196 protein-coding genes, 3 tRNA genes and 5 pseudogenes (1 of these 204 only partly in view) are annotated in these 215,940 nt (G+C 70.4%); 90 read left to right on the forward strand and 114 right to left on the reverse strand.

Annotated features, from left to right (window positions below):
• Window positions 1-146, reverse strand: the 5' portion of a protein-coding gene (locus tag IE226_RS26845) for a hypothetical protein (RefSeq protein WP_190084156.1). The gene continues 100 nt to the left of window position 1, outside the view; only the first 146 of its 246 coding nucleotides appear in the window; the start codon lies at window positions 144-146; its stop codon lies off the left edge, out of view.
• Window positions 147-411: 265 nt separating this feature from the next.
• On the opposite strand from IE226_RS26845, the gene IE226_RS26850 reads away from it, so the two are divergent.
• Window positions 412-1,524, forward strand: a complete 1,113-nt coding sequence (locus IE226_RS26850) for a DUF5937 family protein (protein WP_190084141.1) — start codon at window positions 412-414, stop codon at window positions 1,522-1,524.
• Window positions 1,525-1,545: 21 nt separating this feature from the next.
• On the opposite strand, the gene IE226_RS26855 is transcribed toward IE226_RS26850, so the two are convergent.
• Both IE226_RS26855 and IE226_RS26860 read right to left on the reverse strand, forming a co-directional pair.
• On the reverse strand, window positions 1,546-2,220 hold the full coding sequence (locus tag IE226_RS26855; protein WP_190083967.1) for a response regulator transcription factor: 675 nt from the start codon (window positions 2,218-2,220) through the stop codon (window positions 1,546-1,548).
• 99 nt (window positions 2,221-2,319) lie between these two features.
• Entirely contained in the window at window positions 2,320-3,522 is a 1,203-nt protein-coding gene (locus tag IE226_RS26860) for a sensor histidine kinase (protein ID WP_190083968.1), read from the reverse strand.
• A gap of 162 nt (window positions 3,523-3,684) precedes the next feature.
• Here IE226_RS26860 and IE226_RS26865 point away from each other — a divergent pair, with 162 nt between their 5' ends.
• Window positions 3,685-4,632 (forward strand): SAM-dependent methyltransferase, encoded by a 948-nt coding sequence (locus tag IE226_RS26865; RefSeq protein ID WP_190084142.1) that lies wholly within the window; start codon window positions 3,685-3,687, stop codon window positions 4,630-4,632.
• Between the two features lie 26 nt (window positions 4,633-4,658).
• Here IE226_RS26865 and IE226_RS26870 read toward each other — a convergent pair whose 3' ends face one another.
• Window positions 4,659-5,810 carry an NADH-quinone oxidoreductase subunit D gene (locus IE226_RS26870; protein ID WP_190083969.1) on the reverse strand — a complete coding sequence of 384 codons (1,152 nt, stop codon included), beginning with the start codon at window positions 5,808-5,810 and terminating at the stop codon, window positions 4,659-4,661.
• A gap of 63 nt (window positions 5,811-5,873) precedes the next feature.
• On the opposite strand from IE226_RS26870, the gene IE226_RS26875 reads away from it, so the two are divergent.
• Both IE226_RS26875 and IE226_RS26880 read left to right on the forward strand, forming a co-directional pair.
• Entirely contained in the window at window positions 5,874-6,383 is a 510-nt protein-coding gene (locus IE226_RS26875; protein ID WP_190083970.1) for a PH domain-containing protein, read from the forward strand.
• Window positions 6,380-7,723, forward strand: a complete 1,344-nt coding sequence (locus IE226_RS26880; RefSeq protein WP_190083971.1) for a PH domain-containing protein — start codon at window positions 6,380-6,382, stop codon at window positions 7,721-7,723. The genes IE226_RS26875 and IE226_RS26880 overlap by 4 nt, the downstream gene beginning before the upstream one ends.
• A 150-nt stretch (window positions 7,724-7,873) precedes the next feature.
• Here the strand turns inward: IE226_RS26880 and IE226_RS26885 are convergent, their stop codons facing one another.
• The 4 genes from IE226_RS26885 to IE226_RS26900 form a co-directional block, all read right to left on the reverse strand.
• Window positions 7,874-8,929 (reverse strand): hypothetical protein, encoded by a 1,056-nt coding sequence (locus IE226_RS26885; RefSeq protein ID WP_190083972.1) that lies wholly within the window; start codon window positions 8,927-8,929, stop codon window positions 7,874-7,876.
• 152 nt (window positions 8,930-9,081) lie between these two features.
• Window positions 9,082-10,059: an ABC transporter substrate-binding protein gene (locus IE226_RS26890; protein ID WP_190083973.1), complete on the reverse strand. Its 978-nt coding sequence runs from the start codon at window positions 10,057-10,059 to the stop codon at window positions 9,082-9,084.
• A 138-nt stretch (window positions 10,060-10,197) separates the two neighbouring features.
• Complete coding sequence (locus tag IE226_RS26895; protein WP_190083974.1) at window positions 10,198-10,878, reverse strand: ABC transporter permease; 681 nt, start codon at window positions 10,876-10,878, stop codon at window positions 10,198-10,200.
• Entirely contained in the window at window positions 10,875-11,603 is a 729-nt protein-coding gene (locus tag IE226_RS26900) for an ABC transporter permease (RefSeq protein ID WP_190083975.1), read from the reverse strand. Before IE226_RS26900 ends, IE226_RS26895 begins: the two co-directional genes overlap by 4 nt.
• Before the next feature lie 131 nt (window positions 11,604-11,734).
• Between IE226_RS26900 and IE226_RS26905 the strand changes: the two genes are divergently transcribed.
• A complete protein-coding gene (locus IE226_RS26905; RefSeq protein ID WP_190083976.1) occupies window positions 11,735-12,892 on the forward strand; it encodes an ABC transporter ATP-binding protein in 1,158 nt (385 codons plus the stop codon).
• A gap of 43 nt (window positions 12,893-12,935) precedes the next feature.
• Here IE226_RS26905 and IE226_RS26910 read toward each other — a convergent pair whose 3' ends face one another.
• Window positions 12,936-14,060, reverse strand: coding sequence for an alpha/beta hydrolase (locus IE226_RS26910; protein WP_190083977.1), 1,125 nt, complete (start codon window positions 14,058-14,060; stop codon window positions 12,936-12,938).
• A 187-nt stretch (window positions 14,061-14,247) separates the two neighbouring features.
• On the opposite strand from IE226_RS26910, the gene IE226_RS26915 reads away from it, so the two are divergent.
• The 6 genes from IE226_RS26915 to IE226_RS26940 all read left to right on the forward strand — a co-directional run bounded on the left by IE226_RS26915 (window position 14,248) and on the right by IE226_RS26940 (window position 19,253).
• On the forward strand, window positions 14,248-16,137 hold the full coding sequence (locus IE226_RS26915) for a phosphatidylglycerol lysyltransferase domain-containing protein (protein WP_229871561.1): 1,890 nt from the start codon (window positions 14,248-14,250) through the stop codon (window positions 16,135-16,137).
• Between the two features lie 30 nt (window positions 16,138-16,167).
• A complete protein-coding gene (gene folP, locus IE226_RS26920; protein ID WP_190083978.1) occupies window positions 16,168-17,040 on the forward strand; it encodes a dihydropteroate synthase in 873 nt (290 codons plus the stop codon).
• Window positions 17,037-17,567: a nuclear transport factor 2 family protein gene (locus IE226_RS26925; RefSeq protein WP_190083979.1), complete on the forward strand. Its 531-nt coding sequence runs from the start codon at window positions 17,037-17,039 to the stop codon at window positions 17,565-17,567. The genes folP and IE226_RS26925 overlap by 4 nt, the downstream gene beginning before the upstream one ends.
• 133 nt (window positions 17,568-17,700) lie before the next feature.
• Entirely contained in the window at window positions 17,701-18,060 is a 360-nt protein-coding gene (folB, locus tag IE226_RS26930) for a dihydroneopterin aldolase (protein ID WP_190083980.1), read from the forward strand.
• Window positions 18,057-18,668, forward strand: a complete 612-nt coding sequence (gene folK / locus IE226_RS26935; RefSeq protein ID WP_190083981.1) for a 2-amino-4-hydroxy-6-hydroxymethyldihydropteridine diphosphokinase — start codon at window positions 18,057-18,059, stop codon at window positions 18,666-18,668. Before folB ends, folK begins: the two co-directional genes overlap by 4 nt.
• Before the next feature lie 99 nt (window positions 18,669-18,767).
• Window positions 18,768-19,253 carry a DUF3180 domain-containing protein gene (locus IE226_RS26940; protein WP_190083982.1) on the forward strand — a complete coding sequence of 162 codons (486 nt, stop codon included), beginning with the start codon at window positions 18,768-18,770 and terminating at the stop codon, window positions 19,251-19,253.
• Window positions 19,254-19,356: 103 nt separating this feature from the next.
• Here the strand turns inward: IE226_RS26940 and folE are convergent, their stop codons facing one another.
• From folE to dacB, 6 genes are all read right to left on the reverse strand, one after another.
• Window positions 19,357-19,962, reverse strand: coding sequence for a GTP cyclohydrolase I FolE (folE, locus tag IE226_RS26945; RefSeq protein ID WP_190083983.1), 606 nt, complete (start codon window positions 19,960-19,962; stop codon window positions 19,357-19,359).
• Between the two features lie 118 nt (window positions 19,963-20,080).
• On the reverse strand, window positions 20,081-22,105 hold the full coding sequence (gene ftsH / locus IE226_RS26950) for an ATP-dependent zinc metalloprotease FtsH (protein WP_190083984.1): 2,025 nt from the start codon (window positions 22,103-22,105) through the stop codon (window positions 20,081-20,083).
• A 192-nt stretch (window positions 22,106-22,297) separates the two neighbouring features.
• Entirely contained in the window at window positions 22,298-22,858 is a 561-nt protein-coding gene (hpt, locus tag IE226_RS26955; protein WP_135330538.1) for a hypoxanthine phosphoribosyltransferase, read from the reverse strand.
• A gap of 51 nt (window positions 22,859-22,909) precedes the next feature.
• Entirely contained in the window at window positions 22,910-24,034 is a 1,125-nt protein-coding gene (gene tilS, locus IE226_RS26960; protein ID WP_190083985.1) for a tRNA lysidine(34) synthetase TilS, read from the reverse strand.
• Window positions 24,035-24,270: 236 nt separating this feature from the next.
• On the reverse strand, window positions 24,271-25,389 hold the full coding sequence (locus tag IE226_RS26965; RefSeq protein ID WP_190083986.1) for an Rv3626c family coenzyme F420 biosynthesis-associated protein: 1,119 nt from the start codon (window positions 25,387-25,389) through the stop codon (window positions 24,271-24,273).
• A 77-nt stretch (window positions 25,390-25,466) separates the two neighbouring features.
• Entirely contained in the window at window positions 25,467-27,086 is a 1,620-nt protein-coding gene (dacB, locus tag IE226_RS26970; protein ID WP_190083987.1) for a D-alanyl-D-alanine carboxypeptidase/D-alanyl-D-alanine endopeptidase, read from the reverse strand.
• A gap of 85 nt (window positions 27,087-27,171) precedes the next feature.
• Here dacB and IE226_RS26975 point away from each other — a divergent pair, with 85 nt between their 5' ends.
• Both IE226_RS26975 and IE226_RS26980 read left to right on the forward strand, forming a co-directional pair.
• The gene (locus tag IE226_RS26975) at window positions 27,172-27,660 is read left to right on the forward strand and encodes an inorganic diphosphatase (protein ID WP_135330561.1); all 489 of its coding nucleotides are present in this window, start codon (window positions 27,172-27,174) and stop codon (window positions 27,658-27,660) included.
• Window positions 27,661-27,788: 128 nt separating this feature from the next.
• Entirely contained in the window at window positions 27,789-29,477 is a 1,689-nt protein-coding gene (locus IE226_RS26980; protein WP_190083988.1) for a threonine/serine exporter family protein, read from the forward strand.
• A 75-nt stretch (window positions 29,478-29,552) separates the two neighbouring features.
• Here IE226_RS26980 and IE226_RS26985 read toward each other — a convergent pair whose 3' ends face one another.
• Both IE226_RS26985 and IE226_RS26990 read right to left on the reverse strand, forming a co-directional pair.
• Window positions 29,553-30,242 (reverse strand): DedA family protein, encoded by a 690-nt coding sequence (locus IE226_RS26985; RefSeq protein ID WP_190083989.1) that lies wholly within the window; start codon window positions 30,240-30,242, stop codon window positions 29,553-29,555.
• A 252-nt stretch (window positions 30,243-30,494) separates the two neighbouring features.
• On the reverse strand, window positions 30,495-31,253 hold the full coding sequence (locus tag IE226_RS26990) for a MerR family transcriptional regulator (RefSeq protein WP_190083990.1): 759 nt from the start codon (window positions 31,251-31,253) through the stop codon (window positions 30,495-30,497).
• A gap of 160 nt (window positions 31,254-31,413) precedes the next feature.
• On the opposite strand from IE226_RS26990, the gene gad reads away from it, so the two are divergent.
• Window positions 31,414-32,841: a glutamate decarboxylase gene (gene gad, locus IE226_RS26995; RefSeq protein ID WP_190083991.1), complete on the forward strand. Its 1,428-nt coding sequence runs from the start codon at window positions 31,414-31,416 to the stop codon at window positions 32,839-32,841.
• Between the two features lie 45 nt (window positions 32,842-32,886).
• Here the strand turns inward: gad and IE226_RS27000 are convergent, their stop codons facing one another.
• The 3 genes from IE226_RS27000 to IE226_RS27010 form a co-directional block, all read right to left on the reverse strand.
• Window positions 32,887-33,723 carry an ABC transporter permease gene (locus tag IE226_RS27000; protein WP_373307037.1) on the reverse strand — a complete coding sequence of 279 codons (837 nt, stop codon included), beginning with the start codon at window positions 33,721-33,723 and terminating at the stop codon, window positions 32,887-32,889.
• Window positions 33,720-34,673, reverse strand: a complete 954-nt coding sequence (locus IE226_RS27005; protein WP_190083992.1) for an ATP-binding cassette domain-containing protein — start codon at window positions 34,671-34,673, stop codon at window positions 33,720-33,722. Before IE226_RS27005 ends, IE226_RS27000 begins: the two co-directional genes overlap by 4 nt.
• A 119-nt stretch (window positions 34,674-34,792) precedes the next feature.
• Complete coding sequence (locus tag IE226_RS27010) at window positions 34,793-35,434, reverse strand: PadR family transcriptional regulator (protein WP_190083993.1); 642 nt, start codon at window positions 35,432-35,434, stop codon at window positions 34,793-34,795.
• Window positions 35,435-35,476: 42 nt separating this feature from the next.
• Here IE226_RS27010 and IE226_RS27015 point away from each other — a divergent pair, with 42 nt between their 5' ends.
• Window positions 35,477-36,070, forward strand: a complete 594-nt coding sequence (locus IE226_RS27015; protein ID WP_190083994.1) for a bleomycin resistance protein — start codon at window positions 35,477-35,479, stop codon at window positions 36,068-36,070.
• A gap of 23 nt (window positions 36,071-36,093) precedes the next feature.
• Here IE226_RS27015 and IE226_RS27020 read toward each other — a convergent pair whose 3' ends face one another.
• From IE226_RS27020 to IE226_RS27030, 3 genes are all read right to left on the reverse strand, one after another.
• The gene (locus IE226_RS27020) at window positions 36,094-36,639 is read right to left on the reverse strand and encodes a DinB family protein (RefSeq protein WP_190083995.1); all 546 of its coding nucleotides are present in this window, start codon (window positions 36,637-36,639) and stop codon (window positions 36,094-36,096) included.
• Between the two features lie 134 nt (window positions 36,640-36,773).
• Window positions 36,774-38,231 (reverse strand): aldehyde dehydrogenase family protein, encoded by a 1,458-nt coding sequence (locus tag IE226_RS27025; protein ID WP_190083996.1) that lies wholly within the window; start codon window positions 38,229-38,231, stop codon window positions 36,774-36,776.
• Window positions 38,232-38,300: 69 nt separating this feature from the next.
• Window positions 38,301-39,164 (reverse strand): Sco1979 family transcriptional regulator, encoded by an 864-nt coding sequence (locus tag IE226_RS27030; RefSeq protein ID WP_190083997.1) that lies wholly within the window; start codon window positions 39,162-39,164, stop codon window positions 38,301-38,303.
• A 288-nt stretch (window positions 39,165-39,452) separates the two neighbouring features.
• Between IE226_RS27030 and IE226_RS27035 the strand changes: the two genes are divergently transcribed.
• A complete protein-coding gene (locus IE226_RS27035; protein ID WP_190083998.1) occupies window positions 39,453-39,938 on the forward strand; it encodes an ATP-binding protein in 486 nt (161 codons plus the stop codon).
• Window positions 39,939-40,029: 91 nt separating this feature from the next.
• On the opposite strand, the gene IE226_RS27040 is transcribed toward IE226_RS27035, so the two are convergent.
• From IE226_RS27040 to rpmG, 5 genes are all read right to left on the reverse strand, one after another.
• Window positions 40,030-40,269 carry a DUF397 domain-containing protein gene (locus IE226_RS27040; RefSeq protein WP_190083999.1) on the reverse strand — a complete coding sequence of 80 codons (240 nt, stop codon included), beginning with the start codon at window positions 40,267-40,269 and terminating at the stop codon, window positions 40,030-40,032.
• 317 nt (window positions 40,270-40,586) lie between these two features.
• Entirely contained in the window at window positions 40,587-40,826 is a 240-nt protein-coding gene (rpsR, locus tag IE226_RS27045; RefSeq protein ID WP_190084000.1) for a 30S ribosomal protein S18, read from the reverse strand.
• The gene (locus tag IE226_RS27050; RefSeq protein WP_190084001.1) at window positions 40,827-41,960 is read right to left on the reverse strand and encodes a CobW family GTP-binding protein; all 1,134 of its coding nucleotides are present in this window, start codon (window positions 41,958-41,960) and stop codon (window positions 40,827-40,829) included.
• Between the two features lie 17 nt (window positions 41,961-41,977).
• Window positions 41,978-42,223 carry a type B 50S ribosomal protein L31 gene (locus IE226_RS27055; protein ID WP_190084002.1) on the reverse strand — a complete coding sequence of 82 codons (246 nt, stop codon included), beginning with the start codon at window positions 42,221-42,223 and terminating at the stop codon, window positions 41,978-41,980.
• Between the two features lie 5 nt (window positions 42,224-42,228).
• A complete protein-coding gene (rpmG, locus tag IE226_RS27060) occupies window positions 42,229-42,393 on the reverse strand; it encodes a 50S ribosomal protein L33 (RefSeq protein WP_003999141.1) in 165 nt (54 codons plus the stop codon).
• An 82-nt stretch (window positions 42,394-42,475) separates the two neighbouring features.
• On the opposite strand from rpmG, the gene rpmB reads away from it, so the two are divergent.
• The 3 genes from rpmB (at window position 42,476) to IE226_RS27075 (ending at window position 43,616) form a co-directional block, all read left to right on the forward strand.
• Window positions 42,476-42,712, forward strand: coding sequence for a 50S ribosomal protein L28 (rpmB, locus tag IE226_RS27065; RefSeq protein WP_190084003.1), 237 nt, complete (start codon window positions 42,476-42,478; stop codon window positions 42,710-42,712).
• Window positions 42,712-43,017, forward strand: a complete 306-nt coding sequence (gene rpsN / locus IE226_RS27070) for a 30S ribosomal protein S14 (RefSeq protein WP_190084004.1) — start codon at window positions 42,712-42,714, stop codon at window positions 43,015-43,017. The genes rpmB and rpsN overlap by 1 nt, the downstream gene beginning before the upstream one ends.
• Window positions 43,018-43,094: 77 nt before the next feature.
• A complete protein-coding gene (locus IE226_RS27075; protein ID WP_190084005.1) occupies window positions 43,095-43,616 on the forward strand; it encodes a hypothetical protein in 522 nt (173 codons plus the stop codon).
• Window positions 43,617-43,680: 64 nt separating this feature from the next.
• Here the strand turns inward: IE226_RS27075 and IE226_RS27080 are convergent, their stop codons facing one another.
• Window positions 43,681-45,930 carry an FUSC family protein gene (locus IE226_RS27080; RefSeq protein ID WP_190084006.1) on the reverse strand — a complete coding sequence of 750 codons (2,250 nt, stop codon included), beginning with the start codon at window positions 45,928-45,930 and terminating at the stop codon, window positions 43,681-43,683.
• A 122-nt stretch (window positions 45,931-46,052) separates the two neighbouring features.
• The gene (locus IE226_RS27085) at window positions 46,053-47,213 is read right to left on the reverse strand and encodes a DUF2786 domain-containing protein (RefSeq protein ID WP_373307046.1); all 1,161 of its coding nucleotides are present in this window, start codon (window positions 47,211-47,213) and stop codon (window positions 46,053-46,055) included.
• A 93-nt stretch (window positions 47,214-47,306) separates the two neighbouring features.
• On the opposite strand from IE226_RS27085, the gene IE226_RS27090 reads away from it, so the two are divergent.
• The gene (locus IE226_RS27090) at window positions 47,307-48,149 is read left to right on the forward strand and encodes an ABC transporter ATP-binding protein (protein WP_190084008.1); all 843 of its coding nucleotides are present in this window, start codon (window positions 47,307-47,309) and stop codon (window positions 48,147-48,149) included.
• A complete protein-coding gene (locus IE226_RS27095; RefSeq protein ID WP_229871562.1) occupies window positions 48,149-50,395 on the forward strand; it encodes an ABC transporter permease in 2,247 nt (748 codons plus the stop codon). Before IE226_RS27090 ends, IE226_RS27095 begins: the two co-directional genes overlap by 1 nt.
• A gap of 104 nt (window positions 50,396-50,499) precedes the next feature.
• Here IE226_RS27095 and IE226_RS27100 read toward each other — a convergent pair whose 3' ends face one another.
• The gene (locus tag IE226_RS27100; protein ID WP_190084009.1) at window positions 50,500-51,339 is read right to left on the reverse strand and encodes a nitrilase-related carbon-nitrogen hydrolase; all 840 of its coding nucleotides are present in this window, start codon (window positions 51,337-51,339) and stop codon (window positions 50,500-50,502) included.
• A gap of 224 nt (window positions 51,340-51,563) precedes the next feature.
• Between IE226_RS27100 and IE226_RS27105 the strand changes: the two genes are divergently transcribed.
• Window positions 51,564-53,279 carry a bifunctional 3'-5' exonuclease/DNA polymerase gene (locus tag IE226_RS27105; protein ID WP_190084010.1) on the forward strand — a complete coding sequence of 572 codons (1,716 nt, stop codon included), beginning with the start codon at window positions 51,564-51,566 and terminating at the stop codon, window positions 53,277-53,279.
• Between the two features lie 94 nt (window positions 53,280-53,373).
• Here the strand turns inward: IE226_RS27105 and IE226_RS27110 are convergent, their stop codons facing one another.
• From IE226_RS27110 to IE226_RS27125, 4 genes are all read right to left on the reverse strand, one after another.
• Complete coding sequence (locus IE226_RS27110) at window positions 53,374-56,592, reverse strand: AfsR/SARP family transcriptional regulator (protein ID WP_229871578.1); 3,219 nt, start codon at window positions 56,590-56,592, stop codon at window positions 53,374-53,376.
• A gap of 567 nt (window positions 56,593-57,159) precedes the next feature.
• Window positions 57,160-59,334, reverse strand: a complete 2,175-nt coding sequence (locus IE226_RS27115; RefSeq protein WP_229871563.1) for a HAMP domain-containing sensor histidine kinase — start codon at window positions 59,332-59,334, stop codon at window positions 57,160-57,162.
• The gene (locus IE226_RS27120; protein ID WP_190084011.1) at window positions 59,324-60,130 is read right to left on the reverse strand and encodes a response regulator transcription factor; all 807 of its coding nucleotides are present in this window, start codon (window positions 60,128-60,130) and stop codon (window positions 59,324-59,326) included. Before IE226_RS27120 ends, IE226_RS27115 begins: the two co-directional genes overlap by 11 nt.
• A 130-nt stretch (window positions 60,131-60,260) precedes the next feature.
• Window positions 60,261-60,659, reverse strand: a complete 399-nt coding sequence (locus IE226_RS27125; RefSeq protein WP_190084012.1) for a hypothetical protein — start codon at window positions 60,657-60,659, stop codon at window positions 60,261-60,263.
• A 138-nt stretch (window positions 60,660-60,797) separates the two neighbouring features.
• Here IE226_RS27125 and IE226_RS27130 point away from each other — a divergent pair, with 138 nt between their 5' ends.
• Complete coding sequence (locus IE226_RS27130) at window positions 60,798-61,274, forward strand: hypothetical protein (protein WP_190084013.1); 477 nt, start codon at window positions 60,798-60,800, stop codon at window positions 61,272-61,274.
• Between the two features lie 43 nt (window positions 61,275-61,317).
• On the opposite strand, the gene IE226_RS27135 is transcribed toward IE226_RS27130, so the two are convergent.
• A complete protein-coding gene (locus IE226_RS27135; RefSeq protein WP_190084014.1) occupies window positions 61,318-61,911 on the reverse strand; it encodes a TetR/AcrR family transcriptional regulator in 594 nt (197 codons plus the stop codon).
• Between the two features lie 45 nt (window positions 61,912-61,956).
• Window positions 61,957-62,448: a thioredoxin domain-containing protein gene (locus tag IE226_RS27140; RefSeq protein ID WP_190084015.1), complete on the reverse strand. Its 492-nt coding sequence runs from the start codon at window positions 62,446-62,448 to the stop codon at window positions 61,957-61,959.
• Window positions 62,449-62,609: 161 nt separating this feature from the next.
• Here IE226_RS27140 and IE226_RS27145 point away from each other — a divergent pair, with 161 nt between their 5' ends.
• The 3 genes from IE226_RS27145 to IE226_RS27155 all read left to right on the forward strand — a co-directional run bounded on the left by IE226_RS27145 (window position 62,610) and on the right by IE226_RS27155 (window position 63,945).
• On the forward strand, window positions 62,610-62,786 hold the full coding sequence (locus tag IE226_RS27145) for a hypothetical protein (protein ID WP_190084016.1): 177 nt from the start codon (window positions 62,610-62,612) through the stop codon (window positions 62,784-62,786).
• Between the two features lie 83 nt (window positions 62,787-62,869).
• On the forward strand, window positions 62,870-63,505 hold the full coding sequence (locus IE226_RS27150) for a DUF433 domain-containing protein (protein ID WP_229871564.1): 636 nt from the start codon (window positions 62,870-62,872) through the stop codon (window positions 63,503-63,505).
• Entirely contained in the window at window positions 63,505-63,945 is a 441-nt protein-coding gene (locus IE226_RS27155) for a DUF5615 family PIN-like protein (RefSeq protein ID WP_190084017.1), read from the forward strand. Before IE226_RS27150 ends, IE226_RS27155 begins: the two co-directional genes overlap by 1 nt.
• Window positions 63,946-64,135: 190 nt before the next feature.
• On the opposite strand, the gene IE226_RS27160 is transcribed toward IE226_RS27155, so the two are convergent.
• From IE226_RS27160 to IE226_RS27170, 3 genes are read right to left on the reverse strand one after another with little or no spacing between them, the layout of a single operon-like run.
• On the reverse strand, window positions 64,136-64,714 hold the full coding sequence (locus IE226_RS27160; protein WP_190084018.1) for a hypothetical protein: 579 nt from the start codon (window positions 64,712-64,714) through the stop codon (window positions 64,136-64,138).
• Window positions 64,711-65,112 (reverse strand): ATP-binding protein, encoded by a 402-nt coding sequence (locus IE226_RS27165; protein ID WP_190084019.1) that lies wholly within the window; start codon window positions 65,110-65,112, stop codon window positions 64,711-64,713. Before IE226_RS27165 ends, IE226_RS27160 begins: the two co-directional genes overlap by 4 nt.
• An 11-nt stretch (window positions 65,113-65,123) precedes the next feature.
• A complete protein-coding gene (locus IE226_RS27170) occupies window positions 65,124-65,549 on the reverse strand; it encodes a hypothetical protein (RefSeq protein ID WP_190084020.1) in 426 nt (141 codons plus the stop codon).
• 153 nt (window positions 65,550-65,702) lie between these two features.
• Between IE226_RS27170 and IE226_RS27175 the strand changes: the two genes are divergently transcribed.
• The 5 genes and pseudogenes from IE226_RS27175 to IE226_RS27190 all read left to right on the forward strand — a co-directional run.
• The gene (locus IE226_RS27175; RefSeq protein ID WP_190084021.1) at window positions 65,703-66,803 is read left to right on the forward strand and encodes a helix-turn-helix domain-containing protein; all 1,101 of its coding nucleotides are present in this window, start codon (window positions 65,703-65,705) and stop codon (window positions 66,801-66,803) included.
• A gap of 14 nt (window positions 66,804-66,817) precedes the next feature.
• The gene (locus tag IE226_RS27180; protein ID WP_190084022.1) at window positions 66,818-67,486 is read left to right on the forward strand and encodes a YdcF family protein; all 669 of its coding nucleotides are present in this window, start codon (window positions 66,818-66,820) and stop codon (window positions 67,484-67,486) included.
• Window positions 67,428-67,583: pseudogene (locus IE226_RS45110) on the forward strand (WbqC family protein); the annotation flags it as partial. The gene IE226_RS27180 and the pseudogene IE226_RS45110, both read left to right, overlap by 59 nt.
• A pseudogene (locus tag IE226_RS45115) lies at window positions 67,508-67,864 on the forward strand (hypothetical protein); the annotation flags it as partial. The pseudogenes IE226_RS45110 and IE226_RS45115, both read left to right, overlap by 76 nt.
• A 55-nt stretch (window positions 67,865-67,919) precedes the next feature.
• Window positions 67,920-68,357 (forward strand): annotated as a pseudogene (locus IE226_RS27190) (tyrosine-type recombinase/integrase); the annotation flags it as partial.
• Between the two features lie 128 nt (window positions 68,358-68,485).
• On the opposite strand, the gene IE226_RS27195 reads toward IE226_RS27190, so the two are convergent.
• The 11 genes from IE226_RS27195 to bldG form a co-directional block, all read right to left on the reverse strand.
• Window positions 68,486-68,559, reverse strand: a tRNA-Thr gene (locus IE226_RS27195).
• A gap of 147 nt (window positions 68,560-68,706) precedes the next feature.
• Complete coding sequence (locus IE226_RS27200; RefSeq protein WP_190084024.1) at window positions 68,707-70,266, reverse strand: alpha/beta hydrolase; 1,560 nt, start codon at window positions 70,264-70,266, stop codon at window positions 68,707-68,709.
• A 143-nt stretch (window positions 70,267-70,409) separates the two neighbouring features.
• A complete protein-coding gene (locus tag IE226_RS27205; protein WP_190084025.1) occupies window positions 70,410-71,615 on the reverse strand; it encodes a DNA polymerase III subunit delta' in 1,206 nt (401 codons plus the stop codon).
• 134 nt (window positions 71,616-71,749) lie between these two features.
• Entirely contained in the window at window positions 71,750-74,956 is a 3,207-nt protein-coding gene (gene tmk, locus IE226_RS27210; protein ID WP_190084026.1) for a dTMP kinase, read from the reverse strand.
• 111 nt (window positions 74,957-75,067) lie between these two features.
• On the reverse strand, window positions 75,068-77,902 hold the full coding sequence (topA, locus tag IE226_RS27215) for a type I DNA topoisomerase (RefSeq protein WP_190084027.1): 2,835 nt from the start codon (window positions 77,900-77,902) through the stop codon (window positions 75,068-75,070).
• A 287-nt stretch (window positions 77,903-78,189) separates the two neighbouring features.
• Window positions 78,190-78,387 carry a hypothetical protein gene (locus IE226_RS27220; RefSeq protein WP_190084028.1) on the reverse strand — a complete coding sequence of 66 codons (198 nt, stop codon included), beginning with the start codon at window positions 78,385-78,387 and terminating at the stop codon, window positions 78,190-78,192.
• A 388-nt stretch (window positions 78,388-78,775) separates the two neighbouring features.
• Window positions 78,776-80,308, reverse strand: a complete 1,533-nt coding sequence (locus tag IE226_RS27225) for a DUF7059 domain-containing protein (RefSeq protein ID WP_190084029.1) — start codon at window positions 80,306-80,308, stop codon at window positions 78,776-78,778.
• 133 nt (window positions 80,309-80,441) lie between these two features.
• Entirely contained in the window at window positions 80,442-81,023 is a 582-nt protein-coding gene (locus tag IE226_RS27230) for a small secreted protein (protein WP_190084030.1), read from the reverse strand.
• 202 nt (window positions 81,024-81,225) lie between these two features.
• Window positions 81,226-83,634: a sodium-translocating pyrophosphatase gene (locus IE226_RS27235; protein ID WP_190084031.1), complete on the reverse strand. Its 2,409-nt coding sequence runs from the start codon at window positions 83,632-83,634 to the stop codon at window positions 81,226-81,228.
• A 317-nt stretch (window positions 83,635-83,951) separates the two neighbouring features.
• Window positions 83,952-84,389 (reverse strand): ATP-binding protein, encoded by a 438-nt coding sequence (locus IE226_RS27240; RefSeq protein WP_190084032.1) that lies wholly within the window; start codon window positions 84,387-84,389, stop codon window positions 83,952-83,954.
• A 113-nt stretch (window positions 84,390-84,502) separates the two neighbouring features.
• Window positions 84,503-84,844, reverse strand: coding sequence for an anti-sigma factor antagonist BldG (gene bldG, locus IE226_RS27245; protein ID WP_003975386.1), 342 nt, complete (start codon window positions 84,842-84,844; stop codon window positions 84,503-84,505).
• Between the two features lie 80 nt (window positions 84,845-84,924).
• Here bldG and sftH point away from each other — a divergent pair, with 80 nt between their 5' ends.
• Window positions 84,925-87,378 carry a DEAD/DEAH box helicase gene (gene sftH / locus IE226_RS27250; RefSeq protein ID WP_190084033.1) on the forward strand — a complete coding sequence of 818 codons (2,454 nt, stop codon included), beginning with the start codon at window positions 84,925-84,927 and terminating at the stop codon, window positions 87,376-87,378.
• A 444-nt stretch (window positions 87,379-87,822) separates the two neighbouring features.
• Here sftH and IE226_RS27255 read toward each other — a convergent pair.
• From IE226_RS27255 to ssd, 7 genes and pseudogenes are all read right to left on the reverse strand, one after another.
• Window positions 87,823-88,155, reverse strand: a pseudogene (locus IE226_RS27255) (Rv3654c family TadE-like protein); the annotation flags it as partial.
• The gene (locus IE226_RS27260) at window positions 88,152-88,544 is read right to left on the reverse strand and encodes a TadE family type IV pilus minor pilin (RefSeq protein ID WP_190084034.1); all 393 of its coding nucleotides are present in this window, start codon (window positions 88,542-88,544) and stop codon (window positions 88,152-88,154) included. The pseudogene IE226_RS27255 and the gene IE226_RS27260, both read right to left, overlap by 4 nt.
• On the reverse strand, window positions 88,531-88,734 hold the full coding sequence (locus IE226_RS27265; RefSeq protein ID WP_190084035.1) for a DUF4244 domain-containing protein: 204 nt from the start codon (window positions 88,732-88,734) through the stop codon (window positions 88,531-88,533). Before IE226_RS27265 ends, IE226_RS27260 begins: the two co-directional genes overlap by 14 nt.
• 120 nt (window positions 88,735-88,854) lie before the next feature.
• Window positions 88,855-89,649, reverse strand: a complete 795-nt coding sequence (locus IE226_RS27270; RefSeq protein WP_190084036.1) for a type II secretion system F family protein — start codon at window positions 89,647-89,649, stop codon at window positions 88,855-88,857.
• Window positions 89,646-90,533 (reverse strand): type II secretion system F family protein, encoded by an 888-nt coding sequence (locus tag IE226_RS27275; protein ID WP_190084037.1) that lies wholly within the window; start codon window positions 90,531-90,533, stop codon window positions 89,646-89,648. The genes IE226_RS27270 and IE226_RS27275 overlap by 4 nt, the downstream gene beginning before the upstream one ends.
• Window positions 90,530-91,705 (reverse strand): TadA family conjugal transfer-associated ATPase, encoded by a 1,176-nt coding sequence (locus IE226_RS27280; RefSeq protein ID WP_190084038.1) that lies wholly within the window; start codon window positions 91,703-91,705, stop codon window positions 90,530-90,532. Before IE226_RS27280 ends, IE226_RS27275 begins: the two co-directional genes overlap by 4 nt.
• Window positions 91,702-92,823: a septum site-determining protein Ssd gene (ssd, locus tag IE226_RS27285; protein WP_190084039.1), complete on the reverse strand. Its 1,122-nt coding sequence runs from the start codon at window positions 92,821-92,823 to the stop codon at window positions 91,702-91,704. The genes IE226_RS27280 and ssd overlap by 4 nt, the downstream gene beginning before the upstream one ends.
• 521 nt (window positions 92,824-93,344) lie before the next feature.
• On the opposite strand from ssd, the gene IE226_RS27290 reads away from it, so the two are divergent.
• The gene (locus tag IE226_RS27290; protein ID WP_190084040.1) at window positions 93,345-94,184 is read left to right on the forward strand and encodes an HAD family hydrolase; all 840 of its coding nucleotides are present in this window, start codon (window positions 93,345-93,347) and stop codon (window positions 94,182-94,184) included.
• Window positions 94,185-94,522: 338 nt separating this feature from the next.
• On the opposite strand, the gene IE226_RS27295 is transcribed toward IE226_RS27290, so the two are convergent.
• Window positions 94,523-95,338 (reverse strand): Fic family protein, encoded by an 816-nt coding sequence (locus IE226_RS27295; protein WP_190084041.1) that lies wholly within the window; start codon window positions 95,336-95,338, stop codon window positions 94,523-94,525.
• A 101-nt stretch (window positions 95,339-95,439) separates the two neighbouring features.
• Here IE226_RS27295 and IE226_RS27300 point away from each other — a divergent pair, with 101 nt between their 5' ends.
• Window positions 95,440-96,420, forward strand: coding sequence for an ATP-binding protein (locus IE226_RS27300; protein ID WP_190084042.1), 981 nt, complete (start codon window positions 95,440-95,442; stop codon window positions 96,418-96,420).
• 25 nt (window positions 96,421-96,445) lie between these two features.
• Here IE226_RS27300 and IE226_RS27305 read toward each other — a convergent pair whose 3' ends face one another.
• Window positions 96,446-97,726: a polysaccharide deacetylase family protein gene (locus IE226_RS27305; RefSeq protein ID WP_190084043.1), complete on the reverse strand. Its 1,281-nt coding sequence runs from the start codon at window positions 97,724-97,726 to the stop codon at window positions 96,446-96,448.
• A 352-nt stretch (window positions 97,727-98,078) separates the two neighbouring features.
• Here IE226_RS27305 and IE226_RS27310 point away from each other — a divergent pair, with 352 nt between their 5' ends.
• From IE226_RS27310 to IE226_RS44235, 6 genes are all read left to right on the forward strand, one after another.
• Entirely contained in the window at window positions 98,079-100,481 is a 2,403-nt protein-coding gene (locus tag IE226_RS27310) for a bifunctional SulP family inorganic anion transporter/carbonic anhydrase (protein ID WP_190084044.1), read from the forward strand.
• Window positions 100,482-100,530: 49 nt separating this feature from the next.
• Window positions 100,531-102,534, forward strand: coding sequence for an acetate--CoA ligase (gene acs, locus IE226_RS27315; protein WP_190084045.1), 2,004 nt, complete (start codon window positions 100,531-100,533; stop codon window positions 102,532-102,534).
• Window positions 102,535-102,733: 199 nt separating this feature from the next.
• Window positions 102,734-104,149, forward strand: a complete 1,416-nt coding sequence (nhaA, locus tag IE226_RS27320; RefSeq protein WP_190084046.1) for a Na+/H+ antiporter NhaA — start codon at window positions 102,734-102,736, stop codon at window positions 104,147-104,149.
• A 120-nt stretch (window positions 104,150-104,269) separates the two neighbouring features.
• Complete coding sequence (locus IE226_RS27325; RefSeq protein WP_190084047.1) at window positions 104,270-104,791, forward strand: phage holin family protein; 522 nt, start codon at window positions 104,270-104,272, stop codon at window positions 104,789-104,791.
• A complete protein-coding gene (locus tag IE226_RS27330) occupies window positions 104,788-105,735 on the forward strand; it encodes an alpha/beta fold hydrolase (protein WP_190084048.1) in 948 nt (315 codons plus the stop codon). Before IE226_RS27325 ends, IE226_RS27330 begins: the two co-directional genes overlap by 4 nt.
• Window positions 105,736-105,866: 131 nt before the next feature.
• Complete coding sequence (locus IE226_RS44235) at window positions 105,867-106,055, forward strand: hypothetical protein (RefSeq protein WP_229871565.1); 189 nt, start codon at window positions 105,867-105,869, stop codon at window positions 106,053-106,055.
• Window positions 106,056-106,106: 51 nt separating this feature from the next.
• Here IE226_RS44235 and IE226_RS27335 read toward each other — a convergent pair whose 3' ends face one another.
• From IE226_RS27335 to nth, 3 genes are all read right to left on the reverse strand, one after another.
• A complete protein-coding gene (locus IE226_RS27335; RefSeq protein WP_190084049.1) occupies window positions 106,107-107,309 on the reverse strand; it encodes a MarP family serine protease in 1,203 nt (400 codons plus the stop codon).
• 49 nt (window positions 107,310-107,358) lie between these two features.
• Window positions 107,359-108,063, reverse strand: a complete 705-nt coding sequence (locus IE226_RS27340) for an NUDIX hydrolase (protein WP_229871566.1) — start codon at window positions 108,061-108,063, stop codon at window positions 107,359-107,361.
• Between the two features lie 106 nt (window positions 108,064-108,169).
• Entirely contained in the window at window positions 108,170-109,141 is a 972-nt protein-coding gene (gene nth / locus IE226_RS27345) for an endonuclease III (protein WP_190084051.1), read from the reverse strand.
• Between the two features lie 224 nt (window positions 109,142-109,365).
• On the opposite strand from nth, the gene IE226_RS27350 reads away from it, so the two are divergent.
• Window positions 109,366-110,040 (forward strand): Crp/Fnr family transcriptional regulator, encoded by a 675-nt coding sequence (locus IE226_RS27350; protein ID WP_016642758.1) that lies wholly within the window; start codon window positions 109,366-109,368, stop codon window positions 110,038-110,040.
• A gap of 129 nt (window positions 110,041-110,169) precedes the next feature.
• Here the strand turns inward: IE226_RS27350 and IE226_RS27355 are convergent, their stop codons facing one another.
• The 4 genes from IE226_RS27355 to sp36 form a co-directional block, all read right to left on the reverse strand.
• Window positions 110,170-111,000: an MBL fold metallo-hydrolase gene (locus IE226_RS27355; protein WP_190084052.1), complete on the reverse strand. Its 831-nt coding sequence runs from the start codon at window positions 110,998-111,000 to the stop codon at window positions 110,170-110,172.
• A 118-nt stretch (window positions 111,001-111,118) separates the two neighbouring features.
• Window positions 111,119-111,985, reverse strand: a complete 867-nt coding sequence (locus IE226_RS27360) for an NUDIX hydrolase (RefSeq protein ID WP_190084053.1) — start codon at window positions 111,983-111,985, stop codon at window positions 111,119-111,121.
• 108 nt (window positions 111,986-112,093) lie between these two features.
• The gene (locus IE226_RS27365) at window positions 112,094-112,564 is read right to left on the reverse strand and encodes a RidA family protein (protein ID WP_190084054.1); all 471 of its coding nucleotides are present in this window, start codon (window positions 112,562-112,564) and stop codon (window positions 112,094-112,096) included.
• Window positions 112,561-112,722 (reverse strand): Sp36 family protein, encoded by a 162-nt coding sequence (sp36, locus tag IE226_RS27370; RefSeq protein WP_190084055.1) that lies wholly within the window; start codon window positions 112,720-112,722, stop codon window positions 112,561-112,563. The genes IE226_RS27365 and sp36 overlap by 4 nt, the downstream gene beginning before the upstream one ends.
• A gap of 82 nt (window positions 112,723-112,804) precedes the next feature.
• Between sp36 and bagA the strand changes: the two genes are divergently transcribed.
• Together bagA and bagB are read left to right on the forward strand one after the other, a co-directional pair.
• Entirely contained in the window at window positions 112,805-113,785 is a 981-nt protein-coding gene (gene bagA / locus IE226_RS27375; RefSeq protein WP_190084056.1) for an ATPase BagA, read from the forward strand.
• Entirely contained in the window at window positions 113,782-115,230 is a 1,449-nt protein-coding gene (gene bagB, locus IE226_RS27380) for an ATPase BagB (protein ID WP_190084057.1), read from the forward strand. Before bagA ends, bagB begins: the two co-directional genes overlap by 4 nt.
• Window positions 115,231-115,420: 190 nt before the next feature.
• On the opposite strand, the gene IE226_RS27385 is transcribed toward bagB, so the two are convergent.
• Window positions 115,421-115,765, reverse strand: a complete 345-nt coding sequence (locus IE226_RS27385; RefSeq protein WP_167828965.1) for a WhiB family transcriptional regulator — start codon at window positions 115,763-115,765, stop codon at window positions 115,421-115,423.
• Between the two features lie 418 nt (window positions 115,766-116,183).
• Between IE226_RS27385 and IE226_RS27390 the strand changes: the two genes are divergently transcribed.
• Complete coding sequence (locus IE226_RS27390) at window positions 116,184-118,472, forward strand: transglycosylase domain-containing protein (RefSeq protein ID WP_190084058.1); 2,289 nt, start codon at window positions 116,184-116,186, stop codon at window positions 118,470-118,472.
• A 97-nt stretch (window positions 118,473-118,569) separates the two neighbouring features.
• Here IE226_RS27390 and IE226_RS27395 read toward each other — a convergent pair whose 3' ends face one another.
• A complete protein-coding gene (locus IE226_RS27395) occupies window positions 118,570-119,034 on the reverse strand; it encodes a GatB/YqeY domain-containing protein (RefSeq protein ID WP_190084059.1) in 465 nt (154 codons plus the stop codon).
• A gap of 75 nt (window positions 119,035-119,109) precedes the next feature.
• Here IE226_RS27395 and IE226_RS27400 point away from each other — a divergent pair, with 75 nt between their 5' ends.
• The 9 genes from IE226_RS27400 (at window position 119,110) to IE226_RS27440 (ending at window position 130,573) form a co-directional block, all read left to right on the forward strand.
• The gene (locus IE226_RS27400) at window positions 119,110-120,036 is read left to right on the forward strand and encodes a metallophosphoesterase (protein ID WP_190084060.1); all 927 of its coding nucleotides are present in this window, start codon (window positions 119,110-119,112) and stop codon (window positions 120,034-120,036) included.
• Between the two features lie 110 nt (window positions 120,037-120,146).
• Window positions 120,147-120,220, forward strand: a tRNA-Pro gene (locus tag IE226_RS27405).
• A gap of 169 nt (window positions 120,221-120,389) precedes the next feature.
• Window positions 120,390-121,829, forward strand: a complete 1,440-nt coding sequence (locus tag IE226_RS27410) for an FG-GAP-like repeat-containing protein (protein ID WP_229871568.1) — start codon at window positions 120,390-120,392, stop codon at window positions 121,827-121,829.
• 407 nt (window positions 121,830-122,236) lie between these two features.
• The gene (locus tag IE226_RS27415; RefSeq protein ID WP_190084061.1) at window positions 122,237-126,325 is read left to right on the forward strand and encodes an nSTAND1 domain-containing NTPase; all 4,089 of its coding nucleotides are present in this window, start codon (window positions 122,237-122,239) and stop codon (window positions 126,323-126,325) included.
• A gap of 433 nt (window positions 126,326-126,758) precedes the next feature.
• Window positions 126,759-127,547 carry a GntR family transcriptional regulator gene (locus tag IE226_RS27420; RefSeq protein WP_190084062.1) on the forward strand — a complete coding sequence of 263 codons (789 nt, stop codon included), beginning with the start codon at window positions 126,759-126,761 and terminating at the stop codon, window positions 127,545-127,547.
• Between the two features lie 3 nt (window positions 127,548-127,550).
• On the forward strand, window positions 127,551-128,306 hold the full coding sequence (locus IE226_RS27425; protein ID WP_190084063.1) for a glycosyltransferase family 2 protein: 756 nt from the start codon (window positions 127,551-127,553) through the stop codon (window positions 128,304-128,306).
• Between the two features lie 310 nt (window positions 128,307-128,616).
• Window positions 128,617-129,054, forward strand: a complete 438-nt coding sequence (locus IE226_RS27430; RefSeq protein ID WP_190084064.1) for a hypothetical protein — start codon at window positions 128,617-128,619, stop codon at window positions 129,052-129,054.
• A 137-nt stretch (window positions 129,055-129,191) separates the two neighbouring features.
• Window positions 129,192-129,542, forward strand: coding sequence for a hypothetical protein (locus tag IE226_RS27435; RefSeq protein WP_190084065.1), 351 nt, complete (start codon window positions 129,192-129,194; stop codon window positions 129,540-129,542).
• Between the two features lie 98 nt (window positions 129,543-129,640).
• The gene (locus IE226_RS27440) at window positions 129,641-130,573 is read left to right on the forward strand and encodes an FkbM family methyltransferase (RefSeq protein WP_190084066.1); all 933 of its coding nucleotides are present in this window, start codon (window positions 129,641-129,643) and stop codon (window positions 130,571-130,573) included.
• A 39-nt stretch (window positions 130,574-130,612) separates the two neighbouring features.
• Here IE226_RS27440 and IE226_RS27445 read toward each other — a convergent pair whose 3' ends face one another.
• On the reverse strand, window positions 130,613-131,845 hold the full coding sequence (locus IE226_RS27445; RefSeq protein WP_190084067.1) for an amidohydrolase family protein: 1,233 nt from the start codon (window positions 131,843-131,845) through the stop codon (window positions 130,613-130,615).
• A 196-nt stretch (window positions 131,846-132,041) separates the two neighbouring features.
• On the opposite strand from IE226_RS27445, the gene IE226_RS27450 reads away from it, so the two are divergent.
• Together IE226_RS27450 and IE226_RS27455 are read left to right on the forward strand one after the other, a co-directional pair.
• Window positions 132,042-132,491, forward strand: a complete 450-nt coding sequence (locus IE226_RS27450; RefSeq protein ID WP_190084068.1) for a DoxX family protein — start codon at window positions 132,042-132,044, stop codon at window positions 132,489-132,491.
• 172 nt (window positions 132,492-132,663) lie between these two features.
• Window positions 132,664-133,224 (forward strand): hypothetical protein, encoded by a 561-nt coding sequence (locus IE226_RS27455; protein WP_190084069.1) that lies wholly within the window; start codon window positions 132,664-132,666, stop codon window positions 133,222-133,224.
• Window positions 133,225-133,278: 54 nt separating this feature from the next.
• Here IE226_RS27455 and IE226_RS27460 read toward each other — a convergent pair whose 3' ends face one another.
• Together IE226_RS27460 and IE226_RS45120 are read right to left on the reverse strand one after the other, a co-directional pair.
• Entirely contained in the window at window positions 133,279-134,223 is a 945-nt protein-coding gene (locus tag IE226_RS27460; RefSeq protein ID WP_308429548.1) for a serine hydrolase domain-containing protein, read from the reverse strand.
• A 19-nt stretch (window positions 134,224-134,242) separates the two neighbouring features.
• A pseudogene (locus tag IE226_RS45120) lies at window positions 134,243-134,653 on the reverse strand (serine hydrolase domain-containing protein); the annotation flags it as partial.
• Window positions 134,654-134,866: 213 nt separating this feature from the next.
• Between IE226_RS45120 and IE226_RS27465 the strand changes: the two are divergent.
• A complete protein-coding gene (locus IE226_RS27465) occupies window positions 134,867-135,460 on the forward strand; it encodes a hypothetical protein (RefSeq protein WP_190084070.1) in 594 nt (197 codons plus the stop codon).
• Window positions 135,461-135,488: 28 nt separating this feature from the next.
• Here IE226_RS27465 and IE226_RS27470 read toward each other — a convergent pair whose 3' ends face one another.
• Complete coding sequence (locus IE226_RS27470; RefSeq protein WP_190084071.1) at window positions 135,489-136,373, reverse strand: class I SAM-dependent methyltransferase; 885 nt, start codon at window positions 136,371-136,373, stop codon at window positions 135,489-135,491.
• 147 nt (window positions 136,374-136,520) lie between these two features.
• Between IE226_RS27470 and IE226_RS27475 the strand changes: the two genes are divergently transcribed.
• Both IE226_RS27475 and IE226_RS27480 read left to right on the forward strand, forming a co-directional pair.
• Window positions 136,521-138,296 (forward strand): S9 family peptidase, encoded by a 1,776-nt coding sequence (locus IE226_RS27475; protein ID WP_229871579.1) that lies wholly within the window; start codon window positions 136,521-136,523, stop codon window positions 138,294-138,296.
• A gap of 96 nt (window positions 138,297-138,392) precedes the next feature.
• Window positions 138,393-139,247 (forward strand): SURF1 family protein, encoded by an 855-nt coding sequence (locus tag IE226_RS27480; protein ID WP_190084073.1) that lies wholly within the window; start codon window positions 138,393-138,395, stop codon window positions 139,245-139,247.
• Window positions 139,248-139,307: 60 nt separating this feature from the next.
• Here IE226_RS27480 and IE226_RS27485 read toward each other — a convergent pair whose 3' ends face one another.
• From IE226_RS27485 to IE226_RS27515, 7 genes are all read right to left on the reverse strand, one after another.
• The gene (locus tag IE226_RS27485; RefSeq protein WP_229871569.1) at window positions 139,308-140,618 is read right to left on the reverse strand and encodes a hypothetical protein; all 1,311 of its coding nucleotides are present in this window, start codon (window positions 140,616-140,618) and stop codon (window positions 139,308-139,310) included.
• Window positions 140,615-141,274 carry a SigE family RNA polymerase sigma factor gene (locus IE226_RS27490; RefSeq protein ID WP_190084074.1) on the reverse strand — a complete coding sequence of 220 codons (660 nt, stop codon included), beginning with the start codon at window positions 141,272-141,274 and terminating at the stop codon, window positions 140,615-140,617. Before IE226_RS27490 ends, IE226_RS27485 begins: the two co-directional genes overlap by 4 nt.
• Before the next feature lie 361 nt (window positions 141,275-141,635).
• Complete coding sequence (locus IE226_RS27495; protein ID WP_190084075.1) at window positions 141,636-142,691, reverse strand: aspartate-semialdehyde dehydrogenase; 1,056 nt, start codon at window positions 142,689-142,691, stop codon at window positions 141,636-141,638.
• Window positions 142,688-143,959: an aspartate kinase gene (locus tag IE226_RS27500; protein WP_190084076.1), complete on the reverse strand. Its 1,272-nt coding sequence runs from the start codon at window positions 143,957-143,959 to the stop codon at window positions 142,688-142,690. The genes IE226_RS27495 and IE226_RS27500 overlap by 4 nt, the downstream gene beginning before the upstream one ends.
• A gap of 291 nt (window positions 143,960-144,250) precedes the next feature.
• Complete coding sequence (locus IE226_RS27505; RefSeq protein ID WP_229871570.1) at window positions 144,251-145,360, reverse strand: hypothetical protein; 1,110 nt, start codon at window positions 145,358-145,360, stop codon at window positions 144,251-144,253.
• Between the two features lie 269 nt (window positions 145,361-145,629).
• A complete protein-coding gene (locus IE226_RS27510; RefSeq protein ID WP_190084077.1) occupies window positions 145,630-145,881 on the reverse strand; it encodes a DUF397 domain-containing protein in 252 nt (83 codons plus the stop codon).
• Window positions 145,878-146,672 carry a helix-turn-helix domain-containing protein gene (locus IE226_RS27515; RefSeq protein WP_229871571.1) on the reverse strand — a complete coding sequence of 265 codons (795 nt, stop codon included), beginning with the start codon at window positions 146,670-146,672 and terminating at the stop codon, window positions 145,878-145,880. Before IE226_RS27515 ends, IE226_RS27510 begins: the two co-directional genes overlap by 4 nt.
• 84 nt (window positions 146,673-146,756) lie before the next feature.
• Between IE226_RS27515 and IE226_RS27520 the strand changes: the two genes are divergently transcribed.
• From IE226_RS27520 to IE226_RS27530, 3 genes are read left to right on the forward strand one after another with little or no spacing between them, the layout of a single operon-like run.
• The gene (locus tag IE226_RS27520; RefSeq protein WP_229871572.1) at window positions 146,757-147,155 is read left to right on the forward strand and encodes a hypothetical protein; all 399 of its coding nucleotides are present in this window, start codon (window positions 146,757-146,759) and stop codon (window positions 147,153-147,155) included.
• Window positions 147,156-147,201: 46 nt separating this feature from the next.
• Window positions 147,202-147,621 carry a PadR family transcriptional regulator gene (locus IE226_RS27525; RefSeq protein ID WP_190084080.1) on the forward strand — a complete coding sequence of 140 codons (420 nt, stop codon included), beginning with the start codon at window positions 147,202-147,204 and terminating at the stop codon, window positions 147,619-147,621.
• The gene (locus IE226_RS27530; protein WP_190084081.1) at window positions 147,551-148,720 is read left to right on the forward strand and encodes a hypothetical protein; all 1,170 of its coding nucleotides are present in this window, start codon (window positions 147,551-147,553) and stop codon (window positions 148,718-148,720) included. The genes IE226_RS27525 and IE226_RS27530 overlap by 71 nt, the downstream gene beginning before the upstream one ends.
• 34 nt (window positions 148,721-148,754) lie before the next feature.
• Here the strand turns inward: IE226_RS27530 and IE226_RS27535 are convergent, their stop codons facing one another.
• From IE226_RS27535 to IE226_RS27545, 3 genes are all read right to left on the reverse strand, one after another.
• Window positions 148,755-149,507: a DUF5063 domain-containing protein gene (locus IE226_RS27535; RefSeq protein ID WP_229871573.1), complete on the reverse strand. Its 753-nt coding sequence runs from the start codon at window positions 149,505-149,507 to the stop codon at window positions 148,755-148,757.
• Window positions 149,500-150,099: a recombination mediator RecR gene (gene recR / locus IE226_RS27540; RefSeq protein ID WP_030781910.1), complete on the reverse strand. Its 600-nt coding sequence runs from the start codon at window positions 150,097-150,099 to the stop codon at window positions 149,500-149,502. The genes IE226_RS27535 and recR overlap by 8 nt, the downstream gene beginning before the upstream one ends.
• Window positions 150,100-150,196: 97 nt before the next feature.
• Window positions 150,197-150,538, reverse strand: a complete 342-nt coding sequence (locus IE226_RS27545; protein WP_190084082.1) for a YbaB/EbfC family nucleoid-associated protein — start codon at window positions 150,536-150,538, stop codon at window positions 150,197-150,199.
• 273 nt (window positions 150,539-150,811) lie between these two features.
• Here IE226_RS27545 and IE226_RS27550 point away from each other — a divergent pair, with 273 nt between their 5' ends.
• The gene (locus IE226_RS27550) at window positions 150,812-151,567 is read left to right on the forward strand and encodes an SLATT domain-containing protein (RefSeq protein ID WP_190084083.1); all 756 of its coding nucleotides are present in this window, start codon (window positions 150,812-150,814) and stop codon (window positions 151,565-151,567) included.
• 89 nt (window positions 151,568-151,656) lie between these two features.
• Here IE226_RS27550 and IE226_RS27555 read toward each other — a convergent pair whose 3' ends face one another.
• The 5 genes from IE226_RS27555 to IE226_RS27575 all read right to left on the reverse strand — a co-directional run bounded on the left by IE226_RS27555 (window position 151,657) and on the right by IE226_RS27575 (window position 157,645).
• Complete coding sequence (locus tag IE226_RS27555) at window positions 151,657-152,307, reverse strand: putative DNA-mimic protein (RefSeq protein ID WP_190084084.1); 651 nt, start codon at window positions 152,305-152,307, stop codon at window positions 151,657-151,659.
• 119 nt (window positions 152,308-152,426) lie between these two features.
• Window positions 152,427-154,853 (reverse strand): dolichyl-phosphate beta-glucosyltransferase, encoded by a 2,427-nt coding sequence (locus tag IE226_RS27560; RefSeq protein WP_190084085.1) that lies wholly within the window; start codon window positions 154,851-154,853, stop codon window positions 152,427-152,429.
• A complete protein-coding gene (locus IE226_RS27565) occupies window positions 154,850-155,566 on the reverse strand; it encodes a GntR family transcriptional regulator (RefSeq protein WP_190084153.1) in 717 nt (238 codons plus the stop codon). The genes IE226_RS27560 and IE226_RS27565 overlap by 4 nt, the downstream gene beginning before the upstream one ends.
• Window positions 155,567-155,697: 131 nt before the next feature.
• Window positions 155,698-157,074 carry an aspartate aminotransferase family protein gene (locus IE226_RS27570; protein WP_190084086.1) on the reverse strand — a complete coding sequence of 459 codons (1,377 nt, stop codon included), beginning with the start codon at window positions 157,072-157,074 and terminating at the stop codon, window positions 155,698-155,700.
• Between the two features lie 91 nt (window positions 157,075-157,165).
• Entirely contained in the window at window positions 157,166-157,645 is a 480-nt protein-coding gene (locus tag IE226_RS27575) for a hypothetical protein (protein ID WP_190084087.1), read from the reverse strand.
• Between the two features lie 72 nt (window positions 157,646-157,717).
• On the opposite strand from IE226_RS27575, the gene IE226_RS27580 reads away from it, so the two are divergent.
• Together IE226_RS27580 and IE226_RS27585 are read left to right on the forward strand one after the other, a co-directional pair.
• A complete protein-coding gene (locus IE226_RS27580; RefSeq protein ID WP_190084088.1) occupies window positions 157,718-158,440 on the forward strand; it encodes a response regulator transcription factor in 723 nt (240 codons plus the stop codon).
• Window positions 158,440-159,798: a sensor histidine kinase gene (locus IE226_RS27585; protein WP_190084089.1), complete on the forward strand. Its 1,359-nt coding sequence runs from the start codon at window positions 158,440-158,442 to the stop codon at window positions 159,796-159,798. Before IE226_RS27580 ends, IE226_RS27585 begins: the two co-directional genes overlap by 1 nt.
• Here the strand turns inward: IE226_RS27585 and IE226_RS27590 are convergent.
• The gene (locus IE226_RS27590) at window positions 159,731-160,543 is read right to left on the reverse strand and encodes a VTC domain-containing protein (RefSeq protein ID WP_190084090.1); all 813 of its coding nucleotides are present in this window, start codon (window positions 160,541-160,543) and stop codon (window positions 159,731-159,733) included. The two genes, IE226_RS27585 and IE226_RS27590, sit on opposite strands and share 68 nt — an antisense overlap.
• A complete protein-coding gene (locus IE226_RS27595; protein WP_190084091.1) occupies window positions 160,540-161,205 on the reverse strand; it encodes a DUF4956 domain-containing protein in 666 nt (221 codons plus the stop codon). The genes IE226_RS27590 and IE226_RS27595 overlap by 4 nt, the downstream gene beginning before the upstream one ends.
• Before the next feature lie 179 nt (window positions 161,206-161,384).
• Between IE226_RS27595 and IE226_RS27600 the strand changes: the two genes are divergently transcribed.
• The 3 genes from IE226_RS27600 (at window position 161,385) to IE226_RS27610 (ending at window position 164,554) form a co-directional block, all read left to right on the forward strand.
• Entirely contained in the window at window positions 161,385-161,981 is a 597-nt protein-coding gene (locus tag IE226_RS27600) for a DJ-1/PfpI family protein (RefSeq protein WP_190084092.1), read from the forward strand.
• A complete protein-coding gene (locus IE226_RS27605; protein WP_229871574.1) occupies window positions 161,978-162,487 on the forward strand; it encodes a MarR family winged helix-turn-helix transcriptional regulator in 510 nt (169 codons plus the stop codon). Before IE226_RS27600 ends, IE226_RS27605 begins: the two co-directional genes overlap by 4 nt.
• A gap of 78 nt (window positions 162,488-162,565) precedes the next feature.
• Window positions 162,566-164,554, forward strand: a complete 1,989-nt coding sequence (locus IE226_RS27610; RefSeq protein ID WP_190084093.1) for a serine/threonine-protein kinase — start codon at window positions 162,566-162,568, stop codon at window positions 164,552-164,554.
• Window positions 164,555-164,635: 81 nt separating this feature from the next.
• Here the strand turns inward: IE226_RS27610 and IE226_RS27615 are convergent, their stop codons facing one another.
• Window positions 164,636-165,919 carry an adenylosuccinate synthase gene (locus tag IE226_RS27615; protein ID WP_190084094.1) on the reverse strand — a complete coding sequence of 428 codons (1,284 nt, stop codon included), beginning with the start codon at window positions 165,917-165,919 and terminating at the stop codon, window positions 164,636-164,638.
• A gap of 163 nt (window positions 165,920-166,082) precedes the next feature.
• On the opposite strand from IE226_RS27615, the gene IE226_RS27620 reads away from it, so the two are divergent.
• Entirely contained in the window at window positions 166,083-166,913 is an 831-nt protein-coding gene (locus IE226_RS27620) for a diacylglycerol kinase family protein (RefSeq protein ID WP_229871575.1), read from the forward strand.
• 199 nt (window positions 166,914-167,112) lie between these two features.
• Here IE226_RS27620 and IE226_RS27625 read toward each other — a convergent pair whose 3' ends face one another.
• Window positions 167,113-167,613 (reverse strand): GbsR/MarR family transcriptional regulator, encoded by a 501-nt coding sequence (locus IE226_RS27625; protein ID WP_190084096.1) that lies wholly within the window; start codon window positions 167,611-167,613, stop codon window positions 167,113-167,115.
• A gap of 92 nt (window positions 167,614-167,705) precedes the next feature.
• On the opposite strand from IE226_RS27625, the gene IE226_RS27630 reads away from it, so the two are divergent.
• From IE226_RS27630 to IE226_RS27650, 5 genes are all read left to right on the forward strand, one after another.
• Window positions 167,706-168,629 (forward strand): ABC transporter ATP-binding protein, encoded by a 924-nt coding sequence (locus IE226_RS27630; protein WP_190084097.1) that lies wholly within the window; start codon window positions 167,706-167,708, stop codon window positions 168,627-168,629.
• Entirely contained in the window at window positions 168,626-170,239 is a 1,614-nt protein-coding gene (locus IE226_RS27635; RefSeq protein ID WP_190084098.1) for an ABC transporter permease, read from the forward strand. Before IE226_RS27630 ends, IE226_RS27635 begins: the two co-directional genes overlap by 4 nt.
• Before the next feature lie 169 nt (window positions 170,240-170,408).
• Complete coding sequence (locus tag IE226_RS27640; protein ID WP_373307043.1) at window positions 170,409-171,734, forward strand: sensor histidine kinase; 1,326 nt, start codon at window positions 170,409-170,411, stop codon at window positions 171,732-171,734.
• Window positions 171,731-172,399: a response regulator gene (locus IE226_RS27645; protein ID WP_190084099.1), complete on the forward strand. Its 669-nt coding sequence runs from the start codon at window positions 171,731-171,733 to the stop codon at window positions 172,397-172,399. The genes IE226_RS27640 and IE226_RS27645 overlap by 4 nt, the downstream gene beginning before the upstream one ends.
• Before the next feature lie 19 nt (window positions 172,400-172,418).
• On the forward strand, window positions 172,419-173,636 hold the full coding sequence (locus IE226_RS27650) for a cytochrome P450 (protein WP_190084100.1): 1,218 nt from the start codon (window positions 172,419-172,421) through the stop codon (window positions 173,634-173,636).
• Between the two features lie 16 nt (window positions 173,637-173,652).
• Here the strand turns inward: IE226_RS27650 and IE226_RS27655 are convergent, their stop codons facing one another.
• The 10 genes from IE226_RS27655 to IE226_RS27700 all read right to left on the reverse strand — a co-directional run bounded on the left by IE226_RS27655 (window position 173,653) and on the right by IE226_RS27700 (window position 183,216).
• Entirely contained in the window at window positions 173,653-174,531 is an 879-nt protein-coding gene (locus tag IE226_RS27655; RefSeq protein ID WP_190084101.1) for an alpha/beta hydrolase family protein, read from the reverse strand.
• Window positions 174,532-174,664: 133 nt separating this feature from the next.
• Entirely contained in the window at window positions 174,665-175,888 is a 1,224-nt protein-coding gene (kynU, locus tag IE226_RS27660) for a kynureninase (RefSeq protein WP_190084102.1), read from the reverse strand.
• Window positions 175,881-176,702, reverse strand: coding sequence for a tryptophan 2,3-dioxygenase family protein (locus tag IE226_RS27665; RefSeq protein WP_190084103.1), 822 nt, complete (start codon window positions 176,700-176,702; stop codon window positions 175,881-175,883). Before IE226_RS27665 ends, kynU begins: the two co-directional genes overlap by 8 nt.
• Before the next feature lie 158 nt (window positions 176,703-176,860).
• Complete coding sequence (locus IE226_RS27670) at window positions 176,861-177,274, reverse strand: DUF3151 domain-containing protein (protein WP_190084104.1); 414 nt, start codon at window positions 177,272-177,274, stop codon at window positions 176,861-176,863.
• Between the two features lie 77 nt (window positions 177,275-177,351).
• The gene (gene fbaA, locus IE226_RS27675) at window positions 177,352-178,383 is read right to left on the reverse strand and encodes a class II fructose-bisphosphate aldolase (protein WP_190084105.1); all 1,032 of its coding nucleotides are present in this window, start codon (window positions 178,381-178,383) and stop codon (window positions 177,352-177,354) included.
• Window positions 178,384-178,525: 142 nt separating this feature from the next.
• Complete coding sequence (gene pyrE, locus IE226_RS27680; protein ID WP_125514075.1) at window positions 178,526-179,077, reverse strand: orotate phosphoribosyltransferase; 552 nt, start codon at window positions 179,075-179,077, stop codon at window positions 178,526-178,528.
• A gap of 30 nt (window positions 179,078-179,107) precedes the next feature.
• Complete coding sequence (locus tag IE226_RS27685) at window positions 179,108-179,896, reverse strand: aldose epimerase family protein (protein ID WP_190084106.1); 789 nt, start codon at window positions 179,894-179,896, stop codon at window positions 179,108-179,110.
• Window positions 179,897-180,254: 358 nt separating this feature from the next.
• The gene (locus IE226_RS27690; protein ID WP_190084107.1) at window positions 180,255-181,076 is read right to left on the reverse strand and encodes an SRPBCC family protein; all 822 of its coding nucleotides are present in this window, start codon (window positions 181,074-181,076) and stop codon (window positions 180,255-180,257) included.
• 46 nt (window positions 181,077-181,122) lie between these two features.
• Window positions 181,123-182,652, reverse strand: a complete 1,530-nt coding sequence (locus IE226_RS27695) for a polyamine aminopropyltransferase (RefSeq protein WP_190084108.1) — start codon at window positions 182,650-182,652, stop codon at window positions 181,123-181,125.
• A 36-nt stretch (window positions 182,653-182,688) separates the two neighbouring features.
• Complete coding sequence (locus IE226_RS27700; RefSeq protein ID WP_190084109.1) at window positions 182,689-183,216, reverse strand: DUF2617 family protein; 528 nt, start codon at window positions 183,214-183,216, stop codon at window positions 182,689-182,691.
• Between the two features lie 705 nt (window positions 183,217-183,921).
• On the opposite strand from IE226_RS27700, the gene IE226_RS27705 reads away from it, so the two are divergent.
• A complete protein-coding gene (locus IE226_RS27705; RefSeq protein ID WP_373307044.1) occupies window positions 183,922-185,130 on the forward strand; it encodes a pyridoxal phosphate-dependent aminotransferase in 1,209 nt (402 codons plus the stop codon).
• Window positions 185,131-185,199: 69 nt separating this feature from the next.
• Here the strand turns inward: IE226_RS27705 and IE226_RS27710 are convergent, their stop codons facing one another.
• Window positions 185,200-185,739 (reverse strand): YbjN domain-containing protein, encoded by a 540-nt coding sequence (locus IE226_RS27710; protein WP_190084111.1) that lies wholly within the window; start codon window positions 185,737-185,739, stop codon window positions 185,200-185,202.
• A gap of 103 nt (window positions 185,740-185,842) precedes the next feature.
• Complete coding sequence (gene clpB / locus IE226_RS27715; RefSeq protein ID WP_190084112.1) at window positions 185,843-188,464, reverse strand: ATP-dependent chaperone ClpB; 2,622 nt, start codon at window positions 188,462-188,464, stop codon at window positions 185,843-185,845.
• Window positions 188,465-188,642: 178 nt separating this feature from the next.
• Between clpB and IE226_RS27720 the strand changes: the two genes are divergently transcribed.
• Window positions 188,643-189,074, forward strand: a complete 432-nt coding sequence (locus IE226_RS27720; protein WP_190084113.1) for a pyridoxamine 5'-phosphate oxidase family protein — start codon at window positions 188,643-188,645, stop codon at window positions 189,072-189,074.
• Between the two features lie 171 nt (window positions 189,075-189,245).
• Here the strand turns inward: IE226_RS27720 and IE226_RS27725 are convergent, their stop codons facing one another.
• Entirely contained in the window at window positions 189,246-189,620 is a 375-nt protein-coding gene (locus tag IE226_RS27725) for a Rieske (2Fe-2S) protein (RefSeq protein WP_190084114.1), read from the reverse strand.
• Between the two features lie 304 nt (window positions 189,621-189,924).
• On the opposite strand from IE226_RS27725, the gene IE226_RS27730 reads away from it, so the two are divergent.
• Genes IE226_RS27730 through IE226_RS27740 form a run of 3 tightly spaced genes read left to right on the forward strand, consistent with a single transcriptional unit; the run spans window position 189,925 to window position 192,927 of the window.
• On the forward strand, window positions 189,925-190,908 hold the full coding sequence (locus IE226_RS27730; RefSeq protein ID WP_190084115.1) for a helix-turn-helix transcriptional regulator: 984 nt from the start codon (window positions 189,925-189,927) through the stop codon (window positions 190,906-190,908).
• A 26-nt stretch (window positions 190,909-190,934) separates the two neighbouring features.
• Complete coding sequence (locus IE226_RS27735) at window positions 190,935-191,909, forward strand: helix-turn-helix transcriptional regulator (protein WP_190084116.1); 975 nt, start codon at window positions 190,935-190,937, stop codon at window positions 191,907-191,909.
• A 19-nt stretch (window positions 191,910-191,928) separates the two neighbouring features.
• Window positions 191,929-192,927, forward strand: coding sequence for a helix-turn-helix transcriptional regulator (locus IE226_RS27740; RefSeq protein WP_190084117.1), 999 nt, complete (start codon window positions 191,929-191,931; stop codon window positions 192,925-192,927).
• Window positions 192,928-193,027: 100 nt separating this feature from the next.
• Here IE226_RS27740 and IE226_RS27745 read toward each other — a convergent pair whose 3' ends face one another.
• Together IE226_RS27745 and IE226_RS27750 are read right to left on the reverse strand one after the other, a co-directional pair.
• Window positions 193,028-193,654 carry a Uma2 family endonuclease gene (locus IE226_RS27745; RefSeq protein ID WP_229871577.1) on the reverse strand — a complete coding sequence of 209 codons (627 nt, stop codon included), beginning with the start codon at window positions 193,652-193,654 and terminating at the stop codon, window positions 193,028-193,030.
• Between the two features lie 137 nt (window positions 193,655-193,791).
• The gene (locus tag IE226_RS27750) at window positions 193,792-194,262 is read right to left on the reverse strand and encodes an ATP-binding protein (protein WP_190084119.1); all 471 of its coding nucleotides are present in this window, start codon (window positions 194,260-194,262) and stop codon (window positions 193,792-193,794) included.
• 258 nt (window positions 194,263-194,520) lie between these two features.
• Here IE226_RS27750 and IE226_RS27755 point away from each other — a divergent pair, with 258 nt between their 5' ends.
• Genes IE226_RS27755 through IE226_RS27765 form a run of 3 tightly spaced genes read left to right on the forward strand, consistent with a single transcriptional unit; the run spans window position 194,521 to window position 195,834 of the window.
• On the forward strand, window positions 194,521-195,402 hold the full coding sequence (locus IE226_RS27755; protein WP_190084120.1) for a helix-turn-helix domain-containing protein: 882 nt from the start codon (window positions 194,521-194,523) through the stop codon (window positions 195,400-195,402).
• Window positions 195,403-195,411: 9 nt separating this feature from the next.
• Window positions 195,412-195,612: a DUF397 domain-containing protein gene (locus tag IE226_RS27760; RefSeq protein ID WP_190084121.1), complete on the forward strand. Its 201-nt coding sequence runs from the start codon at window positions 195,412-195,414 to the stop codon at window positions 195,610-195,612.
• A gap of 21 nt (window positions 195,613-195,633) precedes the next feature.
• Window positions 195,634-195,834: a DUF397 domain-containing protein gene (locus IE226_RS27765; protein WP_190084122.1), complete on the forward strand. Its 201-nt coding sequence runs from the start codon at window positions 195,634-195,636 to the stop codon at window positions 195,832-195,834.
• 5 nt (window positions 195,835-195,839) lie between these two features.
• Here IE226_RS27765 and IE226_RS27770 read toward each other — a convergent pair whose 3' ends face one another.
• The 5 genes from IE226_RS27770 to dnaK all read right to left on the reverse strand — a co-directional run bounded on the left by IE226_RS27770 (window position 195,840) and on the right by dnaK (window position 200,791).
• Window positions 195,840-196,352, reverse strand: a complete 513-nt coding sequence (locus IE226_RS27770; RefSeq protein WP_190084123.1) for a hypothetical protein — start codon at window positions 196,350-196,352, stop codon at window positions 195,840-195,842.
• A 117-nt stretch (window positions 196,353-196,469) separates the two neighbouring features.
• Complete coding sequence (locus IE226_RS27775) at window positions 196,470-196,934, reverse strand: heat shock protein transcriptional repressor HspR (RefSeq protein ID WP_190084124.1); 465 nt, start codon at window positions 196,932-196,934, stop codon at window positions 196,470-196,472.
• Window position 196,935: 1 nt separating this feature from the next.
• The gene (gene dnaJ / locus IE226_RS27780) at window positions 196,936-198,138 is read right to left on the reverse strand and encodes a molecular chaperone DnaJ (RefSeq protein ID WP_190084125.1); all 1,203 of its coding nucleotides are present in this window, start codon (window positions 198,136-198,138) and stop codon (window positions 196,936-196,938) included.
• 41 nt (window positions 198,139-198,179) lie between these two features.
• The gene (gene grpE / locus IE226_RS27785) at window positions 198,180-198,920 is read right to left on the reverse strand and encodes a nucleotide exchange factor GrpE (protein ID WP_190084126.1); all 741 of its coding nucleotides are present in this window, start codon (window positions 198,918-198,920) and stop codon (window positions 198,180-198,182) included.
• Complete coding sequence (dnaK, locus tag IE226_RS27790; protein WP_190084127.1) at window positions 198,917-200,791, reverse strand: molecular chaperone DnaK; 1,875 nt, start codon at window positions 200,789-200,791, stop codon at window positions 198,917-198,919. The genes grpE and dnaK overlap by 4 nt, the downstream gene beginning before the upstream one ends.
• Window positions 200,792-201,144: 353 nt before the next feature.
• On the opposite strand from dnaK, the gene IE226_RS27795 reads away from it, so the two are divergent.
• The 8 genes from IE226_RS27795 to IE226_RS27830 all read left to right on the forward strand — a co-directional run bounded on the left by IE226_RS27795 (window position 201,145) and on the right by IE226_RS27830 (window position 214,141).
• The gene (locus tag IE226_RS27795) at window positions 201,145-203,430 is read left to right on the forward strand and encodes a (Fe-S)-binding protein (RefSeq protein ID WP_190084128.1); all 2,286 of its coding nucleotides are present in this window, start codon (window positions 201,145-201,147) and stop codon (window positions 203,428-203,430) included.
• A 228-nt stretch (window positions 203,431-203,658) separates the two neighbouring features.
• Complete coding sequence (locus tag IE226_RS27800) at window positions 203,659-204,990, forward strand: FG-GAP repeat domain-containing protein (RefSeq protein WP_190084129.1); 1,332 nt, start codon at window positions 203,659-203,661, stop codon at window positions 204,988-204,990.
• A 179-nt stretch (window positions 204,991-205,169) separates the two neighbouring features.
• Window positions 205,170-206,543 carry an FG-GAP-like repeat-containing protein gene (locus IE226_RS27805; RefSeq protein WP_190084130.1) on the forward strand — a complete coding sequence of 458 codons (1,374 nt, stop codon included), beginning with the start codon at window positions 205,170-205,172 and terminating at the stop codon, window positions 206,541-206,543.
• Window positions 206,544-206,808: 265 nt separating this feature from the next.
• Window positions 206,809-208,293, forward strand: a complete 1,485-nt coding sequence (locus tag IE226_RS27810) for an FG-GAP repeat protein (RefSeq protein WP_190084131.1) — start codon at window positions 206,809-206,811, stop codon at window positions 208,291-208,293.
• A gap of 86 nt (window positions 208,294-208,379) precedes the next feature.
• The gene (locus tag IE226_RS27815) at window positions 208,380-209,831 is read left to right on the forward strand and encodes an FG-GAP and VCBS repeat-containing protein (RefSeq protein ID WP_190084132.1); all 1,452 of its coding nucleotides are present in this window, start codon (window positions 208,380-208,382) and stop codon (window positions 209,829-209,831) included.
• Between the two features lie 17 nt (window positions 209,832-209,848).
• On the forward strand, window positions 209,849-211,300 hold the full coding sequence (locus IE226_RS27820) for an FG-GAP-like repeat-containing protein (protein ID WP_190084133.1): 1,452 nt from the start codon (window positions 209,849-209,851) through the stop codon (window positions 211,298-211,300).
• Window positions 211,301-211,461: 161 nt separating this feature from the next.
• Window positions 211,462-212,931: an FG-GAP and VCBS repeat-containing protein gene (locus IE226_RS27825; RefSeq protein WP_190084134.1), complete on the forward strand. Its 1,470-nt coding sequence runs from the start codon at window positions 211,462-211,464 to the stop codon at window positions 212,929-212,931.
• A gap of 187 nt (window positions 212,932-213,118) precedes the next feature.
• Complete coding sequence (locus IE226_RS27830) at window positions 213,119-214,141, forward strand: Yip1 family protein (protein WP_190084135.1); 1,023 nt, start codon at window positions 213,119-213,121, stop codon at window positions 214,139-214,141.
• Between the two features lie 81 nt (window positions 214,142-214,222).
• On the opposite strand, the gene IE226_RS27835 is transcribed toward IE226_RS27830, so the two are convergent.
• Together IE226_RS27835 and dcd are read right to left on the reverse strand one after the other, a co-directional pair.
• Complete coding sequence (locus IE226_RS27835) at window positions 214,223-214,720, reverse strand: phosphoribosyltransferase (RefSeq protein ID WP_190084136.1); 498 nt, start codon at window positions 214,718-214,720, stop codon at window positions 214,223-214,225.
• An 8-nt stretch (window positions 214,721-214,728) separates the two neighbouring features.
• Complete coding sequence (gene dcd, locus IE226_RS27840; protein WP_190084137.1) at window positions 214,729-215,304, reverse strand: dCTP deaminase; 576 nt, start codon at window positions 215,302-215,304, stop codon at window positions 214,729-214,731.
• 548 nt (window positions 215,305-215,852) lie between these two features.
• On the opposite strand from dcd, the gene IE226_RS27845 reads away from it, so the two are divergent.
• A tRNA-Gly gene (locus IE226_RS27845) sits at window positions 215,853-215,926 on the forward strand.
• Window positions 215,927-215,940: the final 14 nt, after the last annotated feature.

Genomic DNA, 215,940 nt, shown 5'->3' on the forward strand with positions numbered 1-215,940 from the left:
CGTTCCCCGACGACGGCACGGAAGCGGCCGTAGTCGCGCACCTCGCGGATGACCTGCCAGTCCTGCGTGCCGGGGGCGGGAGGCGTCCGCTCGTCGTGCCGGGCGGCGCGGTAGGTGTCGAGGAGGTACTGCTGCGTGATGCTCATGATGGTTCGCCTCTCATTACAAATGGTACTTATCGGGCATCGATGTGCCGACGGGAAACAGGGTCGGCGCAGGGTGGGCCGGAGCACGGCCGGACCGGGGGCGAGGGTGGGCCCCGGGCAGGCTCGGACCGGGGGAAGCCGGATCGGATTCCGGCTCCGTCACCACAGACTGCGCCCGCCGCCGCACTCCCGTCGCGCCGATTGACACCCCGCGTCAATCGGCGGCCGGGATGTCAGTGGCGCGGTGCACGATGGGGCCATGAGCGTGCACATCGAGATCGCGGGCCTGCCTCAGGAGCGGATCTTCTTCGACCCTTCGCCCCTGGCGGAGCTGGGCGTCGCCCTGCACGCGCTGGCCGAGCCAGGACACCACCCCGGGATGCACGGCTGGGCCACCGCCACCACCGCGTCGCTCAAGCCGGACCTCGCCGACCGGCTGTGCGAGGCCGACTTCCTGTGGCGGAACACGTTCTCGGACGTCTTCATGCCGTTCGCGGGGCTGCCGGACGGCGACGGCAGGCCGGGGGCGACGCTCACCGAGGAGCTCGACCTCCTCGACCGCCTGGACGACGACCGATTCGTCAAGGCGGCCCTGGAGTTCACCTGCAGCACGACGTACGACGCAGGCGGCCCCTCGCCGCTCACCGACCCCGCTCGCCGCGCCCGCGCCCTGGAGCTCGCCGCCACCCGCGGCGCCCGGCAACTGGACTTCACCGAGCGCCTCCTGGCCGACCCGCACACCGTCCGCGCCTGGCTGCGCCGCCTCCTGGAGGACTGCGACGAGGCGTTCTTCGCCGACACCTGGCGGCGGGTGCGCGTCCAACTGGCCGCCGACGCCCGGCACAAGACCGAGATACTGCGCCACAAAGGTCTCGCCGAGGTGCTGACCTCGGTGTCGGCGGCACTCTCGGTGGACGCCGACGGCCGCCGCATCACCGCGGACAAGCTGGTGCCGGGCTCCACGACGGCCCTGGACCACACCCTGGGCGCGGGGCTCACGTTCGTGCCGTCACACTTCGCCTGGCCGCACCTGATGGTCCTGCACGCCCCGGGCTGGCGCCCGGTCGTGCACTACCCCGTCTCGTCCCCGGACCCGGCGAGACCCACCTCGGTGGAGACCCTGGAGCGGCGCCTCACGGCCCTCGCGCACCCCGTGCGCCTGCGGCTGTGCCGCGACATGGCCCGGGCGCCCTTCAGCACCGGCGAGCTGGCCCACGCGACCGGGCTCACGGCGCCGGAGGTCTCCCGGCACCTCAAGCTCCTGAAGAAGGCGGGCCTGGTCACCACCACGCGCCGCGGCCGGTACGTGATGCACCAGCTGGACGTCTCCGTGGTGGCCCGCCTCGGCAGCGACTTCCTGGAGGGCATCCTGCGCTGACCCTCCACGGGCGATCGGCCGTCAGGCCGCCCCGCCACCGGCCCGCACGAGGCCCGTCTCGTACGCGAGGACGACCACCTGCACCCGGTCCCGCAGGCCGAGCTTCGTCAGGATGCGGCCCACGTGGGTCTTCACCGTGGCCTCCGACAGGACGAGCCGCGCCGCGATCTCCCCGTTCGAGAGCCCCTGGGCGACCAGGATCATGACCTCGCGCTCGCGGTCGGTGAGCCGCTCGAGCTCCTTGTGCTGCGGCTGCCCGCCCGCGTTCGGCAGCATCGGCGCGAACCGGTCGAGGAGGCGCCGCGTCGTGGACGGCGCGACCACCGCGTCACCGCTGTGCACGGAGCGGATCGCGGCGAGCAGCTCCGCCGGGGGCACGTCCTTGAGCATGAAGCCGGACGCGCCCGCCTTCAGCCCCGAGAAGGCGTACTCGTCGAGGTCGAAGGTCGTCAGGATAAGGACCTTCGGCGGATTCTCGTCCTGGCAGATGCGCCGGGTCGTCTCCACGCCGTCCAGTTTCGGCATGCGCACGTCCATGAGCACGACGTCGACCTCGGTCGTCCGCAGGGCCTGGAGCGCCTCGACACCGTCGCCCGCCTCGGCGACGACCTCCATGTCGGGCTGTGCGGCGAGCACCATCCGGAACCCGGTGCGCAGCAGCGCCTGGTCGTCGACGAGCATGACGCGGATCGACATCAATGGCCCTTTCGTGGGTGTGTTCCTGAGCGTACGGGGGTGGTCACGAGCGAACGGACGCGGTCACGAGCGTAGGCCTGGACATTTCAGTGACAGGTGTCAATTTGCGGGCTTGAGCGGGAGCAGCGCACTGATGCGGAAGCCTCCGCCGGGCCGCGGCCCCGCGTCGAGGGTGCCGCCGACCATGCCGACACGCTCCCGCATGCCGATCAGTCCGTGCCCGCTGCCGTCGGCGCCGCCGTCCTCGTACAACTCGTGCGGTGCGCCCTTGCCGTCGTCCTCCACGAGCAGCCCCAGGCCGTCGTCGAAGTAGACAAGGCGCACGCTCGCGCCGGTGTTCTCGCCGCCGTGCTTGCGGGTATTGGTGAGCGCCTCCTGCACGATGCGGTACGCCGTGAGCTCGACGCCGCTGGGCAGCGGGCGCGGGGTGCCCTCGACCTTGAAGTCGACCGGCAGCCCTGCCGTGCGCACCTGCTCGATGAGCTCGTCGAGCTGCTCGACGTCGGGCTGCGGTACGTACTCACCGCCCTCCTGGTGCTCGCCCGTGCGCAGCACGCCGAGCAGCCTGCGCATCTCGGCGAGCGCCTGTCGTCCGGTGCCCGAGATGGTCTCCAGGGCCTGCTTGGCCTGCTCGGGGGCCTGGTCGAGGACGTACGCGGCGCCGTCGGCCTGGACGACCATCACCGAGACGTTGTGCGCGACGACGTCGTGCAGCTCGCGCGCGATCCTGGCCCGCTCGGCCGCCACCGCGACCTTGGACTGGGCGGCCCGCTCCTTCTCCAGGCGGTCGGCGCGCTCCTCCAGCTGGGCGAAGTAGGCGCGCCGGGTGCGGATGGAGTCGCCGAGCACCCACGCGAGGGCGAAGGGCACCATCTGGAAGATCGCGAAGAAGATGCTGCCGAAGGTGCTTATGCTCTCCTCGGGCCAGCGCAGCGACGAAAGCGGAGCCGCGCACAGACCGCCGGTGAGGGCGAATCGCGAGGCCCACTTCGCACCGTCGGCCGAAGCCGTATAGATGATCACCAGCATCGCGAAGTCCGCCGGCATCGTCTGTACGTCGAAGGTCAGCTGGGCGACGCCGAGTACGGCGGCGAGGATCAGCATCTTCTCGGTGTACTTGCGGCGCAGCGCCACCACGACGGACATGCCGAGGATGACGAGGACGGCCGGGATCGCCGGGTCATGGCCTTCCGCGTCGGCCATGGAGACAAGACCGATGCCGGAGATCCCGAGCAGGGCGATGGCCCAGAAGCCATCGACCCCGGTCGGGTGTCTGCGGAGGAAGTCATAGACGCGTTGCACGTAACCCAGCGTAGGCAGCGCTATGGCCCTGCGGGGTCAACCGGAGGGCCGATCCGCATCGCTCGCGTGTACTCCCCAAGGTGGAGGCCCGCTTAGCCTTCTCGCGTGAGAGACGAGGTCCGGAGTCAGGGGCAGGACGTGCGGCGCGGCTGGCGGGAAGCCATGGAAGCGGCTTTGTACGGGCCCCGGGGCTTCTATCGGCGCCCCGAAGGACCCGCCGGGCACTTCCGGACGTCGGTACACGCGTCGCCGCTCTTCGCCGACGCGGTGGCCCGGCTCCTGTGCCGCGTCGACGAGGCGCTCGACCACCCGGACGAGATCGCCTTCGTGGATCTCGGCGCGGGCCGCGGCGAGTTGACCGCGGGCGTCCTCGCGGCGCTGCCCGTGAATGTGGCTGCACGCGCGCGTGCCTGCGCGGTGGAGCGGGCCGGACGCCCCGAAGGCCTCGATCCGCGCGTCGAGTGGCTCGACCGGGCACCGGCCGGGGTCACGGGCCTGCTCTTCGCCAACGAGTGGCTGGACAACGTCCCCCTGGACGTCGCCGAGGTCGCGCCGGACGGCGTCGTCCGCCATGTCCTCGTAGGCGACGACGGCACCGAATCCCTCGGCGCCCCCGTCGCAGGACGGGACGCCGAATGGCTCGCGCGCTGGTGGCCCCTCGCCCCGGAGCCGGGCCTGCGCGCGGAGATCGGCCGCTCCAGGGACGAGGCGTGGGAGGGCGCCGCGGCGACGCTGACGCGCGGTCTCGCGGTCGCCGTCGACTACGCGCACGACCGCGCCGGGCGCCCGCCCTTCGGCACGCTGACCGGCTTCCGCGCGGGCCGCGAGACGGCACCCGTGCCGGACGGCACCTGCGACATCACGGCCCATGTGGCGCTCGACGCGTGCGCGCCGCCCGGAGCGACCCTGCTGACCCAGCGGGCGGCCCTGCGCGCCCTGGGAGTGAGCGGTGGCCGCCCGCCGCTCTCGCTGGCCTCCGGTGACCCCGCGGCGTACGTACAGGCCCTCACGCGCGCGGGGGAAGCGGCCGAGCTGACCGCCGCGGGCGGACTCGGCGACTTCGGGTGGCTGCTCCAGCCGAAGGGAATCCCCGACCCGCTGGGAACGTGATCAGCTGCCTGCCTGCCGGTGCCCCACTACTTGTCGATGTCTCCGACCACGAAGAAGAGCGAACCCAGGATCGCCACCATGTCGGCGACCAGCTGGCCGGGCAGCAGCTCGGCGAGTGCCTGGATGTTGTTGTACGACGCCGAGCGCAGCTTCAGGCGGTACGGGGTCTTCTCGCCCTTGGAGACCAGGTAGTAGCCGTTGATGCCCAGGGGGTTCTCGGTCCACGCGTACGTGTGGCCCTCGGGGGCCTTGAGCACCTTCGGGAGGCGCTGGTTGACCGGCCCCTGCGGCAGTTCGGCGAGCCGGTCCAGGCAGGCGTCGGCGAGGTCGAGGGCGTTGTGGGTCTGCTCCAGGAGGCATTCGAAGCGGGCCAGGCAGTCGCCCTCCTGGCGCGTGACGACCTTCAGGGTGTCCTGGAGCTCCCCGTACGCGAGGTAGGGCTCGTCACGCCGCAGGTCGAAGTCGACCCCGGAGGCGCGGGCGATGGGGCCGCTCACTCCGTAGGCGTGCACCGCTTCCGGGGAAAGCACTCCGACGCCGCGCGTACGCCCGCGGAAGATCTCGTTGCCGAGCACCAGCTTGTCGTACACGTCCATGCGGGAGCGCACCGATGCGACGGCCGCACGCGCGCGTGCGGCCCATCCGGCGGGCAGGTCCTCCTTGAGGCCGCCCACCCTGTTGAACATGTAGTGCATACGGCCGCCGGAGATCTCCTCCATGACGTTCTGCAGCTCCTCGCGCTCCCTGAACGCGTGGAACACCGGGGTGATCCCGCCCAGTTCGAGCGGATACGAGCCGAGGAACATCAGGTGGTTGAGGACGCGGTTCAGCTCGGCGAGCAGCGTGCGCATCCAGACGGCGCGCTCGGGCACCTCCATGCCGAGCATCCGCTCCACGGCAAGGACGACGCCGAGTTCGTTCGAGAACGCGGAAAGCCAGTCGTGCCGGTTGGCGAGCACCACGATCTGCCGGTAGTCGCGCGCTTCGAAGAGCTTCTCCGCACCGCGGTGCATATAGCCGATGACCGGTTCCGCCTGCTGGATCCGCTCGCCGTCCAGGACGAGGCGCAGCCGCAGCACGCCGTGTGTGGACGGGTGCTGCGGGCCGATGTTGAGCACCATGTCGGTGCTCTCCGCGGCGCCGCCGATGCCGAGCGTGGTCTCCGTCGTGGGGCTCATGCGCGCATTCTCTCGTACGCGCGGCCATACGCGACTGTCACCTCCGCTACGTACGCTTGGGGCATGGAAACGGGGACCGCACAGCCGGCACGGCCGGAAGAGTCGGGGGCGGAGCCGGTGTGGACCGGGCTGCCGCGGGGGCTGCTGCGCATGCGGCGGCTGCTCCTCGTGGTGTGGCTCGTGCCGATCGCGGCGGCCGTCGGGGTGCTCCTGTGGATCTTCGCCGGGCCCGGCTGGTCGGCCTTCGCGGCCCTTCCGCTGGCGGTCGTGGCCTGGGGCTGGCCGATGCTCGGGCGCAACTGGCGCTCCTGGCGGTATGCGGAGCGGGCCGACGACCTGCTGATCAGCCGGGGCGTGCTCTGGCGCGAGGAGACGATCGTCCCGTACGGCCGGATGCAGCTCGTCGAGGTGACATCGGGTCCCGTGGAGCGGCACTTCGGCCTGGCCAGCGTGCAGCTGCACACGGCCGCCGCCGCCACGGACGCGCGGATCCCCGGCCTCATCCCCGAGGAGGCCGAACGGCTGCGCGACCGGCTCACCGAACTGGGCGAGGCCCGCTCGGCGGGGCTGTGAGCGGCGTACGGGAGGCGGCCGGGGAAGAACACGCCCCCGGCACCGAGACCGTACGAGAACGGCGTCTGCACCCCGTCACGCCCCTGCGCCGCGCCTGGGCACCGGTGGCGGTCGTCGTGGGCTTCGCGGTGCACGACCCGAACGGCACGCAGCGACGGCTCTCCGAGCTCGCGGTGACCCATCTGCTCGCCGGGGTCGCCGTCGTCCTCCTGGGCGGTGCCTTCTACGGCTTCATGAGCTGGTGGTTCACGCACTTCGCCGTCACCGGGACCGAACTGCGCATCCGCACCGGACTGATCTTCCGGCGGACCGCGCACATCCGGCTCGACCGGCTCCAGGCGGTGGACGTGACGCAGCCGCTCGCGGCCCGCATAGCGGGCGTCGCCAAGCTCAAGCTGGACGTCGTCGGGGCGGAGAAGAAGGACGAACTGGCCTATCTGGGCCAGGAGGAAGCATCCGCCCTGCGGGCCGAACTGCTCGCGCGGGCGGCCGGTTTCGCACCCGAGACGGCCCACGAGGTCGGTGAGGCGCCGGTCAGCAACCTCGTGCACGTACAACCGCGCATGCTCGCGATCTCCCTGGTCCTCACCGGCACGACCTGGGGAATGCTCGTCGCCACGCTCGTCGTGCCGCCCTTGCTGTGGTTCGCCACCCACAACCTGTGGACAGTGCTCGCGACCGGACTCCCCATGCTGGGCGGCGCGTTCGCCAGCAGCATCGGGCGGTTCATCGGGGAGTACGACTGGAAGGTGGGCGAGTCCCCCGACGGCCTGCGCATCGACCACGGCCTGCTCGACAAGGCGCACGAGACGGTGCCGCCGGGCCGCGTACAGACCGTGCGCGTCGTGGAACCGTGGCTGTGGCGGCGGCGCGGATGGGTGCGGGTGGAGCTGGACGTGGCCGGCTCGTCCAACGGCGTCCTGGTCCCGGTCGCGCCGCGTGAGGTCGCGGAGGCGGTGATCGCGCGCATCCTGCCGGGCGTCCGGGTCCCTGCTCCGGCCGAGCTGATCCGCCCTCCCGCGCGGGCGGCGTGGTGCCTTCCGGTGTGGTGGAAGGGGTACGGCCTCGCGGTGACGGACACGGTGTTCGCGGCACGGCACGGGCTGCTGCGCCGCCGCCTGTCCCTGGTGCCGCACGCGAAGGTGCAGAGCGTGCGCCTGACGCAGGGGCCCTGGGAGCGCTTCAAGGGGGTGGCGGACGTCGAGGTGGACACGGGGGCGAACAAGACGGTGACGGCGCGGTTCCGTCCTGCGGGGGAGGCGGCCGAGCTGCTGTCCGCCCAGGCGGAGAGATCCCGCACGAGCCGCAGGACGGCGCGGCCTGACCGCTGGATGGCGTGACGGGGCGCCGCCCCAGACCCCGACAAGATGCCCTCAATCGCCGGCCGGGCTGGATCTATCCAGCCCGGCCGGAAATTTTCAGCCCGTCCGGCGATTGAGGACGAACTCGGCGAAGCCGGTGAGGACGGCGCCCAAGGCCCAGGGGCCCGCTCACGCTCGCAGGGCCGTCCGCAGCTCCGCCACGTCGATCTGCTCGGTCTCGTCATGCGCCGTCAGGTCGATGACCTGGCCCACGCCCCGCTGCTCGGCATCCCCGCCCGGCGCCTTGAACTCCGCCTCGGCCTCCGCCTTGTGCACGGCGAGTGCCTCCTCGCCCACGACGTCGGCGAGATCCACGTTCTGGACGGACTCCAGTGCCCCCGCGGACGCCTCGCCCTTCGTACCGAAGAAGTCGAAACCTCCCTGTACGGCCGGACGCAGCCTCTGTGCGGGCGGCGCGACGGCGACCGCGCGCTCATGCCCGCCGTACCCCTCGGCCGCCCCGGACTTCCCCCGCGCTTCGTCCCCGTCCGCACTCTGGCCGGAAATCGCACCCCCGGAGGAGAGCCCGCCCTCACGCGGAAGCCCGCCCTTGCGGGCAAGTCCGTCCTCGCGGGTCGGCTTCGGCGTCAGCCGGTCGAGCGCCGAGTTCGCCCGCTCGTACAGCGACGGAGGCGCGATCGTCCCCGGACGCACGACGGGGGCCGGCGCCTCGACGCGGGCCGGCGCCTGCTCCCGGGCCGGTGCCGGCGGCAACGCCCGCGCCGGAGTGGCCGACTCGATGGCGAGCAGCCGCCGCCCCTCAAGCGCACTGGCCCGCTCGGTCTCCGCCGTCGCGTACCGCCGCAACAGCGCCGCGTGTTCGTTGCGCAGGGCGGCGAGCTCGGCCCGCTTGGAGCGCAGCTTCGTCTCCAGGCGGCCCCGGATCTCGCGGGACTCCTCGAGGTCGGACTCGCACTCGGCTATGCGTTCTTCGTAGCGCCACTCGTCGCTCTTGCGGGCCCGGCCCAGCTCGGCGACGCGTTTTCCGGCCGCCAGGTCCCACTGGCGCATGACGACCGAGCCCACGACGGCTGCCGCTGCCGCCGCGGCGACCAGGCCGCGGAGCACGACGGGTTCCGCGAACAGCCAGGCGCCGCCGGCGCAGACAAGAGAGAGGCCTGCGACCGTCGAGGGAGGAAGCAGCCTGTGCAAGGGTGGGGAATGGCGGTGACGTCCACGTGGCATGGCCAGAAACTTACCGCGCGTAGGCGAACTCTGGTGCCCCGCCCGCCAAAAAGACAACGCCACTGTGCCCACTCCCCACCCTTAACGATCCTCTTCGGCCACTCAACTCCGCTTTCGGACGAGCCACTTCGAGGATGCCGCAGCCGGTCGCGCTACTTCTTGATCATTCCCTTCGACTCCAGATACTCCCTGGCGACATCGGCTTCCTTCTGCCGCTCCACATCGACCTTCCGGTCGAGTTCCGCGAGATCTTCCGTCGTCAGCGCCTTCGTCAGCTTCCCGAGCGCGTCGGCTATCTCCTTGCCGCCCGCGTCCTTCGCATTCACAACCGGAAGGATGTTGTCCGCGTTCTGCAGCTTCTTGTCGTCCTCAAGGGCCACAAGTCCGAAGCTGTCGAGCGTCGCGTCGGTGGTCGTGGTCAGCACCACCTGGTCCGTGCCGTTCTTGACGGCCTGCTTCGACTGCGTGGTACCGACGCCCTTGGGGTCGATTCCCGCGACATCGATGCCGTACGTCTTCTTGAGTCCCGGAGCGCAGAACGGCCGCGACTCGCATTCGTCACTCGCGGCGATCTTGACCTTCTCGCCGGACTTTCCAAGATCGGAAAGCGTCTTGAGCTTGTGCTCCTTCGCGTATTCCTTGCTCACCGCGAACGCGTTCTGATCGACCGCCTCACCGACCTCGAGCACCTTCAGGCCCTGCGGTTCGGCGAGCTTCTTCAGCGCGGCCACCGTGTCGTCCACATCATTCGACGCGACCGGCTCGGCCTTCGGGCCGTTCTTGCCGAGGTTCAGGAACTCGGCGAGCGTCGCCGCGTATTCCGGAGTGACATCTATCGCGCCCTTCTTCAGCTCGGGTTCGTAGACCTCGCGGTTCTGGACGGTTTTGACCTCCGCGTCATACCCGGCGTCCTCCAGGACTCCCACATAGAGCTCGGCGAGCACCTTCTGCTCGGTGAAACGGGCCGAGCCGACGACGATCTTGCCCTTGTCGCCCGCCTTGCCCGCGCCGTCGCCCCCGCCGTCCTTCTCCAGGCTGTCGCCGCCGCACGCGGTGAGCCCCGCGGTCAGCGCCACGACGGCCGCGGCCGCCCCTGCCATCCGTCGCGCGCGACGCGTTGTGCTGTTCATCGGTGAACCACCATTTCGAAAGCCCTTGGGAACTCGAAAGCCCCTGGAAACACTGATACTGCCGCGATCTACCCGTCGCGGACTACCTGCCGCCAACCGCCTGCCGCCGACTACCTGCCGCCAACTGCCGCCCGGCGATCACTGCGCGACCCCCGTGCGACCCCGCATGGGGTCGAACACCTTCCCCACCACGACGAGCACCACCTCCACGAAGAGCGCGAGCAGCGCCACGAGCAGCGCGCCCGCCACCACCTGGGGCGTGTTCTGCAGGTTGAACCCGGCCGTGATGATGCGGCCGAGGCCCCCCTCGCCCGCCATGGCGGCCAGCGTCGCCGTGGCGACGACCTGCACGCCCGCGGAACGGACCCCCGTCATGATCAGCGGGTACGCGAGCGGCAGCTCGACCCGGGCGAACAGCTGGCGGCCACTCATGCCCATACCCCGTGCGGCCTCGATCACCGCCCTGTCGACCTCGCGCATCCCGATGTACGCGTTGGTCAGCAGGGGCGGCACCGCGAAAAGCACCAGCGCGATCAGCGTCGGCACGTCCCCGTGCTCGCCGAGCGGAGTGAGCGTGAGCAGTACAAGCACCGCGAGGGTCGGCACCGCGCGGCCGATGTTCGAGATGTTCACCGCGAGCGCGCCGCCCTTGCCGATGTGGCCGAGATACAGGGCGATCGGCAGCGCGATCAGGCACGCGACGGCGAGGCACACCCCGCTGAAGTAGAGATGCTCGGCGAGCCGGTGCCACACCCCCTTCTCGCCCTGCCAGTTGGCACTCGTGGTCAGCCAGTCGTACGCGCCTGTGATCGCGTTCATGCAGGTTCAGCCACCTTGGCCGGGCGCTCCGCGCGGGCGGGACGGTTCGTACGTATGCGACGGACCCGGGTCCAGGGCGTCAGCCACCGCTGGAGCGCGAGCAGGAGCAGATCGGCGACGACGGCGAGGACCACGCAGAGCGCGGACGCGGTGAGCACCTGCGCCTTGAAGGTCGTGTCGAGGCCGTCGAGGATCAGCGAACCGAGGCCTCCGTAGTCCACGATCGCGCCCACGGTCGTCAGGGCCACCGTCGAGACCGTGGTGATGCGGACGCCGGCGAGCAGCGCGGGCAGCGCGAGCGGCAGTTCGACCTCCCACAGCAGCCGCAGCGGGCCGTACCCCATCCCCCTTGCGGCGTCCCTGGCCTCCTCCGGCACGGCCTGGAGCCCCGCCAGGATGTTGCGCACCAGGATCGTCAGGGAGTACAGCACGAGACCCGTGACGACCAGTGCGGCCGAGAGCCCGAAGAAGGGCAGCAGGAGCGAGAACATCGCGAGCGAGGGCACGGTGTAGAGCACGGTCGTCACGCCGAGGATCGGGCCCGCGAGGAAGCGCCAGCGCCGGGCGAGCAGCGCGAGCGGCAGCGAGACGGCCACGCCGATGGCGACCGAGGCGGCGGTGATGCCCACGTGCTGCACGGTGGCGTCGATCAACTCCTGGCTGCGGGAGCTGACGTACTCCCCGCAGATCCAGTCGTTCGTCACCAGACAGTTCTGTCCGCTCATCCGCCCCGCTCCCCCCGCATCCCGATTCCCGAGGCCGTCTGGCGACCCTAACGCGGGGCACCGACAATCGCCGAGACTCGTCGTACAGGCGCAACATGGGCTTTACACAACGCCCGCAACAATGGGGAATCATGATCCGGTTCGAGCACGTCACCAAGCGGTACGAGGACGGCACCACCGCCGTCGACGACCTGTCCTTCGAGGTCGCCGAGGGTGAACTGGTCACGCTCGTCGGCCCGTCGGGCTGCGGCAAGACGACGACGATGAAGATGGTGAACCGTCTCATCGAGCCGTCGGAGGGCCGGATATTCGTCGAGGGCGAGGACATATCCACCACCGACCCGGTCCAACTCCGGCGCCGTATCGGCTATGTCATCCAGCAAGTCGGCCTCTTCCCGCACAAAACGGTCCTGGAGAACACGGCGACCGTGCCGCACCTCCTCGGCGTGAAGCGCGGCAAGGCACGCGAGCGCGCCGCCGAACTGCTCGACCTGGTCGGCCTGGACCCCGCCACCTTCGGCGACCGCTACCCCGAGCAGCTCTCCGGCGGCCAGCGCCAGCGCGTGGGCGTGGCCCGCGCGCTCGCGGCCGATCCGCCGGTGCTCCTGATGGACGAGCCGTTCGGTGCCGTCGACCCCGTGGTGCGCGAGCACCTGCAGAACGAGTTCCTCCGCCTCCAGCAGGCCGTCCGCAAGACGGTGCTGTTCGTCACGCACGACATCGAGGAGGCCGTCCGCCTCGGCGACCGCATGGCCGTCTACGGAGAAGGCCGCATCGAGCAGTTCGACACCCCCTCGACGATCCTGGGCGCCCCGTCCAACGACTACGTGGCGGACTTCGTCGGCGCCGACCGCGGCCTCAAGCGCCTCTCCGTGACGCCCATCGAGGAGGGCGACCTGGAGCAGCCGCCCGTCCTGCACCTGGACGACCCGCTGCCCGCGAAGCTCGACGCCCGCTGGGCCGTCGTCCTGGACGGCGAGAACAACCTGCACGGCTGGATCTCCGCCGAACACGCGCACAGCGGCCCGGGGACGGTACGGGACCACGCACGCCGCATGGAGGCCTGGCTGCCGGTCGGCGCGACCCTGAAGCAGGCGTTCTCGACGATGCTCCAGCACGACGCGGGCTGGATCGCGGTCATCGACAAGGACAGCGAGGGCCGCTTCCTCGGCATCCTCACCCCGGCCCGGCTGCACGAGGCGCTGCGCAGGTCCACGGCGGCGGACGGGCGTGACATCGCGCGCGGGGACGTCGAGTTGGAGACCATCACGGGCATCGGCAAGAGGTAGGGCCCCTGTCGTCGGGGGCCAGCAGCCCCCTCACGCGGCCGGGTCAGGTCTGCTTGCCGCTCAGGCGCCCGCTCATCCACTCCATGGCGGCGGGGATCTCACGGCGCCACGTGTTGAAGTTGTGCCCGCCGCTGTCGAGCGTGATCGACGAGACGCGCGTGGGCGGCTTCACCTTGCCGATGAACTTCTCGGTGTCCGCGTAGTTGTCCTCTCCTTGCTTGCTGGTGGTGACGAGGAGGGACGTCTTGGGCGGCGGCATGCGGTCGAGGTACCACATGAGGTCGGCGCGCCGCTCCGCCTCCTTGTCGCCGTGGAAGAGATCGCCGGTCGTGACGTCGATCGGCGCCTTGTAGTACGCGGAGAGGCCCGCCCCCGCGGCGTACGTGCCGGGGTGGTGCATGGCGAGCTTCAGTGCGCAGTAGCCGCCCGTGGAGTCCCCGATGACGCCCCAGCTCCCCGCGGTACGGCCCGCCCTGTAGTGCGCGGAAATGGCGCGGGGCAGGTCCTTCGCGAAGAACGTCTCGGCCTGGGGCCCGCCGGGGATGTCCACGCACTCCGTGTCCCGCGGCGGCGCCACGGTGGGCCGCATCATTACCAGGATCATCGGCTGCATCAGGCCGCGCTTGGCCTGCTGGTGGACGGTCTGCGGGTAGTGCAGGCCCTTGATCAGCGCCTCGGCGGTGCCGGGGTAGCCGGTGAGCACCACGGAGACGGGGAACGTGCGCTTCTTGTACCGCGGCTGGAAGTACTCGGGCGGCAGATAGACGTACGCGGGGCTTGCTATGTCCGACTCCTCTCCGCTGACGACGACCCTCTGGATCTGGCCGCCGATCGGGGGCCGGTCGCCGCCGGACACGTTCACCGGCCGGGTGCCGCGCAGGTCGACCGGGGAACCGCCCCCGGCGGGATCGTGGTCGACGACGACACCGGGGCTCGTCTCCCGGCCGAAGAGATCCGCCCACGTGGCGTAGAAGCCGAAGGCCTGGTTGGCGGCGAGACCGACCGAGGCGAAGACCGCCAGCTGGGTGGCGAGGAGCAGTCCGACGCGGCCGGTGACGGCCCGCCAGGAGCGCCCGGCAAGGCGCGGCCAGAGCCAGACGGTGCCGATGAACAGCACGACGGCGAGGAGAACCGCCGACGTGAGGACCGCTGTGCTCGTCAGACCCATGAGGTGTTCTGCCTGCGCTTTCTGACTGTTCCGTCGCTTCTGCCCGTCGTTACTTTTCCGGTCTTTTCCGGCGGTTTTCAGGTCGGGAGTGAACCCGATAACCGGAAGGACCGTCCTAGAGGGCGCAATGTCGCCGGATGCCGTTTTGGTGCCGGATTCAAGCTCTCTCGCAGAACCACGGGATGCGATGTCTGTCAGGATAGATGCCGAAATATCGGGTGGGGTTCCGGATGGTGAGGACAGCCGCCCCGAAGGCCGGCGCCGCACCGGCGGGCTCCGTACCGGCAGACTCCGTGACGGCAGACTCGGCCGGCTGCTCCGCGGCCCCCGCCCCGAGGCCGTACCGGTCATCGTCGCCCGCGCCTGCACCCTCGTGGGCCTCCTGAACATCGCGGCAGGCGTCTTCCCGCGCTTCCGCAAGAGCCGCATGCACGCCATCGCCGAGGTGCTGCCCGGCGCGCTCGGCCCCTTCGCCGCCGCGCTCGCCCTCAGTATCGGCGTACTCCTGCTGCTGCTCGCACACGGCCTGCGCCGCCACAAGCGCCGGGCCTGGCGGGCCGCGGTGGTGCTGCTCCCGGTGGGGGCCGTGGCCCAGTTCGCCTACCGGCACTCGGTCATCGGCGTACTGATCTCGCTCGTGCTCCTGACGCTGCTGCTTCGCCACCGGCGTGAGTTCGCCGCGCTGCCCGACCCGCGCAGCCGCTGGCGGGCGCTCGCCAACTTCGTGCTCCTCGGGGCCGGTTCCATCCTCCTCGGCCTGCTGATCGTCAGTGCCCACCCGCACAGGGTCATCGGGGACCCGAGCATCACGGACCGCCTCGCGCATGTCCTGTACGGCCTGTTCGGCTTCGAGGGGCCCGTCGACTACTACGGGCGGACCTCCTGGACGGTCGCCTGCTCCCTGGGCGCCCTCGGCCTGCTCACCGCGATCACCACCATCTACCTCGCCTTCCGGCCCGAGCACCCGGCCGCACGCCTCACCGAGGACGACGAGACGAAGCTGCGCGCCCTGCTCGACAAGCACGGCGCACGCGACTCGCTCGGCCACTTCGCCCTCCGCCGCGACAAGGGCGCGGTCTTCTCCCCCAGCGGCAAGGCGGCGGTCACCTACCGCGTCGTCTCCGGAGTGATGCTCGCCAGCGGCGACCCGATCGGCGACGTGGAGGCATGGCCCGGCGCGATCGAGCGCTTCATGGACGAGGCGAAGGCCCACTCCTGGACGCCCGCCGTCATGGGCTGCTCCGAGACGGGCGGCGAGGTCTGGACCCGCGAGACCGGGCTCGACGCCCTCGAACTGGGCGACGAGGCGGTGGTGGATGTCGCGGATTTCTCCCTGTCCGGGCGTGCGATGCGCAACGTACGCCAGATGGTCAAGCGGATCGAGCGGGGTGGGTACGAGACCCGCGTACGGCGCGTGCGTGACCTCGGGGAGCACGAACTGGAGCGCATCCAGCGCGCCGCCGACGACTGGCGGGGCACCGACACCGAGCGCGGCTTCTCCATGGCGCTCGGCCGCATCGGCGACCCGGACGACGGCGACTGCCTGATCGCGACCGCCCACAAGGCCGCCGACGAACCGGGCCCCTACGGAGACCTCAAAGCCGTCCTGCACTTCGTCCCCTGGGGCAAGGACGGCGTCTCCCTGGACCTCATGCGCCGCGACCGGACCGCCGACCCCGGCATGAACGAGCTGCTCATCGTGGCCGCCCTGCAAGCCGCCCCGAAGCTCGGCATCGCGCGCGTGTCCCTCAACTTCGCGATGTTCCGCGCGGCACTCGCACGCGGCGAGAAGATCGGCGCGGGCCCGGTGCTCCGCACCTGGCGCGGACTGCTCGTCTTCCTGTCGCGCTGGTTCCAGATCGAGTCCCTGTACAAGTTCAACGCGAAGTTCCGCCCCCGCTGGGAGCCCCGCTTCGTCGTCTACCGCTCCTCCAAGGAGCTCCCCCGCATCGGCTTCGCGGCCATGCAGGCCGAGGGCTTCGTGACCCTCGCGCCACCCCGCTTCCTGCGCCGGGGGAGCGCACAGCGCCGCCCCTGCCCCCACCGCGCGGCGGAGCGCGAGGTCCGGGCGGCATAGAGCCCGCCCGCACGGGCCTAGGCTGGAGGCATGAGTACGTTGCGCGGGCGGGGAACGGTCGAGGGACTGCCGGAGTGGGGCCGCTGCGCGGTCATGGGGGTCGTGAACGTGACCCCGGACTCCTTCTCCGACGGGGGCCGCTGGTTCGACACCACGGCCGCCGTCAAGCACGGCATCGACCTGGTCGCCCGGGGCGCCGACCTGGTCGACGTGGGCGGTGAGTCGACCCGTCCCGGTGCCTCGCGCGTGGACGAGGACGAGGAGCTGCGGCGCGTGGTCCCCGTGGTGCGCGGGCTCGCGGCCGAGGGCGTGACGGTCTCCGTGGACACGATGCGCGCCAGCGTCGCCGAGCAGGCGCTCGCCGCGGGCGCCGTCCTGGTGAACGACGTCAGCGGCGGCCTCGCCGACGCGCGCATGGTCCCCGCGGTGGCCGCCGCCGGGGCGCCCTTCGTGGTCATGCACTGGCGCGGCTTCCTCACCGACATCCACGCCAAGCCCGTCTACGGGGACGTGGTCTCCGAAGTCGTCGACGAGCTCCACGCGCGCGTGCAGGCCGCCATCGAGGGCGGCATCGCCCCCGGGCGCATCGTCATCGACCCGGGCCTCGGCTTCTCCAAGGACGTCGAGCACGATCTGGCGCTCCTCGGCCGCCTCGACCGCCTCCGTGAGCTCGGCCACCCGGTCCTGGTCGCCGCCTCCCGCAAGCGCTTCCTCGGCCGTGTCCTCGCGGGGCCCGAGGGCGCGCCGCCGCCCGCCCGCGAGCGCGACGCGGCCACCGCCGCCGTCTCCGCCATCGCCGCCCACCAGGGCGCCTGGGCGGTCCGCGTGCACGAGGTGCGGGCCACCGCCGACGCCGTCCGTGTCGCACACGCCGTGACGAGCACGGCGGGCGGTATCCGGTGACCGGGGCCAGGACCGACGCGCAACAGGTCGAGCTGGCCAACACGGCTTTCTACGAAGCACTGGAACGCGGCGACTTCGACGAGCTCTCCGACCTCTGGATGGACGGGGACGCGGCCCCGGAAGCGGATCCGGACACTGACGGCCGGGACGACGAGGACATCGCGGACGACGGCGACGAAGCCGCGATCTCCTGCGTCCACCCCGGCTGGCCGGTCCTCACGGGCCGCGGCGAGGTCCTCAGGTCGTACGCGCTGATCATGGCGAACACCGAGTACATCCAGTTCTTCCTGACCGACGTGCACGTCGGTGTCGCCGGCGACACCGCCCTGGTGACCTGCACGGAGAACATCCTCAGCGGCGGCCCGCCCCCCGAGGGCGGCGGCGAACTCGGCCCGCTGGTCGGCCAGCTCGTGGTCGCCACGAATGTCTTCCGGCGCACAGAGGACGGCTGGAAACTGTGGTCGCACCACGCCTCACCCGTACTCGCCGAAACCGACGACGAAGAGGGCGAGGAGTCACCCTCCTGAGTGGGTAGGCGCGATTGCAGGAGCCCCCGCGGGCAAGGACTGTCAGTGCGCGCAGGTAGATTCGATCGAGGCTGGTGTGCCGACCGCACTCGGTGCAGGCCTGCCGATACCGACGATTGCAGGAGTGATTCGCGTGGATCGTGTCGCGCTGCGCGGCCTCAAGGCCCGTGGGCACCACGGTGTCTTTCCGCGGGAACGCGAAGAGGGCCAGACCTTCATCGTGGACCTGGTAATTGGCCTGGACACCCGTGCGGCCGCCGCCGACGACGACCTGGCGAAGACCGTGCACTACGGCATCGTGGCCGAGGAGGTCGTGGCCGCCGTCGAGGGCGAGCCCGTCGACCTCATCGAGACGCTTGCCGAGCGCATCGCCCAGACGTGTCTGAAGCACGACGGAGTCCTGGAGGTCGAGGTGTGCGTCCACAAACCGGACGCCCCGATCACCGTCCCCTTCGACGATGTGACCGTCACCATCACCCGGAGCCGAGTATGACCGCGTTTTCCACGCAAGGGCAGAGCGACCCGACCGTCCAGCCGGTGCCCACCGCCGTGGTGGCACAGGTCGACGCAGCCGACACCACGCTCTCCAACCCCAAACGCGCCGTGATCTCCCTCGGCAGCAATCTCGGCAACCGCCTGGAGACGCTGCAGGGCGCGATCGACGCCCTGGAGGACACCCCCGGCCTGCGCGTCAAGGCCGTCTCTCCCGTGTACGAGACCGAGCCCTGGGGCGTCGACCCCGGCACCCAGCCGTCGTACTTCAACGCGGTGGTCGTGGTGAAGACAACTCTGCCGCCCTCCTCGCTCCTGGAGCGGGCGCACGCGATCGAGGAAGCCTTCCACCGCGTGCGCGACGAGCGCTGGGCGGCCCGCACGATCGACGTCGACATCGTGGCCTACGCCGACATCGTCTCGGACGACCCGGTCCTCACGCTCCCCCACCCGCGCGCGCACGAGCGCGCCTTCGTCCTCGCCCCCTGGCACGACGTGGAGCCCGAGGCGCAGCTCGCGGGACGCGGCGCGGTCGCCGACCTGCTCGCCAAGGTCACCCGTGACGGCGTGACACCCCGTGTCGACCTGGAACTCCGGCTGCCCGAGTAGTCGTTAGGGTCTAACGAACCCGCACGACGAGAAACGGGTCCGAGCGACGCCGCGGGCAACGAAGGCGACGCGAGCAACGAAGGCGACGAAGGGTCATCCGTGGAGCAGCTGCGCATCAGGACACTGGCCGGCCTCTTCCTGGTGGCCGGAGTGCTGTCCTGGGCGGGCGCCCGGCTGTGGGACTCCGTGGGCACACTGCCGCGGGTCCCGCTGGCCGCGCCCATCGTGCTCGCGGTGATCGCCGCGGTGCTGCTCGCCACGGCGCTCTCGCTGCGCGCCCGGCTGCGCGCGCAGCGTGAGCGGCGGCCCGGCGCCAAGGGCGTCGAGCCGATGATGGCCGCGCGTGCCGTGGTCTTCGGCCAGGCGAGCGCCCTGGTCGCCGCCCTCGTCTCCGGGATGTACGGCGGCGTGGGCGCCTTCCTCCTGGAGTACCTGGACGTGCCGCCCCGCCGGGACCAGGCGATCTATGCCGGCCTCTCCGTCCTGGCGGGCATCGCGGTGATAGCGGCGGCCTTCTTCCTGGAGCGGGTCTGCAGGCTCCCGGAGGACGAGGACGAGCACGGCGGAACGGCCGCAGCCGCCTGAGAGCGCCCTCCAGGGGCGCGGGGAACTGCGCGACCAGCCCACAACGCACCAGCGGCCGACCTCGCACGCCCTGCCCGCAGAGCTAGCGCCTAACGCCTAACGCCTAACGCGCGATGATCAGGCTCATCGCCTCATTGCGCGTCGCAGGGTCACGGAGCTGACCCCGCACCGCCGACGTGATCGTCTTGGCGCCCGGCTTCCGCACCCCGCGCATGGTCATGCACATGTGCTCGCACTCGACGACCACGATGACGCCGCGCGGCTCCAGGATCTCCATCAGGGAGTCCGCGATCTGCGTGGTCAGCCGCTCCTGGACCTGCGGACGGCGCGCGTACACGTCCACGAGGCGGGCGAGCTTGGACAGGCCGGTGATCTTGCCGTCCGACGACGGGATGTAGCCGACGTGCGCCACACCGTGGAACGGCACGAGGTGGTGCTCACAGGAGCTCTGCACCTCGATGTCCTTGACCAGGACCATTTCGTCGTGACCAAGATCGAACGTCGTCGTCAGGACATCCTCGGCCTTGAGCCACAGGCCGCCGAATATCTCCTTGTACGCGCGAGCCACACGTCCGGGGGTCTCCCGCAGACCCTCGCGGTCCGGGTCCTCGCCGACCGCGATAAGCAGCTCGCGCACGGCGTTCTCGGCCCGCTTCTCGTCGAACACGCCGATCGTGCCCTCGCCGTCCAGCGTCACGGGATCGGTCATGTGTGCCTCGTTCCTAGCGTTCCACGCATCAGTGCGTCTGTGCGTACGAAAAAACTGCGCCCCCCAGGCTAGAACCAGGGGGGCGCAGCTTCCATTCCGGGCCTGCTGAGACGCAGGATCAGCTCTCGGGGCGGTCTTCCTTGGTCACGTCGACGGGCGTTTCCGTCGGACCCGCGGTCACCGCGGGCGTGGCGCCGTTCGCACCGTTCGTCAGCGACAGCTCCCGGGGGGAGAGCACCGGCGGGCGGGTCGAGGGCGTACGCCGCGAGGAACCGGTCCACGCCGGACGGGCCGGACGCTTCACGATGCCTGCGAAGACCTCGGCGATCTGCTCCTTGTTGAGCGTCTCCTTCTCGAGGAGCTGGAGGACCAGGTTGTCGAGAACGTCGCGGTTCTCGACGAGGATCTCCCAGGCCTCGTTGTGCGCGGTCTCGATGAGCTTCTTGACCTCTTCGTCGACCAGCGCCGCGACCTCTTCGGAGTAGTCGCGCGGGTGACCCATCTCGCGGCCGAGGAACGGCTCGGTGTTGTCACCGCCGAACTTGATCGCGCCGAGCCGCTCGGTCATGCCGTACTGCGTGACCATGGCCCGTGCGGTCGCGGTGGCCTTCTCGATGTCGTTCGCCGCGCCCGTCGTCGGGTCGTGGAAGACGAGCTCCTCGGCCGCGCGCCCGCCCAGCATGTACGCCAGCTGGTCGAGCATTTCGTTGCGCGTGGTGGAGTACTTGTCCTCGTCCGGCAGGACCATCGTGTAACCGAGGGCCCGGCCGCGCGACAGGATCGTGATCTTGTGCACCGGGTCCGAGTTCGGAGACGCCGCCGCGACCAGGGCGTGACCGCCCTCGTGGTACGCGGTGATCTTCTTCTCCTTGTCGGACATGATCCGGGTCCGCTTCTGCGGACCGGCCACGACACGGTCGATCGCCTCGTCGAGCGAGTGGTTGTCGATCAGCTTCTTGTCGCCGCGCGCCGTGAGGAGCGCCGCTTCGTTCAGCACGTTCGACAGGTCGGCACCGGTGAAGCCCGGCGTACGCCGCGCCACCGCGCCCAGGTCGACGTCCGGGGCGACCGGCTTGCCCTTCTGGTGAACCTTGAGGATCTCCAGACGGCCCTGCATGTCCGGGCGGTCGACCGCGATCTGCCGGTCGAAACGGCCGGGGCGGAGCAGCGCCGGGTCGAGGATGTCGGGGCGGTTCGTGGCGGCGATCAGAATGACGCCGCCCTTCACGTCGAAGCCGTCCATCTCGACGAGCAGCTGGTTCAGCGTCTGCTCGCGCTCGTCGTGGCCGCCGCCCATGCCGGCGCCGCGGTGGCGGCCGACGGCGTCGATCTCGTCGACGAAGACGATCGCCGGGGCGTTCGCCTTGGCCTGCTCGAAGAGGTCACGCACACGGGAGGCACCGACACCGACGAACATCTCGACGAAGTCGGAACCGGAGATCGAGTAGAAGGGGACGCCGGCCTCGCCCGCGACGGCACGCGCGAGGAGCGTCTTACCCGTACCGGGCGGCCCGTACAGGAGCACGCCCTTGGGGATCTTGGCCCCGACGGCCTGGAACTTCGCCGGCTCCTGGAGGAACTCCTTGATCTCGTGGAGTTCCTCGACGGCCTCGTCCGATCCGGCCACGTCCGAGAACGTCGTCTTCGGGGTGTCCTTGGTGATCAGCTTGGCCTTGGACTTCCCGAACTGCATGACCCGGGAGCCGCCGCCCTGCATCTGATTCATCAGGAACAGGAAGACGACGACGATCAGTACGAAGGGGAGCAGGGAAAGCAGGATGCCGACGAACGGGTTCTGCTTCGACGGCGAGACGGTATAACCGTCCGGGATCTTCTTGTCCTGGTACTTGTCCTGCAAGGTCTTGGCGATGTCGACACCTTGGTTGCCGATGTAGCTCGCCTGGATCTTGCTGCTGTCCTTGACCTTCTGGCCGTCCTTGAGCTCGACCTTGATGGTCGACTCGTCACCGGTGGTGAGCTTGGCGGATTCGACCTTGTCGTCGTTGATCGCCTGCACTACCTGGCCGGTGTCCACCGTCTTGTAGCCACCGGACGAACCGACGACCTGCATCAACACGACCACGGCAAGGACGGCCAGCACGATCCACATGACTGGCCCACGGAAGTATCGCTTCACGTCCATCCATACGGAGCGATGACGCCCCGTCCCTCCTGCCATAGTGAGTTTGATAAAGGCTGTTCTTCGGACGGTACCCCAGCATTGTCACCCGAAGTCGCACGGGACGGCTGACAAACCCGTCTTCGCATGCTCCAACGCCGGGAAACGGGTGAGGGTTCCCGGCCGCCTCCGCGGAGTTGGCCGGGGGCCGGGGATTCAGCCGCCGTAGACGTGCGGAGCGAGGGTGCCGACGAACGGCAGATTGCGGTACTTCTCCGCGTAGTCCAGGCCGTACCCGATGACGAACTCGTTCGGGATGTCGAAGCCGACCCACTCCACGTCGATCGCGACCTTGGCCGCCTCGGGCTTGCGAAGGAGCGTGCACACCTTCAGCGACGCGGGCTCGCGCGAGCCGAGGTTGGAGAGCAGCCAGGACAGCGTCAGACCGGAGTCGATGATGTCCTCGACGATCAGGACGTGCTTGCCCTTGATGTCGGTGTCCAGGTCCTTGAGGATCCGCACGACCCCGGAGGACTGGGTGCCCGCGCCGTACGACGACACGGCCATCCAGTCCATGGTGAGCGGGGTGGACAGCGCACGCGCCAGGTCCGCCATGACCATCACCGCACCCTTGAGCACGCCGACGATCAGCAGGTCCTTGCCCGCGTACTCCGCGTCGATCTTCGCCGCCAGCTCCGCCAGCTTCGCGTCGATCTCTTCCTTGGTGATGAGCACCGACTGAAGGTCGGTGCCCATGTCTTTCGCGTCCACCCGCATCACTTTCGGTCGTCCGTCACACCGGCTGCGCAGAGCCCGGGGGCCCCTCGGTCAACAGCCTTGCCGGATCACCAGTCTGCCACCCTGGCGCTGGGCGACGACTTTGCCCGGGAGATTGATGGCCCCCTGGCCGCGCCAGCCCGTGATCAGCCGGTCCACCTCTTCGAGATGCCGGGCGAACAGCGCTCCGGCCGGGGCGCCCGCCTCGATGGCGGCGCGGCGCACGATGCGGCGGCGCACGGCGGGCGGCAGGGCGTAGAGCTTGGCGCACTCCAGAAGGCCCGCGGCGTCGCGCACGGAGGCTTCCGCCTGTGCGGCCCAGTGGTCCAGGGCGTCGGCGTCATCCCGGGACAACTGGGCCGTACGGGCGAGTGCTTCCACGACGCCTTTGCCGAGCGCCTTCTCCAGGGCGGGCAGGCCTTCGTGCCGCAGCCGCGAGCGCGTGTAGGCGGGGTCGGTGTTGTGCGGGTCGTCCCAGACGGGCAGCGACTGGACCATGCATGCCTTGCGGGCCGTCTGCCGGTCGATGTGCAGGAAGGGGCGGCGGTAGCGGCGGTCGGCGCCGGGTCCGCCGGACACGGCGGCCATCCCGGACAGGGAACGGATGCCGGAGCCTCGGGCGAGACCGAGCAGGACGGTCTCCGCCTGGTCGTCGCGGGTGTGGCCGAGCAGGATCGCGGCTGCGCCGTGGCGGTCGGCCACGGCGTCGAGCGCGCCGTACCGTGCGTCGCGGGCTGCGGCTTCGGGGCCGCCGTCCCTGCCGACGTCGACGGCGACGGACTCGATCGGGTCGAGGCCGAGGGCGGTGAGCCGCGAGACGACCTCGGCGGCGCGCAGATCTGACCCGTCCTGCAGTCCGTGGTCGACGGTGACGCCGCCGGCGCGGATACCGAGCTTGGGGGCCTCGAAGGCGAGGGCGGAGGCGAGCGCCATGGAGTCGGCGCCGCCGGAGCACGCGACGAGGACGAGTGGCGACGCGGCCGGCTCGCGTGGAGGGTGGGGGTGAGCGGGGCTCGGGGGGACGTGCTCGGGGATGCGCTGTGCTTCGGGACGCAGGGCGTCGGAGCGCCGCGGATCGGCGCTCGGGGCTTCGGTGCGCTGTACGTCGGTCAGTACGTCGTGGAGTACGCGGCGGACCGCCAGGCGTATCGCCGCGACCGCAGGATGGGGACCCATGTCCGGTTCCCTTCATGAAGTTCGGGGGTGAGCCTCGGACCTGTCACTCAGGACCACTCTCGGGAGATCGGGCCTCGGACAGATCCCAAGAGGTTAGTCACTCAGAGTGTGTCGATGGTGACAGAGCCGAGCCGTTCCCCGAGCATTGCACGCCTACCCATGGCTCACGGTCCCTCGGACGGGTGATTGGGGAGGCGTTCTCCTGCCATCGGCCGCAACTCGCTCCTTTACTGCGCTCACTCCGCCTTGCGGTGCACCCGCGCGACCCAATCAGCGGGTTTGGCGATCTCCGACTTGGTGGGCAGCGTGTTCGGCGAAGTCCACACCCGGTTGAAACCGTCCATGCCGACCTCGCCGACGACGGCGCGCACAAAACGCTCGCCGTCGCGGTATTGGCGCAATTTCGCGTCCAGGCCGAGCAGCTTGCGCAGGGCCTGGTCGAGGCGGCTGGCCCCGCGCGCCCTGCGCTGCTGGAACTTCTCCCGGATCTCCGCGACGGAGGGCACCACGTCGGGGCCCACTCCGTCCATCACGAAGTCCGCGTGGCCTTCGAGGAGCGACATGACGGCCGTGAGGCGGGCGAGGATCTCGCGCTGGGCGGGGGTCTGCACCAGCTCCACCAGGGAGCGGCCCCCGTCGTCCTCCTCGGCCTCGGGACGGCCGCCGGCCAGCGACTGGGCCGTCTCCCTGATGCGCTCAAGGACCGTCATCGGATCGACCTCGGTCTCCGAGAGGAAGGCCTGGATCTCCCCTTCGAGGTGGTCGCGCAGCCAGGGCACGGCCGAGAACTGCGTGCGGTGCGTCTCCTCGTGCAGGCAGACCCAGAGCCTGAAGTCATGGGGGTCCACGTCGAGCTCGCGCTCCACGTGCACGATGTTCGGGGCCACGAGCAGGAGCCTGCCGCCGCCGCTCTCCCCTGCCGGGAGGTCGCGGGAGGCCGGGGCGAAGGTCTCGTACTGTCCGAGGACGCGGGAGGCGAGGAAGGAGAGCAGCATGCCCAGCTCGACGCCGGTCACCTTGCCGCCGACCGCGCCGAGCATCGCGCCGCCGGGCCCGCTGCGGCGGTCCTGCATCTTGTCCAGGAGGGGTTTGAGGATCTCCCGGAACCCGGCGACGTTCGCCTTGATCCAACCGGCCCGGTCGACGACAAGGACCGGGGTGTCGTGAGTGTCCTCCGTGCCCATCCGGGTGAAGGAACGGACGTGTTCCTCCGAGGACTTCGCATGCTTCCGGAGCTCGGCGACGATGGCCCGCGCCTCGTCCCGGCTCACTTCTGGACCCGGCCGGACGAGCCGGGTCGCGGTCGCCACCGCGAGATTCCAGTCGACCATCTCCGCACCACCGATGCTCGTCATGCGTCAACGGTACGTGGTCGATCCCGCCTGCGGAGGGGGTTGACCCCCGAGATTGCCCCGGCGCGGGCCCGTAGGGGTCAGCGGCAGCCGCACTTCGCTACCGCTGACGCCATTTTGTCGAGTGCCGTCTGCGCTGCCTTGGGGTCCGTGGTGCCTGTGGTCATGAAGGCGAAGACGAGGAGTCGGCCGTCCGTGTCGACGACCGTGCCCGCGAGGGTGTTCACGCCCGTCAGGGTGCCGGTCTTGGCGCGCACGACGCCGGTGCCCGGCGATTCCTTGGGGTAGCGGTCGACCAGGGTGCCGGTGAAGCCGGCCACGGGCAGGCCCGTCACCGCCGAGCGCAGTTCGGGGCGGTCGGGGTCGGCGGCCCGGGCGAGGAGTGCGGCGAGCAGCTCGGCGGAGCTGCGGTCGGCCCGGTCCAGGCCGCTCCCGTCGGCGAACTTCGTCCCGGCCAGCGGCAGCTGTGCCTTCTTGAGCTGGGCGGCGATCGCACGCCCCGCACCGTCGAAGCTCGCAGGCTCCTTCGAGGCGAGCGCCGTCTGGCGGGCCAGCGCCTCGGCGATGTCGTTGTCGCTGTGCGTCAGCATCCGCTCGACGAGGGCGGACAGCGGCGGCGACTCGACCTTTGCGAGGGATTCGGCGCGATCGCTCGCCTTGGACGGGACGGGGTCCTTCTTGTCGCTCTTGCTGCCCTTGTCGCCCTTGTCGCCCTTATCCTTCTCCCCCTTCGCCTCGATGTCGATCCCCTCGTCCTCCAGGAAGCCCGCGAACTTCTCCGCCGCGTCCGCCGCCGGATCACCGGAGCGCGGCGCGGGCCCGCCGGAGGAGTCGTCGAGGCGGCCCTCGTCGACCATCAGCGCGCTGACCAGCGTGAGGTTCTCGTTCGGGCCGATGGGGTGCTGCTGCTCCCCGGAGTAGAGCGAGGTGTCGTACGACAGGGACACCTTGTCCGCGCCGCGGTCCTTCAGGGCGCGCGCGGTGTCCTTGGCCAGGTCGTGCAGGCTCGCGGCGCTCTTCGCGTAGGGGCCGTCCTTGCGGGCGGTGAGCGTGGGGTCGCCGCCTCCCACCAGTACGACGTCGTTCGAGTCCGGCTCGATGACCGTCTTCGTGGCGATCCGGTGGTCGGCCCCCGCCGAGGAGAGCGCCGCGACCGCCGTGGCGATCTTGGTGGTGGACGCGGGCGTCAGGGCGTCGCCGCCGCCCTTGCCGTAGACCCGCCGCCCGCTGCCCGCGTCGATGACGACCGCCGAGCGCTCGGGGCCGAGGGCCCTGTCCTTCAGGAGCGGATCGAGGACGCCCGCGAGCACCTTGGTGTCCACAGCGGGCGCGGAGCCGCCGTGCGGGGCGCCCGCGGGCACGCCGAGCCCCTTGAGGACGGAAGGGGCGCTCGGGGCGGCCGCGGGCTGCCCGCCGGAGGCACCGTCGCCGTGATCTGTGCCACCCCCGGCCTCCCGGGAAGCCGCCAAGTGCCGCTCGGCCGTACGCTGACCGGAGGAGTCCCAGGGGCCGGCCGCGGCCACCGCACCGGCCGCGATCGCGATTCCGACGGTGGCGGCACCCGCCGTGAGCTGCCAGGTCTTGAGTTTCGCAGGATTCTTGAGACCGGCGAGGATCTTGGGAGCCGAAGGCTCGGGAAGCTGCCGCAGCAGCTTCCCGACGTGCTGCCGGGTCTGCTGCCAAGGCTTGAGCTCGGGCACGACGACCAGCCCCTTTCGCGATCACACATCTGCGTGAGGGACACTTAACCACCCGAAGTATGTGCTGATCATGGAGGAGCCACCCGTGGAGTTCGACGTCACCATCGAGATTCCGAAGGGTTCGCGGAACAAGTACGAGGTGGACCACGAGACCGGCCGGATCCGCTTGGACCGTCGCCTCTTCACGTCGACCAGCTACCCCGCGGACTACGGCTTCGTCGAGAACACCCTCGGCGAGGACGGTGACCCGCTGGACGCTCTCGTCATCCTGGACGAGCCGACCTTCCCGGGCTGCCTCATCAAGTGCCGCGCGATCGGCATGTTCCGGATGACCGACGAGGCGGGCGGCGACGACAAGCTGCTCTGCGTCCCGGCGTCGGACCCCCGCGTGGAGCACCTGCGCGACATCCACCACGTCTCCGAGTTCGACCGCCTGGAGATCCAGCACTTCTTCGAGGTCTACAAGGACCTGGAGCCCGGCAAGTCCGTCGAGGGCGCCGACTGGGTCGGCCGCGCGGACGCCGAGGCCGAGATCGAGAAGTCCTACAAGCGCGCGGAGGCGCAGGGGCACTGAGTGCCTTCCCCCGACTCCGACGGACCGCGTGATCTTCACGAAGACCACGCGGCCCGTTCGCGTATCTGTGCGCATACTGTTCGTACTGGAGGTGCACAAGGTACGTATGTGGGAGCGAGGCAGTAAGAGTGGCTGACCAGGAGGCCGAAGACCGCAAACCCCAGTCGGATGAGGCACGAAGTGCGTTCACTCAGCCCACCGGCGTGCTGCCGCAGCCACCGGCACCCGAGGACGAATCGCAGACCACGTCCGAGTTCGCGATCCCCACCGGTCTGCCGCACCTTCCCTCGCCGCCGGGCTCCTCGACCACGCAGGAGACCGAGAAGTCGGCGTTCACCACGCCGAACACATACAGCGCCCGCAACGCGCCGCCCGCCTTCACTCCCCCGCAGGGCATACCTCTGGTGAAGCTCACCAAGGAGACGCCCTGGCAGGACCAGATGCGCACGATGCTGCGCATGCCGGTGGCGGAGCGGCCCACTCCGGAGGCCACGCAGCGCCACGAGGACGACACCGGGCCCGCCGTGCCGCGCGTGCTCGACCTGACGCTGCGTATCGGCGAGCTGCTGCTCGCGGGCGGCGAGGGCGCCGAGGACGTGGAGGCGGCGATGTTCGCCGTCTGCCGCAGCTACGGCCTGGACCGCTGCGAGCCGACGGTGACCTTCACCCTGCTCTCGATCTCGCACCAGCCGTCCCTGGTGGAGGACCCGGTCACGGCCTCCAGGACGGTGCGCCGCCGGGGCACCGACTACACCCGTCTGGCGGCCGTCTTCCAGCTGGTGGACGACATCAGCGACACGGACGTCGAGGTCTCCCTGGAGGAGGCCTACCGCACGCTCGCGGGCATTCGCCGTAACCGCCACCCCTACCCCGGCTGGGCGCTCACGGCGGCCGGCGGGCTGCTCGCGGGCTCGGCGTCCGTGCTCGTCGGCGGTGGCGCCCTGGTCTTCCTGGTGGCGGCGTTCGGCGCCATGCTCGGCGACCGTCTCGCCTGGCTGTGCGCGGGCCGCGGGCTGCCCGAGTTCTACCAGTTCGTGGGCGCCGCGATGCCGCCCGCCGTCATGGGCGTCACGCTCAGCCTCGTGCACTCCCAGGAGGTCAACGCCTCCGCGGTGATCACAGGTGGCCTCTTCGCCCTGATCCCGGGAAGAGCCCTGGTGGCCGGCGTGCAGGACGGCCTGACCGGCTACTACATCACGGCCGCGGCCCGGCTCCTGGAGGTCTGCTACCTCGTCGTGGGCATCGTCTGCGGCGTACTGCTCGTCCTGTCGCTCGGCGTGATGCTGGACGCGACGAGCCTGCAGCCTGAGACGACGTTCGTGGCGGTCGAATCGCGCCCGGTGATCCAGATCCTGGCGTCGATGGCGCTGAGCCTCGCCTTCGCGATACTGCTCCAGCAGGAACGTCACACCGTGCTGATCGTGACCCTGAACGGCGGTATCGCCTGGGTCATGTACGGCTCCCTCGCGCAGACGTCCATCGAGCTCTCGCCGGTCGCGGCGACGGCCATCGCGGCCGGGCTCGTGGGCCTGTTCGGGCAGCTCTTCTCGCGCTACCGCTTCGCCTCTTCACTGCCGTACGTCACGGCGGCCATCGGCCCGCTGCTGCCCGGTAGCGCGACGTACTTCGGTCTGCTCGCCCTCGCCCAGAACGACATGACGACGGGCCTCAACTCGCTCACCAAGGCGGCGGCGACGGCCCTGGCCATCGCGATCGGCGTGAACCTGGGCAGCGAGGTCTCGCGTCTGATCCTCAAGGTGCCGGGCGCCACCACGGCGGCGAACCGCCGTGCGGCGAAGCGGACCCGCGGATTCTGATCAGAGACCGGTGGCCCGGGGGCGGCTTCGCCCCCGGGCCCCCGGTCCTCAAGCTCCGGACGGGCTGATCCGCCCCTACCGCTTGGCGTGCCGGCCGCGCGACGACGGGGCCGCCCCGGGGGCCTCGCCCTCGGCCGCCGCCTTCTTGGACTTGCTGCGCGCCCGCAGGAACTCGATCACGATCGGCACCACCGAGATCAGGACGATCAGGATGAGGATCGCCTCGATGTTCTTGTGCACGAAGTCGATCTTGCCGAGCCACGCGCCGAGCATCGTCACACCGGCGCCCCAGAGGATGCCGCCGATGATGTTGAACGTGATGAACGAGCGATACCGCATGCCGCTGACGCCGGCGATGATCGGCGTGAACGTCCGCACGATGGGCACGAAGCGGGCCAGGACCAGGGACTTCGGGCCGTACTTCTCGAAGAACTCGTGCGCCTTGACCACGTTCTCCTGCTTGAACAGCTTGGAGTCCGGGCGGTTGAAGAGCGCGGGGCCGACCTTCTTGCCGAAGAGATAGCCCGCCTGGTCGCCGAGGATCGCGGCGATGCAGATGAGGACGATGCAGAGCCAGAGCGGGAAGTCGAGCTGATTCGTCGTGATCAGCAGGCCCGTCGTGAACAGCAGCGAGTCACCCGGCAGGAAGAAGCCGATGAGCAGGCCCGACTCGGCGAAGACGATCGCGAGCAGGCCCCAGACCCCGAAGGTGTTCAGGAGGTAATCCGGATCCAGCCAGCTTGGTCCGAGCGCAAGCGTCGTCACGGTTCCGTGCTCCTGAGGGTGAGAGGGCGATGCGGCGGGGGTGGCCGTCCAAAGCTATCAACGCAAGGCGACGCGCCCGGGTTCCAGCATTCTTCCCGAGGTGCACTGTGCATGACCTGAGACATGGCTGTGTGCCGGGGACGTCTGCGCGGGCATCGAAAAACCGGGCGGCCGGGAGTTCGCGTACAACAGATTATCGGTGCGGTCCGGGACCCTGAGATCCCCGGGCCGCACCGACAGGCGGCACCCCGCTCAGCTGTTGCGCGCCGCGTTCGCGAGCATGGCATCCCGCATGTAGCCCGCGAGCCCCGGACGGATGGCCTCGTAGGTGGCCGTGAACCGCTGGTCCGCCACGTACATCTCGCCGAGGCAGGTGTGCGTCTCGTACGAGCAGTCATAGTGGAAGCGGGAGATGAAGCGGCGGTGCTCTTCCGCCGTGTCCATCGCCTCCGCCGAATCCGCGGGCAGCCCGCGTGCGAGCAGGTCGCCCATGCGCGCGTGCAGCGCGGTGAACTCGTCGTTGATCCGCTGCCAGTCCTCCTTGGTGTACGAGGCGGCCCTGCGCTGCGACTGACGGTAGGCGTCGGTGTCGCCCCAGCGCCGCTCGACCTCCTCGGCGTACTGGTCGGGATCGTGGTCACCGAAGACCTCGAACTTCTCCTCGGGCGTGAGGTTGATGCCCATCTTCTTCGCCTCCATGGCGGTCTCGACGGCGGCGGCCATCTCCTGGAGCTTCGTGATCCGGGCGGTCAGCAGCTCGTGCTGCCGGCGCAGATGCTCGCGCGGGTTCGTGTCCGGGTCGTCCAGGAGGGCCGCCACCTCGTCGAGCGGGAAACCGAGCTCCCGGTAGAACAGGATCTGCTGCAGCCGGTCCAGGTCGGCGTCGCCGTAGCGCCGGTGGCCCGCGTGGCTGCGCTCGCCGGGCACGAGCAGGCCGATCTCGTCGTAGTGGTGCAGGGTGCGCACCGTCACTCCGGCGAAACCGGCGACCTGTCCCACGGAATGGCTCATGGGTCCCGCCCTCCTTCCAGGTACGCGTTTCAGCCTGATTCCTCACGCCGCGTGAGGTGCAAGTGCGGAACCCGGCAGTCGGCCATATTCTCGCCAGCAGGCAGGCAAGCCGCGCCAGCAAGGACAGGGACAACACGCCTCAGCCCCGAGGAGACCGCCCATGCCGCGCCAGCACCCGGGCCCCGGCCCCGAGCAGCCCGCCAAACGCACCCTCTCGGTGAACCCCTTCTACGGAGAGGCCAACCCGGTCAGCGGCATGTCCGAGGCGCCGCCCAAGCACCGCCTGCCGGACAACCCGCTGCCGCCCACCACCGCGTACCAGCTGGTGCACGACGAACTGATGCTGGACGGCAACTCACGCCTCAACCTCGCGACCTTCGTCACGACGTGGATGGAACCGCAGGCCGGCGTCCTGATGGGCGAGTGCCGGGACAAGAACATGATCGACAAGGACGAGTACCCGCACACCGCCGAGCTCGAGCGGCGCTGCGTGGCCATGCTCGCCGATCTGTGGCACGCGCCGGACCCCTCGCTCGCCGTCGGCTGTTCGACGACCGGGTCGAGCGAGGCGTGCATGCTCGCCGGGATGGCGCTCAAACGCCGCTGGGCCACGGCCAAGCGGAACGTCGAGCGCTATCCGTCCCCCACCGCGCGCCCCAACCTCGTCATGGGCGTCAACGTCCAGGTCTGCTGGGAGAAGTTCTGCAACTTCTGGGAGGTCGACGCGCGCCAGGTCCCGATGGAGGGCGACCGGTTCCACCTCGACCCGGCGGCGGCGGCCGAGCTCTGCGACGAGAACACGATCGGCGTCGTGGCCGTGCTCGGCTCCACCTTCGACGGGTCGTACGAGCCGGTGGCCGAGCTCTGCGCCGCCCTCGACGACCTCCAGGAGCGCACCGGGCTCGACATCCCCGTGCACGTCGACGGCGCGTCAGGGGCGATGGTTGCGCCCTTCCTCGACGAGGACCTGGAGTGGGACTTCCGGCTGCCGAGGGTGGCCTCGATCAACACGTCGGGCCACAAGTACGGCCTGGTCTATCCGGGCGTCGGCTGGGCCCTGTGGCGTGACGCGGAGGCGCTGCCGGAGGAGCTGGTCTTCCGGGTGAACTACCTCGGCGGCGACATGCCGACGTTCGCGCTGAACTTCTCCCGGCCCGGCGCGCAGATCGTCGCGCAGTACTACACGTTCCTGCGCCTGGGCCGCGAGGGCTACCGCGCCGTCCAGCAGGCGGCGCGGACCGTCGCCACCGGCCTCGCGGAACGCATCGAGGCGCTCGGCGACTTCCGGCTGATCACCCGCGGGGACGAGCTGCCGGTGTTCGCCTTCACGACGGGGGACGACGTGAAGGCGTACGACGTCTTCGACGTGTCCCGGCGCCTTCGCGAGCGCGGCTGGCTGGTGCCCGCGTACACCTTCCCGGCCCACCGCGAGGATCTGGCGGTGCTCCGCGTGGTCTGCCGCAACGGCTTCACGGCCGACCTCGCGGAGCTCTTCCTCGCGGACCTGAGCAGCCTGGTGCCCGAACTGCGCCACCAGCCGCATCCGTTGACGCGGGACAAGGACGCGGCCACGGGGTTCCACCACTAGGCTCCCGGTCCACCCGACGTCATGACTTACTGAGCGCACGGAACATTACTTACTGAGCGCGCCGAACCTCCGCACCGCCAGCGGCATGAACACCCCGACGAGCACCACGGGCCACACCACGGCGAGCAGCCCCGCGTGCTCGGCGGCCCACGAAGTGCCCACCACTCCGGGGTCGTTGCCGAACAGATCGCGGACCGCGGTGGCCGTCGCCGACATCGGGTTCCACTCGACGGCGGCGCCGAGCCAGGCCGGCATGTTCTGCGGGACCGTGAAGGCGTTGGAGAGGAAGCCCACCGGCCAGACCAGGATCTGCACGGCCATGACCAGCTCCGGCTTGCCCGCCACCATCGCCAGGTGAATGCCGATCCACAGCATCGCGAACCGCAGCAGGAGCAGCAGGCCGACCGCGCCGAGCGCCGCGCCGGACGAGCCGTGCCAGCGCCAGCCGATCGCGAGACCGACGCCGATCATGACGAGCAGCGAGGCGAACGACTGCAGCATGTCCGCGACCGAACGCCCGACCAGGACCGCCCCGTTGGTCATCGGCATGGACCGGAAGCGGTCGATCACGCCCTTGTTGAGGTCCTGCGTGACCGCCACCATCGTGGCGTCCAGACCGAAGGCCATGGTCAGCGCGAACATGCCGGGCACCAGGAACTCGGCGTAGTCGCCCGCGATGCCCTTTCCGCCGCCGATGAGGTAGTTGAACATCAGCAGCAGCATCACTGGGAAGACCAGGCCGACGAGCACCTGTACGGGCTGCCGGGCCCAGTGGGCCAGTTCCCGCCGCGTCATGGTCCAGGAGTCGACGGCGGCCCACTTGGCGGGCGTGCCGCCCGAGACCGGCGCCCGGCCCCGCGGCGTGATCGTGGTGGTACTCACACGGCCTCCTTCACGCGTTCGCCGTCCTCTGCACGGCCCGTCAGACGCAGGAACACCTCGTCCAGGGTCGGCCTGCGCACCGCGATGTCCTCCGCGTCGACCCCGGCGTCCCGCAGGGCCTGTACGACGCCGGTGAGCGCCTCCATCCGGTCCGCCACCGGCGCGCTGGCCAGACGCCGGTCGACATCGAGGGTGGCCTCGCCCGGCAGCAGACGCGCGGCGAGATCCAGCTGGGCCGCGTCCCGCACGACCACGTCGATCCGGTCGCCGCCGGTCTTCGACTTGAGCTCGTCCGCCGTGCCGTCCGCGATGACCCGGCCCCGGTCGATCACCGAGATGCGGTGCGCGAGCTGGTCCGCCTCTTCGAGGTACTGCGTGGTGAGCAGCACCGTCGTACCGCCGTCGACCAGGGAGCGCACCGCCTCCCAGACCTCCGTGCGGCCCCGCGGGTCGAGGCCCGTGGTCGGCTCGTCCAGGAACAGCACGTCGGGCTCCGTGATGAGCGAGGCCGCGAGGTCCAGGCGGCGCCGCATGCCGCCGCTGTACTGCTTGACCGCCTTGCGCCCGGTGTCCCCGAGTCCGAAGCGCTCCAGGAGTTCACCGGCCCGCACGCGCGCGTGGCGGGCGCCCAGGTGGTAGAGCCGCCCGAACATGTCCAGGTTCTGCCGACCGCTCAGCTCCTCGTCCAGGGCGGCGTGCTGCCCCAGGAGGCCGATGCGCCTGCGCACCTCGTCCGGCTGCCGCCGCACGTCGTACCCGGCGACCTCCACCCGGCCCTCGTCCGCCCGCAGCAGGGTAGCGAGCACCCGTACCGCCGTGGTCTTGCCCGCGCCGTTCGGGCCGAGCATGCCGTGCACCGTGCCGCGCCCGACCGTCAGGTCGAGTCCGTCGAGCGCCCACTTCTCCCCGTACCGCTTCCGTGCGCCTTCGACGACGATCGCGTCCGTCATCCGTCTCCCTCCGAGCCCCTGCCCGCCCGTAGTCAAACTTGACTACAGATCCGACGCGAAGGAAGGTAACCCCGAACCGGGGATTAGTCAAACTTGATCAGCGGGCCCGCCCGTACCGGTCAGCGATCGTCCTCCGCATGCGCCTCCCCGGTCGCGTACGGGTTCTCCTCGCCCTCGGCGAGGACACCCACGAACGGCTCGCCCTCGCCCGCGAACGTGTACGCACCGCCCTCGATCCGCTTGATCAGACCGCGCGTCCACTCCACGCCCCCGTCAGCCGTGTGGACCCAGAGGTTCATGATCTCGCCGATGTGCCCGAGCTGCTCCGGGCCCTCCTCCGGCGTGTAGTACTCCGTCACCGACCTGCGCCACTCCTCGATGCCCGCCACCCGCTGCTTCAGAAGCTCGACCGCCTCGCCCCGGGGCAGGTCGACGATGAAGCCGAGGGCCGCCGAGAGCATGTCGGGGCGCTGGTCGTACGAGACCAGGTTGGACCGGAGCAGATTGAGGAACTCCTCGGTGCCGGCCTCGGTGATCTCGTACTCCGTGCGCGGCGGGCCGCCCGCCGTGGACGGGGCGATCTCGTGCGCGAGCAGCAGGCCCTGCTTGGCCATCTGCTTCAGCGCGTGGTAGATCGAGCCGGGCTTGGCGTTGGACCACTCATGGGCGCCCCAGTACTCCAGGTCGTTGCGCACCTGATAGCCGTGGGCCCGCCCGTGCTGACGGACGGCGCCGAGGACAAGGAGTCGGATCGCCGACATCAAAGCCACCTCTTTCTAATCAACTTTGATTAGAGTAGCGGTATGGCCGAGACAATGATCCCCCTGTTTCCCTGCCACGAGCTCGACGAGACCCTCGCCTTCTACGAAGCCATCGGCTTCGAGGTGACCTACCGCCAGAAGGCCCCCAATCCGTACGCCGTGATCCGGCGCGGCGACATGGAGCTGCAGTTCTTCCGGCTCAAGGGCTACGACCCGCAGTCCTCGTACAGCACCTGTTACGTCGTCTCCGACGACGTGGACGCCCTCCACGGGGCATTCCGGGCCGGGCTCAAGCGGACGCTCGGCCGGATACCGACCCGTGGCCTGCCCCGGATCGGCGCCGTGAAGGACATGCCCTACGGAGTGCGGCAGTTCCTGATGACGGACCCGGCGGGCAACTGCGTACGCGTCGGGCAGCCCATCGCCGATTCCTTCGAGCACGCGCCGGTACCGAAGGAGCGGTACGCGCGCGCCCTGCACCAGGCCACTCTCCTCGGCGAGTCCAAGCAGGACCACGCCGCCGCCGTCCGCATCATCGACCGCGCTCTTGCCGCCGACGGCACCCCCACCCCCGTACAACTGCGGGAGCTGCACGCCCTGCGGGCGGAGATGGCCGCGCACCTCGACGGCCGCTAGCCGCCTCCCTTGGCGGCCGGGCTCTAGCCCCAGCTCTCGCCGCGCTCCAGAGCCACCAGTTCGAAGGCCGTCCTGCCGTCGAGGGACTCGCGGATGATGTCGGCGTGGCCCGAGTGGCGGGACATCTCGGTGATCAGGCGCAGCAGCACCCAGCGCATCGAGACGTCCTCCTTCGGGAACCACGGCTCGTCCGGCAGCGCGAAGGTCGCGTCGAGGGTGGGCAGGGAGCGGATGAACTCCTCCGTACGAGCGGCCACTTGACCCCAGTAAGCGAGGACCGACTCGACCGTCTCGCCCTCGATCAGACGGAAGCACTCGTCCCAGTTCGCCTCGGTGCGCCGGATCGCGGGGTCGACGCCCTTGGCCCGCGAGATCCACCCCTCCTCGACCTCCGCGACATGCTTGAGCAGCCCGGAGAGCGACAGTTCGCTGGCGCTCGGCTTGGTGGCCGCCTGCTCGTCGGTCAGGCCGAGCAGGGCCCGCCGGATGCCGCCGCGCTCGGCGTCGAGGAAGGCGAGCAGGGCGCCGCGCTCGTCGCCGGGGGCCTCTGCGTTGACGTGAACGACCATGGTGTCCGCCTCTGGGAGCCTGTGGAACCTGCCGGGCTTTCCGACACCACTGACGTTACGGACCCTTGCGGTCAGGTTCTGTCCGCAAGGGTTCCGGGGTTCACATCTTGTTCGGCAGGGCCCTGACCTGAAGATCAGAAGGGGAACTGGCTGCGGCCGTGCTGCACCGAGATCCACTTCTGCCTGGTGAACGCGTCCACCGTCGAATCGCCGTTCAGACGCCCGATGCCCGAGTGCTTCTCGCCGCCGAAGGGCACGATCGGCTCGTCGTGCACGGTGCCGTCGTTCACGTGGAACATGCCGGTGTCGATCCGCCGGGCGAACCGCACGCCGCGCTCGACATCGGCGGTGTGGACGGCGCCGCTGAGCCCGTACGGGGTGTCGTTGGTGATGCGTACGGCCTCTTCCTCGCCGTCGAAGGGCACGAGGAGCGCCACGGGGCCGAAGATCTCCTGGCGCAGGGCCGGAGAGTCGGCGGGCAGGTCCGTCAGGACGGTGGGCGCCACGAGGTTGCCCTTGGTGCGGCCGTGCAGCAGGGCCTTCGCGCCCGCGGCCACCGCCTGGTCGACGATCTTCGTCACCGCGTCGGCCTGCGAGGAGTTGATCAGGGGGCCGATGTGGGTCGCCGGGTCCGCCGGGTCACCGACGTTCAGGGACGCGACCTTGGCGACGAACTTCTCGGTGAACTCCGCCTGCACCGACCGGTCCAGGAGGATGCGGTTGGCGGCCATGCAGACCTGCCCCTGGTGCACGAAGCGGCTGAAGACCGCGGCGTTCACGGCGTAGTCGACGTCCGCGTCGTCCAGGACGACCAGCGCGCTGTTGCCGCCGAGTTCCAGGATCGACCGCTTGAAGTGCGCGGAGCAGACCGTGGCGACATGGCGCCCCACACGGTCCGAACCGGTGAAGGAGATGACGCTCGGCACCGGGTGCTCGATGAACGCGTCGTTGATCTCGGCGATGTCGGTGATCACCACGTTCAGCACACCGGCCGGCAGGCCCGCGTCCTCGAAGACCTTCGCGAGGATGCCGCCGCCCGTCACCGGCGCGTTCTGATGGGGCTTGAGCACCACCGCGTTGCCGAGGGCGAGCGCGGGGGCGACCGTCTTGGTGGAGAGGAGCAGCGGGAAGTTGAAGGGGCTGATCACACCGACCACGCCCACCGGCTCGCGGTAGAGGCGGTTCTCCTTGTCGTCGCCCGGCGACGGCAGGATGCGGCCCTCCGGCAGCAGCGCGACGTTCACCGCCTCGCGCAGGAACTCCTTGGTGAGGTGGATCTCGAAGGCCGCCTTGAGCCGGGTGCCGCCCAGCTCGGCGACGATGGCCTCGGATATCTCTTCCTCACGGTCCTCGATGATGCGCAGGGCACGCTCGAAGACGGCACGCCGGGCGTAGGGGCTCGTCCGGCCCCACTCCTTCTGCGCGCGCTCGGCCGCGCGGTAGGCCTGGTCCACCTCGTCGGCCGTCGCCACGGTGATCGACGCCAGCTTCTCCCCGTTGTACGGATTGAAGTTGATGATGTCCCAGGAGCCGGAACCGGCCTTCCACTCACCGTCGATGTACTGGTGAGCCAGGTCAGTGAAGAAGGACATGAGACCCCTAGCCGCAGACTGTGGTGACAACGGTGCTGACACCTGATTTCGCGTCATCCTACTGACGGGTTAGATGAGTTGGAGGAGACCGCGGAGAAGGTCGCGACTATCGGCCGGATTCGGGCTGTCGCGCTGGAGCTCGCTGACCACGCGCTCGTACTGGCCGACTTCCTCCGCCTTGTCGAGGTACAGGGCTCCTGTCAGCTGCTCCACGTACACGACGTCCGAGAGGTCCGATTCCGGGAAGCGCAGCATGGTGAACGCTCCGCTTTCGCCCGAGTGCCCACCGAAACTGAACGGCATGACCTGGAGGGTGACATTCGGCCGTTCCGAGATGTCGATCAGGTGCTGGAGCTGCCCGCGCATGACTTCCCGGTCTCCGTACGGGCGTCGCAGGGCCGCCTCGTCCAGTACGCAGTGGAAGCGGGGCGCGCGCTCGGAGATGAGCAGCTTCTGGCGTTCGAGGCGCAACGCGACGCGGCGTTCGATCTCGGCTTTGCCCGCGCCCTGCATGCCACGGGCGACGACCGCGTGCGCGTAGGCCTCGGTCTGCAACAGGCCGTTGACGAACTGGACTTCGTAGACCCGGATGAGCGAGGCGGCGCCTTCGAGACCGACGTACGTCTGGAACCAGCCCGGCAGGACATCCGAGTAACTGTGCCACCAGCCCGCGAGGTTGGCTTCTTTGGCGAGCGAGAGCAGCGCGACGCGCTCGACCTCGTCGGTGACGCCGTACAGCGTCAACAGGTCCTCGACGTCCCTGGACTTGAAGCTCACCCGTCCCAACTCCATGCGGCTGATCTTCGATTCGGAGGCTCGGATCGAGTAGCCGGCCGCTTCACGGGTGATACCGCGCGATTCCCTCAGGCGCCTGAGTTGCGAGCCAAGGAGCATGCGCCGTACGACCGAGCCGCTCGACTCCCCTGCGGTCACTTCGCTCAACCCTCCCCATCACTTGGAAGCCAGCAGTCTGCCATTAAACGCTTCAGGCCGTACTCGTTCGGTTACAGAAACGGAAAGCCTTCGATAGTTCTCCACAAGAAGTCGTAGGAAGAAATGGGCAAGAAGTGGCACGGGAACGACCAAGTCCGGCGCGTGCACGTGCATCTGCCCTTGCATCTGCTGTACGCATTCGGAACCATGGTCCGCGCGACACTGCACTGACGCACCACAGCACCACCGCTCCATCGCTATGTACCGCGAAACCGGGGAGTGCCTCGCATGGGGACGAATGGATCGACCATGCTCGAGCCGTTACGGCAGGGGCTTCCCCCACTCGACCCCTCGGCCGTCTCCAGCGCCGCGTCCTGCTCTCTGCCCGCCCGCTACGAAGCGGTGGGCAGCGCACGGCAGTTCACCCGCACGACGCTGGACCAGTGGGATCTGGAAGAACGTTTCGACGACGTCGCCCTGGTCGTCTCCGAACTGGTCACCAACGCCCTGCGGCACGCGCTGCCGTCGGACACTCCGCGCGAACAGGGGCCGCCGGTGCGGCTGCACTTGATGCGCTGGACCTCGCGCCTGGTGTGCGCCGTGCGTGACCCCAGCGACGACAGTCCGGTCACGCGCGAGACCGACGACGACTTCTCCGCCGAGTCCGGCCGCGGCCTGTTCCTGGTGGACTCGTTCAGCGACAGCTGGGGATGGCACCCGCTCGCGGGCGCGCTGCGGGGCAAGGTCGTGTGGGCGCTGTTCCGGCTGGTCTAGTTCCGGTCGGGTTCGTTCCGGTCGGGTTCGTTCCGGATGGGTTCGTTCCGGATGGGTTCGTTCCGGCCGGCGTTGCCGCGTGGTCGCGGGGCTAGCCACCGATCAGGTGGTCGAACTCCCCGTCCTTCATCCCGAGCAGCATCGCCTCTATCTCGGCGCGCGTGTAGACCAGCGCCGGACCGTCGGGAAAACGCGAGTTGCGGACGGCGACATCGCCGCCCGGCAGCTTCGCGAACTCCACGCAGGCACCCTGCGAATTGCTGTGCCTGCTCTTCTGCCAGGCCACCCCATGAAGCTCCGTGGCAGCCATGCCGTTAAACACGTGGTGCACAGTCGCTCCCCGGTGATGCAGTGCCTGGTGTGGCTCTAGATGGCTCTAGATGCAGTAGTCAACTGTCCCGGATCATAGCTGTGTTCACATGCCGATGCATGGGCAGATGCACGTGCACGCGGGGTGTTGCCTTGATTACAGCTCTGTCAGCACCTGCCCAACTCCCCACATGCCATGCGAATGCCATCCAGGTCGAAGCGTGCCCGTACTCGTTCTCGTACTCGTGCCCGTACTTGTTCGTGTACTAGGTAGAGACGCACGGGGTGCCCTTCCTGTTCCAACGTTTACGCGATGGCCTGATGACGACGTGGTGGCGATCAGCGGGCGGTGCCGTACGGCAGCAGCGCCATCTCCCGCGCGTTCTTGATCGCCCGGGCGAGGAGCCGCTGCTGCTGGGCGCTGACCTTGGTGACCCGCCGGGAGCGGATCTTCCCCCGGTCCGAGATGAACTTGCGGAGCAGTTCCGTGTCCTTGTAATCGATGTACGTGACCTTCGCCTGGACCAGCGGGTTGGGGCGCGGTTTCTGGTCGCGCGCGTACGGCTTGCGGGGAGCCATTCAGACCTCCAGGAGGGTGTCGAAAGCGGGTGGCAGGTGTTTCCAGGCGTCGCGCCCGGCGGCGTACTCCTCGTCGGTGAGGAGGCAGGACTCCAGAACCTCTTCGAGCCCCTCGCGATCGAGGCCGGGCGAGGTGAAGACCAGGTGCTGGCAGCAGTCGCCGTGCTCCGGATGCCAGTCGAGCGCCGCCGCGGCGCGCCGCACCGGCGGCACCATCTCCCACGCGGCATCCGGCAGCGAGACCAGCCAGGGCCCCGCGCTCTCCACACAGAGCGCACCGCCCGCCGCGTCCCAGCCGAGCAGCGTGTCCGGATGGTCGGCCAGCCAGAACCGCCCCCGGCTGCGGGCCGCCGCGCAGGTCAGGTCCTCCAAAGCCTGATAGAGCCGCTCCGGGTGGAAGGGCCGGTCCCGGTGCCATACGAGGGTGGCGACCCCCGCCTCGTCGGCGTCGGTCGGCAGCAGCGCGCAGGACGGATGCTGGGCCGCGGCGGCCGCCTCGACGTCGAAGCCGCCGAGCGCCGCGCCCGCCAGGTCCCCGTGACCGCTGATCGGGACCTGGCGGGCAGTCGGGTGGAGCTGCGCGAGAAGCGCGCGGTCCTCGTCATCGGCCTCGGGAGAGTCCGCGAGGGCGAGCACCGGGGCGTATTCGAGCTGGCGGGCCCAGGTGTCGGCGACCGTGCGCTGATCGGTGGGCGCCGCGGCGAGACCGGCCTCCATGAGGTCGTCGCCGTTGCCGAGGTACGGCAGCAGGAGCGCCGGATCGACGGCCGTGATCACGCCGCTCAGCCGCAGCCCCTCGTGCACGTGCGCCGCGATCACCTCGGCCATCGCCTTGGGCTCGACGGAGTCCCACAGCTCGACGACCGCGAGCCGGGTGAGACCGGAGTCCGCGAGCCGTTCGAGCTCGGGCACCAGATCCTCGCGCAGGGCGCAGCAGGCACAGTCGTTGACCAGCGGCGCATCGCCGGTGGAGAGCACTCCGGTGGCGTCGCGCACCGTACGTACGACTGTGCCCTGCACGGCCGTCGCCAGGTCGTGGTGGAGTGCCACGCTGCCGGGGACGGTGGCGAGGAGCCGCTCGACGGCCTGCCTTCGGGCGTCGGAGTGCAGGCCGCCGACGATCGCGATGTCCATCGCTGTCTCTGCCGGGCTCATCGCGCGCCGTAGCGGCGCTCGAAGCGCTCCACGCGTCCCGCGGTGTCAAGGACCTTGGCCGTGCCCGTGTAGTAGGGGTGGCTCGCCGACGAGACCTCGACGTCGATGACGGGGTAGGTGCGCCCGTCCTCCCAGTCGATCGTCTTCTCGCTGGTCGCGGTGGGCCGGGTGAGGAAGGCGAAGCCCGCGGACTTGTCGCGGAAGACGACGGGGCCGTACGGCGGGTGGATGTCCTTGCGCATGGTGATCAGCGCTCCTCTCGGAAATCGACGTGGCGCCCGACGACCGGGTCGTACTTGCGCAGCGTCATGCGGTCGGGGTCGTTACGGCGGTTCTTGCGGGTGACGTACGTGTAGCCCGTTCCGGCCGTGGACCGGAGCTTGATGACGGGGCGGAGTTCGTTGCGAGCCATGGCGCTAGTGTATGAAAATGAATCCCGTTTTCAAAACGGTTCCGCGAGGGGCCTCGCCCCCACGTCAGAGAGGTGCGTCACCATGTCCGCCCACTGCCAGCTGACCGGCGCCACGCCGGGCTTCGGCAACCAGATCTCCCATTCGCACCGGCGCACGTCACGCCGGTTCGACGTCAACGTCCAGCGCAAGCGCTACTGGCTGCCGAGCGAGGGCCGCTATGTGCGGCTGCGGCTCAGCGCCAAGGGCATCAAGACCGTCGACTCCATCGGCGTCGAGGCCGCCGTGGCCAGGATCCGTGCGCGTGGAGTGAGGGTCTGATGGCCAAGAAGAGCAAGATCGCGAAGAACGAGAAGCGGCGCGAGATCGTCGCGCGGTACGCCGCGCGCCGGGCCGAGCTGAAGGAGATCATCCGCCGCCCCGGAACTTCGGATGCCGAACGCCACGCCGCTCAGGCGGAGTTGGCCGGGCAGCCGCGGGACGCGAGCGCGACGCGCGTACGCAATCGGGACAGCGTCGACGGGCGTCCGCGCGGATACGTGGGGAAGTTCGGCCTCTCCAGGGTCAAACTGCGTGACCAAGCGCACGCCGGTTTTCTCCCCGGGGTGCGCAAGTCGTCCTGGTAGCTTGGCGCGCGATTCACCGACCTGCTCCGAGGGTCGTGCAGGTGTCGGCCAGGGCGTCTAGGGGGACTTCAGTGCGGATGCACGTCCGGAACGTACGTATCGGTGCCGCGGCGGCGGGCCTTGTCGCCGCCCTTGCCCTGACCGGTTGCAGCAGTGACGGCGGCGACGGTGGGGACGAGGGCAAGGACAAGGGGTCGGCGGGGTCCTCCGCCGGGGCCGAGGGCTCGTCCGACGCGGATGCGCCGGACGAGGGCTCCGACCCGGGGTCCGACTCCGGCTCTGACTCCGGTGCGAAGGACGGCAGCTCCGAGGGCAGCTGGGTCGCCACCTCCGGCGGGAATCCGCTCGCGCTGGTCATCGCCGGGAAGCAGGCGACGCTGCTCGGCGAGAACGTCCTGTGCAGTGGTACCACCGCGGGCGACGCGCTCAAGCTCAAGTGCGCCAAGGGCGACTCGACTCGCACCGACGGCACGGTCGAGTCCGTCAACGGGACGTCCATGACGGTGTCCTGGCAGGGCGCGGGCAAGGATCAGTTCACGAAGACCGAGGGCGGGAAGCTGCCCGAGGGGCTGCCTACGGCGGGGCTTCCGCAGTCCTGAGCCTTGCTTCAGTCCTGAGCCTTGCTTCAGTCCTGAGTCTTGCCTTGTCCTGAAGTGTGCGCGGCTAGCGGGTCGTGGGGCCTTGTTCGGGGTCCTGCGGCCCGCTTTCCTTTCGGGCGCCCGACCCGGAATCGGCGCCTGTCTCCGAGCCGTCCACCAGCATGGGCGGGGGCGCTGTGTCCAGGGCGTCCGAGAGTTCCTCCAGGGTCGTGAGCAGGAGGCCCGCTCCTCTGCGTACGACCCGGTCGGGCACGCCCTCGCCGTCCCACTCGTCCAGCGCCTCGCGTACCGCTTCCCACTTCGGGACTCGGCGTTCGCGTACGGCCTTCGCGCCGTCCTCGGTCGACTTGCGCAGGGCCTCCGCGAGGCGGGCGGCGGCGGGGACGGGGGTCGCGTCGCGGTCCGGGAGATGGGCCTCCATCAGCATGGCGACGCGGCCGAATTGGGCGAGGGCGTCCTCGGCGTCCGCGGCCGACGCGCGGGAGAGCCCACGGTGGCGCACCGGTTCGTTCTTGGCCCGGGCGACCGCCTCCAGCCAGGCGATACGGGCGTCGCGGGCGGCGAGGAGCGCACCCCGGACGTCCGGGCATGAGCTGCCGTCGGGGTCGGCGTAGCGGCTGACGACCGCGGAGGCGTAGCGGCCGTCCGCCACCAGCCAGTCGGCCAGGCGGTTGCGCAGGCGCGGGGTCTCCCAGGCCGGGTACAGGGCGTACGCGATCATCGCGAGGATGCCGCCGATGAGCGTGAGGACGACGCGTTCCGGGACCGTCTGCGTCCACTGCTCGCCGCCCATGCCGAGCAGGAACACGACGTACGCGGCGACGCAGGCCTGGGCGGCGACCTGGCCCGTGCGCATCAGCAGGTACATCATCCCGGCGCAGAGCACGGCGAGTGCCGCGGAGAGTTCGGTGCCGGGGCTTGCGAGCCGCACCAGGCCCGTGGCCAGCGCGACGCCCACGAGGGTGCCGCCGAAGCGGGCCACCGCGCGGGAGTACGTCTGGGAGAAGTCCGGCCGCATGATCATGACGGAGGCCATGGGGGCCCAGTAGCCGTGGCCGAGAGGGAGCCAGGTGCCGAGGAGGTAGCCGGCGGCGGCCACCGCGGTGACGCGGATCGCGTGGCGGGTGACGGGCGATTCGTGGCGCCGGCGGAGTTCGGTCCGCACGGCGCGGAGGGCCATGGGGAACAGGGCGGGGAAGGTGGGGCGGAGGAGGGGGGTGGGGGTCGGGGTGCCCTTTTCCGTGGCGGTGGAAGTTTTGGTGGGGGTGGAAGTCGGGGTGGGGGTGGCTTCGGATTCTGTTGTGGCGGTGAGGGCGGCGGCCTTGTCGGGGGGTTTGCCGGCGGTTTCGACCACGTCGCGCAGGAGTGCCGACAGGCGTTTCGCCGCTCTTTGGGCCGGGCCCGTGAGGATCGCCCCGGTGTCCGGGGTCCGCAGGGTGGCCACGGCCGCGGGCGGGATCTTCAGCGGTTCGCCCTGTCGGATCGCCCTGGCCGCCGCGTCCAGGATGGCGCCCGCAGCGGCCAGGATCTCGCGTACGCGGTCGCGTTCCTCGCCCTCTTCCGGTACGCCGACCGCCGGGTCGGCCAGGGAGGCGAGTACCGGACGGATGCGTTCCGCCAGGCCGCGGGCGCCGTGGAGCTCGGCGGGGCGGGTGCGGGCCTGGCGCGGGGTGATGGTCGCCGCGTCGCGGGCCGCCATCAGGGGCTCCGGGTCGAAGTCGGCGTGGGGGTCGTGGCGCAGGCGGCGGGCGTAGTCGGCCTCGGCGGCGAGCGCGTCGGCGAGGGCGTCTCGGTGGGCGCCCCATCTGCGTACGGGGAGAAGGACGACGAGGGCGGCCTGGACGGCGCCGCCCACCACCATCATCGCGGCGTGGCCAGCCGCGGCGGCGAGGGAGCCGGGGAGGGTGACCGTGACAAGCATGATCGCGACGTTGGAGGAGGCGATGATGCCGACGGTCGGGCCCGCGGCCCAGCTCAGGCCCGAGAGGAAGGCCCAGAGGGCGAGGAGGGCGAGGAAGAGGAGGGTGTGGGAGCCGGTGAGGTAGCCGAGGAAGGTGGAGACGGCGAGGCTCGTGCCGGAGGCCAGCGCCAGTTCCGGGCGGGGGCGCCAGCTGCGTTGGAAGGTGGCGATGGCTGCCTGGAAGGCGCCGAATGCCGAGCTGGCGGCTACGGCGGGGCCGAAGAGGGTGAGGCTGACGCCGATGACGATGGCGAGGCCGGCGGCGCCGCGGAGGGCGATAAGCGGTTCAAGCCGCTTCCGCTCGACGGTCAACCCCGAGCGGCCAGTCTCCTTCAGCGCCCGAAGCCAGGTCACTCTGTGATGATACGGGGCATATCAGACTCAGGGTGGACGCGGGGCCATCGGGCGTGCGGGCGGGAGAGCCTGTTCGCCCAGAGGCAACCGCAGGGCAAGTCAGCGACCGGCGCACGGAAGAGCTACCTCGCCCGCCCCACCCGCACCGCATCCGCCGCCGCCGCCCCCTCGACCCAGCCCGCATAATCCGTCACACCCCGCACCCGAGTGGTCGACGTCTCCGGAAACAGCCGCTCCGCGTGAGAGGCGACGGCCACGTCCCTCGCCGCAAGCACCGGCAACAGCTCACCCGCGTCCGGAGCGGCCTCCGCGGTGGCACCCTCCGCCGCCGCTGCCAGACGAGCGCCGAGGCGGTCTGCGTACGCCAGCAGGAACGCCTGACGGAACGTCTTCGTCCGCTTCCGGCCCCCCGCCCGCTGCCCCGCCTCCGCCTTCGTCATCGCCGCCGTGCCCTGCACCAGGAGGGAGGTGTGCAGGAGTTCGACCGCCTCCAGGTCGGACTCGAAGCCGACGACGGTCGAGAAGCCGTACGCCTCGTTCCACACCGCGCGGCAGCGATTCGCGGTGGCCACCGCGTCCAGGAGGATCGCCTTCGCCGTCTCGTACGGGGCATCCACGCCGATACGGCAGGCACCGGGAGTGTCCTTGGCATGGCTGCGCGACGCGAGCAGCGCCTCGTCGATGGTGTGCCTGGCCATCAGCTCCTGCGCCTTGGCGGTGAGCGCCTCCGCCTCCTCGGGGAACCCCGTGGCCTCGGCCTTGGCCAGCAGGGCGCGGATACGGGTGAGGATGCGGGGCTCCTGGTGACCGGGCGGCGGTGGCGCGTGGAGCGGGGAGCCGGGTGCGGGCCCCACCGGCTCGATCGCGGGCAGCCGCAGGAGGAGGCGGTAGAGGGCGAGGACCGTGGAGGCCCGCGAGAAACGGTCCGGCTCCGGCTTCGGACCGGCCTGCGGGGCAAGCTCGGCCAGCTGTGCCCGCCAACGGGGCGGAAGCGTGTCGCCGTACCGCCGGGTCTCCGAGATGATCAGCTCGGCGGCAAGGCGCGCCTGCTGGTCCCGGTCGGTTCCGTGCGCGACGTCGTCCCTGGCGCGGCCGACCATACGTATGACGTCCGCGGGCTGCCAGCCCCGCTCCCAGGCGCGCCGCACCAGCTCCTCGCCCCGGCGCCACAGCTCCGCGTCCGCTTCGGGCGCCGCCGCGAGGAGGGACGCGCCGGTGTCGAGGCCCTCGTCGCCGTCCGCGTACAGCGCCGCCGCGAACGCCTTGTCGATCACCTCGGTCACCGGATCCATACGTCAAGGGTATGGCTGGCCATACCCCGGGGACGCCCCCCAGTGGTCGTGCCCGACGAGGCGCCGAACGGTTGGGTTGAGGCCATGACCTCAACTGCCGTACGGCTCACCGCCGTCCGCCGCCGCTACCGTGACGTGACCGCCCTCGACGGCGTCGACCTCGCGATACGTGCAGGCACCTTCACCGCGATCATGGGCCCTTCCGGCTCCGGCAAGTCGACGCTGCTGCAGTGCGCCGCCGGCCTGGACCGGCCGACCTCCGGGACGGTGGAGGTGGGCGGTACGGAGCTGACGGGGCTGAGCGAGCGGCGGCTGACCCTGCTGCGGCGGGACCGCATCGGCTTCGTCTTCCAGTCCTTCAACCTCCTCCCGTCGCTCACCGCCGCCCAGAACGTCGCCCTGCCCCTGCGTCTCGCGGGCCGCAGACCTTCGCGTACGCAGGTGAAAGACGCGCTGGGTCACGTGGGCCTAGCCGACCGGGCCCGACACCGCCCCGGAGAGCTTTCGGGCGGCCAGCAGCAGCGCGTGGCCCTGGCGCGGGCGCTGGTCACGCGCCCCGCGGTCCTCTTCGGCGACGAGCCGACCGGCGCGCTCGACACGACGACCAGCCGTGAAGTCCTTTCACTGCTGCGGCAGTTGGTGGACGAGGAGGGGCAGACCACGGTGATGGTCACACATGATCCGGTGGCGGCGTCGTACGCCGACCGGGTGGTGTTCCTGGTCGACGGCCGAATCTCCGATGAGGTGTTTGCGCCGAGTGCGGGCGAGGTGGCCCGGCGGATGGCGGGGCTGGAGTCGGGGACGGCTCCGGGCGCCCGCACTTCTGATGCCGCGGGCGACGCGCCGACGCCGAAGTCCATTTCGAAGCCCATGTCGAAGTCAATGTCGAAGTCAACGCCGAAGTCGATGATCGCGGGTGGTCGCTGATGTTGCTCGCCTCTCTTCGTACTCGTTGGGCCGGGCTGCTCGGCGCGTTCGTCGCCGTTGCGCTGGGCGTGGCGCTGGTCGCCGCGATGGGGCTGGGTCTTGCCTCGACCTTCGGCGCGCCGGAGCGGGAACCGGTGCGGTTCGCCGGGTCGCCCGTGGTTGTCATGGGCCAGAACACGCTGACCGTGCCGGTGAAACGCGGGCCGGACACCGGACACGTATCAAAGCCGCTCGCTCATCCACACCCTGTGGATATCGAACTGCTGCGCGAGCTGCGCCGCCTCGGGCCGGTCCAGCTGGACGGGGCGAAAAGGGACGCGGTGGGGGTGGATGCCCCGGTCGGAGAGGTGCGGAAGGTCGTCGAGGCGCAGGCCGGCGCCGGGGCGCGGGACGGCACAGGGGTCCGGGACGGCGTAGAGGCCCGGGACGGCGACGAGGCACGGGACGGCCTCGGGGCGCGGGCGCGGGTGCTGACCGGGGGCGACCGGCGGCTCGCCGATCCGGGTCCGGAGCGGGACGCCGAGGCGCTGGTGGCGGTGAACTCGTTCCTGGGGACGGCGGGCGGAGTGTCCGCGTTCGTCTCCGTCTTCGTCACCGCTTCCACCTTCGCCTTCGTGGTGGCCCTGCGGCGGCGCGAGTTCGGCCTGCTGCGGATGGCCGGAGCGACGCCGGGTCAGGTGCGCAGGATGCTGCTCGCGGAGGCGCTCGCCGTGGGCGTAGTGGCCTCCGGGGCGGGGTGTGCGCTGGGGGCCCAAGGTGCGCCGGTGCTGGCAAAGGTGCTGGTCGACGCCGAGATCGCGCCGGAGTGGTTCAGTATCGGCGGGGCTGTGTGGCCGTACCATCTCGCCTTCTGGGTGGGCGTGACGGTCGCCTTCTCGGGGGCGTGGCTCGCCTCGCGGCGGGCGGGGCGCGTGGGTCCCGTCGAGGCGCTGCGGGATGCGTCAGTCGACACCGGCGTCATGCCGTGGAGCCGCCGGATCATGGGAGGCGCGCTGCTGGCGGCGGGGCTCGGGATGCTCGCCTGGACCCTGTGGAGCGATCCGTCCGCGCTGATGAAGCGGAAGACGTACACCACCCAGCCGATGATCCTGATCACCGCGCTCGCCGCGCTGACCCCGCTTCTCGTACGTCCCGTCCTGCGCGCCGTCCGCCTGCCCGGCGCCGTCGGACTGCTCGTACGGGAGAACTCCGCCGCGTCGGTACGGCGCACGGCGGCCGTGGCCGCGCCGGTCCTGGTGACCGTGGCACTCGCGGGCTCGCTCCTTGGCTCTGCCGAGACGGCGGGAGAGGCGAGGGCGACGGAGGCCCGGGAGCGTACCGGGGCGGAACTGGTGGTGACGGGGAAGAACTTGAGTCCCGCCGGTGCCGGTGCCGGTGCCGGTCGGGAGGCCAGAGTGGCCGGGGTGGCCGTGGCCGCGCCGTCCGCGTCCACCGCCGTGTTCGTACGGGAAGAAGGCACCGCGCTGATCCGGTCGGACGCGCGTGCGGTGGGCGATCCGGCGGCGTTCGCGGCGGTGTCACGGCTGCCGGTGGTGGCGGGGGACGTACGCGACCTCGACGACAGGTCGATCGTCGTCAACGAGGAGTGGGAACAGCGGAGGGTGGGCGAGCGGGTCGACGTCTGGCTCGGCGACGGCAGACCCGCGCGGCTGCGGATCGCCGCGGTTCTCGCACGGGGTACGGGGGACAACGGGGCGTACGTGACGACGGCGAACGCCGCTGCCGCGCCGGTCGACCGTATCGACGTGACGCTGCGGGCCGGCGCCGACCGGGACGAGGTGGCGGGGGCGCTGCGGGCGGACATGCGTCGTGGCGGAGGTGATGTTCAGGTGCGGACGGCGGAGAACTGGCTGACGGAAACGCACCCGGCGACGAAGCCGCAGACACGGTTGGGGCTGCTGATGCTGCTGGGTATCGCCCTGGTCTACACGGCCATCTCCCTGGCGGGAACGCTCCTGATGGCGACATCGATACGAGGCTCCGAACTGCGCTCACTCCGGCTGGCCGGGGCTACGCGCACGCAGGTGCGGGCGGTGCTGGCCGGAGAGTCGCTGCTCGCGGTGGCATTGGGCACGACCCTGGGCCTGGCGGTCACGGCCCTGAACCTGGGCGCCCTGAGCACGGGCCTCGCCCAACTGTCGGCACCTGCGGGGATCGTCATGCCGTGGGAGATGGTGGGGGCGGCTGCGGGGGTCTGCGCGTTGGTGGGAGTGGGGGCGGGGGTGCTGGGGGCGCGACGGGGCTGAGGACCGGGAGAGCCAGTTCACCCAGAGGTGAGCGCGGGGCAAACGAGCGGGCGGGTGGGAGAAGGCCCGCGCAAAAAACGCGGCTCAAGCCCCCCGCAGGGCGTTCAACTGTCACCGCCCTCATCGATAAGGCGCCGTACCTCCCGATCCACAAGCCCCAACCGCGCCTCCGCCACCAGAGGAACGGCCCTCCGATGCCGACGGGACTCATGGACGTCGATGTCCACGGTGACAAGCCCCGCCTCCCACTTCGGCGCCTGCGCGACAACCGTCCCCCGCGGATCCACCACCCGCGACCCGCCCCAGAACGAGGCCCCGTTCTCGTTCCCGACCCGGTTCACGAAGACCACCCAGCACTGGAGCATGCGGGCGGTGTAGGAGAGCAGCGTGTCCCAGTAGAGGCCCGTGTCCATCGCCTCGGGATCCAGGCTCGCCGCGCTGTTGGTGGGGATGACGATGACTTCGGCACCGTCCTGCACCGCCAGCCACGGCAGCACCGGCTGCCACGCGTCGTTGCAGACGAGGGTCGCCGCACGCCCGTGCCCGCCCGGCAGGTCGTACGCACGCAGGTGCTGGCCGGGACTGACGTGCTTGCGCTCCTCCCAGGCCAGGTAGTTGGGCAGGTACAACTTCCGGTGGGAGTGGAGGAGCCGGCCGTCCGAGTAGTACGCGGCCGTGTTGTACGCGCGCAGGCTCGTGTGCTCGTGAAAACCCACGATTACGTCGGGGCCGGCGACGGAGAGCTCCCGCAGACGGTTGTCGGAGGCATCCAGGGACGTGTCCCGCCGCAGCCCGCCGAGGTGGTAGCCGTGCAGGCTCAGCTCGGGGAAGACGACGAGTTCGGCCCCCTGCGCCGCCGCCTGGCCGATCGCCTCGCGGGCCGCCGCGAGGTTCTCGTCCACCTCGCCGAGGACACAGTCGGTCTGCGCAAGGGCCACTCTCATGGCACCGAGCCTCGCAGCGCCGGACACCCCCCGCATGTCGGGCACGCCCGGACGAGGGCCCTCGCGCGCCGACGCGGGGCGAGCGGTAGCCCCGTACGCCAAGGCCACCCGCAACACCCCACCAAAGCCAAGCCGCACCGCACCAAAGCCACCCCACCCCAAGCCAAGCCAAGCCAAGCCAAGCCACCAGCAGGATTGTCAGTGCCCCCTGACAGACTCACCCCATGACCGAAAGGTGGGCCCTCGCCGCCACCGAGGCCGGCGGCGCCACCCTCGCCCCCCTCGGGGAGGACGGCCTGCCCGCAGGACCCACCCTGCACGAGCCGGACCTGGCCGCAGCCGTCCGCGCAAGACCCGACGTGGCCCGCTGGGTCTGGCGCTCCACCGCCGAGATCTACCCCACGCTGCTCGCGGCGGGCATCCGGGTGAGCCGGTGCTACGACATCGAGGACGCCGAGCTCCTCCTCCTCGGTCACGAAGGCCGCCTCGGCGAACCCCGCTCGGCCGCCGCCGCCTGGGCCCGCCTGCACAACGCCCCCGTACCGAACGACCCTCCCCCCAGAGCGGCAGCCCCCGGCGCCCAGGACTCCCTCTTCGAGCCCTCCCCCGTCACGTCTCTGCCCTTCGACGCCCTCCTGGAGGTGTATGCGGACCAGCAGCGAAGACACGCGGCCGCCGAGCACCCCGGCAGGATGCGGCTGCTCACGGCGGCCGAGTCGGCCGGAATGCTGGTGGCCGCCGAGATGAACGTGGCGGGCCTCCCCTGGCGCGCGGACGTCCACCACGCCCTCCTCACCGAACTCCTCGGCGAGCGGTACGCGGGTGGCGGCAGGAACGCGGGAGCGGCCGAGCCCCGCCGCCTCGCCGAGCTCGCCGACGAGATCTCCGCCGCCTTCGGCCGCCGCGTCCGCCCCGATCTGCCGAACGACGTCATCAAGGCTTTCGCGCAGGCCGGCATCCGCGTCAAGTCCACCCGGCGGTGGGAACTGGAAGAGATCGACCACCCGGCGGTGCGGCCCCTCATCGAGTACAAAAAGCTGTACCGGATCTGGACGGCGCACGGCTGGAGCTGGCTCCAGGACTGGGTGCGCGACGGCCGCTTCCGGCCGGAGTACACGCCGGGCGGCACCGTCAGCGGACGCTGGACGACGAACGGGGGCGGCGCGCTGCAGATCCCCAAGATCATTCGTCGTGCGGTCGTCGCCGATCCCGGCTGGCGGCTCGTCGTCGCCGACGCCGACCAGATGGAGCCGCGGGTCCTCGCCGCCATCTCCCGCGACCGGGGCCTGATGGAGGTCGCCGGAAGCCACGAGGACCTCTACACACGCCTCTCGGACCGCGCGTTCTCCGGCGACCGCGACCACGCCAAGATCGCCCTGCTCGGAGCGGTGTACGGGCAGACGTCGGGCGACGGCCTGAAGAACCTGGCGGCGTTGCGCCGAAGATTCCCGGCCGCCGTCGCGTACGTCGACGATGCCGCCAAAGCGGGCGAGGACGGCAGACTCGTACGGACCTGGCTGGGGCGGACCAGCCCGCCGGCGGCCGGAGCGGACGACTTCGACGAGGCGGGCATCCCGCAGGACGCACCGCCCGACCCCGCCTCCCCTGACGGCGAGTTCACGCCGGGCTATGCCTCCACCAACACCCGGGCCCGCGGCCGCTTCACCCGTAACTTCGTCGTCCAGGGCAGCGCGGCGGACTGGGCCCTGCTGATGCTGGCCGCCCTGCGCCAGTCCATGGCGGCGGCCGGCCTCCGCGCCGAGCTGGTCTTCTTCCAGCACGACGAGGTCATCGTGCACTGCCCGCAGGAGGAGGCCGACGCGGTCGCGGCGGCGATCCGCGCGGCCGGTGACCTGGCGGGGCGCATCACGTTCGGCGAGACGCCGGTGCGCTTCCCGTTCACCGTCGCCGTCGTGGAGTGCTACGCGGACGCGAAGTAGCTCTCCAGGGAAGCCGGGTCAGCCCTCCGTACGACGGCGCTCCGTACGACGGCGCTCCGTGCGACGGCCCTCCGTACGACGGCGAGGGGCCGATTCACGCCGCCAGCAAGCCCTTGAGCTCGCCGACCACCTGGCTGCTGTCCGTGCCGTCCAGCGCCGCGAGCGCCGACTCCCACTGCGCGTACGCCTCTTCGGCGCGCCCGTCCGCGTACAGCAGCAGCCCGTACTGATGGCGGGCCAGGCCCGCCATATGGGCGTCGGACCGTTGTTCCGCACGCTCCAGGAGGTCCGCGCACTCGCGCGCCGCGTCACCGGGGCGTGCCACCTCGCGCAGGGCGCGGACCATGCCGAGGCGCACCTTGGACTCGTTGTGCCAGTCCTCGGCCACACCGTGGATGCGCAGGCTCTCCTCGAAGTGCGTGAGCGCGACGTCCGGTTCGCCGAGAAGGAGGTAGACGCAGCCGATGTCGCAGTGGGCTTCCTGCCGGACACCCGCGTGTCCGAGGGTCTCGCCGATCGCAAGGCTCCGCTCGTGGTAGTCGAGCGCCGTGCGCGCGTCGCTGTGCTCGTAGATGCTGCCGAGGTGGCTGAGCGCGAACGCCTCGCTGAGCGGATCGTCCAGGGCTTTGGCCAACTCCAGGCTCTGCCGCAGGGCCTCGATGGATTCCTCGTACCGGCCGAGGGCTTCAAGGAGGAGGCTGCGGTTGAGTACGGCGCGGTGGACGAACGACTTGAGGTCGAGCTCCCGCCACAGATCGAGCGCTTCGTCGATCAGGGCGAGGGCGGCGCTGCTGCGTCCCGAGACGTAGTTGAGGCCCGCAAGGTCGGTGAGGGCCTGCGCTTCGGCCGCGCGGTCGTTCCAGCGGCGGGCCGCGGTCACCGCGAGGCGGTTGAGCAGGTCCGCCTCGGCGAGCCGGCCGCGGCGCTTGAGGTACGAGAAGAAACAGCGGACCAGGACGGGCAGCAGCACGGATTCGCGGCCGTGCCGGTCGGCGAGGGCGATGACGTTGGCGAGTTCCGTGTCGCCCCAGACGAAGGCGTCGTCGGAGTTCATCGGCGGCACGGCGGGGACCGGGGTGCCGTCGGCGGTGCGCCGGGGCGGCAGCCGTTCGTCGACGCCCATCATCCGGTCGTCGAGGTCAAGGCCCTCCGGCATGATCGCCACGACGGTCTGCCGGGCCGACTCCGCGTACCAGTGGAGCGCCGACTCCACTACCTCCGCCGCCCCCGCCTCGTCCTGGCGGGCGGCCTCGCGTGCGAAGTCGCGTACGAGATCGTGCGGGGCGTAGCGGCCGTAGGCGGTCTCGTCGAGCAGCGCGACGTCGACGAGCCGGTCCAGCGCGGCGCCCGCGCGCCACTCCTCCACCTCCAGGAGGCGGGCCACGAGCGGGACTCCGTACGCCGGCAGGTCGAGCGCGCCGATCGCGGCGAGAGCGGCGGCGGCGTCCCGGTCGGACTCGCGCTCCGATGTACGCAGCGCGTCCAGGGCCACGGCCAGCGAGCGTCGCACGCTGAGGTCGTCGTGCTCCAGATGACGCAACCGTCCGCCGCTTGCGGTGAGGAGCTCGGCCAGGGCGTCGGGGGTGAGCGCGCGGCGGGCGGCAAGACGGGCCGCGATGATCCGCAGGGCCAGCGGCAGGCGGCCCGCGAGCCCGACCAGGGGGTGCCCTTCGTCGAGCCCCGTCCGCCCGGACACGGCGCGCAGCAGGGCGATGCTGTCCCCCTCGGAGAGCGGCTCCAACGGGAAACGCCCCACGCCGTCGAGCGCGGTGAGCGGAGAGCGGCTGGTGACGATGACCGCGCAGCCGGGGCCCGCGGGCAGCAGCGGGCGCACTTGCGCGGCGGTCGCCGCGTCGTCCAGGACGAGCAGGGTGCGGGTGGGCGCGAGCAGCGAGCGGAGCAGGGCGGCTGCCGCGTCCGGGTGCTCGGGGCTGTGGTTCGCCTCGACCCCGAGATCCCGGAGCAGGGCGCCGAGGGCCTGGTCGGGGGTGAGGGGCGTCATGCCGGGCGTTGCCCCGCGCAGATTGACGTAGAGCTGCCCGTCGGGAAAGTGCTCCCGCAGCCGGTGCGCCACATGCAGGGCAAGCGCGCTTTTCCCTACGCCCGCCATGCCGGACAGCACGGCGACGGGCGTCGTTACGGCGGGCATCCCGGTCCCGTGGCCACCGCCGCCCTCGCCCTGCTCGACGCCGGTGAGCAGGCGGGCCAGGGAGCGGATGACGTCTTCGCGCCCGGTGAAGTGGAGCGGGGAGAGCGGGAGTTGGGCGGGGCGGGTGGTGGGGGATATGGGGGTGGGGGTGGGTGCGGACGCGGGTGGGGATGTGGCTTCGGGGTCGGCGGGGGCGCCGGATGTAGAGGCTTGGGCTGCCGGAGGGTCGGCGGTGGGGCTCGTCGTGGCGTGAGGCCCGGAGGTATTGGCGGGGCTGAGGGCATCGGTCACACCGGTCGCGCCGGTCGTACCAGTCACGCCGGTCACGCCAGTCACGCCGGTCACGCCGGTCGCGCTGCTTACGCGGGGCTCACCGGCCGTATCGGCCACACCGCCCCCGCCGGTCACCCCCGCAGGCTCCTGCAGTACCTCGCGGTGGGCCTCCCGTACCGAGGGGCCCGGTTCCACGCCCAGTTCCTCCACCAGCCTGCGGCGCAGCTCGCGGTGGACGGCGAGGGCCTCGGCCTGACGGCCCGTACGGTGCAGCACCAGCATCAGCTGGCGGTGGAACGCCTCCCGCAAGGGATACTCGGCGACCAGTTCCGCCAGCTCCGGCACGAGCCCGCCCCCATCGGCCCCGGTCGCCAGTTCCGCGTCGTACCGCAGCTCAAGCGCAAGAAGCCGCGCCTCCTCAAGGCGCGGTATGAGCGCGTGGCCCGCGGCGTCGGCGGGCAGTCCGCCCAGCGGAGTACCGCGCCACAGGCCGAGCGCGGCGGACGCGGCGTCCACGCAGAGCCGCCAGTCGCGTACCGCGTGCGCGGCCCTGGCCTGCGCGACCAACTGCTCGAAGACCCGCACGTCCAGCTCACCGTCGGCCACCCGCAGCCGATACCCCGGCGGCACTGCCCGCAGCCGCTCCGGATCGTCCAGGAGCCGGCGTAGACGCGTCACGTGGTTCTGCAGCGAGGCGTGCGCGGACGCGGGCGGAGCGCCGCCCCACAGTGCGTCCTTGAGGGCGTCGACGGAGACCACCCGGCCGGGTTCGAGCAGCAGCGCGGCAAGAAGGGCGCGCCCCTTGGCGCTCTGTACGGGCTGCGGCTCGCCCTCGGCGTCGTACACGGCAGGCGCTCCCAGGAGCCCGAACCGCAACCCGTCGCACCGCACGTCCACGCCATCTCCCGCCAACTGTTGGCCACATGTTAGCGATCGGTTGGCGACGCCTGATGGGATCAATACATCGGGCCCGGCCCCGCCGGTACTCGCGCCAAGCGCGTAACTCGGGGGAGTGTCACCGTTGCGGCCGGGCCCGCTCAGTTTCTGCGAGGCATCCTCAACTTCCTTACGGGGTGGGGAAGTTGGGGTGCTCGCGGAATCGGGACCACTGCCGACGCCGCATCGTACCTGCGCGCGGGCCACCGTACCCACGCGGGACGCACCGCCTCACGATGCCCGGCGACACGCACCCGCTCAGGGATTCCGGCACCAGGTGCTCACCGAAAACCCACCGTTTACGCACGCCGCTTACGTCACTCACGTAGCTCACGCCGCTCAGCTCACGTAGCTCAGCCCGCGTAGCTCACGCCGACGAAACCGGCCCGCACGGCCCCCAGCGGCACCCCGAAACGCGCCCCGCGACAGTATCCCGCGGTAACCCCCTCCCACGGAGGACCCCCACGGACGCCCCCACCTCCCGCACCCCAGGCACCCCCACACCCCGCACCCCCACCCCCCTCACTCCACCGGCACCCTCACCGTGAACACCGCCCCCTCCCCCGGCGTGCTCCGCGCCGTCACCGTCCCGCCGTGCCCCTCCACCAGTTGCCGGACGATCGCGAGGCCGAGTCCGCTGCCGCCCGTGGCCCGCGTACGCGACTTGTCCGCGCGCCAGAAGCGATCAAAGACATGCGGCAGGTCGGCCGGCGCGATGCCGCTACCCGTGTCGGCCACCTCCACCACCACCGCGTCGAGCGTGGCCCGGCAGCTGATCGTGACGCTGCCGCCCGCCGGGGTGTGCCGGACGGCGTTGGAGACCAGATTGCCGATGGCCTGCCGGAGCCGGAGCGGGTCGGCGGTGAAGCAGGGATCGCCGAGCGTCGTCGCGCTCAGCCGTACGCCCGCCGCCTCCGCCCCCGCCTGATGCGCCGCCGCGACCTGGTCCACGACGTCGGACGCGTGCACGGGCTCGCGGTGCAGCCGGAGCGTACCGGCGTCGGCGGCGGCAAGATCCTGCAGGTCGTTGACGATGTGCTGGAGCAGCAGCGCCTCTTCGAGGAGCGAGGTGACGAGCTCCGGATCGGTGGCGACCACCCCGTCCTCGGCCGCCTCCAGCCAGCCGCGGATATTGGAGAGCGGCGTACGCAACTCGTGCGCGACGTCGCTCACCATGGCCTGGCGCTGGTCCTCGAGGGCCTTGCGGTGGGCCGCCATGTCGTTGAAGGCGTCGGCGAGCTGGCGGATCTCCCCCGCCGATCCCGCCGAACGCGCCGTGACGGGCTCGGTCGCCTCGCCCGTCTTCATCCGCTGGGTCGCGGCGGTCAGCGCCCGCAGCGGCCGGGTCAGCCGGGTCGCGGCGAAGGCGGTCACGGCGACCGTCACCGCGAGGATGCCCGCCGAGAAGCCCGCGAGCCGGGTGGTGTTGGCCGCGGAGAGGCTGAACCCCCCATTCGCGTCCGCGCGGGCCGCCGCGGCGCGCGAACCGTCGGAACTGGTGACGAAGAGGAGCGCGGGCTCGGAGACGTACGACCCGAGCTGCTCGCGCCGTGCACTGCCCACGCAGGCCGCCGTCTTGGTGTCGTACTCGCTCCCGACACGCATGACGCCGCCCGACGGCTCGGCGAGGGCCGGGGATTCCGAAGGCGTACTGGCGGGAACGGGTTTCGGCCGCTTCGCGGCAGCGGCACCCGGCTGGTCGGGGACGGCGGCCTCTCCCCGGCCGCTCGCCTTCTCGGGCACGTCCGTGCCGGTTCGATCATCCACCTCGGTGGGAATCTCCGCCTCGGCGGGAACCTCCGTCTCGGTGGGGATGTAGCGCCCGGAACGGCGGTCGAAGATGCCCACCGACTGCCACCACGTCAGATCGAGCCCGACCTTGACGGGCGGCGCGTCCGCGCGTCGCAGGCAGGCGTTGGTGAGCTCGTTGAGCCGGTCCAGCGCCTTGCTCTCGGTACGGGTGGGCATGTCGAGCTCAGCGATGCGGCAGCTGGAGTCGAGGATGTCGGACGGATCATTGGGGGCCTCGATGCGCGGACGCCCGCTGGGACCCTGGACGGTACGGGCGGAGACCCCGAGGTCATGCATGCAGCTGACGACGCCCGCGGCCACCTCCGCCAGCTGTTTGCGCTCGGACTCCGGCAGCCGGAAGGGCCCGACCGCTCGCGGATCTATACGGTCCTGGCCACCGGCCTCCGCGTCCGTGCGGCCCCCGCCGGCGGTCAGCGCCCCGTCGACGGCGAGCGGATCGACGACGGCGGAGGCCTTGGCCGGCAATTCGACACTCCGGGACTCGACACTCCCGGAATCACCACCTCGGGACCCGCCACTCCGGGACCCACCGCTTCCGGAGCTACCGCTTCCGGACCCGCCACTTCCGGACCCGTCACTTCGGGAGTCGGCGATGACCACACGGTCCCGCGTGGTGAGGGCGATGCGCCGCCCGGTCTGCTTGGCCAGCTCCCGCACGGTCTTCCGGGCGTCCCGCCAGCCGGGCGCGGCCGCCGCGAGGCCCAGCAACTCGTCGTAGACCCGGGCGTCGTCGGCAAGGACCTGCCCCTGCTCCTGCCGGATCGCGCCGGACGTGGTCTGCGCGGCGAGCCAGGCGGTGGCGGCGATCGACACCACGGAGACAAGCACGGAGACGGCGAGCAGCCGCGTCAGCAGGCTCTTCCGGAACGGTATGTCACGCGCCACGCCCCGCCACCGCCCCGAGGCCCGCGCCTGGCGCCGCTCCGAAGGCAGCCGCACTCGTCAGCTTGTACCCGACCCCGAAGACCGTCACGAGATGGCGCGGCCTGCGCGGATCTTCCTCGATCTTCTTGCGCAGATTGAGTACGTGTACGTCGACGGTGCGCACCGATATGTACCCGGACGACCCATGAATACGATCAAGCAGCTGGGGCCGCGTGAACACCCGCTCAGGCTCCGCCGCGAGAGCCGCGAGCAGCTCGAACTCGCCCGGCGTGCACTCGACGAGCCGCCCGTCGACGGTCACCTCGTGCCGCACCGGATCAACGGCGAGCCCACCCGCCCGCAGCACCAGCGGCACGGCGTCGGCGCCCTCGACGACCGGATGGTGCGTGCCCCGGGCCCGCCGCAGCAACGTACGGACACGGGCCATGAGTTCACGCGGGCTGTACGGCTTCGTCAGATAGTCATCGGCGCCGAGATCGAGACCGAGCAGCAGATCATCCTCGGTCGTCCGGGCGGTAAGCATCAGAATCGGAATCCCGGCCGAAGAGGAAACCCCACTCCCGCTACCGCTGCCACCCCCACCCTCGCCCCGCAGGACACGCGTGACACCGAGCCCGTCGACCCGAGGCATCATCACGTCGAGCACGAGCAGGTCCGGCGGCCTGCGCCGCACTTCGTCGAGCGCCGCACGTCCGTCGTGGACGACGGCGACCGTGTGGCCTTCGTGCTCCAGGTAACGGCGGATCAGCTCGGCCTGTTTCTCGTCATCCTCCGCGACCAGGACAAAAGCGCACATGGCGTTGAGCATAAGCGGGCCGGTTCACCGCTGACGGAAACCGGACAGCGGCCTAACAGAATCCTCATAAGTCCCGCAGGCCCGCCTACGCCCCACCCCCTGACGCCCCACCCCCTTACGTGTCGCCCCCTTACGTGTCGTGGGGCACGACCACGACCTGATAGTCGTCCTCGTAGACGACCCGCCCGGGATCGGACGACCGCACGGTCCGGCACTCGATGCCGTGCGCGTCCAGAATCTCCAGGTACCCGGGGATGCGCTCGATGAGATGCGTGGCGGTGACCTTGAACCAGGCCACAGCGCCGGGCGTGATGTCGTGGTCGTAGACGGTGGGGTCGACCTTCGAGGGGGTCGGATACGCGGCGTCGTACCAGTCATTGTTGGCCCGCCGGAACCGTTCCTGCTCCGGCGTCAACTTGCCTTCTCTGGCAAGACCGTTGACGAGCCAGAACACCCCCGGATAGTGCCCGCGCTCATGGCGCACGGGCGACTCGTAACGAACGTAGGCGGCAGCAAGGTCATCACTCATCGCGGCATCCTCGCATTCCCGGGCCCCCGCATCCACGCCTAATCCCCGCCCACAATCAACACCCCCGCACTCCCACCACCCCACCCATACGGCTGCCCCACCGAGCGCAATCCGCCCTCCACCCCGAAGGTGGTCCGCATGACCCCAACCCACCCCCGCACCCGCACCACCACCCTCACCTTCCTCCTCGCTGTCCTCCTCACCCTCACCACCACCGCGTGCTCGGACAGCGACGTGGACAAGGCCAAGGACAGGGCCGCCTCCGCGACCGCAAAGGCGGGCGAGGCCGTCTCGTCCGCCACGGAGGCCGCCGCGTCCAAGATGGCCGAGGTGAAGGACGGAGTGAACGCGAAGTCCGACGTAAAGGTCGACGGCTCCGTCAAGACCGACGGCGACCGGGCAAAGGCCGAGATCAAGGCCACCAACAGCACGGACAAGAAGGCGGACTACACCATCTCCGTCAACTTCCGCGACAAAGACGGCAAGCTCGTGGACACGTCCGTCCTCAACATCAGCGGCGTAGACCCCAAGCAGTCGAAATCCGGCACGGTCCGCAGCAACCGGGACCTGTCCGGCACCCCGAAGGCAGAAATCAACAGGGCCCTACGCCACTGATCCCCGACCCCCACCGCCCCCGAGCCAAGCCAAGCCCCTCCCCTCAGGGCAGAAGCGACCGCCAGACCCTCTCGGGCAGAACCCGCGCAGCCTCATCGAGGTCGACGTCGTCAAAGCCGGAAAGCCAGCGCCGCGCGGTCGCGACAACCGGCCCGAGCACCAGCGCCTCGATCAAGGGCATCGGCAGCGCAGCCACCTCCCCCGAGTCGACGTGCCGCTGCATCCAGGCGGTCATGGGCGACAGCCTGGCCTCCTGCGCATCACGAAGCTGCCTGGCCTGAGCCATCCCGAGCCGGTCGGCGTACGAGGAATGCAGCAGTCGAGCGGCGTCCGGATGCTCCTGGACGAACGTCAGATAGGCCCGCACGAGAGCACGAATGCCGGTCCGAGCCGTACGGCACCGCTCCAGGGAGGCCCCGAGTTCGGCGAGCAACCGCCCGAGCCAGCGCCGCAACAGGGCATTCATCAGCCCGTCCACGCTGCCGAAATGATGATAAAGACTGCCAAGACTGACCCCGCTGGCCTTGGTGAGCGCACCGACGGTAACGCCCTGCTCTCCGGAGGCGGCGTACACCCGGAGCGCGGCATCCAGAAGTCGATCGACGGTCTCTTCACCGCGCTGTTGCTTGGGACTCATGGTGCGCCCAGCGTAGAGCGCGGCGACTGCGGAACCGGAACCGCTTCACGAGCGACGGTCGGCCGGCGGCTGCAAATCACTTCGCATCAACCGCTGAAGAACATCCAAATCAGCAAAAAACGCATAAATAACCCGCTGATATTCGGGCGCCTCAAAGGTCACCGCGTCCGATTCAAGCAGGTCACGGGCCGTGCGCAGCTGCTCATAGACACTTTCGGCGACTTGATGCACATGATCGGGAGCCGTGATGGCCACTTCCCGCAGAACGGCCTTGGGATCGGTGTTCTGCGGGTCGTTGAGAAAAGCGTCGTGCACCGCCCGCACGCGAGCGGAACCATCCAGCCCACTGGCGGCCGCCACCGTCATACGGCTGTGCGCCTGAGCCAGCGCGGCCAGAAACCTTGCGTAGGTGACGCGCTTCGCGTCCGCCCAGCGCTGCTCCCTCTCCCGCCGGGAACGAAGGGCATCGGTCACCACCGTCGCCCCGATCCCGAAAACGGCACCCACCGCCGCAACCGCCAGAGTCCCCCACTCCATGCCGGCAGGCTACGAGCGCCACCACAAGGCGTCCAGACACACTCAGCGCAAAGCGCACCCCCCCAAAGCAAAAGCCCCAGGTCACGGCGAGTGAGTCCTGGGGCTTAAGCGGAGCCGCCTTCGGGATTCGAACCCGAGACCTACGCATTACGAGGGCCTGCATGATCGTGACGGTGGATACCGAGCCGTGGCGCTGGATCCTGTTTTCGCTGGTCAGCGCCGCACAGTCGAAGGTTGCGTGCCCGTCCGGTCCGGCCTGTGCCAGCCTGTCCGCTCACGCACGGCTCACGCAGGTACGACGTTTCACCGCTTCGCTGCAGCGGATACGGAGCATCTGAGCCCTCGCCGTTCTGTAGCGTTCCTGCTCGGGCAACTGGGATGATGGGACCCCACAGCACACGACCAGGATGGGAGGCAGCAGATGGCGTACTCGACCCGCATGGCTGCCGCCCTCTCGGGAGCGACAGTCGGACAACTGCGCACGTGGAGGCAGGACCGTGGCAACGGGCCGATCCTCCAACCTGAGCTGGCAGCCAGGCCAGCCCTGTACTCCTTTCGCGACGTGCTCGCGCTGCGCGCGTTCGCCCATCTTCGCCAGGACGTGTCGCTCCAGAAGATCCGCATAGCCCTAGCCACCCTGAAGAAGATCGGGGAGGTCGAGCATCTGTCCAGCTACTCCCTGGTGGCCGAGGGCGACTCAATCGTCCTTGCTGGCCACGATGACCACGGCACCGATCTTGTTAAACGCCCTGGCCAACGAGTGATTGCCACCATGGCCGACATCCTCCAGGAGTTCGCTCCCAGGGCTGGCGTCGTCGTCCCCCACCTGCTCCAGCCGAAGCAGCACGTCACTGTCGACCCCGATACCCAAGGGGGACAGCCCGTGATCACGGGCACGAGGACCCCATTCGACACCGTTGCTGAGCTGATCGAGGACGGCATCCCCCCGGAGAAGATCGCCGACTACTACCCCGGCGTCACCGCGGACGCAGCACGTGATGCTGCTTCTTTCGCGCTCTATGTGGACAGCTACAGCACGGGAGCGCGCACTGCCTGATGCGGATCCTCATCGACGAGAATGTCCCCGTACAGGTGCTGGAGATGCTCAGGCGGCTCCTGCCCGGACATGAGGTCAAGCACGTCAGCGAGATTAAATGGGCAGGCAAGAAGGATCTCGCGCTTCTCCCCGATGCTGCGAGAAAGGGCTTCAACGTCTTCCTGACCAGGGACGCCCGACAGCTGGAGGATCCGTCGGAGACGGAGGCCATCAAAAAGTCGGGCATGCACCATATCCGCTTCAGCCAGGCGCAGAAGGGCATGGCCGGCCTCGGCCTGGCTATGGGCGCGGTCGTCGCTGCCATGCCCTTGATCGTCGGCGAGCTCGACGAAGTAGACACACAGCAACTGATTCACATCAAGGGCTTGAATCCGGCGGGCAAACACCGCTTCGAGCGTGTGGACCCGTCAGTTTCACCGCCGTCCTATTGGCCACGCTAGACGAAAGACGCCTTCCGTCACATGCCACACGCACGGCACGAAGCCACGACGCCCGCCCGCCCTAAGGCCGGATAAGTGCTCCTTCGTCCCTCCACCTCCTGAGGGGGTGGAGGGGGATCGCGCTCCGGGACGCAGCAGAAGGTGGCCATCGAGAAACGGGGCGGCGATGAACTGGTGCATGACGTGCCTTTCACGGTTCGAGTCGGCAGTGCAGGGAGCAGTCCGGGCATGCGCGACCCGAGATCGGGTCGGTGCCGCTGCCGCCGCAGGTCGAGCAGACATCAGCGCGCGGGGCTGGCGGCGGGAGCCGGACGCGCCCGAACAGCAGTCGGTCGGTTGCGAGGGCGGCGTCCAGGTAGGCGTCGAGGCAAACGGCGCCTGCGGACTGTGGCAGCGGGTCGAGACCGAGCATGAGGACCGCCTCACCGGTGCGGGTGACCAGTTCGGTCCAGGGACGACGGGTGGGTAGCCGCAGTCGGCGAGAAGCCCCGGGGATGTGCAGCAGCACGTGGTCGCCGACGAGTTGTAGGCAGGGCTTCAGTTCTGGGATGACCTCACGGGCTCCGGTCAGGCCGCCGAGGCACGCGGACAGTCCCCGCATTCGGTCCTCGGCCGTCACGGCGGTGCCGCCGTCAGTCAGGGCCTGGGTGTGCGTGATCAGAATGTGCGCGGTCTCGCGGCCGTCCGGTCCGGCACCCGGCCAGGTCCAAGCGGCGAGCGACACCAGTAGGCGCAGTTCAGGGCCGGATGGGGTGAGGGTGACGCTCATGATGGCGTCCCACCCGGGGCTTTGAAGCACGACCAGACGATCTTCCCGAACGGGGTGCGGTCCTCCACCCCCCAGCCGTCGGCGAGCGCGGTCACCAGGAGCAGCCCGCGCCCAGCGGTGTCCGTGTCGCAAGGCCGACGGGGGCGGGGTTGTAGGCGGCGGCTGTCGTGTACTTCCAGGCGTACGGCCTCGTCGTCGGCATCGAGTCTGACGAGAAAGCCGTGGCCGGGGGCGGTCCCGTGGAGCATGGCGTTGGTGGCGAGTTCGGAGACGCAGAGTCGGACGTCTTCGCCTCGGTCCAGCAAACCCCAGCTGGTCAGGGCCTCGGTGGTGAAAGTCCGCGCCTCGCCGACCGATTCGGGCCGGGACTCGAAGAACCTCTGGATCGTCTTGGTCATCGCGATGATCCTCATGACTCGGCATTCACGGCGCGAGTGGTGCCGGAGTGCGGACGGTGGACGAGACCGCATCGAGAGGCGGTCGAGTGGGCGGGACGCGGGCGCCGGATTAACAGCAGCCGGGCACCGGCCGATTCGATCTGTCGCCCGCGTTCGGCTGCTATGGCCTTCGGGCCCAGGTGCGACATGGCGGGGGCGACGACGCCGTAGACGTCCGGCAGCGCCAGCACGTCGAGGAGACCGGTGAACGCCGCTGACGCCGGTCCGGCAGAGTCGCGGTCGGTGAAGAGGCCCGACAACTGCAGCTCGTGGCTACGGCAGTACTCGACCAGCGAGGCGGCCAGCGCTTCCTGCCGTGCTCGGGTTACGTGTGCCAGCCGCAGGAAGCCGTAGACGACCGGGCCGCTGACCAGGCGATGTTCCGTAAGAGGTTCCATGCTTGGGACCCTCCAAAGGCTCGACACGTGGTGACGTTCCGAGCATGGCGTCGGACCAACTCGCCGGGAATCACCGCCTGTTCTACTTCCGTTCCACTTCCGTCCCGCCGTCTCGTCAGGTCTGCTTCGATGGCTGGTGGAAGGGAGCGACGCGTGGCGACCGTGCACCACTGGACCGGGCTTGAGGCCAAGGCATTGCGGCTCGCCCTGCGGCTGAGCGTGCGGGCCTACGCCGAGCGTCTGGGCCTGGCGGTCGCGACCGTGTCCAAGTGGGAGAGCAAGCTCGCCGCTACTGAGCCGAGACCCGATACCCAGGCCATCCTCGACACCGCCCTCGGACGAGCGGACGCCGCAGTCCACCTGCGCTTCGAGACGCTCCTGTCGGAGATGGCCGGCAGCGTCGCGACCATCGGCAGACGTGTTGCCTCGTCCGGCCCCAGAGCGTGGGAGTACGAGTCATGGGCCGATGACCTCGACCGTGTCGTGGTCGCCCTGTCCGGGCAGAACTTCGCCTTCGCCGACAGCCTTCTCACCCGGTGGCTGAGCCGGTTCAAGGCCCATGAGCTGGACGAGAAGGGCCTGTACCTGTTTGCCCGTTCCACCGCTCTGCTCGGCGACCTCAAACGCGACCAAGGCGTCGTCCTGGGCCCGCTCTCGGCCCAGCACTCCTACGCCGGTGCCCGTACGGTCTTCAGCCAGCTCGACATCCCCCGCCGCGTCGCCCAGCTCGATCTGTCGCTCGCAGTCGTCACCGAGATGTCCGGCAAGCTGGAAGTCGCCGCCCGCAACTACGAGACTCTCGCCGTCGACGACCGGCTCTCTCGCCGCGACCGGGCTCGCGCACGGCTGTGGGTGGGGACGGCGCTGAGCAAAGACGGCGAGCACGACTACGCGACCCGCGTCATGCAGGCGGCGACCCGCGAGTTCGAGGATCTCACCGAGCCGGACGACTGGTCGGTGGCCCACCAGAAGCTCGCTCTGGCCCGCCGTGGCGCCGGCGACCTCTCTCAAGCTCTGCACTTCATCGATATCGCCCGAAGCAGCGGGACGACCGACTCACCGATGCAACGCGTACGCCTGGACACCGCTCATGGCCACATCCTGCTCTCCGACGCGGCGACTCTGGATGATGGAATCCTCGTCCTCGACCAGACCGCCAAGGTGGCCGCGCAGTACGGGCTCGTGCACCAACTGCGCAGCATCGAGGGTGTCAGGGCCATGAGTGAGGGGCCGACCGGGCCCCGGCAACGGTGACCAGGGAGAACCGCGTGCGCAACGACCATCAGGGCATCACCGAGGACCAGTGGCACCAGGCCAAGCTGATCTGGGACTACCACCAGATGCAGCACAAGCTGCGGCCCGTCGACGTGGCGATCGGACTGGGAAGCCACGATCTCGGCGTCGCGACCCGCTCCGCCGAGCTGTACCGTGCCGGGCTGTTCCAGACGCTGGTGTTCACCGGCGGCAACAGCCCCACCACCGCCAAGGTCTTCCCTCGCGGGGAGGCGATCCACTTCCGTGAGCACGCCATCGGGCTCGGTGTCCCTGCCGACGCCATCCTGCTGGAGCCCCACGCAGCCAACACTGGAGAGAACATCGCGCTCTCCCGCGAGGTCCTCGCCGCCTCCGGCTTCCATCCGGCCACGGTGCTATTGGTCTCCAAGCCGTACATGGAACGGCGATCGTTCGCGACCGCCCGCAAGCTGTGGCCCGACATCGAGTTCCTCTGCGCGTCGGAGCCGCTGGAATTCGACGACTACCTGAAGAGCATCGGGGACGAGAAGCTCGTTCTGGACATGCTCGCCGGCGACCTCCAGCGGGTCATCGAGTATCCGAAGCTCGGATTCGCCATCGAGCAGGAAGTCCCCGAGGACGTACATGCAGCGTACGAATCTCTCATTCGCTCCGGCTTCACCAGCCGCCTCATCGCCTCGTGAACAGCCCGCTCCCGGCGGGCTGTGCGCGATCCACCAGCCCAACCTGTTCCCGCGGCTGACGACACTGGCCAAGCTGTTCGCGGCGGACTACTGGATCATCCTGGACGATGTGCAGTTCACCCGCCGCGACTACCAGCACCGAGCGCGCCTCGCCGCCATCGACGCACCAGGCGCCAACAGTGGCTCTCCATCCCCACCCATCTCCCGAGCGGGCGATCCACCCTCATCCGAGACGCGCTGGTCGACAACGCGGAACTCGCGCGCCGCAGGACCGCCGGAATGCTGCGGCAGAACTTCGGAGCCAGCCCGCACTGCCCCTCTCTCGCCCAAGCGCTGGACCCGGTGTTGGACGCCTTCGCCACCGGCCGGACCTCGGTGATAGCTGAGACCTCCACCCGCGTGCTGCTCGACCTGCTCGGCGGGCGGGGCCGGATCCTCAGAAGATGGATCCTGGCTCCATCCCGGCAAGGTGACCGACCTCTTCGAGCGCCTCGTCGCCGCCTCCGGCCTCCCGCCGATCCGGCTGCACGATCTGCGGCACGGCGCGGCCACGCTCATGCTCGCCGCCGACATCGACATAAAGATCGTGTCGGACACTCTCGGGCACAGCGACACCCGGATCACGCGGGACATCTACCAGAGCGTCTTGCCCCAGGTCGGCAGGAGCGCCGCCGAGGCGACCACGAAGCTCGTCCCCCTCCAGCTCAAGGCCGAGGCCGAGAAAGCGGCACGCAAGGCCGCGAAGAAGGAGAAGGCCAAGAAGGCTGCGGCCAAGAACGCCGGCAAGGCAAAGGGCGGCAAACCAAAGGACAAGCCGAAAGCCCAGGCCAAGGCGGGCAAGAAGGCCAGGCGCCGGAAGCCTAAGGAGTAGCTCCCCGAGCGGCTTCGCTCACGCATCGCTCACGCAAGCAATTCCACGGCACCCCCGTCGTGCGCCCCGTCATGCCCCGGGCATGAAAAAACCCCAGGTCACGGCGAGTGAGTCCTGGGGTTAATCCGAGCCGCCTTCGGGATTCGAACCCGAGACCTACGCATTACGAGTGCGTTGCTCTGGCCATCTGAGCTAAGGCGGCACGCGTCCCGCACCTATGGTGCGATCAGCAGCGACGCCAAGTCTACACAGTTTCCGGGGGTGCTCCGTACACCCCCGGCGTGCGGCCCTCCCGCCCCCGCCTCACCCCTGTGAGCAGCGCTTCCTCACCCGCGTGAGCAGCGATCCCTCACCCCTGTGAGCAGCGCTTCCCGTCGTCCGGGATCTTGCCCTCCAGCAAGTAGGCGTTGATCGTCGAGTCCACGCAGTCGCTGCCGCGTCCGTACGCCGTGTGGCCGTCCCCCTCGTAGGTGAGCAGCTTGCCGGAGGAGAGCTGGTCGGCCAGGGACTCGGCCCAGCGGTAGGGGGTGGCCGGGTCGCGCGTGGTGCCGACCACCACGATGGGGTCCGCGCCCTCCGCCTTGATGCGGTGCGGCTTCCCCGTCGCCTTCACCGGCCAGTACGTGCAGTTCAGCGAGGCCCAGGCCAGGCCCTCGCCGAAGAGCGGCGAGGCCTTCTCGAAGTCCGGGACCGACTTCTTCACCTCGGCCGCCGTGTCGAAGGCGGGGGGCAGGTCCAGGCAGTTCACGGCGGCGTTGGCGAACATGAGGTTCGCGTACGAGCCGTCGCCCTCACGCTCGTAGTAGCTGTCCGAGAGGGCGAGGAGGCCCGCGCCGTCCTTGTCCCTCATCGCGGTGGTGAGCGCCGTGCGCAGCTGGGGCCAGGCCGCCTCGTCGTACATCGCGGCGATCACGCCCGTCGTGGCCAGCGCCTCGCCGAGTTTGCGGCCGTCGGAGTCGCCGGCGGGAATCGGCGCACGGTCCAGGTCGCCGAAGAACGACTTCAGACGCTTGCCCGCGTCCTGCGCGCTCTCCGTTCCCAGCGGGCAGTCCGCCCTGCCCACACAGTCCTTCGCGAACGACTGGAACGCCGTTTCGAAGCCCGCCGTCTGGTCGCGGTTCATGCGGCGGGCCGGCAGTGCCGGGTCCATCGCGCCGTCCAGGACGAGGCGGCCCACCCGGTCGGGGTAGAGCCCGGCGTACGTCGCGCCGAGGAACGTGCCGTACGAAGCGCCCACGTAAGTCAGCTTCTTGTCGCCGAGCGCCGAGCGCAGGACGTCCATGTCACGGGCCGCCTCGACCGTCGAGACATGCGGCAGCACCTTCCCGGAGCGCTTCTCGCACCCCGCCGCGAACTTCTTGAAGGAGTCCGACAGGACCTTCGTCTCGCGCTGGTCGTCCGGTGTGATGTCCGTCTGCGTGTACGCGTCCATCTGCTTGCCGTCGAGGCAGGTGACGGGCTCGCTGCGGGCCACGCCGCGCGGGTCGACCGCCACCATGTCGTACTGGGCGCGGACCGCTTCGGGGTATCCGAGAGCCGCGTACGACTGGAGATAGCCGATCGCCGAGCCGCCGGGTCCGCCCGGATTGACCAGGAGCGAGCCCAGGCGCTTGCCGGGCCCGGTGGCCTTTTTGCGGGAGACCGCGAGCTTGATGGCCTGGCCGCCCGGTTTCTTGTAGTCCAGCGGCGCCCTCATCGTGGAGCACTCGAAGCCGGGGACGCCGCACTCGCGCCAGTTCAGCTGCTGGCCGTAGTACGGAGACAGCTCCTTCGGGGTGGCGCGTGGCAGCGCGGCCATGGACGCGTCCGCCCTCGATCCCCCGGCCGAGCAGCCTGAGACGAGCAGTCCGGCTGCCATGGACGCGGCCAGAAACGCGGTCGCGGGGGTGCGGAGTCCTTTGATGCGCATCAAACGAGACTAACGGTACGCATCGGGTGAGTGACGCAAAGTGCCCGTACGGGTGAATCCGTCAACCCATGAGCCAGCCCGGCACACCGGGCCGCGAACCCAGCCCCCCGGCCTACGAAGCCCGGCCCGTGACCTAAGGCCCCTTATCCCGCCCGCAGCGCCATCGTCATCGCCTCCACCGCGAGCAGCGGCGCCACGTTGCGGTCCAGTGCGGTGCGGCAGGCGCCGATCGCCTCGATGCGGCGCAGCGTGGACTCGGGCGATGTGCCGCGCGCCAGGCGCTCCAGCATGTCGATCACCTCTGTGTTGGCCAGCGCGACGCGGGAGCCCAGTTGCAAGGTGAGGACGTCTCGGTAGACACCGGTCAGTTCGATGAGCGCGAGGTCGAGGCTGTCGCGCTGGGTGCGGGTCCTGCGGCGCTTCTGCCGGTCCTCAAGCTCCTTCATGACGCCCGCCGTGCCGCGCGGCATCCGGCCGCCCTTCTCCGCGCCGAGCGCCGCCCTCAGGTCGTCCGTCTCCTTGACGTCGACCTCCTCGGCGACCTGCTTCGCGTCGTCGCCGGCCGTGTCGATCAGCTCCTGCGCGGCCCTGAGGCAACCGCCGACGTCCTCCACGCGCATGGGCAGCTTGAGCACGGCGGCACGGCGCTCGCGCGCCTTCGGATCGGTCGCGAGGCGACGGGCGCGGCCGATGTGCCCCTGGGTGGCGCGCGCGGCGGCCGCGGCGATGTCCGGTTCGATGCCGTCACGCCGGACGAGCACGTCGGCGACGGCGTCCACCGGGGGCGTACGCAGCGTCAGATGGCGGCAGCGGGAGCGGATCGTGGGCAGCACGTCCTCCAGTGAGGGCGCGCAGAGGAGCCATACGGTGCGGGGAGCGGGCTCTTCCACGGCCTTCAGGAGTACGTTGCCCGCACCCTCGGTGAGGCGGTCGGCGTCCTCCAGAACGATGACCTGCCAGCGGCCGCCCGCGGGCGACATCTGGGCCCGCCTGACCAGCTCGCGGGTCTCCTTCACGCCGATGGACAGCAGGTCCGTACGCACCACTTCGACGTCGGCGTGCGTGCCGACCAGGCTCGTGTGGCATCCGTCGCAGAAGCCGCAGCCGGGGGCGCCGCCGAGCGCGCGGTCCGGGCTGGTGCACTGGAGCGCGGCGCCGAAGGCGCGGGCGGCGGTGGACCGGCCGGAGCCTGGCGGTCCGGTGAACAGCCAAGCGTGCGTCATCTTCGACGCCTCGGGCTGCGGGGCGCCCGTGGCCACGGCGGTGACCAGCGCGTCCGCGTCCCGGGCGGCGGCCCCGAGCTGCTCACTCACCCGCTCCTGGCCCACCAGGTCGTCCCATACGGTCATCGGTCACCGCCTCCGCCCTGCGCACGCGTCTTGCTTGTCACGCTGTCGAATTCATTGTGGAGCACGCCACTGACAACGCAGGCCACTGGCAACGCACGCCCCTGACAACACAGGCCACGCACACGCTGGCCGGGTCAGCGCCCGTTCCGCCCCCGGCCGCCCTTGTCGTCGCCGTCGTCGCCGTCTTCGTCCCGCGAGCCCAGCAGTTCGTCCGCCAGCGTCGGCAGATCGTCCAGCGGGGTCTCCTCCGCCCAGTCCGAGCGGGGCCGCTGCCGGGGCTGCCCGTACTCGTCGACCTGGGGCAGCTCGCGCGTCCGGTCGTTCCCGCCACCGGACGAGGACGCGGGCCGCTGCCCGGGCGCGGACCGCTCATCGCGGAAGTAGCCCGGCGGCACCTTGTCCTCGTGCACGGCAGGCAGCACGGCCGTCTCGTCGGCAGCCCCCGGCACCGGCGGCTGCGGCAGCACCTCGGTCTCCTCCGAGCCCGACGTGTCCCGTACGGGAGGCAGCACCGCGGTCTCGTCGGCGGCACCCGTCACGGAGGAACCGGGCTTGACGATGGGCGTGGGCACGGTCGTCTCGTTGTCCGGCACGGCGTCCGAAGGCGTGCCCGCAGTCGCATCTGAGGGCGCATCCGAAGGCGCACCGGACGGAGTCGACACCGGCTTCGAACCCGACGCCGGCTTCGAAGTCGACTTCGGCGCAGGCTTAGACGCCGGAGCAGGAGCAGGCGACACAATCGAAGCCGCCGCAGCCGCCGCCGCAGAAGCCGCAGCAAGCCGCCGCGCCTCCTCCGCCCGCAGCAGCGCCTCCTCGGCCTTGCGCTGCTTCTCCATCCGCCGCGCCTCGGCCTCGGCCCGCAGCCGTGCCTCTTCCTCCGCCTCGCGGCGGCGCCGCTCCTCCTCGGCCGCCCGCACCTTCTCCTCGGCGAGCAGACGTGCCTGCTCCTCCTCGGCCCGGCGCTTGGCCTCCTCGGCGCGCTGCCTGGCTTCCTCGGCCTGGCGCTCGGCCTCGCGGCGCTGCGCCTCTTCCAGCTCGCGGCGCTTGCGCTCCTCCTCCTCGGCGCGGAGCTTGGCGAGCTGCTCTTGGCGCTCGCGCTCGATCCGCTCCTCCTCGGCCTTGCGGCGCGCCTCTTCCTCGGCCTTGCGCCGGGCTTCTTCCTCGGCCGCCTTGCGGGCCTCCTCCTGCGCCTTCACCTCGGCCTCGGAGAGCGGCAGCATCAGGTCGAGCCGGTGCCGTACGACGGTCGTGACCGCCTCCGGCTCCTGCGCGGCGTCGACCACCAGGTACCGGCCGGGGTCGGCCGCCGCGAGCGTCAGGAAACCGGACCGCACGCGCGCGTGGAACTCGGCGGGCTCCGACTCAAGACGGTCGGGCGCCTCGGTGAACCGCTCCCTGGCGGCTTCCGGGGACACGTCGAGCAGCACCGTCAAGTGCGGCACGAGTCCGTCCGTCGCCCACCGGGAGATGCGGGCGATCTCGGTCGAGGACAGATCGCGCCCCGCGCCCTGGTACGCCACGGACGAGTCGATGTACCGGTCGGAGATGACGACCGCGCCGCGTTCGAGGGCCGGACGTACGACGGTGTCGACGTGCTCCGCGCGGTCGGCGGCGTACAGAAGTGCCTCGGCGCGGTGCGAGAGGCCGGCCGACGACACGTCGAGCAGGATGGACCGCAGCCGCTTGCCGACCGGCGTGGCCCCCGGCTCGCGCGTCACGACGACCTCGTGGCCCTTGGCCCGGATCCACTCGGCGAGCGCCTCGGCCTGCGTCGACTTACCGGCGCCGTCGCCGCCCTCCAGAGCGATGAAGAATCCGTCGGCCGCGACCCCCTGCTTCGGGTCGTCGCCGCCGCGCAGCGCGTCCCGCAGGTCGTGCCGCAGCGGTACGCCCTGCCGGTCGTCGATCTTGGCGAGGACCAGCGCGGCCACCGGCAGGAGCAACGCGCCCACCAGCATCAGCGTGAAGGCGGCGCCTCCGTGGTCGAACACGAACTTGCCGTTGACGAAGCGGTGCGGGCCGATCGCCGCGGCGACCACGGGGGCCACGAGCGCGCCGACCGCGACGAAGAGGCGTACGACCGCCTGGAGGTGTTCCGTCGTGCGCGCCCGGCGGTAGTCCTCGACCTCCTGGTCGAGCAGCGTGTGCCCGGTGTGCGCGGCGATGCCCGCGGCCACTCCGGCGAGCACCAGGAGCAGCAGCACGGTCGTCACGTCGGGCACGAGGCCAGCGGCAAGCAGTGCGACGCCGGTGAGGGCGATCGCGAGCGCGAGCAGCCGGCGGCGCGGAAGCGTGGGCAGCAGGGAAGGCGCGGTGCGGATGCCGACGACGGTGCCGCCGGTCAGCGCGAGGACGATCAGGCCGTACGTGACGGGCCCGCCGTCCAGGTCCTTGGCGTGCAGCACGGCGACGGCCACGGCGGCGGCGACGGCTCCGGCGATCGCGGCGCAGGCGGCGACGAGAAGCGGGATCGCTCCGGTGCGGCCCTTGTCGGCGCCGCTGCCGGTGCGCGGCCTGCGCAGCCCTTCGAGCGGGCTACGCGCGCGTGGCGTCTGCGTGGCCGGAAGTTCGAGGAAGTAGACGATCGAGAGGGAGGCCGCGAAGAGGCCCGCGGCGACGAACGAGGCGAGCCCCGCCTGGTGCAGCTCGAACCATTCGATCCCGGCGCCGAAGACGTTGCCGATCAGCGTGACGGCGACGAGCGCGGCGGCCGCGATGGGCAGCGCCACGAAGCCCGTACGCAGCGACAGGCGCCGCAGTGCGTCCATGTGGTCCGGCAGCGGCCGTACCGTCGCGCCCTCCAGGGGCGGCGCGGGCAGCAGCGCGGGTGCCGCGCTCTCCCGGCAGACCGTCCAGAAGCGCTCGGCGACGCCGATCACGAAGGCGGTCACAAGCAGCATCGGGAGCGCGTTGTCCGGGGTCCAGTCGATCCACAGCGGCGCGACGATCAGCAGCGCGGCCCGCAGGCCGTCCGCGACGACCATCGTCCAGCGCCGGTCGAGCGGTCCGTCCGGTGACGTGAGCGAACTCAGCGGCCCCAGAAGCACCGCCCCGAAGAGCAGCGTCGCGAGGACGCGTGCTCCGAAGACGGCGGTGACGGCGAAGGCCACCCCGCGATAACCGCCCCCGAACGCCCCCTCGGCGATGGCCGCATGCAGCGCGAGCACCACCAGGACGAGGAGGGCGAGGGCATCGCCGACACCACCGACGAGCTGGGCGCCGTAGAGGCGTTTCAGCTGGGGCACGCGCAGCAAGGCGCGGACAGCACGCTCTCGGGAATCTGCGACCAGGGCGTCGTCGGGGGCCGGGTTTCCGACCGTTGGCTGCTCGGCACGCGTCATCCGTCCAGCCTATCCGGACGCGCGGACACTCCGAAGGGGCGCCCGAACAAATGGACGCCCCTTCGGTTCACACGTTCACAGCATCCACCACAGGACACCGCATACGACGGCCTACTCGGCGTCGGCCGCCTTCGCCGCCGAGGCCGCGGTCTTCTTGGCGGCCGCGGTCTTCGCAGTGGTCTTCTTCGCGGCCGTCGTCTTCTTCGCGGCCGTCGTTTTCTTGGCGGCCGTCTTCTTGGCCGCGGTCTTCTTGGCGGGGGCCTTCTTCGCCGCCTTCTTGGCGGTCTTCTTGGCCGGACCCTTCGCCCGCTTCTCGGCGAGCAGTTCGTAGCCCCGCTCGGCGGTGATGTCCTCGACGCTGTCGGCCGCGCGCAGCGTCGCGTTCGTCTCGCCGTCCGTGACGTACGCCCCGAAGCGGCCGTCCTTGACGACGACGGGCTTCCCGCTGACCGGGTCCTCGCCGAGTTCCTTCAGCGGCGGCTTGGCGGCGGCACGCCCGCGCTGCTTGGGCTTGGAGTAGATCTCCAGGGCCTCGTCCAGCGTGATGCTGAAGAGCTGCTCCTCGGTGTCGATGGACCGCGAGTCCGTGCCCTTCTTCAGATACGGGCCGTAGCGGCCGTTCTGCGCGGTGATCTCCACGCCTTCGGCGTCCGTCCCGACCACGCGCGGCAGGGACATCAGCTTCAGGGCGTCCTCGAGCGTCACCGTGTCGAGCGACATGGACTTGAAGAGCGAGGCCGTGCGCGGCTTGACCGCGTTCTTGCCGGTCTTCGGGGTGCCCTCGGGGAGCACCTCGGTGACGTAGGGGCCGTAGCGGCCGTCCTTGGCGATGATCTCGTGGCCCGACGTGGGGTCGGTGCCGAGCGCGAAGTCACCGCTCGGCTTGGCGAGCAGCTCCTCGGCGTACTCGACGGTCAGCTCGTCCGGCGGCAGGTCGTCGGGCACGTCGGCGCGCTGGTGGCCCTCCGCGTCCTTCTCTCCGCGCTCGATGTACGGGCCGTAGCGGCCGACGCGCAGCAGGATGCCGTCGCCGACGGGGAAGGAGGAGATCTCCCTGGCGTCGATCGCGCCGAGGTCGGTCACCAGTTCCTTGAGGCCGCCGAGGTGGTCGCCGTCGCCGTTGCCCGCGCTTGAGGCGACACCGGCGTCGTCGCCCTCGCCGAAGTAGAACCGCTTCAGCCACGGCACGGCCTGGGCCTCGCCCCGCGCGATGCGGTCGAGGTCGTCCTCCATGCGTGCCGTGAAGTCGTAGTCGACGAGGCGCCCGAAGTGCGTCTCCAGGAGGTTGACCACGGCGAACGACAAGAAGGAGGGCACAAGAGCCGTGCCCTTCTTGAAGACGTAACCGCGGTCGAGGATCGTGCCGAGGATCGACGCGTACGTCGACGGGCGGCCGATCTCGCGCTCTTCGAGCTCCTTGACGAGCGAGGCCTCGGTGTAGCGGGCCGGCGGCTTGGTCGCGTGGCCGTCCACCGTGATCTCGTCGGCGGACAGCGCGTCGCCCTCGCTGACCTGCGGAAGCCGGCGCTCACGGTCGTCGAGCTCGGCGTTCGGGTCGTCCGCGCCCTCTACGTAGGCCTTCATGAAGCCGTGGAAGGTGATGGTCTTGCCGGACGCGCTGAACTCGGCGTCGCGGCCGTCGGCAGCCGTGCCGCCGATCTTGACCGTGACGGAGTTCCCGATCGCGTCCTTCATCTGGGAGGCGACGGTCCGCTTCCAGATCAGCTCGTAGAGCCGGAACTGATCGCCGGTGAGACCGGTCTCGGCGGGCGTACGGAAACGATCGCCCGAGGGGCGGATCGCCTCGTGCGCCTCCTGCGCGTTCTTGACCTTCCCGGCGTACGTGCGGGGCTTGTCCGGCAGGTAGTCGCTGCCGTAGAGCTGCGTGACCTGGGCGCGAGCGGCGGTCACCGCGGTGTCGGAGAGCGTCGTGGAGTCCGTACGCATGTAGGTGATGAAGCCGTTCTCGTACAGCTTCTGGGCCACCTGCATGGTCGCCTTCGCGCCGAAGCCGAGCTTGCGCGAGGCCTCCTGCTGCATCGTCGTCGTACGGAACGGCGCGTACGGAGAGCGGCGGTAGGGCTTGGACTCGACGGACCGGACCGCGAACCTGGTGTTCTCCAGGGCCGCGGCGAGCGCCCGGGCGTTCGCCTCGTCCAGGTGCAGGGTGTCGGACTTGAGCTGTCCGACCGAGTTGAAGTCGCGGCCCTGCGCGATGCGCTTGCCGTCGACCGTGGTGAGGCGCGCGACCAGCTGCGAGGGGTCGGAGGCGTCACCGGTGCGGCCGGTGCCGAAGGTGCCCGTCAGGTCCCAGTACTCGGCGGAGCGGAAGGCGATGCGCTCGCGCTCGCGCTCGACGACGAGTCGGGTCGCCACGGACTGGACACGGCCGGCCGACAGGCGCGGCATGACCTTCTTCCACAGGACCGGCGATACCTCGTAGCCGTAGAGGCGGTCGAGGATGCGGCGGGTCTCCTGTGCGTCGACCATGCGCTTGTTGAGCTCGCGCGGGTTGGCGACGGCGCCCTGGATCGCGGCCTTGGTGATCTCGTGGAACACCATGCGCTTGACCGGGACCTTGGGCTTCAGGACCTCGAGGAGGTGCCACGCGATGGCTTCGCCCTCGCGGTCCTCATCGGTGGCGAGGAAGAGTTCGTCGGAGTCCTTGAGGAGGTCCTTGAGCTTCTTGACCTGCGCCTTCTTGTCGGCGTTGACGACATAGATGGGCTCGAAGTCGTTCTCGACGTCCACGCCGAGGCGGCGCACCTCGCCGGTGTACTTGTCGGGTACCTCCGCGGCGCCGTTGGGGAGGTCGCGGATGTGCCCGACGCTCGCCTCGACTACGTAGCCGGGGCCGAGGTAACCCTTGATCGTCTTCGCCTTGGCAGGCGACTCGACGATGACGAGTCGGCGGCCGCCCTTTGCGGTCTCGCTGGTCGGGGACAACTTCGCTCTTCTCTCCGGTCGGTACTCGGGGCCGTGCTGTGTGGCCTCGCTCGGTGCGCTTGAGTTGCGCTGACGCTGCGGAGTGTGACGGTACATCCCGCCCCCGTGTCAAACGAGAAAAGCCCGCAACGGCCACTCGAACGGTAACCCGACTACCGCCATTCCTGCCGCCCGGTGTGGCGACGTGCCCTCGCACCACCGTGTTCACCACCACGTTCACCACCGGCTTCACCACCGCGCCGGGCCTACGGCCCGTACGCGCCCCGCGGCCACCGACCGCTTTCCGGTCACATGCGAGTGAAACACCACACTCCGAGCACCAGTGCGCCCGACCCGGCGAGCGCGGCGAGTGTCGCGGATGCGACAGGGTTCACACCGTCGGCGACCGGGGCACGGTGTGCCACGCGTGCCCCGGTCCACAGCAGCAGTCCCGCTCCGAACAGCGCGAATACCGTGCCCGCGAAGATTGCTGGTCCGCTCTCCATGTCATTGCCTCCCCGTCCTGGGTTTCCCGGACTCGGAAACTGACACGTCCGGGAATCCGGAGCGCGAACCGCGGGTGAACGGAGGGCGCCCGGCCCGAATCACCGCCCGCCGCGGCGCTGGACCCGACCAAAACCGGCCGCTACGGGACCGGTCGCCACGGGAGCGCTAGACACGGAAACCGGTCGCCCGAAAAGGACACCCCGGAACCGGACGCCCCGAAACCGGTTCGCACAGTCCACCTTCTCGATGTACGTCCGGCGGGCGCCGACGCCCATCCATCCCACCCAGAACGGGGGACCGAGGTCCCCGAAACGTACGAGACACGCCGTACGCGTACCGCCAACGGCCCGGCGGCAGGTCTGTCGACGGCAGGTCCCCCGGCGGCGGCTACGAGCCGACCGGCACCAGGAAGCCCTGCTCGACGAGGAGCCTGATCTGCGCGGGCGTACGGTCCCGCAGCAATACGGGGTCCTCGCCCACCAGTTGCGCGATGGCGTCGAGGATGCGCCCGGCGCTCAGCGTCCCGTCGCACACCCCCGCGAAGCCGGCGCCCACGGTGTCCACCTTGGTGGCCCGCCTCATCCCGCGGTGCTGGCGCAGCACGACGTGCTCCGGGTCCTCGGCGCCGGGCAGCCCGACCTGCTCCTGCACGACCTCGTCCGCGAGCTTGAAGTGCCCGGCGAGCAGCGCTGCGTCGTCGTGCGCCCGCAGGTAGTCCTGGCGGGCGAAGAACTCCCGCACGGTCTCGCCCAGCGGCTGCTCGACGGGGTGCGGCCACTCCTCCACGGTGACGGTCGGCTCGGCGGAACCCACCCCCGCCGCGGGCTTGCGCAGCGTGATCCACCCGAACCCGACCGCGCGCGTCTTGCGGGTCTCGAACTCGTCGAGCCACGCGTCGTACCGCGCGGCGTACTCCTCCGGGTCCGTCCGGTGGTCACCGGCGTCGCGCAGCCACAACTCGGCGTACTGCGTGATGTCCTGCACCTCGCGCTGCACGATCCACGCGTCGCACCCGCGCGGCACCCAGGACCGGAGCCGCTCGGTCCACTCCTCCCCCTCCACGTGCTGCCAGTTGGCGAGGAAGTGCGCATAACCCCCTTCGTTCAACCGCTCCCCCGCCTGCTGAACGAGCGACCGGCACAGATCGTCCCCGCCCATCCCGCCGTCGCGGTAGGTGAGCCGCGCTCCGGGTGAGATCACGAAGGGCGGATTGGACACGATCAGGTCGTACGCCTGATCGCCCACGGGCTCGAAGAGGGAACCTTCCCGCAGGTCGGCCTCGGGAGCACCGGACAGCGCGAGGGTAAGCCGTGTGATGTGCAGCGCACGGGGGTTGAGGTCGGTCGCGGTCACCCGGGTGGCGTGCTGGGCGGCGTGCAGCGCCTGGATTCCGGAACCGGTGCCGAGGTCGAGAGCGCTGGCCACCGGCGTACGTACGGTGAGTCCTGCCAGCGTCGTGGACGCCCCGCCCACACCGAGCACGACCCCTTCGTCATGGCTGCCGATGCCGCCGGCCCCGCCGACCGCGCACCCCAGGTCCGAGACGATGAACCAGTCCTCGCCGCTCGGCCCGCCATAGGGCCGCACGTCCACGGTCGCCTTCAGCGCACCCTCGCCGTCCGCCGCCGACAGCCACCCGCTCTCCTGGAGAGGGCCGACCGGCAGAACGGCCGCCACGCGCGCGTGCGGCACGGAACGCTGCAGCAGGAAGAGGCGTACGAGGGTCTCCAGCGGCCCGTCGCCGCGAGTGGCCCGCAGCGCGGGCACCGTCTCGCTGCGGGCGAGCGCCGTGTAGGCAGGCGCCCCGAGGAGCTCGAGCAGCCCGTCAGCGGTGAAGTCGGCCGCCAGCAGGGCTTCCCGCAACTGGGCGGCGACGTCGGCACGATCGGACGAGGGCAGGGGGGCGCTAGCGATACTCACCCAGTCATTGTGACCCGTTCCCGCCCCTATCCACCGCTCCGGCCCACCAGCGCCGGGGCAACGGCCAGAGCAACGCTGCCCCGGCGCCAGGGGTCTCCCCCTGGCTCCGGGGCAACGTCAAACGAAGTGACCCTCAGGCGGCGGAGGGCGTAGCGCTGGCGGACTTGCAGCTCTCCTGCTTGCTCATCGCCTTGCCCACCTCGCCCTCCTGCAACTTCTCCAGCGCCTTGTTGCCGCTCTTGCTCAGCTTGTCCAGCTCTCCGGCCACGCTCTTGAGCCCGTCGGCGAAGTCCGCCTGGTCCTTGGTGTCCAGTCCGTCGACCTTCTTCTTCAGGTCGCCGTACGACTTGGAGATGGCGTTCAGTTCCTTGACCGCGTCATCGGTCTTCTTCTGCCCGCCGTCGACCGGCGGAGCGCCCGCCTTCTTTACCGAGGCGCCCATCGCCTTGTAGGCGTCGGACATGTCCTGGAACGCCTTGGAGTCGGTCTTCTGGACGTCCTCCGGCGAGCTGTTGTCCGAGGTCTCCTTCTGGATCGCGGCGTTGGCGTCAGCGATCTTCTTCGACTGCGGCTGAACGGAGTCACAGACGTCCTTGGCCCATGAGTCCAGTTCCTCGTTGCCGTCGTCGCTGCAACCCGACAGCGCCAGTACCAGTACCGCACCGCCGGACAGTGCGGCTGCAAGCTTCTTGTTCACCGGATTGGTCCCTTCCATGGCTCTCGGCCCCGGAACTTACACGCCAACCGGGTTACAACCGCATGCCGAGGGTCCCGTAGCACCCCTATTGCAGCCATTTGCACCAAACGGAGAGCGCGAGAGAAGGCTCACGAGACAAACACGAGACGGACACACGAAGGGCGGACGTCGCGTCAGAACGCGCCGTCCGCCCCTGTGTTGGGCAGTGCCTGACCCGGTGTTACGAAACCACGGCCGGGTCAGCCGAGCTTTTTACGCGCTCGGCATCACCTTCCTCCTCGTCGCCCACGGCGATGCCACGCCTCTTGGACACGTACACCGCGCCGACGATGACGACGATCGCGAGCACCGCGATCAGCGCCCGCAACGGGGCGCTCGCGTCGTCCCCGTAGCTGAACTGGACGACCGCCGGCGCGATGAGCAGCGCCACCAGGTTCATCACCTTCAGGAGCGGGTTGATCGCCGGGCCCGCGGTGTCCTTGAACGGGTCACCGACGGTGTCGCCGATCACCACCGCGGCGTGGGCCTCACTGCCCTTGCCGCCGTGGTGGCCGTCCTCGACGAGCTTCTTCGCGTTGTCCCAGGCGCCGCCCGAGTTGGCGAGGAAGACCGCCATCAGCGTGCCCGTGCCGATCGCACCGGCCAGGAACGAGCCGAGCGCGCCGACGCCGAGCGAGAAGCCGACCGCGATCGGCGTGAGCACGGCGAGCAGACCTGGCGTGGCCAGCTCGCGCAGCGCGTCCTTGGTGCAGATGTCGACGACCCGCCCGTACTCCGGCTCCTCGGAGTAATCCATGATTCCGGGGTGCTCGCGGAACTGCCGCCGCACCTCGTAGACCACGGCTCCGGCCGACCTCGACACCGCGTTGATCGCAAGCCCCGAGAAGAGGAAGACGACCGCGGCGCCCAGGATCAGGCCGACCAGGTTGTTGGGCTGTGAGATGTCCATGACCAGGTTCATCGGTGCGCCGTCGCCCATCTTCTCGCCGACGTCCTTGGCCGCGCTCGCGATGGCGTCGCGATACGAGCCGAAGAGCGCCGCGGCCGCGAGTACGGCCGTGGCGATGGCGATGCCCTTGGTGATGGCCTTGGTGGTGTTGCCGACGGCGTCCAGGTCGGTGAGCACCTGCGCGCCCGCGCCCTCGACGTCACCGGACATCTCGGCGATGCCCTGCGCGTTGTCGGAGACCGGACCGAAGGTGTCCATGGCCACGATCACGCCGACCGTGGTGAGCAGGCCGGTTCCGGCCAGCGCCACCGCGAACAGGGCGAGCATGATCGACGTACCGCCGAGCAGGAACGCCCCGTACACGCCGAGCCCGATCAGGAGCGCGGTGTAGACGGCGGATTCGAGCCCGATCGAGATGCCGGCAAGAACGACGGTGGCCGGGCCGGTGAGCGACGTCTTGCCGATGTCCTTCACGGGCCGCCGGGTGGTCTCCGTGAAGTACCCGGTGAGCTGCTGGATCAGCGCGGCCATGACGATGCCGATCGCGACGGCGACGACCGCGAGGACCCGCGGATCTCCGTCGTGACCCGCGATGGCGGTGTCCGTGACACCGTCGAGGTCGGCGTAGGTCGACGGCAGGTAGAAGAAGACCGCCACGGCCACGAGCACCAGCGAGATGATCGCGGAGATGAAGAATCCGCGGTTGATGGCGGTCATGCCGCTGCGGTCGGAGCGCCGTGGCGCCACCGCGAAGATCCCGATCATCGCCGTCACGACACCGATCGCCGGAACGATCAGCGGGAAGGCGAGTCCGGAGTCGCCGAAGGCCACCTTGCCGAGGATCAGCGCGGCGACCAGGGTCACGGCGTACGACTCGAAGAGGTCGGCGGCCATACCGGCGCAGTCGCCGACGTTGTCGCCCACGTTGTCGGCGATGGTCGCGGCATTCCTCGGGTCGTCCTCCGGAATGCCCTGCTCGACCTTGCCGACCAGGTCGGCGCCGACGTCGGCGGCCTTGGTGAAGATGCCGCCGCCGACACGCATGAACATCGCGATCAGCGCCGCCCCGAGGCCGAAGCCCTCGAGGACCTTCGGCGCGTCGGCCGCGTAGACGAGCACTACACAGGAGGCGCCCAGAAGACCGAGCCCCACCGTGAACATGCCGACAACGCCACCCGTGCGGAAAGCGATCTTCATGGCCTTGTGCGAAACGGCGGTGAGATCCTTTTCGGGTTCCCCTTCCGCTGGAGTGGCCTCTCGGGCGGCTGCCGCCACACGAACATTGCTGCGTACGGCGAGCCACATGCCGATATAACCGGTGGTCGCCGAGAACGCCGCACCGATCAAGAAGAAGATCGATCGGCCGGCACGCTGATTCCAGTCGTCTGCGGGCAGCAGCATGAGCAGGAAGAACACCACGACGGCGAAAACACCGAGAGTGCGCAACTGCCTGCCGAGATAGGCATTGGCGCCCTCCTGGATCGCCTTCGCGATCTTCTTCATGCTGTCGGTGCCCTCGTCGGCCGCGAGTACCTGGCGTACGAGCACCCAGGCGACCGCGAGCGCCGCGATCGCGATGGCCGCGATGACCATCACGATGAGGCGGTTGCCGTCGGTCAGTACTGCGGCTGCGAAGGTTGTGGGCTGGTCAAACTGATGAGGGGTAGAAAGCCCCGCCATTCGTCCTCCTTGACGCCTGTGCTGAGCTCAAGATGTGGACGGATTGTAGGGAGCGGAACCTGATCAAAACAGAGCGCCGCAAACTGAATTGGCTGGAGATTGCTTCCCAGCAAATGATCGCGCCCGCAGACTGACCCCGAAAGTGGTAATGCCTCAAAACCATTGACGGCATTCGACAGTCCCCGGGCAATTGACCGAGGCAATGATCAAATAATGATCAGAATAAGAAAAAGGCCCTGCTCCCTGGCCGGGAGCAAGACCTTGGTGAAGCGATGGAGAGAGGGAGAGAGGGAGGGCAGATGAGCCCGCCCGTCGGGTCAGAGAAGCGGCGCCGGGGTCGTGGGCCAGGTCATGCGGATCAGACCGCCGCCCTCGCCCGCGGTGACCTCCACGTCGTCCACGAGCCCGCTGATGACGGCGAGACCCATCTCGTCCTCGCCCTCGGCGTCCGGGTCGGCAGGCGCGTCGGGGTCGGAACCGGGCGGCCGGTCGCCGGCCGTCGCGTGCGGGGCCTCGTCGCCGACCTCGATGGAGAACTGCTTCTCGTCCTCGATCAGCGCGACACGCACCGGCGCGTCCACTCCGTTGCTCTGGTGGAGCCCGACGGCACGCGTGCAGGCCTCGCCGACAGCGAGCCTGACCTCGTCGAGAACGGCCTCGTCCACCCCGGCCCTGCGCGCGACCGCCGCCGCCACAAGGCGGGCGGTCCTGACGTGCTCGGGCAGCGCGCTGAAGCGGAGTTCAACGGTGGCCATGCATCCCCCTCGGACATACGCGCGTGCTGTCAGGGGGCCGGGCCGAGGGCCCGGTCCCCTGCTGTTCTGCCACCCCCGGGCCGCGCAAGCAGCCGACCCGGGGCATCCGGCTCTCAGTCGGTGGCCGCGACCGCTTCCTCGACCGAGGTGTGAATGGGGAACACCTTGGTCAGGCCGGTGATGCGGAAGATCTTCAAAATACGTTCCTGGTTGCAGACCAGGCGCAGCGAGCCCTCATGGGCACGCACCCGCTTCAGTCCGCCGACCAGAACGCCGAGCCCGGTGGAGTCGAGGAAGTCCACGCCCTCCATGTCGACGACCAGATGGAAACTGCCGTCGTTCACCAACTCGACCAACTGCTCGCGCAACTTGGGCGCGGTATAAACATCGATTTCGCCACCGACCTCGACGACCGTACGATCGCCGACGGTACGGGTCGACAGGGACAGGTCCACGGATCCTCCAGCACCTTGCTATCGAGCGGTCATCCCTCGGGACACCTCGGCAGAGCCCCCAGGACGGATCGCCAGCCGCGATGGCATTCAATCACTTACCGGCAGGCGCGCACGACGCCTTGGGACCATTGTCCATCTCGCCAGTGACACACTCGGTGCCGATGGCCAACTTTTCTCCGCCCGGAGAACCCACCACGGGCGCCCCGATACGCACGTCCCCACGGACGGTCCTGGACCGGCTCACCGCTGGGCCGAGCCGTGCTGCGCGCGTCACTCATACGGAGCACTTGCCCCCGCGCGCGGCACGATATGCAGTCTGGCCTGATCGCATTCGTTCCGAGGTCGTCGCGGCGGTGCAATCGGCCGGTATCGAACACCCCTGGGCCCACCAGGCACTCGCCGCCGAGCACGCCCTCGACGGCGAGTCGGTCATCGTCGCCACCGGCACCGCTTCGGGAAAGTCGCTCGCCTACCTCACCCCCGTCCTCTCGGCCCTCCTGGACGGCTCGGAGGCCCCGAACGGGCGTGGCACGACCGCGCTGTACCTGGCCCCGACGAAGGCCCTGGCCGCCGACCAGCGCCGCGCCGTGCGCGAGCTGGCGGCGCCCCTGGGCAACGCGGTCCGCCCTGCCGTATACGACGGCGACACCCCCGTCGAAGAACGCGAATGGGTACGTCAGTACGCCAACTACGTCCTGACCAACCCCGACATGCTGCACCGCGGGATACTCCCGTCCCACCCCCGCTGGGCCTCCTTCCTGCGCGCCCTGCGCTATGTCGTCATCGACGAGTGCCACACCTACCGCGGCGTCTTCGGCTCCCACGTCGCCCAGATCCTGCGCCGCCTGCGCCGCCTCTGTTCCCGCTACGGCTCCGACCCCGTCTTCCTCCTCGCCTCCGCCACCTCCGCCGAGCCGGCCATCGCCGCCGAGCGCCTCACGGGGCTGCCGGTGAAGGAGGTCGCCGATGACGCCTCACCCCGCGGCGACCTCGTCTTCGCTCTCTGGGAACCGCCGCTCACCGAACTCCACGGCGAGAAGGGCGCGCCTGTCCGCCGCACCGCCACCGCCGAGACGGCGGACCTGCTCACCGACCTGACCGTCCAGGGCGTCCGCTCGGTCGCTTTCGTACGCTCCCGGCGCGGCGCCGAGCTGATCTCGGTGATCGCCCGGGAACGCCTGGCCGAGGTCGACAGGTCCCTCACCCGTCGCGTCGCCGCCTACCGGGGCGGATATCTCCCCGAGGAGCGCCGCGCCCTGGAGCGGGCCCTGCACTCCGGCGAACTCCTCGGCCTCGCGGCCACCACCGCTCTCGAACTCGGCGTGGACGTCTCCGGCCTCGACGCCGTGATCATCTCCGGCTATCCGGGCACCCGCGCCTCGCTGTGGCAGCAGGCAGGCCGTGCCGGCCGCTCCGGGCAGGGCGCGCTCGCCGTGCTCGTCGCCCGCGACGACCCGCTGGACACCTATCTCGTCCACCACCCCGAGGCACTGTTCAGGCAGCCGGTGGAGTCGACGGTCCTCGACCCCGACAATCCGTACGTCCTCGCGCCCCACCTCTGCGCGGCCGCCGCGGAACTTCCGCTCACGGACGACGACCTGACCCTCTTCGGCCCGGCCGCCGGGGAACTGCTCCCGCAGCTGGAGGGCGCGAAGCTGCTGCGCCGCCGCACGAAGGCCTGGCACTGGACCCGCAGGGAACGGGCCGCCGACCTCACCGACATCCGCGGCGAGGGCGGCAAGCCGGTCCAGATCGTCGAGGAGGGCACGGGGCGGCTGCTCGGCACCGTCGACGCGGCCGCCGCGCACACCGCCGTCCACGAGGGCGCGGTCCACCTGCACCAGGGCCGTACGTATCTCGTACGCCGCCTCGACCTGGAGGACTCGGTCGCCCTGGTCGAGGAGGCCGGTCCGCCGTACTCCACGACAGCCCGCGACACCACGGCCATCTCCATCCTGGAGACGGACACCGAGATCCCCTGGGGCTCTGGCCGCCTCTGCTACGGCTCCGTGGAGGTCACCAACCAGGTCGTCTCCTTCCTGCGCCGCAGGCTGATCACCGGCGAGGTCCTCGGCGAGACCAAGCTGGACCTGCCGCCCCGCACGCTGCGCACCCGCGCGGTCTGGTGGACGGTCACCGAAGACCAACTGGACGCCGCACGCGTCAATCCGGAGATCCTCGGCGGCGCTCTGCACGCCGCCGAGCACGCCTCCATCGGCATGCTGCCGCTCTTCGCGACCTGCGACCGCTGGGACATCGGCGGCGTCTCGGTTCCGCTGCACCCGGACACGCTCCTTCCCACGGTCTTCGTGTACGACGGCCACCCCGGCGGGGCGGGCTTCGCCGAACGGGCCTTCCACACGGCCCGCGCATGGCTCACGGCCACCCGCGAGGCCATCGCCTCCTGCGAGTGCGACGCCGGCTGCCCGTCCTGCATCCAGTCCCCGAAGTGCGGCAACGGCAACGACCCCCTGCACAAACGAGGCGCAGTCCGCCTCCTCACGACCCTCCTCAAGGACGCTCCTACGCCCTGAAGGCCATCCGGCAACGGACACGGGGACTGCCGCCGACCCGCCCCGGCGTGGACCACGCCAACCCCGGCGGACACCCGGCGCGGCGCGTACGGGCGCATCGCCGACGGCACGAGCGAGCGCCACCCCCGGCCGTCGTAAAAGCACGGCCCCAACCACCGCCCCGCGCACAAGGACCGGCCCACCCACCGGCACCGCGAACAGCCCGGCCCCCGCCCCGGACGGCACCCGAAACGCCGGCCCCGCTCTCGGCACCAACGAGCTCGCCCCCGATCGGCGGGCGGGAGAGGGCGCCGCCCTCCCCTCAGGCTGCCGCCGGGCAAGCGCCCCAGCGGGGCCTGGCGGGCCTCCGGTGGCCCGCGTCGGGGGCATGGCCGCCCGCCGTCCCGTACGCGCCGCAGCCCCCTCTCCCGGCCTCGGGGCAATCGGCCCCGCCGGGCCCGCCCGGGATCTGACCTCCGTGACGAACGGGCCGAAGTCCGCTGCCGCGGTGACGTCGGAGCTCGTGCCTCTCACCGCGCACCGCACGACGCGCGCCCCCTGCGCCTCGGCCACCCGTCCGGCCGCCGCGCATGCCACGGGGCGCCCCTCCATCCAGTGGTCCGCCGCTGCCAGCGCCGCCAAGTCGGCCGCGCCGCCCGCCCGATGGCGGGCCAGGATCACCTGTCCCATCGCGAGGACCGCGCCGCAGATCACGCACAACACCGCCATCACGACGACGACCCACACCGTGGCCGCTCCCCGGTCCGACGCGGGCCGGGGAGCCCGAAAGCCCCTCATGTGCCCGCCCCCACCGTCTCCTCGGCCAGGGCCACCGCCTCCGACCGCACCCGCAGACCGAGCCCCAGTGCTCCCGGCCCCGGCGAGTCCGCCTCGACCCGCACCCGCACCAGGTCACCGTCCCGCCGCACGGCCACCGACGCACCGCGCGGTGCCGCCTGCCGGGCCGCCGCGACGGCCGCGGTCCCGGGGTCCTGCCGGGCCATCGCACGCGCCCCGGCCCGTGCCGCGTCCACGCACTGGATCTGGGCGGACGCGGTCAGCAGCGCCCAGACCAGCGCCATCGTGAAGAGCACCAGCGTGGGCAGCACCACGGCCGCCTCGGCCGTCACGAAACCCCGGTCCCCGCGGCGCCGCCGGCCGCCCCGCCCCCTCTCAGAACTGGACATCGAGCGCCTTCTCCACGACCGCCTGCAGCGCCGCCCTGACCTGCCCGCTCGTCACCACCTTGTAGAGCAGTCCGGCGAATCCCACCGCCGCGATCAGACCCATCGCGTACTCCGAGGTGACCATCCCCGCGTCCCCCCGCATCGCGCGCATCCCTCGTCGCGACGCCCGCGCACACAGCTGTCCCCACATCTCAACCCCCGTGAAAATTGCGTTTCGTTCGAGTCATGGCGGCCCCGCCTTGTCGGAGCCGCCGTCCAGCCACTGAGCCCCGCGCGGGAGCCATCAGCCGCCGAGCCGCCCTGATGCCGCTCAGATGCCGCTCAACAACCCACCCGCCAGGCCGATCACCACAGGCAGCACCCCCACCGCGATGAACGCGGGCAAGAAGCACAGCCCCACCGGCGCCGTCATCAGCACTCCGGCTCTGCGCGCGGCCGCCGTAGCCGCACGCCCCCGTTCCGCACGGCAGTCCGCGGCGAGGCGCGCCACCGGTTCGGCCGCCGGAGCCCCCGACTCCCCCGCCCGTTCCAGCAGCCGGGCCAGCGCCCCCGCGCCCGGTATCGCGCCGAGCCCCCGCCACGCGTCGCCCGGTTCACCGCCGAGCCGCAGCTCCGCGGCGCCCTGCGAGAGCCGCTCCCCCACCGGCCCCTTCAGCGCATCGCCCACCGCTTGTGCGGCCACGACGGGCCCCGCGCCCGCGGCGACGCAGGCCGCCAGTAGGTCTGCGGCCAAGGGCAGTTGCCGCGCCGCCTCCGCGCCGTCGAACTCCGCGGCACGAACGCCCCGCCCCCGCCGCCAACGCCACACCCCATAGCCGGCGCCCAACCCCACCAGGCACCCGGCAACACCACCCACCAGCACCCACCCGGCACTCACCGCCCCGGCCACCACCAGCCACCCCCGCACCCCGTCCCGCCACCGGAACCACCGCGGAAGCCACCGCCGCGCCAGACCTCCCGGCAGCCGCCCCGCGCCCCCCAGTACGGCCCCCGAGCGCCCCCGCGCCGCCCTCTCACGCCGCGCCGCAAGGACCGCCGACACCAGCCACAGCAAGGCCGCCGCACTCCACACGGCCACCCCCACCCTGTGGACAACGAAACTCATCGCTCCTCCGCCCCTCGTACGATCCGCAGCGCCCACCACACGCCGGCGCCCTCCAACACCCCGCCCACCGCCAGGCACCCCAGCCCCGCCCCGGTGTGCAGCAGCACCCGCAACGGCGACGCCCCCAGCGCGCTCCCCATGAGCAGCCCGAGGACCGGAAGCCCCGCGAGCATCACCGCCGTGGACCGCGCCCCGGCCAACTGGGCCCGCAGATCAGCGCGTTGATCCCGCTCCGCCCGCAGCGCGCCTTCAAGCCGTTCGAGTCCCGCCGCGAGTCCGGCGCCGCGGTCCACAGCCACCCGCCAGCACGCCGCGAGCCCCAACAGCCCCTGCGCCCCCGGCTCCCGCGCCGCCTCCTCGAGCGCCCCCGGCACATCCCCGCCGAACCGCGCCGCCGCCAGCACCCCGGCCCGCGCCTCCCCGAACCCGGCTATGGCACCGACGCCCGTTCCTGCGTCCTCCAGCCCGAGGCCACCGTCAGCCGCGGCCCGCAGCGCCTCCCCCGGCTGCCGCCCCGCCCGCACCTCGCCCGCGAGCGCCCCGCACAGCCCGATCACCGCGGCGGCCCGGCGCTCTTCCTGAAGCCTCGCGGCCCTGGCCCGCCGTACGCGTCGCATCAGCGGCACCCCGGCCGCCCCGAGGACCAGCGGCACCAGGGACTCCCCGAACAGGGCGACCGCCGCCCCGCCCGCCAGGGCCCACCATTCGTGCCGCACCCGGCCCCCGACGCACGTCACCGCCCGCCGCCACGCCGGATCTCTCGCCGGCTCCTCGCCCCCTGCCGCAAGGACCACCCGCGCCCGCCTCAGGTCCCGGTCCCTCCCGGCCAGCAGCCAGGCCGCGCCTCCCGCACACGCGACCGCCGCAACCCCCGTCATGCTCATCCCCCACCACTCCAACCACCGCCCGCCAGCAGCGAGTCCAGCCTTTCCCAGCCCCGCTCCCGGACGAATTCCTTCTCGCCCCACCTCAGCGCCGGCACCGTCACCACGAGGCCGGACGGATCTCGCTCCAGGACGTGCACCTCCGCGATCCGCCGCCGGCCCGCCCGGTCCCGTACGAGATGGAGCACTACGGACAGCGCGGCCGCCAACTGGCTGTGCAGCGCCGCCCTGTCGAGTCCGGCGGCCGTCCCCAGCGCCTCCAGTCGGGCGGGGACGTCCCGCGCGGCGTTGGCGTGGACCGTGCCGCAGCCGCCTTGATGACCCGTGTTCAGGGCGGCAAGCAGGTGAACCACCTCCGCGCCCCGGACCTCGCCCACGACCAGCCGGTCGGGACGCATCCGCAGTGCCTGGCGCACCAAATCGTCCAGGCCGACCTGGCCCGCTCCCTCCTGGTTCGCGGGTCTGGCCTCGAGGCGCACCACGTGAGGGTGGTCGGGGCGCAGCTCCGCCGAGTCCTCGGCGAGCACGATCCGCTCCTGCGGCCCGACGAGGCCGAGCAGCGCGCTCAGCAGCGTCGTCTTGCCCGAACCCGTCCCACCGCTGATCAGGTACGAGAGCCGGGCATCGAGCAGTGCCCGCAGCACCCGGTCTCCGCCCGGCGGCACCGTCCCCGCCGCGGCCAGTTCCGCGAGGGTGAAGGCCCGGGGGCGTACGACACGCAAGGAGAGGCAGGTCGACCCGACGGCGACCGGCGGAAGCACCGCGTGGAGGCGGGTTCCGTCCGGGAGCCGCGCGTCCACCCAGGGCCTTGCGTCGTCGAGCCGGCGCCCTGCCACGGCCGCCAGGCGCTGTGCGAGCCGCCGCACCGCCGCCGCGTCCCCGAAGGACACCCCGGTCAGCTCCAGGCCCTTGCCGCGGTCGACCCACACCCGGTCGGGCGCGGACACCAGCACATCGGTCACCGAGTCGTCCGCGAGCAGGGGCTCGAGAGGACCGGCGCCCACCAGCTCCGAGCGCAGCTGTACCGCCGTGCCCAGGATTTCCGCGTCCCCGAGCACCCTGCCCTGGGCCCGCAGCGCCTCGGCGACGCGGGCCGGTGTCGGCTCGGTCCCGTTCTCCGCGAGCCACTGGCGCACCCCGTCCAGCATCCTGGCCCCGACGACGGCGCTCATGAGCCGCCTCCGGTGGCGTCGACCGGCACGCGCTCCCAGAAGGCCGTGCAGAACCGGGCCAGCGGCCCCCGCACCACACCTCCGGGCGGCATTCCGCCGGCCTGTGCGGCCAGCAGTCCCGCCTCGCGCGGCAGTTCTCCGACGAGCGGCAGCCCGAGCAGCCGCGCGACCTCTTCCGCGTCGAAGCCACCGAGGCCGTCGGGTCCGCCGCCCCTGCCGACGACCACCCGCAGATCCCTCAGCACCATGCCCACCGCGGCCGCGACCCGCCGCGCCCCGGCCACCGCACGCAGCTCCGGCGGCACCACCATGAGCCCCAGATCGACCTGGGCCAGCGCCTCGGCCACTCCCTCGTCCACGCGCCGCGGCAGATCCACGATCACCGCTCCGCCCCGCCGTCGTGCGGCAGCGATCACCGCTCGCATGGCCTCGGGCGGAATGACCACCGTGTCGCCCCGGTCCCAGCTCAGGACCCGCAGCGAGTGCAGCTCGGGCAGGGACTCCTCGAGGGCGCCCCCGCCGACCCGGCCCCTGGACTGCGCGAAGGCGGGCCAGCGCAGTCCGTCGGCCGTCTCGCCGCCGAGCAGCACGTCGAGGCCCCCGCCGAGCGGGTCGCCGTCGACGAGCAGTGTGCGTCGCCCGGTGCGGGCCGCCGTGACGGCCAGCGCGCACGCCAGGGTCGAGGCGCCGGCTCCTCCGCTCCCGCCGATGACTCCCACCGTGAGCGCCGGGCGCCCGACGCCCTCGGCGACATCGGCGATGCGGTCCACCAGCCAGCGCTCGCCGTCCGGCAGGACGAGCACATGGTCGGCACCGATCTCCACCGCGCGCTGCCAGACCCCGGAGTCGTCCGGATCCCGCCCGACCAGGACGACTCCGCGCCTGCGCACGGCTCCCCGTACCCGGTCCACGGCGTCGTCCCCCACGAGGACCAGCGGCGCCGCGTCCCAGCCGCCCCTGTGCTCGGGCACGCCGTGCCGCACCTCGGGCCGCGCGCCCGCCGCGGCGCACAGCCGCAACAGGTCGTCCAGCAGGTCCACATCTTCCGTGACGATCAATGGCCCGCCCTGCCGTCCATCGGACGGCGGCGGCCCGTCACGTGTAATCACTCCAGCCACGATCCCCGGCCCCCTCTCACTACAAGCCCGTTGAATGCCCTCTTCCACATCGGCGATGAACCGGACAAGGCAATCCGGCCATGAACTTCGCGTGCAGAACGGGCGGAATCAGCGTGCAGCGATCGCGGATAACGTGTGGATCTTGCTCAATAACTGTGGACAAGACGGGGCCTGTGAATATCCCGTTCACCCATACCAGTGACAACCCAAAAGGCTTCCGCACAGCAGCCCCGCGACTACATACAGTGACGGATCATGGCCAAGAAAAAAGATCGCCATGACGGCCACCGAGAGGCGCCTGGCGATCGAATGAGGGTCGAACAAGGACCGGAAAACCCATCCGGACATGCGACGACCCCCGCCGGGGGGGAGAGCGGGGGTCGTCCCCACGGTCCGACTCGGGGGGGGAGGAGCCAGACCGGGTTAGCACGGTCGCGAACGATCCGTGACTTCCATGGTGTACCCGAGAGCCTTCTCAGGCAAACCCACGCGCCTCACCTTACGCCGAATGGTGGGCGCCTATGCTCGACCTCGTGGAAAACCACTCCTTGCCCCGCACAGCCGCCTTCTTTGACCTGGACAAGACGGTCATTGCGAAGTCGAGCACTCTCACCTTCAGCAAGTCGTTCTACCAAGGCGGCCTGATCAACCGCAGGGCGGTACTGCGAACTGCATATGCACAGTTCGTCTTCCTCGCCGGCGGCGCCGATCACGACCAGATGGAGCGGATGCGCGAGTATCTGTCCGCGCTGTGCCGCGGGTGGAACGTGCAGCAGGTCAAGGAGATCGTCGCCGAGACGCTGCACGACCTGATCGACCCGATCATCTACGACGAGGCCGCGTCCCTCATCGAGGAGCACCACACCGCGGGACGGGACGTCGTCATCGTCTCCACGTCGGGCGCCGAGGTCGTCGAGCCGATCGGCGAGCTTCTGGGCGCGGACCGGGTGGTGGCGACCCGGATGGTCGTCGGCGACGACGGCTGCTTCACCGGCGAGGTGGAGTACTACGCGTACGGCCCCACCAAGGCGACGGCGATCAAGGAGCTCGCGGAGTCCGAGGGGTACGACCTCGACCGCTGTCACGCCTACAGCGACTCGGCGACGGACCTCCCGATGCTCGAGTCCGTGGGTCATCCGCACGCGGTCAACCCCGATCGCGCTCTGCGCCGTGAGGCACTCGCGCGCGGGTGGCCGATTCTCGACTTCCACCGCCCGGTCCGGCTCAAGGAACGGCGCCAGGCACCCGCCCGGCCGGCGCTCGTCGCGGCGGCAGCGGTGGGCGCCGCGGCGGCCACCGCGGGGCTCGTGTGGTTCGTGAGCCGCCGCCGGACCACACGCGCCCGATTCGCCCTTGTTTGAACCTAAAAGTAAAGAAGCAGTGCCAGGACTTCCGCTTGCTCCAGGACAGGAGTACAAAGGAGTCAACGGCCCGCGAGACCAAGGACATCCGAGAGGATTACCTTTAAACGCAATCAAGGCCCCACGGACCGAAGCATGAACACCGGGCACCCACGCGACGTCGACCCGTCGATTACGGGCCAGCCGCACCAGGTGACGGGCTAAGTTCCCGACCTGATGGGCAACCTTCGAGGACGCTTGGTAACCGGGTGAACATGCCAGCGGCGGTACGAGAACTCGTACCGCCGCAACCCTGTGCGGGGTCTTTTTTACGCCGCACTGCGCCGCTCGACGCCGCTTTACGCCGCTCCGCGCTGCATGGCCTCGCAGACCGCCGTCGACTCCCTGGCCCCCAGTTCGACCGCCCGCCCGCAGTGGGCGATCCACGCGGCCATCCCCTCCGGCGTCCCGGACGCGTAGCCGTCCAGTGCCCCCACGTAGGCCGCACGCCCCTGTTCAGCGTGCCCCGCCTCGGCAGGACAGACGGACTTCGGGTCGAGCCCGCTGCCCACCAGGACGATGCGCTCGGCCGCCCGCGCGACCAAGCCGTTGTGGGAGCCGAAGGGGCGCAGGCTGAGCAGCTCTCCGTGCACCACGGCCGCCGTCACCAGGGCCGGTGCGGAGCCGCCCGCGATGATCAACCGGGAAAGCCCCTCCAGGCGGCCCGCCACTTCGTCGGAGTCCGGCACGTCGAGCTCGACCAGCGGCTCGTCGACCGGCTCGCCCGCGAGACGCGGCCGTCCCGCGGCCTCGTCGTTCTCCGCGGCGGCAACCAGGTGCAGGCGGGCGAGGACCCGCAGGGGCGACTGGCGCCAGATGGACAGGAGTTGTCCGGCCTCGGCGGTGAGCCGCAGGGCCGAGCCGATCGTGCGGGCCTCGCCGTCACCGCTGAAGTCACTGCGGCGGCGCACCTCTTCGAGCGCCCAGTCGGCACCGGAGAGCGCCGCCGAGCCGCGTGCGCCGCGCAGCGCCGCCTCGGAGGTGATCTCGTTGCTGCGGCGCCGCATGATCCGGTGCCCGTAGACCCGGTCCACGGCCTTGCGCACGGAGTCCACGGAGTCGGCCACGCCGGGCAGTGCGCCCAGGGCCGCGAGCGGATCGGCTGTCGTACTCATGAGTACGACCCTACGCACCCCCGGCGCTCCCCCCACGAAGGAGTGGTCTTCTTCACGCCGCATCGATACGGCAGGTAGTCGTGCGGCTACCCTTGGTGAACATGAAGATCGCTTTCGTAGGGAAGGGCGGCAGCGGCAAGACCACGCTGTCCTCGCTCTTCATCCGACACCTCGCCGCCACCGGAGCTCCCGTCCTCGCGGTGGACGCCGACATCAACCAGCACCTCGGGCCCGCGCTCGGCCTCGACGAGGCGGACGCCGCCCGGCTGCCCGCCATGGGTGCGCGCCTGCCGCTCATCAAGGACTACCTGCGGGGCTCCAACCCGCGGATCTCCTCCGCCGAGACGATGATCAAGACGACACCGCCCGGCGAGGGCTCGCGGATTCTGCGGGTGCGCGAGGACAACCCCGTGTACGACGCGTGCGCGCGGCCGGTGGAACTCGACGACGCGGCAGTGCGTTTGATGGTCACGGGGCCGTTCACCGAGGCCGACCTCGGTGTCGCTTGCTACCACTCCAAGACCGGCGCGGTGGAGCTGCTCCTGAACCACTTGGTCGACGGACGCGACGAGTACGCGGTCGTGGACATGACCGCGGGTTCGGACTCCTTCGCGTCCGGCATGTTCACCCGCTTCGACATGACGTTCCTGGTGGCCGAGCCGACCCGGAAGGGGGTCTCCGTCTATCGCCAGTACAAGGACTACGCACGCGACTTCGGCGTCGACCTCAAGGTCGTCGGCAACAAGGTGCAGGGCCAGGACGACGTCGACTTCCTGCGCGAGCAGGTGGGCGACGACCTCCTGGTGACGGTCGGGCACTCGGACTGGGTGCGCGCCATGGAGAAGGGCCGCCCGCCCCGGTTCGAGCACCTGGAGGACGTCAACCACCGCTCACTGCAAGCACTTAAGGACGCCGTCGACGCCTCGTACGAGCGCAGGGACTGGGACCGCTACATGCGTCAGATGGTCCACTTCCACCTGAAGAACGCGCAGAGCTGGGGCAACGAACGAACGGGGGCCGACCTGGCCGCGCAGGTCGACCCCGGCTTCGTTCTCGGTGAGCGGGCCGTCGCCACGGCCTGAGCGGATCCGATCCGGGCGAAGGGCGTTACGGCTTGTCCGCCGGGGCGCCCGGGACACCCTTCGGGGCCGGCGCGGGCCGGGCGGAGAGGAAGGAATCCCAGCCCTCCTTGGGCGCCTTGCCGACCCGGAGCTTGGTGAGGCGCACCAAGGTCTGCGGGTCCTGGGCGTCGAGCCAGTCGGCCAGCTGCCGGAAGGAGACGCACCGCACCTCGCGCTTCGTGCAGACCTCCTCGATGGTCTCCTCGATGGCGCGCATGTACGTGCCGCCGTTCCAGGACTCGAAGTGGTTGCCGATGATCAGCGGGGCGCGGTTGCCCTTGTAGGCGCGGTCGAAGCCCTGGAGCAGGCCGTCGCGCATCTGGTCGCCCCAGTACTCGTGCTTGCCCGGGTCACCCTGGGAGGTGGTGCCCGACTGGTTCACCATGAAGTTGTAGTCCATGGTGAGCGTCTCGAACTTGCGGCCGGGGACGGGGACCAGCTGCATCGAAAGGTCCCAGAGACCTTCCTTCTTCTTGGGCCAGACCTGGTCGTTGACGCCACTGGTGTCGTAGCGGAAGCCCAACTCGCGGGCCGCCCGCATGAAGTTCTTCTGGCCTTCGAGGCAGGGCGTGCGGGCGCCGATGAGTTCCTTGTCGTAGTCGAAGGGCAGGGGCTGCGCCTTCTTCATGCCCGTGTTCGTCTTCCAGGCCTTCACGAAGGACTTGGCCTGGTTGATCTCGCTCTTCCACTCGTCGACCGACCACTGGCCCACTCCGCCGCTGGTGCCGCAGAAGTGGCCGTTGAAGTGGGTGCCGACCTCATTGCCCTCGAGCCAGGCGCCGCGGAGCTGCTCCACGGTCTCCTTGATGCCCTTGCGGTCGTTGAACCCGATGTCCGAACTGCCGGACCGGTGCTGCGGCGGATCGTAGAGCTCCCGCTTCGACTCGGGGAGCATGTACACGCCGCTGAGGAAGTACGTCATCGTGGCGTCGTTCCGCTTGGCCACCTTGCGGAAGTGCGAGAAGAGCTTCTGGCTGTCCTCGCCCGCGCCGTCCCAGGAGAAAACCACGAACTGCGGCGGCTTCTGGCCCGGTCTCAGGCGCTCGGGCCTCGGCAGGTGCGGCTGCTTGCCCGTGAAGGCGGTGGAGCCGTCACCGATCATGCGGACCGCGCTCTTGGGTGCGGGGGCGGGTGATGCCTTGCCTGCGCCGTGCGCGCCCTTCTCGGCGTCGGAGCCGTCGCTCGCGCAACCGGCCAGTACCGCGGCGGATACCACGAGGGCGGTCGAGCCCGCGGCGATCCGCTGGATCCTCTGGGTGGCGGCCATCTTCCGCCCACCTTCTTCCTTCGAGTCGGCTTCACTTCGGGGGTCGTCACCGGCGGGCAATACGGCATAAATCACCGCAAGTACCCGATAGCGCCGCCAACGTCGCACGGAGCCTTTGCCCACGTGGTCCGACAAGCCGACAAAATGCTTTATTCACCCTTCAGAGTGATCTAATGCCCCATTTGAGCCATATGTCTATCCAAGACCTTTACTCTGCATTACGATTCGTTTACCGAGAGTTGATAGATCCCGCCGCTGCAACGCCGTGACCCCACGGCCGCGACCCGCCCTCCGCGTACCGCCGGAGGCCCCCTGTTCCGCGACCGCGCTGCCCCGGAGGAGACGGGAAACCATGACTGCCTGCGTCCCCACACACGCCACCGACTCGGTCCACTCATCACGCGACCACGAGCCGCACGCGCCACCGCCCGGCAAGTTCCGCAAGTTCCGTAAGTTCCGCGTCGCCGGCGTCGACGTATCCGCGTCGATCGCCGTCTTCCTGATCGCCCTGCCGCTGTCGCTGGGTATCGCACTGGCCACCGGAGCACCGCTTCAGGCGGGCCTTGTGGCCGCCGCCGTCGGCGGCGTCGTCGTCGGACGGCTCGGCGGGTCCCCGCTCCAGGTCAGCGGCCCCGCCGCAGGACTCACCGTCGTCACCGCCGACCTCATCCACCGGTACGGCTGGCAGACCACCTGCGCCATCACCGTCCTCGCCGGGCTCACCCAACTCGCCCTCGGGTGCCTGCACGTGGCCCGTTCGGCACTCGCCGTCAGCCCCGCCGTCGTGCACGGCATGCTGGCCGGTATCGGCGTCGCGATCGCCGTCGCCCAGCTGCGCATCGTGCTCGGCGGCACCCCGCAGAGCGTCGTACTCGACAACCTCCGCGCGTTGCCCGCCCAGTTGGCCGATCTCCATCCGGCAACGCTGTCGATCAGCGCACTGACCCTGGCGATCCTTCTGCTCTGGCCTCGGATCCCCGGACGGGCCGGGAAAGCCGCCCGGGTCGTGCCCGCCCCCCTCGTCTCCGTGGCCGCGGCAACGGCTGTCGCCGCGTTCGCCGGGCTGAGCGTGACCAAGGTCGAACTGCCGTCATGGCGCAGTCACGCGCTGGCGGGCCTGCCGGAAGGCCCCGTGCTCGGGATCGTCGCCGCCGTCCTCACGATCACGCTGGTCTGCAGCGTGCAGTCGCTGCTCGGCGCCGTCGCCGTGGACAAGCTCGTATCGGGGCGGAGCGAACCGCTGGTCGGCGGCAACCGCTCGGACCTGGATCGCGAACTGCTCGGTCAGGGCGCCGCGAACGCCGTGTCCGGAGCCCTCGGCGGACTTCCCGTCGCCGGAGTCGCGGTGCGCAGCGTGGCCAATGTGCGGGCCGGAGCCGTCAGCCGGAACTCCACGATGCTGCACGGCGTTTGGGTAGTAGTAGCCGCCCTGCTGATGGTCCCCGTCCTCGAGCTGATCCCGCTCGCCGCGCTCGCCGCGCTGGTGATGGCGGTCGGCATCCAGATGGTGAACCTGAACCACATCCGCACCATCACCCGCCACCGCGAGATCCTCGCGTACACCGCCACGACACTCGGCGTCATCTTCTTCGGCGTGCTCGAAGGAGTGGCCCTGGGCGTCGCCGTCGCCGTGGCCGTCGCGCTGCACCGCCTCGCCCGCACCCGGATCACGCACACCGAGGAGGACGGCGTCCACCACGTGCGCGTGCGCGGGCAGTTGACCTTCCTCGCCGTGCCGCGCCTCAGCAGGGCGCTCCACCTCGTGCCCCAGAAGGCATCCACCATCGTGGAGCTGGACGGATCGTTCATGGACCACGCCGCGTACGAAGCGCTCCAGTGCTGGCGGGACGCCCACACCGCGCACGGCGGCACCGTCGAGGTGACCGGGCGCGCGGGGACACGGATGGCCGAGGCCGCGAAGGGGAGCCCCCTGCTCGAGCGGAGCCGAGAGCTCGGCGGAGCATCGCACTCCTGCTGCCGGCCATGGACGGCCTGGCGCAATCACCACTGCGACCGGCCGCAGGAGACACCCCGGGGCGAGGAGCGGCCCAGCGGGTATCAACTGGCCAGCGGCATCAGCGCGTTCCAGCGCAACACCGCGCCGCATGTGCGCAGCGAGCTCGCCCGGCTCGCACGCGAAGGCCAAAAGCCCTCGCACCTCTTCCTGACCTGCGCCGACTCCCGGCTCGTCACCTCGATGATCACGTCGAGCGGCCCCGGCGACCTCTTCGTCGTCCGCAACGTCGGCAACCTCGTGCCGATGCCGGGCGCCGAGAGCACGGACGACTCGGTGGCCGCCGCGATCGAGTACGCGGTGGACGTACTGCAAGTGCGGTCCATCACCGTGTGCGGGCACTCCGGGTGCGGTGCGATGCAGGCGCTGCTCACCACTCCGCCCGGAGGCGCGCAGACACCCCTGAAGCGGTGGCTGCGGCACGGCGCGCCCAGCCTCGAACGCCTTGCGGCGCGCAAGGAGCGGGGGGCGGCGCGGCTCGCGGGAAGGGCGCCCGCCGACGCGGTCGAGCAGCTCTGCCTGACGAACGTCGTCCAGCAGTTGGAGCACCTGCGCGGCCACGAGTCCGTGGCACGGCGCCTGTCGGAGGGTGACCTGGAGCTGCACGGCATGTATTTCCATGTCGGCGAGGCGCAGGCGTATCTGCTCACCGAGAGCCCGGACGACGTGTTCGACCAGGTCACGCCGTCACCGTACGAAGGATCACCGCGTGAGGAACCACCCAGCAGAGTAAAGGTCTAAACCAATTTCCGGCAGGCTCTTGTCACCAGGGGTATACGTCTGATGAGCTGTGGCTTTGGACACAACGGACACCCTGGGAATGGGAGATGTCGTGAGCAACGAAAGCCTGGCCAACCTTCTTAAAGAAGAGCGAAGGTTCGCGCCGCCGGCCGACCTGGCGGCCAACGCCAATGTCACCGCGGAGGCGTACGAACAGGCCAAGGCTGACCGGCTCGGCTTCTGGGCCGAGCAGGCCCGCCGGCTGACCTGGGCCACCGAACCGACCGAGACGCTCGACTGGTCGAACCCGCCCTTCGCGAAGTGGTTCGCCGACGGCAAGCTCAACGTCGCGTACAACTGCGTGGACCGCCACGTGGAGGCCGGCAACGGCGACCGTGTGGCGATCCACTTCGAGGGTGAGCCCGGCGACAGCCGGGCCATCACCTACGCCGAGCTCAAGGACGAGGTCAGCCGCGCCGCCAACGCGCTGACCGAACTGGGCGTCCGCCAGGGCGACCGCGTCGCCGTCTATCTGCCGATGATCCCCGAGGCCGTCGTGTCGATGCTGGCCTGTGCCCGCATCGGCGCCGCGCACTCAGTGGTCTTCGGCGGCTTCTCCGCCGACGCCATCGCCAAGCGTGTGGCGGACGCCGACGCCAAGGTGATCATCACCTCCGACGGCGGCTACCGCCGTGGCAAGCCCGCCGCCCTGAAGCCCGCCGTCGACGACGCCGTGGCGCGCGAGGACAGCTCCGTCGAGCACGTCCTGGTCGTGCGCCGCACCGGCCAGGACGTCGCGTGGACCGAGGGCCGCGACGTGTGGTGGCACGAGCTCACCGAGCGCCAGTCGGCCGAGCACACCCCCGAGGCCTTCGACGCGGAGAACCCTCTCTTCATCCTCTACACGTCGGGTACGACGGGTAAGCCCAAGGGCATCCTGCACACCTCCGGCGGCTACCTCACCCAGGCCGCGTACACCCACCACGCCGTCTTCGACCTCAAGCCGGAGAGCGACGTCTACTGGTGCACGGCCGACATCGGCTGGGTCACCGGCCACTCGTACATCACGTACGGCCCGCTGGCCAACGGCGCGACCCAGGTCATGTACGAGGGCACGCCCGACACCCCGCACCAGGGGCGCTTCTGGGAGATCGTCCAGAAGTACGGAGTCACGATCCTCTACACGGCACCGACGGCCATTCGTACGTTCATGAAGTGGGGCGACGACATCCCCGCGAAGTTCGACCTGTCCAGCCTGCGCATCCTCGGTTCGGTCGGTGAGCCGATCAACCCCGAGGCGTGGATGTGGTACCGCAAGAACATCGGCGCCGACAAGTGCCCCATCGTGGACACCTGGTGGCAGACCGAGACCGGCGCCATGATGATCTCGCCGCTGCCGGGCGTGACGGAGACCAAGCCGGGCAGCGCCCAGCGCGCCCTGCCGGGCATCTCCGCGACCGTCGTCGACGACGAGGCGCGCGAAGTCCCGGACGGCGGTGGCGGCTACCTCGTCCTGACCGAGCCGTGGCCCTCCATGCTGCGCACCATCTGGGGCGACGACCAGCGCTTCATCGACACCTACTGGTCGCGCTTCGAGGGCAAGTACTTCGCCGGTGACGGCGCCAAGAAGGACGAGGACGGCGACGTCTGGCTCCTGGGCCGCGTGGACGACGTGATGCTCGTGTCCGGGCACAACATCTCCACCACGGAGGTCGAATCCGCCCTCGTCTCGCACCCCTCGGTCGCCGAGGCGGCGGTCGTGGGCGCCGCGGACGAGACGACCGGACAGGCCATCGTCGCCTTCGTCATCCTGCGCGGCACCGCCAACGCCGACGACGAGGGCCTCGTCGCCGACCTGCGCAACCACGTGGGCACCACGCTCGGCCCGATCGCCAAGCCGAAGCGCATCCTGCCGGTGGCCGAGCTGCCCAAGACCCGCTCCGGGAAGATCATGCGGCGCCTCCTCCGGGACGTCGCCGAGAACCGCGAGCTGGGCGACGTCACCACCCTCACGGACTCCTCCGTGATGGACCTCATCCAGACCAAGCTCCCCGCCGCACCCAGCGAGGACTAGCCGGACCGAGCCGACGAGGGGCGCCCGGCACCACGCCGGGCGCCCCTCTTGCGCATAAAGTGATGATCGCCGGATAGGTCCGGTCGCATGTTGGGTACGCTGAGGCTCGCGTCAACATCGCGACAAGAAGAACCTAGGTGCGCCGGGAAGTCTGGTCGGCAAGTGATTCGTCCTGCCCACCGACCGGAGGTCAACCCCCGTGGCCGCGCCCGCACCCCGCAACGACAGCAACCGCAGCAACAACCGCAAGGTCCTCGGCCGGCTCTCGCTGCCCGAACGGACCTTCGTCGCGAACGCGCTGCGCGCTGAGACCGTCGGCGGTGTCCTCCTCCTGGTCGCCGCCGTCACCGCACTGATCTGGGCGAACACCGCCGGCGGCTCGTACGAGTCGGTGAGCGGCTTCCACCTGGGGCCCAGCTCCCTCGGCCTCGACCTCTCGATCCAGCACTGGGCGGCCGACGGACTGCTCGCCGTCTTCTTCTTCGTCGCGGGGATCGAGCTCAAGCGCGAGCTCGTCGCGGGCGATCTGAGCGATCCGAAGGCCGCCGCGCTGCCCGTCGTCGCCGCGCTCTGCGGTATGGCCGTACCGGCTCTCGTGTACGTCCTGGTCAACACGGTCGGCGGTGGCTCGCTCGACGGCTGGGCGGTGCCGACCGCCACGGACATCGCCTTCGCGCTCGCCGTACTCGCCGTCATCGGCACCTCGCTGCCGTCCGCCCTGCGCGCCTTCCTGCTCACGCTGGCCGTCGTCGACGACCTCTGCGCGATCCTGATCATCGCCGTGTTCTTCACCAGCGAACTGAACTTCGCGGCGCTCGGCGGCGCGGTCATCGGCCTCGCCGTCTTCTGGCTGCTGCTCCACAAGGGCGTACGCGGCTGGTACGTATACGTTCCGCTGGCGCTGGTCATCTGGGGGCTGATGTACAACAGCGGCATCCACGCCACGATCGCCGGCGTCGCGATGGGCCTGATGCTGCGCTGCACCCGCCGAGAAGGCGAGGAGCACTCGCCGGGCGAGCACATCGAACACCTTGTGCGCCCCCTCTCCGCGGGCTTCGCGGTTCCGCTGTTCGCGCTGTTCAGCGCCGGTGTCGTGGTGACGGGCGGCGCGCTCGGGGACGTGTTCTCCAAACCGGAGACGCTCGGGGTGGTGCTCGGTCTCGTGGTCGGCAAGGCGGTCGGCATCTTCGGCGGCACCTGGCTCGCGGCGCGGTTCACCAAGGCCGAGCTCAACGACGAACTCGCCTGGCCGGACGTGTTCGCGGTCGCCTCGCTCGCCGGCATCGGATTCACCGTCTCGCTCCTGATCGGCGAACTCGCCTTCGCCGAGGACCCGCTGCTCACCGACGAGATCAAGGCAGCCGTCCTGATGGGCTCTCTCGTCGCGGCCGTCCTCTCCGGCATCCTGCTCAAGGTGCGCAACGCCCGCTACCGCGCGCTGTACGACGAAGAGGAGCGCGACGACGACCTCGACGGCATCCCGGACGTATACGAACAGGACAAGCCGGAGTACCACCTGCGGATGGCCGCGATATACGAGAAGAAGGCGGCCGAGCACCGCAGGCTTGCCGAAGTGTCGGCCGGGGCACGCGCCGAAGACGACCGTCCGGCATGATCTGAGCAGACCTGACTGCGCAGGCTGAGCCGAGCGGTCATAAACGAACAGTCATGACAGTCATGCAGGAACAGTCGATGTGAGCACGCTTACGCAGGCTTACGGAGAAGGGGTAAAGCGATGAGCACACCCGACGGGCCCGTCGGCACCGAACGCAGCCTCGGCCAGCTGGTCTCATCGGCGACCAGCGAGATGTCCGCGCTGGTGCACGACGAGATCGCGCTGGCCAAGGCCCAGCTGCGGCAGGACGTCAAGCGGGGTGCGGTCGGCGGCGGCGCGTTCGCCGCCGCCGGGGCGGTGCTGCTCTTCTCGCTGCCGATGCTGAGCTTCGCCCTGGCGTACGGCATCCGTACCTGGAGCGGCTGGAACATGGCGGTCTGCTTCCTGCTCTCCTTCGCGGCGAACGTCCTTGTCGCCGGAGTGCTCGCGCTGATCGGCGTCGTCTTCGCGAAGAAGGCCAAGAAGGGCAAGGGTCCGCAGAAGGCCGCCGCTTCGGCCAAGGAGACGGCTGCCGTACTCCAGAACGTCAAGCCGCACCCGCGTCCCGTGAGCCCTGCCGTGAGCCCTGTGGTGACCCGTACGGGTGCGACCGTCGACCGTGTCGGTGACAAGCCTGCGGCTGTGGCACGCTCATCTTCATGACGGACCCCGCCACACCCGCCCCCCATCCGGCCCAACCCACGTCACCCGTACGCATTGAAGGGCCGTGGACCCATCGCGACGTCGCCGCCAACGGCGCGCGCTTCCACATCGCCGAGCTGGGTGACGGGCCGCTCGTGCTGCTCCTGCACGGCTTTCCGCAGTTCTGGTGGACGTGGCGGCACCAGATGGTGGCGCTCGCCGACGCGGGTTTCCGCGCGGTCGCGATGGACCTGCGGGGTGTGGGCGGCAGCGACCGTACGCCGCGCGGTTACGACCCGGCGAACCTCGCGCTCGACATCACGGGCGTCGTGCGGTCGCTCGGCGAGCCGGACGCCGCGCTCGTCGGACACGACCTGGGCGGGTACCTCGCCTGGACGGCGGCCGTGATGCGGCCCAAGCTGGTGCGCCGCCTCGCCGTCTCCTCGATGCCGCATCCGCGGCGCTGGCGCTCGGCGATGCTGTCGGACCGCAAGCAGACCACCGCCGGTTCGTACGTGTGGGGCTTCCAGCGGCCGTGGCTGCCGGAGCGTCAGCTCGTCGCGGACGACGCGGCGCTGGTCGGGCGCCTGGTACGGGACTGGTCGGGGCCGCGCCTTCCGGACGACGAGGCCGTGGAGACGTACCGCCGTGCCATGACGATTCCGTCGACGGCGCACTGCTCGATCGAGCCGTACCGCTGGATGGTGCGGTCGATGGCCCGTCCCGACGGCATCCAGTTCAACCGCCGCATGAAGCGCCCGGTCCGGGTTCCCACGCTGCATCTGCACGGCTCCCTGGACCCGGTGATGCGTACGCGCAGCGCGGCGGGGTCGGGCGAGTACGTCGAAGCACCGTACCGCTGGCGACTGTTCGACGGCCTCGGGCACTTCCCGCAGGAGGAGGACCCGGTGGCCTTCTCGACCGAGCTGGTGAACTGGCTGAAGGACCCCGAACCGGACCGTTAGACGCTCGGAAGACGTCCGTACCGGAGGGTAAGCGAACGCCTGTCCTACGAACGGCTACTTGCCACCCGCATAGGCCAATTGGGGCGCGTGGGCGCGATTACCGACCTTGAGGCACGGGCACACGTCGGGGTATGGGCTGGACGCACGACTACAGTGAAGTAGCACGCAACCGCCGCTCAGCCATCGCGCTGAACAGCCGTGAGAGGGGCGGCCCGCAAGATCCGGGCCATGAAGGCCCTGCTCAAGGCATGGGCATTCCCCACATCCTGCGCCGCAGGGCCCGCTGGGTCTCGGCGCGGCTGAGGCATACGCGCGACTGATCCGCCTGCTCCCCCGAACGCGTACCGACCGCTTCCCGACTGCGGCTCCGGCTACAGCGCGCAGCCCTCGCTGTCGACCTCCTGGTTGGCGGTGCGGCCCGCCTCGATGTCCTCGCGGACCTCGTCGGCGGTGAGTGCGTAGCCGGTGTCCGGGTCGTCCAGTGACTTCGCGAAGACCACGCCGTAGACCTTGCCGTCGGGCGTGAGCAGCGGGCCGCCGGAGTTGCCCTGGCGGACAGTCGCGTAGAGGGAGTAGACGTCGCGGCGCACGGTGCCCCGGTGGTAGATGTCCGGGCCCTTGGCCGTTATGCGGCCGCGCACGCGCGCGGGGCGGACGTCGTACGGACCGTTCTCCGGGAAGCCGGCGACGATGGCGTTGTCACCGCTGCCCGCGTCCTTCGACGTGAACCGCAGCGCGGGCGCCTGGAGGGTCGGCACGTCCAGTACGGCGATGTCGCGCTCCCAGTCGTAGAGGACGACCTTCGCGTCGTACGTACGGCCGTCTCCGCCTATCTGGACCGTCGGCTCGTCGACGCCGCCGACCACGTGCGCGTTCGTCATGACGCGGCGCTCGGAGAAGACGAATCCTGTGCCTTCCAGGACCTTGCCGCAGCCACGGGCCTCGCCCTGCACCTTCACGATGGAGCGCTTGGCCTTCGTGGCGACCGCGCTCTTGGCGAGCTTGGGGTCGGGGGCCTTCACGTCGGTGATGGGCTCGTTCGAGAACGGGCTGAAGACCTGCGGGAAGCCGTTGCGCGCGAGGACCGAGGAGAAGTCCGCGAACCAGGTGTCGGCCTGGTTCGGCAGCGTGCGCGAGACGCCGAGCAGGATCTTGGAGTTGCGTACTTCCTTGCCGACCGTGGGCAGCGTCGTGCCCGCGAGGGCGGAGCCGATCAGCCAGGCGACCAGGAGCATCGCCACGACGTTGACCAGCGCGCCGCCCGTGGCGTCCAGGGCGCGGGCGGGCTGCCAAGTGATGTACCTGCGGAGCTTGTTGCCCAAGTGGGTGGTGAAGGCCTGGCCGATGGAGGCACAGACGATCACGATGACCACGGCGACGACGGCGGCCGTCGTGCTGACCGATCCCTCGTCGTCCGTCAGGGCGCCCCAGATGACGGGCAGGAGGTACACCGCGACGAGTCCGCCGCCCAGGAAACCGATCACCGACAGGATGCCGACGACGAATCCCTGGCGGTAACCGACGACCGCGAACCATACGGCGGCGACCACCAGAAGGATGTCCAGCACGTTCACCGATTCAATCCTCGCCTCGCATCGCGGTCGCCACGTCCCCGCAACCTTGTCATGCGCGCCAGTCGAGCGGCACCTGCTTGGTGCGGTCCCAGGGGCGCTCCCAGCCTGCGAAATGCAGGATCCTGTCGATCACTCCGGCCGTAAAACCCCAGACCAGAGCGGATTCGACGAGGAAGGCCGGGCCCTTGTGACCCATCGGATGAACCGTCGTCGCGCGGTTGTCGGGATCCGTGAGATCGGACACGGGGACCGTGAAGACGCGGGCCGTCTCGGCCGGGTCGACGACGCCGACCGGGGTCGGCGTGCGCCACCAGCCGAGCACCGGGGTCACCACGAAGTCGCTCACCGGGATGAAGAGCTTGGGCAGCACGCCGAAGAGCTGGACGCCCCGGGGATCGAGGCCGGTCTCCTCCTCGGCCTCGCGCAGGGCGGCGCGCAGCGGACCGTCCGTCAGCGGATCGCCGTCCTCGGGGTCGAGGGAGCCGCCGGGGAAGGAGGGCTGGCCCGCGTGCGAACGGAGGCTGCTGGAACGCTCCATGAGGAGCAGCTCGGGGCCGCGCGGGCCCTCTCCGAAGAGGATCAGCACGGCCGACTGGCGTCCGGCGCCGCTCTCCGGGGGCAGGAAGCGGCTGAGCTGGGTCGGCCTGACCGTCTCGGCGGCGCGGACGACGGGGTCCAGCCAGACGGGCAGGCCTTCGGTACTGACACGGACCTGTCCGCCGGGGCTGCCCGCGCTGCCGTTCCCGTTTCTCATGTGCGTATCGCTCGTGTCGGTTGTCTCGCTCGTGTCGCTCGCGTGCGTCATCGGCACCCCCGTCCAACTGTGGACAACGCCTGTGGCCCCCCGGTTGGTTCCTCGATCATGCGGCGCCCAGCGGGGGCGCGGCCTTTCCGGGATAGTCCGGCGGGGGCTTGAGGCGCTGGCCCGGCATGCCGCCCATCTCGTACTTCAGGAGCTTCTTGGCCTTCTCGGGGTCGGTCTCGCCTTCTCCGTACGACGGGCAGAGCTCGGCGATCGGGCAGGCGCCGCAGGCGGGCTTGCGGGAGTGGCAGATCCGGCGGCCGTGGAAGATCACGCGGTGCGAGAGCATCGTCCACTCGCTCTTCGGGAAGAGGTCGGCGACGGCTGCCTCGACCTTCTCCGGGTCGGTCTCCTCGGTCCACTTCCAGCGGCGGACGAGGCGCCCGAAGTGGGTGTCCACGGTGATTCCGGGGACTCCGAAGGCGTTCCCAAGGACGACGAACGCGGTCTTGCGGCCTACGCCGGGCAGCTTGACCAGGTCCTCTATGCGGCCGGGGACCACTCCGCCGTGGTTGTCCCGCAGGGCGGTGGCGAGCCCCATGATCGACTTCGTCTTCGCGCGGAAGAACCCGGTCGGCCGGATCAGCTCCTCGACCTCTTCGGGGTTGGCGGCGGCGAGGTCCTCCGGGGTGGGGTACGCGGCGAAGAGACGCGGGGTCGTCTGATTCACCCGCAGGTCGGTGGTCTGCGCGGAGAGGACCGTGGCGACGAGGAGCTCGAAGGGGTTCTCGAAGTCCAGCTCGGGGTGGGCGTACGAGTACACCTCGGCGAGCTCGCGGTTGATGCGGCGGGCGCGGCGGACGAGGGCGGTGCGGGACTCGGGCTTGGCCGCGGTTTTGGCGGAGGTGGCCTTCTTGGCGGGGGTGGTCTTCTTGGCCGCGGTTTTGGCAGGGGGTTTCGCCGCGCCGACGGTGGCCTGATTCTTGTCCGAAGGCTTGCTCACCGGTGGCACCCTTGTCCCTTTTGTCGCATTCTCTGACTCATCGGAAGCCTGTTCGCCCACAGCGGAATCCGAGTGGTCCTTTGCCATCCCAGCCCCTCTGGCCTGTGTTCTCACCGGCTTTTTGGACACCCGGCCAGCCTAGAGCCCGACACTGACATCCGCCCTTGACCCTATGGATCGGCCCCCAATTGGCCCCCTCCCGCACAGCATGCGACGCCAGTGCGGCAGACTTGTGACTGATCACACTGTTTGGACCGTCCGGCAAACTGGGGAGCACGGTCCCCTGATGCAGGTCGACAAGGAGAGAACTCGTGGACGACGTTCTGCGGCGCGCCCCGCTCTTCGCGGCGCTCGATGACGAGCAGGCCGCGGAGCTCCGCGCCTCCATGAGTGAGGTGACGCTCGCGCGGGGGGATGCGCTCTTCCATGAAGGTGACCCCGGAGACCGCCTGTATGTGGTCACCGAGGGCAAGGTGAAGCTTCACCGCACCTCACCCGACGGCCGCGAGAACATGCTCGCGGTGCTCGGTCCCGGCGAGCTCATCGGTGAGCTCTCGCTGTTCGACCCGGGCCCGCGTACGGCAACCGCCTCCGCGCTCACCGAGGTCAAGCTGCTCGGTCTCGGGCACGGCGACCTCCAGCCGTGGCTGAACGCGCGGCCCGAGGTGGCCGCGGCGCTGCTGCGTGCGGTCGCGCGGCGCCTGCGCAAGACGAACGACCAGATGTCCGACCTGGTCTTCTCCGACGTGCCCGGGCGTGTGGCCCGCGCCCTTCTGGACCTGTCGCGCCGCTTCGGCGTGCAGTCCGAAGAGGGCATCCACGTCGTGCACGACCTCACGCAGGAAGAGCTGGCCCAGCTGGTCGGCGCCTCCCGCGAGACGGTCAACAAGGCTCTGGCGGACTTCGCCGGGCGCGGGTGGCTCCGCCTGGAGGCTCGTGCGGTGATCCTGCTTGACGTGGAGCGGCTGGCCAAGCGGAGTCGCTGACGCTGTTTGTTGTACGTGGATGGGGTCCCGCCTCTCAGGAGGCGGGACCCCATCCGTGCTTCCGCACAAGCTCTCCCGCCTGCCCACTCCGGTTGCCCCACGTGGCTCGGTCCGGGCGGCGGGATACGGCTAGATCAAGCCGTGTTCGGTCAGGTAGTCCAGTTGCGCCCTGACCGACAGTTCCGCCGCCGGCCACAAGGAGCGGTCCACGTCCGCGTACACATGGGCGACCACCTCCGCGGGCGCCGCGTAGCCGTTCTCGACGGCCGTCTCGACCTGGGCCAGTCGGTTCGCGCGGTGGGCGAGGTAGAACTCGACGACCCCCTGGGCGTCCTCCAGCACCGGCCCGTGGCCCGGCAGGACCGTGTGTACGCCGTCGTCGACCGACAGGGACCGCAGGCGCCGCAGCGAGTCGAGATAGTCCCCCAGACGGCCGTCAGGGTGGGCCACGACCGTCGTACCGCGGCCCAGGACCGTATCGCCCGTCAGAACCGCCTGATCGGCCGGAAGGTGGAAGCAGAGGGAATCGGCGGTGTGCCCCGGCGTCGGGACCACGCGCAGTTCCAGGCCGCCCGTCGTGATCACGTCCCCCGCGTCCAGGCCCTCGTCGCCCAGGCGCAGCGCGGGGTCGAGGGCCCGCACCTTGGTACGGGTCAGCTCGGCGAAGCGCGCGGCGCCTTCCGCGTGGTCGGGGTGGCCGTGGGTGAGGAGGGTGAGCGCGACCCGCTGTCCGGCCTTCTCCGCCGTGGCGATGACGTTCTGGAGGTGGGTGTCGTCCAGTGGCCCCGGGTCGATGACGACAGCGAGCCCGGAATCCGGCTCGGACACGATCCAGGTGTTGGTCCCGTCCAGCGTCATCGCGGACGCGTTGGGGGCCAGTACGTTGACGGCGCGGGCGGTGGCGGGACCACTGAGGACTCCGCCCCTTGGCTGTCCGGGGAGGGCGGCGGCTTCAGTCATGCGGGGGTGGCTCCCGTCCGGGTCGTGGCAGGGGTGGCAAGGGCGGCAGGGGTGACAGGTGGGGTCGTGGTGACGGGCGTGACCGCGGTGGCAGGCACCCCGGCGCACCTCACCGGCATCACGCCTGGCCCCCCGTAGGGATGCGCTTGGTGAATTCGGTGTGGCCCGGCCAGGACAGGATCAACTCTCCGTCCTCCAAGCGGGCTTGTGCCAGGACCGGGGTCAGGTCGCGTTCCGGGGCCGCGGCCAGGGCGTCCGCGGCCGAGCCGTACGGGCTCAGCTGGCGCAGGGTCGCGATGGTCGGCGGCATCATCAGGAGGTCGCCCTTGTCGTATCCCGCGGTGGCCTCCCCCGGAGCGATCCACACCGTACGGTCGGCCTCCGTGGAGGCATTGCGGGTGCGCTGCCCCTCCGGGAGGGCCGCCACGAAGAAGAACGTGTCGTAGCGCTTCGGCTCGAACTCCGGAGTGATCCAGCGCGCCCAGGCGGCGAGCAGGTCGCTGCGCAGGACCAGGCCCCTGCGGTCCAGGAACTGGGCGAAGGAGAACTCCCGCGCCACCAGCGCCTCGCGGTCCGCCTCCCAGTCGTCCCCCGTGGTGTCGCCGACGACGCTCGACGGGGTCGGCCCCGCCAGCAGGACGCCCGCCTCCTCGTACGTCTCGCGCACGGCGGCGCAGACGATCGCCTGGGCGCCCGGCTCGTCCACGCCGAGGCGCGCGGCCCAGGACGCGAGGGACGGGCCCGCCCAGCGCACGAGGTGATCGTCGTCGCGCGGGTCCACACCGCCGCCCGGATACGCGTACGCGCCTCCGGCGAATGCCATGGAGGCGCGTCTGCGCAGCATGTGTACGGCGGGGCCCGCCACGGAGTCCCGCAGGAGCATGACCGTGGCCGCCCGGCGCGGAGTCGCGGGCGTCAGTTCGCCGCTGCTCAGCGCACGGATGCGGTCGGGCCACTCCGGGGGATACCACTGCCCATTAGCCATGGGCGGAGGCTATCCCCTGGCGGGCTGATGTTCGAGGGGCAACTATCGGGTGCCAGAAGGCGGCCGGAAACCGCCCGGCTGGGCAGCCGGGGCAGCCGGGACAAAGGGCTACGCCTCGGTCAGCTCCACCTGGATCTCGACCTCGACCGGCGCGTCCAGCGGCAGGACCGCGACGCCCACCGCGCTGCGGGCGTGCACGCCCTTGTCGCCGAGCACCTCGCCCAGCAGCTCGCTCGTGCCGTTGATCACCGCGGGCTGGCCCGTGAAGTCCGGGGCGGACGCCACGAAGCCGACGACCTTCACGACGCGCGCGACACGGTCCAGGTCACCGGCGACGGACTTCACCGCGGCGAGCGCGTTGAGTCCGCACGTACGGGCCAGTTCCTTGGCCTCCTCGGGGGTCACCTCTCCGCCGACCTTGCCGGTCACCGGAAGCTTGCCCTCCACCATCGGGAGCTGGCCCGAGGTGTACACGTACACACCGGACTGCACCGCCGGCTGATAGGCGGCGAGCGGCGGCACGACCTCGGGCAGTGTCAGGCCGAGCTCGGCCAGCTTCGCCTCGACGGCCCCGCTCATCCCTGCTTCTCCCGCTTCAGGTAGGCCACGAGCTGCTCGGAGTTGTTCGGCCCGGGCACGACCTGGACGAGCTCCCAGCCGTCCTCGCCCCAGGTGTCCAGAATCTGCTTCGTGGCATGGACGAGCAGCGGCACGGTTGCGTATTCCCACTTGGTCATGTGGCCGACTGTAGCCGTTGTGAGGCGCTGCTCACGGTGGCCTCCTGCTTAGCCCCCGCGGCGACTGGTTAGGCTCGGAAGTGTGAGCAGGCTCCAGGTCGTCAGCGGCAAGGGCGGTACCGGCAAGACCACGGTGGCCGCCGCACTCGCGCTCGCCCTCGCGACGGAGGGCAAGCGCACCCTCCTCGTGGAGGTCGAGGGCAGACAAGGCATCGCGCAGCTCTTCGAAACCGAAGCGCTGCCGTATGAGGAGCGGAAGATCGCCGTCGCTCCCGGGGGCGGGGAGGTGTATGCCCTTGCCATCGATCCCGAACTGGCGTTGCTCGACTACCTCCAGATGTTCTACAAGCTGGGGGGCGCCGGACGCGCGCTCAAGAAGCTCGGCGCCATCGACTTCGCCACCACGGTCGCGCCCGGCCTGCGGGACGTCCTGCTGACCGGCAAGGCCTGCGAGGCCGTACGCCGCAAGGACAAGAACGGGCGGTACGCGTACGACTGCGTGGTGATGGACGCGCCGCCCACCGGCCGCATCACGCGCTTCCTGAACGTGAACGACGAAGTCGCGGGGCTGGCCAAGATCGGGCCCATACACAATCAGGCGCAGGCCGTGATGCGCGTCCTGAAGTCACCCGAGACAGCGGTGCACCTGGTGACGCTCCTGGAGGAGATGCCCGTCCAGGAGACCGCCGACGGGATCGCCGAGCTGCGTGCCGCGAAGCTCCCCGTGGGACGCGTCATCGTGAACATGGTGCGGCCGGCGCTGCTCGACGAGGCATCCCTGGAGCTCGGGCTCGAGCAGACCCCGCGTACCGCCATCGCCAAGTCCCTGTCCGCCGCCGGGCTCGGCGGGGCCCGTCGCGGCGGTGTCGCCGAGCGTCTGGTGGACCCGCTCCTGGAGCAGGCCGCCGAGTACGCCGAGCGGCACGCCCTGGAGCGCTCCCAGCGGGACGTCCTGGGCGAGCTCGGCCTCCCCCTGCACGAACTCCCGCTGCTGGCCGGCGGAATGGACCTGGCGGGCCTCTACGAACTTGCCAAGGAACTGCGGAAGCAAGGGATCGCATGAGCTCGGACCCCGCACGTAACGCTTCGAATGCCTCGAACGCCTCGGATGCCTCGAAGCGCTCGGGCGCCTCGGACCCCGCGCGGCACGCGGACGCGACACGCCGCCTGGACCCGGCCCGCACGCTCGACGTGGACGCCCTGATCGACGACCCGAAGACCCGCATCGTGGTGTGCTGCGGCTCCGGCGGCGTCGGCAAGACGACCACGGCCGCCGCGCTGGGCCTGCGCGCCGCCGAGCGGGGCCGCAAGGTCGTCGTCCTGACCATCGACCCGGCGCGCCGGCTCGCGCAGTCCATGGGGATCGACTCGCTCGACAACGTCCCGCGCCGGGTCAAGTCCATCGACGGGTCCGGCACCGGCGAGCTGCACGCCATGATGCTCGACATGAAGCGCACCTTCGACGAGATCGTCGAGGCGCACGCGGACAAGGAGCGGGCGAGCGCGATCCTCAACAACCCCTTCTACCAGTCGCTTTCGGCGGGCTTCGCGGGCACGCAGGAGTACATGGCGATGGAGAAGCTGGGGCAGCTGCGCGCCCGCGACGAGTGGGACCTGATCGTCGTCGACACGCCGCCGTCGCGCTCGGCCCTGGACTTCCTCGACGCGCCGAAGCGCCTCGGCTCCTTCCTGGACGGGAAGCTGATCCGGGTGCTCATGGCCCCGGCGAAGGTCGGCGGCCGGGCCGGGATGAAGTTCCTGAACGTCGGGATGTCGATGATGACGGGAGCCCTCGGCAAGCTGCTCGGCGGGCAACTGCTGCGTGACGTCCAGACGTTCGTCGCCGCGATGGACACCATGTTCGGCGGCTTCCGCACCCGGGCGGACGCCACGTACCGGCTGCTCCAGGCGCCGGGAACGGCGTTCCTCGTGGTGGCCTCGCCGGAGCGGGACGCTCTGCGCGAGGCGGCGTATTTCGTGGAGCGCCTGGCCGCGGACGACATGCCGCTCGCGGGGCTCGTGCTCAACCGGGTGCACGGCAGCGGCGCCGCTCAGCTCTCGGCCGAGCGCGCTCTCGCCGCCGCGGAAAATCTTGATGAGAGCCGCATTGTGGATCAGGAGGACGGGAAGGTTGGAGTGCGTAGCTCCCACGAGGCTCCCGGCCACTCCCCCGAGTCACCCGAGTCCCCCGGCGGCTCCGAGACCGCCGACTCCGAGACAGTCGGTTCCGAGACAGTCGGTTCCGAAGCCCAAGCACCTTCCGAACTCCACGACGCGCATCCACCCGTGGCACAGCTGACCGCCGGTCTGCTGCGTCTGCACGCGGAGCGCATGCGGCTGCTCGCACGGGAACAGCGCACGCGCGATCGCTTCACCGCGCTTCACCCCGAGGTGGCCGTGGCCGAAGTGTCGGCGCTGCCGGGTGACGTGCACGACCTGGCAGGCCTTCGGGCCATCGGGGACCGGCTCGCGGCCGGTACCGACGGTGACCCGGCCGGAGCTGCCTGAGCAGGGACGGACCACGGTCAGCTGACCCGCTGCCAACGGACCCGCTACCACCCGACCCACCGTCACCCGGCCCGCTGTCACCCGGCCCGTGCGTGGGGGCTCTTCCGCTTCGCTTCCCGGCCCGTGGGAGGCCTCCCCGCCACCTGGCCGGTGGGGGGTCTGTGCCGCACCGCTACGCGGCGGACGGGCGCTAACCCACTGCCGCGTAGCTCTCGTACGTCTCGTCGTCCTCCAAATCCACGGGCAGCAGGCCCGCGCCACGCTCGTACTCGGACCGCGCCGTCTCCAGCAGACGGCGCCATGAGGTGACGGTGGGACGCCTGCGCAGCAACGCGCGGCGCTCCCGCTCGGTCATGCCACCCCACACGCCGAATTCGACGCGGTTGTCCAGCGCGTCGGCCAGGCACTCCGTGCGCACCGGACATCCGGTGCACACCGCCTTGGCCCTGTTCTGCGCTGCTCCTTGAACGAACAGTTCATCTGGATCGGTAGTGCGGCAGGCCGCCTGCGCACTCCAGTCGGTTACCCAGCCCATACCGGCGCCGTCCTCTCCCGAATCGAGGCTCCCCCACGGCGGCAGCGGCATATTCACCGCCGCCAGTTGAGGACGTTACGGAAGGTGGGCAGTGCGCAACACCCCCTTCGGGCCCAATCTTGAATGGCCCGAACGGACTATGCGTAAGCGGCAGATCACCCGACGGAGTGAGCTGGCGACATGCGTGATCAACCCGGCAAATGCGGGCACTTCAGCTGAGTCACAACGGGCATCGAATGCCGCATGAGGCGAATTCGGGCACTGCCCCGCGCCTGCTCGAACAAGCAGGGAGGTACCCCGACCGGAATCCGGGACCGAGGGAGGGACTGTTGCCGAACCGCACGGCTGTGACAGTTGAGAGCAGCTTAGGCCAAGGCATTGAGGCGTGTCCGGCGATTCAGAACGTAGGCTGCCCCTCATGGGAAAGAAGCGCTCGGGCGGTGGTCTGTCACCAACTCAGCAGGCCGCGAAGTTCCTAGGTGTCAGCGTGCTCGCGGGAGCCGTGCTGGCAGGCATCGCTCTGCCCGCGGCCGGCGCGCTCGGCCTCGCGGCGAAGGGCTCGGTGGAGGAGTTCGACGAGATCCCCTCCAACCTGGAGCAGCCGCCGCTGAGCCAGCGCACCACGATCCTGGACAACAAGGGCGGCTCCATCGCCACGGTCTACTCACGTGACCGCACCGTGGTGCCGCTCGAGGACATCTCGCCGTACATGCAGAAGGCGATCGTCGCGATCGAGGACTCGCGCTTCTACGAGCACGGCGCGGTCGACGCGAAGGGCATCCTGCGCGCCCTGAACCAGAACGCGCAGAGCGGCGGCGTCTCCCAGGGCGCCTCCACGCTCACGCAGCAGTACGTGAAGAACGTCTTCGTCGAAGAGGCGGGCAACGACCCGACGAAGGTCGCCGAGGCCACCCAGCAGACGCTCGGGCGCAAGATCCGCGAGCTGAAGTACGCGATCCAGGTCGAGGAGAAGCTGGGCAAGAAGCGCATCCTCAGCAACTACCTGAACATCACCTACTTCGGGCAGCAGGCGTACGGAGTCGAGGCCGCGTCCCAGCGCTACTTCTCCAAGCCCGCCAAGGATCTGCAGGTCCAGGAGGCCGCGCTGCTCGCCGGCATCGTGCAGTCCCCCAGCCGGTACGACCCGGTGAACGACTCCGAGGAAGCCACCAAGCGCCGCAACACCGTGCTCCAGCGGATGGCGGAGACGCACGACCTCACGCAGGCGGAGGCCGCGGAGGCGAAGGCGAAGCCGCTCGGCCTGAAGGTGAGCAAGCCCAAGAACGGCTGCATCACGGCGGTCAGCGGCGCCGGGTTCTTCTGTGACTACGTACGCGAGGTCTTCCTCTCCGACCCGGTCTTCGGCAAGACCCAGAAGGAACGGGCCAAGGTCTGGAACCAGGGCGGTCTGCGGATCAAGACGACGCTCGATCCGCAGTCGCAGCAGTCCGTGCAGGCATCGATAAAGGATCACGTCTACCAGTCCGACGACGTGGCGACGGCGGCCACCATCGTCGAGCCCGGCACCGGCAAGATCCTGGGGATGGGCCAGTCGCGGCCCTACGGCATCAACCTCAAGGACAACGAGACCTCGATGAACCTGTCCGTGGACCACGCCATGGGCGGCGGCGCGGGCTACCAGCCGGGGTCGACCTTCAAGCCGATCGTCGCGGCGGCCGCCCTGGAGGGCGGCATGTCCCCGACGAAGAGCTACGGCTCGCCGTACGAGATGCCGTATCCCGACAGCGTCGCGGCCTGCGACGGCAAGAAGTGGCTCAACTCGGGCGGCGCCAAGCTCACCAACGAGAACGAGACCGAGGTCGGCCCGTACGACATGCGGGAAGCGACCGCGAAGTCGGTCAACACCTACTACGTCGAGATGATCGGAGACATCGGGATCTGCCCGGTGACGCAGATGGCCGAGAAGATGGGCGTCGAGCGGGCCGACGGCAGGAAGATCGACCAGGCGCCGTCGATCGCGCTCGGCACCCAGGAGATGTCGCCGCTGACGATGGCGAGCGCGTACGCGACGTTCGCGGCACGCGGTAAGTACTGCTCGCCGATCGCGATCGAGTCGATCTCCGCTCCGGGCGGCAAGTCGCTGCCGGTGCCGAAGTCGACGTGCTCGCGTGCGATGTCGACAAAGACGGCCGACACGATGAACACCCTCCTGAAGGGCGTGGTCGAGGACGGAACCGGCAAGCAGGCCGGCCTCGGCTCCCGCGCGAGCGCGGGCAAGACGGGTACGACCGACTACCGCTACGCCGCCTGGTTCGTGGGCTACACCCCGAACATGTCGGGCGCGGTCTGGGTCGGCGACCCGCAGCACAAGCGGCAGATGGTCAACATCCCCATCGGCGGCCGTACGTACGGCAAGGTCTTCGGTGGTGAGGTGCCGGGTCCGATCTGGCGGGACGCGATGAGCGGAGCGCTCGCGGGCAAGCCCGCGCCGGGCTTCCACACCGTCCACATCCCGAACGGCGACAAGGACAAGGACGAGCACCACGACGACGGCAAGCCGGGCGACAGCGGCAACGGCAACGGCGGTGGCGGCAACGGCGGCGGCAGCAACGGTGGCGGCGGTGACGACGGCGGGGACGACAACCCCTGGCCGGACATCTCCCTGCCGCCGGACGTCATCGGCGGTGGTGGCAACGGCGGGAACGGCAATGGCAACGGCGGCGGGATCGGCGGCTGGAACCGGTAATCCCTGATCGCGGACTCGGTACGACTCGGTACGCAAATGAGGGCGCCCCCTGCTTCAGGGGGCGCCCTCATCCGCGTACTACGGGATCGGCGGGCTCTCAGCCCGCGAGCTGCTTCTTGACCGCGGCGGCGACACGGCCGCCCTCCGCCAGGCCCGCGACCTTCGGGTTCACGATCTTCATGACCTGGCCCATGGCGCGCGGCCCCTCGGCACCCGCGGCCCTGGCCTCCTCGACCGCCCCGGCGACGATCGCCTGGAGCTCGTCCTCGGAGAGCTGCTTGGGCAGGTACTCGGCGAGGATCTCGCCCTCCGCCTTCTCCTTCTGGGCCTGCTCCGCACGGCCGCCGTCGGCGAACGCCTCCGCGGCCTCGCGGCGCTTCTTCGCCTCGCGGGCGATCACCTTCTGCACCTCGTCGTCGGAGAGCTCACGGGCCGTCTTGCCCGCGACCTCCTCCTTCGTGATGGCGGTCAGGGTCAGCCGGAGCGTCGAGGAGCGCAGCTCGTCACGCCCCCTGATCGCGGCGGTGAGGTCTTCCTGGAGCTTCGACTTGAGCGTGGTCATACGCTGATTGTCGCAGGTGTGTACGGCCCGACGCCCGCTGATTTAGGGGGCCTTCGGGTCTGACACGATGGGTGGATGCGCGCGCGATACGCAGTACCCCTGGGAATCACGGCGACAGCCGCCGCCGGTCTGGCCTACTCGGTGGGCTTCGAAGCCCGCTCCTTCCGACTGCGACGGGTCACGGTGCCGGTCCTTCCGCCGGGGATGCGGCCACTGAGAGTCCTCCAGGTGTCGGACATCCACATGGTGTCCGGTCAGCGCAAGAAGCAGCGCTGGCTGCGCTCGCTCGCGGGCCTGCGCCCCGACTTCGTGATCAACACCGGGGACAACCTCTCCGACCCGGAGGGCGTGCCCGAGGTCCTCGACTCGCTCGGCCCGCTGATGCAGTTCCCCGGGGCGTACGTCTTCGGCTCGAACGACTACTACGGGCCCAAGCCGAAGAACCCCGCCCGCTACCTGCTGGAGAAGTCACGGGGCAAGCACGGCCTGAACGGCAACCCGCCCGCCGTCGGCGTGATCCACAACCCGTGGGAGGACCTGCGCGACGGCTTCGACTCGGCGGGCTGGGTGAACCTGACGAACACCCGCGGCGCCCTGAAGGCCGAGGGCTACGAGATCGGCCTCACGGGCCTGGACGACCCGCACATCAAGCGCGACCGGTACGCGCGCGTGGCGGGCGGTCCCGACGCGGGCGCCGACTTCTCGATGGGCATCGTGCACGCCCCGTACCTGCGCACCCTCGACTCCTTCACGGCCGACGGCTACCCCCTGATCCTCGCGGGCCACACCCACGGCGGCCAGCTGTGCATCCCCTTCTACGGGGCGCTCGTCACCAACTGCGACCTGGACACGGATCGCGTGAAGGGCCTGTCGACGCACGAGGCGGAGGGCCGGACGTCGTACATGCACGTCTCCGCGGGCTGCGGCGCCAACCGCTACACCCCGATGCGCTTCGCCTGCCCGCCCGAGGCGACGCTCCTGACCCTGGTCCCACAGGCCTGAGGCCCGCCGCGGCCGGGGCCCCGGAAACCGGATTTCGTCTCAGGGCGCCGGTCCGCTAAAGTAATCGATGTCGCCACGGCCTGCGCAGCGGGCCGATGGAACAACGACATCGGGGTGTAGCGCAGCTTGGCAGCGCGCTTCGTTCGGGACGAAGAGGTCGTGGGTTCAAATCCCGCCACCCCGACAGCTGAAACACCAGGTCAGGGGCCTGATCCGCGAGAGCGGGTCAGGCCCCTGAGTGGTTTCCGGGGGCAGGGCGGCGAGGGCGCGGCCCGTGCTGCTTTCTCGTACAACCTTTCGATCCCTTGGAGCGTCTACGGGCCGTCCGGTCCCGTTTCAAGGAGAAGCTCATCGTGTCTCTGCAGTTCCGTTCTCTGCAATGCCGCACCGCCCTCGCCACCGCGACCGTCACCGCGCTGACCGGCGGTCTGCTCGCCGTCGTGTCCGCTACGCCCGCGGGCGCCGCCGCCGCCAAGTACGCCGACGACTTCAACGGTGACGGGCACCGGGACGTCGCCATCGGGGCGCCGTACAAGGCCGTCGGCGGGGCTTCCGCCGCGGGCGGGGTGGTCGTGTCTCTCGGGTCCGCCTCCGGTCTTACCGAGAAGAACGTCTCTCTCACCCAGAGTTCCGCCGGGGTGGCAGGCGCGCCGGAGGAGGGCGATCACTTCGGGATGTCGCTCGCCAGCGGGGACCTGGACAGGGACGGATACGCGGACCTGGTCGTGGGCGCCGACGGCGAGGACGTGGGCAGCGTCGAGGGCCAGGGCAGCGTGACCATCCTGTGGGGCGGCACCAAGCCGTTCACCATCAGCACCACGACCGTCGTGGACAGCCCGGAGAAGTGGCAGGCGCACGGCTGGGACGTGGCGGTGGGGGACTTCACCGGGGACAGCGGCGCGGATCTCGCCGTTATCGAGCCGGGCGCGGTCGTCGTGTACGAGGGCGGCTTCTCGCGGGGGAGCCAGCCTGCCTCCGCGTACACCCTGACGGTTCCTGGCGCCCCGCTGCGCTACTCGGAGGCGTCCGTCGGGGACGTGAACGGTGACGGCAAGGACGACCTCGCCGTCACCGGCGACGCCGGCACCGGCCGCCCGGCCACCGACCTCTACACCGGCCAGGAGGGACGGCCGTACCGGGCCCAGCGCGTGGAGGACGGCAACACCGCTGTGGCCCTCGGCGACATCAACGGCGACGGCTTCGACGACATGGCCACCTCCCTCACTTGGCCCGAGTTCTTCTCCGTCGACGACCCGAGCGACGGCGCCGGCTACGTCACCGTCCGGTACGGCGGCTCGACGGGCTTCGGCGACGGTCTCGTGCTCCACCAGGACACGGCCGGTGTGCCGGGTGCCAACGAAGACGGCGACGGCTGGGGCTCTTCCCTCGCGATCGGCGACGTCACGGGTGACGGCCGCTCCGAACTCGTCGTCGGCGCCAACGGCGAGTGGCTCGGCGATCTGGAGAACGCCGGTGACGTGACCGTGTTCCGCGGCTCCGCGTCCGGCGTGGCCACCTCCGGGGTCGTACGCATCGACCAGGACACCGCGGGAGTGCCGGGCACCGCGGAGACCGACGACCTCTTCGGCGCGCGGGTCCGGATAGCCGACTATGACCGGGACGGCAAGGGCGACCTCGCGGTGACCGCCTCCTTCGAGAACGACCGGAGCGGAGGCCTGTGGACCCTGCCGGGCACCTCGTCCGGTCTCACCGGCTCCGGTTCCGCCTCCCTCAGCTCCGCCGACTTCGGCCTGGCGAGCGGATCCCGGCTCGGCGAGACGATGCAGGACTGACCATCTGCGCCATGCGCTGCGGGGCTCACGACCCGCGTCGTTTCGGCGCCGGTCCCTCCCCTGTGGGGACCGGTGCCGAACGACGGTGCCGACCCGCGCCGCGTCGGCGAACCGGAGCGGGCCGAAAGGACCGGATCCGCAATCGACATGAATGCGGGCCCGGGGCGGCCCGGTGAGGATGGGCCAAAATCAGCCGAGGCCGTGCGGCGTCACGAGCCGCCTGTGCGGGTAGCAGGACTTGGGTGACCTGCCCTGACGCTGCGCGGTTGAACGGCTACTGCTTCGCGATCCTGCCAGTTAGGCCACCGGAACGGGAGGTTCCGCCCCTGTCCGGACCCTGTAGTCGCAGGTCAGCCGTATAAGGTGAGTTTTCCGGTCCGGATGTCCAGGTGCGGGGGAATTAAGGAGTGAAGGCCTTGCGTTCCGATTCAGGGGCACGCACAGCCTTCGCGGAACGTCTTGCGCTGCTCTACAAGGAAGCCGGTAACCCTCCTCTCCAGCGCGTGGCCGAGGCGGTCGTCCGGCAGCAGCGCGTCGACGAGCGGGGGCGGCCCGTACGGGTCTCCGCCCAGCGGATCAGCGACTGGCGGCGGGCCAGGAACGTGCCCGCCCAGTTCGCCGCCCTCTCGGCGGTGCTGCACGTCCTGATACCCGAAGCTCGGCGCGAGCGACCCGCGCCGGTGTCCACCGGCCTGTACGACATGGCCCAGTGGCAGCTCCTGTGGGAGCGCGCGGTGGCCGACCCGGTCAGCGGCCGGGCCGCCCCGGCATCCGTGGAAGACGCGGAAGGATCCCGGGACGACGCCCCGGCCGCCGCCGTCCCCGGCGTGTGCCCCTACCGAGGGCTGGCCTCATACCGGCAGCAGGATTCCCGGTGGTTCTTCGGCCGCGAGCGGAGCACGGACGCCCTCGTGACCCAGCTCCGCGCCGTGGAGAAGTCGGGCGGTCTGGTGATGCTGGTGGGCGCATCGGGCGCGGGGAAGTCCTCCCTTCTGAACGCCGGTCTGGTGCCCGCGCTGCAGAGCGGCGCGCTGAGCGGGGACGACGGCGACGCAGGTCCCGTACTCCAGTTCGTACCAGGCGGTGAACCTCTCAAGGAGCTGGCCCGCCAGATACCCGAACTCGCTCACGTCATCGCGGCCGAAGCCGAGGCCGGGGCTGGGGCTGGGACCGGGACCGCGGCAGTGGCAAAGGACGAGGCCGGAGCCGCGGCCCCAGAAGGCGCCGCGGCATCAGGCCCCTGTACCCCGCGATTCGCGAACGCCGTGCGCGAGGCCGTCACGGCGTGGGCGCGGCGCGAGGCCCCCTTCGGGGCCCGGCCGGTCATCATCGTGGACCAGTTCGAGGAGACCTTCACGCTCACCTCCGACGAGGCGGCCAAGCGCGCTTTCGTCCAGACCCTCCAGGCCGCGTCCTCGCCCCCCGACGCCGGTGAGCCGGCCCCCGCGCTCGTGGTCCTCGGCATACGCGCCGACTTCTACGAGCAGTGCCTCGGGCACCCCGAACTCGCCGACGCGCTACAGCACCGGCACATGGTGCTCGGCCCGCTGACCACCCCGGAGCTGCGCGAGGCGGTGACCGGCCCGGCCAAGGCGGTGGGACTCGAACTCGAACCGGGCCTCGCCGAGCTGATCGTCCGCGAGGTGAGCACCGACGGGCCGCGCGGCGCGCACGACGCGGGCGTGCTGCCGCTCCTCTCCCACGCCCTGCTCGCCACCTGGCAGCGCCGGAAGACGGGAAAGCTGACGCTGGCCGGCTACCGCGCGGCGGGCGGCATCCAGGGAGCCGTCGCGGCGAGCGCCGAGCGCGCGTGGTCCGACCTCGACCCCGCCGCCCGTACCGCCGCCAGGCTCCTCCTCCTCAGGCTCGTCCGGCTCGGCGAGGACACCCGGGCCACCCGGCGGCGGGGAACGCGGCGCCAGCTGGCGCAGGAGTCGACGGATCCCGGCAAGACGGAGGAGTCGCTCGAAGCGCTGGTCCGCGCCCGCCTTGTGACCCTCGACGCGGGAACCGTGGAGATTACGCACGAGGCGCTGCTCCACGCCTGGCCCCGGCTGCGCGACTGGATCGACGAGGACAGGAACGACAACCTGCTCCGCCAACGCCTCGAGGAGGACGGCAGGGCCTGGGAGGACTCCGACCGCGATACGTCGCTGCTCTACCGGGGTTCCCGTCTGGAGCAGGCCCGCACCTGGGCGAAGACCGCCGGGGGCACCTTCCTGACCAAGGGCGCGGTGGAGTTCCTGGCCGCCTCGGCAAGGCTCCGCAAGCGCACGGTCCTGATCACCCGTGGTGCGGTGGCGGCGCTGGTCGTGCTGGCGATGGTGGCCGTCGTCTCGGCGGTGGTCGCCTGGCAGCAGCGCGACGACGCGGTGTTCCAGCAGGTGGTCGCCGAGGCCGACCGCGCCCAGCACACGGATCCTTCGCTGTCCGCTCAACTCGACCTGGTGGCGCACAATCTGCGTCCCGGGGACGCGGGCACGAAGAACCGGCTGCTCTCGATCGTGAATGCCCCGCTGGCCACCCCGGTCCTCGGCCACAAGGGCGCCGTCTACCTCACCTCGTTCAGCCCGGACGGCCGGGTTCTCGCCACCGCCAGCTACGACAGGACCGTACGGCTGTGGGACGTGTCGGACCCCTCGCGGCCCGAGCCTCTGGGCAAACCCCTCACCAGCCATACGAGTTGGGTGAGCAGCGCCGTGTTCAGTCCGGACGGCGACACCCTTGCCACCGCTTCGGACGACGGCACGGTCCGGCTGTGGGACGTCCGGGACCCCGGCCGGCCGCGGTCCCTCGGCCCGCCCGTGGCCGGACACGGGGGTGCCATCTATCTGGTCGCGTTCAGTCCGGACGGGCGCACGCTGGCCTCCGCGAACGACGACCACCACGTGCGGCTGTACGACGTGGCGGACCCGGGCCGGCCGAAGGCGCTCGGCGCTCTGGCCGGCCACACCGCAGCCGTGCGCTCCGTGGCCTTCAGCCCCGACGGCAAGTCCCTGGCGGCCGGTGGGGACAGCGGCGAGATCAGACTGTGGAACGTGGCCGATCCGCGGCGCCCGAAGCCGGTCCGCAAGGCGCTGACCGGCCACGGGAGCACGGTGCACTCCGTGGCCTTCAGCCCCGACGGCCGCACGCTGGCCAGCGGCAGCGACGACAACTCCATCCGGCTCTGGGACGTCACCGACCCCCGCGCGGCGAAATCGCTCGGCGAGCCGCTCAGGGGACATACCGGTGCCGTGTGGTCCGTGGCCTTCAACCCCGCGGGGACGACGCTCGCGGCCGCCAGCGCTGACAGCACCGCGAGCCTCTGGAACGTCCGTGATCCGGAGCATCCCTCGCAGGTCGGCGAGCCTCTCGCGGGCAGCAGCGGGGAGATGTACGCCCTCGGTTTCAGCCCGGACGGACGGACTCTCGCCACCGGGAGCGGCGACAACAAGGTCCGCCTGTGGTCGATACCGACGTCGGACATGATCGGCAGGATCGGGGCGTTCCGGCCTGACGGGAAGGTGCTCGCCACCGCGGCGCGCGACGACCAGATGCGGCTGTGGAACGTGGAGCGGCCCACTCGGCCCGTCGCACTGGGCAAACCGTTCAAGCCCCGGGGCGGGAACGTGCGTGCGCCGGTGTTCTCCCCCGACGGCCGTACGCTCGCGGTCCTCACCGGCAACCGTGCGGTGCAGCTGTGGGACGTCACCGACCCGGCCCGGCCTGTCCCCCACGGACCCCCCGTCGCCCTGCGGACACGGTTCGCCGCCGCGCTGGCGTTCAGCCCGGACGGGCGCACCCTTGCGACCGCCGACACCGACCACACCATCCAGTTGTGGAACGTCGGCGATCCGTCCCGGCTCCGCAAGCTCGGCGCGCCGCTCACGGGCCACAAGGGCTACATCAACTCCCTCGCCTTCAGTCCGGGCGGGCGGGCTCTGGCCAGTGCCAGCGCGGACGGCACCATCCGGCTGTGGAACGTGGCCGACCCGCGTCATGTCGCGCGCCTCGGCAAGCCCCTCAAGGGTCACCTCGGGCCGATCAACGAACTGGCCTACAGCCCGGACGGCCGCACGCTGGCCAGCGGCAGCGACGACGGCACGGTCCGCCTCTGGAACGTCACCGACCCGCGCCGGGCGGCCCGGTCGGGCTCCTCCCTCACGGGCCACACCGACTCGGTGATGTCGCTGACGTTCAGCAAGGACGGCGAGACGCTGGCGAGCGGCGGCAACGACAACACGGTCCGCCTCTGGGACGTCACGGACCCCGCCGAGGCCGCTCCCATCGGCCAGTCCATGAGCCCCAACGCCAAGACGGGCACTTTTCTGTCGTTCAGTCCCAGGGGCGGGATGCTCGGCGTTTCGAGCGGCATCGATACCGTCCGGTTGTGGAACTTGGACACCGACGAGGCGGTTCGCCGCATTTGCTCGACCACCCGGGGCGTTCTCACCCGGGACAAATGGCATGAGTATCTGCCCCGACTCTCGTACGAGCCGCCCTGCGACGAGTGATTTGCGGCCCCCGCCCGGCTATCGGGACGCGTGATACGCATCACAACTCGCCCTTTCGGCGGCCGAGTTGTCTCCCCCTGGGCACGCCGCCTTGTTACCGTTGGCCATAGCCCGATCGCTGGTGCATCCCCCGTCGCCAGCGATCGGGCGTTTTCGTGATCTCGGCACGGTGATTGCGGCTCGGTGATTGCGGCTCTGCGGGCCCGGTGGATCAAATTGAGGCACGCCCGGCCGGAAATCTACGTTGCAACTAGGTGGCGGGGCCATGCGTCGTCCCGCGCGCACCTTGCATAACGCAGATGAGACCCGGTCCGCTCAGTTAGCAAGTCGGGCCTCATTAATGGGCGGAAACCCCGGCGTGGCGCGTCCCGTGAAGACCTCTTGAGGAGTCGTAGTGTGAGCGCCGTCGAGCAAACAGGACGGTGAGCGCACCATGGCCAAGGCCTACGAGGAGATCGCGGACGAGCTACGGGCACGGATTCGCTCGGGCCGGCTCGAACCAGGCGACCGGCTGCCGTCCGAGGCGGACCTCATCCAGAGCACCGGGCGCAGCGGGCCGACCGTCCAACAGGCCCTGCGCGTGCTCCAGGCGGAGGGCCTGATCGAGAAGCAGCACGGCCGCGGGACCTTCGTACGCCGCCAACGCGTGAGGTTGCAGCGCTCGAACACCCGGCATCAATGGGAGAAGAACCGCGCTCGCGCGCCCGAGGGGCAGCGCCTGGCGACGGGCGCGACCGAACACGACACCGGCCTGGACGTCGACGACCTCGTCTTTCACGCGGCGTACCGCGAGATCGAGGCGCACAAGGACCTCGCGGAGGCTCTGGGCGTCGAGGAAGGGACGGCGCTCGTGGAACGGAACTACCGGACGCGCCACAACGCCGAGCCGAACCCGTTCACCCGCGTCACGTCGTATCTGATCCGCGACCTCGTCAAGGGAAACCCGGACCTCCTCGACGAGGCGAACGAGCCCTGGCCGGGCGGGACCGGCAACCAGCTGTACACGGTGGGCATCGAGATCGACCGCGTCGAGGAGCATGTCACGGCCCGGCCCCCGACCATGGACGAGGCCGAGGAGTTGGGCCTGCCGCCCGGCACCGCGGTCCTCGTCGTGCGCAAGACCCAGTACGACACGGACGACCGCGTCGTCGAGCTGTCGGACATCACGCTGCCCGGCGATCGCACGGAACTGGTCTTCACGACTCACCTGGAAAGGTGGTGAGCCGTGAACCGGCGCATCATCGTCGTCACGGCCGTCCACGCGCCATCGGCGCGTTTCCTGGCCGACGCCTACAAGTCCCTCGGCGAGCAGGAGTTGCCGGCCGGGTGGGAATGGCACTGGCTGATCCAGGAGGACGGGACGACGGACCAGGTCGCGCCGCACGTACCCGACGACGACCGGGTCACGTTCCGGCAGGGCCGTCCGGGAGGCCCCGGGGTGGCCCGGACCATGGCCCTGGCGCACGCGGACGGCGAGTACATCAAGGTCCTTGACGCCGACGACCAGCTCACGCCCGGTGCGCTGGCCCGCGACCTCAAGGCCCTCGAAGCTGACCGGACCATCGGCTGGGCGACGTCACGCGTGCTCGATCTGCTCCCCGACGGCTCCACCGCCGGCTTCCCCGGCGACCCCGCACCCGGGCCGGTCGAACTCCTCGAAGTACTCGACCACTGGGCGTCCCACGACTACCTCGCGCAGGTCCACCCGGCCACGCTCTTCGTGCGCCGCGAGCTGCTCGTGGCCCTGGGCGGCTGGATGGCCCTGCCGGCATCCGAGGACACGGGCCTCCTGCTCGCCCTGAACTCGACGTCCCGCGGCTGGTTCTCGTCGGAGGTCGGCCTGCTCTACCGCAAGTGGGAAGGCCAGATGACCGGCCAGGCGGCGCACGTCGACACGGCGGAGCGGGCCGACCGCATGGCCGTGATCGAGGCGAGGGCGCGGGCATTGACGCACTTCCGGTGGCGCTACGACGGGGAATAGCCGGAGCGACGCAAATCAGGCGACGCAAACCATTGGTAGAGGGGATTCAGGCCCGCAAGGTCACACCGAATTGCCGTGACGCTGCTCACGGCGACCGGGTTTGGGGAAGGTCATTCCGCCGGGATATGTTCGTGATCACTCGCCGAAAGAGCCCAGACCAGGCCAAATAGGCGAGTGAGTGCAATCAGTTCGCACGGGGGGATGGAGCCGGGTAACGGTGCGGGGCCTAAAGTGTCCAAGCCGTCGGCTCCGCGAACGCATGCCCTAATGCTCCATACCCCCCTTGTGCATGTACACAAGGGAAGACTACGTGAACCGCAAGACCATACGCATCGCGGGCGTCACCGCGATCGCCGCTCTCGCCATCGGCGTCGGCGGCGGTGTGGCCCAGGCCCACACCGAGGCCTCCGCTCCCCGCACCGCCGCGACGGCGCCGGTGAACCAGCAGCAGGCCATCAGGGACGCGGCCCGCGCCCTCCTGAACTCCGACATTCAGTACAGCGCCGCCGACCGCGCCGAGCTGAAGTCCATGGCGGACGGCCGGACCGGCGTCCAGCTCCGCGCGGGCGGCAAGTTCGGCCCGCTCATCAAGCTGCTCAGGAAGGTGCCCGGCTTCGCCAAGGCCGTCGCGGGCAAGTACGACGATTTCAAGAAGTGGTACAACGGCCTTTCCTGGTGGATCCGGGGTCCGCTGGCGGCCGCTGGTGTCGGCAGTGACCTGTGGGGAATTTGGCAGCTCTTTCACTGAGCGGAGCCGCTTGCCTGAGTGAGTGAACGGGAGCGTCGCACGCGCGATTACGACGTGTGCGACGCGCCCCCCATTTGTCGCTCGCTCACTTTGTCGCTCGCTCGCTTTCCCCCCACATTGATCCGAAAGGCCTGACCATGAGCAGCAGTGAGTCCGCGTCCGACCGCCCCGTATCCGAGAACTCCGTATCCGAGAACCCCGTATCCGAAAGCGCGGGCGCAAAAGAAGGAAAGGCGCCGGGATGGTTCCCCGCACTGTTTCTCTTCGGCGTGGTCTCCCTCGTCTTCCGTTTCGGCGGTATCTGGTCCTGGTGGGCCCTGCTCTGGGCGCCGGTGTTCCTCGTAGCCGTAGGGATATCGGCGTACGAGTGGCGGCTTGTGGCCCGTAACCGGTGGCGTATGCCTGCCGGGGAATGGATTCTCCTTGCCGTAGCCCACGCGGGATGCGCCGCTTCCCTCGCGGTCATGCTCGGCGTCCTGCATTACTAGACACTGCCGAACCAGACACTGCCGAACCAGAAGCCGCCGAACCAGAAGCCGCCGAAGCGCATTGCGGCAGCCCCGCACGCCTACGTACGGTCACAGCTATGCCTCGCACCCCCCTCCGCCCCGCGTCCGAGTTTCTGGCCACGCTCGGCCGCGGCTATGTCCGCAATGCGCCCGGCTCGCTGCTCAAGGCCCCGCTCTCGGGCCGGTTTCTGAATCCGTATCTGCGCGACCATCCGCGGCAGCGCGTGGTCGAGGCGAGGTTCGGCGCCCGGTTCGCCTGCGATTCCCGCGACCTCATCCAGCGCTACATCAGCCTGTACGGCGTGTGGGAACCGCACATGACGCGGTGGCTGCAGAGCCGTCTCGGCGCCGGGGACACATTCGTCGACGTGGGCGCGAACATCGGCTATTTCGCGATTCTGGGTTCGCGACTCGTCGGCCGCACCGGACAGGTGGTGGCCGTCGAAGCGTCGCCCGCCTTCCACGACCGCATGCGGCAGCACGTCAGGCTCAACGGCTGCGGCAACGTCCGCACGGTCAACGAGGCGGTCTCCGACAGCCACAAGAAGCTGACCTTCGTGCTCGCAAGCTCGAACAACATGGGCGCGAACTCGATCGTCCCGTACGACGGTCCGGCCGAGTCGAGCTTCGAGATGGCGGCCCGCCCCCTGCCGGAGATCCTGCACGAGGACGAACTCGCCGCGGCCCGCGTGATCAAGATCGACGTCGAGGGCGCGGAGGGCGCGGTGATCAGGGGCCTGGCACCCGTCCTCGGCCGGCTCCGCCCGGACGTGGAGATCGCCGTGGAGGTCACTCCCGACCGTATGGAGCAACTCGGCGACTCCATCGACGAGTTGCTGGCGACCATGGCGGAGCACGGCTTTCGCACCTACCGCCTGCCCACCGACTACAGGCCGGAGAACTACCCCCGCGCCCTGCGCGCCCCGCAACCGCCGGAGCGCTGGCGCGGCCCCGTCGTCGGCGAGAGCGAGCTTGTCTTCTCCCGCGTCGATGCGGAAACGCTGGGCTGACCTTGTCCTGATCGCCTCCGTCCGCGCCTCCGTCCGCGCCTACGTCCGCGCCTTGAGGTCCCGGTCGAACGGCAGATCCAGCATCCGGATCGCATTCCCGCGCAGCAGCTTGTACGCCACCTCCTGCGGCAGGTGGCCGACGTGATCCTCGGCCACCTGCTTCGTGTTCGGCCACGTCGAATCGACGTGCGGATAGTCGGTCTCGAAGGTGGCGTTGTCGACGCCCACCGTCTCGATGGAGTCGACACCGTGCTTGTCGCGGAAGAAGCAGCAGAAGATCTGCCGGTAGTAGTACGTGGACGGGGGCTCCGGGATCAGGTCCTTGACCCCGCCCCAGGCCCGGTGCTCCTCCCACACGTCGTCGGCCCGCTCCAGGGCGTACGGAATCCACCCCATCTGCCCCTCGCTGTACGCGAGTTTGAGGCGGGGGAATTTCACCAGGACCCCGGAGAAGAGGAAGTCCATCATCGAGGCCATCGCGTTGTTGAAGCTCAGGGACGCCTGCACGGCCGGGGGCGCGTCGGGCGACGCCGCCGGCATCTGCGACGACGAACCGATGTGCATGTTCACGACCGTGCCGGTCTCCTCGCACGCCGCGAAGAACGGGTCCCAGTAGCCGGAGTGGATCGACGGCAGCCCCAGATACGTCGGGATCTCGCTGAAGGTCACGGCCCGCACGCCGCGCGCGGCGTTGCGCTTGATCTCGGCGACGGCGAGGTCCACGTCCCACAGCGGGATGAGGCAGAGCGGGATCAGCCTGCCGCCGCTGTCACCGCACCACTCCTCCACCATCCAGTCGTTGTACGCCCGCACGCAGGCGAGGCCGACCTCCTTGTCCTTGGCCTCGGAGAACGTCTGGCCGCAGAAGCGCGGGAACGTCGGGAAGCAGAGGGAGGCCTCGACATGGTTCATCTCCATGTCCTCGACGCGGGCCTTGGGGTCCCAGCAGCCGCGTCGCATCTGCTCGCGCGTGATGCCGTCGAGCGTCATCTCGTCCCGCGAGAATCCGACGGCGGCGATGATGCGCTTGTACGGGAAGATCTCGCCCTCGTACTCCCACCAGTCGGTGAGCTGCCCTTCCGGGTCGGTCGTGAACTTGTACTTGCCGCCGATGTACGCGAGCTCGCCGATACCTGCGGTGAAGGGCTTCGGGCCCCGGTCGCGGTACTTGGCCGGGAGCCACTTCTCGAAGAGGTGCGCGGGTTCGATCACGTGGTCGTCCACGCTGATGACGCGGGGGAGCTCCTTGGCCCCGACCTCGGTGTTGTCCACTGCTGTGCCCCCTACTACCTGCCGGTTTACCTGAGCTGCATCTGACGACCCATCAGATTGAGGTTATGGGCTCACCCCGGCAACGGCAACAGCCCGACTCAAACTTGACCCCTTGCCTGACCCCTCGCTTGACCCCTTGCACGTTCGGCCCGCATCCGCTGAACTGACGCCCCATCAGATCGAGGGAGGGTGCCGGATGGAGACGATGTGGCTCAGCGGAGCCGAGTGGCTCGCCGTGCTCCGGATCGGGCTCGGCCTGTGGTGGCTGGAGAGCTGGCGCCACAAGGACAAGAAGACCTGGTTCACCGGCGGCGGGATCGGCTGGGCCGCGGGCATCGCGGACAAGCACCGCTGGGCTTTCGTGCGCTCGGGCTTCGACGTCGTGGTGAAGCCCCGGCCTCGCACGATGGCGTACGTCGTCGCCTACGCGGAACTGGCCCTCGGCCTCGGCCTGATCGTCGGATTCCTCACGCCGATCGCCCTGGCCTGCGGTTTCGTGCTGAACCTGATCTACCTGGTGCTGATGATCCACGACTGGGGCGAGCAGGGGCAGAACCTGATGATGGCGCTGATCTCCGCGGTCGCGCTCTTCGCGATGAGCTGGCAGGTCTGGTCACTCGACCACGCCTTCGGCCTCTTCACGTAGGCGCGTCGTCTCGCGCTCCCGCGACTCTGACCTGTTGAGCCGCGACTCTGGCCCGTTGAGCCGCGACTCTGGCCTGTTGTACGGCGACGTGCCACCCTGCCCGACACATCCGCCGTCCACCACCGTGGGCCAACGGAAGAAACCGGGCGGACCGAGACCGGAGGAGGTGCCGGTGAACGCGCATGACCACGCAGAGCAGGAACCGACGTCCGTAAAGCCCAAGGCACCGCACGCCACAACCCTCAAGGCGCTGCACGCCGCCCGTGCGGAGAGCGCGGCCGCGCGGGCGGCAGCCCTCAGCCACTACGTGGAGCAGGCCTCCGCCGGCGACACGGACGCCGCCTGGAAGGCGGCTCACGCGGCCCGCGTGGCGGCGCAGGCCCTCGCCGTACTCTCCGAGAGCGGCCCCGACCCCGCCGCGGATTCGCGCTGCGCGCGGAACGCGTCCGCGTCCGCGGCACAGGCTTCCCAGATGGGCCAACTCGTGGACGGCGAAGCCGAATCGGCCGCTCACGCGTGCCGGGCCGCCCTCAAGGCCTCGCAGGCGGCCGGAGCAGCGGCCGCGGCGAAGCCTCCGGGCGGTGACGAAGCCCTGAACGCCGAAGCCGACGCGGCGGAGAGGGCCGCGGTCGCGGCGGCCGAAGCAGCGGGCTGGATCCGCCCCGGCGAGAGCGTCCCCGCCGTGACCACCGGCGTACGAAGCCCGGAAGTGATGTCCATGATGCACCTCTGACTCACCCCCGCCCCTGCTCCAACCCCGGCCCATTCCCACCCACTTGCCCCGCACCTACGCCACCTTCGGCGCCGCCCGCATCCCCACGTAGCAGCACTCCGTGCCGTCCGTCAGTGTCGAGAAGACCACCGGCATGTAGTCCTCGCTGAACGAAGGGCCCGCGCCCGATGCCGCGAAGACCTTGTCCGACACCGGAGTCAGGTCCATGTCCAGGGGCGGGGAGAATTCCGCCATGCCGTCGACGAATTCGTAGCGCAGCCGCGCCGGGCCGCCCTCCGCCGCGGCGGCCGAGACCGTGATGACCACGCCCTCCCGCTTGTACGTCCCAGCAAACGGGCTCATGTCCACCACCGGCGGCACCTCGGCGGGGGCGAACGCCTCCGGCATCGCTACCCCCGCGAGCTCGCTCAGGAGCTCGCGGAACAGCGCCGCGTAGAGCTGGCGCGCTCCCCCGCCGTTCGTGAGGAGGACCACCGCCACGCCCGCCTCCGGGACCACACGCAGGTATCCGTACTGGCCGATCGAGGCGCCGTCGTGGCCGTAACCGGGGATGCCCTCCCAGTCGTAGAGCGTCCAGCCCAGGCCCCAGCCGTCCGCGCTGACCGTCCACTTGTCGGGGACGTCGACCTCGCGCCGCTGCATCCGCGCGACCGCGTCGGCGGACAGGATGCGGGTGCCGTCCGGGGCGGTGCCGCCCGCCAGGTGCATGCGGGCCAGGCGCGCCACGTCGCCCGCGGTGACCAGGACCCTGCCGTACGGCCCCGCGGAGCGCGGCATCAGGTCCCAGGCAGGCGCCGGGTCGGGGTACTGGCCGGGCTCGCCCAGGTGACTCATCGCCACGCGGAAGCTGAGCGCTTCCTCGGGCAGCGTCATCGAGTGATCGAGGCCGAGCGGGGTGAAGAGGCGGTCCTTCAGTGCCTGGTCCCAGGTCTGGCCGGTGACGACCTCGATGACGCGGCCCGAGGACGTTGTACCCGAGGCTGCTGTACGAGACCGCAGTGCCCGGCGGGCAGTCGAGGGCCACGCCCTTGCTCGCCTCTACGTAGCGGGCCAGGCAGTCGTCCCCGCGCCCCGCATCGTAGGTGAAATCGCAGGTCAACCCGCTGGTGTGGGAGAGCAGCCGACGGATCGTGATGGCCGCCGTGGCCTCCGGGTCGGCCGTCGCGAACTCCGGCACCACGGAGACGACCGGCGCGTCCAGGTCGAGCTCTCCGGAGTCGACGAGCTGCATCACGACCGTCGCCGTGTAGACCTTGGCGATCGATCCGGACTGGAAGACGGAGTCCGTCGTGACCTCCACGCCGGTGCCGCGGTGCAGCACGCCACTGGCCAGCTCGTGCAGTTCGCCGCCGGCCAGCACGGCCAGGGCGGCGCCCGGCACGTGGTGCGCGGCGCACAGCTCGTCGAGCCGGGCCTGCCAGCGCTTCATCGTGTCCTGCTTGTTCTCCGTCACGAGTTCCCCTCCGTACGCCGTTCGCTTCTCCGCACACTGTACGGTCACCGCACAGTGTGCGCAATGGCGGACTGCGATGTATACCCGCCGCCCCGTTCCGCTCGCCCTTCCGTGGTGCCACCATGCGGAGTCCAGAGGTGTCGAGGGGTGTTCGAGGGGTCCCTCGACGGGGGCGGGGCGGAGGAACGAATGGCAGAGGTGTTCTTGCGGCGGCTGAGCCGCTGGCAGGCGGAACAGCAGCGTGAGGCGATCGCCGACGTCTATGTCGAGGCCTACGAAGGAGTCCCCGGCGCCGAGTACCGGGACCGGCAGGGGTTTCTGCGTAACTTCGAGAACGCCGTGCAGCGGGCCGACTTCGACATGGTCGTCGCCGACGCGCACGGCATGATCGGTTGCCTCTACGGCTACCGCGCCGCGCGCACCGGCGACTGGTGGAAGGGATACCGCGGGGTCCTGCCCCCGGAGGTCGAGGAGGGCACGGCCGCGGGCCGGGTCTTCATGCTCACCGAGCTGATGGTGGTGCCCGCCTACCGGCGCCAGGGCGTATCGGAGCGCCTGCGCACGCTGCTGCTCTCCCGGCACGCCACGGATCTGATCGTCTCGGTCATCAAACGGGACGACGATCTGGGACGCGAGGTCCTGCGGTCCTGGGGCTGGACGAAACTCGGGGAGTTCGACCGGGGCGAGTCCGGCTCGTCGGCACCGCCCCGGCGGGGGGAGACCGGGACGCCGGGGCCTGACGAGCCGGTGATGTGGGAGGGGTGGATGCGGCCGATGCCCTGAGCGGCGCCCGCACGAAACGGCCCCGCGCTCACGCCGCCGCCTTGCTCTCCCCGCTCGCCTCGCTCGCGTCGTTCTCCTTGGTCTCCTTGGTCTCCTTGCTCGCCTTCAGCGAGTACATGAGCGGGATGCGCGGGCGGTCCATGGGGTACCGGTAGGCGCCCTCGCGGAGTTCGAGGGCGCCGAAGCGCGCGAAGAGTGTGGTGTCGTGCTCGTGCAGGAAGTCGATGCGCAGGCCCGCCGACGCCAGGGCCGTGACGACCTCGCCGATCGGGTGCTGCCATTCCACGCTGCGGTTGTGGACCGTGGGCGTCGTCATGTCCGCGTAGCCGCCGGGAGCCTCGTCGATCCAGGCGTCGCGGGCGAAGTAGTCGTACTCGATCCGGGAGCCGGTGGCGTCGTCCAGGATGTCCGCGAGCGGATGGAACTCGGAGAGGTACAGGAAGCCGCCGGGTGCCACGAGCGCTGCCGCCGTCTCGGCCCACCGCTGGATGTCGGGGAGCCAGCACAGCGCCCCCACCCCGGTGTAGACGATGTCGTACGAGGAGTCGGGCACCGCGTCCGCCGCGTCGTACACGTCGGCGGCGACGAAGGACGCCTGGTCGGGGGTGAGGCCGAGTTCGGCGGCGAGGTCGCGGGCCGCGTCGACGGCGGGCTCGGAGAAGTCGAGCCCGACCACGCGGGAGGCGCCGTGGCGCGCCCAGGAGAGGGTGTCGAGACCGATGTGGCACTGGAGGTGGAGCAGCGAGCGCCCGGTGACGTCACCGACCTCCGCGAGCTCGAAGCCGCGCAGCGGGTCCTTGCCGGAGCGGAAGGCGTCGAGGTCGTAATAGTCGCTGGCGAGGTGGAGGGGCACGCGCTCGTCCCAGCGTCTTCGGTTGGCCTCGCGCCAGTCGGGGGGCGTCGGTGAGTACATGTCCGAAAAGTTATCCACAGGCTGGGGACCCTCGCCAGCGGATTGTCGGCGTGTGCGTGCACTATGGGGTCCATGAGCGACTTGGGTGCGGGTGCAGTGGATACGTCGGGTGCGAGTGCGGGCGAGGGCGCGGGCGATGGCGTCGGGATGCCGGACTGGGAGAAGCGGTTCCGTGCGCCGCGGGTGTCGCTGCCCGACTGGGCCGAGGACGCCCCTGACCGCTCCCTCTTCGTGTCGAACGCGACGGGGACGTACGAGCTGTACGCATGGGACCGCGCCACCGGCGAGCAGCGCCAGGTGACCGACCGGCCGAACGGCACGACGGACGGCCTCCTCTCGCCGGACGGCGAGTGGATCTGGTGGTTCAACGACACGGACGGCGACGAATTCGGCGTATGGATGCGCCAGCTCTTCTCGGGCGGCGGCACGGACGAGCCCGCGGTGGCGGGCCTCGAAGCCTCGTATCCGGCGGGCATCGCCCTCGCGCGGGACGGTCGGATGTCGGTCGTCGGCCGCTCCACGGACGAGGACGGCTCGACGATCCATGTCGTACGAGCGCCGGGCGCCGACCCCGTCGAGATCTACCGCCACCGCGAGTCCGCGGGCGTCGGCGACCTCTCCCACGACGGCTCGCTGATCGCCGTCGAGCACACGGAGCACGGCGACGCGATGCACTCCACCCTCCGGGTGATCAGGCCGGACGGCTCGACGGTCGCCGAGCTGGACGACACCGAGGGCGGCACGGTCGAGCTGGGCCTCGAAGTCCTCGGCTTCGCGCCGGTCGCCGGGGACACGCGGCTGCTCGTCGGCCATCAGCGGCGCGGCCGCTGGGAGCCGATGGTGTGGGACGTGGCCTCGGGCAAGGAGACGGACCTGGCGCTCGACCTGCCGGGCGACGTGAGCGCCGAGTGGTATCCGGACGGCTCCGCCCTGCTCATCGCGCACAGCTTCGAGGCCCGCAGCGAGCTGTTCCGGTACGTGTTCGCCTCCAGTGAGCTGATCGAGATCGAGACGCCCGCGGGCTCGGTGTCGGGAGCGACGGCACGGCCGGACGGCAGCGTGGAGTACCTGTGGTCGTCGGCCGCCGAGCCGCCGGTCGTGCGCTCGACGTCGGGCGGCGTCGTGCTCGACCCGCCCGGCATGAAGGCCCCGGCCTCCGTGCCGGTCGAGGACGTCTGGGTGGAGGGCCCCGGCGGCCGGGTCCACGCCCTCGTACAGAAGCCGGCAGGGACGACGGGACCGCTCCCCACGGTCTTCGAGATCCACGGCGGCCCGACGTGGCACGACAGCGACGCGTTCGCGGCGGGCCCCGCGGCCTGGGTGGACCACGGTTATGCGGTGGTCCGCGTCAACTACCGCGGCTCGACGGGGTATGGCCGCGAGTGGACGGACGCCCTCAAGCACCGGGTCGGCCTGATCGAGCTGGAGGACATCGCGGCGGTGCGGGAGTGGGCGGTGACGTCGGGCCTCGCGGACCCGGCCCGCATCGTCCTGGCCGGCGGCTCCTGGGGCGGGTATCTCACGCTGCTCGGCGTCGGCACCCAGCCCGACGCATGGGCGCTCGGCCTGGCCGCGGTCCCCGTCGCGGACTACGTGACGGCGTACCACGACGAGATGGAGGCCCTGAAGGCCATGGACCGCACCCTCCTCGGCGGTACGCCCGAGGAGGTCCCCGAGCGCTTCGAGGCCTCGTCCCCGCTGACGTACGTGGACGCGGTCAAGGCCCCGGTCTACATCTCCGCGGGCGTGAACGACCCGCGCTGCCCGATCCGCCAGATCGACAACTACGTGGACCGGCTCAAGGCCCGCGGGGCGGTGCACGAGGTGTACCGCTACGACGCGGGGCACGGCTCGCTCGTCGTGGACGAGCGGATCAAGCAGGTGCGCCTGGAGCTGGACTTCACCGAGCGGCACCTCCGCTAGCCGTCGCCCTCGCCGGCCGGACCGGCGGACCCAACAGCAGGAACCGGTACACACCCCGCGGCCCGTCTCCCGCAGGTGCCCCCGTACCGTGGGGGTGTGTACCGGTTCCTGCTGACGCCCCGATGGTGGGGGATCAACGTCTTCGTACTGCTGGCCATCCCCGTCTGCGTCTTCATGGGGTCGTGGCAGCTGGGGCGGTTCGAGGACCGCGTCGAGGCGCATGACGCCGCGCAGGCGCAGGCGGACGAGAAGGCATCGCCCGCGCAGTCGCGGGCGAAGGCCAGGCCGCTGGACTCGCTCCTCCCCGTGGACCAGGAGACGTCCGGGGAACGGGTGTCGGCCTCGGGCCGGTACGGAAAGCAACTGCTCGTCCCGGACCGGGAGTTGGACGACAGGTCCGGTTACTACGTCCTCACGCTCCTGCGCACCGACACCGGCAAGGACCTGCCCGTCGTGCGCGGCTGGCTCCCCGGTGACGCGAACGCGGCGAAGGCCCCGGCCGCGCCCTCCGGCGAGGTCACCGTGACGGGCGCGCTCCAGGCCTCCGAGAGCCCCGGTTCCAACGGGGTCAGCGCGGCGGGAGGGCTGCCGTCCGGTCAGCTCGGCGCCATCAGCGCGGCCTCCCTGGTGAACGTGGTCCCTGGCGATGTGTACGACGCCTGGGTCACCCTGGACAAGGGTGACTCCGGGATGAAGGCGGTCCCGGCGACCGCACCGGAGAATTCCGGGCTCGACCTCAAGGCCTTCCAGAACCTCGGCTACACCGGTGAGTGGTTCGTCTTCGCGGGCTTCGTGGTCTTCATGTGGTTCCGGCTGTTCCGGCGGGAGCGGGAGTTCGCCCGTGACGCCGCCCTCGGACTACTGCCGGAGGAGTCAACGCCGGAGGCTACGGCAGACGGGCCGGAGGCTACGGCAGACGGGCCGGATGCCCGCCATCCAGCCCGCCCGTAGCCCGTAGCCCGCACCGCAGGCCGCAGTAGAACGCCGCCGGCTACGGAAGAAAGCCGTCGGCTACGACGCCGACAGCATCCCCGTCCGGTAAACCGTCCCCGCACACGCGTTGGTGATCGTCGCGCCCGCAGCGGGCGAGCCCTCCGGTGCCACCAGGGACACCGTCACTCCGCCTTCGACGACGCCGCCGTCCTCGCGGACCATCTGCGGCACGGTGTTGTCCGGCGTTCCGCCCTCCGAGCCCCCGCCTTCGGTGGGCGACGGGTCGGGAGAAGGCTCACCGCTGTCGGTCGGACACCCCTCGGACGGCACCCAGGCGAACTTCACCTCGTACGCCGCCCCCGGTGCGAGGACCAGCGAGCTGACCGCCTGGGACGGGTCCGGCAGGCCCGTGGCCGCGTCGCCCGCCACATGGTCGACGACGCCGATCTTCGCGGGATCGGCCGCCCCCGTGGTCGACGTGCTCACGCTGCCCGCGGCGCTGACCGTGCAGGTGCTCCCGGAGACGTTGGCGATCCGGAAGGTGCCGTACACCTTGCCGTCCGCCTCTGCCGGCCCCGCGCTACCGCTCGCGTTGCCGAGCTGGTCCACCGCACAGGCGGGCGAGTCGGCGGATTCCGTACCCGCCGGGTCGGGGCCACCTGTCGCGCCGTCGCTGGCCGCACCCTTCCCCTTGCCGTCCTTCTTGTCCTTCTTGTCTTTCTTGTCCTTGGACTTAGAGGGGCTGGAGCCGCTGCTCTCGCCCTTCTCGCCACCGCCGGGACCCTTGCCCTCGCCGGAGCCGCCCTGCGTCTGCTCGCTGTTGCCCGCTATCGACGGCCGGTCGTCCGCGCCGCTGCCGGAGTTCGTGACGTGCACGAGAGCGGGGATGGCGGTGCCGATGAAGAGCGCGGCGGCTGCCATACCGACCACGGCCTGACGCTTGCGCGCCCGCCGCGCGGGCACCGCGTGCCGCAGCCGCTCCAGGGCGTGGTCGTTCGGCTCGATCTCCTGGACGGCCGAACGCATCATCCGGCGCAGCGCCAGCTCGTCGGACTCCTCGCCGCCCCCGCCCCCGCCTCCGCCGAAGACGCCTTCGAACGCGGACGCGGTCGTGGTCTCGGACGCGGATTCGGACTCGGCGGACTCGGACTCGGCGGGCTCGGACTCCGCAGACGCGGACTCCACAGGCTCGCCCCCCTGCTCGCCCGGAGCAGCGTCCCGCTCCCCCAGATCGCCCTGCTCGCCGTGGCCGTGCTTCACAGTTCCGTCCCCAGCATGCTGCTCAAACTCGGCGTTCTCGTCGCGCTCAAGCGCATCGCGCCCACGCTCCTCACGCTCACGCGCATCGCGCTCACGCCCGTAATCGTGTTCGTGCTCGTGCCCGCTCATGCCGGTGCCTCCATGGCGACCCGCAGAGCCGCGATCCCCCGCGATCCGTACGCCTTCACCGACCCGAGCGATATGCCCAGGGTCTCGGCCACCTGCGCCTCGGTCATGTCCGCGAAGTACCGCAGGACCAGGACCTCGCGCTGGCGGCGCTGGAGACCACGCATGGCCTTGATCAGCTCGTCCCGCTCCAGGAGGTCGTACGCCCCCTCCTCCGCGCTCGCCATGTCCGGCATCGGCTTCGAGAGGAGCTTGAGGCCGAGAATCCGGCGCCGCAACGCGGACCGCGAGAGGTTCACGACGGTCTGCCGCAGATAGGCGAGGGTCTTCTCCGGGTCCCGCACGCGTTTGCGCGCCGAGTGCACCCGGATGAACGCCTCCTGCACGACGTCCTCGCATGAGGCCGTGTCATCGAGAAGCAGCGCCGCAAGCCCGAGGAGCGACCTGTAGTGGGCGCGGTAGGTCTCGGTCAGGTGGTCGACTGTGGTGCCCGCGCTCATCGTCTCCTCAGCGCCCTCGCGCTGCGTGGGGATGCGGGCCGATCTCGTGGTGGGCATGGGGGCGATCACCGGCATGCCGGCGGGCGCACGGGGACGGCGAGGCGGACGCAGGAGCGCGCTCCTCGCCTGAACCGCTGTGAAATCGAGTACCTCTGCCACGCCTGTTGGACACGCTTACCCCCTGGAGGGTTGTACGCATCGCGCGGCGCGTTTGCGGCAGGCATCGTCGCCATTGGTGACGATGCATCAAATGCCCCCATGCGTACCAGCTCTTCCCCTATGCCCAGTTTTCGCAGCGTTCAGGTCACACCCCTGGAGGGCGATCGCAAAGACGCGCCCCGCCCAGCTGCCGGTTGCAGTGGACGGGGACGAATATTGCGAATCTTCGAACGCGGCAATGGTCCAGTTCAAGCGATCCTGGCCACCAAGTTGGACACAGAACTTACACAGTTCGCACAAACGCTTTCATGCCGGGGACCATCCAGGCCCGGTCAGGCCCGGTCTATACCAGTCTGCCCCGTCAAGAAGTGAACTCCCCCGCCACCAGCTCCGCGATCTGGACCGTGTTCAGGGCAGCCCCCTTGCGCAGGTTGTCCCCGCACACGAAGAGCTCCAGGGCGGTCGGATCGTCGAGCGCGCGCCGCACCCGCCCCACCCACGTGGGATCGGTCCCCACCACATCGGCGGGCGTCGGGAACTCCCCCGCGGCCGGATTGTCGAAGAGCACCACGCCCGGCGCGGTGGCCAGGATCTCCCGGGCCCGGTCCACCGTGACCTCGTCCTCGAAGCGCGCGTGGACGGTCAGCGAGTGCGTGGTCACGACCGGCACGCGTACGCACGTGGCCGCGATCTTCAGATCGGGAAGGCCGAGGATCTTGCGGGACTCGTCCCGCACCTTCATCTCCTCCGACGACCACCCGTCGTCCCGCAGCGTCCCGGCCCACGGCACCACGTTCAGCGCCACGGGCTCCGGGAAGGGACCGGTGTCGTCCCCGACGGCACGTCGTACGTCGCCGGGGCTGGTGCCGAGCTCCGAGCCGGCCACCAGCTGCATCTGCCGCCGCAACGTGTCCACACCATCGCGCCCCGCCCCGCTCACGGCCTGGTACGAGGAGACGATCAGCTCGCGCAGACCGAACTCGGCGTGCAGCGCGCCGACGGCCACGATCATCGAGAGGGTCGTGCAGTTGGGATTGGCGACGATGCCGCGCGGGCGTACGCGCGCGGCATGCGGATTGACCTCCGGGACGACCAGCGGCACGTCCGGGTCCATCCGGAAGGCGGCGGAGTTGTCCACGACGACGACGCCCTTGGAGGCCGCGACGGGAGCCCACTGCTCGCTCACCTCGTCGGGCACGTCGAACATCGCCACGTCGACGCCGTCGAAGACGTCCTCGCCAAGCGCGAGGACCTCGACCTCCTCACCGCGCACGGCCAGCTTCCGGCCGGCCGAGCGCGGTGAGGCCACGAGTCGGATCTCGCCCCAGATGTCGGCGTGTTGCGACAGGATCTGGAGCATGACCGCGCCGACGGCCCCGGTCGCTCCGACGACCGCGAGCGTCGGCTTTTTGGTCATCGCCCGGTGCCCCCATAGACCACGGCCTCGTCCGTGTCGGAGTCGAGGCCGAAGGCGGTGTGCACGGCACGCACGGACTCGTTCGCGTCATCGGCGCGCGTCACGACCGAGATGCGGATCTCGGAGGTCGAGATCAGCTCGATGTTCACGCCCGCGTCGCTGAGCGCCTCGAAGAAGGCGGCGGTGACGCCGGGGTTCGTCTTCATGCCCGCGCCGACCAGCGAGATCTTGGCGATCTGGTCGTCGTAGCGCAGGGAGTCGAAGCCGATGTCGGCGCGGGTCTTCTCCAGCGCGTCGATCGCCTTGCGGCCCTCGGTCTTGGGCAGCGTGAACGAGATGTCCGTAAGACCGGTCGAGGCCGCCGACACGTTCTGGACGATCATGTCGATGTTGACCCCGGAGTCCGCGATGGCGCGGAAGATCGAGGCGGCCTCACCCGGCTTGTCCGGCACGCCGACGACCGTGATCTTGGCCTCCGAGGTGTCGTGCGCGACACCGGAGATGATGGCCTGCTCCACCTTGCGGTCCCCTTGCGGTTCGTTGCTGACCCACGTGCCCTGCAGTCCCGAGAAGGACGAGCGGACGTGAATCGGGATGTTGTAACGGCGCGCGTACTCCACACAGCGGTGGAGCAGCACCTTGGACCCGGAGCTCGCGAGCTCCAGCATGTCCTCGAACGAGATCCAGTCGATCTTCCGGGCCTTCTTCACCACACGGGGGTCGGCGGTGAAGACGCCGTCCACGTCCGTGTAGATCTCGCAGACCTCGGCGTCGAGCGCGGCCGCGAGGGCGACAGCGGTCGTGTCGGATCCACCACGCCCGAGCGTGGTGATGTTCTTGCCCTCCTGGCTGACACCCTGGAATCCGGCGACGATGGCGATGTTGCCCTCGTCGATCGAGTTCCGGATTCGGCCCGGCGTGACATCGATGATCCGCGCTTTGTTGTGGACGGAGTCGGTGATGACACCCGCCTGGCTGCCCGTGAACGACTGGGCCGCGTGACCCAGGTTTTTGATCGCCATGGCAAGAAGTGCCATGGAGATCCGCTCCCCGGCGGTCAGCAGCATGTCGAATTCACGCCCGGCAGGAATCGGGGATACCTGTCCGGCAAGATCGATCAACTCATCCGTCGTGTCACCCATGGCGGACACCACGACAACGACCTGATGGCCGTTCTTCTTGGCGTCGACAATCCTCTTGGCGACCCGCTTGATGCCCTCGGCATCGGCTACGGAGGAGCCTCCGTACTTCTGCACGACAAGGCTCACGTGCGCTCCTCGCTCAGTCCGTCTCTTACCGCACTGCTGCGGTCGGCTCAGTCTAACGAGCGGCCGAAATTCGCCTCGCTGATATCACATGGTGAGATGTCCCGCCCACCAGGTGATCATCGCCGGGCATACGCCCCGCTGCTCGGGACGTACGTTCCGACCGCTCGGCTTGGCACATGCCCGTTTGCCCGTGGGCCACTCCGGAAAGTGGGGCGGGTCACAGGTCTCACAGGTTCCGTGGCCCCCGTGTTCCCTGGCCTCAGCCCGCGTAGTCCTCGGGTTTCCCGGTGTTCAGTCGGTCGGTACGCCACCGCGCCCCACCGGAAGCCCCGCCGCGCGCCGCAGCTCCGCCACGCGCTCGGTGACGTCCACTACGGCGTCCTCCGCTGCGGCGTCGTCCGCTGCGGGGCGGGGGCGGGCGAGGAACGTGTCCGGGATGGGGGCGGCCCGCCGGGCTTCCGCCGCCGCGTCCGCCTCGCACTGCTCGCAGCCGCAGGACTCCGTCTCGGCCCGGCACTCGACGCAGATGCCCTTGATCAACTTCACGGACGTCTCGGGCTCTTCGCAGAGCCCGCAGACCATGACGGCACGGGTGACGCGGACGCGGCCACGGGTCTTGGGGTTCGGCTTGGGAGGCATCTTGCTCTCCAATCGGGTACGGGCGAGACCGCCCGGGTTGGTGACGGTGGACGGAAGCCCGCTGGTGAGGGCGAAGGTGATGTCCTGCGCAGTGGCCCCGCGCTCCAACCACTCCGCCGCCCGCGACTCCAACTGCTTGCACTCCCCCTCGGAGAGGGCCATGCGCCGGTCGGCGGCGCGGAGGCTCGCGAGGGCGCGGTAGGCGGGGGTTTCGGCGTGCTCGGGGTCCCCCGGGGCCCCGGCGTTCTCGGTGGGCGGGGCGGCGTCCGACTCCGGGGTCGGCTCCGGCTCCGGGGTCGGCTTCGGCTCGGGGGTCGGCTCCTCGGCGCGGGCGAGACCGGACCGGTGGTCGTGCGTGACGTCCTGCCCGTGCCGGGCGCGGGCGAACTCGGCCCACCACTCCTCTGACCAGCGGATACGCGACCAGTACGTACGGGTGACCCAGCGCATCGAGCTGTCCTCGACGGTGAGGTGCTCCTTGATCCACCGGAGATGCCCGGCCTCGGTCAGCCGCCGCAGGGAAGTGCGGATGGCCTGCTGGCCGTACAGGGGATGGACTGCGGCAAGGTCCTTGTAGCCCATCGCCGCGCCGTCTTCCAGATGATCGACGAAGAAGGCGATATCGGCGTCACGCGGATGCAGATGCGCGAAATCCGCGTCCGTGTGCGGTTCTTCGTCATCCGCAAGGCGCTTCCCGTAGCCCGTTTTGGCCATGGGGTGGGACGGGGAGGGCAGGACAGGATTACGCTTGACGTAAGTCACGGTCGACCTTCATTCGATCCGTAGAACTAGGCCCCGGGTTTGGTGTTGGCGCACCGCCGGGGCTGTTCTATTGCCGCGAACGTAGGCCGCCTTTACGCTGCGGCGCAAGCTGACTACGGAACGTCACTCTTGAGGGTGACGACCAGCTCAACTCCCCTTTCGGGCCGGTTGGTTGGTTTCTACCTACCTACCAACCCAACCCAGGGAGGAGCTCGGGACTCGGGGTCCGGGGCCCGGGGCTCGGAGCTTGAGCTCCGGGGTGAACTGCTTTATCGAGAACGGGTGGCGTACGCGAGAAAGGCGGACCAGGCGGGCGCCGGGACGGTCAGGCGGGGGCCGGTCATCGGGGAGAGCTTGGAGTCGCGTACGTGGATGGCGGCGGGGCAGGGGGCTATCTCTACGCAGGCGCCGCCTTCGCTATCGCTGTACGTGGACTTACGCCAGTCGAGGGCGACTTCGACGCAGTCGCCACCCTCGGAGTTGCTGAAACTCGATTTGAACCAGGTCAGCTGCTCGCTCACGCTTCCTCCGCCATCCGCTTGATGAAGAGGGCCGACTCCTCTGTACCGAGGGCCTCCATGCGGATCATGCTAAGTCGCTCGATGTGCGAACTCACCACCTCGGGCTCAGAGGTCAGCACGCTCGCCGATGGCCCCTCAGTGAATGCCAGGCGTTCACGATCCCGAGTCTCCAGCAGCACCATCGGTCCGAGCAAGGCGGCCGAGATCACCCGGGCAAACGGCAGGACCTGTACGGAGATGTTGTTCCGACGCCCGATGTCGAGCAGGCGCAGCAGCTGCCCCTCATCTGCCTGGGGAACCCGGAGCGCCGCCTCGTACACGACAAAGCTGATCGCTACCGGCGGTGTACGAGTGAGGAGTTCCTGTCGCTCCAGCCTCGCCGCCACTCGCCGCTCGACCGTCTCCTCGTCGAGCGGCGGACAGTGGTTGCCGATCAATGCCCTCGCGTAGGGCTCCGTCTGGAGCAAGCCGGGGATCAGCCCGAGCTCATACCACCAGAGACTGACCGCCTCTCGCTCGTACTGCATGAAGTCCTGGGCCCGAGCAGGAAACTTCTCCGCTCTCACATAATCCTTCGCCGCACTCAGCAGCCCCTCCGCATGACACAACTCGTCGGCCGCATCCAGCACCCGAGCGGTCGGCATTCGTACGCCCTGCTCCATGGCCTTGATGGTGTCGGGCGAGTAATTGGAGGCGGCGCCCAACTCCTCGCGAGTAACGCTGGCCCGCGTGCGCCAGCGCTTCAGCTGGTTCCCGCCGTAACGCCAAGTCGGGTTGTACTGAACGGACACAACAACCCCCTCCGGCGGATACACCGCGTTGTGTATCCCCTCAGTCACTACCGAGAGTAGCCCCGCGCAACGCACCGTGTGGCCATGACGAACGCAATTCACTGGCCCGAGTGGGTGCCCATGGCGGGGCACCATCTCCGCGTGTCCGGCGTCCATTTCGACGCCGTGCGTATCCAGGGCGCACAAGGAGAAGTGGTCGCGGCGCGGCTGATCGCGGAGGCGCGGGGCGACGCCGGGCCCGTCATCCGGGAGATGTCCGGCGCTCGGTGGATGTACTTCCTGGTGGCTCCGGGCACGGTCGAGGACCACGCCTGGCCGCTGGGCGTACAGCGCTTCGGCATGTCGCGCACCGTGACGTACATCGGGGTTCCGGCGCTGGCGGGGAACACGTGGCCGCTGGGTTGGTACAGCGAGCCGACGCCCGCGACGCCGTACGTGGAGCCGGAGCGGTTGCTGGCGGCGCTGGGGGTGGTGGATGTCTGAGTTCTGGACTATTCTGAAAACTCAACTAGTCGGGAAGGCGGGGCACATGGCGGAGGTCAGTTCCGCGTGGCTGCGGGCGGCGTTGCCGTTGTGCCTGCTCGGGATGTTGGAGCGAGGAGAGAGTTATGGGTACGCGCTGCTTCAGGACTTGAGCGCGGCCGGGTTGGCCAATGCCAAGGCGGCCACCCTCTATCCGGCCCTGACCAGGCTGGAGGAGGAAGGCGCCGTCGCCATCCGCTGGAGTGCGGGCGAGGGCGGGCCCGGGCGGAAGTACTACAGCCTCACGGACGCGGGGCGCGAGCGGCTGGTCGTGGAGTACCGCGCTTGGCGCGACTTCGACGGTGTGGTGACGGCCTTGGCCGGTGCAGGAGATCAGGGAGAACCGGGGGAACACGATGATGCGCACGGACGGCAGGTCGCAGAAACAAAAGCAGGAGCAGAGGCGGGAGCAAGAGCAGAAGGCTGACTGGGCCAGCGGCGATGACGCGAGGTGGGCCGCCGAGTTCGAGCTCACGTTGGCCGTCGAGCACTCGCCGCCGGACGGGCTCGCCGAGCAGGTGCTTGAGGAAGCCCGGCTGACTGCCGCCGAGGCGGGGATACCGGTCAGGGAGGTCTTCGGCGACCCCGCCGCGTATGCGGAGACGGTGGCCGCAGAGCGGATCGACGAGGCGCACCGCAGCTCCGTCGACCTGGAGGGCTTCGCCGCCGGTGACCGGTTCACCAGCTCGTTGCTGATGGCCGGTGGGCAGGTCTTCCTGTTCGGCGTCGTGTTGTGGGTGAGCGGCGGGCTCTGGATCGATGTCGGCTGGGCCACGGGTGGTGCGGGCCTGCTGCTCACGGCGCTCATGGTGCTCGTCACCGGTGTCGTTCCGGAGCTGCGGGCGGCGGGGCGGCTGCGGGCGGGGAGAGTGGCCGGCGTCTGCGCCGCGGTGCTCGTCCTGGCGTGCGCGGCGGGGTTCACCGTCATACCGCGCGGGCCCCAAGTGAGCGTCCCGGCCCCGGCGTTGTTCGTCGTCGGCGTGCTGCTGGCCGTGCTGGGGTGGAATCTCTCTCCTGCTCGCGTCGGGCGCTGGTTCCGCGACCGGAAGGCCGTGCCTTCCGAGGGGATACGGGCGGACGACGACGAGGCCTGGCTGGCGCGGTTCTCCGCGTTGCTGCGCGGGCGGCACAGGGTGTCCGCGGCGGAGGCCGCCCGGTGCGTGGCCGAGGCGCGGGACCATCTCGCGGCTTCGGGCGGACGTGCGGCGGAAGAGTTCGGGGACGTCGAGGTCTACGCGCTACGGCTCAGCGAAGGGCCTCAGAAGCCACGGCGTGCGGCACGGGCCGAGGTGGTGCCCACCGTCCTGTTCACCGGGGGGCTCATCTGGTGGGGCGTCGACCTCGTCAGCGATCCGCAGTTCTCGTCGCTCTGGTTCTGGGCCAAGGTCGCCGTGCTGGTCGCCGGCGCATGGGCCTGGGTCACGACGACGCGGACCCTGTGGCAGAAGCTGCGCCCCGCCCGCGCGGGTGGCACGGACGGGGCGAGCAACGCGGGCAGCACAGGCGGCATAGACGGCAGGGCCTGATCCGGGCGGCGGTGGCGGCCCCGGACAGGGTCGGTTACTGCACCGAGCGCAGGCCCAGGGGCCCGGCGATCTCCTCTGCCATGACCTTGCCGGCTGCTTCGGCGAGGGCGTCGTCGGCCAAGTCCTCGTCCGTGTCCAGGCCGTCGAGGTCTTCGAGGGGCTGGTTCAGGCGGATGTGGGCCACCAGGGACTGGAGGGCCCGCAGGGCACCCGAGGCCGTGGAGCCCCAGTTCGAGAAGTACGAGAACTGCCACCACCACAGGGCCTCTGTCGTGCGGCCCGCGCGGTAGTGCGCGAGGCCGTGGGAGAGGTCGGCGACGACATCGGCGAGGTCGTCCGAGATACGGCAGGCGACCGGCGCCTTGCGGGGTTCGTACGGGTCGAAGACCTCGGAGTAGACGTCGATCGGCTCCAGCATGGCGGCCAGGCGTTCGCGCAGGTCGTCCACGTCGCGCTCCGGGCCCAGGTCGGGCTCGTAGCGCTCGTCGGGGACGATGTCCTCGTGGGCGCCCAGACGTCCGCCCGCGAGGCAGAGTTGGGAGACTTCGAGGAGGAGGAAGGGGATCGCCGAGTCCGGCTCGTCGCCCTTGGCCACCTCCGTCACCGCGACGATGAAGCTCTCGATCTGGTCCGAGATCTGCACCGCGAAGGAATCCGGGTCCTGGGCGGCGGCGTGCAGGAGGACTGTCTCTTCCGGCTGCGGCTCGGACGTTGGCTTCGTGGACGTCGGCTTCGTGGACGTCGGCTTCATGGAAGTCGTGGACTTCTCAGGCTGCTTCTCAGACATCTAGGAGTCGTCTCCCCTCGAAGGCGCGGCCCAGGGTGACCTCGTCCGCGTATTCCAGATCTCCCCCGACAGGGAGGCCGCTGGCCAGGCGGGTGACCTTCAGGCCCATGGGCTTGATCATGCGCGCGAGGTACGTCGCTGTGGCCTCTCCCTCCAGGTTGGGGTCCGTGGCGAGGATCAGCTCGGTGACCGTGCCGTCGGCCAGGCGCGCGAGCAGTTCCCGTATCCGCAGGTCGTCCGGGCCGACGCCCTCGATGGGGCTGATCGCCCCGCCCAGTACGTGGTATTTCCCCCGGAACTCGCGCGTACGCTCGATCGCCACGACGTCCTTCGGCTCCTCGACGACGCAGATGACGCTGAGGTCGCGGCGCGGGTCGCGGCAGATGTTGCAGAGCTCTTCCTGCGCGACGTTGCCGCAGGTCGCGCAGAAGCGGACCTTGTCCTTCACCTCAAGGAGGGCGTGCGCGAGGCGGCGTACGTCCGTCGGCTCCGCCTGCAGGATGTGGAAGGCGATCCGCTGCGCGCTCTTGGGACCGACGCCGGGCAGCCTGCCCAGCTCGTCGATGAGGTCCTGAACCACGCCTTCGTACACGGGGTGCCTTTCCTGTCCTGCTCTTGTCGGGGTATCACGCTCTGGTACGTACGGTAGTTGGCCTCCGGCCCTCTTAGAAGGGAAGGCCGGGCGGCCGCTAGAAGGGGAGGCCGGGGATGCCCCCGCCGCCCAGGCCCTGCGCGAGCGGGCCCAGCTTCTGCTGCTGGAGCGCCTGCGCGTTCTCGTTCGCCGCCTGGACTGCCGCGACGACCAGGTCCGCGAGGGTCTCGGTGTCCTCCGGGTCGACCGCCTTGGGGTCGATCACCAGGCCGCGCAGCTCGCCGGAGCCGGTGACCGTCGCCTTGACGAGCCCGCCGCCCGCCTGGCCTTCCACCTCGGTGCGCGCGAGCTCTTCCTGCGCGGTCGCGAGGTCCTGCTGCATCTTCTGGGCTTGCTGGAGCAGCTGCTGCATGTCGGGCTGGCCACCACCGGGGATCACGATCAGCTCCTGTCTCGAATGTTCTGGGTGTTCTGGGATGGTCTGTGCGGGTATTTACGGTGGATATTCCACCTGGAACGAGCCTACGTGGTCGGGGGAGCCATCGCCCCAGCACTCTTTCGAGTGAGGTCAGCCGTCTTCCTATACCTGATCAAGCGCCTCTTCCGGGCGGAAATACCGCGAATCCGGCCTCCCGGCCACCCATTGGGCGGTAGGACTGGGGCTGCGCATGACTTCAGTCGCACGTAGAGGTAGTAGGGAGGGGAGTGCCGGGTGAGCCAGCCGGAGATGCAACCCGAGGGGGCACCCCGCGAGGGGCAGGGTGCCGGGGCGGGTGCGCAGCAGGACGTCTCCCGGCTCGGAGATCTGGCGGGGCGGCCCTTCCCGCTCGGCGACTGGGGAGAGCCCGCGCAGCGGCTCGACGAGCTGTACCGGTGGGTGGAGCAGGGGGCGCTCGACACCGTGCGGTGGTATCTGTCCGACCGGGCGTGGAAGCGGCGCGGGGCGCGGCTCGCTCGTTTCGGGGCGGCGGCGGGGGCCGTGGGCGCGGGGGTGCTTCCGCTGCTCGATCTGGCGGGGGCGGTGCAGGGTGTTGCCACGTGGGGGTTCGTCTCGCTGCTCGCGGGGGCCGCGTGCGTGGGGTGTGACCGTTTCTTCGGGCTCACGTCCGGGTGGATGCGGGACATGGCCACCGCGCAGGCCGTGCAGCGGCGGCTTCAGGCGCTCCAGTTCGACTGGGCGTCGGAGAGTGTCCGGGAGGTTCTCGGGCCCACCGAGGGGACTGCAAGTGAGGCGGCCGAGCGGTGTCTCGGGGTGCTGCGGCGGTTCTCCGAGGAAGTGACGGAGCTGGTGCGGGCGGAGACGGCGGACTGGATGGTGGAGTTCCGCTCCGGGCCCGCGCCGCTCTCCATGCAGGCGGCGGTCCCTGCCTCCCGGGGGGAGGCAGGGAGTCCCCTCCCCGCGCGGGCCCCTTTGCCGCCGGGGGCCCGGCCGAACATGCCTCGGCAGCGTCCGCCCGAGCCTCGGTGAGGACCAGGTGAGGACCATGGGGCTTCGCCCCCTGGACCCCCCGAAAAGATGGCCTCAAACGCCGGCCGGGCTGAATTTTCCCCCGCGCATCAGCTGTAGATGATCATCGAGCCCTGCGCCAGGCTCCGGGTCGTGGCCGCGTGCAGGCCCAGCCATACATGGCGTTCTCGCGCGAAGGGGCTGTCGTCGGGGGGAGCCGGGGCCGCCGGTTCCTCCAGGGATGTGGGGGCCTCGGGCGGGGTCGGAGGGCGCGGCGGGTTCGCCGCGTCGATGCCGATCGAGGGGGCCACGAATTCCAGCTCCCGCAAAAGCGCGTGGGACGAGCCGAGCGGGCCGCCCCCCGAGAGGAGTTCGTCGTTCGAGAGAGGGGCGGGAAAGTCCACGGGGACATACGCCCCCGCGTGGTCGTAATGCCAGACCAGGTGCGACTGCTGGGCGGTCGAGTCGAACATCTCCAGCAACTGCTCGTAGTCCCCGCCCAGTTCGTCCACCGGCGTGACCTCAAGGCCGCAGACCTGGAGCAGGTAGGCCCGGCGCAGGAAATGCAGCGCGTCGTAGTCGAAGCCGGCCACCGGGGCCACGTCCCCGGACAGGCCGGGCATATAGGCGAAGACGGGGACGGACGGCAGTCCTGCTTCGTGCAGCGCCTTGTCGTAGACCGCGATCTCCTCCGCGAACGGATTGTCGGGGCTGTGGCACAGCACGTCGACGAGCGGGACCAGCCACAGGTCACAGGCCAAGGGGGCTCCTCAGGTCAGAAGGTCGGGCGTAAGCCGGGCTCACGTCGGGCTCGGGTCCGGCTGATGTCGGACATCGGACGTTCCTCGCGTTCAGGCAGCGTAGTCCGGGCGGACGCCCGCTAGCTGCCCCCGTGCAGATCCCAGATCCACACCCCGTCTACCCACTTTCCGGGCCGGTCAAGGAGTTCCTCCACCGTCTCCCGCAGTGCGTCGTCGTGCTCCTGGGGAGCGAGGACCAGGACGCCCGCCTTCCAGTACGTCAGATCCTCGCGCGCGGCCTCGCGCCACGCGTCCGTGAGCTGCGGGGCACGGCCCGACGAGCGGACGTCGCGCAGGAGGTTCGAGGTGTTGCGGGGCGGGGCGCCGTAGATGCCGATGCGGTCCGGGCCCCACGGCCCGTTGAAGTAGCCGCCGGGCAGGCTGAAGCCCAGGCCGGCGGTGGTCTGCCAGTGCAGCGCCTCCGCGCCTGCCGGGTCCGGCAGCGGTATCGGCACGAGGGACTCGCCCTCGCCCAGGTACTTCCGCCAGGTCCCGTCGGCGATGAACGCCGGGGGCTCGGCCCGCTCCACCGCACGCAGCGGCGCGGGCACGATCGGCAGAAGCGCGAGGGCGACCGCGGCCACGCCCGCGTACCGCGCCGCCGTCATCCTGTGCCCCGGGGCGAGGAGGCGGTCGAGTGCCAGCGCGAGCAGCATGCCGAGCGCCGGAGCGCAGACCATCGCCACCCGCGACTCGATGACCGACTCGAAGAGGGGCGCGTGCGAAAGGGGCGCCCACGGGCCCGGCAGCACGATGTCCGTCAGAGGAATGCGGAACTCGGGGCCCAGCGAGAGGACCGCCGCCGCGAGGACCGTAAAGGCCAGGGCCTTCACCACCGCCCGCTCCCAGAGCCGTACGACGACGGCGAAGGCGAGCGCGGCAAGCGGCCAGCCGTAGAAGGCGTTCTGCTCGGTGGGGTTCTGGGCGAGGGCGTTCGCGGTCTCCTCGTTGCCCGCGAGCGAGCGTTCCGCGAAGGAGAGGAGCGCGAGCGGACTGTTGCCGGCGTTGTCGCCGTGCAGCACGCTCGTGTAGCTCTGCGGCCCGAAGAACTGCCAGTAGAGCGGGAAGGCGACCAGCGGGACGGTGACCGCGACGGCCACCCCGAGGCCGCGCGCCAGCGGACGGAACGCGTCCCTCGCCACATCCCTGCGCGCCAGGCCGTACGCCGCCGCGAACAGCAGCATGCCCATCGCGGCGAGCAGCAGCGGCTCTTCGCCGAGGAAGATCTGGTACGCGGTGAAGAGCCCGAGCACGACCCCGTCGCGCACGGGCCGGGTGCCCTCGCAGAGCCGCAGGGCCCTGTCGATGATCGGCGGGATCATGAACAGGACCATGAAGTTCGGGTGCGCGTGGGCGTGGCTGATCATCGGTGGCGCGAACGCGGCGAGCGCCGCGCCGACAACCGCCGCGCCCCGGTGCCGTACGAGACGCTTGCGGATCAGCCGGTACCACGCGACCCCGGTCGCGGCCAGGCCCAGCGTCATCGCCGCGTTCAGGGCGACCGCCGGGCCGAAGAGCCAGGTCACGGGGGCGAAGGGGACGGAGAGGCCGAGCATGACCGTGTTGGCCATGAGGTTCACGCCGTCGGGAAAGTTCTGGAGGTGCGTGAAGAGGGGGTTCTGGAGGTGGCGGACGTTGTCCGCCGTCACCGCGAAGAACCACTCCCACTGGTTCTGGTCCTGGAGGGAGTCGGGGAGATAGCGGTCGCCGGGTGCGACCAGGCGGCCCGAGTAGAGGACGACCGCCATGGCCAGGAAGAGCGCCGTCACGAGCAGATCCGCCGGGCGGACGCTACGGGCCTTCAGCGAGGTCAGTTCGGCGAGGACCTTCACGTAGTCGAACGGGCGGACCTTCGAGCCCTCCTGGTGCGCCCAGCGCACCGGCACCTCGGCGACGGGCCAGCCGGAGCGGCGGAAGTACTGCAATATCTCGACGTCTATGCCCCAGCCGCGCAGGCGGGACGCGGCGAAGGCCTCACGGGCACGGTCGCCGTCGAAGAGCTTGAATCCGCACTGGGTGTCGCGGACTCCGGGGACGGCGACCGTTCGTATCAGGAAATTGCCGGTACGGCCGAGGAGTTCGCGCAGGCGGTGCTGGTGGGCCTCGATGGTGGCGTCGGCACCCGCGCGGGAGCCGATCGCCGCCGTGTGGCCGTCGGCGAGCGCCTTGTCGAGGCACTCCAGTTCCTCGATGGGGGTGGCCAGATCGGCGTCCGTGATCAGTACGCGGTCGCCGCGGGAGGCCAGGACGCCCAGGCGCAGGGCGTGGCCCTTGCCGAGGTTGCGGTCGGAGTGGATCAGCTGGACGCGGGAGTCGGCGGCCTCGGCGTCGGCCGCGACGTCCAGGGTGCCGTCGGTGGAGCCGTCGTCCACGACGATCAGTTCCCACCGGGTGCGGTCGCCGTCCGCGTAGCCCGCGTCGAGATACGCCCGGATCGCGGCGAGCGTGGGTGCCAGGCGCCGTTCCTCGTTGTAGGCGGGGACGACGACGGTCAGGTCCACGCTCATGCGGCCGCCGCGAGACGCTCGATGAGGGCGAGTGAGTGGGCGTTGTACTCGTCGATGATCCGGTGCGCGGCCTCGGGGTCGCGGTGCGTGAGGGCGTCGACGAGCTCGATGTGCCGGGCCCACAGGGCGCCGCGCAGGTCGCCGTCGCCGCGTTCGACGGCGCGGCGCAGGTAGGTGACGGCGCAGACCCAGGACTGGACGCGGATGCGGTGCAGGAAGTCCGAGAGGTAGGGGTTGCCGAAGAGGGCGCTGAGCTCGCGCCAGAAGCGCAGGTCGTAGCCGATGAGGACGTTCAGGTCGCCCGCGCAGGCGGCGCGCGCCGCTTCCTCGCCGCGGCGGCGTACGGACAGGAGTGCGGCGGAAGCTTCCTCCGGGCCCTTGGGTCCCAGCGGGGTGCCCTTGCGCAGGAGGTCGCGGAAGATGCCGTCGGCGACGAGGCCGCGGGCCTCCAGCATGCCGCGGTAGTCCGCGAGGGAGTGCTCGTGGACGCGGTAGCCGCGGTGCTGGTCGGCGTCGAGGAGGCCCTGCGCGGCGAGGTTCACCAGGGCTTCGCGGACGGGGGTCGCGGAGACGCCGTACTGTTCGGCGATCTCCTTGACCGTGAACTCCTGACCCGGCTCCAGACGACCGCCGAGGATCTCGTCACGCAGCGCGTCGGCGATCTGCTGGCGCAGAGTGCTGCGGATGACGGCGGGGCCGTCGGTGCCGGGCATCTGGGGGTCCCCCGGGGTCGTCTCGATGGTCGTCACTTGCTTACGAGCACGTCAGACTACGCGGTCGGGGTTCCCGGCCCCCGGGCGTCCGGTTCGCGACGCCCGGCGGCGGGGGCCCGACGGGGAGACGATTACACCGTGTGCTTGTCCGCCTCCGTCAGCGCTGCGTCCAGCGCCGCGAGGCCCTCCTTGGCCTCCGTGTCCGTGATGTTGCACGGGGGGACCACGTGGGTGCGGTTCATGTTGATGAAGGGCCACAGGCCCTGCTTCTTCGCGGCGGCGCCGAACGCGGCCATCGGGGCGTTCGCCTCGCCCGCGGCGTTGTACGGGACCAGCGGCTCGCGGGTCTGCTTGTCCTTGACCAGCTCAAGGGCCCAGAACATGCCGAGGCCGCGGACCTCGCCGACGCTCGGGTGCCGCTCGGCGAGCTCCGCGAGGCCGGGGGCGATGATCTCCGCGCCGACGCGGGCCGCGTTCTCGACGATGCCCTCGTCCGCCATGGCGTTGATCGTCGCCACGGCGGCCGCGCAGGCCAGGGGGTGACCGGAGTACGTCAGACCGCCGGGGTAGGGCCTGCGGGCAAACGTCTCGGCGATGGCGGAGGAGATCGCGACACCGCCGAGCGGGACGTAACCGGAGTTCACGCCCTTCGCGAAGGTGAGGAGGTCGGGCACGATGCCGCCGTCGAAGTGGTCCGCGGCGAACCACTTGCCGGTACGGCCGAAGCCCGCCATCACCTCGTCCAGGATGAAGACGATGCCGTGGCGGTCGCAGATCTCGCGTACGCCGGAGAGGTAGCCGGGCGGCGGGGTCATGATGCCCGCCGTGCCGGGGATGGTTTCCAGGATGATCGCCGCGATGGTCTGCGGGCCCTCGAAGGCGATGGTGTCCTCAAGGTGCTGGAGGGCGCGCTCGCACTCCTGCTGCTCGTTCTCGGCGTAGAAGGGGCTGCGGTAGAGGAACGGCGCCCAGAAGTGGACGACGCCGGCCGTGCCGTTGTCCGAGGCCCAGCGGCGGGGGTCGCCGGTGAGGTTGATCGCGGCGGAGGTGGCGCCGTGGTACGAGCGGTAGGCGGAGAGGACCTTGGGACGGCCGGTGTGGACGCGCGCCATGCGGGTCGCGTTCTCCACGGCTTCCGCGCCGCCGTTGGTGAAGAAGATCTTGTCCAGGTCGCCGGGGGTGCGCTCGGCGATGAGGCGTGCGGCCTCGGAGCGGGCTTCCACGGCGAAGGCGGGGGCGAAGGTCGTCATCTCCGCCGCCTGCTTCTGGATCGCGGCGACGACCTTCGGGTGCTGGTATCCGATGTTCGTGAAGACGAGGCCGCTGGTGAAGTCGAGGTAGCGGTTGCCTTCGTAGTCCCAGAAGTACGAGCCCTCGGCGCCTGCTACGGCGAGGGGGTCGATCAGCTCCTGTGCGGACCAGGAGTGGAACACGTGGGCGCGGTCTGCTGCCTTTACGGCGGCGCCGACCTGGGGGTTCGGGTTCGGCTGAGGGGTCAGAGGGGTCATGTGGGCGAGGGTAAATGTCCACGGTGCGGACCGGACATGGGCGTCCTGTTTCGCGGGGGCGCGGGGCACTGGACAGTGTGTCGTCCCCCTGTCAGTCATCTGCCACCACTCTCGCCCCCGGCCGGCCGCCCTCCCCGCAGCGGATCTCGTACGGCAAGTCGTCCCGGCCATCGTCATCGTCGTCGCTTGGTTCTGCCTCCAGGCGAGCCACCCGTCCCGGCCCCCGTTCCACGTCGTCGTCGATGTGGAAGCCGTCCGACGGGCTCCACGAGACGAGGTACACCGTCCCGTCCTTCCTGCACTCGACCGTCGCCGTCCCGCCCGTGAAGCGGAGGGTCGAGCGCTCCGTCGCCGGTTCGGGGCGTGCGCTGGACGGCGAAGGCGACGCCGACGGAGACGCCGACGCCGACGTTGCTGCCAAGGCCCTTTCCACCGCGCCCTCGTCCAGGGGGCGGCTGTGCGCCGCGTTGCCGCTGTCCGAGGTGGCGAGCTGCCACGCGCCCAGCGCCCCCGCGGCCGTTCCCATCGCCACCCATGCCGCGGTCACCGCCGCGCTCCGCCACTTCCTCATCCGGCCACTGTGCCGCACAGTTTCCTAACGCCCGGTTAAGGGCTGCCCAAAGCGCCTGACTACGGTGGATGTATGGCCCATCTTCTTGTCGTGGAGGACGATCCCCAGCTGCGCGGCGCCCTGGTGCGGGCCCTGCGCGACAAAGGGCACGCGGTGGCCACCGCGCCGAGCGGCATGGCGGGTCTTGACGCCGCGGTCACTCACCGCCCCGACCTCGTCGTACTCGACCTGGGCCTTCCGGACGTGGACGGCGCTCAGGTGCTCCGCATGCTGCGTGCCGTCAGCGACGTGCCCGTCATCGTCGCGACCGCTCGCGACGACGAACCGGAGATGGTGGCGATCCTGGAGGACGGAGCCGACGACTACATCGTCAAGCCGTTCGGCGCCGCCCAGCTCGACGCCCGTATCAAGGCGGTACTGCGGCGCCTCGGTGCCACCGAAGTGACGGAGGAGCCCCTGCGCGTGGGGGGCCTGGCCATCGATCCGGCCGCGCGGGAAGTCACCCTGGACGACGGCCCCCTGGACCTCACCCCGCGTGAGTTCGACCTGCTCTCCTACCTCGCCCACCGCCCCGGCCAGGTCGTCTCCCGCCGCGAACTCCTCGCCGAGGTATGGCAACAGCCCCTCGGCGGCGCCGACAAAACCGTCGACGTCCACCTCTCCTGGCTCCGCAGAAAACTGGGCGAAACCGCCCAGTCCCCCCGCTACCTGCACACGGTCCGCACGGTGGGCGTAAAACTGACCCCTCCCGAGGAGAGCCCGACCCCCACCCCCCAAGGCCCGGGGGCCGGCTGATGCGGCGCAGTCTGCTTCTTCTCACCGCCGCCACCACCGCCCTCGTCCTCACCGCGCTCCTCGTCCCGCTCACCCTCCTCACCCGCACCCACGCCGCCGACCGCACCACCGCCGAGGCCACCGCCCGGGCCCAGTGGGTCGCGCACGCCATCGGGCCCGCGCTCGCCACCCCGGACGAGCGCGAGACCGCCGAGCAGACCGTGGAGAGCGTCAATACGCAGGATCTGCCGAGCACCTCGCTCGTCCTGGCCGACGGCAGCGTCATCGGGCCCGATCCCGGCGGGGCGCCCCGCGTCACGGACGCCATCCGCCTGGCCCGGACCGGACGCGCCTTCACCTACGAGCCCTCCACCGGCGGACGCCAGGTCCTCGTCCCCGTGCAGGGCGCCGCGGGCGGCACGGCGGTGGTGCAGGTGACGCTCAGCGACAAGCAGTTGTACGCGGGGACCATGACCTCCTGGCTCGTCCTCGCCGGGATCGGGGTCGGCCTCGTCCTCGTCGGTCTGCTCCTCGCCGACCGCCTCGGCGCCCGCCTGGTCGGCGCCACCCGCCGCCTCGCCCGCACCGCGGACCGCCTGGCCGCCGGTGACCTCACCGCACGCGCCACCCCGGAAGGCCCGCCCGAACTGCGCCTGGTCGCGGGCCAGCTGAACCACCTCGCCACCCGCATCGACGAGCTCCTCACCGCCGAACGCGAGAACGCCGCCGACCTCGCCCACCGCCTGCGCACCCCCGTCGCCGCCCTCCGCCTGGACGCGGAGACCCTGCGCGACTCGGAGGAGGCACAGCGCATCGCCGCCGACGTCGCCGCACTGGAACGCAGCGTCGACGACGTGATCCGTAAGGCCCGCCGCCCATTGCGGGACGCCCCTTACGCGGACCTGGCCGCCGTGGCCCGCGAACGCCACACCTTCTGGCTGCCGTTGGCGGAGGACCAGGGACGAGCGACGGAATTTCCGGCCACCGGCGACCCGTACCCCGTGCCCGTTCCCGTGCCCGTTCCCGAGGACGACCTCTCCGCCGCCATCGACGCCCTCATCGGCAACGTCCTCGACCACACCCCCCAGGGCACGCCGTTTCGCATCACCGTCCGCGCCACCCCGACGGGGCGGGCCGAACTCACCGTCGCCGACGAAGGGCCCGGCCTGCCGCCCACGTACGCGGCGGAACGCGGCAGCAGCGGCGGCGGCTCCACCGGTCTCGGCCTGGACATCGCCCGGCGGACGGCCGAAGACGCGGGCGGCACCTTCGACATCGCCTCGGATGCCACTCGCGGCACCCGGGTGACCCTCACCTTCCCGCAGGCGCCTTCGCGGCCCCCGGGAAAGCGACCCGCACCGAACGGGCCCAACGATTGATCCCCAGCTCCGGCCGCAGTGCCGCGAAGCCGCCGCAGTATTTGGTGAAGTCGGCGGCCCGCACCCCGTACCGGTGCAGGACCCGGTCCGCCTCCGTCAGATGCCCCTGCGTCTTCGTCTCCACCAGGACGAGCCCGGAGTCCGCCGCCACCGACCGCCCCGTGGCCACGTCCCGCACCACGAGCCCGGCATCACACGTGATCCGCTGCCCGTCGGCCACGAAGGTCGCCCGCTGGTACTCGGTGACCAGGGCCGTCGTCAGCCCGCCCGGCGCCTCGATCCCGTACGACCCCCGCAGCACGCCCGCGAGGAACCCCTGCCGCTCGGCGTCGAGAGCGCGGTCGTCGCCCTCAAGACGCTGGCGGTGCTTGACCGTCTCGCCCCGGCCGCTCTTCAGCTTGATCTCGAACTGCCGCTCCCCGCTGTCCTGGTAGACGCGCTCCCGGATGCGGTAGCGCAGCCGCCTGCCCTGCCGGTGGTGGTGGTAGGTGAGCAGCTCGGGAGTGTCGTAGTACGTCGAGTGGTAGCTGAACCAGCGCTTCCCGCCGATGCTCAGCGCCCGGAAGGGCCCCGACGGGCGGCGCGGATCGGTGAGGAGAGCGGCGAGATCGTCGAAGATCTCGACCGGCACGAGATAGCTGTTGTCGTAGCGGGCGAGCAGTTCGGCGCGCGCGTTGACCTCGTCGAGCGAGATGGGGTGCGCGGCGAGCGCGGCCCGTCCGATGGCGCGTACGGCGGGGTTCACACGGTCTCCTTCTGGGGGACGGGGGCAGGCGTGCGGGACCGGGTCGTGCGGCGTCGTGGTGCTGTACGTATCAACTCCCCGGCCCGCACGGAAGGTTCCGGCTGCCGGAAACGTACTTCCAGAACCATCAGGTCACGGACGTAATCGACTTCCTGGACGGTCCAGCCCAGCGGCTCTCCGAGGCGCCGCGACAGCTCCGCGCGCAGTGCGGTCTCCTCGCGGTACACGGCGTCCAGGGTGATGACCGCACGCCGGTCGCCGGCGAAGAGGCGGGGATGGTCGGCGCCGTACATCACCAGGAGCAGCACGGCCGCGAGCCCGGCGGCGACCGGCAGATCGAGGCCGGGAAGTCCGCAGAGCAGACCGAGGACGAGGGTGATGAAGTAGTACGCGACCTCTTGGTGCTGCACCGCGTCCGAGCGGAGCCGGACGATCGAGAGCACTCCGAAGAGCCCGAACCCGAGCGCGAGCCCCCCGTTGCCGCCGGCGCTCGCGAGAGCGGAGACGACCGCGAAGAGCGCGACGTTCAGGGCGAGGTAGGCGGGCACCAACTCCCTTCTGCGGTGCCGGGGATAGAAGACCCCGAAGGTCAGGAGGGTCACGGCCACCAGGTCGAGGCCGAGGTGGGCGGCCATCTGTCCGAGGTTCTCTGCGCTGTCCATGACCAGGACGCTAGGGAACGGCGGGTTAAGGCCGCCCCCAGCGTGAGTTAACGAGCCCGGAGGGCGGCACGCGGATCTATTGACAGCATGCTGCCTATTTGACAGCATGCTTACATACGCACCGACACCGCCGCCGGCACTCATGCACCCATGCACCACCCCACCCCGTGGAGGCAGTCATGACCCGCAAGCCCGTGCACCTCGCCGTTTACGACACGCTCGCCGACTGGGAGCCCGGCTACGCCACCGCGTTCCTCGCCCGCGCCGGTTACGAGATCCGCACCGTCGCCGCGAACTCGCTCGACCCCGTCACCACGGCGGGCGGCCTCCGCGTCCAGCCCGACCTGACCCTCGCCGATCTGCGCCCCGGGGACAGCGCGCTCCTGATACTCCCCGGCGCCGACCTGTGGGACACCGGCGACGACCTCGCCCCCTTCGGCCGCGCGGCCCGCGCCTTCCTCGACGCCGGCGTGCCGGTCGCCGCGATCTGCGGGGCCACCGCCGGGCTCGCCCGCGAGGGGCTGCTCGACGAGCGCACGCACACCAGCGCGGTGTCGTTCTACCTCGCGGCCACCGGCTACAAGGGCGGCGAGCGGTACGTGGACGCCGACGCGGTCACGGACGGCGGCCTGACCACGGCGGGGCCCACCGAGCCCGTGGCGTTCGCCCGCGAGATCCTCGGCCGGCTCGGCGCCTTCGAGGGCGAGAAGCTGGACGCCTGGTACCGCCTGTTCCACGACTCGGACGCGGCCGCCTACGAGGTGCTCGAATCGTGAGCGCCGACCGCGATCGAGTACGCGACCCGGCAGGCGAGGAGCGGGTGCGGGAGCAGCAGGACCTGTTCTCCCGCACCGCCCTCGGCGTCTTCCGGCTCAACGGCCAATTCCTTTCTGTGGCCGACGAGTTGGCCAAGGCGGGCGGGCTCACCGCCGCCTGGTGGCAGGTGCTCGGCGCCGTCCTGCGCGAGCCCCTGCCCGTCGCCGGGATCGCCCGCGCGATGGGCATCACCCGGCAGAGCGTGCAGCGCATCGCCGACCTTCTCGTGCGGCGCGGCCTCGCGGAGTACGTACCGAACCCCGCCCACCGCCGCGCCAAGCTCCTGCGCCCCACGGACGAGGGCCTGGCCGCCGTCAGGAAGATCAGCCCCGGCCACGCGGAAATGGCCGCCCGGCTCACGGACGCGCTCGGCGAGGACGAACTCGCCGAGGCCGTGCGGGTGTTGGAGCGGCTTACCAGTGTTCTGTCCGGCCTGGATACGGAACAACCCGTTACGGAGCCGTAGCAGGCAGTCCGTGCACCGATGTCGTACCGCCCCACTATCCTCGATCTGTTGCACACCAACGGGGGAGGTCGCGCGGCGATGGAAAAGCTCGGGCCCGGGGATCCACAGCGAATAGGCGCCTACCGGCTGCTCGCGCGGCTCGGCGCGGGCGGCATGGGGCACGTCTATCTGGCGCGGTCCGACCGGGGACGTACGGTCGCGGTGAAGCTGGTGCGTGAAGAGCTCGCCGAACAGGAGGAGTTCAGGCACCGCTTCCGGCAGGAAGTACAGGCGGCACGACGGGTCGGCGGCGCGTGGACGGCGCCGGTGCTCGACGCGGACACCGACGCGGCGATTCCCTGGCTGGCCACGGGATATGTCGCCGGACCCTCGCTCCAGAGCGTCATCTCGCACGACCACGGGCCGCTGCCCGAGCGCTCCGTGAAGATACTGGCGGCCGGGCTCGCCAACGCCCTCAAGGACATTCACGCGGCAGGCCTCATCCACCGCGACCTCAAGCCGTCGAACGTGCTCGTCACGATCGACGGACCCCGCGTCATCGACTTCGGCATCGCGCGCGCCCTGGAGACGGTGACCGACGGCGGTCTGACCCGCACCGGCGCGCTCGTCGGCTCGCCCGGCTTCATGGCACCCGAGCAGGTGCGGGGCGACCGGATCACGCCCGCGTGCGACGTGTTCTGCCTGGGGTCGGTCCTCGCGTACGCGGCTTCGGGCGCGCTGCCGTTCGGCACGGCCAACAGCGGTGTGCACGCGCTGATGTTCCGCATCGCGCAGGAGGAGCCGAACCTGTCGGACCTTCCGGAGGAGCTCGCCGAGCTGGTCGGCCAGTGCCTGCGCAAGAACCCCGCGGACCGGCCGTCCCTCGAGCAGCTCTTGGAGCGCACGGGTGCGCACGACACCCTCGGCGACGGCGGCCGGACGCGCGACCCCTGGCTGCCGGGGGCCCTGGTGGCTCAACTGGGCCGTCATGCGGTGCAGTTGCTCGACACCGAGAACCCGGACGAGGGTGGCGCGCAGGCAGCCGGGGGATCGGCACCGCCGGTGTCGCTCGCGCCGCCGAGAGAGCTGACGGCGGGAGGCGAGGGCGCCGCGGCCAAGCCTTCCCGGGCCGACAGCGGCACTGGAGCCGCAGCCGCCGGAGCCGCAGCCGCAGCCGCCGGAGCCGGAGCCGGAGCCGCTGCCGCCGCCGTGAACGGGGCAGGGCCGCAGCCCGCCGAAGGGGACACCCCGCCGCCGCCCGGCAGGCCGGGAAACTCCTCCCTCGACCACTTGCCCACGATGATCGCCGGCAGCCAGGCACCGCCTCCCACTCCCCCGCCCGGCGCGGCCTACGGCTACCCACAGCACCCCCAGCCCCAGCAGCACCCCCACACCCCGCCCCCCGGCTACGGCTACCCCCAGCAGGGCCCGTACGGACCCACGCCCCCCTACGGGCCCACGCCTCCGTACGGCCCTCTCGCCCACCAACGGCCCGAGCCCCCGCGCCGCAACAGCCGGTCCACCGCGGCGCTCATCGCGGTGGCCGTCATAGTGGCCATAGGAGCGGGCGGCACGGTGTACGCCGTGATGAAGGGCGACGGCACCACGAAGGCGGGCGGCACGAACTCCGAGTCGCCGTCCGCCGGCGACCCCTCGACGGCGGGTACGCCGTCCGGGGAGGACTCGAAGGACCCCGAGGACCCGCCGACGACCCCCGCGTCCGAGGAGGAGGACGGCACGGTCCCGGACAAGTTCCTCGGCACCTGGAACGGCTCCATCGAGAACGACCTGGGCAGCAACTCCCGGCAGCTCGTGCTCCAGCAGGGCGATGTCGGCGACACGGTCATCTCGATCACGGCGGACGGCCCGACCGACACGGGCGGCACGTACCACTGCGTGTTCCAGGGAAAGCTGGAGTCGGCGAGCGGCAACACCCTGCGCGTCGGACCGACGGACGTCATCGTCGGCGAGCCCGCCACCTCCTGCCGACCCGGCCAGGCGAGCACGATCACGCTGCTCTCGAACGGCAGGCTGCACCGCGAGACCACCGGCACGGACAAGGGCCTGACGTACGACAAGCAGGGCTGAGCTGAGAAACGACTGAGGGGCGCCCCGGCTCTCGCCGGAACGCCCCTCGGCCCTACAGCCGTACAGCGGCAGCCGCAGCCGCTAGATGAACGAGTTGATCTCGATCGTCTCGGTGCGGCCCGGGCCCACGCCGATCGCGGAGATCGGGGCGCCGGACATCTCCTCCAGGGCCTTCACGTAACCCTGCGCGTTCTTCGGCAGGTCGGAGAAGGTCTGGGCCTTGGTGATGTCCTCGGACCAGCCGGGGAGGTACTCGTAGACGGGCTTCGCGTGGTGGAAGTCCGTCTGGTTGTACGGGAGTTCCTCGACGCGCTTGCCGTCGATCTCGTACGCCACGCAGACCGGGATCTGCTCCCAGCCCGTCAGGACGTCCAGCTTCGTGAGGAAGAAGTCCGTCAGGCCGTTCACGCGGGTCGCGTAGCGGGCGATCGGCGCGTCGAACCAGCCGCAGCGGCGGTCACGGCCGGTGGTGACACCGCGCTCGCCGCCGATGCGGCGCAGGTCCTCGCCGTCCTGGTCGAAGAGCTCGGTCGGGAACGGGCCCGCGCCGACACGCGTGGTGTACGCCTTCAGGATGCCGATGACGCGGCTGATCTTCGTCGGGCCCACGCCCGTACCCGTGCAGGCGCCGCCCGCGGTCGGGTTCGAGGAGGTGACGAAGGGATACGTGCCGTGGTCCACGTCCAGGAGCGTGCCCTGGCCGCCCTCGAAGAGCACGACCTTGTCCTGGTCGAGCGCGTCGTTGAGGATCAGCGTCGTGTCGGCGACGTACTGCTTGATGTTCTCGCCGTGCTCCAGGAGCTGCTCGACGATCTGGCCGACCTCGATGGCGCGGCGGTTGTAGAGCTTGGTGAGGAGCTGGTTCTTGACCTCGAGGGCCGCCTCGACCTTCTGCTCCAGGATCGACTGGTCGTAGAGGTCCTGGACGCGGATGCCGGTGCGGTTGATCTTGTCGGCGTACGTCGGGCCGATGCCGCGCCCGGTCGTGCCGATCTTGCGCTTGCCGAGGAAGCGTTCCGTCACCTTGTCGACGGTCACGTTGTACGGCGTGATGATGTGCGCGTTACCGCTGATCAGCAGCTTCGACGTGTCGACGCCGCGCTCGTTCAGACCGCTCAGCTCGGAGAGCAGGACCGACGGGTCGACGACGACTCCGTTGCCGATGACAGGCACGCAGTCCGGGGAGAGAATCCCGGAAGGGAGGAGATGCAGCGCGTACTTCTGGTCGCCGACGACGACCGTGTGGCCGGCGTTGTTGCCGCCCTGGTAGCGCACTACATAGTCCACGGAACCACCGAGCAGGTCAGTGGCCTTTCCCTTGCCTTCGTCACCCCACTGAGCACCGAGCAGCACAAGTGCGGGCACAGGCGTACACCCCTTCCGGGCGGGGCATGTCCAAGGTCTGGGGGCCGTAGCCGCCTATGGGTGTGCCTTGGATGCTGCCCCGGAATAGACGAAGCCCCTGGCGCAATAGCGCAAGGGGCTCTTGCACAAAGATGCTACCCGAGGACGAAAGAAAGGGCGCACGTTGTCGGCTCGCGACCAGCTGCTAGTCGTCATCGACCCGGTCGCCCGGCGCACGGACGGTGAGTCGGTACGGATTGCGAAAGACGTACTCGGCGCGGGAGCCGCTGTCCGGATATGCCTGCCGGAAGGCCCCGAGGAGTTTGCAAAGGCCCTGGTCAGGAGGGGCGCGCGGCGTCCCGTGGTGATCGGGGACGATCGTGCGCTGCTGCGTGCCGTGACGGTTCTGCACCGCGAGCGCGGGCTCGGTTCATGTGCGGTTTCGGTCGTTCCGGTGGGGACTTCCCATGTGCTTTCGCGCTCGCTCGGGGTCCCGTCGGGGGCCGTCGCGGCGGCCCGCGCGGTGCTCGAAGGCGTCGAGCGGCGGCTTGATCTGCTCGTCGACGACAGCGACGGGGTGGTCCTCGGCAACCTGCGGATCCCGCCCGTCACGTCCCCGGCCCCGGCCACCGGGGGCACGGCGGTGGACGGCCACCCCTGGCTGCGGACGTGCCAGTCGTTCGTGCGCACCCTCGCGCGCCCCGCGCGTGTGGCGTCGGCGCCGGGCCCCGCGCCCGCGCGGCTGCGGGTGGAGGCGGACGGAGTGGTCGTGGTGGACCTGGACCAGCCGGTGGAGGGCGTCTCGGTGCGGCCGGGGGCCGACGGTCTCGCGGAGGTCGAGGTCCGGCCGACGTCGGTGGGCGCGGCGGCGGGGCCCCTGCGGGCGCGGGGGCGGACGATCACGGTGTCCGGGGCGGATTTCCGCTACCGCGCGGACGCGGTGGTCGGCGGGCCCGTCAGGACCCGGACGTGGTCGGTCAGGACAGGGGCGTGGGGCTTGACGCTGCCTCGCTGACCACGAGGTGCGGCAGCCGCCTTTGTCCCGGCTTCGGTCTTGTCCCGGCCCCAGCTGCCTCGCGGCCCTCCGTGGGCGGGGGTTCCGGCTCGGCCCGCTCGTGGCGCGCGTCGGAGTGCGAGGGGGTCGCTCTCGTGGACGCAGGGCCGCCGGGCCGCAGAGACGCCGGGCCGCAGGGACATCGGCGCGGAGCGCGGCCTCACTTGCCGAAGAGGCTCGCCCGGTGCACCCGCCACCGTTCCAGCATCCCGTGGAGCTCCAGCTCGACGAACTCGAAGAAGGCGAGCGTCTCGGCCATGCGCCGGCCCGCCGGGGTGTCGGCGCCCAGGCTGGCGACGCCGTCGTTCAGGGCGTTCTCCCAGCGCTTGAGGATCCCGTCGCGGTTGGCGAGCGCCTCGTACCACTGGTTGCTGTGCACCCGGAAGAGGTCGCGCCTGGAACCGGGCTCGCGCTCGCGGGAGACCATGTGCTGCTGCGTGAGATAGCGGACCGCGCCCGAGACCGCCGCCGGGCTCACCTGGAGCTGCTCGCCGAGCTCCGCCGAGGTCAGCGCGCCCGAGTCCGACGCGAGGAGCGCCGCGAAGATCCGCGCGGGCATCCTCGGCATGCCGGCCTCGACCAGCTGCGCGGCGAACTGCTCCACGAAGCGCGACACGACCTCGCTGTCGCGCGCCGCCCCTTCGTCGGTCCCCTTGGGCATCTGCCGATCATCTCCCTGCTCCACCGGTCACGACTGAGTTTATACGCTTTCTTAACTTCACAAATTTGTGAAACCAGCGTACTTTCAGAAACATGACGAAGGCAATCACTGTCTCCGGACTGCACAAGTCGTTCGGACGGACGCACGCGCTCGACGGTCTCGACCTCGACGTCGAAACCGGCGAGGTCCACGGCTTCCTCGGGCCCAACGGCGCGGGCAAGTCCACGACCATCCGGGTCCTCCTCGGCCTGCTCCGCGCCGACTCCGGAGCCGCCCAGCTCCTCGGCGGGGACCCGTGGACCGACGCCGTCGAACTGCACCGGCGGGTGGCCTACGTACCGGGCGACGTCACCCTGTGGCGCAACCTCTCCGGCGGCGAGGTCATCGATCTCTACGGGAAGCTGCGGGGAGGACTCGACCGGGCGCGCAGGGCCGACCTCATCGAGCGGTACGAACTCGACCCGACCAAGAAGGGGCGTACGTACTCCAAGGGCAACCGGCAGAAGGTCGCCCTCGTCGCCGCCTTCGCGTCGGACGTAGACGTGCTGATCCTCGACGAGCCCACCTCCGGGCTCGACCCGCTCATGGAGGAGGTCTTCCAGACCTGCGTCGAGGAGGAGCGCGACCGGGGCCGCACCATCCTGCTCTCCTCGCACATCCTCAGCGAGGTGGAGTCGCTCTGCGACCGCGTCAGCATCATCAGGAAGGGCCGGACCGTCGAGAGCGGTTCGCTGGCGGACCTGCGCCATCTGACGCGCACCAGCGTCACCGCCGAGCTCGCGGGGCCGCCGAACGGGCTCGAAGGCCTGCCCGGCGTCCACGACATCGACGTATCCGGGAATCGCGTCAAGCTCCAGGTCGAGACCGACAAGCTGGACGCGGTACTGCGCTCGCTCACCGACTCCGGGGTCCGCTCGCTCCTGTCCACGCCGCCGACGCTGGAGGAGCTGTTCCTGCGGCACTACCAGGACGACGACGTCCGCAACGACAAGGCTGACGAGATGGTGTCGCGATGACCGCCGTGACCACCGCGCGGTTCGGGACGCGCACCGGCGGATCACGCCAACTCGCCGGTACCGGAACGCTGTTGAGGCTCGCCCTGCGGCGCGACCGCGTCATGCTGCCCGTCTGGGTGTTCATCGTCGCCGGCCTGGTCCTCTCCATGCCCGGAGCACTGGAGCAGTCGTACGGAACGGCCGCCGAGCGCGCCGACGCCATGCGGTCGATGAACGCCAACTCCTCGATGCGGGCGCTGTACTCGCCGGTCTTCGGGGACTCCATCGGCGCGCTCTCCGCCTGGCGGATCGGGGTGTACGCCGCGATCCTCGCCGCCGTGATGAGCCTGATCATCGTCATCCGGCACACGCGGGACGAGGAGGAGACCGGGCGCCAGGAGATGATCTCCGCCGCGATGGTGGGGCGGCGTGCGCCGCTGACCGCCGCGCTGCTCGCCGCCTTCGTGGCGAACGCCGCCGCGGGGCTGCTCATCGCCGGCGGCATGGCGGGACAGGGCTCCGGCGGTGCGCTCGCACTCGGGCTCGGCGTCGCGGGCACCGGCATGCTCTTCGCCACCATGGCCGCGATCGTCGCCCAGCTCACCGAGAGCGCCCGCCTCGCCAAGGGCCTTACCTCCGGCGTGCTCGGCGCCGCCTACGTCCTCAAGGCCGCCGGTGACGCCGGGACCGAGGGCGGCGAGTCCGTCCTGACCTGGATCTCTCCGCTCGGGTGGGTCCAGAACCTCCGTGCCTTCGCCGGTGAACGGTGGTGGGTGCTGCTCCTGATCGGCGGCGCGATCCTGGCGCAGGGCGCTCTCGCGTACGACCTCGCCGGGCGGCGCGGCGTCGGCATGAGCTTCCTGCCGACCCGGCCCGGGCCCGCGCAGGGCAAGCTCGCCACCGCGGGCGCGCTCGCCTGGCGGTTGCAGCGCGGCAGCGTGCTCGGCTGGGCGCTCGGCTTCCTGGCCGCCGGTGTCGTCTTCGGCGGGATGGCCGAAGGCGCGGCGGACATCGTCGGCGACAACCGCAACACCCGCGACATCATCCAGCGCATGGGCGGCCAGTCCGGCCTCACCGACGCGTTCCTCTCCACGATGGTCGGCATGCTCGGCATGACCGCCGCGCTGTACGTCGTCGCGTCCGTCCTCCGGCTGCACGCCGAGGAGACCTCGCAGCGGGCGGAACCGGTCCTCGCCAACGCGGTGGGTCGGCTGCGCTGGGCCGCCGGGCATCTCGTGATCGCCTTCGGCGGCGCGCTGCTCCTGATGCTGGTGGGCGGGCTCGGTCTCGCCGTCGGGTACGGCAAGGACCTCGGGCCGATCCTGGGGGCCTGCCTGGTGCAGGTGGCCGCGATCTGGGCCATCGGCGGGCTCGCGGTGCTCCTCGCCGGGGCACTCCCCCGTGCGGCGGTCGCTGCCTGGGCGGTGGCCGGGGTCTGCCTGGCGATCGGCTGGATCGGCCCCGCGCTCGACCTACCGCAGGCGGCGATGGACCTGTCTCCCTACGGGCACCTGCCGAAGCTGCCCGGCGGGGGCATGGAGTGGGCGCCGGTGGTGGTGCTTCTCACCATCGCGGCGGCGCTCGTGGCCGCGGGGCTCGCGGGGCTGCGGCGCAGGGACATGATCAGCTGACCGATCCGTTGGCCGACGGCCCGCAAGGCGTGCGGCGCCCCGGGTCCACAGGGGGATCCGGGGCGCCGCGCCACACCTGGCTCACCCCCGTGTAGTACCTGCGACGGACCCCGCAGAACCCGTCCCTGGCGGGACGACCCTCCGTCCCCGCCCCCGTACCTTCGTAAGCGTGACTGAAGCGACCAAGACCGCCCCGAGCAGCTCCCGCAGCCCTGAGGTCCGCCTGGCCATGGGCGCACTCGGGGGGCTCCGCCAGGACCTCTTCCGCGGCGCCTTCGCCTACCGCCCGCTGCCCCCGACGCGCACGGACGGCCCGCTGGCCCGGCGCCTCCCGGACCGGATACGCCAGTACGCCGGGTGGGCGCCGCACGCGGCGGTCACGGTGGCGGCCTTCTTCACCTTCCTCATCGGGTACGCGGACGACGGCGGCGGCCTCGCCTACGTGCTCACCGGGCTCATCCCGGCCGCCGCCGTCGTCATGACCCTGCTCAGGCCCGTCGGCGCCTGGTGGCTCCTGCTCGCCAGCACGCCCTTCTCCGGCGTCCTGGGCTACGGCTGGGACGACCATCCGTGGAGGCCCAGCGTCTTCCTCGCGAACATCGTCGTGATGACGGTGATCACCCTGCGGACCCGCCCGCGCACCGCCGCGTGGATGTGGGTGGGCACCGCGATCTTCGGCATCGGCTCCGAGGTCTTCCTCAGCCGGGGATACGGCACGAACACCCCGGAGATGCTCTTCTTCTCCGCGCTCGCCCTGCTCACCGCCTCCCTCGTGCACATCCGCCGCGAGGCCAAGCACGAGGTCAGCGTGCAGCGGACCGTCACCGAGATGGAGCGCGGCAAGCGCACGCTCCTTGAGGAGCGGACGACGATCGCGCGCGAGCTGCACGACGTCGTCGCGCACCACATGTCCGTGGTCGCCATCCAGGCCGAGGCCGCGCCCTACCGCGTCGAGAACCCGCCGCCCGAGCTCGAGCAGGCCTTCGTCACGATCCGCGAGAACGCCGTGGCAGCGCTGACCGAGCTGCGCCGCGTCCTCGGTGTCGTACGCGCCGAGGACTACGAGGCGCCGGACGCCCCGCAGCCCACCCTCGCCGACCTCGACCGCCTCATCGCCAATGTCGGCGAGACCGGTCTGAACGTCGAGAAGGTGGTCACCGGCGCGGTCCGCGAGCTCCCGCAGGGCGTCGAGCTCTCCGCGTACCGCATCGTCCAGGAGGCGCTGAGCAACACCCTGCGCCACGCCCCCGGCGCCACGGCCCGCGTCGAGGTCGGCTACGTCCTCGGCGGCCTCGGCCTGCGCGTCGTCAACGGCCCGGCGACCGGCCTGGTCAAGCCGTCGCCCGGCGCGGGCCACGGGCTGACCGGCATGCGCGAACGTGTCACGATGCTGGACGGCGTGATGACCACCGAGAACACCGAGGACGGCGGCTACGAAGTCACCGTGTTCCTGCCCGTCGCGTCCGCGCCGGAGACCGACGGAGGCCGGGAATGACGATCCGCGTACTGATCGCCGACGACCAGATGATGGTCCGCGAGGGCTTCTCCGTCCTGCTCAACGCGATGCCGGACTTCGAGGTCGTGGGCGAGGCGGTCAACGGCCGCGAGGCGGTCGAGCGCGTCCGCGAACTCAATCCGGACGTCGTCCTGATGGACATCCGCATGCCCGAGCTGAACGGCATCGAGGCGACCCGCGAGATCGTCGCGGCGGACGTCGACTCGAAGGTCCTCGTCCTGACCACCTTCGACCTCGACGAGTACGTCTACCAGGCGCTGCGCGCGGGCGCGTCCGGCTTCCTCCTGAAGGACGCCTCCGCACGCCAACTCGCGGACGGCGTAAGGGTGGTGGCGGCCGGCGAGGCCCTGCTCGCGCCCTCCGTGACACGCCGCCTCATCACCGAGTTCTCCAAGCTCGGCGAGACGCCGCGCCTCTCGGCGACGGTCCAGGCGCAGCAGTACGGCGAGCTGACCGAGCGCGAGACGGAGGTGCTCGTCCTGATCGCACAGGGCCTGTCCAACGGGGAGATCGCCTCGCGCCTCGTGGTCGCCGAGTCCACGATCAAGACCCACGTAAGCCGCGTCCTGGTGAAACTGGGGCTGCGGGACCGCACACAGGCGGCGGTCTTCGCGTACGAGGCAAGGCTGGTCACGCCGGGCTGAGCGCCATTACCGTCGCTCCATGAACGCCACGAACGCCCTCTTCGACCCCTGGGATCCGGAGTTCATCGCCGATCCCTACCCCGCCTACGCGCGGCTGCGGGAGGCCGGGCGCGTGCACTACTTCGAGCCGACCGATCAGTGGCTCGTCCCGCACCACGCCGACGTGTCGGCGCTGCTGCGGGACCGGCGGCTCGGGCGGACCTATCTGCACCGCTTCACGCACGAGGAGTTCGGGCGGCAGGCACCGCCGCCCGGGCACGAGCCGTTCCACGTCCTGAACGACAACGGCATGCTCGACCTGGAGGCGCCGACCCACACCCGCATCCGGCGCCTGGTGTCGAAGGCGTTCACGCCGCGCACGGTGGAGCAACTGCGTCCCTACGTCGAGGGGTTGGCGGACAAGCTCGTACGGGACCTCGTCGCCGACGGCGGCGGGGACCTCGCAGCCCGCGTCGCCGAGCCGCTGCCGGTGGCCGTCATCGCGCAGATGCTGGGCATCCCGGAGAGCGACCGGGACCAGTTGCGGCCCTGGTCGGCCGACATCTGCGGGATGTACGAGCTGAACCCCTCCGAGGAGACCGCGGCGCGGGCGGTGTCCGCCTCGCTCGAATTCACGGCGTACCTGCGCGAACTCATCGCCGTGCGACGCGAGAAGCCCGGCGACGACCTGGTCTCAGGGCTCATCGCCGCGTACGAGGACGGGGAGTCCCTGAGCGAGCAGGAGATGATCTCCACCTGCGTGCTGCTGCTCAACGCGGGGCACGAGGCGACGGTCAACGCCACCGTCAACGGCTGGTACGCGCTCTTCCGCAACCCGGCCCAGCTGGCGGCCCTGCGCGCGGACCCCGGCGGCCTGGTCCCCACCGCCGTGGAGGAGCTGATGCGTTACGACACCCCGCTCCAGCTCTTCGAGCGGTGGGTCCTCGACGACATCGAGGTCGACGGCACCACCATCCCGCGCGGCAGCGAGGTCGCCCTCCTCTTCGGCTCCGCGAACCACGACCCGGCGGTCTTCGCCGACCCCGCCGCACTGGACCTGGCCCGCGCCGAGAACCCCCACATCTCCTTCAGCGCGGGCATCCACTACTGCATCGGCGCGCCCCTGGCCCGCATCGAACTGGCGGCCTCGCTGGGCGCGCTGCTACGCAGGGCGCCGGGCCTGAGGCTGACGGCGGAGCCTGAGCGGAAACCGAACTTCGTGATTCGAGGGCTTCGGGAGCTGCTTGTCGAGCTCTGATCCCCGTACCGCTCGCTCAGAACGCCAGCTGGGCGATCTCCTCCGCCACCACCGCGCACGCGTCCGCCGCCGGGTCGATCAGCGGGAAGTGGCCGACGTCTTCGAGGAGCGTGACCCCGACGACCTCGCCCGCCTTCGCCGCCGCGTCCGCGTACGCCTCGGCGACCGCCTGCGGCACGACGACGTCCGTACGCCCTTGGACGACGGTCGTGGCGATGCCGGTGGGCAGCAGGGCCGCCGGGTCCGCGTGCGCGAGCCGCTCGTCGAACTTCTCCTTGCCGCCGAGGAACTGGAGCGCGGCGTCCGAGCAGACTCCCAGCTCCCGCGCGACGCGGAAGTCGGCGATGGGCGCGAGGGCGACGGCGCCCCGGAAGGGCGCGGGGCGGTCGATGCGCCAGGGGGAGCCGGCCGGCAGTACGTGCCGGGCTGCGGCCCAGAGGGCGAGGTGGCCGCCCGCGGAGTGCCCCGTGACGACGGTGCGGCGGATGTCCGCCGACGGCAGGAGGTCGGCCACGAGCGCGGGGAGCGCGTCGAAGGCGGCGGCCACGTCGTCGAACGTCTCGGGCCAGCTGCCGGCGGCGGGGCCGCCGCCCTGCGCGGGGATCGGGCTCCCACGGCGGTACTCGACGTTGGCCACGGCGAAGCCACGCCTGGCCAGGAAGTCCACGAAGGGCGTGATGTGCCGCCGGTCGTACGGGGCGCGCCAGGCTCCGCCGTGCAGGACGACCACGAGGGGCGCGGCGACTCCGGGCGCGGTCCGGGGTTCGTAGAAGTCGACCACCTGGTCGGGGTGGTCGCCGTACGCCGCGGTGGCGTCGGGCGTCACCGCGGGGTGCGAGAAGGCGGCTTCGGCCTCGGCGGCATCGCGGGCCACGGCGTCGGCGTCGTCCGGCATGCGACAACCTCTCTACGGGGTGCGGGGGTACTGGCCTTTTGATCTTCCCCTACCCCGCCCCTTCCCGGAACCGGCGCCGGGACACTGTCCGCACCCCGGTACCCCGGCACCCGCACCCCGCACCCCGCGGCCGTCAGCCGGTGGTGTCGGCCAGCGTCCGCGCAAGCACCCCCGCGGCCCGCTCGGCATCGGCGAACCCGACGTACAGCGGCGTGAATCCGAACCGCAGGACATCGGGCGACCGGAAGTCACCGATCACGCCCTGCTCGATCAGCCGTCGCATCACGTCACCCGCGTCGTCGCAGCGCAGGGCGACCTGGCTGCCGCGCTCCTCGTGCGCGGCCGGGGTCAGCACCTCGATGCGGCCCTCTGGGACGTAGGCCCGCACGCACTCGACGAAGAAGTCCGTGAGCGCGAGGGACTTGGCCCGTACGGCCTCGACGGACACCCCGTCCCAGACGTCGAGCGCCGCGTCCAGGGCGAGCATCGACAGGATGTCGGGCGTACCGACCCGCCCCCGCAGCGCACCCTCCGCGGCCTCGAACTCCGGCCGCATACCGAAGGGCTCGGCGTGCGAGTTCCAGCCGGGCAGCGGGGAGTCGAAGCGGGCCTGGAGGTCCGCCCTCACGTAGATGTAGGCAGGTGAACCGGGCCCCCCGTTCAGGTACTTGTAGGTGCACCCGACCGCGAGGTCCACGCCGTGCGCGTCCAGACCGACGGGCAGCGCGCCCGCGGTGTGGCACAGGTCCCAGACCACGAGCGCGCCCGCGTCGTGCACGGCCGCCGTCAGGCCGGGCAGATCGTGCAGGCGGCCTGTGCGGTAGTCGGCGTGGTTGAGCAGGACGACCGCCGTGCGCGGGCCGAGCACGCCGGGCACCTCCGCCGGCGCGACCGGCACCAGACGGCACCCCGTCATGCGCGCGGCGGACTCCGCGATGTACCCGTCCGTGGGGAACGTCGTCGCGTCAACAACGATCTCGTCGCGCCCCTCGTCCGTGTCACGGACCATGCGTACGGCGGCGACCAGGGCCTTGAAGATGTTCACGCTCGTCGAGTCGCCGACCACGATCTGGCCGGGGGCCGCGCCGACGAGGGGGGCTATGCGGTCGCCGACGCGCTCGGGCGCGGTCCACCAGCCGCTCTCGTCCCAGGAGCGGATGCGCAGCTGGCCCCACTGCCGGGAGATGACGTCCGCGACCCGCTCCCGGACGTTCACCGGCAGGGCGCCCAGCGAGTTCCCGTCCAGGTAGACGGTGTCGTCCAGTACGAACTCCTGCCGCTTCGCGGCGAGTTCGTCCTCCTGATCCCTCTTGGCGGCTTGCGCCCGCAGGTCGGTACCGGAAGTCTCCTCAGACATGGCTCCTCGCAGTCCACAGCTCGGGGAAAACGTTCTTCGTCGCGCGCTTCTCCAGCCAGGCCACGCCCGCCGAGCCGCCCGTGCCCGTCTTGGAGCCCATCGCGCGCCGGGTCGCCACCAGGTGGTCGTTGCGCCAGCGCCACACCAGCTCGCCGACGTCCGTCAACGTCTCGCCCAGGCGGGCGAGTTCGTTGCTCTCGTCGCCGGAGTAGAGGTCGGTCCACACCTTCTCGACGGCGGGCGAGGGCTCGTACTTCTGGGTGAGGTCACGTTGCAGGACGGAGGCCGGAATGGCGTACCCCCGGCGGGCGAGCAGGGCGAGGACCTCGTCGTACAGGCTCGGCTCCTGGAGCGCCTTCTCCAGCTCCGCGTGGACGCGCGGCGCGCCCCGGTGGGGCACCAGCATGGACGCGGACTTGTCGCCGAGCAGGAACTCCATGCGGCGGTACATCGCGGACTGGAATCCGGATCCCTCGCCGAGCGCGGAACGGTAGGAGTTGAACTGCGCGGGCGTCAGCTGGGCGAGCGGGCGCCAGGAGGCGTTCAGCGCCTCGAGCTCGCGGAGGCTTCTCTTGAGGGCGGCCACGGCGGCGGGAATGTCGTCGCGGCGCAGCGCGTGCGTCGCGGTCTCCCACTCGTGCACGATGACCGTGAACCACAGCTCCATCACCTGGGTGGTGACCAGGAAGACCATCTCTCCGGGGTCGTCCGAGCGCAGGTGCTGGAGGTGCGTGAGGACGTCCGCCTGGACATAGTCCTCGTACGGGGTGGTTCCTGCGAAGTCGAGGTTCGGGGTGTCCGCCTCTTGGGACATCGCGATCTCCTTGATACGTACTCCGGGTAGCGGTCCGCCCCTGCCGTTACCGACACGGGGGCCCCGGTCCCCACCGGCATCCTCCGCAACATCCCGTGAAACGGCAAGACCTGCCTGGTCACAGCGGCGTCCAGGCAGGTCACGTACGTCTTCGGGTGCTAACCCAGAGTGTCGGCGGCCGTCTCGGAGGAGTCCCTCAGGAACGACGAGCAGCGCTCGTACTCCTCCTGCTCGCCGATCGACTGCGCGGCGCGCGCGAGGCCGTGCAGGGCCCGCAGGAAGCCGCGGTTCGGCTCGTGCTCCCACGGCACGGGGCCGTGGCCCTTCCAGCCGCTGCGGCGCAGCGAGTCGAGGCCGCGGTGGTAGCCGGTACGGGCGTAGGCGTACGACTCGACGACGCTGCCCCGCTCGAACGCCTCGTCGGCGAGCTGCGCCCAGGCGAGCGAGGAGGTCGGGTACTTCGCGGCGACGTCGGCGGGCGCCGCGCCGTTCGCGAGGAGCTCGCGCGGCTCCGGGTCGTCGGGCAGGTGGGTCGGGGGCGGTCCCCCGAGCAGATCCTTGTGAATGGCCATGGGTTCCAGTCTGCTCCATACGCGTACGGGCCCGGCACCCAGGGAAGGGTGCCGGGCCCGTACCGACGCCGTGGCGGCTACTTCAGCTTCGTGCCCGTGGAGCGCAGGTTCGCGCAGGCCTCGGCGACGCGCTTGGCCATGCCCGCCTCGGCGGCCTTGCCCCAGGTGCGGGGGTCGTACGTCTTCTTCGAGCCGACCTCGCCGTCGACCTTCAGGACGCCGTCGTAGTTCTTGAACATGTGGTCCGCGACGGGACGCGTGAAGGCGTACTGCGTGTCGGTGTCGAGGTTCATCTTCACGACGCCGTTCTCCAGGGCGGTCGCGATCTCCTCGGCGGTGGAGCCGGAGCCGCCGTGGAAGACGAAGTCGAACGGCTGCGAGCCCGCGGCCTTGCCGTGCTTGGCGGCGACGCCCTCCTGGAGGTCCTTGAGGAGCTCGGGGCGCAGGACGACGTTGCCCGGCTTGTAGACGCCGTGGACGTTGCCGAAGGACGCGGCCAGGAGGTAGCGGCCCTTCTCGCCCAGGCCCAGGGCCTCGGCCGTACGCAGAGCGTCGTCGACGGTGGTGTACAGCTCGTCGTTGATCTCGTGCGTGACGCCGTCCTCCTCGCCGCCGGTCGGGGTGATCTCGACCTCAAGGATGATCTTCGCGGCGGCGGCCTTCGCGAGCAGCTCCTGGCCGATGGCCAGGTTGTCGGCGAGGGTCTCGGCGGAGCCGTCCCACATGTGCGACTGGAAGAGCGGGTTACGACCGGCCTTGACGCGCTCGGCGGAGACGTCGAGCAGCGGACGGACGTACGTGTCCAGCTTGTCCTTGGGGCAGTGGTCGGTGTGCAGCGCGACGGTGATGTCGTACTTCGCGGCGACGATGTGCGCGAACTCGGCGAGGGCCACGGCGCCCGTCACCATGTCCTTGTTGTGCTGGCCGCCCAGGAACTCCGCACCACCGGTGGAGATCTGGATGATGCCGTCGCTCTCGGCCTCCGCGAAGCCGCGCAGTGCGGCGTGCAGCGTCTGCGAGGAGGTCACGTTGATGGCCGGGTAGGCGAACTTGCCTGCCTTCGCCCGGTCGAGCATCTCGGCGTAGACCTCGGGGGTTGCGATGGGCATGTGTCCGCTCCTTGTGATGTGCGGGTGTGTGCTTGGCCCTGACCTAAGGGGGCGACGTCATCGTCGCCCCCATCTTTCCAGACTTGCCGGGCGGCTCCGGCCGCCCGCCACATACCGGATGCGGTCCGGCTCCGGTCCGGCTCTAGTCCAGGCCGAGGTCGTCCTTGGAGTACGCGAAGAGGTACGGCACCCCGGCGCCCTCGGTGATCTTCTCGCCCGCGCCGGTGGCGCGGTCCACGATGGTCGCGACGCCGACCACCTCGGCCCCGGCCTCGCGCACGGCCTCGACGGCGGTGAGCGGGGAGCCGCCGGTGGTGGAGGTGTCCTCGACGACGAGAACGCGGCGCCCCTTGATGTCCGGGCCCTCGACGCGGCGCTGCATGCCGTGCGCCTTGGCGGCCTTGCGCACCACGAAGGCGTCGAGCCGCTTGCCGCGCGCCGCGGAGGCGTGCAGCATCGCGCCGGCGACGGGGTCGGCGCCCATGGTGAGGCCGCCCACGGCGTCGAAGTCCAGGTCGGCGGTGAGGTCGAGAAGGACCTGGCCGACCAGGGGGGCGGCCTCGCCGTCGAGGGTGATGCGGCGCAGGTCGATGTAGTAATCGGCTTCGAGACCCGAGGAGAGGGTCACCTTGCCGTGCACCACGGCCTTGTCCTTGATCTGCTGCAGCAGGGCGCCACGTACGTCGTCAGTCATGCCTGTCAGCTTAAAGCCGCGTCCAGCTGCTCAGAGCCGCGTCCAGGTCCAGGTCGTCGACGTCTCCAGGGGCTCGATGGGGGTGACGAGGCGGGGCAGGGTGTTCAGCCCGTTCGGCGGCCCGGTCTGCGGCTCCACGCACACGGCGGCCTCCTGCTCGTCGTACACGACGACCCACTGCTCGCGGCTCTTCACCGTGAGCGCGAGCTGCTCGGGCCAGGTCAGGGTGACGTCGACGCCGTCGGGCATCCCGAAGCAGTCGTCCCAGGGGCCGGGGAGGGGGGCGATGCGGTTGCCGGTGGGGAGGTGGTCGTCGCCGCGCTCCTCCTGCCAGGCGGCGTCGAAGTCGATGCGCACGTCGTCCTGCCCGAGGTTCCGGTTGAACCACGGGTGCCAGCCCGCCTGCGCGGGGAAGGAGTCGCCGTACGTCTCGATGCCGAGGGTGAGGGTGAGGGAGTCCTCGGTGAGCTCGACGATCTGCGTGACGCGGCCTTCGTAGGGCCAGGGGTCGGTGAGGTCGTACGTGAACGCGGCCTCGCTCTTGGCGGCGCGGGCGGTGCGCCATGCCGCGTCCCTCGCGAAGCCGTGGATGGCGTGGGGCGGGGAGTTGAGGGGCATCTGGTGGGTGGTGCCGCCGTTGCGGAACCTGCCGTCGCGGATGCGGCCGGCCCAGGGGACCATGGGGAAGCAGCCATAGCGTTCGCCCTGCCGCAGCAGCTCCACGCCGCCGACCCGCAGGCTCTCCAGCCGGCAGCCGTTCCCCGGCCGCACCTCGATCTCCGCGTCACCCGCGGTCAAAGTCACGTTTTCGCTACTCACGGGGTCGACCCTACGGCCAAAGGGCTTTTCCTTCCCCAACCCCGCCCCTTCCCGAAAACCCGCTGCGCGGGGGCGTCCTCAAGCGCCGGACGGCTGCAAGCTTTCAGCCCGTCTGGCGTTTGAAGACGAACTCGGCGGCGGTACGTACAAGACCCCCGGCGCCGGAGCGACTCAGCCCGTCCGGCGTTTGAGGACGAACTCGGCGGAGCCGGTGATGGCGGTAAGTGCAAGGCCCTCGCGCCGGGAGCGACTCAGCCCGTCCGGCGTTTGAGGACGAACTCGGCGAAGCCGGTGATGGCGGTAAGTGCAAGGCCCTCGCGCCAGCGAGTTTTCGGGAAGGGGCGGGGTTGGGGAGAGCTCACCGCCTACGGCGCAAGACCCGCCCCGCGACGATCGCCGAAGCCAGCACCACCGCAGCCGCGGGCGCAGCCCACCGCAGGGTGTCCCGCGTCGACATGGACTCAGCCGCGGGCGCCGGCGCGTACCGCCCCCGGGGCGGCGCGTGATCGACCTCCTCCGCGCTGCGCCCGATCATCGTCCGCCGGGCATGCGCGGCCTCCGCGGGCGGCACCAGAATGTCCTCTACGTCGACATCGACGTCATCGACATCGACGTCATCCTCGGACTCCGCGTCCAACGCCGAGGCCGGCACCTCCGTCTCGAAGACGGAGATCCCATCTACGACATCTACGGGCACCACGGGCTCCACGGGCTCGATGACCGAAGGCCCAGGCCCGGCCTCGGGCCCGGCCACCCGCCCGAGCCCCTCCGCGAACCGATCGAGAAGCCTCCGCACGGTGTTCTCCACAGCCTGTGGAGAACTTTCGGCGACGCGCCCCTCCCCGGCCCCCGTCCCGGTGAAAACCAGCCGGGTCCCGCTCCCGTCCCCGGCGGGATCGACCCGCACCTCAAGGGAGAGCTTCACGGAGCCGCCGCCCCGCACCTCGACGCCCTCGCCCTCGATCGCGAAGGAACGCTCACCTCGCGCGGCGACCCGCGCGGCCCCCCGGTACGTGATCGTGTGGCCGCCGACCCGCACCTTGAGGCGGCCGGAGAGCGGACGGGCGGCCTCGTCCGTGTCGCGCTGCAACCCGGGCACCGCCCCAGCGACCTGCTCGGGATCGCTCAGCACCTGCTGAAGACGGTCGGCGGGAACCGGAACGAACACCTCATGCTCCATGGCAGTCGAGCCTACCCACGTGGCCGAGACCATGTACGTCAGTTCGTCAGTTCGCGTAGCGCGGGTGGACCAGCGTGGAGGGGGCCAGCCCCCGTATCCGCGTCCCTTCGGCGGACACGACACCCGCCCGCGGCGGCGCCCCGGCCGTACCCCGGCGCGGTTCGACGGCCGGCCGGGGGCGGGATCCGGCCGCGAGCACGAACCCCCAGTCGGCGGACCTGCCCGCCACTCGGTACGGCTCGGTCGGCAGCCCCGCCGCCCGCAGCGTCGCCTCGACCGTCCAGAAGACGCGGGGCCTGTCGTCGACGGACCCGGCGTGCACGGCGAGACGGCCGCCCGCGGCCAGGGCAAGCCGCGCGAGGCCGTAGAACTCCTGGGAGTAGAGCTTGGCGCTCGCGGTGCTCGCGGGGTCCGGCAGATCGGAGATCACCACGTCGTACGTACGAGGGGGTGATCGCAGCCAGCGGAAGACGTCGGCGTGCACCACGTGCACCCGGGGGTCGCTGAACACCTGTCCGTTCAGCTCGCTCAGCGCCGGGTCGTGGCGCGCGAGGCGCACGAGGCCGGGGTCGGGCTCGACGACGTCCACCCGCCGCACCCCCGGATGCCGCAGCACCTCGCGCGCCGCGAGGCCGTCGCCGCCGCCCAGGACGAGCACGCGCGCGTGCCTGCCCTCCATCGCGGGGCCGACGAGTGCCCGGTGGTAGCGGTACTCGTCACGGCCGCTGACGCGCAGCCGCCCGTCCACGTAGAGGTCGAGCGAGGTCTTCCTGCCGCCCGTGAGGACCACTTCCTGGATGTCGGTGCGCACGGCGACCCGTACGTCCTTGCCGTAGACCGCGCGCCGCGCCGCCGCCTCGAAGTCGCCGACGAGTGCGGCGGCCGAGGCGAGCAGGCCAAGGACGGTGACGTTCGCGACGAGCAGCACCCAGCGGCCGCGCACGCTCAGATCGTGCCGGAACAGGCCGAAGACGAGCGCCCCGCCCGCGACGGCGTTGACCGCGCCGGTGATCAGCGCCCCGGACAGCTGGCCGAACAGGGGGAGCAGGAGGAAGGGGAAGGCGAGGCCGCCCACGAGCGCGCCCACGTAGTCGGCGGCGAACAGGTCCGACACGGCGCCGCTCGCGTCCTGCCGCCTGATCCGCTGGATGAGCACCATGAGCAGCGGCACTTCGGCGCCGATGAGCAGGCCGATGGCGAGCGAGAACGCGACGAGGAGGTACCGCGAGCCGCCCGCCCAGACCTCGCCCTTGTCGCCGGTCCAGGCGAACGCGGCGTACAACGCCATGGCGCTCAGTCCGCCGACGAGCGCGAGCGCCGACTCCACCAGGCCGAACCCGACCGCGGCCCGGCACCGCAGGCGCTTGGCGAGCAGGGAGCCGATGCCCATGGCGAAGACCATGACCGAGAGGACCACCGACGCCTGGGTGACGGAGTCACCGATCAAGTACGAGGCGAGGGCGACGAGTTCGAGTTCGTACACGAGACCGCAGGCCGCGCAGATGAAGACGCCCGCGAGGACGAGCAACCGCCCCGTCCGGGGTGTCACGGGTAAATGTGTTGACGGCTCGATCACCTTGGGAACGCTACGTCACCGCAAGCTTACGTCCGGTCACCCACAAGGGTGCATCGCGGGCACCCGGATCCCGACGCGGGTACGGGTCGCGACGAGTTGCCCGTCCTGCGGATAGGCGTGCCAGGTGCGCCACTGCACCGCTCCTTCGTGCCGCTGCGCCAGCATCGCCGTGAACGCGTGCGGACTGCCGGGGAAGACCCCGGCCAGGCCGTGCGGGTGCTCGGCGACCAGGGCGAGCAGTTCCTGCGCGCGGCCCGCGAACTGGCCGCGCGAGAGGGTCTCCACGCGCGCCGCGAATTCGTACTCCCAGTCGCCCAGGCGCTTGGAGACGCCGAGCGGCAGTGGCGTACTGCTGCCGGGGATGCAGGCGACGGTCTCCGAGCAGGTGCCCCGTTCCTCTTCGAGGAGCACTTGGTGCGATGCCCCCAGGAGCCGCAACTCCATTCTGGCGTCGGCGAGTTGCAGTTCGAGAGTGGCGAGCGCGGGCAGCGGCTCACGCCCCAGGGTCCAGGCGAGGTCCGCGGCGCACGTGTCGGTATAGACAGTCTTCAGGGTCGTGAGCATGGGTCGGCTCCGCTATCACGCAATGGAAGTGGTGCCGGCGCACCCGGTCGTCGGCGACCGGGAGGTCGGAATGCCGGCTCGTACCCACGAGAACGTCCTCGTTGTCCCAGTAGTCCGTTTCGAGGGCGGCGCTGACGGTTAAGAGGGAATCATGGACTGCTGCACTGCCACAGCGTTTTTACCCAACTTCGGAGGGTTTCCACCCCCGCGGGGGCTGCACAGTTCAACTGTTCAATGAGTCAACGACAGAGTGCCCGGCAGGAGTTGCCTCCCACCGGGCACTTCAAACAGATGGACGGACCAGCTGCCCCGTGTCAGCTGCCTCCGCCACCGCCGCACCCGCCACCGCCGCCACAGGAGGAGGAGCCGCCACAGGACGACCCTCCGCCGCAGGAGCTGCCGCCATGGTGGCCGCCGTCACCGCCGCCGGCCCACCAACCGCCACTGGAAGACGACCCGGCCGACCCGGAGTACGTCCCGCCGCTTGAGCGACCGGCGTACACCGCGAGTCCGACGACCACAACCACCGCGACAAACACGAAGACCACCATCATGACCTTCACGCCCCTTTCCGTTCCCCCGAAGCAGGCCCCCCGTGGGTCCGCGTTCTTCCGTGTTGTTCTTGTTGCACTTGCGTGAAGGGGGGATGCCCCTGCCGCCGACGACCCAAGCCGGAGTTGAGCAACTCCAGAGGTTCGGCGCAGGATGGCGGCCATGACCTCCACATCCGGGAGCGGGCGCCCGCTGCTCAACCGCCGCCTCGCCGAGTTCGGTACGACGATCTTCGCCGAGATGTCCGCGCTCGCCGTGAAAACCGGCGCCATCAACCTCGGTCAGGGGTTCCCCGACACGGACGGTCCCGAGGAGATCCGCGAGGCCGCGGTCCGTGCCCTGCGCGACGGGCGCGGCAACCAGTACCCGCCGGGCCCCGGCATCCCCGAGCTCCGCGCTGCCGTCGCCGCGCACCAGCGGCACCGGTACGGGCTCGCGTACGACCCCGACCGCGAGGTCCTGGTCACGGCGGGCGCGACCGAGGCGATCGCCGCCTCGCTGCTGGCCCTGGTCGAACCCGGCGACGAGGTCATCGCCCTGGAGCCGTACTACGACTCGTACGCCGCCTCGATCGCCCTCGCCGGCGGCAAGCGGGTCCCCGTGACGCTGCGCCCGGACGCCGCCGCGGGACGCTTCCGTCTCGACCTGGACGAGCTGCGCGACGCGATCACCCCGCACACCCGGCTGCTGCTCCTCAACACCCCGCACAACCCGACCGGCACGGTCCTGACCCGCGCCGAGCTCACCGAGATCGCGCGGCTCGCGGTCGAGCGCGACCTCCTCGTGGTCACGGACGAGGTCTACGAGCACCTGGTCTTCGACGACGGCGAGGGCACGGAGCACATCCCCCTCGCCTCGTTCCCCGGCATGCGCGAGCGCACGGTGACGATCGGCTCGGCGGGCAAGACGTTCTCGTTCACCGGCTGGAAGGTCGGCTGGATCACGTCCACCCCGGAGCTCGTGACGGCGGTCCGCTCGGCGAAGCAGTTCCTCACGTACGTCTCCTCGGGGCCCTTCCAGTACGCGATCGCGGAGGCCCTGGCGCTCCCCGACTCGTACTTCGCCGACTTCCGCGAGGGCATGCGCGCCAAGCGGGATCTCCTGAGCGAGGGCCTTACGGCGGCGGGCTTCGACGTCTACCGGCCCGCGGGGACGTACTTCGTCACCACCGACATCAGCGCCCTGGGCGAGACCGACGGCTTCGCCTTCTGCCGGGCGCTGCCCGAGCGCATCGGTGTGGTCGCCGTCCCGAACGCCGTCTTCTACGACCACCGGGAGGCGGGGGCGCCGTTCGTGCGCTTCGCGTTCTGCAAGAAGGACGAGGTGCTCGCCGAGGCGGTGTCGCGGCTCAAGTCGCTGTAGCGCCGGACATCACGAAAGCCCGGCCGGATCTCCCCGGCCGGGCTTTCGCGCTGTCGTGCCGACGTGTGCCTAGGCCTCGTCGTCGGGCTTCGCGTCACCCTCGGTGCCGTCCACCTCAGCCTCGAGGCCGAGCTGCTCGACGAGCCACTTGTCGAACTCGATGGCGGCCCGCACCCAGCTGACCGTCGACGACACGAAGTGCTCCAGGGAGACACCCGTGCCGATCAGCATCTGCGCCTCGCCGATGAGGCGGACGGTGCCGTCGTCGTGGGTGTGCGTGTAGACCTTCGGCCACAGGGTGCGGCGGTTCCAGTCGTCGATCGCCTCGAGGAGCTGCTGCTTCTCCTCGATGCCGTGCGCACGGTCGTAGAACGTCCGCACCGAGAAGACCTGCTGGTCGCCCTCGCCGCGGAACATGAAGTACGTGCGGAACTCCTCCCACGGCGCCGCGAGGTCACCCTCGTCGTCGACGACGTGCTTGAGCTCCATCTGGTCCAGGAGCTGCTTGACCAGGTCCTGGTCGGGGACAACGGGGCCCGCCGGTCCATCGCCCTGCTGCGGTTCGGGCTGTCCCCCGAAATTCGGAATCGAGGACGGGTCGATGCTCACGTGCTTAGTCCCTTCGTACGGATTCCGCCATCCTGCCCCATGTCGGGCGGGGGCCCGCAACCCCCGCCGCCGATGTGACCGGGTTATGCCGTCCTGAAGTCCCTCACAGGGACTTTCCGGTGGTATTTCCGGCGGTGTTTCCGGCCGCCGGACCGACGATCAGACCGTCCCCGAAGATGTCCACGCGCACCGTGTCGCCGTCCTTCACCTCGCCCGAGAGGATCTCCTTGGCGAGGCGGTCGCCGATGGACGTCTGGATGAGGCGCCGCAGCGGCCGTGCGCCGTACGCCGGGTCGTTGCCCTCGTCCGCCAGCCAGGCAAGCGCCTCCGGGGAGACGTCCAGCGTCAGGCGCCGCTCGGCGAGCCGCTTCGCGAGGCGTCCGATCTGCAGCTCGGCGATGTGCGCCAGCTCGTCCTTGCTGAGGGCGGAGAAGACGACGAGGTCATCGAGGCGGTTCAGGAACTCCGGCTTGAAGGAGGACCGTACGACGTCAAGGACCTGCTGCTTCTTCTCCTCGGGCGAGGTCGTCGGCTCGACGAGGTACTGACTGCCGAGGTTGGAGGTGAGGACGAGGATGGTGTTGCGGAAGTCCACCGTCCGCCCCTGCCCGTCGGTCAGGCGCCCGTCGTCGAGCACCTGGAGCAGTACGTCGAAGACCTCCGGGTGCGCCTTCTCCACCTCGTCGAGGAGCACCACGCTGTACGGGCGCCTGCGCACGGCCTCGGTGAGCTGGCCGCCCTCCTCGTACCCGACATAGCCGGGCGGGGCACCGACGAGGCGGGCCACGCTGTGCTTCTCGCCGTACTCGCTCATGTCGATGCGGACCATGGCGCGCTCGTCGTCGAAGAGGAAGTCCGCGAGGGCCTTCGCCAGCTCGGTCTTGCCGACGCCGGTCGGGCCGAGGAAGAGGAAGGACCCGGTGGGCCGGTCGGGGTCGGCGATCCCGGCGCGCGTGCGGCGCACGGCGTCCGACACCGCCTGCACGGCCTCGGTCTGGCCGATGAGCCGCTTGCCCAGCTCCTCCTCCATGCGCAGCAGCTTCTGGGTCTCGCCCTCCAGGAGGCGGCCCGCGGGAATGCCCGTCCAGGCGCCGACCACGTCGGCGATGTCGTCGGGGCCGACCTCCTCCTTGACCATGGTGTCCTTCGAGACCTCCTCCTCGGCCTCGGAAGCGACCTCCAGGTCGTGTTCGAGCGTGGGGATCTCGCCGTAGAGCAGCTTGCTCGCGGTGTCGAAGTCGCCGTCGCGCTGGGCGCGCTCGGCCTGGCCGCGCAGCTCGTCGAGCTTCTCCTTCAGCTCACCGACGCGGTTGAGGGACTGCTTCTCCTTCTCCCAGCGTGCGTTGAGCCCGCGCAGCTCCTCCTCCTTGTCGGCGAGGTCGCGCCGCAGTCGCTCCAGGCGCTCCTTGCTCGCGGCGTCGGTCTCCTTGCTGAGCGCGAGCTCCTCCATCTTCAGGCGGTCGACGGAGCGCTGGAGCTCGTCGATCTCCAGGGGCGATGAGTCGATCTCCATGCGCAGCCGGGACGCGGCCTCGTCCACCAGGTCGATGGCCTTGTCGGGCAGGAAACGCGAGGTGATGTACCGGTCGGAGAGCGCGGCGGCGGCGACAAGGGCGCTGTCGGCGATCTGGACCTTGTGGTGGGCCTCGTAGCGCCCCTTGAGCCCGCGGAGAATCGCGATGGAGTCCTCGACGGTCGGCTCGTCGACGAGGACCTGCTGGAAGCGGCGCTCCAGGGCGGGGTCCTTCTCGATCCGCTCGCGGTACTCGTCGAGGGTGGTGGCGCCGACCATCCGCAGCTCGCCGCGGGCGAGCATGGGCTTGAGCATGTTGCCGGCGTCCATGGCGGAGTCGCCGCCCGCACCGGTGCCGACGACGGTGTGCAGCTCGTCGATGAAGGTGATGATCTGCCCGTCGCTCTCCTTGATCTCGGAGAGGACGGTCTTGAGGCGCTCCTCGAACTCGCCGCGGTACTTCGCGCCCGCGACCATGGCACCCAGGTCGAGCGAGACGAGCCGCTTGTTCTTCAGGGACTCGGGAACGTCGCCCTTCACGATGCGCTGGGCGAGCCCTTCGACGACGGCGGTCTTGCCGACGCCGGGTTCGCCGATGAGGACGGGGTTGTTCTTGGTGCGCCGGGACAGGACCTGCACCACGCGCCGGATCTCCTGGTCACGCCCGATGACGGGATCGAGCTTTCCCTCCTTGGCGGCAGCGGTGAAGTCGGTGCCGAACTTCTCCAGGGCTTTGTACTGACCCTCCGGGTCCGGTGTGGTCACCCGGCGTCCTCCCCTTGCCTTCTCGAACGCGTCGAGCAGCTTCTTGGCGGTGGCCCCGTTCTTGCTCAGGACCTCTCCGGCGGGGCCGCCCTTCGCGGCGACGCCGATCAGCAGATGCTCGGTGGAGAGGTAATCATCGCCCAGCTCCTTCGCCCGCTGCGAGGCGTCGGCGATCACCGCGAGCAGATCGCGGTTGGGCTGCGGCGGTGCGACGGTCGACCCGGTGACGCTGGGCAGGCCGCTCAGAGCCCGCTCGGCGTCGGCGCGGACGGCGGCCTGGTCGGCGTCGACCTCGGCGAGCAGGTCGGTGATGTTCTCGTTGTCCTGGCCCTCGAGCAGCGCGAGCAGCAGATGCGCGGGGGTCAGGTCGGGATGCCCTTCCTGCACGGCGCGATTGCTGGCCGCGTTGATCGCGTCCCGGCTCCTGTTGGTCAGCTCGGCGTCCACGTGAGTCGTCTCCTCCTTGCGATCCGTATGACCCGGTGGCACGGGTGACCCGGCCCACCTGCTTTAAACAGCGTACATAAAGTTGAGTCTATTCCGCTCAAGGAGGCATCCGCTCAGGATGCATCCGGTCAAGGGAGGCGGAGCAGGAATCCGTCCGGCGGCCGGTTAAGTTCCCTGCATGGCCATCGACCCGCACCACCCGACGCCCGCCTACCTCAGCTTCTGGCGCGAGCGGCATCTGTGCACGCTGACGACACCCCGCCCCGACGGCACCCCGCACGTCGTCCCGGTCTGCGTGACGTACGACCCGGAGGCGGGCGTGGCTCGCGTGCTCGCGAGCAGGTCGAGCGCGAAGGTCAGGAACGTCCTCGCGGCGACAGAGGCGCACGGAAGCGGCGGGGCACGGGTGGCGGTCTGCCAGGTCGACGGGGCGCGCTGGGCGACGCTGGAGGGCATCGCGCGCGTACGCACGGAGCCGGCGGAGGTCGCGGAGGGCGAGCGGCGCTACGAGGAGCGGTACGGGAAGCCGCCGAGGGTGAATCCGAACCGGGCGGTCATCGAGATCTCGCTGACGCGGGCGATGGGGGCGCGGGTACTGAAGGAGGCCTAGCGCCTCGCCGGGGGCCCGGCACGCACGGACCCCGCACGCACGGACCCCGCACGCACGGACCCCGCACGCACGGACCCCGCACACACCACAGCGGCGCCACCGTGTTCAGGTCCACGGTGGCGCCGCTGCTGGGGGAAGCACCTGCGCGATGTACAACGACGGGGGATCGCGTCAGGCGCTGCGGGGGGTGGCTGTGATGGCTCTTGTAGTGCTTGAGGTGCTGGAACTCTTTTCCTGCTGCTCACCGGGCCTGCCGGGGTCACCGACAAGCTGGTGGTCACGACGGTCGAGATTGACGAAGACCATCCCGTACCGGATGGCACACCGCACGGGCTGCGGGGCGCCTCGCGGTTTCCGGAGGCACCGGTAGGCCCGGATCTCCTCCTCTTCGTCACGGGTGACGATCACCGGTTCGCCGAGAAGCGTGACCATCAACGAGTCGCCTGCGTGGGGTATCGCGGTGGCGAGATCGATGAAGTGCCAACCAGAGCGGTAGGCGGTGGCCATTTCCCGTCGGAAGGTGCGGTCGTCGGGCGGGGTGCTCATGCGCCTGCTCCCGCCGGGGCGACGTGCCAGCCCAGGTCCGTGGACGGAGCTGAAACGGAACTGGTGGTCGACGGCTCGCTGTGCCACCCGAGATCGAGAGTGCCCAGCACGCCCAACGTCAGCCCTGCGGAGAAGGTGGTGACAAGCACCGAGCGAAGCATGCGCTTAAACATGGTCGGCTTCGTCCTCACTTGGTAGGTTCCTCTCCCCCGGCTCAACAAGACGATGTCTCAATCGAGCACGTCAAAGCCACAGGGTGGATGCATCATGTTCCTGCACGTTCAGGACCCTGGGGGGTGGAGATATGCTTACAACAGGTGCGAAACCGACACATCCTCACCCTGCCGTCCCACTTTGTGGTGAGGGGTCGAGGTTGTACGCGAGTGCGCTCAGCAGTGGCCGCCTGGCGCGGGTCGAGGCCGAGAACGCTCCCTGCCTACTCGAATCCGCTCTACTCCACCCGGATCCGGACGACGCGAACTGGTTGCGGCCCGTTTCTCCGTCCGCGGCACTCGCCCAGCGCCTCCACCCCATCGAGCAGGAGATCAGGGACCGGCGGAATCTGGCCGTGCAACTGGCCGATCTTTTCGAGCCATTCATGGCCATCACCGCACGTGAGGAACCGGCTACCCACGCGATAACCGTCCTGGAGGGCGAGGCCCGCATCAACGCGGCCATCGAGCGCGCGACGGCGGAATGCCGTACGGAAGTGCTCACCGTCCAGCCCGGCGGCGGGCGCAGCGAGAAGACCCTCAACGTAGCCCTGAAGCGCGGGCAGACCATCCTCGACCGCGGCGTCTCCATGCGCACCATCTACCAGCACACCATGCGGCACAGCCAGGGCACTCTCGCCTACGCGGCGCGCATGGCGCAGGACAACGTGGAGATACGGACCCTCGAAGAGGTCATCGACCGGATGATGATCTTCGACCGTGCCGTCGCGCTCATCCCCGCCCGCGCCGACCGCGACGTCGCCCTGGAGCTCCGCCACCCCGCCCTGGTCGAGTACCTCGCCAAGGTCTTCGAGCAGCAGTGGCAGTCGGCGACCCCGCTGCTCGACGAAGTCCCGTACCCTCCCCCGACCGACGGCATCACCGGCGTGCAGCGCTCCATCGCCAAGCTGCTCATCGAGGGCCACGTGGACGAGGCCATCGCCCGCCGCCTCGGCATGAACGTCCGCACCTGTCGTGCCCACATCGCCAAGATCGCCGCGGCTCTGGGCAGCGGCAGCCGCGCTCAACTCGGCTACCTGATCGCCCAGTCCGGAATCCTGGACAAGGGTCACTGAAACTCGGTCGGGGGAGCGAGCGGAACATGACGTTGCCATCCCACGCGCACGGAGCCGACGACCTGTGCACGGCGGGCACCACCCTGTACGAACGGGCTCTGGCCGAGGGGCGCGTGCGCAGCGAGGCCGCTGAGGCGGCGCCCTGCCTGACCCGCTACGGGCTCCTGCGGGCCGACGCCGATGACCCCGCGTGGCTGCGGCCCACCGCGCCCGCGGTCGCGCTTCCCCGGCTGCTCGAAACCGTCGGGCACCGCATCGCGCGGCACCGGAGCCGCGCGGCGAGCCTGGCCACGACGTTCGAGTCGCTCATGGCTCTCGCACCCCGCCATGCCGCCCCCGCGGGGCCCGCCGCCATCACCGTCCTCAACGGACTGCCCGTCATCCAGAAAGCGGTGGCACAGGCGCTGGCCGACACCAGCAAGGAGCTCCTTTCGATCCAGCCCGGCGGCTTCCGGCCTCCCGAGGTACTCGCCAAATCGCTGTCCGACGCGAAAGGCGCCCTCTCCCGAGGGGGCCGCATGCGCACGCTGTACCAGCACACCTCACGCCACTCGCTCTCCGTGTTCGGCTACCACGACCAGCTCCAGGGCGACACCGAGGTCCGTACGCTCGACGAAGTCACCGACCGCCTCTTCGTCTTCGACCGCGTGGTCGCCTTCATTCCGGCGAGCAAGGATCGCAGCGTCGCCCTGGAGATCCGCCTGCCCGCGCTCGTCGAGCACCTCGCCGCCGCCTTCGAGTGCCTCTGGAGCCTGGCAACGCCGATGTATCCGCACGCGGAGGAACTGCCGTCGAGCAACGGCATCACGGCCCGCCAGCAAGCCATCGCGCACCTCCTGGTGGACGGCCTCACGGACTCGGAGATCGCCCTGCGGCTCGGCATGAACGTCCGCACGGCCCGCGTGCACATCGCCAAGCTCTCCGCCGTCCTCGGCAGCAGCAGCCGGGCCCAGCTCGGTTACCTCATAGGCCGGTCGGGCATCCTGAGGCGCCAGAACTGACAGCCGGAGGGACGACGAGATGGCCGGACAGCACATCGCCCACGGCGCCGACACACTCTGCGAAGCGGGCGCGACCGTCTACGAGAGCGCCCTGCTCCACGGCCGCATCCCCCGCCGCGACGCCGACCGGGCCCCCTGCCTGATCGACCACGGGCTTCTGCACCCCGACATCGACGACATGAGGTGGCTGCGCCCCACCGCGCCCGCGGTCGCCCTGCCGCGGCTCCTGGACGGGATCGAGAAGGCCATCGCCGGGGAACGCGACCACGAGGCGCGGCTGACCAAGGCCTTCGAGCCGTTCCGGGCTCTGGGCGGCCACCGGGCGCCGCACTCCGACAGCCCCGGGATCACCGTCCTGGACGGCCTTCCCCGTATCACCGACGCCCTCACCCGCGCGATGGCCGACGCCACGGAGGAGATCCTGACGGTACGACCGGGCAGCAGCCGGTCACCCGAACTCCCCGCCACCTCACCGGCCGCCCAGCAGGCCATGCTGTCCCGGGGCTGCCGCCTGCGCGCCCTCTGCCGGCACCCGGCACGCCACCCCCTGCCCGACCCCGCCCGCTACGAGCAGCTCGACGGCGACATCGAGGTCCGCGCCCTCGACGACGTCAGCGAGCACCTGGTCATCCTGGACCGCACGGTGGCGTTCATCCCCGCCCACCGCACCGACGCCCTGGCACTCGAACTCCGCAACCCCGCCGTGGTCGACTTCCTCGTGACGACGTTCGAACGCTTGTGGCGCCTGGCCACGCCGCTCTACCCGGGCGCCGCACACCACCTGCCGGAAGACGGCGTCACCCCCCGCCAACGCGCCATCGCCACCCTCCTCACCGAGGGCCTGACCGACGCCGACATCGCCGACCGCCTCGGCATGAACATCCGCACCGCCCGCGTCCACATAGCCGCCCTGGCGGAAGCCCTCGGCAGCGAAAGCCGGGCCCAACTCGGCTATCTGATAGGGCAGTCAGGAATCCTGGAATCAAACGCGCCAGAAACCGGCGACAGCGGCCACTGATTCCAGCCACGGGTCTGCGACGACGCCCTGCTCCTCGGAGTCATGGCGACCGCGGCGACTCCCTGGCGGAGGCGGGCCTTCCTCCGCAGGGCCACGTCTCCTACCCGCGCCGCGCCCCCGTGATCGCCTCACCGATCGTGAACCCCTTGGCGGGCCCCTCGGGGATGGCGACCTCGGTTCCGTACGGGACCCGGTGGACGCCCACCCAGTCCGCCTTCTCCGGCTGCGGCTCGGTCAGGACGGTGACGGTGCCTTCGCCGTCGTGGTCATCGATGATCACGTAGACGGGGATACCCGCACGCGCGTACTCGCGGCGCTTCCGCGCCAGGTCACGCCTGCGGCATTCATGGCCCGGCGAGACGACCTCGACGACGACACTCACCCCAGAAGCCTTGATGCCGACCCCTTCGTCGTCGGTATGAGGCTCCAGCTCCTTGGGAGCAACGAGGCAGTCCGGGATCCACGTCTTCCGGCCATGGACCACATTCACGTCGTTGTAGGGCGCGTACGGACTCTCGGCAAGGGCCAACGCCATCGCATCCCGCAATCGGTTGACGATCTGCGCATGGGCGATACGACCAGTGGGCGACACCTCGACGGCTCCCTCGATGATCTCAGCGCGGTAGCCCTCGGGGAGTTCCATGGCCTTCCATGCCTGCCACAGCACCTCGTCCCGTTCAGACAACCCGGTGTCGTGTGCGACGGCCTCGGTCCTGGTGTCAGACATGGTCTCGGGCCTCTCAGCAGCAAGAGCGGTCATGGGACGCACCTCCTTTCCAGTGTGGGCTTGGCGTCCTTGCGGCACAAGCAACGCGATCACGGTAGGTACGTTCATGGGGCCGACCAGGGGAAAGGGCGTTCTGCTCACCCGATGCGGTGAGGACGAAACGGTCCTCCGGTCCCGGCCTCCCCCAGCTCGAACCACACCCCCTTCGCGTACCGCCCCGCCCTGTCCTCCGCGACGCCCCACGTGTCGGCCAGTTCCGCGACCAGGGCCAGCCCTCGCCCCCAGCAGGCGGCCACCCCGGCGGCGGGGTGCGCCACCACGGGCGGGTCCTGGCTCTCGTCGAAGACGGTCACCCGTAGGCGGGTGCGGGTCAGGAAGATGCGGACCATCGCTGAGCCCTTGGTGTGCAGGTGCACATTCGTGATGAGTTCCGAGGTACAGAGGGTCGCCGCCATGACCAGGGGCTCTCTGTCCAAGGTGCGCAGGACGGTGCGTACGAAGTCCCGGCCGACTTTGGGGGCGGTCGAGTCCCCCGGCGTGAACAGGCTGTAGTCGTAGACCAGTTGGGCGTACCGGTGGGCGGCGGTGCGAGGGCGGTCTGCGGGCATGACGGTTGCTCCCGTCGGGAGGGGTGGGGGAGGTGGTTCGCGCCCCTTGCCGGGCGATGGCGTTGCCCACGTGCGCTTGAGCGGCGCGGTGGGTGCCTTTCGGCTTGTGGGCAGGGGTAGTTGGTCAGCTCCACTGAGTAACAGGTGCCACACTCAGAGTAGGATCGCCGGGCGTTAATTGACAACCTACTCGGAGCTTTTAATGGACCAACTCCTCTGTTCGAGGCAGACTTTGGAAACGCCAACAAGGAGACAGCCGTGGGACTGCGCACCATCATCAGCGAACGCCAGCGGCGGCTCGGCGCCGAGCTCAAACAGCTGCGCGAACAGGCAGGATTCAGTGCTGGTGAGGCTGCCGAGCAGGTCGGCATGGGCAGAGGCCAGTTGAGTCAGATCGAAACCGCGAAGACGACCATCCTGACGGAGCGGCTCCGCGAACTCACTGCGGTGTACGGCTGCACAGACAAGGCTTACATTGACGCCCTGGTGGAGATGTCCGAGTCCACGGGTAAAGGCTGGTGGAGCGCCTACAGGAAACGCATGCGGCAGGTCTCGCTCAACTTGGCGGAACTGGAAGCCAACGCCGTCAAGCTGCGGACGCACCAGTCACTGTTCATTCCCGGTTTGTTCCAGACACCTGAGTACGCGCAAGCCATCTTCGCCAGCCCCAAGCTGGGCTTCGAGAGCATCGAGGGCGCTCTGGACTTCCGGATGGAGCGGCAGCACATCCTCACCCGCGAGGCCCCGCCTACCGTCCACGCCGTAATCCACGAAGCTGCCCTGCACATGCGGTTCGGCGGCACCGAGGTAGTCCGTGCGCAGCTACTGAGGCTCATCGAGCTGGCTCGCCTGCCCAACGTGACCATCCAGGTCTACCCGTTCAGCGCGCAGGCGTACGGGGCCTTGAGCGGCAACTTCGTGTACGTCGCCCCCAAGGTGCCGCAGTTGTCCACTGTCATCTTGGAGCAAGCCACCGGCCCTCACTACGTCGGTGATCGCGACCAACTGGCCCTGTACAGGTCGCTGTTTGAGCGGCTGGCTGAGAACGCCCTCGCCCCCATCGACCTATCGTTGGCCCCCGAAGCACACTCAGTGAAGAACTCACTGGGCCTCATCCAACACCTGCTCTACACCCTTTAGGAGGCCACGGTGCCTGAGCTGCATTGGCAGAAGTCGTCGTTCAGCGGGGGCCCCGAGGGCGAGTGCCTCTACATAGCCACCGCCCCCGACGGCACCATCCGCCTCCGCGAGAGCGACGCCCCGGACGCAGTCCTGACGACCACCCCCGGCCCCCTCGCCGCCCTCCTGGAGTCCCTCTCCACGACAGGCCGTTCGCGGGTACGGGGGTAATTCCCACTCCAGGAGCCACAAATGCCCAGCCTGAACTGGCAGAAGTCCTCATACAGCGGCGGCCCGGAGAGTAACTGCCTCTACATAGCCACCGCCCCCGACGGCACCATCCGCCTCCGCGAGAGCGACGCCCCGGACACAGTCCTGACGACCACCCCCGGCCCCCTCGCCGCCCTCCTGGAGACCCTCTCCACTACGGGCCGTTCGCGCGTACGTGGGTAATACCTTTACCCCTCGCCTTCGGTCCAGCGGCGCAGCAGTTCCTCGCGCTTGGCCGCTCCCGGCGACCCGCCCTCGTGGCGGCGGCCCCACTCCGCCATCGTCGCCAGCGTCGTGCGCAGGGTCGCCTCGCCCTCCGTCATGCGGGCCAGGAGCGCCAGCGACAGGTCGTGCTCCGACCGGGAGTAGCCCGTCGCCGCGGCCACGTACGCCGTCAGTTCCGTCTCCTCGGCCTCCGCGCGCGTGATCCGTACCGTCATCGCCGGGGCCTCGTACAAGCCGCCGAGGCCCGCCGTCATGGCCGCGTCCACCAAGGCGCCCACCTGCCGCTTCAGCGACTTCACGGGGGCGTCCTCAACCGTCAGGGCACGCACCTCGTCCCAGGGGTAGAACGTCGACTGCTTGTCGCCAAGGCCCACCACGCCCTCCGGCGTCAACCGCACCCCCGCCGCGAGCCCCGAAGGCTTCGCGCCCACGTATACGTCGCCCTCGGCGATCCAGAACAGGCCCACCATGGCCATCGAAAGCTCAACTCCCCCGGTGTGCAGCACAAAAGAACGTGAGTGGGGGCCGGGAAGCGGCGTGCGCTTCCCGGCCCCCACTCACATTACTTAAGGGCTACTGACCCGCCCCAAGAGCTACTGCTCCGTCGTCCGCTTCGGACGCCACACCACGAGCGCGCTCGCCTGCTGCACGTCCTGGTACGGGACGAGGTCACGGCGGTACGACGCGTGGACCGCCGCCTCGCGCTGCTGCATCGCGGCAGCCGCGCCCTCCACGGCGTTCGACAACTCGGCCACCCTCGCCTGCAGCGCCGCGACCTGGTTCTCCAGCTCGATGATGCGCTTGATGCCGGCGAGGTTGATGCCCTCTTCCTGCGACAACTGCTGCACCGTACGCAGCAGTTCGATGTCGCGGGCCGAATAGCGCCGGCCGCGGCCCGCCGTGCGGTCCGGGGAGACCAGACCGAGGCGGTCGTACTGGCGCAGGGTCTGCGGGTGGAGGCCCGAAAGCTGGGCGGCCACCGAGATGACGTAGACCGGCGTCTCGTCGGTCAGTTGGTACGCACGCCCAAAATTGGACTGTCGACGACGGCCGTCCATCTCATGCTCCCTTCGCGGCCTGGAACAGTTCTGCCCGCGGATCGTCGTCCGCAGTCGCCTCGCGGTAGGACTCCAGGGCTTCCTTCGCCGAGTCGGAGAGCGATGTCGGAACCGACACCTCCACCGTCACGAGCAGGTCGCCCCGCGAACCGTCCTTGCGGACCGCGCCCTTGCCGCGCGCACGCATCGTACGGCCGTTGGGGGTGCCCGCAGGCACCTTCAGCGTCACGGCGGGCCCGCCCAGCGTGGGCACCTTGACCTCGCCGCCCAGTGCCGCTTCCGCGAACGTCACCGGGACCGTCACCGTCAGGTTGTCGCCCTTGCGGCCGAAGACCGGGTGGGTGTCGACGTGCACGACGACGTACAGGTCGCCCGCCGGGCCGCCCCGTTCACCGGGACCGCCCTTGCCTCGCAGGCGGATGCGCTGGCCGTCCGACACTCCCGCGGGAATGCGGACCTGCATCGTGCGGGACGACTTCGCCCGGCCCGAGCCCTTGCAGACCTCGCAGGGGTCCTGGGCGATGAGCCCGCGGCCCTTGCAGTCCACGCAGGGGTCGGTCAACGAAAAGCCGCCGCCGCCTCCCCGCGAGACCTGGCCCGTGCCGACGCAGGTCGGGCACACACGCGGCGTGCCGTTCTTGTCGCCGGTACCGGAACAGGCCTTGCAGGGAGCCTGGGAGGACATCCGCAGCGGGACCGTGGCCCCGTCCACCGCCTCCGTGAAACTCAGCGTGACCTCGGACTCGATGTCCTGGCCGCGCCGGGGCTGCGTACGCGTGCCCGCGCCGCCACCCGTGCCGCCTCGGTTGAACAAGCCCCCGAAGACGTCACCCAGACCGCCCCCGAAGCCGCCGCCGGCACCGCCCGCTCCCCCGCCCGGGGCGCCGCCTCCGAAGAGGTCGCCCAGGTCGAAGTTGAACGAGCCGCCGCCGCCCGCGCCTCCGGGACCGGCCCTGAAGCCGCCGTTGCCGAAGAGAGCACGCGCTTCGTCGTACTCCTTGCGCTTCTTGGGGTCGCCGAGGACGTCGTTCGCCTCGGAGATCTCCTTGAAGCGCTCTTCCGCCTTGGTGTTGCCCTTGTTGGCGTCCGGGTGATTCTCGCGTGCGAGTTTCCGGTACGCCTTCTTGATCTCGGCTTCGGTGGCGTCCTTGGGGACGCCGAGGACCTTGTAGTAGTCCTTCTCGATGAAGTCCTTGGTGCTCACCCTCGACGTCCCTCCTCTCGCTTCACAACAACTCCGATATGTCAGCCCTCGTCCGGGCCGCCACCGGTCTCCTTGTCCTCCGCCTTGTCGGCGGAGTCCGCGGACGTGGCGGTCTCGGCCTCGCCCTTGACCGTCTGCGCGCCCGGCTGCGGCTCGGCCACGGCCACCCGCGCGGGGCGGATGGTGCGCTCGCCGATGCGATACCCCGGCTGGAGGATCGCGACGCAGGTCGTCTCGGTGACGTCCGGTGCGTACGAGTGCATCAGGGCTTCGTGGATCGTCGGGTCGAAGGGCTCGCCCTCCTTGCCGAACTGCTGGAGGCCCATCTTGGCGACGACCGTCTCTAGCGACTCCGCCACTGACTTGAACCCGCCGACCAGCTCGCCGTGTTCCCGCGCGCGGCCGATGTCGTCGAGGCTCGGGAGGAGCTCGCTCAGGAGGTTCGCCGCGGCGATCTCCTTGACCGTGACCTTGTCCCGCTCCACACGACGGCGGTAGTTCTGGTACTCCGCCTGCAACCGCTGGAGGTCCGCCGTGCGCTCGCCGAGCGCCGTACGCACCTGGTCCAGCTGGGCGAGCAGACCCGCGTCCTGAGCGGACTGAGCCGACTGGCCCGGCTGTGCGGACTGGGCGGATGCCTTGCTTGCGTCCCCGGCCGGGGCCGCCGGGCTCTCCTCGACGGAGGGCTCGGCGGCCTGCGGCGCCGCGTCATCAGGGGTGGCGCCGGAGGGGACGTCAGGCTTCTCGGCGTTCTCGCCGAAGCCCGGAGTCTCCTCGGTCATGCGGCGCCGCCCTTCGACTCACCGGGCTTCTCGTCGTCGACGATCTCGGCGTCGACCACGTCGTCGTCCTTGTCCTTGGACATGTTCGGGGCCTCGCCGCCCTCGGCGCCCGGGGCAGCGCCCTCGGCACCGGCGGCCTGCGCGTCCGCGTACATGGCCTGGCCCAGCTTCTGGGAGACGGCCGCGACCTTCTCGGTGGCGGTGCGGATCTCCGCCGTGTCGTCGCCCTTGAGCTTCTCCTTCAGCTCTTCGACGGCCGACTCGACCTCGGTCTTCACGTCACCCGGAACCTTGTCCGCGTTGTCGGTGAGGAACTTCTCCGTCTGGTAGACGAGCTGCTCGCCCTGGTTGCGGGACTCGGCGGCCTCGCGGCGCTTGTGGTCCTCGTCCGCGTACTGCTCGGCCTCCTGGCGCATGCGGTCGACCTCGTCCTTCGGCAGCGAGGAGCCGCCGGTGACGGTCATCTTCTGCTCCTTGCCGGTGCCGAGGTCCTTGGCCGTCACGTGCATGATGCCGTTGGCGTCGATGTCGAAGGCGACCTCGATCTGCGGGACACCGCGCGGGGCCGGCGGCAGGCCCGTGAGCTCGAACATTCCGAGCTTCTTGTTGTACGCCGCGATCTCGCGCTCGCCCTGGTAGACCTGGATCTGGACGGACGGCTGGTTGTCCTCGGCCGTCGTGAAGATCTCGGAGCGCTTGGTCGGGATCGTGGTGTTGCGCTCGATGAGCTTGGTCATGATCCCTCCCTTGGTCTCGATGCCGAGGGAGAGCGGGGTGACGTCGAGGAGCAGGACGTCCTTGACCTCGCCCTTGAGGACACCGGCCTGGAGGGCGGCGCCGATGGCGACGACCTCGTCCGGGTTCACGCCCTTGTTGGCGTCCTGGCCGCCGGTCAGCTCCTTGACGAGCTCCGCGACGGCGGGCATACGGGTCGAGCCACCGACGAGAACGACGTGGTCGATCTCGGAGAGCTGGATGCCCGCGTCCTTGATGACGTTGTGGAACGGCGTCTTGCAGCGCTCCAGAAGGTCGGACGTGAGCTGCTGGAACTGGGCGCGCGTGAGCTTCTCGTCCAGGTGCAGCGGGCCCTCGGCGGACGCCGTGATGTAGGGCAGGTTGATCGAGGTCTCCGTAGAGGAGGACAGCTCGATCTTGGCCTTCTCGGCCGCCTCGCGCAGGCGCTGGAGCGCCATCTTGTCCTTGGAGAGGTCCACGCCGTGGCCGTTGTTGAACTGCTTGACCAGGTAGTCGACGACGCGCTGGTCCCAGTCGTCACCACCGAGGTGGTTGTCGCCGTTCGTGGCCTTCACCTCGACGACGCCGTCGCCGATCTCCAGGAGGGACACGTCGAAGGTGCCGCCACCGAGGTCGAAGACGAGGATCGTCTGGTCGTCCTTGTCGAGGCCGTACGCGAGAGCGGCGGCCGTCGGCTCGTTGACGATGCGCAGGACGTTCAGGCCCGCGATCTCGCCGGCCTCCTTCGTCGCCTGGCGCTCCGAGTCGTTGAAGTACGCCGGGACGGTGATGACCGCGTCGGCCACCTTCTCGCCCAGGTACGACTCGGCGTCGCGCTTCAGCTTCTGCAGGATGAACGCGGAGATCTGCTGGGGGTTGAACCCCTTGTCGTCGATGTCCACCTTCCAGTCAGTGCCCATGTGGCGCTTGACCGAGCGGATGGTCCTGTCGACGTTCGTGACCGCCTGGCGCTTGGCTACCTCGCCGACCAGCACCTCGCCGTTCTTCGCGAAGGCGACGACGGACGGCGTGGTCCTGGCGCCCTCGGCGTTGGTGATGACGGTGGGCTCGCCGCCTTCAAGAACGCTGACGACAGAGTTAGTCGTGCCCAGGTCGATGCCGACCGCACGTGCCATTTCGGTTCCTCCAGATGTAACTCTTGAGTGGATCTGACTCAAGGATGCATGGTCGCTTCGCTGGAGTCAACAGAGCTGAGTCGGGGCCGCTCAACTCTTATCCCGGTCTTACGCGCAACCCGGAGTCCCCCAAACGGGGGCACGGCCTCGGCTGCCGGTCCGTCGTGGCTGGTCGCGCAGTTCCCCGCACCCCTGCGGGGTGCCCCTGCCCCGCGACGCGGCAAGGGTTGCCTGAGCGACGCAGATCACCGCCCTGCTGGCTACAGTGCGGCTGAGTAAGTGGGTAGTCTCAGACGGACTGCATAAGTTACCGCTTAGTAATAGTTCGCCTCGCAGGCCCGAGGAGCCCCCAAATGCAACTCGCCGCGATCATCGTGTCGCTGGTCCTAATCGCGGTCGGCGTCGCGCTGTTCGGCCGTGCCATCGTGCAGATCTACCAGTTCATGCGGCTCGGACAGTCCGTCCCGGCAGGTACCCGCACCGATCAGCCCGTGCAGCGCACCGTCACCGTGGCCAGGGAGTTCCTCGGCCACACCCGCATGAACCGGTGGGGCGTCGTCGGCGTCGCGCACTGGTTCGTGGCGGTGGGCTTCTTCTCGCTCCTGCTGACCATCGTCAACGCCATCGGCCAGCTCTTCAAGGCCGACTGGATGCTGCCGATCATCGGCGAGTGGGCCCCGTACAACATGTTCGTCGAGTTCATCGGCACGATGACGATCGTCGGCATCCTGACGCTGATCGTCATCCGGCAGCTGAGCAAGCCCGACAACAAGCCGGGCCGCAAGTCCCGCTTCGCGGGCTCCAAGAAGGGCCAGGCGTACTTCGTCGAGGCCGTCATCCTCATCGTCGGCGTCTGCATCTTCACGCTGCACGCCCTTGAGGGTGCCCAGCACCACGTGGACAGCTACGAGGCCTCGTTCTTCATCTCGTACCCCTTCGTGTCCTGGTTCGGCGGGATGGACCTCTCCACCCTGCAGAACCTCACGTACTTCTTCGCCATGCTGAAGATCGCCACCTCGTTCATCTGGATGATCGTGGTCGCGCTCAACACCAACATGGGCGTCGCCTGGCACCGTTTCCTCGCCTTCCCGAACATCTGGTTCAAGCGCGAGGCGGACGGCTCCACGACCCTCGGCGAGCTCCAGCCGATGATGTCCGGCGGCAAGCCGATCGACTGGGAGGACCCGGGCGAGGACGACGTCTTCGGCGTCAGCCAGGTCGAGCAGTTCTCCTGGAAGGGCCTCCTCGACTTCAGTACGTGCACCGAGTGCGGTCGCTGCCAGTCGCAGTGCCCCGCCTGGAACACCGGCAAGCCGCTCTCCCCGAAGCTCCTGATCATGTCGCTGCGCGACCACGCGCACGCCAAGGCCCCGTACCTGCTCGCGGGCGGCGGCAAGGACATGGAGGGCAACGAGAAGGCGACCGAGGAGCAGCTCAAGGACGTTCCCGCCGCCGCTCTCGCCGAGGCCGAGCGCCCCCTCATCGGCACCGCCGAGGAGAACGGCGTCATCGACCCCGACGTCCTGTGGTCCTGCACCAGCTGCGGCGCCTGCGTCGAGCAGTGCCCGGTGGACATCGAGCACATCGACCACATCGTCGACATGCGCCGCTACCAGGTGATGATCGAGAGCGCGTTCCCGTCCGAGGCCGGGACGATGCTCAAGAACCTGGAGAAGAAGGGCAACCCCTGGGGCCTGGCCAAGAAGCAGCGTCTTGAGTGGCTCAAGGAGCTCGACTTCGAGGTGCCGGTCGTCGGCAAGGACATCGAGGACCTCACCGAGGTCGAGTACCTCTACTGGGTCGGCTGCGCGGGCTCCCTGGAGGACCGCGCGAAGAAGACCACCAAGGCCTTCGCGGAGCTGCTCAACATGGCGGGCGTCAAGTTCGCGATCATGGGCGGCGACGAGAAGTGCACCGGTGACTCCGCACGCCGCCTGGGCAACGAGCCGCTGTTCCAGCAGCTCGGCCAGGAGAACGTGATGGCGCTGAACATGGCGTTCGGCGAGGAACTCGACGACGACGGCAAGGTCACGCCGGAGTCGGCCAAGCCGAAGACGGCGAAGAAGATCGTCGCCACCTGCCCGCACTGCCTCAACACACTCGGCAACGAGTACCCGCAGCTCGGCGGCGACTACGAGGTCATCCACCACACGCAGCTGCTCCAGCACCTCATCGACGAGGGCAAGCTGATCCCGGTGACCCCCGTCGAGGGCCTCATCACCTACCACGACCCGTGCTACCTCGGCCGGCACAACAAGATCTACACGCCCCCGCGCGAGATCATGTCCGCCGTCCCGGGCCTGCGCCAGCAGGAGATGCACCGCCACAAGGAGCGCGGCTTCTGCTGCGGTGCCGGTGGCGCGCGGATGTGGATGGAGGAGCGGATCGGCAAGCGCATCAACACGGAGCGGGTCGACGAGGCGCTCAGCCTCAACCCCGACATCGTGTCGACCGCCTGCCCGTTCTGCCTGGTCATGCTCACCGACTCCGTCAACGGCAAGAAGAACGACGGCAAGGCGCAGGAGTCCCTCCAGGTCGTGGACGTCGCGCAGTTGCTGCTCGACTCCGTGAAGACCCCGGTGGACCCCGCCGGCGAGTCCGAGACCGCGGACGCGCCGGAACCCGAGCCGGCGAAGTAACGGCTCCTGGCGTACGTGAGGCCGGTTCCGCCCTTGGGGCGGGACCGGCCTTTCGTGTGCTGCGGAAGGGGGGCATCATGTGTTGGTTGTTGTCGGCTGGGGCGGTCGGGGCGGGAGACAGGCATGCGGAACGCCGGGATACGTGGGGCACGTGGAGTCAGACGGAGTGATGTCGTGAGGCGCGGTGCTGTCGCGGGGCGCGGGGGTGTCGTGAGGCGCAGGGGTGTCATGGGCACGGCAGCCGTCGTCAGCTGTGCGCTGCTGCTCGCCGGGTGCGGGGGCGGGGGCGGCGACGACGCGGCAAAGCCCGACGTCCGGCACAAGCCCGTCAGCATGGCGGGCAAGGGCGCGGCCCAGCTGCCCGTACCGAGCGGCAAGGGCAGCAAGGTCGACGACGACTTCAACGGTGACGGCGCCCCCGATCTCGTACTGGACGACCTGGTGCACAGCGGCCACGGCGACGACGCGGGCATCGGCGTCGTGTACGGGTCCGACAGCGGACTGCGCCCCGGAGCACGGCAGTTGCTGAGCGCGCGGGAGAACGGCGCGCGGACCAAGGGCGAGTTGCCCGCGGCCTTTGAGTCGGAGGCGTCCTGCGACCTCGACAAGGACGGGTTTACCGATCTCCTGGTCTCCACCGACCCGCCGTACGACGGGCAGGGCCAGCCGCCCGTGCCGCTCCAGATCCTCTTCGGCTCAACCAAGGGCCTGTCGGGCAAGGCCGTGAAGGTGCAGGTGCCCAAGCAGTCCCGCATCGGCAACGACTGGTCCGACCAGCCGGTGTGCGGCGACTTCGACGGCGACGGCGCGAACGACCTCGTCCTGCACGCGAGCGGCGCCCGCCTCACCTTCCTGCGCGGCCCGTTCAAGCGGACCGGTGCCCCGCGCCCGGCGGGCAAGCCGCTCGCCGCCCCCGGCAACGACCTCGTCACCGGCAAGGCCGTCGACGTCGACCGCGACGGGTACGACGACGTACTGGTCCGCAAGGCGGCCGGCGCGTCGGGCGCAGCCGAGGGCGCCCTCGTCCTCGGCGGCCCGAAGGGACCCGCGGAGACGGGGGTGCTCTTCCCCGCGGGCACGGACACGGCGTTCGGGCGCTTCGGCAAGGGCAAGGGCACGGACGCGGCGATCGCGGGCCCGAAGGGCGTCGCCCTGCGCTACGACGTGCCCGGCACCCAGCGCGCCTCGATGGAGGCGAAGAACGTGTCCGTGGACGCGGGGGACTTCGACGGGGACGGCCTGAGCGAGCTCGTCATGAGCGGGAGTGGCAGCGGCAGCGGGGGCGCCGCGGGCGAGGTGCGGGTCTTCAGGGGACGTACGACGGGGCTCGACAGGAACGCGTCGAGGCTGGTCAATCCGTCCGCGAAGGGGACCACGCAGGTCCTTGCCGTCGCGGACTTCAACGGCGACAAGCGGGCCGATCTCGTGCTGCGGACGTATCGCGGGGACGGGCAGGACGCGGTGGGCGTGTATCCGGGGGTGCAGGGCGACCTGGTCTCGGGCAAGCCTCAGGTCACGTTCTCCACGGCGGAGTTTCTGGCGCTGGGGGACGGGGTGTAGGGGCTGGTCTAAGGGCTGGTCTAAGGGCTGGTGTCAGGGCTGGTGTCAGGGCTGGTGTCAGGGCTGGTGTCAGGGCACCTGCGGGGCACAACCATTCGTACGTCGCACCTGTCACACCCCCGGAAGCAACCCCTGCTCAGCGATCCCCGCTCAGCGATCCCCACTCCCGGGAGACCCACGTGCGCGTACGTAACCTGGCCATCACCGCGAGCGTCGCGGCTCTCGCCGCGGCCGGTCTCACGCTGCCCCTCGCGGGCACCGCGAGCGCCGCGTCGACCCTCAAGGACGACTACAACGGGGACGGCTACCGCGACCTGGCGGTCGGCACGCCCCGCTCCAACTCGGTGACGGTCACGTTCGGTTCGGCCTCCGGAGTCTCCGGGAGCCGTTCCGTCACCGTCTCCCAGAACACGGCCGGGGTGCCCGGAGTCACCGAGGCCGAGGACGAGTTCGGCGAGAACATCACCAGCGGCGACACGGACGGGGACGGTTACGCCGACCTGATCATCGGCGCCCCCGGTGAGCAGGTCGAGGGCAAGCCGTCCGGCTCGGTCACCGTCATCAAGGGCGGCAGGAACGCCTTCACCGCCGGCGGCCACGTCCTCAACGCCCCCGAGGACACGACCGGCCGCTTCGGCGAGGCCACCACGTGGACCGACTTCGACGACGACGGTGCGCCGCAGCTGGCCGTGATCAGCGGCGACAACTGGTGGTACTACTCCGGCGCGCAGGGGACCGCGTACGGCCTGGAGGTCGACTTCATCCCCGAGGGCGCCCATCTGGACGGCATGGTCGCGGGCAACTTCAAGCGCGAGGACGGCATCGGCCTCGTCCTGTACGGCGAGCGCGCGGACGGCGGTGCCTGGACCGCGCACATGAACGGCGGCGCGGGCGACTACGGCTACCAGGCCGAGGTTCTCGGCGAGGGCGGCGACCGGACGGCTACGCGCGACGCGGCCACGGCCGGTGACGTAAACGGCGACGGCTACGACGACCTGATTACCGGTAACTCCACTGCCGGCAAGGGCGGTTCGGTGACCGTGCGGTTCGGCGGCGACGGGAAGTTCGGCGCGCCGGTGACATACGACCAGACCAGTGCGGGCGTCCCCGGTGCCGACGAGGCGTACGACGGCTTCGGCGCGTCCGTGGCCGCGGGCGACGTCACGGGCGACGGCCTCGCGGACCTCGCGGTGGGCGCGCCCGGCGAGCAGGTCGGCACGGCGGGCGGTACGGGCAGCGTGACGCTCCTCCGTTCCACCGCGGGCAAGTTCACCTCGGGCAAGGCCTGGCACCAGGAGACCGCGGGCGTACCCGGCGTCGCCGAGGCGGGCGACAGCTTCGGCATGTCCGTCCGCCTCAAGGACATCAACAAGAACGGCAAGGCGGACCTGGCCACCGGCGCCGTCGGCGAGGACATCGGCACGACGGTGGACGCCGGCGCCGTATGGGTCCTGCGCGGCACGACGACGGGCCTGACATCGTCGTACGCGGCCTCGTTCAACGGCACGGACTTCGACCTGGACGGCACTAGCTTCGGCACGACGCTTCGCTGAGGTTGGTGGGAAGGTGCGGTGGGGGGCCTGGGTGCGGGGGCGGGGTCCGCGGGCCCGGGCACCCCGCACCCCCTCCCCACCACGCACAACCCGCACAAATCCCTCAACACCCGCCCCCCATACAACCCTTGCCCCCTTCCAGGAGTCTCCCGTTCGCCAACAAGGCGTGACGCCAGGGCCAAGGCCCGGCAAACACGCCCCACCGGCACCCATCGACTGCGGATGTCCGCCAGGCATCCCCGCATGCAGCAGGAGACCTACGGAAATGGCCAAGCACAAGCGCACTTCCCCGCTCGCCCGATCCAGACGCGGCCGCCTCGCGGCAGCCACGGCCACGGCCGCCGCACTGACGGGCGGACTCCTCACCCTCACGGCCACCACGGCGACCGCCGCGCCCGCCGCGGCCACCCAGCCGGACGACGCCGACTTCAACGGCGACGGCGTCGCCGACCTCGCCACCTCCGCGCCGCACGCCAACGTGGGCGGCAAGGACAAGGCGGGCCAGGTCGTCGTCACGTACGGCGGCGCCGAGCAGCGCCACGTCACCCACAGCCAGAACAGCGCGGGCGTGCCCGGCACCGCCGAGAAGGGCGACTTCTTCGGCGCCGACACCGCGTACGGAGACTTCGACAGCGACGGCTACGACGACCTCGCCGTCGGCGCCATCGGCGAGGACGTCGGCAGCGACGTGGACGGCGGCACCGTCCAGGTCCTGTGGGGCTCCCCGAGCGGCCTCTCCGGCGGCTCCACGATCACGGACCCGCGCCCCACGAAGCACGACGGGTTCGGCGGCCCCCTCCAGGCGGGCGACTTCGACGGCGACGGCAAGGACGACCTCGCCGCAGCCGCCGCCTCGGGCGCGGCCACCATCGACATCTTCGAGGGCGGCATCAAGCGCACCGGCGCCACCGGCGGCCGCTACACCGTGCTCCCGCCCATCCACAGCGGCGAGGGCGCGGGCGCCTTCAACCTGCACTCCGGGGACGTCAACGGCGACGGCAAGGACGACCTGCTCGTCGACGGCTTCTCCACCGCCGACGACTACAACGCCAACCTCTGGCTGCCCGGCAGCGCGAACGGCGTCACCACCAACGGCGTCCAGCGCCTGCCCGCCGGCTACATCACCGACGTGGGCGACACGGACGGCGACGGCTACGGCGACGTCATCATCGGCCTGACCTGGGACGAAGGCATCCAAGGCGCCAACAAGGGCGGCACGGTGTACGTCGTCAAGGGCAACGCCAACGGCCCGTACGGCGACAGCCAGGCCATCACCCAGGACACGGCCGGCATCCCGGGCGGCAGCGAGAAGGGCGACTCCTTCGGCGCCGAGCTCGACCTCGGCGACGTCAACGGCGACGGCCACCTCGACCTGGTCGCGAGCACCCCCGGCGAGGACCTGGAGGGCGTCACCGACGCGGGCTCCATCACCGTCATCTACGGCGCCGCGGACGGCTCCGGCCTCTCCACGGCCGGCTCGGTGCTCTACAGCCAGAACTCCCCGGGCGTCCCCAACTCCAACGAGCAGAACGACTTCTTCGGGTCCGACGTCCACATCGACGACCTGAACGCGGACGGCCGGGGCGATGTCTCCGTCGGCGCGTCGGGCGAGAACGGCTCCAACGGCGCGTTCTACGTCCTGGACGCCCTCCCCGACGGCACCCTCGCGGGCACGGCCGGCGTCTACACGTCCACGGTCGGCATCTCCGGCACGGGCACGCCGCGCCTCGGCAACAACTTCGCGGACTGACCCGCCCCGCCGCTCTCGTCCGTACCTCCCAGAACACCGGGCCCGCACCCCTCCGTGCGGGCCCGGCCCATGCCCCCGGAGCCTTGATGCGCAACCCCACCCGTGTACTCCTGCCTGCCGCGACACTCGCCGCGGGCCTGCTCACCGCCCTGCCCGCCACCGCCACCGCCGCTCCGTCCGGTCTCTCGGGCGACTTCAACGGCGACGGCCACCGCGACGTGGCGATCTCCGCCCCGGCCGCCACGGTCGGCGGCAAGTCCTGGGCGGGCCACGTCGCCGTCGCGTACGGCACGGCGTCCGGCAGCCCGGACCCGGCCCGCCGCACGGTCATCAGCCAGAACTCGCCGGGCATACCGGGCGAGGCCGAGAAGGACGACGAGTTCGGCCACCAGATCGCGACGGCGGACCTGAACCGCGACGGATACAGCGACCTCGTCGTCACCTCCTCGCGCGAGAAGGTGGGCAGCCACCCGGACTCCGGCACGGTGGTGATCGTCTGGGGTTCGTCGTCGGGCCTCTCCGGCGGCACCACGGTCGACAACCCGCAGCCGCTGCACGGCAGTTACTTCGGACTCGGCCTCGCCGCGGGTGACTTCACGGGAGACGGCAAGCCCGATCTCGCCGTGTCCGCGCAGGGCGACACCGGCACCAACCCCTTCAAGATCCGCCTGATCCGCGGCCCCTTCTCGAAGTCCGGCTCGACCGGCTCGCGCACGTCGTACGCCGCCCCGCTCGAAGGCCCGACCCTGACGGCGGGCCGGGTGAACGGCGATGCCAAAGCCGACCTCGTGGTCACCGGCCGCAAGACCAACAGCGACCACCTCGGGGCGGCCGTCTACTACAAAGGCACCGCCTCCGGCCTGACCAAGGGCGCGGCCCTGCGAGCGGGCACGACGGCCGCCATCGGCGACATCGACGGCGACGGCCACGGCGACATCGCCCTCGGCAACCCCGGCGAGCCGGACGAAGAGCCGTCCGCGTCCAAGGGCGGCGAGGTCAGCGTCATCTACGGCACCTCTTCCGGGCCGAGCGCCACCCGCCGTACGACCCTGACGCAGAACAGCGCGGGCGTGCCCGGCTCCTCCGAGTACGGGGACAACTTCGGCGCGTCCGTGGCCGTGGGCGACCTCGACGGCGACGGCCGCGCGGAGCTCGCGGCCGGCGCCCCCGGCGAGAGCCTGGGCACCGAGCCCGACGTCATCCTGAGCACGGGCGCGATCACCGTCCTGCGCGGCGCCGCGTCGGGGCTCACCACGAGCGGCGCGCTCAACCTCACCCAGGACAGCCCCGGCGTCCCCGGCGCCGCGGAGTCCATCGACAACTTCGGCGCGACCCTGCTCGCCTCGGACATCGGCGCCGACGGCCGCACCGACCTCACGGTGACGGCCTCCCAGGAGAACGACGACGCGGGCGCCGTCTGGCACCTGCCCGGGGCGAAGGACTCGCTCTACTCCACGACCACGTCCACCAGCTTCGGCCCCTCCAAGCTGGGCCTCTCCACGAAGTACTCGGCCTTCGGGTCGAGCCTCGCGGGCTGACCGGGAGACACCCACCCATGCGCAGACACATCACCGCCGCCGTCACCACGCTGGCCGCCGCAACCCTCGCTTCCCTGTCCCTGTCCGCCCCCACCGCCACCGCGGCCGCCGCGAAACACGCCGACGACTTCAACGGCGACGGCTACCGCGACCTCGTGGTCGCCGCGCCCTCGGCCACCGTCTCGGGGCGCGAGGAGGCGGGCTCCGTCGTGGTCCTCTACGGCTCGGCCTCCGGCCCCTCGGCCGCCAAGAAGAAGCTGCTGACCCAGGCCACCACCGGCGTCCCCGGCTCCCCGGAGACCGCCGACCGCTTCGGCGGATCGGTCTCCTCCGCCGACCTGGACCTCGACGGATACGCCGACCTGGTCGTCGGCGCACCCGGCGAGGACGTGGACGGTACGAGCAACCTCGGCACCGTCACCGTGATCTGGGGCTCCGCGTCCGGCTTGACCGGTGGGGCCAACCTGCCCGCCACCCACGGCTCCGACGGCGTCGGCTGCGCCTACGGCACGGACCTGGCCACCGTCGCCAAGACGCCGTACCCGAACGCGGAGGTACGGGTCGCGGGCGGCTGCTCCGTGTGGACGTTCAGGGCACCCGTCACCCGGGCGGGCAAGCCCTTCTCCAAATCCCAGCGGGTCATGGGCCCTTCGGCGGCGAAGCTCGTGACCGGTGATCTCAACGGCGACCAGCGGGCCGACGAGGTCGAGATCTCCGTCCCGCTCGGCGACTTCCCGAGCGGCGGCGTCTACGTCAACAGGTCGGGCGGCTCCTACGAACCGCCGCTGTCCCACGACGGCGACAACGCGGCCATCGGCGACGTCAACGGCGACGGCTACGGCGACCTCGTGGTCGGCGACAGCGCCGACACCACCATCGAAGGCCACCCGCAGGAGGGCACCGGACACGAGGGCGGCCAGGTCGCCGTCTGGCTCGGCAGCGCCTCGGGGGTCGACGCGGACACCGCGCCGCTCCTCGTCCATCAGTCCACGCCCGGCGTCCCCGGCTCCTCCGAGCACGGTGACCTGTTCGGCGCGGACGTGAGCGTCGCCGACGTCGACGGCGACGGGTACGCGGACATCGCCGTGGGCGCGCCGGGCGAGTCCCTGGGTTCCGCCAAGCGCGCGGGCAGTGTCGTGGTCGTGCCGGGCGGTCCGTCCGGGCCCACCGGAGCGGGCTCGTACAGCATCACGCAGGATTCCGCCGGCGTACCCGGCACCGCTGAGCGCGAGGACGCCTTCGGCACGACCGTCCGCCTCGCCGACCTCACCAAGGACGGCAAGCCGGAGCTGGTCGTCGGCACTCCCGGCGAGCGCGCACCGGGCGCCACCCGGAACACGGGCGGTGTCTGGACCTTCAAGGGCTCGGCATCGGGACCGGCGCTGTCCGGATCCACCAGCCTGATGGCCGGTTCGGTGGGCCTGCCGACATCGAGCGACACCTACTGGGCAAACGTCCTCGCCCCCTGACAGGGGACTTCCTCGCTCCCTGACGGGGGCCTTCCTCGCCTCCTGTCAGGGGGCTTCCTCGTCCCCTGGCAGGGGCCTTCCGCAACCTTCTCCTCGATCCGCGTGTCACATGTGTACCGGCACCGGTCACCACCCCGCGTTCACTACAAGTTGGAGATCCCGTGCGCACACGCGCCCTCGCCCTGGTCGCCACCACAGCCCTCGCCGCCACCGGCCTCACCCTGCCCCTCGCGGCCAACGCGACCGCCGCACCGGCCGCCCCCGCCCCCGCTCCCCTCACCGCCGACTTCAACGGCGACGGATACGACGACCTCTTCGTCGGGGTGCCCAGCGGCAGTGTCGGCGGCGAGGCCAAGGCGGGGTACGTCAGCGTGGTGTTCGGCGGGGAGTACGGGCCCGGGCCGCACGGCGTGCGGCGGATCACGCAGGCCACCGTCGAGGTGCCCGGCACCCCGGAGGCCGGTGACCGGTTCGGCGGCTCCGTCGTCGCCGCGCACATTGACGACGACAAGTACGCGGACCTGGTGATCGGTGCTCCCGGCGAGGACATCGACGCCAAGACCGACGCCGGCTCCGTGACCGTCCTGTACGGCACCGGCGACGGCTTCGCCCTGGCCAACACGGCGGGCCGCGGCGCGAAGTCCGGCGACGTGTACGGAAACGCCCTCGCCGCCGCCGACTTCACCGGTGACACGGACGTCGACCTCGCCATCGGCGGCAAGGACCAGGTCGTCGCCAACTTCAACCCGCTCGCCGCCGACACCCAGCCGGTCATGGCCGACCGCATGGGCGGCCGCGCCCCGGTCATGACGACCGGCGACTTCAACAACGACGCGCGCCCCGACCTCGCCCTCGGCTACTACACGCAGAACCAGCCCTACACCCAGTCCCACCTCCGCCTCTACGGCTGGAACAAGGAGGAGGGCTCCATGGGCAACTTCTGGAACAACTCCAACGGCGCCGCGAACGCCCTCGCCTCCGGCGACTTCAACGGCGACGGCTTCGACGACCTCGCCGTCGGCAACTGCCGCGAGATCGCCGACGAGAACATCGACGACCCGTGCGGCCCGGAGAAGCTCGCCAAGGGCGGCGGCATCCACGTCCGCTTCGGCGACGCCAACGGCAGCTTCGGCTGGGAGCAGCAGACGTTCAACCAGGACACCGCGGGCATGCCCGGCGTCGCCGAGACCGGTGACGGCTTCGGTGACGCCCTTGCCGTGGCGGACATCGACGCCGACGGCCACGACGACCTGATCGCGGGCGCCCCCGGCGAGGCCATCGGCAGCGCGGCGAAGGCGGGCAGTGTCACCGTCCTGAAGGGCGGCGAGATGGGCCTGCTCGACCCGGCGGGCGCGGCGAACCCGGGCACGGTCGCGTACCAGCAGAACTCCCCCGACATCCTGGGCGTCGCGCAGGCCGGCGACCTCTTCGGGGCGGCGCTCGCCTTCGGAGACCACAACGGCGACAACGTCCCCGACCTGTCCGTCGCCGCCCCCGGCGAGAACTCCGCCGCGGGCGGCGTCTGGGATCTGCCCGGCGCCAAGGCGGGCGGCTCGGTCGTCACCCCGAACTCCCTCGGCCTTCCCGCCTCCTTGAACCCGTACGCGTACGGGTCGGTGCTCGGCCGCTGACGAAGGTCGCGGTACTCGGCCGCTGACGGGCCCCAGCAGCACCGGGGGCCCCGGAACCCCCGGGGCCCCCGGGCCTCCCGGGGAAACCCCTCAGGGTCCCCCTAAGGGTTGTCACAGGTCAGCGGCAAAGCCGCTCTCCTCCCGAGGACGGACGACCCCGGCCCTCCAGACCAGGTACGTTCGATTCGTGGCTGGATTCAGGATCGGACGCGGCCGGGACAACCGCACCCCGCAAGCACGCCCCCAACAACGACCGCGGCAGGAGCCGTACGGACAGCAGGCCCCCCAGGGCCAGCAGCCGCCGTACGGCTACCCCCAGCCGCCCTCCCCCTCCCAGCAGTACGGCGGTCAGCCGCCGTACGGCCAGGGCGGTCAGGGCCAGGGCGGCGGACGGGGCGGCCAGGGCGGATACGGCGGGCAGCAGTGGCCCCAGGCGGGCGGCGCCCACGGCAACCACGGCGAGCCGGAGTATTTCGGCGGCGGCCACGGCGACCCGGGGCACGGGGGCCAGGGCGGCGGCCGTGGCGGACAGGGCGGCCAGGGCGGACAGGGCGGCTTCGATCCGTACGCCGCCAACAACCCCGGTCACACCCAGGCCTTCTCCGTGGGCGAGGACCCGTACAACCAGGGCGACACCTACCGCGCCGGCCAGGCCCCCGCGCCCGTGGGCCCGCGCCTGCACTGGAAGGACCTGCTGCGCGGCATCGTGCTGAGCCCAGGCCCGACCTTCCTGCAGATGCGGGACTACGCGATGTGGGGCCCGGCCGTCGTCGTGACGTTCCTCTACGGCCTGCTCGCGATCTTCGGCTTCGACGGCGCCCGCGAGGACGCCATCAACGCCACGATCTCGACGGCCGTCCCGTACGTCCTGACGACCGCCGTCGCGATCACGATCAGTGCGTTCATTCTGGGCGTGGTCACCCACACCCTCGCCCGCCAGCTCGGCGGCGACGGCGCCTGGCAGCCGACGGTCGGCCTCTCCATGCTGATCATGTCGATCACGGACGCGCCCCGCGTGATCGTCGCCATGTTCCTCGGCGGCGGCCAGCCCTTCGTCCAGCTGCTCGGCTGGGCCACCTGGGTCGCGGCGGGCGCGCTGCTCACGCTGATGGTGAGCAAGTCGCACGACCTGCCGTGGCCGAAGGCCCTCGGCGCGGCGGCCATCCAGCTGCTCGCGCTGCTCTCGATCATCAAGCTGGGCACGTTCTAGCGGCAACGCGCAACGGAGACGGGCCCCGGCGGATACTCCGCCGGGGCCCGTCTCCGCTGCTCGCTACCTGCACCCGCTCGCTCAGGCGTCGAGAACCTGCCCGGCGCGCTTCACGACGGGAGCTTCGACGCTCCACGGGAAGTTGATCCAGTCGTCGGTGCGCTTCCAGACGTACTCGCACTTCACGAGCGACTGCGACTTCTCGTAGATGACGGCGGACCGCACCTCCGCCACGTGGTCGAGGCAGAAGTCGTGCACGAGCTTCAGCGTCTTGCCGGTGTCGGCGACGTCATCGGCGATCAGCACCTTCTTGTCGGTGAAGTCGATCGCGTTCGGCACGGGCGCGAGCATGACGGGCATCTCCAGGGTCGTCCCGACGCCCGTGTAGAACTCGACGTTCACCAGGTGGATGTTCTTGCAGTCGAGCGCGTACGCGAGCCCGCCCGCGACGAAGACGCCACCGCGGGCGATGGAGATGATGATGTCGGGCTCGTACCCGTCGTCGGCGATGGTCTGCGCGAGCTCACGCACCGCGTCGCCGAACTTCTCGTACGTAAGGTTCTCGCGCACGTCACTCATGCTGGATGTCACACCTGGGTCCGATGGAAATTGAGGAAGGAACGGGAGGCGGTCGGCCCGCGCTGCCCTTGGTAACGCGATCCGTACCGCTCCGAGCCGTAGGGCGCCTCGGCGGGCGACGACAGCCGGAACATGCACAGCTGGCCGATCTTCATGCCGGGCCAGAGCTTGATGGGCAGTGTCGCGAGATTGGAGAGCTCCAGCGTCACGTGCCCGGAGAAGCCGGGGTCGATGAAACCGGCCGTGGAATGTGTCACAAGCCCGAGCCGTCCCAGGCTGGACTTCCCCTCCAGCCTGCTCGCGAGGTCGTCGGGCAGGCTGATGACCTCGTGCGTGGAGGCGAGAACGAACTCTCCGGGGTGCAGGATGAACGGCTCGTCGCCCTCGGGCTCGACGAGCCGCGTCAGGTCTGCCTGCTCCACGGAGGGGTCGATGTGGGGGTAGCGGTGGTTCTCGAACACCCGGAAGTAGCGGTCGAGCCGCACATCGATGCTTGAGGGCTGCACCATGGATTCGTCGTACGGATCGATCCGTACTCGTCCGGCGTCGATCTCGGCCCGGATGTCCTTGTCTGAGAGAAGCACGCACCGAGGATACGCAGAGCGCGCGGGCCCGCCCCAATCGGACGCCCCCGCGCGCTGCGGTCCTCTGCTCTCCCTGTCCTTCCCCGCGTCCTTTGCCGCGTCTCCCCGCGCCCCTCGCTACTGCTTCTGCGACGCGACCGGCACGGCATGCCGCAACCGGGCGCAACGCGGACAGCGGATGAGGCGGCCGGGTCCGAGCCGGTCGGCCTTCTGCATCGGGAACGAAGCAGTGCTGAACACGTGCCCTTCGGCACATCGGACGACGGTGCGCTCCATCAAGTCCTCGAGTCCCTTCCCCAAAGCCATAGTTGAGCTCGTAACTCGCCGCACTCCGCTCGCGAGCGAGCCGACGACGAGAGGCCACATTACGGGACGAATGGGGCGCCCCTCCAGGCGGCACTCCGGCCCTTCACGGTACGCCCCAACTCCCGCGCCCCGCAGAGCCATCCACGCCCCGGACAGCACGAAGACCCCGGCGCAAAAGCGCTCGGGGCCGGGGATGAGGTAGAGTGTGCGACGTTACGACACCGTCACAGGCGGCGTCTTTCGCGGGTGTAGTTTAGTGGTAGAACATCAGCTTCCCAAGCTGAGAGTGCGAGTTCGATTCTCGTCACCCGCTCCACACTTGAGGCCCAG

It is taken from the genome of Streptomyces longisporoflavus (assembly GCF_014649775.1).
Classification (GTDB): Bacteria; Actinomycetota; Actinomycetes; order Streptomycetales; family Streptomycetaceae; genus Streptomyces; species Streptomyces longisporoflavus.

What these genes read in the sequence shown, in the direction of transcription:
- IE226_RS26855 (WP_190083967.1), bottom strand. Translation starts at nt 2,220, where the DNA reads ATGTCGATCCGCGTCATGCTCGTCGACGACCAGGCGCTGCTGCGCACC.
- IE226_RS26865 (WP_190084142.1), top strand. Translation starts at nt 3,685, where the DNA reads ATGGAAGCGGCTTTGTACGGGCCCCGGGGCTTCTATCGGCGCCCCGAA.
- IE226_RS26870 (WP_190083969.1), bottom strand. Translation starts at nt 5,810, where the DNA reads ATGAGCCCCACGACGGAGACCACGCTCGGCATCGGCGGCGCCGCGGAG.
- IE226_RS26875 (WP_190083970.1), top strand. Translation starts at nt 5,874, where the DNA reads ATGGAAACGGGGACCGCACAGCCGGCACGGCCGGAAGAGTCGGGGGCG.
- IE226_RS26885 (WP_190083972.1), bottom strand. Translation starts at nt 8,929, where the DNA reads ATGCCACGTGGACGTCACCGCCATTCCCCACCCTTGCACAGGCTGCTT.
- IE226_RS26890 (WP_190083973.1), bottom strand. Translation starts at nt 10,059, where the DNA reads ATGAACAGCACAACGCGTCGCGCGCGACGGATGGCAGGGGCGGCCGCG.
- IE226_RS26895 (WP_190083974.1), bottom strand. Translation starts at nt 10,878, where the DNA reads ATGAACGCGATCACAGGCGCGTACGACTGGCTGACCACGAGTGCCAAC.
- IE226_RS26900 (WP_190083975.1), bottom strand. Translation starts at nt 11,603, where the DNA reads ATGAGCGGACAGAACTGTCTGGTGACGAACGACTGGATCTGCGGGGAG.
- IE226_RS26905 (WP_190083976.1), top strand. Translation starts at nt 11,735, where the DNA reads ATGATCCGGTTCGAGCACGTCACCAAGCGGTACGAGGACGGCACCACC.
- IE226_RS26910 (WP_190083977.1), bottom strand. Translation starts at nt 14,060, where the DNA reads ATGGGTCTGACGAGCACAGCGGTCCTCACGTCGGCGGTTCTCCTCGCC.
- IE226_RS26915 (WP_229871561.1), top strand. Translation starts at nt 14,248, where the DNA reads ATGTCTGTCAGGATAGATGCCGAAATATCGGGTGGGGTTCCGGATGGT.
- folP (WP_190083978.1), top strand. Translation starts at nt 16,168, where the DNA reads ATGAGTACGTTGCGCGGGCGGGGAACGGTCGAGGGACTGCCGGAGTGG.
- folK (WP_190083981.1), top strand. Translation starts at nt 18,057, where the DNA reads ATGACCGCGTTTTCCACGCAAGGGCAGAGCGACCCGACCGTCCAGCCG.
- folE (WP_190083983.1), bottom strand. Translation starts at nt 19,962, where the DNA reads ATGACCGATCCCGTGACGCTGGACGGCGAGGGCACGATCGGCGTGTTC.
- ftsH (WP_190083984.1), bottom strand. Translation starts at nt 22,105, where the DNA reads ATGGACGTGAAGCGATACTTCCGTGGGCCAGTCATGTGGATCGTGCTG.
- hpt (WP_135330538.1), bottom strand. Translation starts at nt 22,858, where the DNA reads ATGCGGGTGGACGCGAAAGACATGGGCACCGACCTTCAGTCGGTGCTC.
- tilS (WP_190083985.1), bottom strand. Translation starts at nt 24,034, where the DNA reads ATGGGTCCCCATCCTGCGGTCGCGGCGATACGCCTGGCGGTCCGCCGC.
- IE226_RS26965 (WP_190083986.1), bottom strand. Translation starts at nt 25,389, where the DNA reads ATGACGAGCATCGGTGGTGCGGAGATGGTCGACTGGAATCTCGCGGTG.
- IE226_RS26990 (WP_190083990.1), bottom strand. Translation starts at nt 31,253, where the DNA reads ATGAGCCATTCCGTGGGACAGGTCGCCGGTTTCGCCGGAGTGACGGTG.
- gad (WP_190083991.1), top strand. Translation starts at nt 31,414, where the DNA reads ATGCCGCGCCAGCACCCGGGCCCCGGCCCCGAGCAGCCCGCCAAACGC.
- IE226_RS27005 (WP_190083992.1), bottom strand. Translation starts at nt 34,673, where the DNA reads ATGACGGACGCGATCGTCGTCGAAGGCGCACGGAAGCGGTACGGGGAG.
- IE226_RS27010 (WP_190083993.1), bottom strand. Translation starts at nt 35,434, where the DNA reads ATGTCGGCGATCCGACTCCTTGTCCTCGGCGCCGTCCGTCAGCACGGG.
- IE226_RS27015 (WP_190083994.1), top strand. Translation starts at nt 35,477, where the DNA reads ATGGCCGAGACAATGATCCCCCTGTTTCCCTGCCACGAGCTCGACGAG.
- IE226_RS27020 (WP_190083995.1), bottom strand. Translation starts at nt 36,639, where the DNA reads ATGGTCGTTCACGTCAACGCAGAGGCCCCCGGCGACGAGCGCGGCGCC.
- IE226_RS27025 (WP_190083996.1), bottom strand. Translation starts at nt 38,231, where the DNA reads ATGTCCTTCTTCACTGACCTGGCTCACCAGTACATCGACGGTGAGTGG.
- IE226_RS27035 (WP_190083998.1), top strand. Translation starts at nt 39,453, where the DNA reads ATGGGGACGAATGGATCGACCATGCTCGAGCCGTTACGGCAGGGGCTT.
- rpsR (WP_190084000.1), bottom strand. Translation starts at nt 40,826, where the DNA reads ATGGCTCCCCGCAAGCCGTACGCGCGCGACCAGAAACCGCGCCCCAAC.
- IE226_RS27050 (WP_190084001.1), bottom strand. Translation starts at nt 41,960, where the DNA reads ATGGACATCGCGATCGTCGGCGGCCTGCACTCCGACGCCCGAAGGCAG.
- IE226_RS27055 (WP_190084002.1), bottom strand. Translation starts at nt 42,223, where the DNA reads ATGCGCAAGGACATCCACCCGCCGTACGGCCCCGTCGTCTTCCGCGAC.
- rpmG (WP_003999141.1), bottom strand. Translation starts at nt 42,393, where the DNA reads ATGGCTCGCAACGAACTCCGCCCCGTCATCAAGCTCCGGTCCACGGCC.
- rpmB (WP_190084003.1), top strand. Translation starts at nt 42,476, where the DNA reads ATGTCCGCCCACTGCCAGCTGACCGGCGCCACGCCGGGCTTCGGCAAC.
- rpsN (WP_190084004.1), top strand. Translation starts at nt 42,712, where the DNA reads ATGGCCAAGAAGAGCAAGATCGCGAAGAACGAGAAGCGGCGCGAGATC.
- IE226_RS27075 (WP_190084005.1), top strand. Translation starts at nt 43,095, where the DNA reads ATGCACGTCCGGAACGTACGTATCGGTGCCGCGGCGGCGGGCCTTGTC.
- IE226_RS27090 (WP_190084008.1), top strand. Translation starts at nt 47,307, where the DNA reads ATGACCTCAACTGCCGTACGGCTCACCGCCGTCCGCCGCCGCTACCGT.
- IE226_RS27095 (WP_229871562.1), top strand. Translation starts at nt 48,149, where the DNA reads ATGTTGCTCGCCTCTCTTCGTACTCGTTGGGCCGGGCTGCTCGGCGCG.
- IE226_RS27100 (WP_190084009.1), bottom strand. Translation starts at nt 51,339, where the DNA reads ATGAGAGTGGCCCTTGCGCAGACCGACTGTGTCCTCGGCGAGGTGGAC.
- IE226_RS27105 (WP_190084010.1), top strand. Translation starts at nt 51,564, where the DNA reads ATGACCGAAAGGTGGGCCCTCGCCGCCACCGAGGCCGGCGGCGCCACC.
- IE226_RS27120 (WP_190084011.1), bottom strand. Translation starts at nt 60,130, where the DNA reads ATGTGCGCTTTTGTCCTGGTCGCGGAGGATGACGAGAAACAGGCCGAG.
- IE226_RS27125 (WP_190084012.1), bottom strand. Translation starts at nt 60,659, where the DNA reads ATGAGTGATGACCTTGCTGCCGCCTACGTTCGTTACGAGTCGCCCGTG.
- IE226_RS27130 (WP_190084013.1), top strand. Translation starts at nt 60,798, where the DNA reads ATGACCCCAACCCACCCCCGCACCCGCACCACCACCCTCACCTTCCTC.
- IE226_RS27135 (WP_190084014.1), bottom strand. Translation starts at nt 61,911, where the DNA reads ATGAGTCCCAAGCAACAGCGCGGTGAAGAGACCGTCGATCGACTTCTG.
- IE226_RS27140 (WP_190084015.1), bottom strand. Translation starts at nt 62,448, where the DNA reads ATGGAGTGGGGGACTCTGGCGGTTGCGGCGGTGGGTGCCGTTTTCGGG.
- IE226_RS27145 (WP_190084016.1), top strand. Translation starts at nt 62,610, where the DNA reads ATGATCGTGACGGTGGATACCGAGCCGTGGCGCTGGATCCTGTTTTCG.
- IE226_RS27150 (WP_229871564.1), top strand. Translation starts at nt 62,870, where the DNA reads ATGGCGTACTCGACCCGCATGGCTGCCGCCCTCTCGGGAGCGACAGTC.
- IE226_RS27155 (WP_190084017.1), top strand. Translation starts at nt 63,505, where the DNA reads ATGCGGATCCTCATCGACGAGAATGTCCCCGTACAGGTGCTGGAGATG.
- IE226_RS27160 (WP_190084018.1), bottom strand. Translation starts at nt 64,714, where the DNA reads ATGAGCGTCACCCTCACCCCATCCGGCCCTGAACTGCGCCTACTGGTG.
- IE226_RS27165 (WP_190084019.1), bottom strand. Translation starts at nt 65,112, where the DNA reads ATGACCAAGACGATCCAGAGGTTCTTCGAGTCCCGGCCCGAATCGGTC.
- IE226_RS27170 (WP_190084020.1), bottom strand. Translation starts at nt 65,549, where the DNA reads ATGGAACCTCTTACGGAACATCGCCTGGTCAGCGGCCCGGTCGTCTAC.
- IE226_RS27200 (WP_190084024.1), bottom strand. Translation starts at nt 70,266, where the DNA reads ATGCGCATCAAAGGACTCCGCACCCCCGCGACCGCGTTTCTGGCCGCG.
- IE226_RS27205 (WP_190084025.1), bottom strand. Translation starts at nt 71,615, where the DNA reads ATGACCGTATGGGACGACCTGGTGGGCCAGGAGCGGGTGAGTGAGCAG.
- tmk (WP_190084026.1), bottom strand. Translation starts at nt 74,956, where the DNA reads ATGACGCGTGCCGAGCAGCCAACGGTCGGAAACCCGGCCCCCGACGAC.
- IE226_RS27220 (WP_190084028.1), bottom strand. Translation starts at nt 78,387, where the DNA reads ATGGAGAGCGGACCAGCAATCTTCGCGGGCACGGTATTCGCGCTGTTC.
- IE226_RS27230 (WP_190084030.1), bottom strand. Translation starts at nt 81,023, where the DNA reads ATGGAAGGGACCAATCCGGTGAACAAGAAGCTTGCAGCCGCACTGTCC.
- IE226_RS27235 (WP_190084031.1), bottom strand. Translation starts at nt 83,634, where the DNA reads ATGGCGGGGCTTTCTACCCCTCATCAGTTTGACCAGCCCACAACCTTC.
- IE226_RS27240 (WP_190084032.1), bottom strand. Translation starts at nt 84,389, where the DNA reads ATGGCCACCGTTGAACTCCGCTTCAGCGCGCTGCCCGAGCACGTCAGG.
- sftH (WP_190084033.1), top strand. Translation starts at nt 84,925, where the DNA reads ATGGCATTCAATCACTTACCGGCAGGCGCGCACGACGCCTTGGGACCA.
- IE226_RS27260 (WP_190084034.1), bottom strand. Translation starts at nt 88,544, where the DNA reads ATGTCCAGTTCTGAGAGGGGGCGGGGCGGCCGGCGGCGCCGCGGGGAC.
- IE226_RS27265 (WP_190084035.1), bottom strand. Translation starts at nt 88,734, where the DNA reads ATGTGGGGACAGCTGTGTGCGCGGGCGTCGCGACGAGGGATGCGCGCG.
- IE226_RS27270 (WP_190084036.1), bottom strand. Translation starts at nt 89,649, where the DNA reads ATGAGTTTCGTTGTCCACAGGGTGGGGGTGGCCGTGTGGAGTGCGGCG.
- IE226_RS27275 (WP_190084037.1), bottom strand. Translation starts at nt 90,533, where the DNA reads ATGAGCATGACGGGGGTTGCGGCGGTCGCGTGTGCGGGAGGCGCGGCC.
- IE226_RS27280 (WP_190084038.1), bottom strand. Translation starts at nt 91,705, where the DNA reads ATGAGCGCCGTCGTCGGGGCCAGGATGCTGGACGGGGTGCGCCAGTGG.
- IE226_RS27290 (WP_190084040.1), top strand. Translation starts at nt 93,345, where the DNA reads ATGCTCGACCTCGTGGAAAACCACTCCTTGCCCCGCACAGCCGCCTTC.
- IE226_RS27295 (WP_190084041.1), bottom strand. Translation starts at nt 95,338, where the DNA reads ATGAGTACGACAGCCGATCCGCTCGCGGCCCTGGGCGCACTGCCCGGC.
- IE226_RS27300 (WP_190084042.1), top strand. Translation starts at nt 95,440, where the DNA reads ATGAAGATCGCTTTCGTAGGGAAGGGCGGCAGCGGCAAGACCACGCTG.
- IE226_RS27305 (WP_190084043.1), bottom strand. Translation starts at nt 97,726, where the DNA reads ATGGCCGCCACCCAGAGGATCCAGCGGATCGCCGCGGGCTCGACCGCC.
- IE226_RS27310 (WP_190084044.1), top strand. Translation starts at nt 98,079, where the DNA reads ATGACTGCCTGCGTCCCCACACACGCCACCGACTCGGTCCACTCATCA.
- IE226_RS27325 (WP_190084047.1), top strand. Translation starts at nt 104,270, where the DNA reads ATGAGCACACCCGACGGGCCCGTCGGCACCGAACGCAGCCTCGGCCAG.
- IE226_RS27330 (WP_190084048.1), top strand. Translation starts at nt 104,788, where the DNA reads ATGACGGACCCCGCCACACCCGCCCCCCATCCGGCCCAACCCACGTCA.
- IE226_RS44235 (WP_229871565.1), top strand. Translation starts at nt 105,867, where the DNA reads ATGGGCTGGACGCACGACTACAGTGAAGTAGCACGCAACCGCCGCTCA.
- IE226_RS27340 (WP_229871566.1), bottom strand. Translation starts at nt 108,063, where the DNA reads ATGAGAAACGGGAACGGCAGCGCGGGCAGCCCCGGCGGACAGGTCCGT.
- nth (WP_190084051.1), bottom strand. Translation starts at nt 109,141, where the DNA reads ATGGCAAAGGACCACTCGGATTCCGCTGTGGGCGAACAGGCTTCCGAT.
- IE226_RS27355 (WP_190084052.1), bottom strand. Translation starts at nt 111,000, where the DNA reads ATGACTGAAGCCGCCGCCCTCCCCGGACAGCCAAGGGGCGGAGTCCTC.
- IE226_RS27360 (WP_190084053.1), bottom strand. Translation starts at nt 111,985, where the DNA reads ATGGCTAATGGGCAGTGGTATCCCCCGGAGTGGCCCGACCGCATCCGT.
- IE226_RS27365 (WP_190084054.1), bottom strand. Translation starts at nt 112,564, where the DNA reads ATGAGCGGGGCCGTCGAGGCGAAGCTGGCCGAGCTCGGCCTGACACTG.
- sp36 (WP_190084055.1), bottom strand. Translation starts at nt 112,722, where the DNA reads ATGACCAAGTGGGAATACGCAACCGTGCCGCTGCTCGTCCATGCCACG.
- bagB (WP_190084057.1), top strand. Translation starts at nt 113,782, where the DNA reads ATGAGCTCGGACCCCGCACGTAACGCTTCGAATGCCTCGAACGCCTCG.
- IE226_RS27385 (WP_167828965.1), bottom strand. Translation starts at nt 115,765, where the DNA reads ATGGGCTGGGTAACCGACTGGAGTGCGCAGGCGGCCTGCCGCACTACC.
- IE226_RS27390 (WP_190084058.1), top strand. Translation starts at nt 116,184, where the DNA reads ATGGGAAAGAAGCGCTCGGGCGGTGGTCTGTCACCAACTCAGCAGGCC.
- IE226_RS27395 (WP_190084059.1), bottom strand. Translation starts at nt 119,034, where the DNA reads ATGACCACGCTCAAGTCGAAGCTCCAGGAAGACCTCACCGCCGCGATC.
- IE226_RS27400 (WP_190084060.1), top strand. Translation starts at nt 119,110, where the DNA reads ATGCGCGCGCGATACGCAGTACCCCTGGGAATCACGGCGACAGCCGCC.
- IE226_RS27420 (WP_190084062.1), top strand. Translation starts at nt 126,759, where the DNA reads ATGGCCAAGGCCTACGAGGAGATCGCGGACGAGCTACGGGCACGGATT.
- IE226_RS27435 (WP_190084065.1), top strand. Translation starts at nt 129,192, where the DNA reads ATGAGCAGCAGTGAGTCCGCGTCCGACCGCCCCGTATCCGAGAACTCC.
- IE226_RS27440 (WP_190084066.1), top strand. Translation starts at nt 129,641, where the DNA reads ATGCCTCGCACCCCCCTCCGCCCCGCGTCCGAGTTTCTGGCCACGCTC.
- IE226_RS27450 (WP_190084068.1), top strand. Translation starts at nt 132,042, where the DNA reads ATGGAGACGATGTGGCTCAGCGGAGCCGAGTGGCTCGCCGTGCTCCGG.
- IE226_RS27465 (WP_190084070.1), top strand. Translation starts at nt 134,867, where the DNA reads ATGGCAGAGGTGTTCTTGCGGCGGCTGAGCCGCTGGCAGGCGGAACAG.
- IE226_RS27470 (WP_190084071.1), bottom strand. Translation starts at nt 136,373, where the DNA reads ATGTACTCACCGACGCCCCCCGACTGGCGCGAGGCCAACCGAAGACGC.
- IE226_RS27475 (WP_229871579.1), top strand. Translation starts at nt 136,521, where the DNA reads ATGCCGGACTGGGAGAAGCGGTTCCGTGCGCCGCGGGTGTCGCTGCCC.
- IE226_RS27485 (WP_229871569.1), bottom strand. Translation starts at nt 140,618, where the DNA reads ATGAGCGGGCACGAGCACGAACACGATTACGGGCGTGAGCGCGATGCG.
- IE226_RS27495 (WP_190084075.1), bottom strand. Translation starts at nt 142,691, where the DNA reads ATGACCAAAAAGCCGACGCTCGCGGTCGTCGGAGCGACCGGGGCCGTC.
- IE226_RS27520 (WP_229871572.1), top strand. Translation starts at nt 146,757, where the DNA reads ATGACGAACGCAATTCACTGGCCCGAGTGGGTGCCCATGGCGGGGCAC.
- IE226_RS27525 (WP_190084080.1), top strand. Translation starts at nt 147,202, where the DNA reads ATGGCGGAGGTCAGTTCCGCGTGGCTGCGGGCGGCGTTGCCGTTGTGC.
- IE226_RS27530 (WP_190084081.1), top strand. Translation starts at nt 147,551, where the DNA reads ATGATGCGCACGGACGGCAGGTCGCAGAAACAAAAGCAGGAGCAGAGG.
- IE226_RS27535 (WP_229871573.1), bottom strand. Translation starts at nt 149,507, where the DNA reads ATGTCTGAGAAGCAGCCTGAGAAGTCCACGACTTCCATGAAGCCGACG.
- IE226_RS27560 (WP_190084085.1), bottom strand. Translation starts at nt 154,853, where the DNA reads ATGAGCGTGGACCTGACCGTCGTCGTCCCCGCCTACAACGAGGAACGG.
- IE226_RS27565 (WP_190084153.1), bottom strand. Translation starts at nt 155,566, where the DNA reads ATGCCCGGCACCGACGGCCCCGCCGTCATCCGCAGCACTCTGCGCCAG.
- IE226_RS27570 (WP_190084086.1), bottom strand. Translation starts at nt 157,074, where the DNA reads ATGACCCCTCTGACCCCTCAGCCGAACCCGAACCCCCAGGTCGGCGCC.
- IE226_RS27575 (WP_190084087.1), bottom strand. Translation starts at nt 157,645, where the DNA reads ATGAGGAAGTGGCGGAGCGCGGCGGTGACCGCGGCATGGGTGGCGATG.
- IE226_RS27580 (WP_190084088.1), top strand. Translation starts at nt 157,718, where the DNA reads ATGGCCCATCTTCTTGTCGTGGAGGACGATCCCCAGCTGCGCGGCGCC.
- IE226_RS27585 (WP_190084089.1), top strand. Translation starts at nt 158,440, where the DNA reads ATGCGGCGCAGTCTGCTTCTTCTCACCGCCGCCACCACCGCCCTCGTC.
- IE226_RS27595 (WP_190084091.1), bottom strand. Translation starts at nt 161,205, where the DNA reads ATGGACAGCGCAGAGAACCTCGGACAGATGGCCGCCCACCTCGGCCTC.
- IE226_RS27600 (WP_190084092.1), top strand. Translation starts at nt 161,385, where the DNA reads ATGACCCGCAAGCCCGTGCACCTCGCCGTTTACGACACGCTCGCCGAC.
- IE226_RS27610 (WP_190084093.1), top strand. Translation starts at nt 162,566, where the DNA reads ATGGAAAAGCTCGGGCCCGGGGATCCACAGCGAATAGGCGCCTACCGG.
- IE226_RS27625 (WP_190084096.1), bottom strand. Translation starts at nt 167,613, where the DNA reads ATGCCCAAGGGGACCGACGAAGGGGCGGCGCGCGACAGCGAGGTCGTG.
- IE226_RS27630 (WP_190084097.1), top strand. Translation starts at nt 167,706, where the DNA reads ATGACGAAGGCAATCACTGTCTCCGGACTGCACAAGTCGTTCGGACGG.
- IE226_RS27635 (WP_190084098.1), top strand. Translation starts at nt 168,626, where the DNA reads ATGACCGCCGTGACCACCGCGCGGTTCGGGACGCGCACCGGCGGATCA.
- IE226_RS27645 (WP_190084099.1), top strand. Translation starts at nt 171,731, where the DNA reads ATGACGATCCGCGTACTGATCGCCGACGACCAGATGATGGTCCGCGAG.
- IE226_RS27650 (WP_190084100.1), top strand. Translation starts at nt 172,419, where the DNA reads ATGAACGCCACGAACGCCCTCTTCGACCCCTGGGATCCGGAGTTCATC.
- IE226_RS27655 (WP_190084101.1), bottom strand. Translation starts at nt 174,531, where the DNA reads ATGCCGGACGACGCCGACGCCGTGGCCCGCGATGCCGCCGAGGCCGAA.
- kynU (WP_190084102.1), bottom strand. Translation starts at nt 175,888, where the DNA reads ATGTCTGAGGAGACTTCCGGTACCGACCTGCGGGCGCAAGCCGCCAAG.
- IE226_RS27665 (WP_190084103.1), bottom strand. Translation starts at nt 176,702, where the DNA reads ATGTCCCAAGAGGCGGACACCCCGAACCTCGACTTCGCAGGAACCACC.
- IE226_RS27670 (WP_190084104.1), bottom strand. Translation starts at nt 177,274, where the DNA reads ATGGCCATTCACAAGGATCTGCTCGGGGGACCGCCCCCGACCCACCTG.
- fbaA (WP_190084105.1), bottom strand. Translation starts at nt 178,383, where the DNA reads ATGCCCATCGCAACCCCCGAGGTCTACGCCGAGATGCTCGACCGGGCG.
- pyrE (WP_125514075.1), bottom strand. Translation starts at nt 179,077, where the DNA reads ATGACTGACGACGTACGTGGCGCCCTGCTGCAGCAGATCAAGGACAAG.
- IE226_RS27690 (WP_190084107.1), bottom strand. Translation starts at nt 181,076, where the DNA reads ATGGAGCATGAGGTGTTCGTTCCGGTTCCCGCCGACCGTCTTCAGCAG.
- IE226_RS27700 (WP_190084109.1), bottom strand. Translation starts at nt 183,216, where the DNA reads ATGCTCACGACCCTGAAGACTGTCTATACCGACACGTGCGCCGCGGAC.
- IE226_RS27705 (WP_373307044.1), top strand. Translation starts at nt 183,922, where the DNA reads ATGGCGGCCATGACCTCCACATCCGGGAGCGGGCGCCCGCTGCTCAAC.
- IE226_RS27720 (WP_190084113.1), top strand. Translation starts at nt 188,643, where the DNA reads ATGGCCATCGACCCGCACCACCCGACGCCCGCCTACCTCAGCTTCTGG.
- IE226_RS27725 (WP_190084114.1), bottom strand. Translation starts at nt 189,620, where the DNA reads ATGAGCACCCCGCCCGACGACCGCACCTTCCGACGGGAAATGGCCACC.
- IE226_RS27730 (WP_190084115.1), top strand. Translation starts at nt 189,925, where the DNA reads ATGCTTACAACAGGTGCGAAACCGACACATCCTCACCCTGCCGTCCCA.
- IE226_RS27735 (WP_190084116.1), top strand. Translation starts at nt 190,935, where the DNA reads ATGACGTTGCCATCCCACGCGCACGGAGCCGACGACCTGTGCACGGCG.
- IE226_RS27740 (WP_190084117.1), top strand. Translation starts at nt 191,929, where the DNA reads ATGGCCGGACAGCACATCGCCCACGGCGCCGACACACTCTGCGAAGCG.
- IE226_RS27745 (WP_229871577.1), bottom strand. Translation starts at nt 193,654, where the DNA reads ATGTCTGACACCAGGACCGAGGCCGTCGCACACGACACCGGGTTGTCT.
- IE226_RS27750 (WP_190084119.1), bottom strand. Translation starts at nt 194,262, where the DNA reads ATGCCCGCAGACCGCCCTCGCACCGCCGCCCACCGGTACGCCCAACTG.
- IE226_RS27765 (WP_190084122.1), top strand. Translation starts at nt 195,634, where the DNA reads ATGCCCAGCCTGAACTGGCAGAAGTCCTCATACAGCGGCGGCCCGGAG.
- IE226_RS27770 (WP_190084123.1), bottom strand. Translation starts at nt 196,352, where the DNA reads ATGGCCATGGTGGGCCTGTTCTGGATCGCCGAGGGCGACGTATACGTG.
- IE226_RS27775 (WP_190084124.1), bottom strand. Translation starts at nt 196,934, where the DNA reads ATGGACGGCCGTCGTCGACAGTCCAATTTTGGGCGTGCGTACCAACTG.
- grpE (WP_190084126.1), bottom strand. Translation starts at nt 198,920, where the DNA reads ATGACCGAGGAGACTCCGGGCTTCGGCGAGAACGCCGAGAAGCCTGAC.
- dnaK (WP_190084127.1), bottom strand. Translation starts at nt 200,791, where the DNA reads ATGGCACGTGCGGTCGGCATCGACCTGGGCACGACTAACTCTGTCGTC.
- IE226_RS27795 (WP_190084128.1), top strand. Translation starts at nt 201,145, where the DNA reads ATGCAACTCGCCGCGATCATCGTGTCGCTGGTCCTAATCGCGGTCGGC.
- IE226_RS27800 (WP_190084129.1), top strand. Translation starts at nt 203,659, where the DNA reads ATGGGCACGGCAGCCGTCGTCAGCTGTGCGCTGCTGCTCGCCGGGTGC.
- IE226_RS27810 (WP_190084131.1), top strand. Translation starts at nt 206,809, where the DNA reads ATGGCCAAGCACAAGCGCACTTCCCCGCTCGCCCGATCCAGACGCGGC.
- IE226_RS27815 (WP_190084132.1), top strand. Translation starts at nt 208,380, where the DNA reads ATGCGCAACCCCACCCGTGTACTCCTGCCTGCCGCGACACTCGCCGCG.
- IE226_RS27820 (WP_190084133.1), top strand. Translation starts at nt 209,849, where the DNA reads ATGCGCAGACACATCACCGCCGCCGTCACCACGCTGGCCGCCGCAACC.
- IE226_RS27835 (WP_190084136.1), bottom strand. Translation starts at nt 214,720, where the DNA reads ATGAGTGACGTGCGCGAGAACCTTACGTACGAGAAGTTCGGCGACGCG.